We start from the raw sequence: 230,686 nt of genomic DNA on the forward strand, positions 1-230,686 counted from the left end.
CCATCAAACGGCTTAGTTCTATTTTTTGAAAATAAATATAAGTGCCTTTTGTAAAAAACAAATGCTTCTAAGTCAAAGTTTTTTTCTGACGCTTTAGGTGGGAAGTTCCGATGTTCTGGAAAGGTGAATTTAATTATTTCCGCTTCAGTTTCTGTCCCTTTAATATCAATAGGGTTCTCAATTTTATAAATGGTAAGCCATTTACGCATATTGTCATTATTACCAAAGTCACCAATAAAAAAGTGTCCAAAATCATCTTGAGTCATATCTTCCCAATCTAAATTTCGTCCATTAGTAATAGTGACTGATTTTTTGATTTTACCATCGCGTTGTACTTGATGTATTTGTGCTGAATTACCACCATCATTGATAGCCCACAAGTTACCTGCTTTGTCGAATTCAATCCCCGAAACTTCTTTAAGTTTGCTGTCTAAGGTGACGACTTTACTACTATAGAGCTCGTGAGATTCACTTAATATTGCTGCTAGAACGACGACCGCACTAAGGCCCACAAACGCATAAAACGATTTTTTTATCATTAATTTTCCGTGTAAAGTTAAATCTATATGGTCGCGAGTATTGAAAAGCTAGGTTGACAAAACTATATATAAACGACAATAGCACTAGAGGTACAAGAATAGCTTAATTTATAATTGAGTGATATTGATCATTGCTTCACGAGAGTGCCCAGAGGCTTTTAAATTTGTAAGATAGTGTTGCCAGCGAGTGTCATGTTCTTGTACTAATAATGCAATATACTCAGTTGAATATATTGCGTTATGTTGATCATTAAAAATAAACCGATAACCATGTTTACCTAAATTTTCAATTGTAGTTAACACAACATCTTTTTTATGGGTAACTAAGCTATTTTGCTTTGTTGGTTTATTTGCTGTGGGTGTAAAAACACGTAAATATTCAAAAGGTAAACAAGCTACCTCACCATTGTTAAAATCAATAGTGATGTTTTTTTTATTTGCATTTATCAAAAAACTTTGAATATTCATAAGTGCCTGTAAAGTAGATAATAGGGTTAATTTTTAGAGAATGAAACGGCTTAAGTCTTCGTTCTGTATAACGTCATTCAACGTTTTATCAACATGATTTTTATCAATAACGATTTTTTCACCTGAACGCTCATCAGCATTGAAAGATAGTTCTTCAGTTAATCGCTCCATCATAGTATGTAAGCGGCGAGCTCCTATATTTTCAGTAGTCTCGTTAACTTGCCAAGCGGCATTCGCTATTGCTTGAATACCATCATCACTAAATTCAATATCCACACCTTCTGTTGCCAGTAGTGCGATATATTGCTCTGTTAGCGAAGCAAAAGGTTCTGTTAATATTCTAACGAAGTCTTCAGTCGTTAAGGCTTTTAGTTCTACTCGAATAGGTAAACGACCTTGTAATTCAGGAATTAAATCTGATGGCTTAGCCATTTGGAAAGCACCAGAAGCAATAAATAGAATATGGTCAGTTTTAATCATGCCGTGTTTAGTGCTGACAGTAGAACCTTCAACTAAAGGTAATAAGTCACGCTGAACGCCTTCACGTGATACGTCACCGCCACTATTGCTATCAGCACGTTTACAAATCTTGTCTATTTCATCAATAAAAACAATGCCATTTTGTTCTACTGCATAAATAGCTTTTTGCTTAATGTCATCTTGATTAACTATTTTAGCGGCTTCTTCTTCTTGCAACGCCTTAAAAGCATCTTTAATTTTTAATTTACGCTTTTTAGTTTTATCATTCGACATACTTTGGAACATGCTTTGCAATTGCGAAGTCATGTCTTCCATGCCGGGAGGCGCCATAATTTCTACGCCGACTTGTGGTGCGGCTAAATCGAGTTCAATTTCTTTATCGTCTAATTTACCTTCACGTAATTTTTTACGGAATATTTGACGAGTACTGTTATTGTCACCTTCAACATCAGTTTTTTCGGCATTACCAAATCCATCACGAGCAGGAGGTAATAAAACATCTAAAATACGCTCTTCAGCGGCTTCTTCTGCTAAATGTTGCACGCGATTCATTTCGTCTTCTTTAACCATTTTAATTGCCATATCGGCAAGGTCACGAATAATCGTCTCAACTTCTTTGCCTACATAACCCACTTCTGTGAATTTTGTGGCTTCAACTTTGATAAAAGGAGCACGAGCCAGTTTCGCTAAACGACGCGCAATTTCAGTTTTACCTACACCGGTAGGGCCTATCATTAAGATATTTTTTGGTGTTACTTCATTGCGTAACCCTTCGTTTAACTGCATTCTACGCCAGCGGTTACGTAAAGCGATGGCAACAGCACGTTTTGCTTCGCTTTGGCCGACAATATGGGCATCTAATTCATGGACAATTTCGCGGGGAGTCATATCTGACATATTTTAATCCTCGTTTTGTCTTGATTCATCAAAACAATAATCTTTTGGAAATATAATGGAGAAACTACTATTAAGCTCGAGGCTTACAATTCATCTATCGTGTGAGATTGATTAGTGAAAACACATATATCACCAGCAATCGTTAAGGATTTCTCAACAATTTCTTTGGCGCTTAAATCGGTGTTTTCTAATAATGCGATAGCGGCTGATTGGGCAAAATTACCACCACTACCAATAGCGATTAAGTCATGTTCAGGTTGAACAACATCACCATTACCGGTAATAATTAATGAAGCAGTTTCGTCAGCTACTGCTAATAAAGCTTCAAGCTTTCTAAGGGCGCGATCACTACGCCAGTCTTTGGCTAGTTCAACGGCGGCTTTGGTTAAATGGCCTTGATGTTGTTCAAGTTTACTTTCAAAACGCTCGAAAAGGGTAAAAGCATCAGCAGTACCGCCGGCAAATCCAGCCAATACTTTATTGTTATATAAACGACGAACTTTTTTGGCATTACCTTTCATTACGGTATTACCTAGTGACACTTGACCGTCACCACCAATGGCTACTTTGCCATTACGTCTAACTGAAACAATAGTAGTCATGTTAACTCCAATCTTAATAAATACATTTTTTGTTGTAAATAAAGTTGGGGTTATTAATGAGTTTTCAAGGATAGAATTTATTTTATAGTCATTCTATCCAATTTATTTTAAAGGAAGGGTTATTTCCACAACCAAACCTGACAACCATTAATCTTGTTATTACGTAATTTATGCTTATCTTGTTCTGCTGCGCGTTTTCGTGAATATGGGCCTAAAACGACTTTATACCATATATTATTCTTTCCTTGTGCGGTTTGAATTGAACTTTCTAGCCCAGAAAAAGCAATTTTAGCTCTTAGTGATTCTGCTTGGGCTGCTGTTTTAAAAGAACCACATTGCATTTTATAAGGACCATTTTGTTTAACTTCATACTGTCCTACTTCAATTTCTTTGGTTTTTAAATTTTCAACATAAGTCCATTTTTCTTTAGGAGGAGCAGGCAAGTCTTTCTCTTTTTTAGGCTTAACTTCATGTTGCGTTTGAATAGGCGTTTTAGTTGTTTCGTCTGTTTTTAAAAACCATAAACTATAGACAAAAACGGAAATAAATATGATGGCTATCAGGCCTAAAAACTTTAGTTTTCGAGTCGAAGTTGGATCTGGTTGTGCCGATTTTTTTTTGTAAGGGCTATTTTTTTTCTTTTTTTGCGGTGTACGAGAAATATAATCTTGATTTGACATGAACTACAGAAGAACCAGGAAGAATGTAGGCTATTTTATACTTAAGTTATTTCTAATTACAAGTAGATATAGCGAAAGCAAAACTATCCAGTAAAAGTTGGCTGCAGTTTAATTATTTGATTACCAATTTAAATCAATAGGATCAATGTCTAAACTCCAACGTACTTTACTTTGCCATTCATTATTCGGGATGGCAGCTAGTAACTGGAAAATAGCAATATGCAGATCTTTTCTTGATTTAGCCTGTAAAATTAAATGATAACGAAATTTTCCTGCCTTTTTCTCCATTGCTGCAGGAACAGGTCCGGCAAATTGACAGTTAGTGAAAGTAAGCTCAGTTAATAGTCGTAAGAACTTTTCAGGATAGCTTGGATAATTGGCTTCAGCGCGGAATAAGGCTTGATAACTAAAAGGTGGCAACATAGCTTGCTTTCTTTCAGCTAAGGCTTGTTTGGCAAAGTGCTGGTAGCCGTTATGCACTAAGTCTTGTAATAAAGGATGATCAGGGTAACTTGTTTGTACTAATACTTTACCTGGTTTACTCGCACGACCGGCACGGCCAGCTACTTGGATTAATAGTTGTGCCATTTGTTCGCTAGCACGAAAATCAAAACTGAATAATGCACCATCACCATCAAGCACCGCTACCAAAGTAACGTCAGGAAAATGATGACCTTTAGCTAGCATTTGTGTACCAATAAGTAATTGATGTTTCTTATCTGTTATCTCTTGTAGTAGCTTAGTTAATTCACCTTTTTTACGGGTACTGTCTCTATCTATTCTTACCACACTAACATCAGGAAATATTTCACCAATACGTTGTTCTAACTGTTCCGTTCCTTGACCTACCGGCGCAATACGAACACTACCGCATTTTGGACATTGCTTGGGTACACGCTTTTGGCTACCACAATGATGGCAAATTAATAGTTGTTGTTTTTGATGATAAGTATAAGGTTTATCGCAACGCTGGCAGTCAGAAAGCCAATGGCATTCTTGACAATTTATCGCGGGCGCATAGCCTCGCCTATTTAAAAAAATAAGAGCTTGTTCACCACGTGCTAGTGTTTGCTTGATTTCATGTTTTAACGTGCCCGATAAACCAAATTCCATTTGTTGTTGAGCAACATCAATTAATGTTATTTTCGCTTTGTTACTTTTTCCTGCTCGTTTACGTAGCTGGTGATATTGGTACTTGCCAGACAAGGCATTTTGTAATGATTCAAAGCTAGGTGTAGCACTGCCTAAAATAATAGGAATATTTGTTTGCCTAGCGCGTAAAATAGCAATATCTCGACCATGATAACGAAAACTGTCTTGCTGCTTTAACGAGCTGTCGTGCTCTTCATCAACAATAATCATACCTAACTTGTGCAAGGGGGAGAAAATAGCCGATCGTGTGCCTATAACAATTGCTGCACTGCCTTGTTGGGCGCTTAACCAAGTATCTAAACGTTCAGTATCGTTAAGATTAGAGTGATGCAAAGAAATAGGCACGCTAAATCGTTGCTCAAAGCGCAATAATGTTTGTGGTGTTAAGCCAATCTCAGGAACAATCACTAATACTTGTTGATGATTTGCTAATACATTTTCCATGGCCTGTAGATAAACTTCCGTTTTACCACTGCCAGTCACGCCGTCAATTAAGTGGCAAGAGAAGCGATCTAATGATTGATTGATTGCAGCAACAATCAATGCTTGCTCGGTTGATAGCACTTGTTTGTTTTCTTGGGTTAGTTTGCTGTCTTGCCACGAAAATTGCCCTGGTCTATGTTTTACCTGCTTGATAAGATCTTTGGCAACCAAGGCATTTAACTGTGCCTTGCTATAACCTAAAGTCCGTAACTCAGCCCAGCTAATTCCATGGTGTTTTGCGATTAATTGAAAAAGTGCGAACTGTTTTGGCGCTTTAGTTTCAACCTTAGCTAATTGTTCTTTCTGTTCATTTTCGATTAGCTCAGCACTTTGCCAAACCATCGGCGGCTGTAGATCTACTTTTTTTACCTGACGTAATAATTTGGGTAGTGCTTGTTGAAAAACGTCACCAATAGGGTGGTGATAGTAAGTAGCACATAATTTTAGATAATTAACCAAAAAATCGCTTAAGTGGAAGCTATCGTTAAGGCGTTGTGAAATAGGTTTTATTTTTGAATCAATATCACACTTGTCAGTTATCGCGATCACAATAGCAATAACTTTTCTTGCACCAAATGACACAGCAACACGTTCACCAATTTTTATTGGTGGTGTTTGTAGTTCTTCCGGTACTTGATAGGTAAACAGCTGGCGCATAGGAACGGGAACTGCTACTTGTACATATTGCTCAGACACGAATTATATGAATGCTTGTAATAAGAATAGGCTGCTTATATTACCGTAAAAATTACTATTTATTAATAAGTCTTTTTTAGTGGGTTTAGTATCACTTTAGCTTGCAGTCGGTGCGGTGATGATTTATTATTCGCCTCCATTAATTTTTACACCGTATGGTGCTTGGCGTTTTAAGTTAATTTAACTAAAACGGCTAAGTGGCGATACGCCCAATTTCTCGAAAGAGATATAGAGGTCCCCATGAAAGACGGAATTCATCCAAATTATGTTGAGTTTAAAGCAACTTGTTCTTGTGGCAATGTTATTACAACTCGTTCAACAGCAACTAAAGACGTGCATTTAGACGTATGTTCAGAATGTCACCCTTTTTACACTGGTAAGCAGAAAGCTGCTGAAACCGGTGGTCGTGTTGATAAATTCAACAAACGTTTTGGTGCTCTTTCTAAGAAGTAATTTTTACTTTTTAGTTCCTTTTCTTTTAATTAAGAAAAGTAGCATCGAAAAAAGCGCCGAAAGGCGCTTTTTTTATTTCTGGCATTTGTAGGTTTTATTACTCTATTTTTTGTGGTGTTTCTGCTACATTAACCACCCTAGAAAAACCTTCTCAAATTTAAAATTAAGGCTCAATAAATGGCAGAAAGAAAGCCAGGTAAATTTGCTAAAGAAAGGCAATTTATCAAAGATAAGCAAATTGATGCATTAAAAACGCCACCTCATTCATTAGAAGCAGAGCAATCCGTGTTAGGTGGTTTGTTACTTGATAATGAAACATGGGATCGTGTTTCAGAAAAAACAGTGGCAGATGACTTCTATAGTCGCTCACATCGCCTTATTTTTGAAACCATTGGTGCCCTTATCGAATTAGGTGAGCCGGTTGATTTAATCACGCTGTCTGAAGCCTTAGAAAACGATCAAAAACTTGATGCTGCTGGTGGCTTTGTTTATCTCGCTGAGATGATGAAAAACACACCCAGTGCGGCTAACATCGCAGCGTATGCTGATATTGTTCGTGAACGTGCTGTTACACGAGAAATGATCAGTGTTGCTAATGAATTAGCAGAAGCCGGTTATGATACACAAGGTCGCTCTAGTGCCGACTTGCTCGATTTTGCTGAAACGAAAGTATTCGCGATAGCTGAAAAACGCGCTAACAAATCTGAAGGGCCAGAAAGCCTGCATTCAGTGCTAGAAAAAACCGTCGATAGAATTGAAAAGCTTTGTTCAACTGATACCGGTGGTGTTACTGGTGTACCTAGTGGCTTTGCCGATCTAGATAAGATGACCGCAGGTTTACAAAAATCTGATTTAATTATTGTTGCCGCGCGTCCTTCAATGGGTAAAACCACGTTCGCGATGAACTTGGCCGAACACGCTGCAATGACACAAGAGTATCCGGCATTAATATTTAGTTTAGAGATGCCTGCGGATCAAATTATGATGAGAATGCTAGCCTCTTTAGGACGCATTGATCAAACTAAAATTAGAACCGGGCAGCTAGACGATGAAGATTGGGCTCGCTTGTCTTCTACTATGGGCTTGCTAATTGAAAACGGTAAAATGTTTATTGATGATGCTGCTGGCTTAACACCAACCGAAGTGCGTTCTAGGGCTAGACGTATTCACCGTGATCATGGCGGTATTTCTATGATTATGATTGATTACTTGCAACTGATGCGTGCACCACAGTTTTCTGATAACAGAACGTTAGAAATAGCTGAAATATCACGCTCATTAAAAGCATTGGCAAAAGAGTTACAAGTACCAGTGGTTGCGCTGTCTCAGCTAAACCGTGGTTTGGAGCAACGAAGTGATAAACGCCCAATTAACTCAGATTTACGTGAATCAGGTTCAATAGAGCAAGATGCCGATTTAATCATGTTTATTTATCGTGATGAGGTTTATCACGATGACAGTGAATTTAAAGGCATGGCTGAAATTATTATTGGTAAGCAACGTAATGGACCTATTGGTCGTGTTCCACTGACCTTCCAAGGTAAATATTCTCGCTTTGATAATTATGCTGGACCACATGTGCTTGAAGAAGATTAAACAAGTTAACATTTATTAAATCTTTGTTTTTGGATTTAACCGTACAGTTTAACGTTGAGTATTTATGTTTGAAGTGATAATTACTATCAGTTTACCTTAATTATTCACCATTGATGGTAGCGATCACTGTACGGCTACCACCATAATCTCTATGTTCGCCTAGATATATGCCTTGCCAAATACCTAGGTTGAGCTGGCCATTAGTAATAGGAAGGGTGATACTTGAGCCCAGTAAGCTTGCTTTTATATGGGCTGGCATATCGTCATCACCTTCATAGGTGTGTTGATAATAAGGGGCTCTTTCAGGAACAAAAGTATTAAAGTGTTTTTCCATATCGGCGCGAACTGTTGGGTCGGCATTTTCGTTAATTGTTAGTGACGCGGAAGAATGTTGAATGAATAAGTGTAGTATGCCGTGTTGCACTTTTTCTAAGCCAGTAAGTTGTGCTTGAACTTCATCGGTAATCAAATGAAATCCACGACTTTTTTGGGTTAGCTTAATCTCCGTTTGTATCCACATATTAATATTTTCCTTTATAATACCAATCTCACTAACTATGTGATCATTCCTACTGGCTAAAATCACCAACTAGATCGTTATTTATTTAATAATTAGAACAACTAGTTATTGAAATAAACGCCTTGTATTTGGCCATTTTTTCTACGTATAAAATTGTTCACTTAATTAATGAAACTGGTATAACTATTCTGTTATCTCTGCTTTATTTAAACGTTCAAAAGCTGAAATAGTTTGTGGTATCAATTGCTCAATGATTTCAATATGCGGGCTTTGAGCTTGATAACGGGCGTAGAGGGTTTTATATATACCCGCCTCACCAATGCGTTTAGTTTGTACCATTGATTGCTTACTTAAACTATTTACTAACCATTTAGGCAACACCGCTATTCCCATATTAGCAGCAACCATTTGTAATATCATATGACTATTAGCGACTTGTTTGATCGCTTTTGGTTTGTATTTATTACTAGCTTCTTGATTGGGGTTTTTATTTAAAAAAAGCTTAAAGAGATCAAGTTCTTCTATTTTCACTGGATAGGTGAGTAAAGTGTATTGGCTAAAGTCAGCGGCTGATAAAAAAGGTTGGGTTGTGGTTTCGCTTTCTTTTGCTAGTACAGCAACTACTTCATAGGTTCCAAGTGCTTGATAAACATAGTTATCGTTTTCAATTTTTTCATCAATAAATAGAATGTCGACATCATCATCAGCAGGTTTATTATTAATCGGTTTAGGAAAAGCTTGTTCTAATGAAGTTTTGCCAAAAAAGTTTTGTTCCATAAAGTTAAGTTTTAATTCTGGGTACTGTTGTGAAAATTGCTCGGTAATAGGTAATAACCACTGAAAGCAAGCGTGACAGGCAATAGCTAAATTGAGATGAGTTGTTGTGTTTTTTTCAGCTTTTAACTCATTTAATGCCGCACTGATTTTTGGCAAAATATTACCGGCTAATGTTAGTAATACTTGTCCCTTATCGGTGAATTGCACTGGCGAAGTATTACGAATAAATAATTGGGTGTTTAAGCGTTGCTCTAAGTCCTTTAACTGATGAGAAAGCGCTGATTGGCTCACAAAAAGGGCATCAGCAGCTTTTCTTATATTTCCAGTGTTTGACAATGTGACAAGTGTTTTTAGGTGCTTTATCTCAAACATTATGAAAGTCCTTCATGTCCATAGCGAATTCTTTGCTTGTTCAGTAATTATGTATTATTTGAAATTATAACCATTTAAACGTCTAGACGTCTAGGTGTTTTGTTGCTTATTTATAAATAATAAATGTAATTGAAGCAAGTCATGTAAAGTTACCATTTAGATTTTTGCTTATTGGCGCTAAACGGAAGGTTGGGGGAGCTAAGTTAGTATTAGATAATATAGTACTAGCTGCTAAACGATTAAGAACAAAGTGTATTTACTCATTTAGTCACAATGACACAGCAATTAAATTTTGAAAATAAGCAATACAGTAATGAAAACCTCGAGCTTGTATGATCGAGGTTTTCTGTAAGCTTAAATAAGTTTTTGGCTTATTAATAAACTGATTTTCAGTTTATTCTTCAAGAAAGCGAATAGTACTTGGGTTTAAGTTTGTCGCTAAACGTTCGTTTACTATTTCATTTGTTTCACTGTTGATAATATCAACACCTGGTGCACTTGGTGTTGGCATACTCAACCATAAGAAATTGGCACTATCCAAACCAAGAAAATTAATTCCTTCTGTACCTGTGTTCGCTACGTTACTCTCTGTAATCTCACCTGTTGTAGGGTTAAATTGGTAAAGTGATGATATTTCATGGAAGCTTGGTACAAATACTGATTCGCTAGTATAAAAGTAACCTTTTTCTGAGGATACAATAACGGCACTTTTAATAAAGCCGCTCACGTTATCTGTAATATCACCAGCATTAAGTACTTGGCGAACACTGTAATCACTTGGCGTTATTTCTTCAATACGACTTAATGCTAAGTCAGTGTTGCTATAATCACTACGCGTACTGATATATACTTTATCATTGCCCGTAGTGATACTATTTTCAAGTGGGTTTAACCCTTCTAAAGGAATACCTTTAACAGTATCTTCACTGTTAGCGTTAGTTTCTATTTCTTCATCGGTATTGGTATCGAATACGGCTACATAGCTGGTGTTGGGTGCATAAGCATCCGATAAACGTTGCATAACAATGTAAAGCTTACCGTCATTAATAACTGCAGCGGCAGGACTTGGTGTGCCATTGGTGTTATTTTCAGGTACGTAACTCGTTAAATCTAATTCGCCTGTTTTAAAATCATCAATATTGTCGGCTTGTGGGTTAACAATCCACACTTTACTTGAGCCGTAACGTAGTAAATATGCTTTTGCTTCATCTAGCGACACTAAAGCATAAGGATTACGACTAATTGAGTCTTGGCTATCTTGTGTTGAGAATGACCATAATGCCGTGTCTCTTTCATTGACTTCTGCGCCGTTATATTTGGTAATAGTATCGATAAAAAATCGACCTATATGGAAAACGTCAGTCTTGTATGTGGCTAAAGTATAATCAGAGGCATCTTTAATATAATAACCGCTATTTACTTCTTGAGTTGCTCCGTTCATATAGACAACTTCGGAGTTACTGTAATCAGGCGCAATCGTTTGAACTACTGCTAATGATGGTGTGTCTTTGATATCACCAATAATGATGGAAACACTCAATTCATCTGTTAATTGTCCGCTATCAGTGGCAATCACTGTGAGTGTATATGGCCCTGTTTCACCGCTGTCAAAATCTGGCGCAGTGTTAAACGTTAATTGCCCGTTTTGATCAATAGTAAAAAGTGCATTATCTTGGCCTGAAATGCTAAACGTTATGTCATCGTTGTCAGCATCCGTCGCTGAGTATTGACCGACAATTAGTGAGTTTTCAGCGACGACAGGTGCGCTATCACCAGTAAGTACAGGAGCACTGTTATCATCATTGCTTGAATTACAACCACTAAGTATGCTGGCAGAAATTAATAAGCTTAAAGATAGTGTTTTTTTTGTATATATTATAGACATTTAAAGATCCTCGATTGAAAATTTGAGTTGAATACTTCTACCTTGAGCTGGTCTATTGGCCAAGTCTTGATAGTTTTCGTTAAATACATTATTAAAAGATAGACTGGTGTTATATTGTTGCGTTTGCCAGTTAAGTGAAAGATTCGTTAAACTGCGATCAGCGGGATTGCCATTACCAACATTGCTATTTACTGATTCGAATTGATTGCTACGATTAAAATAAAGGTCTTTATCAAGATCAGTATTTATTTTGATTTGCCAATCGGGTTTTATTTTATAGCGTAATGAAACGCTATATTGTTGATGATAAATACCCGGCAGCTTTTTATTATCAAAAGCAGTAAACGGCGAAGCAGTTTCGCTATCAATCAGGCTCATTTGCATCGATAAAGATAAATTATCTAACAATGAAAGATTTGCCTGAAACTCAAAGCCATTTAATAAAGCACCACCAACATTGGTATAAGACCCAACACCACTTGAGTTAAATATCGCTACAATAGAGTTCTCTAAATCTTGACGATAAAGTGAAGCGGTTAGATTTACTTTGTTTAGTTGGTATTGCAGGCCTAGCGTGATGGTACTTGCTTCTTCGGGTAGTAAGTTGCTGTTACCTTTAAAAGAGCCTCTATCGCCAAATAGCTCAAACAAGGTGGGTGTTCTAATACCGTTACTGAAGTTTAAAGACGTATTTATCTTGTCTCTTCCGTAGGTAATGCCAAGCTCTTGGGTAGAGTAGTGTGTGTTTTTAGTTAATTTTTGGCTATTAATTGTGTTTAATGCGCTATTTTCATTTTTTTCTTGTAGTCGATTACCTAATATATAGCTGCTGACAGGATAGTCATCACTTTTCCATTCAATACGTGCACCAAAATTTAGCTGTGTTTGTTCTGCTTTTATATCACAACTACTAATGCCATTACATTGTACTGTTTCACCATTTTGGGTGCTGAATGAACTGAAATCCTGCCAGCTAAGATCAACAAAGGGAGTGAAACTCAGTGTTGACCAGTTAATATTAGGTTTGATACTTATTTGTTGTTTCGTACTATTATAGTCACTGGTGTTTGTTCTATCTTCATTCGGACTCTCTAAATAAAGCTCATCTTTGTTTTCACCAGAATAATTAATTTCAATACCTTCAAAATTTACACCACTCAAGGCATTAATATCGGCCAACCAATAGTGTTGAATACTGTACCTTATTTGGTCACTATCTAAGGTTGAGCGATTTTCAGGTGAGTTATTCTGATAGTTAGCTAGCGCTTTTTCTTGTTTATTGTATTGCAAATTAAACCGTAACTGATGCTGATTTAGTTGTACATTGTCATTAACAAATAATGTTAATTTTTTAAAATCATTATTTCTTAGCGGTTCATCAATTGAGTCAGAAGGGTTATTAAAACTTTGAGGAACTAAATAGCTATAATCGTTATCGCTGACTAAGTAATTTCCCCCGAATGCGAAACTGTGTTTTTTAAATGCATTATTACTTAAAATATTGATTTCTTTATAACCAAATGAACCAATCGATAAAGCAATTTTCTTTTTGTTTTCACTTGGGTTATAAGTGTTTACTCTAATGACACCGCCAATTGGTGTTGAACCTGTTCCTAGTGCTTGGCTTTTACTAATCTCAATACTCTCAATTTGATCCGTCGGTATTTGGTTAAGATCAAAGCCACCAAATTGACTATCGTTGACGAGTTGCCCATCGATATACATTTGTACTTGTTTACCACTTGAACCCCGGATAGAAATAGAGACAGGGTTACCTAAACCGCTAATTTGTCTTATTTGTATACCATTGATATTCTTAAGAGCATCGGATAATGTTTGAGCAGAATTAATTAAATCTTCACGATGTAATACTTGATAATTGACACTATTGAATTCATGAGAATTGACGATTTCAATGGTTTCTATATCCGTTTCTACACTATCTATATTTGATTGTGCTCCATAACTTATTTTGGTAAAAAACAAGCAACAGCAGTAAAAACTAAGTGAAGGTATTGAGAGTAATTTATTCATAATTATTCGAACGCTTTATCTGAAATGTTGGCTTGGTAGAAGGCTCTGCTTTTATCTATATCGGCACAGAGTTTGGATAAGGCAGTTAAGCTTCTCATCGTCATACGATGCATTGAATCAGCATTTGGTTGAATTATTTGTTCGTTTTTAACGGCAGGTATAATTGGCCAGTCTTGCCAGTTAAAACCGACTTTAGCACTTTGATTTGCAGATAAAGGCTGAATAATTAATTGAATAGGTGCTTGCAATACTTTTTCTATATTTACTTGAGGGTAGGCTATATCAACTTGCTCAAATGGATTATTGGCTTGGCAAATATTCAAGAACTGTTGTGGCCAACTACCTTTCGCTATCGTGGTTAATGGCTTAGACCATAATTCGTAAAAAACCGTGATAGGCGGTTTATTTTGGTATTGAGCTTTTATCATGTTGAGTTGGTTAAGTAGTTTCTCGGCTTGAGCATTAGCTTTTTGTTCATGTCCTGTTAATTGACCAAACTCACGCATTTCTTTCGCAATATCTTCGAAATTATTCGGTTGAGAATAGATAATTTTAAAGCCGAGTTGCTCTAATCGAGTAATGTCATCACTTGGATTGCCACTTTTCCAAGCGATAATATAATCAGGCTGTAATGTGATGAACTTTTCAATTTGCAGGCGCAAGTAATTACCCACAATAGGGATTTCTTTTGCTTGCTCTGGGTAATCGGCAAACGTTGTTGTACCGATAATTTGTTCACCCGCACCTATATCATAAAGCATTTCTACAATATGAGGAGAAAGCGCAATAATACTCGGTTTATGTGTCGTTGCTGATGCAAGTGTATTTTCAGCAAGACTCGCAAAGCTAAGGCTAATTAAAGCTAATAGTATTATTTTTTTTACTATATTTTTCATCTATTACATTTACCTTTTTACTGAGAGTTAATCGTTACCAATCAATACCTTTTTGTGCTTTTATACCATTATCAAATGCATGTTTAATTGATTGCACTTCGCTCACTGTATCGGCTAAATCAATGATAGCGCGATGACAGCCTCTGCCAGTGATAATGGCATGCTGGTTTACGGGACGATTTTTTAATGCTTCAAGGACTTCATCTAACTCAATATATTTATAAGCAACCATGTAGGTTAATTCATCCATTAAAACAACATCGATACTCTCATCTTGTAATAACTTTTTATTTTTTAACCAAACTTGTTGTGCTGCGGCAATGTCTTGCGTTTTATCTTGTGTGTTCCAGGTAAAGCCAGTTCCCATGACCTCAAAACCAACGCCTGCATTTTCTAATAATGAACGTTCTCCACAAGCCCATGTACCTTTTATGTACTGAATAACTGCTGCTTTCAATCCATGTCCTACAGCACGAGCAACAGTACCAAAACCAGATGTTGATTTACCTTTGCCATTGCCAGTAATAACAATGATCAAACCTCGTTCTTCTTGAGCACTATCTATACGTTGATCAACTTTTTCCTTCACAGCTTGCATACGTTTTTTATGCTGTGCATTTTTTTGATCTAGGTTCTTTTCTGAATCGTTTGCTGAGTTATTATCTGTCATTTTATCTATCACTTTGCGTTTGTTTTATCGTTAAAATAAGCACTTAAGTAATTACTATTAATTAATGTTTCTTGTTTTAACCATAATAAATAAGAAAAATATACTGCCTAAAGCAGAGGTTATTATACCAATGGGAATTTCAGCGTTCGCTAATGCGGATCGGGCAATAATATCTACCCAAATTAAGAAAATCCCGCCAATTAAGGCACTACCAATGATAAGTTTTAATGTAGTGACTCCAAATACTTGACGCACAATATGTGGGATCATCAAACCAACAAATCCTATGCCGCCACAATAAGCGACAATGGTAGCTGTTAATGCGGCACAAAGAGCGAGCATGAGTAATCTTAGTTTATCTACATTAATACCTAAGCTTGCTGCACTTTCATCACCAAGTAAGAGCGCATCAATTTGACGATGTAAGGCGGTAATTATGACAATAGTGATGAGCAATACGGTGGCAATAACATAAAAATTAGCCATTTCAACACGCGCTAAACTACCCATAAGCCAAAAAATAACGCGATTAGTAGCATAGGGCTCACCAAAGAAAAGAATAAATTGCGTCACGGCAGCAAGCATGAATGAAACAGCGATACCGGTAAGTAATAATTGTTCCATTCGCTGTAATACTTTGGCAATAATAAGCACAATAATTATCGCTAATAAAGCACCCAAAAAGGCAGCAAGGGGAAGAGCAATAGCGAGTTGTTGGTCTAAACCAATGCTACTTAACGAAATATTAGCAATGGTTACGCCTAAGCCCGCGCCAGATACTATGCCAAATAAATAAGGATCTGCTAACGGGTTACGGGTCGTATTTTGTAAAATTGCACCAGCAATGGCTAATCCCATACCTGCCACTAAGCCCACCAATACTCTAGGTACTCTAACTTGCCAAATCACCATTTGGCTTATCTTGTCAGGACAGTTGCCGGCGATGCATTGAAAAATTTGGGTAGGACTTATATCAGCTGGGCCATAACTTAAACCTGCAATAGCAGAGAGTAGCGTTAAAATAATTAAGGTGATAACAATGAAATATGATCTACTCATGTGCATCACTTAAGTTGACTATTTGTTGCTCTGGTAATGAGAAAAACACACGAGGCTTATCTCTTAAATCATCTTTCACTATTGAACAAGGTAGCCTAAAAACTTTACTTAACTGGGCTTGTGTTAATACTTGCTCTGGTGTGCCATCAGCAATTAATTTACCTTGTTCTAATAATAGTAATCGTTGGCAATATTGACTGGCCAAATTCAGATCATGGACTGTCATAATTACCGTAATATTTAATTGGTTAACTAGGTTTAATACTTGGTGCTGATAATAAACATCAAGGTGATTGGTTGGTTCATCTAAAATAAGTATTTGTGCTTTTTGTACTAGCGCTCTAGCAATCAGAACACGTTGTTGCTCACCACCAGAAAGTTGACTATAAGGCATTTTTTCTGTGTTAGATAAACCAACCTTTTCTAACGCAAGCTTGATTTGTCGTTTGTCATGATCATTGTCGATGGCGAATAAACCTTTAAAAGGTAATAAGCCCATTCTGACAATATCTAACACTGTTAAAGAGAAAATAGCCTCTGCTTTTTGCGTTACATTAGCAAAGTTTTGGGCTAATTCTCTAGCAGAGTAACCACTAATTATTTTATTTTTTAGATGAACGGTGCCTGATAATACCGTGGTTTTATTGCTTTTTTGTTGATTGGTTATACAACGTAATAAACTTGTTTTACCAGCACCATTTGGGCCAATAATACCGATCACTTCACCCTTACTCACGTTAAAGGAGATATTATTAAGAATGGCTTTGTCATTTATTTGCCAATGAAGCTGGTGGATTTTCAGTTGTATTGACATAGTTTGTTGGTGTTTTCCCGCACGCAAAATTTTTGTGGTCTGTTAATTATATTAAAGGTTAAGTATCTGACTTATCATTTAATTATTACCAATAAATAATGAGAATAATTAATGAATTACAGTTGCGGGTACAGTGGAGGAATTCTTTATTAAAAGTAAAGGCACCTCATTCCCTAACCATTTGGAAGAGTTTACGCGGAGACTGCAAAATAAGCAAGCTATAGCGGTTTAGACGTCTAAATACAAAGTAAAAGAAAATAGGTAAAATTTTTACTTATCACTTACTTTTCATCTACACTGAAGACAGGTTTAATATTTTCAGGAGTAAACAATGAAAGGTAATAGTAAAGTTATTGCAAGTCTCAATGGTTTATTACATAACGAGCTTGCCTCGATCGATCAATATTTTATCCACTCTCGCATGTATCAAGATTGGGGCTTAGATAAATTATTTGACCAATTAGAGCATGAAATGCAAGAAGAGCTTACCCATGCTGATGCGTTAATAAAGCGAATATTATTTCTTGAAGGAGTACCCAACTTAGCAGATCGTCGTGATTTACTTATTGGTAATGATGTTAGTTCAATGTTAAAAAATGATCTGATCTTAGAGATGGAAGTTGTTGCTGGGCTTAAAGAAAGTATTAAACTATGTGAAGCTGAAGGAGATTATCAAAGTCGAATTATGTTAGAAAAACTCTTGGAAGATACCGAGGAAGACCATGTTTATTGGCTTGAAAGACAAATAGGGCTAATTGATAAAGTTGGATTAAATAATTACATTCAATCACATATGGGTAACCACTTAGGTGGATAAACTAACAAGAGGGTTTTATTATGAAAGGGGATAAAGGTATTATTGCTTTGTTAAACAAAGCACTTGCGGTTGAGTTAATTGCAATCAATCAGTATTTTTTACATGCCAGAATGTATAAAAATTGGGGATTAGAAAAGCTAAACAAAGCAGATTATAAAATATCAATTGAAAAAATGAAGCAGGCGGATTCGTTAATTGAACGCATTTTGTTTTTAGAAGGTTTACCTAATCTACAAGATTTAGGTCGATTACATATTGGTGAAGAAACGGCTGAAATTCTTCAAGCGAATATCGCGTTAGAGCATAGATCTCGTTCAGCATTACAAGCGTTAATTGAATCATGTGAGCAAGAGCAAGATTATATTAGTAGAGATTGTGCTGAAAGCTTATTAGCAAATGTAGAAGCGCAAATTGACTGGATTGAAGAGCAGCAGTATTTAATTACTAATGTAGGATTAGAAAACTATCTACAGTCAATGATGAGTTAAGCGACACAAGGCTCAGCTTCTGCAATTTTTATTAGCTTATTATTAAGAATGCTTTTACTGCATTGACAACATTTTCCACACTGTGAACCAATTTTTAATTCACTTGTTAATTGTTTCATGGTGTGAGCACCGTTGTCCACAGCCGCTTCAATTTGGGTGTCAGTCACGCCAAGACACAAACAAACATACATAAGTAATACCAAAAATACTTTAATTAAAATCGATGTTGATATAGTAATACAAACAAGAGTGATTATCAATAAGGTTTGTGGTTTTTATTTAGTATTATGTTTTATATTCCATAAAAAAAAGCAGCTAAAGCTGCTTTTTTTATCTAAACGTATTAAATTTGAATTACCAAATTTTAACGCGTTTTTCTGGAGCTATGTACATTGCATCGCCTTCTTTCACATCAAATGCTTCATAGAATTCATTCATGTTTGAAAGTGAACCTAAAGCACGAAACTCTCCAGGAGAATGAGGGTCTGTTGCTACGCGGTTACGCATTGATTTTTCAACAATTTTAGAACGCCAAATTTGAGCATAACCCATAAAGAATCGTTGATCACCCGTTAAGCCATCAATTACTGGTGCTTCTTTACCATTTAATGACGCTTTATACGCTTTATAAGCAATAGTTACACCTGATAAATCACCAATGTTTTCGCCTAGGGTTAACTCACCATTCACGTTTAAATCATCAAATACTTGATAGTTTGCATATTGATCAACTAAGGCTTTAGTACGAGCAGAAAATTCTTTAAGATCTTGTTCTGTCCACCAATTACGTAAGTTTCCTTTAGCATCATACTTACTACCTTGATCATCAAACCCATGACCCATTTCATGACCAATCACTGCGCCAATACCACCGTAGTTTACTGCATCATCAGCTTTCATATTAAAGAATGGTGCTTGTAAAATAGCGGCAGGGAAAACAATTTCGTTAGCCGGCGGATTATAATAAGCATTAACTGTTTGTGGTGTCATATGCCATTCCCATTTATGGATTGGACCACCAAGCTTAGCAATTTCTTTATTACTTGATATTTTACGTGAACGAATAACATTACCCACTAAGTCATCAGATTTAATGTTTAAAGTAGAGTAATCTTCCCATTGATCAGGATAGCCAATTTTAGGAGTGAAGGCCGCTAATTTAACATGAGCTGCTTTTTTAGTGTCTGCAGACATCCACGTTAGATCGTCAATACTTGTACCATAAGCGTTACGTAAGTTTTCTACTAATTCACTCATGCGTGATTTAGCTTCAGGTGTAAAATGACGAGTTACATACACTTTGCCAATAACTTCACCTAAATTACCATTTACAACACTTACGCCACGTTTCCACTGTGGACGTTGCTCTTCTCTGCCACTTAGTTGCTTAGAGAAAAAGTCAAAATTTTCATTGTCTAAATCAGCAGTTAAATAACTTGAAAAAGCACTTAATGTATTAAATGTTAAGTATTGCTTCCAAACGTCTAGAGATGTTTGCTCAAATACTTTACCAAAACCTTCAATGAAGTCAGGTTGGTTAATAATAATATCTTTTTGTGACGCAACACCTTCAGCAGCTAAAAATGCTTGCCAATTAAACTTATTGGTAAGGCTATCTAAGTTGTTTGTTGCCAATTTATTATATGTTTTGTCACTGTCACGACTTTGTACGCGGGTCCAGTGATATTCAGCTAGGCTAGTTTCTAAACCCATAATGTTTTTAGCAGCATCTTTTCCATTGCTAATACCTGCTAAGTTATACATATTTTCAATGTGCGTAATATAGCCACTACGTAATTTTACAAAGCGTTCAGCATCATTAAAGTAGTAATCTTTATCGGGTAAATTTAAACCATTTTGCCAAATATGAATGGCGTAACTTGCAGAATCTTTAGCATCAATACTAATGTATAATGCTAAAGGATTATTAATACCTGTAGATGAGTAGGTGCCAAAGAACTTAGCTAAATCATCTTTATTTTTAATATTGTTAATCGCAGACAATATTGATTGAATAGGCGCGATACCGTCAGCATTACGTTTTTCGCTATCCATATAAGAACGGAATAAATCGGCAACTTTTTGCTCATCTGAACCCATTTTTAAGTCATTAGTTGCAGCAAGCTCTTCAATAATAGCTTTTACATCTTCATCTGCTTTATCACGTAAATCATAAAATGAACCAATTGCAGTCTTATCGCCAGGAATTGTGTGACTTTTCATCCAGCCGCCATTGATATAGCGGTAAAAGTTATCTTGTGGACGAACACTTGTGTCCATGTTTTTTTGTTCAATACCAGAAGCTAAGGCTGTTTTTTGTGGAGCTTCCATACTTTTTTGTACTTCAGATTGACTTGTGTTGCTGTTACTACAGCCACTAAGTATCAGTAAAGAAGTACAAACTGCGCCAGTTATAATTGCTTTCATTTATTAATTCTCATTTATGTTTTTAATATTCATGCTATTCAATTTATATGTAAAGTGGAAAATGGATCATTGAAAAACATGGCTAACGAATACTACGAAAGAATTCGTTTAAACTCCAGTTCAGAACACATCTATTTACATTTTAAATTTAAGCTAAGTTTATAACCAATTTATATAATTTATGCTAGTGATGTTAGGGGGATTGGTGGACTTTATAGGATAGAATGCGAGTTTATTCTTTTTTAGAGGTAAGTAACTCGACTGCACATTGGCACATTTCATCTATTTGGCTATCATCACCATAAATACCGTCAATAACGAGTTGTGCTATACCGTGTAAGGTTGCCCATGCGACCTGTGCTAGGCGTAATGAATTATGCGATTTTGGTAATATGCCTTTTTCTTGCCAAAGTTGTGTCATTTCTACCTGATATTGAAAGCTAGGGTAAGCAACATCAATCAACTTTTGTGTGCCTTTGGATTTATTACTTCCTTCTGTTTCTTTAGCTTTTTCTGTTTTTTTCCATAATGTACTGCCAAACATTAATCGGTAAATTGCCGAATTTTGTGTGGCAAATCGTACATAAAAATGAACAAATGCATGATATTTTTCTTGGTCGGTTAATGTATTATTGTTAAATATTTCCTCTGCTTGTGCTTTCCAGCTTATAAAACCCTGAGCGGCAATCGCTGAAAGTAAATCATTTTTATCTTTAAAGTGATGATATGCAGCGGTTCGTGATACGCCAATTCGCTCAGCAAGTTTTCTTAATGATAAGGTCTCTATACCATCTTCTGAAATCATAGCTGTTGCGGTAGCAAGTAAACTACTCTGTAAATCACCATGATGATAAGTTGAATTTTTAGTATTAATATTTAGATCAGTTGCTGTCATTATTATTTAAATTTCTATTGTGTTGTCTATAAAATTTAGCCGCTAAAGTGTTTTTCTATGGGGGATGGCGACATTTGAAAAAATAATCCCCGCAACTAAAGACATAAAAATAAGAAACGTTTGAGAGCCTAAGTCAGCCACATCTAGCATTTGTTTTCCAGAAACTAAGCTGTTGAGTCCAATATAAACTTTACTACCAGGTACTAAAACAACAAGCCCTAATAAACGTACAATAGAGGAGGGTAAATTCATAATCCGAGAAAATAAATTACTATAAATTCCTAACGCAAAAGCTCCAACAAAAGCCCCTAAAGCTACTCCTAAATAGCTAGTAGCCCAAATACTTACACCAAAAGAAATGTAACCCGCAATCATGCCCCATGGCGCATCTTTTAATCGTACTTTAAATAAAATAACCAATGAAATAGTCAGTGTCGTGACGGCCAACCATGAAGTCCAAACGGGCATAGTTTCAGGAGGTATAAAAGTCACTTCTCCCCACATTAAATTACCTAAAGCCATACCTAAAACCGCACCAAAATACAGCTTGAACAGTACCATAGCACCGTCCATGATACGCGCTGTACCTGACATTAAGTGTCTTGCCGCTAGTTCAGATAAGCCTACCGTTAAAGAAAGCCCTGGGATAAAAGAGATAATACTTGAAAGAATAACCATGGGTATATTAATACTAGGGTCAAATATTGAAATTAAAGAAGCTAACAATGAGGTTGTTAATGCTGCCATTGGCTCTAACATTTCGGTTACGCGACGCGAGCGTTCAGCCCACATAACAAAGGAGAAAACAATAAAACCTAAAATGGTTGACCAAAAAACATCATGCCAACTGGTATGCATTAACATTGCAAAGGCACCACTTGAAGCACCAAAAGCAAGGAATGTTAATAGAAAACCATATGGTGGGGATTTTGAATTAACTTCTTTTAACCGTTCTATCGCTTCATCTAATGTTCTTTCGCCACTAGTTAATTCGTCTACTAATTCATCTATACGTGCTAAAGACCCCAGATCTATCTCGCCAGGCGCTACACGAACTAAGTGATTGTATTGATGTTCATCTTCTTCATCAGACAATATAAAGGTTAATGCGGTAGGGGTAACCATAAATGATGCGCGAATATCTAAAAAATGCGCAATGGAAAGTAAATTATCTTCTAAGCGATATGCCGTAGAGCCTAACTTGTGAAGAGCCTTCCCAAGTTGGATGATAAATCGACGTTTTTGATAAAAATCATCTGCAGGAGTCATATAATTAGAATAATAAAGGTAAATAAAGCTTATGTGCTATGTTAATGTATTTTTAGTAATTAGCAATTGTAAAATTTGAAGGATATCTATGACTTTATTGATTATTCTAGCCTGTGTTTTCGGTGTGGTTGCGCTTATGGTTGTTCTAGGAGAAAGGTTTGGCAAGCCAATGAGTAATGAACAACAAGCCAAGTTTAGTAAATTAAGTTGGGTACTCGTTTTTATGATTTTAGTTGGCGCTATTATCAAAGAGATGCTTTAGCTATTATGTAAGTTTTATAAAGACGAGAGAATTAATATTCCTCGTCTTTATAAAATTAAAGGCGACTATCAACAATAATAATTAAAAACTAAATTATTATTGTTGCCATGCTGTAAATAAAGCCTTTGCTTTATCTTTTTCCGCAAAAGGTTTATCACTTGATAAGCTCTCTTTTAAATAAACTAAAGCTTCTTTTCTTCTGTCTAATTTATCTAACGTTAATGCTAAATGATATTTAATTTCAGCATTATTATAATCCAGTGTATTAGCCTGTCTAAGTAAAGATAAAGCCTTATTATTATTACCTAAAGCCAGCTCAACTAATGCGTTAGTATCTATAATATTTACATTATCTGGCGATATTTTAAATGCTCGTTGAGCTAAGTCATGCGCCTTTTCTATATTATTGAATGTTAAATTGGCCATTGCTGCATTATTTAATAAAGCGATATTTTTAGGGTTATTGGCTAAGTGTTTATCATAAAGCGCTATTGATTTATCTAACTGACCACTACGTTTATAGTTGTCGGCAAGCGCTAGGGTTATTTCAAGATCGTTTGGGTTATTGCTGAGCCATAACGTAAGTAAGGTATCAATATCAGCGTACATTTTCTGTGATGCATACAAAGAGTATAAACCTAATAAAGCAGGTTTATTAGCTTGTGCTTGATATGATTTTTGATAAAAACTGAGGGCTTTCTCATTATCGTTCTTCATATAAATAGACCCCTTAAATTGATCAATTAAATAAGCGGGGAATAATTGATGATCCAATTTATTAACAAGTTCAAGCGCAGTGTTTTTTTCATTATCTTGGTTATATAGCTGTATGAGAAGTTGGTAAGCAGCAATGTAACTTTTATCAAGGAAAATAGCATTTTTTAAGCTTCGTTTAGCTAATGCTTTGTTACCTAAATAGGTGTATATTTGAGCTTGTTTAAATAACACAGGAGGCTTGTTTTGCGTATGCTTTAACGCTAAATCAATTTCACTCATCGCTTTATCATGCTGCCTATTTTGAATATATAAATTAGACGCTAATAAATGTATGCTGCTATTATCATTATGTGTATTTAAATAATTGTTCACAATATCGAGGGCTTTGGTTAACTCTTTATTTCTCTCAAAGTGGTTTACTATTTTTTCAAGGGCGATGACATTATCTTGATTCTGAGACAGCGCCTTTTGATACCAAACCAAAGCTTCCTTAATATTTTTAGCGTAATAGTAGATATCCCCTAATTCGACCATTAAATCACTGTTATTGTTTTTGACTAATTGAGCTTTTATACGTTCAACGGCAATATCAACATCACCTTGTAGTGCGTCAATTCTAGCTAAGTGAATGACTGCCTGATTATTATCATTATCTAGCGCGTAAGCTTCTTCTAGAAACCGTTTAGCTTGAGGTAAATATCCTGATAAACCTAATAAGGTTGCGTGAATTTGATTAACACTAGAATTATTAGGGTAGTTTTTTATTAATACAGCGCTGATATTTAAACCGGCTTGAAGTTGATTGCTTTCTTGATAGGCTCTCGCTAACAAAAGTAATAATTCAAAATTTAAATCATTGTTAGTTTCATTACGAATTGTTGAATCTTCTTCAAGTACTTCACTTAATACGGTCACTATTTTTGTGTAATCACCTTTTAGCAGTAATAACTTTGCTAAATCTATACGTGGTTGTAATTCATTAGGAAACGCAGCCATCACTTTATCAAAATAAAACTCTGCTTCGCTTATATTCCCCGTCATTAAGTTAGTTTGGCCGAGCAATGCCCATGTTTCGCTATCTTTATCATCATTTAAATAAGCTTTCATGAGGTACTTACGAGCAACATAGCTATTATTTAAGGCAAGTTCGGTACGTGCAATAAGTTTTAATGCCTGGGTATCACTGGGGTTGATTTTATTATATTTAATAAAAGCCTTTTGAGCTGCTTCCATGGCATTGTTTTGAAAGCTTATTAATCCTTTTAAAAAGTAATAGATAGGCTGTTCATCCATCACTTCCTCAGGAATAGCAGTCATAACAGTATCTAAACGTTTTTTTATTTCTATCGTTAATTGTGATTGCTCACTCGCTTGAGCCGATAATAACTTAATATAATTCGCAATAGGTTCATTAGGGAGAACCTCGACAATTTTATCAATATCGGATATTGCTAAGTCATGTTTTTGCATATCCATTAACAAAGTAGCTCGAACTAATAAGGCTGAATAATTATTGGGTTCATACGTTAACAACTGTGTTATGTACTCTAAAGCTAATTTACCCTTTTTAAGTTGCTTATAAGTAATTGCTCCCATTAATAGTGCTTGGATATTATTTGGGTCAATTGTTAATGTATGATCAATTAATTCAATTGCTTCATCAAAGTTAAGCTCCTTTAAAGCAACTTTAGTTTTGCCAATAAAAGCTTCTGTATTATAAGGACTTAATTTTAGCGCTTTGTTAAACTTAGTTCGTGCTTCTTCAAGTTGGTTGTCACCCGTTAACGCAAAACCATGAAAGGTTAGCATTGTACTTTGGTAAGTATCACTGGTTTGTAGTTCTATTGGTAAACTTAATACCTGATCAAATTTATTTTGTAGCAAATAAGCCTTAGCGTATAAAGGTGCCAATAAACGAATAGCTGCCCCTTCTTTTTTAGAGAAATTAAGTTCTATCTCGGCTAAAGATCCTTTACCTTGAGCTAATAAATTTTCAGCCATTAGCACACGAGAAGGTAAATGTGTGTTATCAACTGATAATATATTTTTAAGGTGAATAATTGATGTTGAATAATTACCATCATGAAAGCTTGTTAATGCATCTTCATACACTTTTGGGTCGACGTTAGCGTGACTAAGTGGGGAAAGAAGTGCACTGACTACAATGACTAATGAGGTTCGTTTATATAATAAAATAACGTTACGTTTTATTAACTTCACAGGTTTTAATATTAGCAGTTTTAATGAGGTCAAAATATTTCCTTTATTTTTAAATGTATTCACAGTTATTTAATATCTAAAGCGAAGCTAAGATCTAAAACGGAGCTAAAAAGCTCCGTTTATTATCTAACGAGTTAACATCAAAAATCAAACGTTTAACTTTTTACGTTGATAAACCAAACCAGCTATTGCGAGCAGTATAAGTACTATTGAACTAGGCTCAGGTACTTGAGTTACCGGTTTTGCAGCAGAAGGAGCTGAAGGGATTGTCACATCAACATTAGTCGCTAAATGTATTTCTGCATTAGTGATTAATGATAAAACACCTACAGCACCGTCAATATTCCCACCTGTTTGAGTAACTGTTGCATAAGGGGCTAATAAAGCACCAACAAAATTTTGAGCGTTTAATGTAATTACTTCAGCTTCATAGAAATTCCAAATGATTTTAGAGCCAAATTTACTCTTCTCAAAATTCATATTCGAATTATTTAACATTGATACATCATTTCCAGGTACGTTAATGACAATATAAGCAAGATCATCTGCATTGTCTCCCGTCATACTTAGACTCAGATTGTTTAAATCAAATATATTCGTAGAGCCATCTAATGTAAATACTGCAATATCATTGTCAGTATTCAATCCTTTATCAATTGCAAATGTTTTGTTATTTCCATTTGTCTCTATTTTACTATTAGCGGCTAGCGAAGAAAAATATGCAGAAGAGTTTTCTAATTGAGCTTTGTAATCTGCTTTAATTGCATCTAAACCTGTTGTTAACTTAACGTTATCGATATTTGAATCTATTACTGTACTATTAATGAGCACTTGATTAGAATTTATTGCTGCCGTTACGATGTTGTTTTCCGAGCTTAATACGGTATCATGTACATAGACACCAACTTGTGCGTTTATTGAACCCGCAACAGTTAATGCAGTAATATCTGAACGTGAATTTTGGTCTAGTCTTTGACCGAAGTCACTTTTTTGACCTATATAGTTACCACCTACAAAAGTCTTACCGTCAACATGCGTTCCCCCTAGACCGACAAAGTTTTCAATAGTGACCACATTATATTCATTCAGTATAAAATCACTCGCGTTTGTAGTTACAGAAGCAAAGAGGAATAAACCTGAAAGTATAGAAATAATTTTTTTCATAACAACCTACTTTTCATATAAAACGTAATTAATAAAATAATAATTACCTTAGAACTAACATATATCTAAATCTAAGAACTAGAGCTAGATAAAATAATTTACTATAACAAGGTTAAGCATGAATCATGCCGTGATGTAAAAGTCCTATTTTATTAGGGGGATAAGTGTATTTCCTAGACATCATTTTGTTTTCTTGTAAATATAACTGACAGTGATAACGTAAATGTTATCCACTTATATTACCATTATAAGCTTAGTATAGCTTAATAGGAAATATATGTAGATTAATGCGTTATTTCTTAATGTAAGGCTCTATTTTGTTTAAATAAGGAATCAGTCGAGATTTTAGCGATAAGTTAACTAGGTAAGCTTTCCGCTTTTTCACCATTAAAAACCAATCCATGTTGTTGAGTGTGCAAGTAAAAATCGCTTGCCGCCATTGGTCTAGCAAAATAATAACCTTGAAACTCTTCTGAACCCATATCAGCCAGTGAGCTAATATATTCTTTTTCTTCGACACCTTCAGATACGCATTTTATATTAAGTGCCCGACACATAACATGAACCGCTTTGACTAAATTATAGTGTCGTTTTGACGTCGTAATCATATTCGTTAATGATCTGTCTAATTTTAATTTATTGATTGGATAATCAGCTAATCGCGCTATATTTGAATACCCAGTACCAAAATCATCGATAGATATTATAAATCCCCAAGATTGAAGGCTTTGGATAATTTTAAGGGCGTCAGTATTATTTTCTTCTAATGCCGTTTCTGTTATTTCTAATTCAATTTGATGGGGTTTAACATTAAAATCGGCTAAATAGCGCATTAAATTTGAGACAAAATCTTTTTGGTTAAAATCAAAAGGCGATAAGTTAATTGCAATTGGCACAACATCGAATCCACTTTGATTCCATTGCTGTATTTGAGCGCATACTTTTTGAATGATTAGATTAGTTAACGGGCAAATTAATCTATACTCTTCTGCGATAGGAATAAAAGTATCAGGTGGCACAACACCAAGTATCGGGCTATTCCATCTAGCAAGTGCCTCTAAACCAATACAAAGACCCTCTTTGGTTACTTTGGGTTGGTAATGCACATCAAGTGCTGCTGACTGAATAGCTTCATCGAGCAACATTGATATTTCATGCTTTTTCAAAAAAAGTTGAGAATTTTCTTGATTGTAATAGCTGAAAACATTGATATTATCTGCGTTCTTTAACGCTTCTTGCGCGTTCGCAATGACTTTAGCACTAGCGTTGCTCTCTTGAGAAAATTGAGCAATACCAAATAAATAAGATTGGATAAACTTGCTATTAAATAAGGTGTATTCTTCATCTAATGTTTTCTTTATACGCGACAGTAATTTTTCTAATTCTTCAACATTTGGCATATTAATTAAAAAAACAAGTTTACCTAATCCTGCATCTGAGCATAATAGGATTTCTTTAATATTATCTTTAATGCGCTTATAAGCGGTAATGGTAAGCGATTGAAAATCGGACTCGCCAAACTTTAAATTTAAATAATCGTTATTAGTACTTTGAATGACAATAATATAAAAACCTTCCGGATTTTTAATAATCAAACTTTCACATTGGCGTTCAAACCAATCTTTATTTGGTAAATTTGTTTGTGAATCGGTATAACGTAAACGCTTATATTTTTCTTCTATTGAGATTAAGTTTTTCTTTATTTTTTGTTCTTGTGTGCAATCTGAAAATTCATATACCGTGTAGGTTGAATTGACTACATTTTGTTTAGTGACTCTATGATATGAATCTTTAATCTGAATTAATTGCTCTTTGTCATTGTTTTCGTTAGTTGTTAATTTAGGTAATAGGGTGGATAGATTTTTATTTGTATCTTGGGTGTTTGGCTCTAAATTAAACAAAATTCTGGCTTGTTCATTAAGATCTATAATCTCGCCTTTTTCACTAAGAATGACCTTAGGCTTATAATAATGAGAAAAGAAGGTCCTATAAAGTTCATTTTTGGCGGTTAAGTGAGTGTTAGAATCTTGAATCGATTGATTTAAACGTTTAGCTGCAACGCTTGTACGGGCAACAGCAAGCGGTATACAAATATTATAAAAGGCGAAAATCACCCCCATTATATACCAGTTTGTATTGGGTAATTGCTCAGGCGGGTTAAAGAGTACTGACAAATCAACATTGTAAATAATCATGAAAAAAGGCGCTAAATTTAACACCGCATAACATATTGCAGATCGGTACCCCAATAATATAAGTGCAATAGTAGGGCAAGCAAACATATACATCGAACCTACTTTGGCAAGCTCAAGATCCGTGATAAATAAATTTATTGCTAAACTCGCTAATACCGTCGTAATCAAAAAAAAGTGTGCACAGAATGTATAATATTTATGGCTAGCGATTAATAACGTAATGACAATTGAGAAGAATGAAACAGAGAGGAGAATGATATGTATTAAACTGAGTTGTACGGCTGGGCCGAAGGTATGGCATACAACTGCCAAACAAACCAACATAACGGTAGATAAAATAATTCTAAGAGCGCTTATTCGCCAATTAGGTATTTTATTGTTTGTATCATTATTATCAGTTAATAAAAAAAAATTAAGAATACTCGATTTATATTGCAACAACACTTAATTCCACCTACGTCCATGATATAAATACTCAATTATTATAGTACCTTAATGAAAGTTTAATCATATTTCTAGTTTTAAATATTAATTAAGGTAGGCAGGGCTACTAGGTAGGCATATTTTTTTTTGAGAGTGTATCTTTTTTAAATTGCTGTTTTGCTAATTTATGTGTCAAAAGACTACCACAAGGTGCCTCTGTTATTATGATATCAAACTCTATCAACTGCATATTTATCAATACTGGATAAGATCATAAACTCTACATCACAAGCAATTTTTCGTGTTCCTGCTTGATCCGTAAAGTAAAGCCGACCTGTACTACATTAAGTGACTAACAGCGATGTTATGGTGATTATAAAACGACTTAAATTCAGATTACAAATGCCACTATTACTGCTGTTACCCCTAAAACACTATATTCAGGCATACCGCTAGGTAGTTTAGACATAAGTAAGAAACAAACAAAAGCTATAGCAAATAATATAGCGCTGCCAATAAATACCCCGATTAATTCATGTCCCATAATTAACCCCACAATAGCCAAAGGAATACTAAACAATAATGCTGAAAAGTAAGGTTCTTTTTTCACTAAATATAATTTATATGAGAGAGCTAACATTAATAGTTTGATAATAAAAAAGAGCATGGATGTACCTTATAATAAATAATGATGATAGAAAGCCAAACCAATAACTATATCAGTAAATTATTGGCTAAGAGTGCTTGTTAAAAATAATCAATGTCGGCGTTGCTCTCAATCTTAATAGTCAGCTATTACTCAATTGATCGTCATGCCCTGATTTATTTTCCTATACATAATAAGAACGTCAACTGAATGAAAATATTATGGAAGTTAATGAACCTTGCTTAAAGTAAGCGAAACAGAAGAAGATAACAATTATTACTTGGTACAACAAGTGACGTGCAACTAGATAATTTTTTTGCTGTAGAGTCTTTTTTGAAAAAAAAGCCCCTTAATCATTATAATTAAGGGGCTTTGTTAGTTTTACTTAGTTGGTTTAGTTGTCACCGACTTTTTATTAACCGTTACTAACATCTTCAAACTCAGCATCAATGATGTCTTCATTTTTAGCGCTGTCATTAGCCGCAGCTTCTTGATACTGCTCGCCTTGTGGTTGCGACTGTTGTTGCGTTTGTGCTGCTTGCATCATATTACTGTAAGCGTCTTGTAATGCTTTTTGGCGCATTTCAATCGCTGCTTTATCATTACCATTAACTGACATTTTCAATTGTTCAATTAATGATTTAAGCTCAGCCTGTTGCTCTTGTGCCAACGATGTCATTGACGTTTCTACCGTATGAATCAATTGATCGGCTTGGTTACGTTGCTCAACTAGTTCGCGCTTTTGCTTATCTTCCGTTGCGTGTTGCTCAGCATCGTCAACCATGCGGTTAATTTCATCTTCCGTTAAACCACTTGATGCGGTAATTTTAATGCTTTGCTCTTTCCCTGTTGCTCTGTCTTTAGCAGACACATTTAAAATACCATCAGCATCAATATCAAATGTTACTTCAACTTGTACCGAACCGCGTGGACCTTGAGCTATATCGCTTAAGTTAAATTGTCCTAGCGACTTATTATCTGTCGCCATTTCACGCTGTCCTTGTAATACATGTACCGTTACCGCAGCTTGGTTGTCTTCAGCAGTAGAAAATGTTTCAGAAGCCCGTGTTGGTATCGTGGTGTTTTTATCAATGAGTTTAGTCATTACACCACCCAAGGTTTCTATACCTAGTGATAATGGCGTTACATCCAGTAATAACACATCACCCACTGTTCCAGATAACACTCCGCCTTGAATTGCTGCACCCATGGCAACTGCTTCATCCGGGTTTACATCTTTACGTGGTTCTCTACCAAAGAAAGCTTGAACGGCTTCCTGTACTTTTGGCATACGTGTTTGACCACCAACCAATATAACTTCACTAATATCAGCTTTACTTACACCGGCATCTTTCAATGCTTGCTCACATGGAGCAATGGTACTTTTTACCAAATCATCCACTAATGACTCTAGTTTGGCACGAGTAACTTGCACATTTAAATGTTTAGGGCCACTAGCATCAGCAGTGACATAAGGTAAGTTTACGTCGGTTTTTAATGCAGACGACAACTCTATTTTCGCTTTTTCAGCTGCTTCTTTAATACGTTGTAACGCTAAAGAGTCATTATGAATATCAATGCCAGTGTCTTTTTTGAATTCATCAGCAAGATAATTAATTAGGCGTAAATCAAAATCTTCACCACCTAAAAAGGTATTACCATTGGTTGCTAACACTTCAAATTGTTTCTCGCCATCCACATTGCTTATTTCAATGATTGAAATATCAAAAGTACCACCACCTAAATCGTAAACCACGATGTTTTGATCGGTTTTACTTTTTTTATCCACACCATAAGCTAAGGCCGCTGCTGTCGGTTCATTAATAATACGTTTAACGTCAAGTCCTGCAATTTTACCCGCGTCTTTTGTCGCTTGGCGTTGCGAGTCATTAAAGTAGGCCGGTACAGTAATAACTGCTTCAGTGACTGTTTCACCTAAATAAGCTTCAGCATCTTTTTTCAATTTACGTAAAAGTTGAGCAGAGACTTCTTGTGGCGACATAGATTTACCATTTACTTCAACCCAGGCATCACCGTTATCTGCTTTTACAATTTTATAAGGTGCTAGCTTAATATCTTTTTGCACTTCTTTGTCATCAAATTTACGACCAATTAATCGCTTAATAGCAAATAATGTGTTCTCAGAGTTTGTCACTGATTGTCTTTTTGCTGGTTGGCCTGCTAATGTTTCATTGTTTGCATACGCTACAATTGAGGGTGTAGTTCGACTACCTTCTGCATTTTCAATAATTTTGGCAACACCACCTTCCATAACTGATACACATGAGTTTGTTGTACCTAAATCTATACCTATAATCTTAGTCATAATAACCACCTATATTTAAAAAGGGTTTAATCAAAAAGGTCTTATGCTTTATGGTATGTCCAGTTAGCAGTTAGACCACTTAAACAACCTTGGCTGTTTGTTAGTGGAGCTATAATACGCAACTGAGGTAAATGCTACTGTCACAAAAGTGACAGTAGTGATGATTTTTATGAAGAGTCATGAAAAGTGAATATTTAGATGTATCAGAATAATACAAGTTGTAGTTTTAAGCTGACACAGAATTTTGAACGCTCTCATTTATTATCACTCACTCTCTGAGTTTATTTCACCTGATGTGAATGCTATTTTCTTAAATAACTCTAATCTTTTAATGCCTTTTACCATAGTGCTGATAGGATCATTATTTTTTATCTGTGTATTATACCAAGCCTTAGCTTGAACCGTATGATTAGGAACACAAGAAACAGCCAATTGTAGTTGTTCAGGAGTAATGGACGAGGTATGTTTTATATTCGGTATTATATAATTGAAGCAATTTTGAAAACCACCCAAAAAGTTATCTTGATTTCTTTGATGCCGTTCAGCTGTATCTGATAACACTATAGCATGAATTAAACTGTATTCAGAAAGAAGCCCTTCATCCTCTATTTTAATTCTATAATCATCCATCCATTCGTGAGCTTACGGCAGCGTAGCGTGACATCACGATTTTTTCAGGTACAGCTTGACCTAGGCGGTAAAGCCTAAATCATCGTGTTTGGTTTTTTTAGGTGATTGAATTTTTAGCGAGATAATTCCAGGGTAAATAATCTTCAGGGGTCTTTTTTACCTGCTCTTTTTCTCGTTGTAAGGTGGTGAAGTAGTCAAAGACATTAATACCCGCCTCACTTGCCGTCGCGATGACCGAGGTAATGACATCCCCAATCGTTGCCCCCAGTAAGGTTTTGTGGAACATCGCGTTTTTTCTGTCTCTCACCACAATTTTGAGCATCGCTTCAATACGATTATTGTCGATTTTTACTCCTTCAGTGCTGCAAAAGTAACTCAGTCCGACATAATGTTTGATAAAGTAGCGAATAGCTTTGCCTAGGCCACTGTTTTCTTCAACGGTTTCATTGGCTAAATGCGTTTCTCCCCACAATTTTATGGCTTCCATGATGGGCGCTGAATGCGTTTGATGATAGGCCAGTCTTGCGCTCGGGGTTAACTTTTCTTCTTTCGTATAGTCATCATTGACCCATATTTCACCATAGCGTTTGAGGACATGCTCGACCTCAATTGGAAAGTGATTGATAACATCTACAAATTGTCGTCTTGCGTGGCTATTACACAGTGACGTTATCGCCTCACGTACCGTCGGCCGATTGCTCGCTAGCGCATCACTCATGATGAGTGGTTTGGTGCATGATTGACTGCGCTTGTGCAAAATACTGTCAATGAATTCTCCCGCGTGCCCGATGTTAGTCTCAAATAAAACAATATGACGGTTATCAGCCAGCGTTGCGATAACACCTGAGGTATAAACGCCCGTACGTGTGATGACTTTCTCACTGTTGCGTGCTTTCTTTATCACCGATTTCGCATCAAGAATACGGTTAGTTGTGTCATCTAAATAGTAGTGTTTACCATCAGCCGCTAAATTGAAGAGCAATTGGTACACGGGATAAATAGCATTACAAACAAGCTCTACTTGGTCAAAAACCGTTGACGCGGTGATTTTTACCCCCAGTAATTTTTGAATACTGCTTTGACGATAAAAAGGCAGTCCAGCAAAGTATTTATAAATCGCCATTAAAGAACGTGCTGAATAACCATATTTTTGAGTACTTAAGCCATCGGTTAAGACATCGTCCGGCAGTGGTGCGGTAAAATAAGCACCGCAGGTATTACAACGAAGACGCTCCATGACATGCTGCTCAGGTTTGAAAGGACTTTGTCCGGTGATACGTAGCAAGCTACCTGGCTCGGTTTTATAAACCTTACCGGTTAAGCACTCAACACAGGTATCGCCTTTATTTACGTCAACTAGTCCATGAACGATAATCGTGGGTTTAACCGGGGTGAAACCTTCACCATTATCGTTGCTACGCTTTTTATTTTTCTTGCCCGATGACGCTTTAGTTTGCTTAAGCACCGAGCCTAGTTTTTCAGATGATTTTTCAATACCTAACAATTTTCGCAGTTTATGCACGGTAACATCATGATTCGCTAAGCGGGTTTGCGTGGTGGCTAAGGTCAATAACGCATCAAGTAATAACTGATAATCCTCTGGGCTTAAGGCCAGATTGTTTTCTTTGGCCTCGTTCACGCGCTCTATCAGCGCTTCAAGGGCTTTGCCATCAATGTCGGTAAAAGGTTTGCTCACGGTACGTCCAGAGTTTTAGTGTTTGGTACAGGTTTATTTTGCAGGCATTATGATCCGATAAAAGTAAAAATCAAGTGTTTATCTCAATGATTTTACTCAGTAAAGAGGATCCGTTTTTTCCCATAATGGATCGTTGTCACACAATAGTTTTCGCAGTTTTTTCGCGATGATCTGTTCAATACTTTTGTTTGATGACGGCCAATTTTGAAACTTTCCTTTAGATAAACGCTTGGTCATGAGCCAAAAGCCAGTACCATCATACGATAATGCGCGCACCATGGTTTTATTGCGATTAATAAAGACAAACACAGTACCCGAACGTGGGTTGACCGATAATTTATAACGGCATGTTGCGGCTAAACCATCAATGCCCTGGCGAAAATCAGCGGGTTCAATCGCGATTAATATGTGGGTGTCAGCGGTTAAATGGATCATGATTTCATTGCCCCAATGAGCGAAATGATGATGTTAGTATCAATAACACCAGATAAAGACATTTCATTACCTTGGGCAAAGCGTAGTTCAACAGTAAAGGGCGGTTGTGTGAGTAATGGCGGTGGTGAAATAGGAAGGTGCACAAATAGCGGTGCTTTTTCAGCAGGTTCAAGCGTATTTCGCCATTGCTTGAGCTGGCCGCCACTGATCTTTAATGCTGATGTTATTTTGCTAGAAGAATAGTGATTGAGTAATGCTACGGCTTGCTCACGCAATGCGATGGGCGTTGTGACTTGACGACCACTTCTGTTGCTACGCCAGTGCTCAAAAGCAGTAACGACCGTTGTTAATTGATCTTGGTTTGGCATGATTGCATCCTAGTAATTTGGTTGCGATCATTAAAACAGATCAAAAAGGGGAAGTTGAGCTAGGCTGCCGTAAGCTCACTATTATCTGAGGGAGTTGTTTATTTGATGTATGTTAAAAAGGCTTTTTCACTTTAGCGGTGACATAAATAAAACCTGTTGCTGAAATCATTGATGCAAACACAAGCGCAATCACGGGAATATAATATGAACCCTGTACTTCCCATAGCAAACTTATCAGCCAAGGAGAGAGCGCTTGTGCAATCAGAATGGGGATTGTTAATAAACTGGAAGTATGGCCATAATATTTTATTGATGACAAATCTAATGCCGCTAGACCCTTTACAATAATCATTATACCAATGGATACACCATAAACCATTATCAATAGCGCGATTAATAATATGTCTCTAGATTGAATTAGAAATAAACTGAATACTAATGAAATATGTAACAAGGCTATAACGGCAAGTGTACTTGTTTTTAGCTCTCTCATTGCTTTCATACCCATAAGTAAACGGCCAAATATTTGCGCTGGCCCGATAAGAGAAATGAGTAAAATAACATCACCCCTATTTACTTCACGCTCTATCAGTAGGGGATAAATATGTGCTGACATCCCTGAAAAAATAAAGCCAAGCATCATAAAACTCACAGCATAAGCCGCAAATAATGGATGCGAAAGTATAACGCCACTTTTTATAGTATCGTTTTTTTCCACACTGTTTTTAGCGAGCATCGATACTTTTTTGTCTGCTAAATAAACATAATAGTAAATAGGTAAAGTCACGAATAAGTTTAATAAGGCTAATAATTTGAGTGTATTACGCCAGCCATTTTCTGTTATTAAACTGTCTAAAAGTGGAAAAAATAATGTGCTAGATAGACCCGCTATAACAGTGATAAATACGATTGACTTTTTCGCTTTTAAAACACCCTGATTACGAATTAATAATGCAAAAACAGGCTCATACAATGTGGTTGCTTGAGCAATGCCTATACCGATAAAAACCAGATACAACTCGCTTATGTTAGCAATATGCGCCCAACTAAATAGGCTAACGGCACTAACAATAGCCCCGAATGGCAGTATCCAAGCACTACCTGCCTTATCCATTTGTTTTCCAACTGGATAGGTACAGAGTGCGTATACCGCTAATCCAACACTAAATACGGCATAAAAACTCGCCTTACTGCCGTCAATATAGCCTCCCATTGCAAGCGTCATCTGGGGGAAGTTATAAAATAAGCTTCCCCAAGAACAAAGCTGAGCAAGGCTAAGTAGACATAAGAGTAGTTTTGAATTAATGCTGAACCTCACTAGTTGAGTAATAATTAAACATTAGCACAATCTTTCGATGTAGAGCATTGTTCTATTTTGTTATTGTGAACAGGTATTTCATCGTTATTTAAGAATGCGACAATAGAGTTTAATTGTGCATAACCTGTTTTCATTAAAAAGGTTGGTGCTCTACCATAGCTTTTGTGCCCAACGATAAAATAACCTGGTTCGATGTGCTTTAACTCATGGTATCCATGTTCGGGCACAGAGCCACAAGTATGCAGATGGGGGTTAATGAGATCGACTAAACCAACAGGTGCTTCCCACATTGGATCTAGCTGATATTGAAGCTCCGAAGCAAAACCTTGATCTGGTCTAAAGCCTGTAGAAACAATAATACGATCAACATTAATAATATCGAGATTGCCTTCTGTCAAAATTGAAACATTTAAACCATTTTCGGTTTGCTCTATGGCGCTAACAGAACTTGGAGCAAAAACCGTTGTACTTGATTTCGAAATAACATCAGGTAATGCAGTATTCAAGGCATGACGAGCAGGTAGGGGATCGTTGCTATTCGCATTTAAGTTATCTAGTATTTTTCCTCTGCGCATGAGCCAAAAAGTAGCGCCTTTTGAGTCGACGTTATTTAGTTCGTCTAATCCGAAAATGGATGCCATGGCGGAATGTCCGCTACCGACAACCAATACTTTTTTTCCTAAATATTTTTCTCTATCTGAGCCCAAAACATCAGGAATACCATAAGTGATCACATCACTATTTTCACTTTCTCCCGTAACTGGGAAGCCGTCTACTCCCATTGGATTAGGAGAGTTCCAGACACCACTTGCATCGATTATTGAGCGTGCTATTAAAGTCTGTTCATTCTTAGCAATGGTGTCATACCAAGTTACTTGAAAGGGCGTTTCACTACGGCCAGCTATACTGGTTTTATCTAATCCTAATCTCACGACTCGGGTAACTTCAGCACCTAAATGGGTATGGGGCTTAATTTCAGGTAATTCAGATAAAGGTAATAGATAACGGTTTCGTATCTCTTGACCCGTTGCTATGCCAGCTGGATCTGGGGCGATCCATTCCTGTTTTGATAACAATACTTTGGCATCGAGATCGATATTCATCTCCCACGGAGTGAATACACTAACATGTCCCCAATCGTTTAACGAAGCAGCAACGTCTAATGATTTATCTAATAGAACAAAAGGAATGTTTTTAATTGCTAGCTTCGCTGCCATTGCAAGCCCTATGGGACCAGCACCAATAATAGCAATGGGTAATTGATTCAACTTTAACTTCATATTCTCACCTAATTGATAAATAGATTTTAGTTAATTAACACCTTCAACAATAGATATTTACTTAATATCGGCAGATCATTTGTTAATTTAGGATTGTTCTTTATACCTATAATTAAATGTAATTTTATCGTTCAAATTACTATAGGTTATACAGTAACATATAGCGAAGAGTTACATATAATAAGATTGAATGCAATGAATTATTTAAATAACAAAATTAAAATAATACCAGTTGCATTAATTAAGTGAGCTACTTTATACGCAGGAAGAATGGCCAAATACAAGGCATTTATTTTAATAACTAGTTGTTCTAATTATAAAATAAATAACGCAGTCGTTGGTTTTTTTAACCAGTAGAAGTGATCACATCGTTAGTGAGATTGGTATAAGTTGTGCCTGTGGTAAAAAGGTAGCTTAACTAGGGTGTCTGAATTTACTTGACCAGGTCACATTGGAATTTAGATAAAATGTACCGACAGAAAACGAATTAGCAAAGTTACGGCTCGTGGAGAGGTTAGCTATATGTTTTTATATTCTATCGGTGCTTTTGAATTTGGTGGATATGTTTATGGCTTAAATGAATGTAAACGAATAAAAATGTTGAAAATAATAATAAAGCTAAAAATAATTATGTTGTTTCTTCTACCACTTCTCTAACTCGGTCTCCCACTTCCTGCCAAGCAGCAGCGGCCTGACTAAATGCATTTTTCCCTTTTTCTGTAACGAGGTAAAGTTTTCGCTGTCGTCCATTGACCACTTCCACTCTTGATGTAACATATCCACCTTGCTCAAATTCTTTAAGCACTGGATAAATAGCGCCTTGAGTCGGAGAACAAGTACCTTTTGTACATGTCTCAACTTGTTTCGCTATTTCATAACCGTGAAGCTCATCTCTTTGTAATACACAAAGTACAAAAAATTTGGACAAGCTCATTTTAATTATCCCGTTCCAATACTCTAAGCTTTCATAATCAGGGATAGCTCTTTGGTTAGGTTTATTTTCGTTGGCTAAGGGCATTTATTTTTCCAATACATCAGTGCGAAATAAGAGACTACCACAAAATTTATGTAAATTGTGGTGATACAGTTATTTTATCCCCTGTGAAGAATAGATGAGGTTTATATGATGAATCATTTTTAGATATTTATTAACGGTTAGTTTAGACATCTTTTGGTGGAAGAAAGTAGACTAGGTTTATTGTTTAAAGTTTTTTTAATTGCGAATCGTTTGAATAAAAAATAAAGAGCAGTCGCGTCAGGTATACCATTTTTTTAATAAAATGAATGAAAGGGTCGGTGATATATAGGCATCATTCTCAAATGCCATTGTTCCCATTAAGCTCATAACTGCCACTGAAATGATTATGGGTAACCTAATAAGTAATTTAAGTGTACCTGACCCCATTTAACATGACCCCATTTAACATGACCCCATTTAATAAAAGACTATGGTTAATTAAGTCCATAATTTTTTGTTTTTAAGGTCATATTCTTCCTTTTTTCTTTCTTTATAATAGAACCATCAAAGTTAAACAAATAGAGAATTTATATGAAAGCTATTGGATATCAAAACAACTTACCAATCGAAAATGTACAAGCATTACAAGATATTGAACTTCAACAACCGATTGCGCAAGGCCATGATATTTTAGTGGAAGTAAAAGCGATATCGGTTAACCCTGCTGACTATAAAGTAAGATTAGGTATGCCTATACCTGATGGTGAATGGAAAGTTATTGGTTGGGATGCAGCGGGTGTTGTTAAATCAGTAGGTGATGACGTTACCTTGTTTCAACCAGGTGATCAGGTTTTTTATGCTGGCGATATAACACGTTCAGGCAGTAATGCTGAAATGCAATTAGTTGATGAGCGTATTGTCGGGAAAATGCCACAGTCCTTGTCTTATGGTGAAGCCGCTGCGCTGCCGCTAACTTCATTAACTGCTTGGGAGATGCTTTTCGACCGATTAGACGTTTCAAAACAAGATAAAGAAAAAAGCATACTGGTTATTGGTGCTGCAGGTGGTGTTGGCTCTATTATGGTACAACTGCTTAAAAAGCTAACTAATTTAACCATTATCGCATCTGCTTCTCGACCAGAGACTACAGCATGGTTAAAAGAACTTGGTGTTGATCATGTTATTAATCACAGAAACAAGCTAAGCGATGAATTCACTGAGCAAAACTTATCTTTAGTTGATTATGTTGTGGGTTTAAATAATACCGAATCACATTTAGTCGAAATTGAGAAGGTTGTTAAACCGCAAGGAAAATTCGGCCTAATTGATGACCCTGAAGCGCTCGACATAGTGCCATTTAAAACAAAAGCAGTCTCTGTGCATTGGGAGTTAATGTTTACTCGGTCACTTTTCCAAACACCTGATATGCAGTCTCAACATGACATTCTTAATGAAATTTCAACCTTAATTGATAACGGTTTAGTTAAAACGACGGTTGGTGAAAACTTAGGTCAAATTAATGCGCAAAACTTACGTAAAGCACATCAGTTTTTAGAAACGGGTAAAGCCAAAGGTAAAATTGTTTTAGAAGGCTTTTAAACAGCAATAATTGCTACCTATTATTTTAAAATAACGACAATTATAGAGATTTGAATATGAATAACGACATCACTTATTACGCGAAGAAAAGACAATCAGCTAAAGCTTACGATTCAAGTAAAAAAATATCAGCTGAAAATATTGAAAAAATTAAAGCGTTATTACGTTACAGCCCATCAAGTGTTAATGCGCAACCTTGGCACTTTGTCATAGCTTCTACTGAAGAAGGTAAAAACAGAGTAACGAAAGGCACGGATGACTTTTACCCCTTTAATAGCAAATCTATTCGTGATGCTTCACATGTCATTGTATTTGCGAGTAAGTTAGAAGCCACAGAAGAACATTTGCAAAGCATTTTAACTCAAGAAGAAAAAGATGGACGTTTTGATGCTGACCCTGAAGCTTTTAAAGCAAGAATGTACGACGGTCGTAAAATGTTTATCAACTTACATAAAGAAGAGTTTAAAGATGTCCAACACTGGATGGACAAGCAAGTTTACTTAAACTTAGGTCAATTTTTATTGGGTGTCTCTACTTTAGGGATTGACGCTACTCCGATGGAAGGTGTTGATAGAAATGCATTAGATAAAGAATTTGGTTTACGTGAAAAAGGGTTTTCTAGCTTATTTGTAGTAACACTCGGTTACAGTGATGCAGAAAATGATTTTAATGCCTTACTACCAAAATCGCGCTTACCTTACTCAGCTATATTAACGGAAGTGTAGATCGAGCATAGCTTTATCAGAAAGCTTGTGCAGTATTACTAAGAGAAAAACAAAATAAAAATTAGGGCGAAACTAAGAGGATTTTTTAGATGATTACTCAAATAGTAAAATTTGATATTAAGTTAGATAAAGTAGAGGCTTTTAAAGCGGCACTTATTGCAGACAAACTTGGTGCTAAAAGTGAGAATGGATGCCTTGAGTTACGTTTATTTCAAGATAAGAAACAGCCGAATATTATTTTTGCCTATGAACGGTTTAACAATAATGAAGCCTTGACACATCATGCTTCTCAGCCTTATACGGCGGTTGTATTTGATTTACTTAAAACGTCTGCTCAAGCTGCGCTAATCATCATGAAGCTAAATGATACAACGCCGAGCCCTTTACATGAGAACAACCCAAAACAGCCTCATAAAGAAGATGATGTTTTTATCATCTTCTTTATTTTCAAGATAAAAGCAGGGTATCGTGAAAAAATATTAAATCAATTTGGTACACATGTGAAAAGCACGCGTGCGGAAGAAGCCGGTAATATTATTTTCGATTTGTATACGGTTGAAGGGCAAGAAGATACATTTGCAGTATATGAGCACTGGCGAACAGAGTCAGATGTTTGGGATATTCACTTCAACCAGCCTTACGCAGTAGAAACAGGAAAACTCATGAATGAAGCGGTTGTGGGTGAGTTAGAGCAATATATGAATTTTGTAACTGAATTTTAATCTTTGTTTAACGTTGGTTAAATAATTTTATTACTAGGCATAGGTATAGACATAGCCAGAGAGCCTGTAACCTCAACTATTTATTAACATTATATAGCTGTTTATAGTTTGGTACGTGACTCTCCCAAAATGGCGGCTCGCCAATATTAGTTTGTAATAGGTTAATAAATTCAGTAATTAATGGTGTTTGGTTTCTATGTGGGTAAACCGCATAGATGCCAGTATCCATCATCGATATTTTATGATCGGTTAATAAAGGTACTAATTTTGATTCATTTATTGGTTGTTCCAAATTAAATAAATCAACCATGGTGTAGCCAATTCCGTCTTTAACAGCGCCAACCATTGATTTAACATCACTGACTTTATAATTACCTTTCATTCTATAAATGTTAAATTTATCGCTAGTCGGTGATTCACTTAGCTGCATTTGATCTAACGTTACATCACCGTTACTGTATATAACTGCTGGTAATGCGATGAGTTCTTCTGGTGTTTTAGGCAGTCCATGTCGCTTTATGAATTCTTCAGAAGCAATAATGACGAAATTTGTTTTCGCTATTTTTTTTGCAATAAGGTTTGATTCGGCAAGCTTTCCAATGCGAAAGGCTAAATCAAAATGGTCGGCAATAATGTCACTTTTTTTATCGTCTAATGAAAGTGTTATTTTTACATCCGGAAACTTTTTGAGGTAACGGGAAATCGCAGGCTGTAAATATGTTTGGCCGAAGGCAATAGAAGACGTGATTCGAATATGACCTTTAGGTGTTTTATGGTACGAATCAGCAATATTTTTAATTTGATCCAATGTTCCAATCAATAATTGCGCCTGTGTAAGTATTTCCTCTCCTACGGGGGTTAAAGAAAATGAACGAGTAGAGCGATTTAATAATTGAATACCTAAACTGGTTTCAAGTTTCTTAATTTGTTTTGATAAATATGAATTATCCATATCTTGAAGTGCAGCAGCTTTGGCAAAAGATCCCTGCTGAACAACATCGAGAAATAATGATAATTGATTTGTGATAGACATACAGCTCTTATTCTTCAACCCAAATATATAAATGATATAGTAACTGAAGTAATTATTTTTTAAACATTTTAATATCGGCTTGATAGTAATTTATTGCGATACAGTTCATTATTTTATGAAAACTAAATAGTATGGGAATGGATGTCCAAGTTGATAACTTCCTTTATAGTGTAGGTAACATTTATAGTTGCAGTTTAAAGTGTAAAAAATATAAGCTGTTAAACACCAAGGGTTGGTATGAACTTTGAAACACCTGACGACTTTATTGCTCGTATTGAAAAAGATCAGCAAGTTAACACATTTTTTTTAACTCAAAATTTAGGAGCAGAAGTACACTGGTTTTTTCATGAAGCATTGAAAGCGCTAAAATCAGAATTGTACTTATCAGCCTGCTCGAGTTTTGTTATTGGAATTGAGGCATCGATTAGATTTACACAAGCGCAATTAGAGTCTAACGAGATAGTAAATAAACTAGATCCTATAAAAACATTAAGTAATCGACTTTTAAAGGTCGCCAAAGAAAATGGTTTACCTATTGAAAAGTTAGCTTTTCCATCAGAAACTGATTTTAATGGAAAGCTTCTATCTACAAAACCAGATTTAGTAAATGTTGAAATAGTACGTTTAAGGCATCATTTATGCCATGGTAATATTTTAGAGTTTAGAAATTCGGAGCTTGGAGATAGTGATATACTCTTTACTCCTGAATGCGTTCGTGATTTAGCTTATGATCTTTATCAATTATCAAAAAACTGGGTTAGCGCACTTGCAGAATTTCGTTCACAGAAATTTGGTATATCCCCGTATATATTGAAGATGCAAGTTGTAAAAAGTCAGAGTGATCTACCCCCCGCTTTAACGAACACCAAACCTGAATCGGATTAATTACTATTATGCCAAAAGAATTATCTCATTTACCACAAAAAGCCAGCCCCGTATTAGTCAAGCAGGCGAATATTTTTGCCGATTTACCGGCGAAGTTAATTGAAGATTTTCAACAAGAATTTCAGCTTAACGAATGGTACAAGGGCGATTACATTAATTCAGATATTCTATCAAAGCGTTTTTTTGTGGTGATTGACGGACAGTTAGAAATAAAAAAAAGTAATCCTGAAACGGGCAGGGAAGCGACGTTAGATATGCTTTATGCAGGCGATTGTTTTGATTTAATGGTGTTATTTGACGACCAACCGCACAATGTGATTATTTCGCCGTTAACGACGGTAAAGTTATTGTCAGTAAAGCTTGCCACCATGCGACATTGGCTATGGACTTATCCTGAATTTAATCAACAATTCATGCCTTATTTAGCGAAAAAAATGCGTGAAAAAGAGCAGCAAGCCAGTGATTTAATTTTACATGACGTGCCAACACGGTTAAGTCGTATTATTCTAGAACACATTAATAAGATTAAATTTTATACGGGCACGAAAGCGGCTGAACATCAGCATCATTTAGTCAATGGTTTGAACGATGAAACGCTAGCGCGAATGACTGGCTCAGTCAGGCAAGTGATCAATAAACAATTACAATTGTGGAAAAAAGCCGACATTATAGATAAAAAGCGTAATCAGCTAATTATTAAAGATTTGGAAGCATTAGAAAAAGCTGCGTATGACACACAAACCTTAGCTAATGCGCCTTTAGAAAACTAATACTAATCCGTGATGTGCTTAAATAAATGGGTTAACTACTTCATCAGCTCTGTGTTATTAACCGTTAATTACTTCTTTTTTGTAATGAAAAAGCGCCTCGAATATCACCCATTTTAAAACCTGTTGCTTGATCATGTGGGTATAGTGCATTAATTTTATCAGCAACGTTGCCATTGATATTTTCACCATGACAGACTAAGCAACCACCAGCGGTTGGTATGGGTTTCATATAACGATAAACGGTTTCATCGCCGCTTTGTACCATTGCGGAATATTCCATGGTACTAACATCTTCACCCGCGGCTTTACGTTGTTCAAATTGTGCTAATACAGTTGATTCCCATTGGTCAGGTGCATTGTTAGTGTTACGAAACTTTGTTGATGTGCGACCAATAGTCCAGTTTGATAAAGCTGAATGCTTTTTAGCAATAGGCCCCGCATCGGTATTGCATACCGCTAATGCTTTTATCGGGCCTTCCGTTTTCATTGCCGTCGTTAATGTTGATTTTAAATCACTGCCAAACGCCTTTACTAATGAACGTGCTTCAAGGGCATTTTGCGAAGGCGCTGTTTTATTAGTGGCTACTGCATTGGCGCTAGCGAATAAAGGTAAGATCATTAACGTCATGACTGTGTTTGTTATTAACATTTTTATAGCGATTGATTTCATTTTTTATTCCCTATTATTTGATGTTCGTATTAAACGTATTAAAAATAACTCAATAACGTTTGATAATACGCATTGTTGCTTGCTAATTCTTGATGACTCCCTTGTGCAATAATTCTGCCTTGTTCCATCACAATAATTTTATCCATTTTTTCTAGCATCAACGGTTTATGTGTGATCACAATTAAGCTTTGTTTATGCTGGTTAACATGCGCTAAGGTATTTTCCATAACGGCTTGTTCATTCGTACGGTCTAAGCCTTTGGTTGGCTCGTCTAAAATTAATACACTGGCACTGCGAAGTAATAATTGGGCGATTTGTAAACGCTGAATTTGTCCACCTGAAAGCCCTACGCCTGTTGAGCCTAGCCAGGTTTGCAAACCATCGGGTAATTCATCAATAAAATCAATTAAGTTCACTAACTGGCAAGCTTTGCGCATTTCTTCTAATGTTGCATCAGATTTTGCTAACCGTAAATTATCTTCAATACTGGCATCGAAAATATGGCCTTGTTGACTCATTAATGCAATTTCTTGGCGCAAAGAGGTTGACTCTATCTGGCTTAAATCTGTCTCAGCTAAAGTTATTCTGCCTTGGCTTGATGGCAGTGCTAACCCTGTTGGCCAAAACCCCATCAGTAAATTAATTAACGTTGATTTACCCGCGCCACTTGCACCAATAATTGCGACTTTTTCACCGGCTTTTATCGAAAGATTAATATCCGTTAAACTGGCTGAGGTTTGTTCAGGGTAACAAAAGGTTAGGTTGTCGAAATGAATATCGCCTTGTTGGGCTTGTTCTACGCCACTATCTGCCGGTTTTTGTTTATCAATAATGGCAAATAATCGTGCCGCGCTTGCTAAGCTTTGCGGTAATAATTGCAGCGCTAACGGCATACTGCTGACGGTTTCAAAGCTGACTAATACCAGTAAAATAACAGCCACTAACGATTTACTGTCGACTTCACCCGAGGTTAAAAAGGGTAATAACAGTAATAAGCAGGCAAGGGCTGATAAATGAATAAGTAAAAAGGTGATCGCGTTTAAACGGGCATTAATGCGCATTAAACGATAACGTACAGCGTAGTATTCTTGCGTAATATTGGCAATAGAGCGCTGAAAACGAGTGCTCATTTGATAAACTAACAAGGTTTTAATTGCGCCCATGCCATTGACTAATGTTTCTGTTAAATGGCTTTCTAACTGTGATGTTTTACGGGCGTCTTTGAGTGACGCGACATAACTTATTATCGGAAAAATAAGCGCGACTATTAATAATGCCGCTAACATTAACCAAGCAATGGTAGTAGAAAAGGTAGCTAAGGTATAACAAACAATCGGTACCGATATTAAAGCAACGATAATAGGTAGCAATACCCGTAGATAAAAGTTATCTAGATTCTCGATATCTTGTTGTAACCTTGCTAGCAAATCTCCTGAACGTAAGTCCATTTGGTAATAAGGTAATAAAGGCTCAAGTTGTTGGTAAAAGTAATGGCGTAAGCTTGCTAATGCATTAAAGGTTGCTCGGTGAGTTAGCATTCGCTCTGCATATCGACCCGCAGTACGGACAATCGCTAAAAACCGAATGATTGCTGCTGGCGTAAAATAATTTACGGTAATGCCCGTTGCGCCGCCAATCGCCATGAGGGTAATAAACCAGCCTGAAACCGCCAGTAAACTAATATTCGCTAATATGGTAATGACCGACAATAACGCGCCAAGCAACATTAACGGCAGTTGTGGTTTTAAAAGGTGAAGCAAGCGCATGAATGTTTTCATGCTGGCTTGGTCAGTCGTTGCTTGTGAGACATTAGCCTTCATAAGTCACCTCTCATATGCTCAGTCTTGGTAAGCTCATCCTTGGTAAGTAATTGCTGAGCATAATAACCCTTATGTGTTAACAATTCTTGATGGGTACCAGACTCGATGATTTTTCCTTGCTCAATGACAATAATTTTTTTAGCGTCAATCACAGTATGTAAACGATGAGCAATAACAATAACAATATTATTTTCTGCGTAGGCGTTAATGGATGAAGTGATAATTCTTTCAGTTTCTTGATCAAGGTAACTCGTTGGTTCGTCGAGTATGAGTACGCTAGGTTGATGGTAAAAAACACGGGCTAAAGCTAAGCGTTGTGCTTGTCCGCCAGAAAGTCCAGCACCGGCTTCGCCAATTTTACTGTGAATACCTTGCTCAAGACTTTTTACAAAGCTTGCTAAGCCGGCTTTTTGCAGCGCATCGTTTATACGCTCTTCTTGATAATCATCCGACATGGCAATGTTAAAGGCTAATGAACCGTAAAACACTTGTACTTGTTGTGAAATCCAGCCGCAATGTTGTAACCAGCTATCACGATTCGCTGAGGTTAATAACTGGTTGTTAATAGTTACTTGGCCTGAATTAGGGGTAATAAAACCTAATACTAAATCGGTTAACGTTGATTTTCCTGCGCCACTTTCACCAATAACGGCATATAAACCTTGAGATGAAAATTCAATATCAATATTACTTAAGGTATTACTGCGCTGTGGATAAGCGAACTCGACTTGTTCAATTTTTATCGTAAAAGGGGCGGTAAAGCTGGTGCTTTCTGTTCTATCAGGCACCGGTTGGCTCAATATATCAACCAAGTCTTCAGCGGCGGTTACACCAGCCATTTTTGCATGATATTGCGTACCCAGCTGTCTAAAAGGTAAGTAAAACTCAGGGGCTAATAATAAAACCCATAAGGCAAATACATAATCTACATCGCCATAATACAAACGAAAGCCTAACACTACGGCAACTAACGCAATTGAAATTGAGGCTAAAAACTCTAAAACAAAGGAGGAAAGAAAGGCGATTTTTAAAACGCCCATGGTTTGATCGCCATAATCATCACTGATTTTTTTGACGGCGGCAATTTCTCTTTTTGATGCATTGAATATTTTTAGCTGGGTTAATCCCTGAATAATATCCAGAAAATGACTACTCATTCGTTGTAGTTTAGCCCAGTGTTTTTGGTTCAACTGTTCTGCTTTGTGACCAATAAGGATCATAAAAAACGGCACCATAGGTGCTGTTAATAATAAAATGAGTCCGGACTGCCAATCGATAGGGAATACAGCAATAAGTATTGCTAATGGAATGACGGCACAATAGGCAATAGTAGGGAGGTAGCCAGCAAAATAATCTTCTAGTGAATCTATTCCTTGGTGTAATAGATGGGCTAACTTAGCACTGCCTTTTGTTTGAGCAAAAGAAGGGCCTAATTGAAAAACACGATACAGTAATCGTGAACGAATATTTGCTTTTATATTCATAGCACTGCGGCGACTATAGCATTCGCTAAAATAACCAAGAGCAGCACGACAAAAAATAAGCACTACTAACGTAATAATTACCATGCTAAAACCAGTAAAAATGGTGCTATTAGTGGTTAGTTCATCACTTGCATCATTAAATAAACGAGTGCTTTTTTCTGTAAATATAACCCAATCAATAAGGTAAGCTAAAACGGCTGTTTGTAGGATCATTAATAGTCCATTTAATGATCCTAAAGCAATGGCGACACTCAATTTACCGTGAGCGTGCTTCTTTTGGGCTTTGAGCCATTTATTAATGTGCTTTTTTTGCTGTTTAGTTTTTTCAGTCATATTAATACTTGGCTCATTATTACTTTTATTCAAAGCAGTCTGTTAGCTTATATCACCACTTCACTTAAATATGAAGAACTCAAGTAAAGTGGATATAAGAATACTTTATTACGGATTATCGCTATTTTGATCGTCAGCTACATTATCGACATGTTGTTCCATTTCATACCACATAACATTAATAATGCCTAAAGATACGGCGAGTAATACACCTAAAATCCAACTGAAATACCACATAAAATCTTCCTCTAAATTTGTTTGAATTTCTAGTAACTATTTAATCAACTATTTAATTAAATAGGTATTAATAGGCACTGTGATTGTTTTGTTCAATTTCTTCAATAGTTACCGTACGCCACATTTTTTTATAACACCAAATAGTGTAGCCAAGAATAATAGGAACAAAAACAGAAACTACCGTGAACATCAAGGTTAGCGTGGTTTCACTTGAAACTGTATCCCACATTAATAAACTGTGATTCGGCTGGCTGCTTGATGGCATAACAAAAGGGAACATTGCAATGCCTGCGGTTAGTATTACACAAACAATCGTCACAGAACTTGCGATAAAAGCAGTAACTTTTACTACCATTTTGTTGTTTTTATTACTTAAGAAAAGTGCAACGATTAACGGCATTACTATCCCTGTAGCTGGCACTAGCCAAAGTATAGGATCATTTTGGTAATTATGAAGCCACGCACCAGCGGTTGTTGCTACTTGTTTTAATGTTGGTTGTGCTTGTCCCATTTTATCAATAGTACTTGTTACTACATAACCATCAATACTTTGCCACACCATCACGCCTGCTAGGGCGAACGCGAGTGATAACACCACAGCAACAACACGACCAATATTCGCTGAACGCTGTGCAACCTTGGCATCAGTGCGCATCACTAACCAAGTTGAACCATGCATTAATACCATAGCAACACTCACAATACCTGTTAGCAAAGTAAAAGGGGTGAATAAAGCGAAAAACGAGCCCGTATAAGTAACACGCATAAATTCGTCAAAGCTAAAAGGAACACCTTGCAACAAATTACCAAAAGCAACACCAAATACTAATGGCGGAACCATAGAGCCGACAAATAATGCTTTATCCCAGTTTGTACGCCAGTTTTCAGATTCAATTTTACTACGGTAATCAAATGCAAGCGGACGTAAAAACAAGCTAAATAGCGTTAACATCATCGCGAAATAAAAACCACTAAACGCCGTGGCATAAACTAAAGGCCATGCTGCAAACAGTGCTGCCCCTGCAGTAATTAACCATACTTGGTTACCATCCCAATGGGCACCAACAGTGTTAATAACCACACGACTTTCGACATCTTTTTTAGCGACGAAGGGTAATAAACCACCGACGCCCATATCCATACCATCCGTAATAGCAAAACCGATAAAAAGAAAGCCGATAAGCCCCCACCATATTAGTTTTAATGTTTCGTAATCAAACATGACTTTCCCCTTAAGAACTTTGGCTGCGAAGACCCGGTGCTAACTCGGATTCTTTTTCAAAATGATAACGACCTGTATGTAAAGCGCTAGGTCCCATTCGAGCAAATTTGATCATCAAATACATTTCAATAATAAATAAAATGGTATACACAACAATAAAGGCCACTAGCGAGATAACTAAATCGCTTACCGCCAGACTAGACGTTGACATGAACGTTGGTAAAATTTCACTGATAGACCATGGCTGACGACCAAACTCTGCGACAAACCAACCTGTTTCTATTGCTATCCAAGGTAAAGGTAATGCGAAAAGTAGGGCTTTTAATAACCAACGTTTTTCTTCTATTTGTCGTTTAGCGTTAAAGTAAAAAGCTAAACCAAATAACAGTAACATTGTAAAACCACAGGCAACCATGATTCTGAACGCCCAAAAAATAGGAGCAACGGAAGGCGTTGAATCTTTAACTGCCATCTGTATTTGTTCCTCAGTGGCATCAACGACATTGTCAGTATAACGTTTCAGTAATAAGCCGTAGCCAAGATCATGCTTTGTTTCGTTAAACTTAGCGATATTTTCTGGCGTTTCTTCGCCATTTCTCAGTTTTTCTAAATATCCATAGGCAATCATACCGTTACGGATTCTAGGCTCATGGGCTTTTTGTAAATCACGTAAACCAATGACTTTTTCGTCTAAAGAGCGTGTGGCAATTATTCCTAATGCATAAGGAATTTTTACCGCATAATCGGTTTCCATGGTTTCATCATTAGGCAAGCCTATTAGTGTAAATGCTGCTGGCGCCTCTTCCGTGTGATACTCAGCTTCAATCGCTGCAAGTTTCACGCGCTGTACTTCGCCCACTTCATAACCTGATTCATCACCCAAAAGGATTACTGATAATATTGCTGCAAGACCAAAACCAGCGGCAACAGAAAAAGAGCGTTTTGCAAAAGCAATATCTCTACCTTTAAGTAGGTAATAACTACTGATACTTAATACAAACATTGCACCAGCAACATAACCCGCTGCTACCGTATGAATAAACTTAACTTGAGCTACAGGGTTAAAAATAATTTCGCTAAAATTGACTAGCTCCATACGCATTGTCATGTAGTTAAATTCGCTACCGACAGGGTTTTGCATCCAACCATTAGCAATTAATATCCATAGGGCTGACATGTTTGTGCCTAATGCCATTAAAAACGTGCCCATTAAATGTTGACGTTTACTTAACCGGTCCCAGCCTAGAAAGAACATACCGACAAACGTTGATTCAAGGAAAAATGCCATTAAGCCTTCAATGGCTAGCGGGGCACCAAAAACATCACCGACATAATGAGAGTAATATGACCAGTTAGTACCAAATTCAAACTCCATGGTGAGGCCAGTAGCAACACCAATGGCAAAGTTGATACCAAACAACTTACCCCAAAATTTTGTCATGTCGCGATAAATCTCGCGTCCCGTCATTACAAAAACAGCTTCCATTATGAATAGAATCCACGTTAACCCAAGGGTTAAAGGGACGAATAAAAAATGAAATAAGGCAGTAATAGCGAACTGCCACCGCGATAGCTCTACTAAGGTTTCATTGATCATATTAATTTCTCTCTTGCGTGATTATTACACAACATATTATTTAACGTCTCGATGGTATTTTATTATTCTAAACTTGCTTATTCAGGTTCTTTTTTAGAAAAAAGGGTTTGTTTAACCGATAATATTTTCGTTATGCCTGTACCCAACTTCATCAGGGTATTTAATTGTTCAGGTGTTAGTTTTTGTAGTTCTGCAGCCCAATTCGTTATCATTTCTAATAAATCATGGATATCTTTCATACGTTGCTGAGCATACACTTCACTGTCGGTTTCTGGCGTATCTAGTAATAAATTGCGAAGTAATGATAGCGTTGGATCTACTTCACGTTTACGTCTTTCTTCAAAAACAATATTGGCCATATCCATCACACTACCAATAGCATTGTAATACTCTTTACGATCGCCCGGCACATGCGTTACTTGTACTAACTTCCATGATTGCAGCTCTTTAATGCCCATACTGACATTGCCGCGAGAAATATTAAGCATACTCGCCAGATCATTCGCAGTAATCGCTTTATCAGTAATTACTAATAAAGCATACATTTGCCCAACGGTACGGTTAAAACCCCATTTACTACCCATTTCACCAAAGTGATAAACGAACGACTGATTTTTTTCTGAAATTTCCATAGGCTAAAAATAAAGTTTCAATAATTTCTGAAAGTTTAAAACATTTTGAAACTTTGATCCAGATCAAATTAAAAATAATGATGATTTAGCATAAAGTATTAAAGTTAAAATTAAAAAATCCAGTATCATTTCACCCTGTTTATTCCTGTTTATTCCTGTTTATTCCTGTTTATTCCTGTTTATTTGCAAAGCATTTTAGTTTCAAAAGTAAAATATCTGATTGCGATACTAAGTTTGTCTGAATAAAAGCGCTTATTTCCAAACGATGGATATTTAACATGAATCTGCCTAAGACAAAATCATGTGTGTATATTCACTAATATAAATAGCAATATAAATGCCAAAAGATAAATTTAAAATAAACCAATTAAAAACAAAGGCTTAAGTTTATTTTGTCGGCTTATAAAATAATACACTTTTAATTGAGTCATAAATGACATTAAATGGCGTAATCTTGTGACAATTTTGGCTTTTAAGGAGGCAGGGTGGTACATCAAACTATTCAAGCGATAATCGAATCTATAGAGAAGCCAGCAATATACATTACCAATGATTACTCAATAGAGGCCGTCAACCAAGCTTATCGTGACACCTACAAAACAGAGGTGCTGTTAGGGAAAAGTAAGTGCTATGAAATATCGCACAATGCGACTAAACCTTGCGATCAGCAAGGTGAAACATGCCCTTTATCATCATGTAAACTAACCGATAACAATAGTTCAGCGTTACATATTCATCAAACGGAGCTAGGCGATGTTTATTGTAATATATTGATGAAACCCGTTAAGAATAATGACGGAATAACGATTGGCTTTTTAGAGATATTAGAGAAGATTGATTTTGCCAGCAGTGTCAGTAGCGATCGAAAGCTAATAGGAAAAAGCCAACCATTTCAAGATTTGCTTAAAATGATCACTCGCAGTGCAAAAAGTGATATTAGTGTTTTACTGCAGGGGAATACCGGCACAGGAAAAGAACTTGTTGCGTTATCAATACATCAAGCAAGTAAACGAAAAAATGAAGCGTTTATCGAGGTTGAGTGTACAGGGTTAAGTGAATCTTTATTTGAGTCTGAGTTATTTGGCCATGAAAAGGGCGCCTTTACTGGCGCTAATAGTAGTAAAAAAGGTTTGGTTTGTATGGCGAATAATGGCACTTTATTTTTAGATGAAATCGGTGATATACCGCTTAATTTACAAGTGAAATTATTACGCTTAATTGAAACTGGTTACTATCGACGAGTCGGTAGCGTTGATAAGAGAAAAGCTAACTTTAGATTGATCTGTGCTAGCCACAAAAACATAGAAAAAATGGTTGAAGAAGGAACATTTCGTGAAGACTTATATTATAGAATTGCGGCATTCCCGATTAGTTTACCAACGCTAAAAGAAAGACAGTCAGATATTTCATTATTAGCTGAACATTTATTATTAAAAAGTGAATTTTCATCTAAAAGGTTTTCATCAGAAGCATTAGCTACATTATCGAATTATCATTACCCAGGTAATATTAGAGAGCTTAAAAATATCGTTCAGCGAAGCGCATTATTAAGTGACGATGAATTTATTAACGTAGAACATTTGCCACAAAATATTATTAATGTAGATAAGCGTGAAGACCAACCTGCTAATTTGATATCTAATGAGAAAAAATATCTTATTGAATTATTAAATCAATATGGTAATCAACCAAAAATCATTGCTGACAATTTAGAGATAAGTGTTAGAACCCTTTATCGAAAATTACAAAAACATCAGTTGAATATCAGAGCATATGTTTTACCTAGGTAGCTGAAATAGAAAATTGCTGTTCTTCTACACATTCCCCTTGAGCATTATAACTTCTGTCATAAACAGAAATATTTCCTTGGTGATCTTGTGTGATTATATTAGTAGTACGGGTACCATACTCTGGCGATACAATAAAAATTGAACTAAGGCGTTGCTCCCAATCTATAGGAACACCCGTCTTAGGTAACTTCTCTATTTCGGCTTGTTGATTATTTTTCATCAGGGTGAATAAATTATTGATATTCAACTGCTGAGTAGGAGACTCATTTATTGCACTAGTAAGTTGCTCTTGTCCTAAGGCCATTTTCGGCCAAATATCGTCTAAATCGCCATTGCATAAACTATGAAAGCCAGTTGTTAATGTCTGTTGCTTTTTTGAGGTACTGTTAAAGTAAGTTAGGTTATTTAGTTTACCAAACACTAGATTAAAGCCGTTATAGCTATGTGCTGAGTTCACTAGCTGCTCATTTATTTCTTTATCTTGCTTAGCTAATGCCTGTGTTACTAAATCACCACGCGATTGTTTATTTTTATCAAATAACTGTGGTTCACGAAAATTAGTCAGCGCGCTAAACCTTCCTTGTTTATTTAAGCCTAACCAAGTACCACCTGCTTGTAAGTCTTTACCGGCTAGAATACTCGATTGCTCTTTATTTTCTGGCCACCAATGCATCATTTGAGTTGGTCTTTGATGAACTTCATCTCGATTGGCGCAGATAATCACTGGGTATTTAGGATGTTGATTGATGGCAAAAAATAAAATACACATATTATGGTTGTTTTTGATTTGAAATTATAACTTATGATAACTCTTTCTTTATACCGAGTGTTAGCTCAGGTAGTATTCAATACAAAGAAATTCTCATATTGTACGATGTGTATTACAGCGTACATATTTCAATTTATATATTGAAACGCAACTAGGTCATGAACATGTTCGAAATTCCCCAGATAAATTTAAAAGATAAAGTTTCAGCGCAAGAGTGGCAAACGCGTGTTGATTTAGCTGCCTGTTACCGATTAATGGTTATGCACGGTTGGGATGATCTTATCCATACTCACATTTCTGCACGTATTCCAGATAGTGAGCATATTTTAATTAATGCTTTTGGTTTAGCTTTTGAAGAAGTGACGGCATCTAATTTAGTTAAAATAGATATTAACGGTAATATTGTTGATAAAGAATGCCCATTTGAAATCAACCCCGCAGGTTTTACTATTCATAGTGCAGCTCACGAAGCACGGCACGATGATCTTTGTGTTATGCATGTGCATACCAATGAAACCATTGCAGTGGCAAGCCTAGAAGAAGGTTTATTACCATTGAGCCAATATTCGATGTTTGCGCTTGCCTCACTAAGCTACCATGGTTATGAAGGTTTAGCGGTTAATCATGAAGAGAAGCTAAGAATACAAGAGGATTTAGGTGATAAAAACTTTATGTTATTACGTAATCATGGCGCGCTAACCATGGGTAAAACCATTGGTGATGCATTCATGCATATGTATGACTTAACGCGAGCATGCCAAATACAGTTACAAGTAATGGCAACAGATATGAAACCTATCTATGCGCCGCAAAGTATTATTGATGGCATTAAAGTACAAGCTAATATTGTACATACAGGAAAAACCGGTGGTGAAACTGCTTGGCCAGCAATGTTACGTAGAGTGTATCGCAAATACCCAGATTTTGCTGATTAACGTCAACTCCGTACTTTTTAATCATACAGCTTAAAGCTGATAGTTAGTGATTTAGTCGTTAGTTTTAAGATAAATAAACTTATTAAAAGAGATAAAAATGAAAATTACCCATATAGAAGTATTTGATATTCATTGTCCGAAACGTCCCGCTTGGAACCCTGTTTTTGTTCGCATTCACACTGATGAAGGTATTAGCGGTGTTGGTGAAGCAGGTTTGGCATACGATTGGGGACACAGCGCGGCAGCAGCAATGCTGAAAGAGATCTCTGAAGCGGTTTTAATCGGTTTTAATCCGTTTAATACTGAGTTGTTATGGTCACGTATGCTTAGAGAAAGTTTTTGGGGCTTAGGTGGCGGACCGGTATTATATTCTGCCATGAGCGCCATAGACACCGCACTTTGGGATATTAAAGCCAAAGCGTTAGGCGTGCCTGTTTATCAATTACTTGGCGGTAAAGTCAATGACAAGTTACGCACCTACGCTAGCCAATTACAATTTGATTGGGATAGCGATATCAAAAAACTTATTGAGCCAGAAGAATATGCACAAGCGGCGTTAAAAGCGGTAAGTGAAGGTTACGATGCAGTTAAAGTTGACCCGATTGTGTATAACAAAGATGGTAGTTCGTCGTTTGACCGAACTAAGCTTTTTACCCGGCCACAAATGCGTCTTTTCGGAGACAGATTACGTGCCATTCGTGATGCGGTCGGTGAAGATGTTGATATCATTTTTGAATCTCACTCGCTTATGGGCGCGGCTTCCGCTATTCAAATGGGTAGAATTGTAGAAGAAGTTGACTGTATGATGTACGAAGAGCCGGTAAATTACTTAAACCCAGCTGTTCATAAAAAAGTGTCAGACAATGTTAATGTGCCTATTGCTGGCGGAGAGCGTTTATATCACCGCTGGGATGTGCGTCCTTACTTTGAAGATCAAAGTATTGATGTGTTACAACCGGATGTTGGCTTGTGTGGTGGCTTCACTGAAGCTAAAAAAGTGTGCGATTATGCTGATGTTTATGATATTCGTATTCAAGCCCATGTTTGTGGTGGCCCAGTAGCTACGGCAGCATCATTGCATTTAGAAACCGCTATTCCTAACTTCTTAATTCATGAACATCATACTTATGCCATTAAAGATTGGAATCGTGAATTATGTTTACAAGACCCTCAACCAGTAGATGGCTTCTTTCAAGTGACTGAAGTGCCAGGTATTGGTATTGAACTGAATGATGAAATAGTGAAACGTTCACCACATGTTACTATTAAATAATAGCTAAATGATCGTTAAGTAATTATTAACAATTTATAGCATACCAACGAAGCGCATTGTCATAACACAATGCGCTTTTTTCTTGTGTTGATAACGTTGTAATAAACTCATTACTTATTATTGATTGCCAGTAATCTTGGTAATTATTATGACTAAACAAGCAGAGTGGAAAGTTACTCGCTAACATCATTCTATCTTTACCAAAAGTATTGAAAATTAATACTAAATTTTGTGTTAACCAATCTTGTTTATAATCTCTGTTGATCATTTCCCACCCTGAACATTTTATTGCCACGTGAGGGTAACCAGATAATTTAAGTAAATTACTTTGCCAACGTTGCCATTCAATGGTCTCAATATTTCCAGGCGGAAAACCGGCATGATTAATGATGAAAGCAATATTCGTGTTATCACTAATAACTTCACACAGCGCATTGGCTGGCGCATGTTCAGTTAATGGCAATTGTGCTTCAAAAACTAAGGTTTCATTTCGTTGATTAGCAAGTTCGTTAAACGTATTGAAATTTGCTAAAACCTGTTGATTGCTGAGTAAACTGAGTGCTTGTTCATCTAAAATATGACGAACGCCAATAAAAGAAGTTAATAGCGCTAATTCATTAAGGCATTCATTAAATTGTTGACTCGAAAGCGTAAAATCAATGGCGGCTATTGCTCGAAAAGGCTTGTTACAGGTTTGCTCTAAATAGCTTAATTCTCGCCAAGGCTGCTGATTATCAAAGCCTGCTTCAATATGCACAAAACCCGCTAAGGTTAATGAAGGTTGAAGGGCTAAGTCTTGTTCTGTATATGCTTTATTAATACGTGCTTTATCAGGCCAGAAGGGTGGATTTTCAGGTTTTAGCCAATGATAATCCCCTTTGGCTAAAGCAAACAAATGCAAATGTGGATCAATTATTTTCATCTTTTACTCACACTTAACTCTACCATTTTATTGCGCAGTATAACCACCATCAATCACTTGTAAGCTGCCGGTGATAAATTTAGCTTTGTCTGATGCTAAAAATAAAACTAGCTCAGCCACTTCTTCAGGTTGCCCTAAACGGTTAAGTGGCTGCAAACTTTCTTCTTCACGATGAACCTCTGTTTTATCGGCACCCGATTTTTGGCAATAATTATCAATCGCTTGATGATATAAAGGGGTTTCAATGGTGCCGGGGCAGACCGCGTTGGCACGAATGTTAAATTGGGCATAATCTAAGGCCGTGGTTTTCGCCATAGAAGCCAGCGCACTTTTACTTAAGTTATAAGCAAAGGAATTGTGCTTAGCAATAAGGGCTTGATCAGAGGACATTAAAATAATAGCGCCACTGTTATTACTTTTCATATTAGGTAACACTGCTTTTATTGCCGCAAATGCACCTTTCACATTGATGCCTAATACTTTGTCAAAATCAGCCTCACTAGTCTCTTCAATGTTCGCAGAAAAGTGAATACCTGCATTCGACACGAGTACATCAATCGTGTGTAGTTGGCTTATTCGGTTAATAATACCGGTAACTTGGTCGATATTAGTGACATCACATAAACAAAATTCGCCTAATGTTGAAGGTGTTAAATCTAGATTGAAAACTAAATAATCATGCTTTAAAAATAATTTAACTATGCTTAAACCTATACCTGAACTGCCGCCAGTTATAATACAAACCTTTTTCATTAATCATCACTTTGTTGTTATTCACTCTTTGAAACTAAATCATACCGTTATCGTTAGGCGACTTCCATTTTCTTCTTACTATTATTTCGTTTCTTCTGCCTACTATTTCGTTATAATGACAGCAATTAAGTCAGTTGAGAATTTGTTATGAAAGCATGTGGTGTAGAAATAAAAAGCAATGAAGCAATCATTTGTATTATGTCTAAAGAGAATAGTTTGTATGATATTCCTCAGACGCGAGTACAAAAATTAGCGTTAGATAATGCCGGTGATGCAGAAGAAGTGAAAAAGTTTCAGTTTACTTTTGCTAAGTTAATGGAAGATTATCAAGTAACGGATGTGATTATTCGTGGACGTGCGTTAAAAGGTAAATTTGCTGGCGGCCCTATTGGCTTTAAAGTAGAGGCGGCAATTCAGTTAATACAAGATTTAAATGTTCAAATTTTAGCTGGCAGCTTTATTAAAAAAGAACTATCAAAAAGCCAAATCGACATCGATTTCCGTGATACTGGTTTGAAGCAATATCAAGAACAGGCTTTTGATACTGTATTTGCTTTCTTAGAAGGTCATTAAATAGTTTTATCATTATTAGTATGATAACTTTTGTAAAGCACTAATAAAGAATGTGTGTATTTATAAGCAGAAAAAGAGTATCAACTTTTTGTAAGGAGTATCTTATTACTCCTTTGTTGGGCTCGAATCCAAATTACATCAGGTGATTTAAAATTAAACTATGAATTCTGAATCAACTAAGTAGCTATTATAAAATAATAAAAATCACTTAACTTTAGGTATTAACGTTAGATATCAATTTTAGGTGTTAGCTTTAGGAAATGTTATGAAGGAACCTATGCGTCAACTCTATAAAGTAATATTACTAACCACTATTATTATGCTTCAAGCTTGTGGTAGTTCAGAAGATAAAACTGTTTTTTCTATTTCTGCTGATGTGAGTGAAGTTAATTTTAGTAGTGAATTTTTACAAGAGTCAACAGAGACCATTGCAATAAATGTAGATTTTGTTGGTGATGGTGTATTAGTTGGTTTCCCTCCAGACGCATCTTCTGCTCCTTGGTTAGAATATCGAACTGAAAACGTTACCGAGAACTCAGCTATTATTCTCATTGATGTTATTAATGCTCAGTTCCTACTGGCTGACACGTATGAAACAACGTTACGGTTAGCGACAAGTAATGAAGACTCAAGTAAGTTTTCTTTTCATGATATTGATATTTCGTTATTAATTTGGAATTTAGCGGTAGATACTGAAAAAGTCAGCTATAACGGCACTTTTGGTGATGAAACTATTCCTGCACAAAGCATTTCTATATTAACTGAAGAGAAGGAATGGACCGCAAGTACAGACGTTGACTGGTTGTCATTAGATGTTACTTCAGGTACCGGTGAAACTGAAATAGTTGTTACCCCTGATATCAGTGAATTTACTGAGTCTGGTTTACAACAAGGTAATATTATCTTAACGGATGTTGATTCAGGCGATATAAAATTAGTACCAGTAGAAGTAGCGTTAGATAATGTTTATTTACTTGCAGACCAAACTGCAGTGGCCTTAAGTTCAACTAATAATGCTTCAACATTAGAAAAAACAATCACAATTGGTAATAACACGGATTTAAATATTAATTGGACAGCGTCAACCGACGCTAATTGGCTGACGTTGACAAAAGTTAATGATGGGCAATTAAAAATAACAGCTGATTCAAGCCTTGCATCAGCGAATAATAATTCATCGGCTCAAGTGATTATTTCTGCTGACTCCGATATAGCAGCGATCAGTGAAACAATTACTATCAATTTTTATAACAGTAGCCAAGATGTAAGTAATAACGTTATTACGCCGTTAGCTATCAATAGTAGTGAGATCTTTACTTCCCCATTAAAGCCTGTCTTTTATCTTGGTGTAGGAAATGAGCTACTTACTTACCATCAATATACTGGTGAGCTTGAGTCTAGTGTAGAAATCTCTCCTGAAGGAACTATTCTAGAACAATTCATCATGCACCCCAATGGTGATTATTTGTTGGTAAAAGCTACTGAAACAGTAATACAAGAAGATGAGACTACAGCTGAAGTGGTTCATCGCTATAGCGTTTCACTTGACGATTACACTATTACTGAAATTATTGACACAGACATCATTAGTGAGCCAATCGCTATTGTTCGTTTGTCAGGGCGTTATTTTGTCATCACGCAAGCATTTGAGTTTGCGGATGAAAATCTTAATGTACTGCTTTGGGATGCTCCCAATGCGTTTCTTGTCAGTAAAGTAGCTGCCGCGTCTCAAGCTAATACACTGTTTGCTTTAGATAATAATACGGCTAGTTTTAAGCGTTATATTCCACAGGTAAATGACTTTGGTGATAATAAAGTTTCAGTTTCGTTAACGCATCAATACCACCCTGAATTATTAGCTGACGGGCAGCTTATCTTTGACTTTATGGTGACGAGTGATGAAGCTAATATTTATGCGCTTAGTCAAAGTAGTGAATGGATTAGTTTTGATGGCGATAACTTCGTTGATAATGGTTTATTAGAAGCTAACGCAAATGTTGTGACACTCTATTTAGCTAAAAATGGTGATAATCAGCCAAACTATTTCAGATTCAATAGCGCTAATGAACTGGGTTTTTATTTAGATGCTTATGATAACCACCAAACTATTTCCTCAACCACCTATACTCAAGGTGGACAGCCAGCTAACCTCAAGTTATCTAGCGATGATCAACGTTTAATTATTTATGTTGATTCATCAAGTAATACTGACCTTGATTCTCAAGTAGAGCTAGTAAGCATGCCATAATAGTATTCTTTACTATTCTAAATACTAAAAGGAGCATTTTGCTCCTTTTTTGCTTTTTAAGCTTAGCCTAATAACCAGTACGTATAAAAAACCATCAACATGGATGAAAATCTTCTTTCAAAAAAGTGAATAACATGATTTAATCAAACAACTGTTTGAGGTCAGACCACTGACTGTTTGTGTCAGTTATTATAAATTGACAAAATAAATATTGGAGAAGCACTATGCCAGAATATAAAGCACCGATTAGAGACATGAAGTTTGTCATGCAAGAGCTACTTGACTGCGATACCCATTATCAAAAATTAGGTTATGAAGATGCTAGCCTTGATATGGTTGACGCTATTATGAGTGAAGCTGCTAAGTTCACAGAGCAAGTTATTGCTCCTATTAATAAAAGTGGTGATGAACAAGGCTGTACTTGGACTGATGGCGTAGTAACTACTCCAGATGGCTTTAAAGAAGCCTACCAACAGTATGTTGAAGGCGGTTGGCCAACATTAGCACAAAACGTTGATTTTGGCGGGCAAGGCCTACCTCACTCATTGAATACTGCGTTAAACGAATTCTTTTCTGCTGCTAACCATAGTTTTGCTATGTATCCCGGCTTAAGTCACGGTGCCTTAGCAACAATTGAAGAGCATGGTAGCGAAGTTCAAAAAAATACTTTTATGCCTAAATTGGTTGAAGGTACTTGGACAGGCACTATGTGTTTAACTGAACCTCATTGTGGTACAGATTTAGGCATGTTGCGCACAAAAGCAGAGCTCAATGATGATGGTAGCTATGCAATTACCGGGACAAAAATCTTTATTTCAGCGGGCGAGCATGATTTATCTGACAATATTGTTCATATAGTTATTGCCAGAATTCCAGGTTCTCCAGAAGGAAGTCGTGGTATCTCATTGTTTATCGTACCTAAATTCAACGTAACCGACGCTGGTGAAGTTAGCGATAGAAACGCGGTAACTTGTGGTTCAATTGAACATAAAATGGGTATCAATGCTAACGCTACGTGTGTGATCAATTTTGATGGCGCAAAAGGCTATTTAATTGGTGAAATTAACCGTGGTTTAAATTGCATGTTTACCTTTATGAATGCTGCACGTTTGGGGGTTGCTAGTGAAGGTGTTGCAGCAGCAGATGCTTCTTTTCAAGGTGCATTAGCTTACGCTCAAGATAGATTACAAATGCGTTCTTTATCAGGTGTGAAAAATCCAAACGGACCAGCCGATCCTATTATTGTACATCCTGATGTTCGTCGTATGCTACTAACACAAAAATCTATTGCTGAAGGTGGCCGAGCATTAATTGGTTATTTAGCGCAATTAGTTGATATTGGTCATGCAAGTAAAGATGAAGCTGAAAAAGCAATAGCCGAAAGTAAATTAGCGCTATTAACACCTATTGCTAAAGCCTTCTTAACTGAGCTAGGCTTAGAATGTACAAGTCATGGCGTACAAGTATTTGGTGGTCATGGCTTTATTAAAGAGTGGGGCATGGAACAGTTAATGCGTGATACTAAAATTAGCTGCTTATACGAAGGTACTACCGGTATTCAAGCACTTGATTTATTAGCACGTAAGATTTTAGGCTCGAAAGGTGAGATATTGAAACCGTTTGGTGCTGAAGTTACCGCATTCTGTGTTGCCAATGCCGGCGATGAAGCGATGCAGGAATTCATTCAACCTATTATGACCTTTGGTGGTGATTGGCAGAAAATGACTGAAACCTTAGGTTTGAAAGCAATGCAGAACCCTGATGAAATTGGTGCTGCATCGGTAGATTACTTGATGTATTCAGGTTATTTAACCTTGGCTTATTTCTGGGCGAAAATGGCGAAAGTAGCACAAGAGAAATTAGCGGCTAGTGATGACGATAAAGCTTTTTATCAAGCTAAAATCAAAACAGCACGTTTCTATTTTCAACGAATTTTACCAAGAGCAAACGGCCATGCAGCTTGTGTAGCTAATGGTGCTGAATCAATGATGGCATTAGATAGCGAAGAATTTATTTTCTAAGTATATCTGCTGTGTTATCTAAAAAAGGGAAGCTATATGCTTCCCTTTTTTATTAAATTTCGGTAGTCGTCTACTTTTATAAGCGACCATTAGCTCGTTTATGACGTTATAGAATACGTTTAATCGTTAGTCACTATGAATACTCGGCTAAAATAACATCGGCTATTTTAGCCGCTATCATAATTGTCGGGGCATTAGTATTACCACTGATTAAGGTTGGCATTATTGAGGCATCAATAACACGTAACTTATTCAAACCATAAACTTTTAATGTTTGGTCGACAACAGCCATGTCATCATTACCCATCTTACATGTACCAACAGGGTGATAGATGGTATTAGCTTTGTTTTTCAAAAACATTAAAATTTCTTCATCTGTTTGTGTTTTCTCGCCAGGGAATATTTCCGAACCATTATTTTCACTAAGCGGTGATTGAGATAAAATTGAGCGAGCAACTTTTACTGCTTGAATCATATCTTGTTGGTCGTCTTCATGGCTTAGCATATTTAACGTGATTTTTGGGTGAAGGCTTACTTTATTACCGTATAAGGTGACACTGCCTCGACTCTTAGGTCGAAGTAAACAGGCATGTAGTGAAATACCATAGTTAAGTTGCATCTTTAAATTACGGCCATGATCATCAAAGGCCGCAGGAATAAAATGTAGTTGTAAATCAGGTCTAAGTAAATCAGGTTTTGATTTGATAAAGCCACCCGACTCGGCAACGGCAGAGGTTAATATTCCACAACGGTTGTCGTTTACTGTTTTATTATTTGATGAAAGAGGAAAGTACTTTAGCGCTTGTGTGAACAACCACCAAGCTGCTTTTGGGCGAAGTGCTAATAAATCATGACGGTTATGTTTATTTACTATCACAATATCTGGGTGATCTTGTAAATTTTGTCCCACGCCAGATAATTCATGCACCAGGGGGATATTATGTTTAGTGAGTTCTGCTTTTGAGCCTACCCCAGATAACATTAATAATTGTGGTGAATTAAAGGCGCCGGCACTTAATAGCACTTCTTTTTTTACGAAAATATTGTGCTGCTTGCCTTTTACGTTGTAGCAAACTCCCGTAGCTGCTTTATTCTCGTTAATTAATATTTTCTGTACTTGAGCATCAGTAATAACGGTTAAATTTTCACGATGAAGATTAGGTGTTAAAAAAGCTTTAGCGGCACTGCAACGTTGTCCATGTTTTTGTGTGACTTGGTAATAGCCAACGCCTTCTTGGTTTTCGCTATTAAAATCATTATTAAATACAAAGCCAGCTTGCTGGGCTGAAGAGATGAAATCATCGTGTATTGGTGGTTTAGAGCGTGAATCAGCAACGTTTAACGCGCCGCCAATACCATGAAATTCACTCTCGCCACGTTCTTGATGTTGTGTATTTTTAAAATAAGGTAAAACATCATTAAATGACCAACCTTTATTACCCAGTGCTTCCCAATGGTCGTAATCTTCTTTCTGTCCACGGGTGTATAACATTGCATTAATAGAGCTACTACCGCCTAATGTTTTTCCTCGCGGATTAAATATTTCTCTATTATTTTGTGATGATTCAGGTGCAGAGTGAAATTGCCAATTACGAACATTATCTTTGATTAATTCGATAATCCCTATCGGCATATGAATGCTCCAGTGACTATCCTTAGGGCCGGCTTCTAATAAACAAATTTGATATTTACCACAAGCGGATAATTTGTCAGCTAACACGCATCCCGCCGAGCCAGCACCAATAATAATAAAATCAAAATTATTCATAAAGCTTTCCTCTACAAAATAGGTCAGACCACTATGAGCTAAATTATTGATGATTTCAAGATTAATGATTAAGGGCATTTTAGTAAAAAGTATTACGGTTTTTTGTTTTATTTTTTGAAATAATAAGTATGCTGTGATCAAAATAAATAACAAAGATCATGAATAACAATGAAACTTCCTCAAATCGGTCCTGCATTTTTAGTCACCGCTGCCTTTATTGGCCCAGGCACAGTTATTACCGCTTCTATTGCGGGGGCTGATTATGGCTTCGCTTTATTATGGGCATTGCTATTTTCAGTCCTTGCGACGTTAATTTTACAAGAAATGACCGCTCGTTTGGGTATCGTTACCCAAAAAGGCTTAGGTGAAAATATCCGTCAAGCGTGTACAAACCCTTTATTAAGAGGCTTGGCTATTGCCTTAGTTCTGTCTGCTATTGTTGTTGGTAACAGCGCCTATCAAAGTGGCAATATTTCCGGGGCTAGCTTAGGGCTGGTGGGTATTTTTGAAGACATTGGCTTAGCGTTTAGTTCTGCTCAAACGATTTTCTCAATTCTCATTGGCACTATTGCTTTTTTCTTGTTAATTTCAGGTAGCTATAAGCTTATTGAAACAGCACTTATTTTGTTAGTGTCAATAATGAGTTTAGCGTTCATTATCACCTTTTTGTTAACAAAACCGGATGTAATGGTTTTATTGTCTGGGTTATTTAAACCAATTATACCTGATGGTGCTACGTTAACTGTTATTGCATTAATAGGTTCAACTATTGTGCCTTACAATTTATTTTTACACGCTTCAAGTGTGAGTAAAAAATGGCATGTCGTTAGTGATTTACCGCAAGCGAGAAAAGATTTGTATATTTCACTTCCGCTGGGTGGCTTAATTTCTATGGCTATTCTATCTACAGCCGCCACTGCTTTTTTTGGTTCGCAGGTTTCAATCACGTCAGCAGCCGATATAGCGCCAGCATTAAAGCCCCTGTTTGGTGATATGGCGAGTATTTTTATTGGTATTGGACTCTTTGCTTCTGGAATTTCGTCAGCAGTTACCGCGCCATTAGCGGCAGCCTTTGCCTTGAGCGGTATTTTAAATTCGAGTAAGGATTTACACTCTAATAGCTTTAAAGCTATTTGGATAGTCGTACTGTTTTTAGGAGTGCTAGGCTCTAGCTTAGGTTATAAGCCAATTGCCGTCATTTGGTTTGCACAAATAGCCAATGGTATTTTACTGCCTATAGTGACAATTTTTTTATTATGGATAATGAATACTAAGGTGCTCGGCGAGTATAAAAACAATATTTGGCAAAATACCCTTGGGGCAATCGTTGTTTTTGTTTCACTATTACTAAGTGGCCGAAGCTTAATGTCAGCGTTTGGTTTTTTATAAAAATTTAGACCGGTAATTTGTCGGTTCTTTATTTAAGATCAACAGCTAATTAGTTATAAATGTTATGCTATTAACATATAAAAACTCAGTGAAGAGCTCACCTTGCTAGGCTTTAAAAAAAGACAATCGTTCTTGCTAGTACTACTATTGGTTATAGCTAGCTATAACCAATATAGCTTTGCCAAAGTAACGCCTGTAGCGGTAAATGACGATTTACAAAAAGTGCTTAATGCCAGTCAAAATGGTGATGTTATTACCTTGTCGGCAGGGAAATACCTAGGTAACTTTATTATTGCTAAACAAATTACCTTGCGTGGCGAAAACGGAACCGTCATTGACGCTCAAGGCCACGGACATGGGCTTGTACTAAAAAACTCTTATATCACCATTGATAGCCTAAATATTATTAATTGGGGTGCTGATCTTGATGAAGAAAATTCGGGTATTTACGTTAATAACCAAAGAGTCAATGAAAGGGCCGTAGGCTTAGTTATTAAAAATAATAGTTTGTCAGGAGATGGCTTTGGTATTTGGCTCAATCATGCGACTAAGGCAACGATACTTAATAATAAAGTGAATGGTAATTTATCATTACCTTCCGCTAAAAGAGGTAATGGCATACAAGCGACTAATGTAACCAATAGCCACATTGCTGATAATGATGTTTTTGACGTACGTGATGGTATTTATGTTATCGCGAGTCAACATAATCTAATAGAGAAAAACACTGTGCATCAGCTACGTTATGGTATTCATTACATGAATTCTAACGATAATGTCGTGAAGGATAATACCGCTTACAACACTCGGGCAGGTTATGCTTTAATGAGCTCTAGTCGTTTAACGGTTACAGGCAATAAAGTCACCAACAGTGAAGATTACGGATTTTTATTGAATTTCTTGGATGAATCTACTCTTAGTGATAATTACATCAAAAACGTATGGACTAAGCCTGGAAATGTAATGGCAGGTCGCGCTGGTAAAGGTTTTTTTGTTTATAACTCAAGTGCTAACATATTAGAGAACAATACTGTTGATACCACCGAAATAGGCATTCATTTAACGGCAGGTTCAGAAAATATACAAGTTTATGGCAACAATTTTATTAATAATCCAACACCTGTGAAGTATGTATCGAATACCGAACAAGAATGGAGTAAAGACGGTCGTGGTAATTACTGGAGTAGCTATCTTGGCTGGGATATAGATAAAGACGGCATAGGTGATACTATTTTTGAGCCTAATGACGGTATTGATAAATTAGTATGGCAATACCCAGAAATGAAAATGATAATGGATAGCCCTGCTATCGTAATTTTACGTTGGGTACAGCAACAATTTCCAGTCTTAAAGTCACCGGGAGTCACCGATAGTTATCCATTAATGACCCCTCATTTTTCTCAAAAAAAACAGAACGATAATTCATTACTCATTAATCAGTTAACGCCAAGGGCTGTTCAATAATGACAAGCATAGGAAGGATAATATGAGTTCCCCGCTAGTTTCATTAGTTGAAGCAGGAAAGTCTTATGGGCAACTTAACGCATTAAACGCGATAAATATGTCGTTGAATGAAGGCGAAGTGCTTGGCTTATTTGGTCATAATGGTGCTGGTAAAACGACTATGATGAAGCTTATTCTTGGTGTTATTTCACCAAGCTGTGGCAAAGTAGAAGTGATGGGAATGCCACCTGATTTAAAAGAAGCTTGGCATTGTCGAAATAAGATAGGATATTTACCTGAAAATGTTAGTTTTTATGAGCAGTTAACAGGGCTAGAAGTACTGACTTATTTTGTTAAGTTAAAAAGCCCTACCAACAAAGATAGTAGAAAGCAGGCAATAGATTTATTAGAGCAGGTAGGCATTACTAAAGCAATACACCGTCAGGTAAAAACATACTCAAAGGGCATGCGTCAAAGGCTTGGATTAGCGCAAGCATTTATCAATAGACCAAAGCTCTTGCTGTTAGATGAACCAACGGTTGGCCTTGATCCTGTCGCGACTCAAGACTTCTATAAAACAGTGGACCAACTTAAGTCGACTGGCAGCAGTGTTATCTTATGTTCTCATGTACTGCCAGGTGTAGAACAGCATATTGACCGAGCAATGATTTTATCTTCTGGAAAGCTACTCGCTCTAGGAACATTACAAGCATTACGTAAGCAAGCTGAGCTACCTGTTATTATTAAATCGTCAGGAATAAATCACGCTATTGCTCAAAACAGTCATTTAACACAGTACTTAAGCGATGTTTACTCTAATACACTGAAAGTACCAGCGCATGAAAAAATAAAGGTATTAAAGCAGTTAATTAACATGGAAGGGCTAAAGGATATTGAAATAGAATCCCCAAATTTAGAACAAGTATATCAGCACTTTATTTCAGTGCATGAACTCACATTAAAGGCAAAAGATAATGGAGCACCGAGTTAATGCATCAAATATTTACGGTGGCCAGTAAGGAGTTTCATGATGGCCTAAGAAATCGTTGGTTGGTTTCCATAACGCTAATTTTTGCGCTACTGTCTACTGGCTTAACTTATTTTGGCGCTGCAGCATCGGGTGCCGTTGGGGTTACTTCGTTATCAACCACGCTTGCTAGTTTAGCAAGCCTGATCGTCTTTCTTATCCCGTTGATTGCCTTGTTGTTAAGTTATGACAGCTTCGTTGGCGAGCAAGAAAGCGGTACTCTACTTTTATTACTCACTTATCCGTTAAGTAAAAGCCAATTATTACTTGGTAAGTTTATTGGCCAAGGTGGAATTATAACCCTCGCTATCCTCGTGGGTTTTGGTGTTCCAGCTATAATTTTATATGGGCAACTGGGTGATTTAAATATTTTGAATACCTTTGGCTTATTTATTATCAGCGCTACTTTATTAGGCCTAAGTTTTACCGCTATTTCTTATGTTATCAGCCTTTCTGTGGCAGAAAAGTCAAAAGCTGTCGGTTTTGCCTTGATTACTTGGTTCTTATTTTCTCTCGCTTTTGACCTTGCTTTGCTTGCTTTATTAGTGGGAGTTGAAGAAGCCATAACACCACAAGGTTTAATACAATTATTGATGTTAAACCCAACGGATATTTTTCGTCTTGTGAATTTTATCGGCCTAGATAATCGTAATGTTAGTGGTGTGCTATCTATTGCTACTAATGCCAGTTTATCCTACACATCATTATTTTTAGCGTTAATTGCTTGGGTTATTATTCCTTTAGCATTAGCTATATTTATTTTTAAGAAAAAGACACTTTAACTAGGGTTGTTAATAATCCTTATTTACTGAGAATATTGACCATGAAACAGTACAAACTATTGGCGCTAATTACAGCGCTTACGCTAACCACTCCTTTGGTGATGTCTTGCTCTGATAATTCAGAACAACAAAAAGTTATACACCAAGCCGTCGTTATGGAATCAAGTGATGAATGTCATTTATGTGGCATGCTTATTACACGTTTTGACGGCCCTAAAGGTGAAGTTTTTCGTAAAGAGCAAGACGATAAAGTTTTTAAATTCTGCTCTACGCAAGATATGTTTAGCTATTATTTAGATCCAGAAAACACCCGTAATGTTGCTCAGATGTTAGTACATGACATGAGTAAAATGCCATGGGGCAGTGACAGTATTGATGATAAATATTTTATTGATGCGAAAACCGCATGGTATGTAGCTGGTTCAGACAAAATGGGAGCTATGGGGAAAACCTTAGCTAGCTTTAGCCAGAAAGCTGATGCGGAAGCTTTTGCCAAAGAGTTTGGTGGAGAAGTAAATAGCTTTGAAGATATTAACCTGAATACGTTAATGTAATATCAATTATTATATTAAAATCCCCGTGTTTATTTTTTATTAAATAAATCACTGCTTTATAGTTATTAAAGAACTTGCTAGGCTAAGGCAAGTTCTTCTATTTATAGCTTTCTCATCTATGTTTAAAACACCTATCGTAATCACTCTTTTAACTTTTCTTGTTGCTTGTTCAAGCATGAAAGAGGCGGGCGTGGTGTATCATGATGGTTTTGATTTTTCATCAGTGAAAAGTTATAGCTTATATGGTCGAAACTCTACTTTTACTGAAGCACAAAGCTTGTTAGATACTCGTCGCAATGCAATTGAAATTGCCATTGAACGTACTATGGCTAAACAAAACTTTAATTATGTTGAGCTTGAAAAAACTGATTTAATTGTCACTTATCATGTTGTTAGTGGTAGCCGTAAAGATTACGCTAAATATAATGAAGTCGTACGCTTTTGCACTTTCTGCTTACAGGCAACAACGTGGAAAACAGATCAACAATATTCAGACATTCGTCGAGGAAGCTTAATTATAGATTTAGTTGATCCTAAACAAAGCCGATCGGTATGGCGTAGTGTTTATAGCTTAGATTTAGAAGATAGAGAGAATAGCGCAGAGACAAACGATAGAATAAAGCAAGCAATCACCGCGATGTTGGCAAAATACCCACGTTAACCGAATCGCCTGTTTTAACTATTGCATTCTTGGTTATTACATTTAATATATTTTCCAAAAAACTATTCAATTTGCTATTCCCTGTTTATAATATCGACATTGATGTAAATCACCTATCTAATGCTTAAAAGCAGAGTAAAACTATGAATTTTCCCGATGATGAAACTGGCCAAATATTAGCAGAAATGCAACAAGCGGGTATTGACCTCAATGTAAGTCATGATGTGGTGTTCTTTCATTTATTTGAGAAGGAAACTAACGCGCAGGCTATGGTTGACTATATTAAAGAAAACATGAAAGATGTCACTGTTAATATGCATCCTGATGAAACACCTAATGTTTGGGATGTTGATTGTACTCTACAGCTAGTACCAAGTTACGACGCGGTAGTTAAGCAAGAAACAGAATTTGAAGCACTAGCAACTAAGTTTTCTGGTTATAACGATGGCTGGGGTGTTGAAGCGTAAGCTACTAATATTAAGGAGGAAACCTGAACGCTGGTTTCCTCTGTTCCTATAAGTTATTTTATTGCTAGAGAGCTTACTGGTCTTCCTTTTTTATATCTTCTTTCTCGACAGGCTCTTTTTCGATAATATCAAATGCAGGTAGAGAAACACGCCAATAAATAGCGGCTAACCTCACTAATAATGCACCTAAAATGGCGACTACAATAGCTTCATCTTCGGGCCAACCTTGTAATTGAAATATAACAAACAAACCACCACCTAGCATGGCGGCTAAAGCATATATCTCTTTACTTAATATCATTGGAATAACATTACACAGCATATCGCGAATCATACCGCCTGCGACACCCGTAATAGTCCCTAATATTATAGCGACAGATAAAGGCGCACCTAATGCAATTGATTTTTGTGTGCCTAATACGGCAAAAAGGGCTAGACCAAAAGCATCGGCAATCAGTAAAAAACGTTTAGGGATACGCTTAGGTTGTCGAATTAATACAATGGTAAGTAGCGCAGTGACTAAAACTACAAAAAGGTAATGAGTTTCAACAACCCAAAAAATAGGGGTTTGTAAAATAGTATCTCGAATGGTACCACCACCAACCGCAGTAACGAAAGCCAGCACGATGACACCAAAAGGGTCTAATTTATATTGACCCGCCATTAATGCGCCAGAAAGCGCAAATACAACAATGCCAAATATATTTAAGTAGTAGAGTAATTCAGTCATGAGTTAGTTATTATTTTAATATAGCTTATTGTAATGATTTTGTTTTTTATTTAACAATGATGACAGGTAACTTAGCTTCAAGCCAGCCATTCATATCACCAGTTAGATGTTGTAGATTCGAAAAACCATTTTTAGCTAAAACATCGATAGCAATAGCGGTACGACGGCCAGAGCGACAATAAACAACAATTTCACTTGATTTATACTGCTCTAAAAATGCAATGTTTTCTTCAATTGTGTCATGGCTAATATTAATGGCACCAGCAACATGGCCTGCGTAATATTCCGCTTCAGTACGAACATCTATTAATACAATGTTGTTGTTTGGTGTTTTAAGCACTTCTAACAAATTTTGCTGAGAAATTTGTGGTGCTTCACTTGCCAATACTGCCGTGGTGAAAAGGCTAAGTGTTAATGCTAATATTTTTATCACTCTAAACATGGTTTTTCCGCAGTCGTAATTAATCTATTTATTAATTATCTCTAATCTACTTGATTCTATGGAATTAGTCACCTGGAATTAGTCATGATCACCTCCGCTTGTTACACCTAATCACGACCCCTCAGCCTGAACCTCCATCCGTCATCCTGAACACCTACTCGTCATTCTGAGCTTGATTCAGAATCTCAAGTGTGTGGTGCCAATTTCATGGGATTCCGTATTAAGCGATCAACGGAATGACTGGCTGGTGACCTACGGCAGGACTGGGTTAGTGAACTACGGAATTATGAGGCCGACGGTCTAAGTAATGACAAGAGAGCTTATATATTTGATGCAATATATTCAATAGCAACAGCGACAAAGATCATCAAAAATAGACTGACAAGAATCATGTTATTAATCTTTTTAGTCGCATGAATAATATCAGCAATTTGTGGTTGTCTGGCTTTATCATTAAAACTAATTTTGCGTAATTTTTCAGGGGAATTCTTTTTATCATCATACATGGCAACACCGCCAAGTTTTATTGATAAATTTAGTGATAATAATAGCAAAGCAACATTGTTATTTAATTGAAAAAGATGTTTTCGACTTAAACGCCAAAATAGAATTAAGTTATTTCCTATGCTAGAAAACAGTAATAATAAAGAGAATATTCTTACTGGTAACCACATTATAAGGTTCACAAGGTACTTACTGTAAAGGCCGAAATACTTGTGTATTGTTAGCTTTGTGTTCCAGCAATAGTGCATTTCCAACAATAGTCGATAGCAAAGCGCCATTAAAGGACCAAGAGTAATAAAGATGAAAGCAACGGTATATCCTTGCTGTAAGGTGCGTAACAATTGCATTTCAATACACGCTTTACTTAAACCTAAACTTGATAAAGGCTCAGTCTCTCTTAACACCCAAGGTTTTAATGTTTGTTTGGCTACATAGTTTTGTTTAGCGGTTAACGCCTGTGCTATGTCCTTACTTACTTTCGTTATTCCAAATGAATCCAGAGCAATATAAAGCAGTAGCACTTGCCATAAAAAATCAACTTCGACGAAAGATTCAAACAGCCACAAAGTGATAATAATGGGTGGCAAGGTAACTACTATTGCAACTAAGCCTGCAATGGTTTGCTGATTAGGGGAGTTGGTTGGATTATTAACTTTATCGCTCAGCTTTTGGCAATAAAATTGAAAAAAACGCAGAGGCTCATGATAAATAAAATGACTAACGAACGCCTTACTGAATATTACCGTTAATAATATTAGTAGTTGATAGCTAAAAGAAGACAGTTCACTTAAGTTAGTCATTTTTCATTTACTCATGTTTTTTAGATAAAATATTTATGAACTAAGTGTTTTTCCCTTAAGTGCATTCAACATATTCATTACTAGCTTTGATGAATTTACTGAAGCCGTTTCTAAGTACTCATCAAAAGAGGTAGGTGACTCTTTTCCTGCAATATCAGATAGCGAACGAATAATCACAAACGGCGTCTTAAATTGATGACAAGTCTGGGCTATTGCGGCACCTTCCATTTCAACTGCTGCCATTGTAGGGAAATTAGCTCGAGCCTTTGCTATATCATCGTCTTTCGTCATAAAAGTATCACCAGTGGTAATTAAACCAACCATAGCTTGAATGTTATCAAGTTGCTCAATACCTTTTTTAGCGGCTTCTACCAAAGTAGCATCAGGAATATAAGCGGCAGGGTTTGCTGGCAATTGTCCTATCTCATAACCGAAAGCAGTAACATCAACATCGTGGTAGCGTACCTCTGAACTTACAACAATATCACCGACTTTAAGCTTGGCGTCAAAGCCTCCGGCAGAGCCAGTATTCACTACATAATCAGGTTGAAATTTATCAATAAGTATTGCTGTTGCTAAAGCTGCGGCTACTTTACCAATACCCGATTGCACAATAACAACGTCGTTGTTATCTAATTGTCCGTAATAAAATACATAACCTGCATGGGTGCTAGTTTCACAGTTCACTAACTTTTCTTTTAAAATAGCAACTTCTGGCTCCATTGCGCCAATAATACCTGCTTTCATGGTTTTCTCTTTAGCTTGTTAATTTATCAAGGATTATAACTTGGCTTGAAAAAAAAAGTTAGTTTATATTCGCTTCGCAAGAATTGTTAATAAGAAGAGTAAACAAAAGCCGGCTCGGCATTGTTTATGTTGTAGGTATAAATTTATTTTTTATAGCGAGTTATTAAAATAAGGATAAAAAAAACCAGTAACATTTTCATGTACTGGTTTTAGCTTTGTATTGTCGCGTATTTTAAATCAATATTTTAATGTGGCAGTGCTGCTACATTGTGCGCGGGTGCATTTTGTGCAGATAATCGACCAGGTATATTAGAAGATAATTCAGCTTGTGCAGCCGCCGAACTTAAAACACCTGAGCTTTTTCGTGCTTTTAGCATAGGTGCAGGTATATTGACGCCTTTAACTTTAGGTGATGGTGATTTATTACCTAATAAGCGAGAATTAATACAAGCGCGAATTTCATCTAGCGTATAGTTAGCTTTTACTTTGATTCTTAAATGTGGAATTGAAGCTGCTTCTAGCGCACCGCTAACAAACCAGTCTTTCTTAATTTTGTAGCCGCGTCCTTGAGTGTCTACTAAATCTACTGTACCCAGAAGTTTCATAGAAGAGCGCTCACAAATTATGAAGTCTAAATACTTTCCATCAGCATTGGCAGCTGCTTTTTGGCTGGCTCTATCAGACACACCGTTACGTATGGTTATTATGTCAGATAGCTTAACTCGATTAAGTATACGATATTTTGGCCCCATTGCTTGTTCTAGTAAATTTTGAAAGTTTTTTTCTGCAGGAGTAAAAACTGACATTTTACTGTCAAAAGGGAAGGGAAAACTGTTGTCATTTAATCGACTTGCTAATACCGCAACGATGACAATAAGGCTAATTAAAGCAAATAAAATAAGTTCCATAACATCTCCGGCAATTCAAATTCTTGACGCTTTATTCATTTAAGTAAATAAAACGCATACTTAACGCTAATTAAGCAGAATTTGTGCCAGAAATATAAAGGTTGAAACTTTAACGTTGTAAGTGAGGTTTATCAGGTAATAAAATTATTTATAGTATGACTTTTAATTATCTTCTATCACCTGTTATATAGAGCTATTAGGTCGGATATTTATCTTCTAATGCTGCATATAACTGTTGTTGAAAGTCACTAGCACTTGTATCAAGTGTGTTTACCAAATTTGCTAATACTTCGTTGTCTTCTTCGCCGTGCCAAATTTTAATATAGCTACCTTCTTTATAGCCATGATCTTGACGGAAGAAATTTAACGTATTTTTACCTACGTATTGACGGAATAACTCATCTAGATCCATATTCATTAATGACATACAGTCAGCTAATGCCTTGGCGTCAAATGACTTTTCAGTAACAGCTGCTGATGCTAAGTTTTCTAAGGCAATTTTGAAGTCATCTTCACCAGTACCTTGGTGTAACTCTTTAGCAAGTTTTGTCGAGATTTTTTCAACGCTGGCGCCGCTCATTAAGCGTAAACTTAAACCAAAGTGAAAAATATCAACCAATTCAAGCTGAACTTGAGCAATGTCAATTTCTTGATGTTTCCACCACTTCCAGCCATGGTGGTCTAGCATTTCAGCACATTCAACCCAAATAGCGCGATACCATTCGTAACCATTGCTGCGCCACGTTTCGCTTACTCTTGAATTCATAGCATCTTGCATGGTTAACATTTGATTGATTTGCTTTTGTGCAACCGACAAAGCAGTAGATAATTGTTCGCTCATTTTCTTCTCTGATAATTAAAGGATCAGAGCTATTTTGCCGTAGCTAATAAATAGTAGCAATAGTATTGATAGATTTATCTTGTTTAATACCAGTTTCATTAATTAAGTGAACAATTTTATACGTAGAAAAAATTGCCTAATACAATGCATTTATTTCAATAACTAGTTGTTCTAATTATTAAATAAATAACGATGTAGTTGGTGATTTTAGCAAGTAGAAATGATCACATAGCTAGTGAGATTGCTATAAGAATAGAATAACGCCAAATTACCTAGGTAATTTGGCGTTATAAAGTGGTTTACTTGTCAGTTCTACTAATTATTAATTAGCAACAATTTTTCTTAGCTATATTTACGTTTTGCACTGATTAACCCTAGGAAAGCAAGTGCAAATAAAGCAATACTTGTTGGCTCTGGAACACTTGTAACCTTATCTGTTGTTAATGTTGTTGCTATATTGGCAACCTTTAAATTATCAAATGCTACGCCAGCAACTTTAATACCATCGAATGCTAAACCAGAATCAAAACTACTATCAATCCAATTAGCCACACCAAATTCAAGATAGTAATTACCTGTATCTACAATTGAATAATTTGATTGAATCCAGCCTGTATAGCCACAAGTTGAAAGAAAACATTTTCCAGAATCAGCACCTAAAGGTTCCCATTCAGATCCACTATTTACTATACTTGCAGTTGTAGTTTTTAATACTGCTTCAGTAGTTGGTAAGCCATTGCCAGCTACGATGTCAGTAACAATATTAGTACTTGCAGAGAATAACATTGCGACTTCTTTGAATGATTCATCTAATAAACGAGTCCAAGCATAATCTGAAAAACCAGTACCATCAGATGTTACATAATTAAAATAGAACTCTAAGTCGTCACCAGAATTAGCTGAAAATAAACTTGATTGTAAAACAGAACCGTCAGCTCCCAATAAACCAGTTAAACCAGTTAAACCAACATTTTTTACACCTGAGTCAGTTGATACCCAACCATAATTTGTATTGCTTGTAGGTGGTGTTGTTACTACACCATTAGCTGAACTAGTACCGCAATTACCATTACATTCCCAACTAGAAGGGATTCCATTTTCAAACGTACTGGAGATTAATGTCGCTGATGTATTTAATGAAATAACTGATACGGCAGCTGTAATAATATATTTGATTTTGTTAAGCATTTTTTTATACCTCTATGAATTTAAAATTTTCTTTCGCTTACAGGTCATACCAGAATGCACAGGTCATACCAGTTTTTATTTATGCTTTAATAACAATGCTTTAGTTTTTATCTTTTTATTTTTTTATGAACAATGTAAAGAAACACGACAATAAATCGAAAGATACTTTACGATTGGCTAAACAGTTTCTTTCTAACCATTGCGCGATAATCTTTTGGCGTTAATGATAAGTTTTGTTTAAATAAACGAGTTAAATGCCCTTGATCTTGATAACCAACATGGTAAGAAACCTCTTGTATGGATAGGTTACTCGACGCAAGTAAATCTTTAGCCGCTTCTATTCTTAGCTGTTGCCAATATTCTGTTGCACGCATACCTGTAGCTGTTTTGAAGCGGCGAGTAAATGAACGCTGGCTTAAACCAAATTGCTCAGCTAGCTCGGCTAAACTCAGTTCACTACTTAAATTAGTACGTAACCAAAATTGTATTTGTGCAATTAATTCATCGGCATGTCGATCAACAGCGCCTTCTAAATATCGCTGCTCTTCATAAGGTTTTCTAATTTCATGAGAAAAGTTACTTTCAACATTTTGTGCTGCAGCTCTTCCGTAAGTTTGACGAATAATATGAACAATAATATCAGCTAATGCGTTTAAACTTGCTGCACAATAAATACGCTCTGACTGAGTAATAAAAAAATCAGGCTTAATTTTAACTTTAGGATAATCTCGTTTGAATTGATCAACGTAATGCCAGTGTGTTGTAGCACTATGATCATCAAGTAATCCCGATTCTGCCAAAAAGCAAACACCCGTACCTACGCCCAGTAATATCGAACCTTGTTGCCAGCAGTGTTTAAGCCAAGCAATTAATTTTTCGTGCTTTCTTAATACTGGTCTAGGATTACGCCATAAACTTGGTATGAGAATTATATCGGGTACGTAATCCTTATCGTTAGGTAAATCATTAAGGGCAATATCCGGTAATAATTGAATACCTGCGCGTGAGGAAATAGGTTTATTTTCTTGGCTAACTAGTTGGGTTGTAAGTTTTATTGTTGATTTATCATATCGACGAGCAAAGGCTTCACCAGCTAATAACATTTCAAGGGGAAGTGTTAATCCTGTGGCCAGTACATGTTGATAAATAACTAAACTCACTCTTAATTGGCTTGTTTTTGAATCATTATTATTTTCTACGGACATGTGATTATCTAAATAAATTCTTTTGGCCATTATGGCATATTTTATGGCCTTTTTAACATATTAATCTTTTCCTCTTAACTATAAACTAGCGCTATTAAATTGGTTCTTTCTCGTTACTTTATTATCGTATTAAAGGTTATTTACATGACATCATTACCTGTAGTTATTGGCATGGGTGGTATTAATGCCGCTGGCCGAACATCATTTCATCAAGGTTTTCGCCGTATCGTTATCGATAAAATAAATGCGCAGGCGCGTGAAGAAACGTTTGTGGGTTTAGCTAGCTTAATGAAGTTAGTGTCGATGAAGGATGATCAATTAGTTGATCAGGACGGAAATGTTATTGCTGTAAATGAAGTTGAAGCTAAATTTGGGCAACAAATCCTTGATGGAACATTAATTAGAAAAATTGAAAAGAATCACTTTGATGTTGATGCAACGCATTGGCACCAAAAAATGAATATACGCCCTACAGACAGCAATATTTCATTTGAATTACGTACTAAAGAGCTACCTCATCCGCTTCCGCATACATGGTTGGTTACTGATCTTGGCGATGGGAATGTTCGAGTTGAAATTCCAGAAGAATTGACAGTATTTCATGACGCATATCGTGATAATCCTATTAAAGCTGCAGGACAAATGCCAACCGGTTTTGAGCCTGGCACTCTTTATAATAGCCATTATCAGCCACGCGGATTACAAGCTACAATTTTTGCTGCTACGGATGCTATTCGTTCAACGGGTATTGAATGGGATGCTATTTTAGATAAAATCAGTCCAGACCAAGTAGGAACGTACTCTGCTTCAATTGTTGGACAGATGCAGCAAGAGGGCTTAGGTGGTTTATTAAAAAGCCGTTTAACTGGCTCTAGAGTAAGTACTAAGCAATTAGCATTAGGGCTAAACTCTATGTCGACTGATTTTATTAATGCCTATGTCACTGGTAATGTTGGCACTACATCGACGTCATCAGGGGCATGTGCAACTTTTCTTTATAATCTGCAATCAGCAGTACAAGATATTCAAGCGGGTAGAGTACGTGTTGCTGTTGTTGGTAGCGCAGAAGCGCCTATTACGCCTGAAGTTATTGAAGGCTTTGGTAATATGAGCGCCTTAGCGAACGAAAAAAGTTTGCAAAAATTGGATCAAAGTGAAACTGTTGATCACCGACGTACTAGTCGTCCGTTTGGTAATAATTGTGGCTTTACTATCGGTGAAGCAGCACAGTTTGTTGTATTAATGGATGACGAACTTGCGCTTGAAATGGGCGCTAAAGTATTGGCTTCTGTTGCGGGTGTTTTTGTTAATGCTGACGGTTATAAAAAGTCGATAACTGCACCGGGTCCTGGTAATTATATTACGATGGCAAAATCGGTTGCATTAGCGCAACATATTCTCGGTAAAGAGTCATTACAAGAGCGTAGTTTTATTCTGGCACATGGTTCAAGTACACCACAAAATCGTACTACTGAATCATTAATTTATGATCGTATCGCGACCAGTTTTGATATCAATAATTGGCCTGTAGCAGCACCTAAAGCATTTGTTGGCCATACTATTGGTCCTGCAAGTGGCGATCAAATGGCGATGGCATTAGGTATTTTTAGTGACAATATTATGCCTGGCATCACAACAATTGATAAAATAGCTGACGATGTTCACAGTGATCGTTTAAACATTGCGATTGAGCATTGGCATTGTGGTGATATGGATACTGCTTTTATTAACTCAAAAGGCTTTGGCGGTAATAATGCTACGGCAGTGGTACTTTCACCTAAAGTTACCATAGCAATGATGAAGAAACGTTATGGCGAACAAGCGATGAACGAATATGAGCAAAAGCTAGTGCTTGTTGAGCAAGCGCAAAATGAATATCGTCAACGTGCAAACCAAGGTCAGTTTGATGTGATTTATAAATTTGGTGAAGGTTTACTTGATGAAAATGAAATTGAAATTAATGATCACAGCTTAAGCTTTAAAGAATTTAAAAATAAAATTTCTTTACCTGCGGAAAACCCATTTGCTGATATGATGTAATGCAGCTTAGATAACCTGAACTCGGTTTAAGATATTTTTAATTGATAAATAAAAAGCAGCTACGGCTGCTTTTTTGTTTAAATAATGTAGTACATCTCACAAAGGTAAAGTCATGAATCAATCAATCAAAGCAGCGCTTTTATCTGCGCTTGTCTATCCGGGAGTAGGGCATTTTTTTCTTAAAAAGTCACTGATGGGTGTTATTTTTGCTGGTATTTTCTCTATACCTTTATATTTTGTTATCAGTGAAATTATCGCTAAAGCAGAGACAATAGTTGATCAAATTACCAGTGGAGAAATAGCTTTAGACTCAGCAGTTATTTCAGCATCATTATCAAATTCTATGTCTGGTGTTGAAGGGCAGGCATTAGATATGAATATCTATGTGCTAATTATTATCTGGGTAGTCGCCATAATAGACTCGTATAGACGAGGTATGGCAAGTAAATAATGTTACTGAACTGAACTGAACTGAACTGAACTAAGCTGAACCGAATTGAACTAACTTAAAGTCATTGGGTCTACATAAAACCTAATGTAGAACGGTAATATAGTATTTGTTATTAGATGGATTGGTAATAAAAGGAAATTTTGCTAAGTCATCATCAATGAGAGGCTCTAGTGTTATAGGCCCTTTATTGAAAAAGCATTCTACTGCTATTTTTTTATCGCTACTAGTGCACGTAGTACTGTTATTACTGCTTTTTACGGCAGAAACAAAACAAGCTAAACAGGTTAATATTACTCATAAAGCGATCAAGAGTTACCTCTATAAAATGACTGCTAAAGTAGCAGTAAAAGAACCTATCTTAGTTAAAGAAAAGCCTAGTGATATTAAAGCAACTGAACAGGTTAAGTTAAGCCAAGCAATTAAAAAACAAGATGAAGTGAAAAGCACTCTAAAAGATCCTCTCATTGCGTCATCACCCAAAAAGAACGTTAACCTTACTGCAAACAAGTCACAAATAAATAGCTCGAGTAAAGCTGAGTTGCTAGTTAAACCAGTAATACCATCTAAACCTAAGCCCAAAGTGACAAAAAAAGAGTCAGCCACACCTTCTTTTTCAAGTTATCAACAACTTCAAAATTTGCGAAGTTCGCTTAATAACAAAATGCTTACGCAAGAATTTTCAGAGTCACAACAATTTAGATCACCTTCGATGATGCATGGCGAGCAAATACCGGTTCCTCATTCGGATAAACAATTAAGCGAAGAAGAAATACGACAAAAAAATACAGCAAGAATGTCTAATGACATTTCAATTACTAAAAATGATAATGGTACTTGTATAATAAAAAGAGAACAGTTTCTTGGTAGCCCAGTAGAAGCATCAACGTCTTTTTTTGCCTGTGGTGAAAGTAAATTTGATAAAAATTTTCGTGAACATATGAAAAAAGTACAAGATAAAATAATGCCTAAAAGATAAGATGATAAATAACTGTACACAAATACAGTGTATGGGTTATATTTAATATATAATTTGATAACACCTGCCTTATATTTGAAATTATATATTGCTGAAAAGCCTAGTTTAGGACGAGCTATTGCCGCAGCACTTCCTAAACCTCATAAAAATCATAAGACCCATATAGAAGTCGCTAATGGCGATGTTGTTAGCTGGTGCGTAGGACATATTTTAGAACAAGCTGATCCTCAAGATTACGATGATCGATTTAAAAAGTGGTCTATGGAAACATTGCCTATGCTCCCTCAGCAATGGCAGTTAAAGCCTATTGCTCGCACACGTGACCAGTTAGCAGCACTACGTAAGCTTGTTAAACAAGCTGATGATATTATTCATGCAGGTGATCCTGATCGCGAAGGTCAGCTATTAGTTGATGAAGTTATTGATTTTTTTAAGGTATCTAAAGCTAAAAAATTAAGAGTTAAACGACTATTAATTAGTGACTTGAATTTACCTGCCGTTAAACGCTCGCTTAACGCCCTTAAAGACAATCAAGACTTCATGCCACTATCAATCTCAGCATTAGCACGTTCACGAGCTGATTGGCTGTATGGTCTTAATTTAACCCGAGCATATACATTGCAAGGGCAAAAGCAGGGTTATAATAGTGTTTTGTCAGTAGGGCGAGTACAAACGCCTATTTTAGGATTAGTTGTTCGACGTGAACAAGCAATCGCGGAATTTATCTCTAAACCTTATTACCAAGTACTTGCGCATTTAGCACTTAATGAGTCAGAAGATAACAATGATTGTTTTACTGTTAAATGGCAACCGAGTGAAGCATGCCAGCAATATTGTGATGAAGAAGGGCGGGTGTTAGTTAAAGGGTTAGCTGAAAATGTTGTTACAAGAATTAATAATCAACCCGCTATTGTAGAAGACATTAAGACAGAACAAAAACAACAAAACCAACCTTTACCCTTTAACTTATCTAGCTTACAAATTTCTGCTGCTAAGCAGTTTTCAATGAACGCAAAGTTAGTGTTAGATGTTTGTCAGGCGCTTTATGAAAAACATAAACTTGTTACCTATCCACGTTCAGATTGTCGTTATCTTCCTAAAGAGCAGCTGAAACAAGCGCCAGGTATTATCAATATGTTAGCGGCTTCTAACTTACCTTGTAATGTTCAAGCAAAAAATTCAGATAAAACGATTAAAAGTAATGCATGGAATGATAAAAAAATCACTGCACATCATGCCATTATCCCAACAGAAAAATCACCTAATAATATTAATTTAAATTCGTTTGAAAAAAACATTTATCTATTAATTACGCGACAATATTTGGCGCAGTTTTATCCTGTTTATCGGTATCAACAAACCAAGTTAACGGTAAAAATTGCGGGTGGGTTATTCGCAACCAGTGCTAAGGTTGAACAGCAACAAGGATGGAAGGTACTATTTCCTCGGCATGATAAATCGTCAGAGCCAAAAGATACCTTTTTGCCGGCATTAACAAAAGGACAAGTGTTGCATTGTAAGCGAGGGGAGTTAATTGAAAAGCAAACCTCTCCACCAGAGTCTTTTACCGATGCTACCCTGCTAGGCGCTATGACAGGTATCGCTCGTTTTGTTAGTGATGTGAATATTAAAAAAGTATTAAGAGATACCGATGGGTTAGGCACCGACGCTACTCGTGCAGGGATTATTGACTTACTCTTTAAACGTGATTTTTTACAGCGACAAGGGAAGAAAATTATTGCCACTGATGTTGGCAAAGCACTTGTTAATGCACTGCCGATAAAAGCAACCTTACCTGATATGACCGCACAATGGGAGTCAACATTAACGGCTATTTCAGAGCGAAATGCCAGCTATGTCAGTTTTATGGACCCTCTAATTAGTACTATTACTGAGATGATTTCAGAGGCGAGCCAACAACCTTTTTCAAATTTACCTAAAGTGGCCTTTAAGCCAAAAAGAAAAGCTGGCGCTAAGCGAAAATTTACTAGAAAACCCGCAATGAAAAAAGTAGGGTGAGACTGTTATACCAGTTTAATTAAGTGAACAACTTTATACGTATAAAAAATCGCCTAATACAAGGCATTTATTTCAATAACTAGTTGTTCTAATTATTAAATAAATAACGATGTAGTTGGTTGTTTTAGCAAGTAGAAATGATCACATAACTAGTGAGATTGGTATTAAATATCATTGTTAATTAACAAGTATAACAAGAGATATAAACCGCCTACGTCCTTATGTTAAGTCGCAGGCGGTTATACTAATAGCGTCTAAGCTTTTAGCTGATTTCCAATAGGCAATTGTCTAATGCGTTTACCACATGCGGCAAAAATAGCATTACATAACGCAGGGGCGTAAACAGGAGTGGGAGGTTCACCAACACCGGCTGGAGCCGCATCACTTTGAATAATTTCCACATCTATTTCTAATGGACCGTCATTCATACGTGGCACGAGGTAGTCGTGAAAATTACTTTGTTGCACACGACCTTTATCGAAAGTAATCCCTTCACTAATGGCAGCAGTAAGGCCATAAATAGAACCACCTTGAACTTGGTTAATTACGGTATCCGTATTGACTACCGTTCCGGCATCAATGCTTGCCCATGACTTAATGATTTTTAGTTCACCGCTGTCTGAAACCTCTACTTCAACCACAGTGGCCACGTAGCTTAAGAAGCTTCGATGTGCCGCTATACCTAAACCTCGGCCTTTAGGGAGCTTTCTCCCCCATTTACTCATCTCAGCAACTTTTTCAATGACATGACGTAACCTACCAATATCTAACGGATAAATAGCTTTATCGCCGCCGTAATTATCGTATTCGCCATTTTGCTCAGTAATATCTAAAATGCGGTCAGGGCCGATGGTTTCAAGCAAATAGTCTTTTTGATCGCGACCAGCCTTGTGAGCTGCTTCGGCGATAAATGACTGTATAGCAAATGCATGAAAAACATTCGATACAGACCGCATCCAACCAATTCTCGCTTTGGCTGGGGCTTCACCGTTTTCTAACTTCATGTTAGGTGTGTTAATTGGGTTATCGGTAAATCCTAAACGTAACTCGAAGCTGCCAGCTTTGGTAGCGCCTTCTTGAAAGGTCGATGTAATAGGCGAAAATGCAGTCCGGTGTAAATATGCTTCAATTTTGCCATTTTTATCTAGCGACGCTTCAATGTGTTGAGCTGAAACTGCATGGTAGAAACCATGTTGTATATCATCTTCACGCGTCCATTGAACACGAATAGCCTTACCCGTTTTCATTGAAAGATAAGCAGCTTCTGCTGAGAAATCAGGCTTAGACTTACGGCCAAAACCACCACCTAACATAGTAACGTGAACGTTAATTTGTTCTTGTGGCATACCAACCATGGCAGCTACTGTTGCCATATCTGCTTGCGGGTTTTGTGTTGCAGCCCACACGTCTACACGGTCTTTGTAATACATTGCTGTAGCACAAGGCGGCTCCATTGGTGCTTGAGCTAAATGCGGTGCATAGTAATCTGCCACTAGCTTATCGCTGTCTTTTGCTAGAATACTTTCAGCATCTCCGATTGAGCGCACAGACGACTGCGACGATGCCACTGTAGCTAACAAGCTCTCTTTAAAGGTCTCTGAATTATAGTCACCATTTTTACCGTCATCCCATGCCACTGTTAATGCTTTGCGGCCTTTCATGGCTGCCCAAGTATTATTGGCAATGATGGCAATACCACCTTTAGGCTGAAACATAGGTGCGCCTTGCGGTGCAGGGATTTCTACTATGTCTACAACGCCTTCTATTGCTTTGGCAGCTTTTGCGTCAAAACTTTTAACTTTGCCACCAACAACAGGAGGGCGAACAATCATTGCGATAAGCGCTTTCGGCTCTAGTACATCGGCAGCAAACGTGGCTTTGCCTGTTACTATATCTTTTAAATCGACATGTTCCATGGCGGTATTAATGTAACGCCACTCACTACGCTTTTTAAGCGGAATTTTATCTGCTTCTGGCGGTGTAATGTTTAACGCATCATTGACCAACTCAGCATAAGTTAGGGTTTTTCCTGATGTATGAGTAACAACGTGCTGCTCAGCTGAACATGAATCTATAGACACATTCCAGCGCGTTGCTGCCGCTTGTCGCATAAGATGACGAACGCTTGCGCCCATTTCACGTAAACGCTGCATATTGTAACGAATGCTGCGTGAACCATCGGTATTTTGGTCACCGTATTTAGGATCGCCTTTACCTTGGATAACAACAACCTTGTCCCAAGAAGCTTCCATTTCATCGGCAACAATTTGTGCGATTGCAGTACGGATTTGCTGACCCATTTCAGAACGATGACAGGTGATTTCAACAACACCATCTGGACGTAAGGCAACAAATAAATTAGCTACTTTTGATGATTCTGATGGTTTAGCAAGTACACCAGCCATTGCTCTAGGCGCTGCACCTGTAAAATAAGTACCAACGACTAAAGCACCTACTGCGACACTAGACTTTAAAAAATTACGACGGGTTAAATCAAAATATTGGCTCATGCTTCTTCTCCTGCTTTTTCAGGAACATAATAAGCAACACCAGCCATTGATTTAGACGCAGATTTGATCGCTTTATGAATGCGAGGATAAGTACCACATCGACAAATATTGCCTGACATACTTTGTACAATCTCATCATCACTAGGTGTAGGGTTGCTTGCCAGTAAACTAGCTGCTTGCATCATTTGACCACATTGGCAAAAACCGCATTGTGGCACTTTATGTTCTATCCAAGCTTTTTGTACAGGATGCTCACCGTTTTCACTTAAGCCTTCAATAGTTGTTATTTTACTACCTGAAACTGCAGAAATAGGTAATGTACATGAGCGTTGTGCCTCACCGTTTATATGAACAGTACACGCACCACATTGTGCCATACCACAGCCAAATTTAGGACCTGTTAGTTGTAACTCATCCCGTAAATACCAGAGTACGGGCGTAGTCGGGTCGCCTGAAAACTTACGAGTTTCACCGTTAACGGTAAACGTAATCATGATTTGCTCTCCATTGTCGTAAGTAAACGATTATGCTTCGCTTTGCTTACATTGCTTGATTGGAACTGTTGACGTCTCTAACCGTATAGTACTAAACCTAATATTTAGTGTACTAGCGATTCACCTCTTAAACTTTGTAAGACTTTGTAAGGGATTTTAAATGAGGTTGAATAAACTAAAGATACGCGTACTTTATCTTACAGTCAAACTAGCCTTGATTTTCAGGTGTTAGTTATGAGGTTCTGGGTGAAAAGCCCTAGAGTTAATAAGGTCAAATGTCATCGTTTAACCTGTCATAAAAGCGATACTGTTGATTTTCTTAATAGGGTATTATTTATTTTAATTTACCTTGCTTGGAATAAGAACAATGAGGATTAACGATACCGCTAAGAAGAATTATGAATGGGTTGAAGAAATGGGCTGGCATAATAAAACCACATTAGAAGCGTTAGCACTGGTTGCTTCTGAAGTGGGCGAAGCAATCAATGAATGTAGAAATGAAAAGCCAACGGATGCTTTTGGTGAAGAGCTTGCTGATATTATTCTTAGAGTGCTTGATATTGCTCATTGGCAAGGGATAGATATGGAACAAGAGATCACTAAAAAAATGATGATTAACGAGCAACGCGGTACAAGAGGCAGAGAAAAATAACATGGTTAAACTCTTATTTATCTTTATTCTTTTATGCTGTTTAAACGCTTGTAGTAATAAAGAACTGTACCAAGCTGGGCAAGATTATCAAAAAAGTGAGTGCGTTAAAAATGCTTCATCAGAAGAGCAGCTTAATGATTGCTTAACAAGGAATAAAAAAACTTACGAAGTTTATAAACGAGAGCATGACGAAGTTATTGAAAAATAATCAGGGTCATTATTTAGTTCGAACTATCGTTTCGCTATATTGTTAAAAGCCAACACTGTTCAACCAATTGTTGGCTTCGGTCGAATCAACACAATACTTTATCTCTACATTGGTAAATAATTTATAGGTTTCTTCCAGTAAGCTTTTTTGGATAGAAAGACCAAAAACAACCGCTAAATATTGTAAATTTTGATTGTTTAACCATGAATATAGTTCAGATATATAACTTCTGGCATCAGGTGTTATTAACTCCCATTGAGTCAGATCTACTAAGCATGCCCAAGGCTCATTGTTCATTTGAATAACGAGTTTTTTTAATTCCTGTCCCCAATCTATCGCGGCTTCATAATTCCAAGAATCATAAGCCACAAAAGTAAGGGTGTTTTTATTAACTGTTAATGTATAAGAGCCGTGTGACTTCATTAAAACCTCGAAAAATATAACGAAACCTAATCTTTCTCGTTTAATAAGAAAATGCCAGAAAAAATGCCAGAAAATATGGCTATGTTAATCGTTCTGAATTAGACCTTTCAATTCTTTTTTAACAAACGTTGGCAAAGCGAATGCCGCGGTGTGTAATTGATGGTTGTAATAATCAAAGTCTAAACCGCTATCAATTACACGTTGTGGGTTAAAATCATTAATTGGGTGATGTTTTTTAGTCGCAAAAGTAAAACTCCATAAACCACCAGGGTAGGTTAAATTACTAAAGCTATATAAAAAGCACTGATCAAAAACATTATTTAATACGCTTAATAATGATTGTTGAATGTCCATGGCATACCAAGACGATTCACCTTGTGACACAACAATACCGTCATCGGTTAGACAATTAAAAACATCTTGATAAAACGCTTCACCAAATAATGGTTGTGCAGGGCCAATAGGATCTGTGCTATCAACAATAATCACATCAAACTTTTCTTTAGTATTTTTAACAAATTCTACACCATCACCAATAATTAAATTGATTTTGGGATTTTCAAGCGCACTAGCTGTTTGTGGGATGTGCTCCTTACAAGCGTCAACCACCATAGCGTCAATTTCTACCATGGTACATTTTTCAACCTTGCTATGACGTATTACTTCTCGTGCTGTACCGCCGTCACCACCACCAATCACTAAAACGTTTTTAGGGTTAGGGTGAACAAACAAAGGTAAGTGAGAAATCATATCGTGGTAAGCAAACTCATCGCGCTCAGTTACCATAATTAAACCATCATTAAGTAACATTTTTCCATGACCTTTGGTGTCAACAATATCGACTGTTTGAAAGTCACTTTTACCTGAAAATAATACGTTCTCTACTTTAAAACGTAAGCCTAAAAAGTCAGAAAATTTTTCTTCTACCCATAAATCAGAGTGCATGGTTTTCTCCGGTAAGATCTAGCGCTAGTGGTGTTGAATATTGTGTTTCGGGTGTAATAAAGCTAGCGAAACAAACGAGGTAACCATTGTCTAACGTTTTACTGACTAATGAATTACTTATATAAGGACTCTTAATCGTAGTCGTTACTTTTTTTGAAAATTGAGGGTCATTAAAGCCAAGTAAATCAAAAGAAGAAGGGCTAAGAATATCAAGAATTTTTGACGCTATAGTAAATAAATCCAGATTTGATTCAAAGCTAACATAGCTACTACCTGCTTGAGGTGTAACATGAATAGTATAGTAATCTGTACCTTTAATAGCGTTAAGTGAATAACCATAAGGGTCAAAGACAAAATCATCAATTTCAAAACCAGGTAACAACTCATTAATACAGAAAAAATCTCGTATTTCTTGCGTACTTAACCCTTTAGTTGTTAATTTTTTAGAGGCATATTCACTGATTTGATAGGCCAGTAACTCATAAGTGGTGTCGTCAGGCTCAGCTTGAAATTCATTATCTTGATGAAATACATAATTATGATGACTATATATTTCACCAAAACGGTAGGCTTTACCGGTTAGGTATTTCGATAATAATTTAATGTCGTCACCAAACGAAGTTAATTGTGCATTAGAAAAATACTCATTTTTTCTTTGGTAAGTAACATGAAGAATATCTTCGGGTTGTGTGTTTTGAATAAAATATTCAATGGAGTTCACTAATTGCGTAACGCCACAGGTTAGAATTAAAAATCGGTCATCCCAAACAAATAAGCTAGATTCAGAAAGCAAAAACGCTTTACAGTGCTCATTTTCAATAGAAGATAAAATTTGGGCATTACAACATTCAACAAGTTCTTGCCAAAATGTATTACTGATATCGTTAAGTAGTGAAAGTTTTGTGTTATCCACGACCACTTCAGCTTTTTTTTCTGAGCCTTCAAAAAACAAAAGTAAATCCTTAAAACTTGCCTAAAGCACTTCAAAAACTTAAAATAAATAGACATAAAAATTGCGGCGGTCATTGTACAAACAAAAAATATTTTTACAATAAATACTTTTTTATAATTAACATTTTCGGTCAATCGTAATTAAAATTTGTATCAATGTCATAGTAAGGCTATTAGCGCTATTGAAAAATAATAGAATTAAAAGCGAGTATAAAAACTTACCTATTTTTGTTAAATAAAACTATACTTTTTTCATTTTATTTGGATAATTGCCAAAATATTTAGGGTTACCGCTTATGAAAAAAATAAAAGAAATAGATATCGACCTAACCTTACCTGAAATCGAGTTTAGTTGCGCTGAAATAACACCGGCAATATATACGAATACCACGCACATTATTGGTTTTGAATTTGACGGCACAGCCTGTTTTCGAAAAGGAACTAAAGCAGGGCCTAATGCCTTAAGACAAGTATCCGATGGAATAGAAACCTACTCGCCTTATTTAAACCGTGATATTGAAGATTTTTCTTTTGTTGATTTAGGTAATTTATCTACTGTGCCAAGCCAATCAAGTCAAAGTGAACATCAAGCGATAGAACTACAATGGCAACGTGCTACCGATGATTTTTGTCAGTTATTTAATGACATAGACTTACCAAACTCACAAGTACGTACATTAGTACTTGGTGGTGAGCACTCTATTTCATATGGCCCTATTAAAACCTATTTAGCACAATACCCTAATTTAGTGGTATTGCATTTAGACGCGCATGCCGATTTACGTGATGGGTATCTTGATTTTCATTACTCACATGCCTCTATTATTCGCCGTATACTTGACCATTTTGGTGAAGAACATCAACTGATTCAATATGGAATTCGCTCGGGAACAAAAGAAGAATATCAATGGATGCACGAGCATAAAACCATTCAACCATCGCGAAATGATTTTTTAGCCGCGGTTGAAGCCATTGCAGATGACCGTCCTATCTATTTAACATTAGATTTAGATTATTTTGATCCGAGCTTTTTCCCAGGCACAGGAACACCTGAGCCGGGTGGTGAAGACTTTCACTCATTTGTTAGTTTATGCAAGATACTATTCAAAAAGAACTTTGTGGGTTGTGATGTTGTTGAGCTTTCACCGGTCATTGATGCGACAGGTAACAGTGATGTATTTGCAGCGAAGGTTGTACGTGAATTACTTATTTGTTTAAATGAAAGTAAATAACATCTAATAAATCAATACCTTAAGTAAGATGGTGGTGAGTATATTAGCATTGCCTTATGATAAAAAAAGGCCTGATGATTTAACTATCATCAGGCCTTTATTGAATACACATTAAAAATGTAATACTAGCTTAAATCTGCAAAGTGTTATTATTGCGTAACCGGCAATAATGTTATTTCTACTCTGCGGTTAAGTTCTTTACCGGCTTCCGTACTGTTATTCGCAACAGGTTGTGTTTCACCAAAACCAATAGATTCAATTCTATCATTAAGAATACCAGCAGCACCTAAGTAGCCAGACACAGATTGCGCGCGTTGTACTGATAACCGTTGGTTTAATGCATCAGACCCTGAACTATCGGTGTGGCCAGCTACAACGATTAAGGTTTTATCAAACTCTTTTAAAACTAAAACAACTGAATCTAAAACTGAATAAAAATTTTGTTCAATATTCGCTTTGCTAGAAGAAAAAGTAATGTTGCCCGGCATAATTAAATTAATGTTATCACCGTCGCGCTCAACACTTACGCCAGAGCCGCGTAATTGTTTTCTTAATTCAGCTTCTTGGGTATCCATATAGTACCCAATACCACCACCAATAGCCGCGCCACCGGTTGCTGCTTGTAAAATTCTGCGATTTCGTTTACCTATATCATCTTCATCTTTGTTAGCTATGTAGGCAACTACGGCTGCAACACCAGCTCCAATACCAGCACCTTTAGCAGTATTAGTCGCTTTTTCTTCACCTGTGTAAGGGTCGAAAGTTGAACATGCGCTTAACGCTAAGCAAGCAATTAGGGGAAGTGTAAAGTGTTTCATTTTTTTCCTTAAATAATTCATGTGTAAAATAGAGTGCTAAAAATGGAGTGCTAAAAAGGGTTTGCGAAGATAATCTCGATTAAAGCATCACTATATTAGCATTATTATATAAAGTTATCCTTTATTTGCCCTTAGAATGACTTGATGTTTTTTTAAACTACAACGTACAGTGTTGCGGTAAAACAATGGGTGATTACTATGGATAGTATTGGTGTGCATTAGTTTAATTTATTTTTTAATCGTATTTTAAACAATAGGTTAGTATATTTTTGACGATTAAGGTTACTAGCCGTGCTAACAGTTTTTTTATTATGAGCAACGCCGACAACTTGGAAGGAGAACAAGAAATATTACAATTAAAGCCGTTTGAATACTTCCAAATTCGTCTTGAATTGTTGTACTTTGGCATTGAACACCTCATCTTTAGTTAGATTTTGGTGTCCATTAAAGCGGGGGAAGAGCATATCGTTGCCTGTTGTCCCTGTTGTCCCTGTTATCCTTTATTTTTGATTAACACACTTGTCCACTCTGAAAGCCACCTGTAACATAGGTAATATAAGGTGTTAATTTAAAAAACGTCAATTTGTGCGACGTCGCAACTAAAGGAATAGTTATGCCACCTAAATCAACTATCACTCCTCAATATCAACTACCAATGGCAATCGTAGACATGATTGCATTGCGTGAAGATCGCTGCGTAGCTTTGAGTTGGAGCAAGGATACCGGATATCAATTTATTGTACTGGAAGACGGTAGCTTTGATACTTTACCCTTCTTGATATCTTACAAGCTGGGAGAGCTTTCATGTGCGGCCTTATTTACAACTAACACTGGCTTCGGCTGTGTTTTCCCCGATAGTGTTGTTACGTATGCGTTCTCAGATAACCACTTTCAAACATATCCCTTCGCAAAATCGTTACCGTTGGATGCTGAAAAGCGTTCAACGTCACCGGTAAAAGCTCACATGGATGAAAAAACGAGTACAATCTACGTAATTTTGGAAGACTACTTTTATAAAAGGCGAGGACGGTTTATTTCAAAGATAAGTTTAAATAACAACCTCGCTCATTATTCACCAATGTATACTTATCCGTTCAATACCGCTTGGTATCACGAGTGTAACGACATCTTTTTTGATGAAAGACCTCTTGTGCATATTATAAATTGCCCATCGCCATCGCACAAAATAGAGCCTTGCCCATCGCACAAAATAGAGCCTTGCCCATCGCAATCAGCGCACTTAATGAAGCTAAATGATGACGGTATCTTTAATGTAACTCCGACAGAACACGGTCATGGAAGCTTTTCTTCAGATAAACAACACCTTATGGTTAAATCAATCTTCAGCCCATACAGCATTCATTTTTATTCTCTATCGGGTGATAAAAGCTTTGTTATAAACTTAACACCCAAGCGGGTACTGGGTAACATTAATAAGAGGTGGTTAACACTCTTCGATAAATGTAACGATACATTTTGGCTTGCTCGCGATTATGATGTAACACAGGTAAAGCTCTTGTGATAATCGCCTATAACAGTTCTAAGTGCAGTGACTTGTGAACATAACTCTGCCGACTTGATTACATCCACAATTTTTGACTCAAATAAGTTCGAACAGTCGCTTATATTGTGGGTAGAAACCTCCGGCTACCCGATTTAATCGCCTTTCGATTTATTGAACTTTATTTGACCATACTCACTGCAACACCTGCAACTTGAACAACTTTATCAAGGGTAACGGATAAAACCCAGCGTATAAATTTATACGTCATATCGGTAATAGATACAGCTGCTTTACCAGCAAACACCAACATATGACCCAACATCCCTTTTTGTTGCTCAGCGAAGCGACCGGGCATTTTAGCTATTTTGGTTAATAATATAGCTACTTTATCGTAAAAGGTTAAACTGCTAGTTACCATATGCTGAATTTCGTATAAAGATTCGGTATCTCGCAACAAAGTAAATAATGCAGCACCTAAACGATGTGCCCATTGTGAGGTAAAGCTGGCTTGGTGACGTTTTTCATAATCAAGCCTTACTTGTTCTCGGTGTCTATGGTCGCTTCTTTTATTAATGGTAGCAAAGCTTTTAAAGCCACTGGCAGTGTTTATATAACCAGGTGAATTACCTGCCATACGGTGAGCACTTGCTGTAATGTTTGGTCCTGCATTTAACAGATATTCGCCTTGAGTATGCACAAAAGGCCAAAAAGGTAATAATGGCACAGGGTCTGCTGCATGTACGCAACGAAACACCCTGTGTAAACTGTTACTCGTTTTATCTGCAAAATTTGCATAACCTACGCGCGGTGCGCCAAAAGTATATAAACTAATAGGGCGATTATTTTGCTTGTTGTGCAACCAGTTAGCCGTTAAATGTGCTAATGCGCCACCTAAGCTATGACCAACGCAATGTACTGGGCCTGTTGTGTTTTTGTTAAAATACGCTTCGAGTTTGGGCTTAATCGAGTTAAAGGTTTTATTAAACCCAGCATGGGCAGGTAAGTTATTCGTGCTTGTACTTAAACCACAATGTGCATCGGTTATTGCATCGCGTTTACTAGCTGTACCGCGCAGAGCAATAACAGTATGCCCTTTATAGTTGCCTCCTTGTTTACCTGTGCCAATAATAGCAAAGCCTGTTTTATGTCCTAGAAGGTGCTCCATAAAAGAGCCGCTAACCCCTTGCACAACGTTATTTGATAGGTTGAACTCAAAGTCGTTAGATAATGTTATCAATGCTGCTGATCTGTAACTATCTCCAGTTTTATTTTTAATATCGTATGCCGCATCAGCAAGAGTTACCGCTAATGTTGGTGTTAAATCACGCATGGTGAATATCCTTATAATTATTTAATCTTCAATGATCTGTTGTATTTTACAATCTGACTCCCAACGACAAATGCTATAAGCAGCATGAGGCATATTAGAGTTATCTTCATTTCTAAAAGTAAATGCTATCTCACTATTTGATAAATCGGCGTTTAATTGAGATAACTTTATATTGTAAGCAGGTATTGGTTGAATCAATTTTAATGAGGTTGACCAAAGTACGTAACTTTTATCTGAAAAATAAGCTGTGATATGCTGTTGGGTTCTTTGTTCAGCGAACAACCATCCAGGTGCTTTTGAACGTATATTAACTTCCGGTAGGCTAAAACAACCGTTTTCATCGGTTAGTGTGCTGTCTTCTCGTGTTTTATCATCAATATAATAAAGTTCACGTTCAATTTTAACGCCTACTAAAGGTTCTCCCTTGTTGAGTATTCGGCCTGATACGGCAGAGCATAAATGCGCATCATATTTTTTAAAAAAGCCAAACATGCTTATATCCTTATAATGAAAGTGCGTGCGTATAATACTACATAGAATAAAATAAGTTCACAATCAAGTTTTTGGATGTTGGTTAAAGTATGCGCAGGAAAATAGACACCATGACTCAGGCTTATCTCACTTACAGGTTATTTATTAACCTTAGTTGAGAAGTCTGTGTTGTTCAAATTTGAGCGACTGTCCTGCTTAATTTTTTAATTGCACTTTAAACAATAGGTTAGTAGGTTTTGACGGTTAAGGTTACTAGCCGTGCTAGCAGTTTTTTTATTATGATCAACGCCGACAACTTGGAGAGAGAACAAGAAATATTACAATTAAAGCCGGTGTTGAAGTCATATCGCTAACGTTTATCTGCCACAATTATTTCATCATGATATTCTTTTCGCCATCGTGACAGCATAATAAGGGGGGGGGCGGGTTTTTCTGCGACAGCTTTGATTGTAACGCCAACAACAAAATTCAGTTGAATAGCGTTGACTTAAAACTTATTCTAACTCGTATGAATACTGTGAAGTTCGTCTTGGATTGTTGTACTTTGGCATTGAACCCCTCACCTTTAGTTAGATTTTGGTGTCCGTTAAAGCGGGGAAAGATCAAATTCCGTTTAAGTGCCTTATATTTTTAGGTGAAATCCACTTTTTTGTCTGGGTTGATAACATACTCAATGGTTAATTCATCGGTGTCATCGCTTCTAGTAGAATCTTTTATATCGACTACTTTAATTACAGCGAAATTCCCGAAAGAGTTTTTTAAAACGATAATGTCGCCTTCTTGCGGGGTTCTACTCCTCGATGAGAAATCGTATTTAGCTGCATTTGATATCATATTTATAGCGGGAATGCCTTTTACTAATGCAACACCTTCAATTGAAGCTGGGTCATTATATATATGAATAGAGTCACCACTAGCTTTTGACCATTTGGTTTCAAATTTTAGTGCGTCAGAACCTACAATGAATAGACCGTTATTATTACTATAATCAAAGGATTGACGGCCTTTTAACCTTTTTGATGTATACTTTTTTGTAACGTTAGGCCAGTAACTGTGGGCTAACCCACCAATTGCCGCAATTAACCCTATTGCAGGTTCAAAAGAAGGTTCACTCCGGAACCACAACCCAAACCCTATAAGTGCGGCGATTGAACATGTAACTACTACTAATTTTTGCACCAAAACTTCCCTAAAAATATAACGGGGCTGTAGAATTTCTATTTTAGAAAAAACAGCCTCAGCATTTATTAAAAACTAAGCCTCAAATTGCGTTGCTACGTGAAGTCTGAGGCAATATTCCACTATAAAGTGAAATTTACGGGCTGTATAAACATAAAAATCATCCGCCATTTTCTACTTTGGAGAGATTCTACAGCCTCAACGCCCGCATAAACGGATAAAAATTGTTGGCTAAAATTGTTGAGGAGCGAAACATAGCCAACTGTTTTTGTTCCGATTTAATGCACTTTGTTAGGCCTGCCTACTTAAAGACTCTTCACCATTATGACACTGAATATAATAATCAAATTCTCTACTTACAGTTTGATCCACTGTAGACGCATAAGCGAATAAATCATCGATTAAACCAAGATGGTACTGAAGATTGTCGTTAAACTCATTACTGGCAGAAAGAGGTTTAAGAGATTCATTTAAATAATTTAGCCTTTGTTCAATATCAGGTAATTTCGCCCAAATTGTAGAAGTCATAGGATAAAGCATGCGAACTTCATCAGGAGAGCCTGATTTGATATAACCCAAACGGCACTCATTACTTTCATCTCCAGGGGCTAGATAACTGAACATCCAATGAGTTTGATTTTTCCAAGCATTAGCATAAGAAGGTAAACTTGAAACTGATTGCTTTGTTAGTGCAACAATTTGATTGGTATTAGTAATCTCAGTAGTCTTTAAATACGACTTCAAATCACTAAGTAATGGGACATATCCGCACCCTGTTATTATTCCACCATTCCATTTAACAAATTTATTTATTTCATCGCTAGTAATTGAAGCTACTTTCCCATCTTGCATACATACTTCACGACGATCAGCAGCTACGATTATATATTCATCCAAATTGATACCAATAATCATTGTCATGATAAATCCTTAATTCAAAGTGCAAAAACTGACAGTAGGCCTAACAGCTTCCTATGAGGCAAACTTCCTTGTATCTACACACTAAGTTTATCCATCATATTCTTATAATCTAAAAAGATTACTTGATTGTTATCGACAGATCAATAAGTTAAAAAAATAGCTCTTACTGGTTGATGTGTGAAAGAAGGCGTATTGCTCTCTTTCTTGTAGAAAGAAGGAATTGCACCAAGCTGTGTATTCTACTGTGTATTAAACCAGCTTGGTCATCGAACATAAATTGCGTTACTGTAAATAATTTTATATGTGCTTATCTGAAACTAGGTGCGGTATTCAGCATTAATTCTGACGTAGTCATAGCTAAAATCACAAGTCCAAATAGTGGCTTGTTCATTGCCGCGATGTAGCTGTACGGTAATATCAATTTCAGCTTCGTTCATAATAGCTTGTCCATCATCTTCATTGTAACTGGCTGCACGGCCGCCTTTTTCAGCAACTAACACATCACCAAAATATAATTCTAGTTCAGCTGTATCTAAATCTTCTAACGACGCACATTCTCTTGAAGCGTAACCAATGGCAGCTAATACTCGGCCTAAGTTAGGATCAGAGGCAAACATCGCGGTTTTAACTAGTGGGCTTTTACCAATTGAAAAACCGATAGTTTTGGCTTCATCATTGGTTAACGCACCTTTAACGGTGACGGTTAAAAACTTGGTTGCACCTTCACCGTCACGAACAATGGCTTGCGCCAAGTATTGTGCTGTTTCAAGCAACGCATTAAAGACAGTGGTAAAGCCTTCACTTTGACGATCTGTGATTGCAGACGCACTACTTTTTCCGGTAGCAATAACAATAAACGAGTCATTCGTTGAGGTATCACCATCAACCGAAATGCAGTTAAAGGATAAGTCAGCAATTTCTTTGGTGATTTCGTCTAATAACGTTTGGGTAATATTAGCGTCAGTAGCGACATAACCTAGCATGGTCGCCATATTCGGATGAATCATACCGGCGCCTTTCGATATACCGGTGATGTTTACAATCTCATTTTGAACGTTTACCTGGGTAGCATAAGCTTTCGGTGCCACATCTGTTGTCATTATGGTTGACGCTGCATCGGCCCAGTTATTTGCAGTTAAGTTAGCTACTGCGTGAGGTAAACCGGCTAACAGCTTATCCATTGGTAAGTGTTCTAGAATAACACCCGTTGAAAATGGCAAGATAGATTGTACGGGAATGGCCATAATATCGGCTAATTGCTCACACGTTGTTATGGCGTCATTCATTCCTTGCTCGCCAGTACCTGCATTAGCATTACCGGTATTTATCACTAATGCTTTAATACTTGGTATAACTTGATTTTTTACGGCATTGAAGTGTTTTTTACACAAAGTTACTGGGGCAGCACAAAAACGGTTTTGGGTAAAAACACCCGAAACAGCGCTACCATCAGCAATTTCAATAACAAGTAAGTCTTTGCGGTTTGGTTGTTTAATATTTGATTCAGCCCAACCTAGGCGAATACCTTCAATTGGATTTAGTGAAGCGGGAATGATTTCAGGTAAGTTAACAGGCATAAAAAGAGGTTATCAACATAAAAAAGTAAATAAATATTACGCTTTAATGATTTTTTATGCAAAGTAATATTGTTGTTAAATATGGTTTTTTAGGGCAATAAAATGGCAGGAGTTTAATTTACTTAGTTGATAAAGCCTGTGCTAATAAAGCCAGCAACACTATGTTACTGGCTTCAAATTGCGTTAGTTACTTTTTACATCAGATTTATTACTTAAGTGATTGTTCATCAATAAGGTTTCAGCCTTAGCGCCTAAATAAACATAAATACCTAAGCCAATCATCAAGCCTACTGATGCGCCCATCATGGCGACAGCATTCGTTAAGTACTGAGGCGCGCCAAGAACAGATTTAAACATTAACAGTAATGCTTCAATTGATACCGCGATGAGTATTGTGGCCATAAATCGAGTAATTGTTCTTCTTGTTGAGCTATGTCTGAAGATATCTTTCTTCATTAACACTTCCTCTTCGATAGTGGTTTTACCCAAATCGAATATTGCTAATGCTAAGGTGAGAAATATGATAATCCCAAAGGGTTTGAGCTGAATGTTTTCAGGTGTCGGTGCAATAATTAAGCTTACTATTTCAACACCAGCAGAGTATAAAAGAATACCGACGATAAAGAATAGACCCGTTACAATTAAAGAGTAGATAACCGTGAAGAAGGGGTGGAATTTTTTTCGTTTTCGGTCACCCATTAAAAATTCAATGGCATGAGCAAGGTCAATATCAAGCACTAATATACCCATTAATTCGCCAGACTTATTTACATGTTTAAGTGCCGCTGAAATACACAGGTTATGACTTGATGTTGACAGATAAGGTTCAGTAACAATAATGCCGTCTTGTTTATTGGCTTCTATATAATAAGGACGGTAAGAGCGATCGATACCTTTGCCTAAATTATCTTCTTTATTGGGGAAGTTATTATTGGAAATATTTGGACTTAATTGCACACCTTCACCGTCTAAGGTAAACATTAGATCGACAAAAGGATAATTTTTGCCCAACCAAGTCATTGAGTTAGCTAAGGTCTTTTCGTCATGAAAAAAAGCTTCATCGAAAGTCCCTGCTATTATAGATGCCATCAGTTCATGAATTGAATTTTTATAATCATGATACCTTTCAATTACACTAAGATAATTCATAATTTACCTTCTTAATATTATGAGAGAAATAGGGGAGAGTATTAAAGTGGTAAGTGTTAGTTATTAATAATAATTGTGGGGAGAAAAGTTTATTGGAGAGTCCCTTTGTTTACTATTCCTTTTATAAAAACGTACTGTAAAGCATTGAAATTGAGGGTAACATAAAAAATTTTCTATTGAACGTGTGTTTTTATGTTACCGCTGAGCTATTGAATTAATCATTTCTTACCTATTTCATTTTTGTATTCTACCTTCATCTCTCTGGTCTATATCCCATTGGCTAATAGACAGATGCTTCATTTCATCAATAAACATAATGATAGAGTGTATGGGCTTAATAATTTTATAAATCATCATTTACTCCTTGTGCTAAATTGAGTAGTTATATTATTCAGAAAATATGCTGTCTGCAGATTCATCTACTTCAAGTATTTTGTTTTTCAATAATTGTAAGTTACCAGCAGTAATAGTGTTTGAATTAATTGATGTAGCAACACTTAAGTCATCCATTGCGCCTGTAAAATCATTTTTTAAATAGCGTGCAATTGCTCTGTTACTGTAGCTAAGTGATTGTAAGTAAGTTTTCTTTTTGTCGTATGAACTAACTGAACTTATAGATTCAATTGCTGCTGTACATGCAGATTCAGATTTTTCAACATTTTTACTTTTTAGGTATGCAACACATAAACCTGTGTTGTTTTCAAAGGTGTTTTTATTGCTAAGCGTTAATTGCGTGATACTTGCTTCTAAATCACCAGAAATAATTTCTTGTGATGCTGTTGTATCTTTAATTACCGCAACTTTGAAAGTGCTAATTTCAGCCATCGCTGATGCAGAACAACTGATAGCAATACCTGCTATTAATGCTTTATAAGGTATGTTTTTTATGGTCATGATATTTCCTAATGTTTGTAGTGGACATCTTGTTGATGCCCACTAAATATAAGCAATAGGGGGGATAGTGACAAACGATAAAAATATAGGTGTTAAGTGAATTAATTTCACCTATTTGAATGAAGTAATACTAAATAGGTATTCGCTTAAATATTATAACGTAAAGCTCTTCTTAACCCAGTCAGCAAATACTGTTAATTCAACTTTGCTTTCCATATTTTCATGCTGAATTAAGTAATATCTGTCATTAGTATTTAGTTCTTCGTCGAACAGTTTTACTAATAGCTCTTCACTAAACCAAGTTTTGCTCATTGGTAAAGGAACTAAAGCGATACCCATCCCCTGTTGGGCTGCTCTAACAACACCATACATACTGTCAAATTGTATAATCTGTTTAGGGTCAAAGTCATCAATTCCTATGTTGTCAGCCCATTGATGCCATGACCAAGGTCTAGCTCTGTGCAAAATTAATGGTGTATTTTGTAGTGCTTTAAAGCCTGAATTCTTTAACTTTTTATAAAGCTTTTTATTACAAGCTGGGGCATATCTTATTGGAAACAATTCCTGAACAATACTTGCATTAGGTTTTCCATTTGCTAGTACGATAGAAAGATCTGCTATTTGCGATGGCTCACTGCCTGACTTTACTGTTTCAAGTTGCAGGTTAATATCTGGGTTTTGCTCAGACCATTCACTTAACTGAGGAATGAATAATTCGCTGGCAAAAAACTCGGGTAAACTGATCACAATTGTTTTGTTTTCTTGTGTATTAGTAAACTCTGAAATAGTTGACTCTAATTGATGAATTATTGGCTGAATTGATTGATAAAACTGTTTTCCTGCACTGGTAAGTTCAATTGATCTTGTGCCTCTTTTAAACAAGGTTAAATCTAATTGTGATTCCAGTTGCTTTATTTGATGGCTTACAGCTGAAGGCGTTAAAAACAGTTGTGCTGCAGCATGTTTGAAGCTTAAACATTTTGCAGCTACACAAAATGAACGTAAACCTCGTATAGGAGTTTGAATTGCCATGGTGTTCTTTATTCTATAAATGATAAACACATATAGCAATAATCAAACCGTTTTTAATTGATTGAATTTTAAGAGTAAAGTTTTTGTAGGTATACCATATAACGCAATGTTTGCACTATTTTGGTGCGCTTGCACAATGGATTAACAACATTATTTTGAGCAAACTTAAAAAAAAGGACATTTAATGATGTCCTTCAAGTTAACCAAATTAAGTTAACCAAATTAAAAAATTTGCTTTATACAATCTGGGGGATTCAAAAACTAAAACCAGTGTATTTTTATCTTATCGTTTCATCAAACGAAATAATTTCATGCGATAGGTGAGTTATTTTATCTTATAGCGTAGGTAAGTTTTTAAAATTGTAATGGGGAAGATACTACTTACTTACTTACTGTGTTTTTGGTGAATAGATGTAGCTTAGTCATCTTTTCCTGATAAGTAATAAAAAGAGGTTTAATTAAACCTAATAGAGCTTTATGAAAGTTAAAAAAAAGGACATCAAATGATGTCCTCTAAGTAAAGCAAATGAAACAATTTGTTTATAAAATCGGGGAGATTCAAAAAACTGAAGCAAGTATATTTTTATTTAGGATGCTCAGCAAACGAAAGGAATTCACTCGATAGGTGAATTATTTTAACCTATGTTGCCGTTAAAAATTTTATAACATTCGTGATTATTTTTTATAGTTGTTAATGGCGTGGTGAGCATTTACACAAGAAGGTGTTATTAATGAGTAATTTAATGAGTAGTTAATGAGGCTTTTGAAATTAAGGCGAAGCCAAAAATTAAATAAAAAAAAGGACATCAAATGATGTCCTCTAAGTAAAGCAAATGAAACAATTTGTTTATAAAATCGGGGAGATTCAAAAAACTGAAATAAGTATATTTCTATCTAGCACTTTCAACAAACGAAAGGATTTCATGCGATAAGTGAATTATTTTAACTCATGATAAATTCAAGCGTGTGTTCAACGTTTTTTACCGTTATATTTAACACTATTGATATTTTTTGGTAAGAGGCAATCGTTACTCGCGAAGAGGTAATAAGTAATCGTTAATAGTGCGAATTGTTTGTGAGGTTCTTATAGTTAGTCAATTTTAATTAGAGGGCGTTAATTAGAAGCGGGAATTAGTAAAAGTTAATAGGAGTAATTCATCAGGAAAAATTAATGAGATTTATGTTAGCAAAGCTAGGTCAAAGTAAACTCAAAAATCAAATAAAAAAAAGGACATCAAATGATGTCCTCTAAGTAACGCAAATGAAACAATTTGTTTATAAAATCGGGGAGATTCAAAAAACTAAAGCTAGTATATTTTTATCTGCCGCTCTCATCAAACGAAATAATTTCATTCGATAGTGCAATTTCTTTCATTTGTTTAAATTTTATCCATATCATTTTTTGCAACAAAAATAACTCTTTGTAAGCAGTAACACATGAAACCGTTAAAAATTGAATTCAATGTAAATCGCAGGCCTTTTTATTACAACTAGTTAGTTGTTTTATTGAATATTTTTAAATTTGTGAATGTTTTGTGATAATTTAAGGTGAAAAACACGCTACTCTAATACAAATTAATTTTGTGAGTACTTTTAATGAATCACCATTACTTGGTTATTGTGAGCTTTGCCATTTTGTTTACATTAAAGTCTGATGCTGTGTTGGCTTTTGACTTTGATTTTGACTTGAAATCAATACGAACAACTATTTCAAATCCAAGCACCAGCCATACGTTAATATATGATGACCTGGCTAGGAGCAATCAAAAAACGCTGTTTTCGTTAGAGCCTATAAATAACCAACGAGTGGGGATATTTTTTGATATTAACGACGTTGAAATTGGTTATTCAGCAGATGTTTTTAATGATGACGTTGAAACAAAAACACAAGATGTGTTGCTTTCATATAGAAAATTTAAACACTCTAAAATCACTTTTAACTATCAAACGCTTGAAGGGCTAAAAAGCACAGCTAGAAATTTAAGTGGCAACCAAACTGATCAATTTTTCTCGAAAAATACACGGTCAACTAAGTTTGAGCTGTCTGGGCAACATAATTTTTATACTTTTAATAATAAAGAATCTTTGTTTGAGCATTTTTTTCTTAACAGACCAAAGCTAAGTAATGAGTTTGATATCGCGCTAAGTATTGTTGGTGCCTGGTCTTTTAAGCATGTATCTCTAGAAGATAAAGATAATATAGTGTTTCAAGCTGATTTTTTAAATTCATCTGCACCAAAAGCCACTAAGTTAACGTCTAATTCGTATGGAGTCAGTGTTGGTTCACTCTTATCCTTTTCTTTACCGCATAATGTTCACGTATTCGCTGAGTACAAAGTAGGTAAAGGGAATATTCGAAATATAGATCCAGAACTCGGTTTAAAAGATTCAGGTGACGAAAGAGTAGCAGCATACGGTGGTGGTATTTCTTGGACCGCAAGTAATAAAGCGTTAATGGTAGTATTACGAGCTTGGGAACAAACAGGCAGGCATATAGACACCTCTTTTGGTGATTTGTCAGTGATTAAGTTTTTTTAATCTTAATCACTGAGGATCTAGCATTTTTGTTTTTGTTATTTACACATCAACTTCATTGCTTTATCTAACGGTTCAATACCTTTAAGTAACGCTCTTTACTTTGCGATGAGTACCTCAATGACAGTTGAGTCGCGCTAAGTTTAACGGTAGTTGAATAGTGAATCCCAACGTTGATCTAAGTGCTTCTTTGCTTGCTGTAAAGGTAGTGCTTGGTACTTATCACCATCAAGGGTGATTAACTGCATACGCTCTAGCTTAGCTAGGGCATCAGATATTTCAAAGTTTAGGTGGCAGTTATATTTATCTTTAAACCACGTTTCAATTAAGTCATCTAGCTCTGATGACGTTAGCCCCTGTGTATTTATAAGTAAGAAGGTGTAGGCGATTAATGCTTCTTTAAAATCTTCATCTTCGGCTGCATCAATTAAGGTATGAAAAACGCCGGCATTGTTATCTAAGTTCTTATAATAAAGATTATCTGATAAGGCTTTCATAAATTTAATTTTTCTATTTTTAAATTTACTCCATTCTTTAAAAACAAAGCCAAAAAAAACAGCCATGCCAAGGCCAAATGAAATAATATGTTGCTGTGTCATAACGACAGATTCAGCACGCCAGCCTAGCCAAAATGAAAATAAGGCGGCAAGTAGTATGATAGAAGCGCCTAACTTGGTTACTAGCACTACCGCGCCACCAACAAGGGCAGAAGCGCCAATAATAACTTTATCTATCCGGCGCATTCTTACTTCACTATTAGGAAATAACATTTCTAAATCAGCTTTTGGCACATTTTGAAAAAGCTTTATTATGGTTGAACTGGGTTCAAAGCCCATTGGTTTTTTATTTTTTTTATCAAAGTAGGCTTTATTTTTAAACGTAATGTAAACCGCGACACGATCGTAGTTGGTAAAGTTAATTGTTTGCTTGCGAAGCCCACCAAAAGAAGTAATCGTTTCACTTTTTTGCGACTCGCCTCTGCGATAAAACACCACTTGTTCAAAGTCATCAAATTCTACTTCTAATCTAACTTTAAATAATGATTCTTCAGTGAGTGCTTCTTGTAAGTCTTGGTCAGTGACCTTTTCAAAGTTAGCTGCATTTAGAATTTCAGCAAAGTTTTCAGCAAAAACTTTTTGGCAATGTTCACGTTGCTCTAAACTAAGATTTTTTAATTGCTGAGTATTGGCATTTGGATCAAAAGGGGCGTAATTATTTTTTAATGACTCAAGTAATTCGTGATAATCAAAGTGGGTAACACTTGATAGAAGTTGGCAAAACTGCTCAAAGGAAAGCTTAGACTTTTCATCAGTTAATGCTTGAGAGCACATTTCAATAATATCTTGTTTTCTAAAAGGGATGAATCGTTCGTTAGCCATAATATAAGGTTGTTTTAAGTGAATGATTAGAGATTAAGGTGGTAGTTATCGTTTAAGGTGATAGTAACTATAGTGAAATATAAGAATAAAGGAATAAAAAGGGCGTATAAACGCCCTTTAATAAAAAATCTTACTGTCTATCTTGAAGACGACGTTTTTTAAAGTCAGAGCTTTCTTTCCATTTAGGCCAGTCATTGTTTGTTGCTAGTTCGCTAACTATATCAACAATTAATGAAATATCTTGTTCAACACCACCTAAAGACCAATCACTAGAGTAGTCATCTTCTTCTTTGTGATATTTATGCGCAATGTAATCAGGATCGGTATCACCAAGGCTCATAAATAACAAACTTGGTACACCTTGCTTGGCAAATGAGAAATGGTCTGAGCGGAAGAACAAACCATTTTGAGGTCTAGGATCAAGCTTCACTTTGCGTTGTTGTTTCGCGGCAGCTTTTGATAAGTAATCTTCCATCTCTGACATGTTTTTACCATATTGTAATATATAGTCGACACCGTCTAAGGCGTTCATACCGTCAATATTCAATAGGGCAACCATCTGTTTTGTAGGGATGATATCACCTCTTGCAAATAGTTCTGAGCCGATTAAACCAGTTTCTTCAGCGGTAAAATTAACAAACAAAATAGAACGTTCAAATGGCTTTATTTTGTGTTGCTCTTTAAGTATTCGGGCAATCTCTATTGTGCCTGCTGTGCCAGTAGCATTATCAATTGCGCCATTATAAATTTTAGGGCCAGTGGGTGTTTGCTTAGTGCCAAAATGATCCCAATGCGCACTGACAATAATATATTCATCTGCACGAGTTGTGCCTTCAAGTAACGCAACAACGTTATTTGATTCTGCAAGCTCTATGGTGCTATTTAGTTCTAGGTTTGCGGTTAAATTTAACGGGATCGCTTTAAAGTCTATCATCAAGGCTTGTTCTTTCAACGCTTCATAATTTAGACCTGCTGCAGACATCAGTTTTTCGGTTGCATCGTAATGTAACCAACCCATAATAGGTAGTTTACTACTATTATTAAATTCATCAATTAAGGTATATTTACTACCCGTATTGGAACTTTCTACTACGCTCCAAGGATACGCTGCAGGTGCGGTTTCATGGATAATAAGAACCGCTTTTGCGCCTTGTCTTGCCGCTTCTTCATATTTATAAGTCCAGCGGCCATAATAGGTCATCGCATTGCCGGTAAATAAAGAATCATTTTGAGTGGCAAAGCCTGGATCATTAACTAATATAACGACTGTTTTACCAGTAACGTCAATATCTTGATAATCATTCCATTGGTATTCTGGTGCATTGATACCATAACCAACAAAAACGATATCAGACTCAACCAAGGCTATTTTTTCATTAATTTGTTCAGTACGTGCAGTAAAATCTTTACCTGCTGTAAATTCCAAGTTACCTATTTTTAGCACCATCGCTGGGTCTGGCGTAAGTTTCGCCATAGGAACAGGTTGGAAAAATTCACCGTTGACGCCACCGGCTAAACCAAGTTTTTTATATTCTTCGGCCAAATAATTAATAGTCAGTTCTTCACCAATAGTTAAAGGACCGCGGCCAGCGAACTCGTCAGATGCAAGCGTCTTAACATGTTTATGAATATTATTAAGATTTACCATGTCACTATGAGAGGAGAATATGTTGGTTGTACATGCTGAGATAAAAAGCGATAACCCTATAAAGCTTAAACCTATGTATTTGTTACTCATTATTAAAGTTCATGTTATGGAAAGTAATTAATACTATAAAGCACTTGTCGGCACTAGAAAACTAAATTTTTCGTATATAGGACGGTTTATACATATAGGCATAAAGCTTGCTTTTGCTTTACTAACGTCAATTTTTTGTTGAAGCACACAATGATCAATAATATTAATACTTATAGTAACTTATTTAATGCTAGCTCTTCTGCATCTACAACTACCTCTGAAATAGATGAAATTATCGCTGCTAATAAGCAAGAAACAATAACAACAGAGCAAGCAGGGGAGAGCAATTCAAACTTATTTTTAAGTAGCAGAGCACAAAAAGTTGATTCATTAAGTCGAGAGTTTTTTAGTCAAGGAGGGTTAAGTTTTGATAATATAGATGTGTTTAAAGAAAGAGCTTATGAGTTAGGGCTTATATCTAAGCAAGATTACTCCCGTTTAGCAGAAACTGCTTCAGCAGCATCAAATGCAAGTCAAGCGGCAGATAACGAACTGCCTAATCAAAGCTTGGTTAGTTATATCAGTGATTTTTTAGTGCGTTTAGATGAACCTGACCCTAATGAAACTGATATCTCTGATGAAGAAAATAGTGAGGAAGATAGCGACGCACTTACCGCATTGAAGCAAGGGTTATTAACGGCTAAAACTATTTTAGATGATGTGGAATTAGCCAAAGCAGACCCAGATTTCAAAGAGTCTTTAACAAGCACACTTGCTTTACTTAAAGAGACTATTGACTCAGACTCATTTAATAAAATTCCACTTGACGATAGAGTCAGTTTGGGTGAAGTATATAAAGCCATTGATATTATAGATAAAATATCACCGCAAAGATTGAATAATGATAAGCTCAATCAATATATAAAAATTGGTTTAGTGTAAATTTAGCTTAGGCTTAGTGTAGATATAGTTTAGACATAGCTTAAGCTTAATAGTGTAAGTCTAGTGTCGTAAAAACTGGTTTAATGTGGTGAATATTAAGCTAAACAACAGCATCTGCTATTTATATAATACGGCTATATATTCCCCTTTTATTTCTATTATATGAGTCAATCCTCTATTTGTGACTCTCCAGATCCCCTCTATTCTTAGTTATGCGAAATGAGTAACTATTGGTGCAGAATAGCGTCTAGTTTCTTCTTGTGCTTAATTTGAGTGCACTACGTTGCTATATATTAACGTATTTAGTGGGATAGCGCGGTGTATGCGACTGGAACAATTCTTGCTATATCAAGCTCTGAGCTGCAGAGATAAGGATTTCTCTAACAAAGCAGCTCATCTTATTCAATAAATGTTACAAGACTAGCGGGATTCTTTATGTGTAAACGACTAATTTTTTTATTACTAATTTCTACTTCTATTATTAGTACTCAAGCTTGGTCTGATGATAAGCCAGATAATTTGACTGTTGATCAAGTAATAGCGTATTTAGGCCTAGAAGGGCACGTTGAAGGTGGGTTTTATCGTCGTACTTATGAAGCTAGTAATACATCGAAAGTGACAACAGAAAGTGGAGAACGATTTTCGATGACATCAATCTTTTACTTACTGAGCGCTGAATCACCAATAGGGCACTTTCATCTTAATAAGTCAGATATTGTGCATTATTTTCAATTGGGTGATCCCATAAAATATTATCTTATTGATCCTGATGGAAAGCTTAAAACTGTTGTTATGGGAACAAACTTGGCGGCTGGTGAGTTACTACAACTTACAGTACCTGGTGGTACGTGGAAAGCATCAAAAATAATTGAGGGTGGAAAACAGGGATATTCATTAATTAGTGAAGCTGTATCACCTGGATTTGACTTTGCAGATATGACATTAGGTTATCAGGCGTTACTTTTAAAAAAGTTTCCACAACATGAAGAGGTCATTTTGCAATTAAGTCCATCTGTTTCCCCTGAATAACCGATATCTAAACAGTAAGTAAGGTTACTAATGGTTCAAATTTACTTGCTTCATCATAACTATTAACAGCTTAGTTAATAGTTATGAATATTGTGATTTTTTAATAAATATTGAGTAGAAGTAACTTAATAGAGAGTGTGTTTATTAAAGTGTTTTCTTATATCGACGTGATGCTAAACCAATCATGCCTAATGCAAAAATAGCAAATGTAGACGGCTCTGGCACTGAAGTAGTTGAGATATCACCGTTAAAAGTTACTTCATGTAACGCTATTTGATTACCACTGTTAAAACCAAATCTAATAGCATTTCCGGTTACCGAACCAAAATCTACACTTATGTTTTGGGTAGTCGCTTGCTTATTCATTATGCTTAACGTTAAGCCTAAGTCACCTGTAGTACCACTAACTAAACCACTCCAATTATTACCATCAAATATTTCAGCAAAAACTGGGGTTAATAAACTGTAGTTTCTAGATATCAATAAGTCTAAGCCACTGAACGTGGTTGTTTCTACAAAATTATAAGTAAATGCATGGTAGCCGAATGTCGACCAATTATATATGCCATTTACATTACCTGTATTACCAGATGAAAATTCATAACCATCAGACAATAACGTGTCAATTTCGGTAAGATCGGCAGTATTATCGACATAGCCCTTTGTACCAGCTAAGTTCCAGTTGGTGTTACCCCAAGTAAAAGTGCCATCAATATTAGTTAGTTCATAGTTTTCAGAGTTAAGAACTCCTGCGTTAGATAATGTACTTAATGCTAATAACCCACTTGTAAAAATAACTTTTAATAATGTAAATTTCATTTGATAGCCCTTACTCATCTCGCTTAATTGTGTCTATGATACTCAAGGGGGAAAAGTTAAAATATGGCTAAACTGTCCTATATTTTTTATTAAATAATTATTCTTCTTTAAGGTATTCTTTAAATGATAGGTCATTATTAGTGTTTTATCTTCGATACAAAAGCGTTAAACAACCTAAAGTCGTATTATAAAATTAACTAGGGTTGGCTGAGCGGGATCGTTCCATTTTGAATAACAGTCAAGGCTGGCATAAGAGGAATGTCGATATCTAATTTTGCTTTTAGTTGATAGTTAATACCTTGCTCTTTATTTCTCATCAGTGCACTTATTACTTGAATTCCTTTTATTAAGCTCGTTGAAACCGGCACCGTAAAGCGTGACTCTCCGTAAGCTTGTGCAGTAGGAATATTGTTAGCAACACCATGAGCTAAGGTTTCTTCTGCTACGTTCAGTTGGTAACTAATACCGTTAAGTGGTAATGCAAAATTATTAGGGTTAACTAACTTCAGGCCTATTTCAAATTTTTGTTCGAAGCCGTTAACAGGTAAGGCCTTAAAAGAAACTATTTCGACACTTGGCTCTTCGTAGGTTAGGTTCATGGTGGCACAGCCAGACAAGAAAAATAAGGTCGCTATGAAAAGTAAGTGAATTGGTAGCTTTGTCGCTATAGTCATTGTGTATCCTCATGAAGTAATTTCTTTCAACTTATCATAATACTAATCTCACTAGCTAAGTGATCATTTCTACGTATAAAATTGTTCACTTAATTAATGAAACTGGTATAAGACAATAATTATAACATAGGTGTTATTAGTACTCCTTTATTAGGTTATACCAATCTCATTAACTATGTGATCATTTCTACTTGTTAAAATCACCAACTACATCGTTATTTATTGAATAATCAGAACAACTAGTTATTGAAATTGAAATTGAAACTGAAATTGGAAGGTTTAAGCCACGTTTAAAATTGATTCGATTTAAACGTGGCTTGCTAAAGTGGATAATCGGAAGTTGAGTATTATCGCTAGTTTATCGCAATTATCTTAGCTTATGCTTTACCGCCCACAAATGTGCCAATTCTAAGGCGATTGTTGCAGCCGCTAACGCGGTAATTTCACTATTGTCATAAGCTGGCGCTACTTCAACTACATCCATGCCGACAATATTAATACCTGCTAAACCTCGTAAAACCTTCAGTATTTTGTCTGTGCTCATGCCACCACATACTGGCGTACCTGTACCTGGTGCAAAGGCAGGATCTAAGCAATCAATATCAAAGGTTAAGTAAACCGGCATATTGCCGATTCTTTCTTTAATTAATGTTGTTATTTCATCAACACTTAAATCATTCGCTTGCATAGCATTTATGACAGAAAAACCGTGGTCTTTCGCTTTGTAATTCGTGCGAATACCTACCTGAATTGATTTATCTCGATCAATCAGATTTTCTTTAGGCGCATGATAAAACATAGTGCCATGGTCATAACAACTGCCGTTGTTGTATGTGTCGGTATGTGCGTCAAAATGTATCAATGCCATAGTGCCGAACTTTTTTGCATAGGCACGGAGTATTGGCAAGGTTACAAAATGATCGCCGCCTAGCGACAAAACAGTTTTATCCGCTTCAAGTAATTGACCAACAGCCGTCTCAACTTGCTGACAAAAGTGTGCTGAGTCTCCAGCAGAAAAAACCAAATCACCAGCATCAATTATTTTACAGTGCTTTAATAAACTAAAAGGCCAAGGAAAACGTTTACCTTCCCAAGCCAAATTTACTGACGCTTGTCTAATAGCCGTAGGGCCCATACGGGCACCTGAACGGCCAGTTGTTGCCATGTCAAACGGCAAACCTAACACCACGATGTCAGCGTCTGATTCTACAGGGTTATTTACTAAGGGCTGGCGTAAAAACGTCATTGCATTTGAGTAAATAGACTCATCGACTTGATTGAAAATGTTTTTCATCAAAATTATCTCTAAAAATATAACCGTTATAAATGCTGTTTTTAGAGGTCTTCAAGGTAAGTGTAGCCTTTTAAGCCATCAACCAACTCTTTAAAAACTTCTTCACCTTCGCTTTTTGACAATCGCGCCTCAATAAGATCGGCATATGTCTGTTTAAATAAATTTGCATCTAAATGCACATAATTCAGCATATCTTCAACTGTATCACCTTCATTTATTTCGGTGATTTCTGCTTCTCCATCGTCATTTACAAACACGACAGCGCTGTGGGTATCACCAAATAAATTATGCATGTCACCTAAAATTTCCTGATAGGCGCCGACTAAGAAAAAGCCCAATAAATAAGGTTCGTCTTCTGTCCATGCTGGAACAGGTAAGGTACTTTCAATGCCTTGGCCGTCAACATAGTGGTCAATAGTGCCATCAGAGTCACAGGTAATATCTAGTAAAACCGCACGTTTTTCATGGTACTTTTCTAAGTTATTTAACGGTAAAACAGGAAAAACCTGATCAATTCCCCATGCATCGGGTAACGATTGAAATAAAGAGAAATTCACAAAAAATTTATCGGCTAGCTTTCCTGTTAAATCATCCATAATTGGACGGTGAAAACGGTTTTTACCATCCATTAATTGATTTAATTCGTAACAAACGCGTAAATTAATTTGTTCAGCCCAAGCGCGCTGAGTTAAATTTAATAACCCCATCGAAAATTGACTATGTACTTCTGCTAAATCACTTTGCGTGTCGTGATAAATTTCAATTAATGCGCGATCATCATTACGATCATTTAATTGCTCTAATGAATTCCACATATTATTTAATAAAATAGACTCATCAGGTACTGGTGCTTTTATATCTTCTGGCTCGTAAGACTCTGCGCCAATAACATTAGAAATAAGTACTGCGTGATGCGCTGTTAATGCTCTACCTGACTCTGAAATAATCATTGGCATAGGTTGGTCATAACTTTTACAAATATCACCAATAGTATGGACAATATTATTGGCATATTCAGCCAAACTATAGTTCATAGAGTTATGTGATTGGCTACGTGTTCCATCATAATCAATGGCCAAACCACCACCAACGTCCATACATAAAAGGCCAGCACCAATGCTACGAAGCTCACAATAAAAACGTGCTGCTTCACTAACTCCTAATCTAATATCTCGAATATTGGCTATTTGGGAACCTAAATGAAAATGTACTAGCTTTAATGCATCAAGCATATTTTCTTGTTTAAGTATGTTAACAACGTTAAGTACTTGTGAAGCCGACAAACCAAACTTTGATTTTTCACCGCCACTGGCTTGCCATTTTCCTTTGCCTTGTGACGCTAAACGCACACGTATTCCAAGTCGAGGTTCTACATTCAACTTTTTAGCTTCGGTTAAAATCATTTCAAGTTCAGACATTTTTTCAAGTACAATATGTACTTTATGTCCTAGTTTCTCTCCGATTAATGCTAAACGCACGTACTCTCGGTCTTTGTAACCATTACAAACGATTACAGATGACACCTTTTGAGCCATTGCTAAAACTGCAAGTAATTCAGCTTTACTACCAGCTTCAAGCCCTAGCTGAGTGTATTCTTTGTTATGTTGGCTTGCCAAAATTTCATCAACAACTTCACGTTGTTGATTCACTTTAATAGGATAAACTAATAAATACTTTTGCTGATAATCATAGTCATCTATCGCCTTATTAAAAGCCTCACATAGGCTATGAATACGATGATGGATTATTTGTGGGAATCGTACTAAAGCCGGTAGTGTTAAGCCCTTGTCTTCAATCATTTTGGCAATACTGCTCAAGTCTACTGTGTGATTTTGATTATCAACTTTTGGTGCGACATATACCTTGCCTGCATCATTGATTCCAAAATAGCCCTGACTCCAATGACGTACATTGTAATGTGCGCGTGCGTTATCAAGATTATCTTTATTCATTCGTTTTCCTTTAGCCTTGCCATCTAATAATAGTCAGGGAATTAGTCATGTGTAATTGGGGCGAATTAGAATTTAACAGCCGTTTAATGTCAAACAAAAAAAATGATTACAAATAACCATTATTATTGATTAGTACGAGATAGCAGACCGTTACAATATTTAGAATATTAAATTATAGATGAAGAAATACAATTGATATTCCCTTTACGACTTTTTAACATCTCAATTAAAAGTCTACTGGTTGGGCCAGTAACGTCAGGTTTTTTAACAGTACTACTTTTTCAGTTTTTTTGGGAATTGTAACCAATTGAATTAAAATGTAATTGTATTTATGGCGTGTTTTTTGCTTTAGTGTTCTATAAGTGTAAATATAATTAGAAAGGAACAAAGATGAAATTTAAGATTTTAAATACAGTAGTTGCAGGATTGATAGTACTTGTTAGTGAAGCTGCTAATGCAGGTATAATTAATTGGACTGAGGTGCAACATACTACTGATTTTAATGATGTACTTGATTTTGGTAATACAGTTGAAGCAATTAATGCGACAAATACAAACTCTGGAAGCGTTACAGTAAATGGTGTGGAATTTTATAATTCTACAAATTTATTATCTGCAGGTGGTTTTGTTGGTGCGTTAAATAGTGCATCAACAAGTGATGAAAGTTACGATAATTTCTTAAATAGCTTTGATTATGGAAATGGCTCAGACTTAACTACATTGACTATTGGTGGCGGCAACCTAATTGATGGCGTAGATTACTTTATTCAATTATGGCTTACTGACTTAAGAGTTGCTAGTCGTGATATGTCTTTTGGTGATGGTAATGGCAACAGTGTAGAATTGGATGCTACTGAAGTTGATTTTGGTCAATATGTTATCGGGCAATTTACTGCTACAGGTGATACTCAAGAACTTAGTTTAGATGCTTTGAATTCTGCTAATGCTCATATAACAGGTTATCAAATTAGACTTTCTGATGTATCAGCAACATCAGTTTCAGAACCATCAACACTTGCTATTATTGCATTAGGTCTGATGGGATTTGCTTCTCGTCGTTTTAAGAAAAAATCTTAATAATTCTGTAAATATTTAGATTTATAAAAACATCAATTGTAATGGTTGGTGTTTTTTTGTTTCTGGTAATTGATAATATTAACTTTCCTAAGCAATGATAGTACAGAATACATAATCTTTTATTAGTTCATCATTTCAATGCTTACGGGTATAAACGTTATATTTATACCAATCGGACTAATTAATTGATCACTTAGCGAGAATTAAAAGGCTTAGAGGCACAGGTTATACGTTCCAAACATAATCTAAGTACCAACATCCATGTGGGAACCCTGTCAAAATCAATAACGCGGCATTTAAGGCTTTTAAACTCGCCCTTCGGGAACTCATTAGCAAACTTATAACCGCACAATAAAAAAAACCTCAACATTTCTGCTGAGGCTTTGTTATTAAAGCTTAGTTATTAAGGCTTGTGTCACAAACTAAGTAGATTAGTTAAACTTAGCGATTAACCAGTCTTTGTTGTCACTAAAGTACAAAGTACGAATTTCATCTTTACCTTCAATATTAACCATATTGATTTGTGTTGACCAAAGATCGCGTAATGTACCATTAAATAACTTTAATCCATCTAACCCTGTTGGTATCGCTGTTTCTTGATACACCCAGAAAAACTTACCTTCTACTTCATAACCCACAGCAGTTAAAGGCAGCTCTTCATCTGTTAAAGTGCGTACTAAAAACTGCTTAGCCACATAGTCAGCAAATTGCTGTTGTGTTTTCTTTAGGTTAATAATGTCAGCATTCTTATCAAATAATGCTTGAACTGCATGCTCAGTGTCATGCATATAAAACCTATGTGATACCTCTAGTTGCCCAGAGCGTTTGTTAAAGGTTACCGTTGTTTCGGCAGCCTTTTGTTGGTGCGCAAACGCTAAGTTTGTAGAAACAATACTCGATATCGCTATTAAGAAAACCGCTATAAAAATGATTAAACGTTTAGACATTAGTTGTCCTTCTTATCTTCTGTTTCATCATCTTCGTCAGTTTTAAGCTCTGTTTTAATATCTTTCATGATATCGCGACTTACTTTAGCTGTACTCTTCTTCGCTTTATAGGCTTCAACACGTGTTGGAATAATTTGACGTGGGTAGTGGTTATTCTCTACGTCAACATCAGCCGTTTCCCAACCTGGATCAACAGTAACACTAACCAATTCTTTGTCGTTATCAGTCACAACAAGTTTACTCACGTGTTTTGGTGTTCTACGCCAAATTTCAGCAGGTATGTACTGACTTTCTGTTGAACCATCTTTATAGGTTAGTTCTAAAATAATCGGCATAACTAAACCACCAAGATTTGAAAACTCTAATACGTAATAGTTTTTATCTTCTTTAACAGCACGCTCTAGCACTTTAACTTCCCAAGGCTTTAAACCTTTTAAGAATTTATTGTACTTATTACGTTCTTTATTCGTTACGGTGAAGCGATCGTTTTCATCGTAAAAGTCAGTTACGTCAGGGTTACGGTCAACCCATAACTCTTTACCTTCAGCTTTGTTACGTTCAACAAATAATGATGAAGGTTTATCCTGTTCAATTTGGCGTAAACGGCCGTAATCAATATCTGGATTTTGAGTATCTAAACGCATTTTGTATACTTTATCTATTGAGATATCTACGTGATCTGTAGAGTAGAACCAGCCACGCCAGAACCAATCTAAATCTACACCAGATGCTTCTTCCATTGTACGGAAAAAGTCAGACGGAGTAGGGCGTTTAAACTTCCAACGTGCAGCATACTCTTTGAAAGCAAAATCAAATAACTCACGACCTAAAATTACTTCACGTAAAATGTTAAGTGCAGCAGCAGGTTTTGTATAAGCATTCGGGCCTAAACGTAAAACACTGTCAGATTGCGTCATAATTGGTACTTGGTTTTGAGACTTCATATAACCAACAATATCGCGAGGTTCAACACCCCATGGAATTGTAGGATCCCATTCACGACCAGCAATACCGTCTAAGAAACTGTTTAAGCCTTCGTCCATCCAAGTCCATTGACGTTCGTCAGAGTTTACTACCATTGGAAAATAAATATGACCTACTTCGTGAATAACAACACCAATTAAGAAGCGTTTTTCAGCTTGAGAATATGTGCGTGAACCATCGTCTTGTAACTCAGTACGCGGACCATTAAAGGTAATCATCGGGTATTCCATACCACCTACAGGGCCATTCACAGATTGGGCTGTTGGGTACGGGTAGTCAAACGAGTAGCGAGAGTAAACTTCCATTGTATGGACAATAGATTCTGTAGAATACTTCTTCCAAAGATCGCCACCTTCTTTAGGGTAGAATGACATTGCCATAACCAATGGCATATCGTCGCCACCTTGGTTATAACCTTTAGCATCCCACATAAACTTACGTGAAGAAGCCCAAGCGAAATCACGAACATTATCTGCTTTAAACTTCCACGTTTTACGTTTGTTAGTCCCTTTTTTTTCGTTTTCTAAAGCTTCTTCTTCAGTAACCACAAATACTGGGCGCTTAGATGTTTCAGCATCTTCTAAACGATTACGCTGTGTTTTAGTTAGCACGTCTTTAGGGTTAGCTAATTTACCTGTAGCACTAACGATATGATCCGCAGGAACGTCAATTTCTACTTCATAGTCACCAAACTCTAGGGTGAACTCACCACGGCCTAAAAATTCTTTGTTATTCCAACCTTCATAATCTGTGTAGGCGTGAAGACGAGGAAACCATTGTGCAAGTAAGAAAATGTCGTTACCGCCTTCGCGCTCGTCTTTTTCAAAATGTTCGTAACCTGAACGTGCAGATACAGCATCTTCTTCAACAATGTTGAAAGCGAAATCGATAGAGAACTCAACGTCACCACCTGATTTTATCGGCTTAGGTAGATCGATACGCATTTGTGTACCAACAACAGTAAAGTCTAGCTTTTTACCTCCACTGTCTTTAATTGCACTGATTTCATAACCTAATTCGTTATCAGCCATAAATTGTTGGCGACGTAACTCACCTAAACTAATTTTTGCTGGTGTTTGTGTATCACCTGTTTTTGTATATGGACCTCGACGTCCAATACCACCAAAGTTGTTAGCCATATTGGCAATAGAGTCATCTTTGAAGATATTTTGATCTAATTGCACCCATAAATACTTTAATTTGTAGGGAGAGTTATTTTGGTAGGTGATTTTTTCACTGGCTGTTATACGGCGCTTTTCTTCATCCAGAGATACTTTGATTTTATAGTCAACTTGCTGTTGCCAATAATTCTCGCCTGGTTCGCCTGCTGCATTTCGGTAAACATTTGGGGTTGGGAGAGCTTCCTCTAGTTGACGGAATTTGTCTTCAAAATCGCCTTTGGTTTGTTTAATTGCTGAAGCATTAACAGTTGAGGCTATTGAAAGCGGCAAAATTAATACAGTAAAAATTTTTATAATGTTAATTTTCATTTATCCATTCTTATTTTGTTGTGTTGAATTAAAACAGTGAAAAGTAGGGAGGCTATTATTACTCATCTGTTAAGTTAATATAAAATAACGAGTAGTTTATGGTATTCTTTTTTCCTGCTAAATGTAATGTTTTATTTACATATGGTTGTTTTTACTCGATTAAACGGGCTTGTTGTCTGAAATTAGTTGTAATAAGGCGAAAAAAATTCATGTTACTTGAATGCTATCATCTTAAATAGCGGCTATTACGACTTGGTAAGAAGCTGATGCGTTTGTGACCAGAACTCACTAGATATTTGGTTAATAACATTAGCTTCGGCATTAATGAGTATCGCAAAACCTATGTCTAATCCAGGTGAGTAACCAATATCAGCCCGAAAGCCTTCTACCCAACCCGAATGATAGATAATTTTTTGTTCCTGAAGTTGATAAATACGCCACCCGTAACCGTAATGAGCATCGGTTAAGTACTCTCGCCAATATCTTCTACGTAGATCTTTTTTGGTTTTTATCCTTGGTGTTGTCACTTCATTTAACAGTGCTGGCGATAAGATGTCAGGATTATGGCCCAAATTTGCAATAAGCCATTTTGCTAAATCGGAAATACTTGAGTTAACACCTGCAGAAGGCGCCACTTTATAAAAATCAGGCTCTACATTTACAGTACGCCAAATATATTGCTTTAGCCTCTTACCTTGCTTGTTTCTCTTGTTGGTTAAAATAGTTTTTCTTAATACATGAGGTTTAGCAGTATTTATCTGTTCTTGAAAAGCCTTAAGACCAATAGAGCTGTTATCCATTTTTAAAGGGGAAAATAATCTTTCTGTTAGTAAAGTGGAGTAGCTTTTATTTTGGCTAATCTCAATAGCTGGTTGCAATAATCCGAAAGTGATATTTTGATAGCCATAACACTTTTCTGGTTGGCAAATAGGGGTAATGCGATCAAAGCGACCAATAATTTTATCCATACTCCAGTTTTCATGGAGTAAATTATCGTAAGAATTAGGCATTAAACCACTCGAATGACTAAGAATATGCTTCAATTGAATTTTTTCTGCGGCACCTTCTTTAGCCAAAGAAAAGTCGGGAACATATTTAGTGATGGGATCTGATAAGTTAAGCACATGCTCTTGTGCCAGCATAGTAGTAATGGTGGAAGCAAAAGTTTTGGATACCGACGCTAAACGAAATACCGTATTGCTATCAACTTTTTGTAATTTCGTTTTATCAACGTGACCAAACGTTTCTAAGGAAACTATCTTATTATTTTTTACAATAACGTAAGCGCCACCAGGAATGTTATATTTTTCCAGCTGCTCGGCAACATGTGTTGAGAATTCCCTATTAAATCCCTGAAGGGTATTGGCATAGGAAAACGATATAAAAAAAGTTAAAAAAAGACAATATACTCGAATCAATACAAACTCCTCTAATAGAAATAATTTTTAAATAAAAAAGCCTCAATATTTCTGCTGAGGCATGATGCGAATGGTGTCGACTGTCGGAGTCGAACTAAGGGTTACAAGTCAGTTGTTCTAACAATTGAGCTTAATGGTCACACGAAAATGTTTGCGATAATTATGTTTTATTTATCTAACTGTCTTGGCAGCTAAACCGATATTTTCATCTCAAATTATATCATGATCTTCAAAGATAATAGTCGCTTCTTTTATCAGTGTGCTTTGCATATTAGTATTCTCACTTAACATGAACAATTTTCAAACTTCTTGCAAAGCTTATAATTTTGAATTTGAGCAAAAGCGATGACCATGGCACCTAAAGTGGTTAATCCTTTTTCACCCACCTCACCAAAGTAACTTTCACCAAAGAGTAGTGCGGAAGCTAGGATAAAAAGCCCTAATCCACCATATAATCCAATCGACATTTTGTTGTGTTTTTTACACCCCATCGTCAGTGCGTAAATACTTATTGGTAGTACACAAATAACCATTAATGTATGAAATATTTCTTGATCCATCGTGGTAGCAATTACCGTTGGCAACAAAACTGTTATCAAAGGAAGTAAAAGGCAATGTGCCAAACATAATGCAGATAAAGTAATCGCAGATTTATCTAAGGAGGCAGAGACAGTTTTCATTTTTATAACCTATATATTTAAAAGTAGAATTGCTTTTAGCAATTATTATGTGCTGAAAGACAAGTATTACAGGTACCGTTTAATTCAATTTGTGGTGATGATAATTGATAGCCAGTTTTTTCCGCTTTATCTGTTAAATCGCTTAAGTTATTACTGGTATTATTGTTTAATTCATCAACACGTAAGCACTTCTTACAAATTAAAAAATACGGTAACTCATGGGAAGACTTGCAACCAATATGAGCACACGCTACGTATTTATTGGCGATGTTAAGTCGATGCGCTAATTGCATTCTCTCTAGAAACTCTAAAGTTCGATAAGCTGTCATAGGCAACAACACTTCATTAAAGTGAGTTTTAAATGCTCCAATCAGCTCATAGGCAGAGAGTGCTTTGTTAGTGATTAACAAGAGTGTTAAAACTTGACGACGCTTTTTAGTTAATAGAAAAGCTTGTTGCTTACAGACTTTTTCTGCTAATTTTAAGCTGGCTTGTATTTGAATATCTTGATTCAATGAAATCTTATCCTTGTATTGTTTGCGTCAAGACTTACAGAGTAGTGTTGATAATAGCCAAGTCATATAGCGTAAGTTTTATGTTTAAAATTAAACAATGTTTTAGTAGGTGTCATTAAATCAAACCTTACTGATATGTTATAACATATCAGTAAGTAAAAGAAAAACCTTTCAGAACATTTTATATTTAATGGGATTGCATAATCTTCGATATGACGAGAACAATAATACTATGTTAAACAGACGATTGTTTGTTAAAAAGTGCAGGTTCATTAGCTTTTTCAGGCCAGCTACTGATTTCATCAGTAGGCCAGTTTGCTGATTACAGATCAATAGGGTAATTTTTAATAGAAATAAAAAAGCCTCAACATTGCTGTTGAGGCTTCGTTATAAATGGTGCCGTCTGCCGGAGTCGAACTGCTGCACGTTAAGAGTTACTGAATTTATCAGAGGGTGGTTTTACTTTTCTTGGGACGAAAAAAAACCTTAACATTGCTGTTAAGGTTTCGTTTCTTCCTTTCGGAATGAATGGTGCCGACTGCCGGAGTCGAACTGGCGACCTACTGATTACAAGTCAGTTGCTCTACCAACTGAGCTAAGTCGGCACACGAAAACGTGTGCGATAATTATATTCTATTGAACTAACTATCTTGGCACCGAACCAATATGAAACTAATTGATTCAATTAAAAATTAAACTTCGGTGATTATAAATCAACGAATTGGTATTGCTAAATAAAAAAGCCTCAACACATATGCTGAGGCTTTGTTATAAATGGTGCCGACTGCCGGAGTCGAACTGGCGACCTACTGATTACAAGTCAGTTGCTCTACCAACTGAGCTAAGTCGGCACACAAAGCTGTGTGCAGTATTACTAATTTACAAAGGTAATACTTTGGCACCGAAATAATACTTAATATTATTAAAAATAATAATTGAGCACCATCTCTGTAAATGGTGCCCCGACCCGGATTTGAACCAGGGACACGAGGATTTTCAATCCTCTGCTCTACCAACTGAGCTATCGGGGCATTGCTTTTCGAAGTGTTTTCGTTACCTCGTTAAGACGAGCGCTATTAGACTGTTTTTCTCTTTGTTCGTCAACTGTTATTTCATAAGTTTTTCATTAAAAAGGTTTGTTTGCTGTTTTTTTATGCTTACTGCTGTTTATTTAACTATTATAACGGCTTTTTATTGATAACTTGTCTGTTAAAATGAATATGGTAATGAATTTATTAAACGAATAGTCTTGTCTATTTTCAAGCTGAAAATGTTAATTACGTTTCAGTTTAATCATTACCAATGATTCTTAACTTCATTTATTGTTGATAATGTAACAAAGGTATAATGTTGCAAAGGTACTAAAGAGTATTGTTATTTTGATGAAGGAGGAACATAGCCTTCGATATCTGGTTCTATACCGTCAAATAAATAGGCAACCATCGCACTTTCTAAAAATTTGCGATCGTCAACATTCATCATATTCATTTTCTTTTCATTAATAAGCATCGTTTGCTTCTTTTGCCAATGCCCCCAAGCTTCTTTAGAGATATTATCAAAAATACGTTTACCCACTTCACCTGGGTATAGCTGAAATCCAAGACCTTCTGCGTCTTTCTTTAGGTTTTGACAAAAAACTGTGCGGCTCATAATTCTCTCTTATTGGTTTAATGTGTTCGTGACTTTGATTTTATTATTGGCATTATCTGTGTAACGTTAATTCTTTTGAAGTAAGCCAATAAGTTTTTTTGTTGAGGCAGCTAGACCTACGCTAGCTTCGCTGTGTAAATCATACCATTTTTGTTTTCTGGGTTCGCTAACTTCTTGAGTATTAATTTCTGGATTATTTAACTCTGCATGAGAATCGGTTGCTGTTTGAATACAGTCAATAATAATAGGTGAAATATCTAAATGAAAGTGACTAAAGGTATGTCTAAAGGTGACCAACTCTTGCCATGAGTTGTCTGCCGTTGTGGCTTGTAAACCTAGTGATTGCAATAAGCTGTTAATTTCATCTTTGTCACTTACTTCATAAAAGCACCATAATCCTCCCCAAATACCCACTGGAGGTCGTTTTTCCATTAATACGTTGTCGCTTGTTGGCGTTGTTATTCTAGGAATTACCATAATGGTATTTTTTTCAGGGATCTTCTTCTTTGGTTTCTTTTGAGGAAATTCAGTTTGTAAAGTACTCGCCATTGCCAAGCAACTTGTTTTTACTGGACAAATTTCACAAGTTGGTTTACTTCGAGTACATACTGTTGCTCCTAAATCCATCATGGCTTGGGTATAAAAGCCAGTGTCGGTAGCGGGAGTTAAAATTTCACTTAATTGCCAGAGTGCTTTGTCAAATTTAGCTAAACCATTGTGGCCTTCTACTAAATAGTTTCGTGCTAATACACGCTTTACATTACCATCAAGAATTGGGTGGTATTGATTTAACGATAAACTTAAAATTGCACCTGCGGTTGAGCGCCCTATACCAGGAAGAGCAATTACCTGTTCTATATCTTCAGGAAAAATACCTTTATGTTCACTAACGATAAGTTTGGCTGCTTTATGTAAATTACGGGCTCTTGCGTAATAGCCTAAACCTGTCCAATGATGTAAAACATTATCTTCATCGGCATTAGCCAAGCTAGTTATCGTGGGGAAACTTTCCATAAAGCGTTGGTAATATGGAATAACCGTTGCTACTTGGGTTTGTTGTAGCATTATTTCAGACACCCAAACACTGTATGGCGTTTTATTTTGTTGCCACGGTAAGTGTTTTCTGCCTTGATGGTGATACCAATTAACTACTTGAGCTGCAAACTGCTTAGCTGATGTTGTTGATATATTTACATCTTTCTTTGGGGGAGTGGAAATTGGAGTATTAATGGTTATAAGCTTCACTTTTAAGTATGTAGGCGCAGTGTAACTAATTATTTTAGCTGACTCAAAAGAGTTTGTTAGTAAAGAAAGTTAGAGTTGGATAAATTAGTTTTATTGCACGGGGTGAAATCTGTATAATAGCGGTAATTATTTTTAGTAACTATTATTATAAGGCTATGCCATGAAAGTTGATGCAAAGAACCGAAGTCAGCGTGTACGTAAAAAATTGAGAGTTGACGAGTTTAAAGAATTAGGTTTCGACGTTGCTTGGAAGTTAAATGAAGGCATAACTAGCGATGAACTTGATGCTTTTATTGATAAATTCTTTAATGAAGTGATTCAACCAAACGGATTAGGTTTTGGTGGTGAAGGCGATACGTTATGGCACGGTCTAATTTGTACACAAAAACTAGGTTCATGTACAGATGAACATAGAGCAGCTGTAGAAAAATGGTTAACTGATAACGGCGCTACTGCAGTAGCAGTGAGTGATTTATATGATGTGTGGTGGGCTGAATAATTTTTGAGCATTTTCTAGTCATTTCTACTGCGTTAAATAAACTCGAAATATAAATAACTATTCCGTCGTTTATTTACCTTGTATAAAAGGCTATAAATTCACTCAAAAAGGCTTATACACTTGTAAGTTCTACCTGTAATTACAAGAAAATTAGATAGAAATTAAAATGACTGAAAAGATACATAAAACCATAGAACAAGCCGAGCAAGAAGGTAAGTACATTCGTAAAGTTCGTAGCTTTGTTAAACGCGAAGGTCGTTTAACCAAAAACCAAGAACGCGCTATTGATAACCATTGGCAAGATATGGGATTAAACCATAGCAATGGTATTATTGATGTGCAAAACTTATTTGCTAATGACAATCCTATTGTTTTAGAAATTGGTTTTGGTATGGGCAAGTCTTTAGTAGAAATGGCTAAAGCTGCACCAGAGTTAAACTTTATTGGTGTTGAGGTTCACAAACCTGGTGTTGGTGCTTGTATTGCTTCGGCAATTGAAGAAGGTGTTACTAACTTAAAGGTTTATGAGCATGATGCGATTGAAGTATTAGCTGATTGTATTCCTGATGGTGTTTTAACAACCGTACAATTGTTTTTCCCTGATCCATGGCATAAAAAGAAGCACCATAAACGCCGTATCGTTCAAGCCGACTTTGTTGAAGCTATTCGTAAAAAGCTTAAAGTTGGTGGTGTTTTTCATATGGCGACTGACTGGGAAAACTATGCAGAGTGTATGCTCGAGGATATGCAAAGTGCCCAAGGCTATGAAAACTTATCTGATACTAATGATTATGTGCCGCGTCCAGATTCAAGACCACTAACTAAATTTGAAAGCCGTGGTCATCGTTTAGGTCATGGTGTTTGGGATATACAATACTCTAAAGTATAGGGTTTTTATTTAGGTAATTGTTCTAGGCGGTAAGTACTTACTTTCAACGTAGAACAAGTGCTGTGCATTGCGCAAATTACCTGAATCTTTAAGCCATTGCTCTGTAATTATTTCTCGTTGTAAAGCCGCATGTAATAAGCGGCTTTTATATTGGCACCAATAATATATCGTTGCAGCTTGATGACAATCGTTATTCGGAAATATATCACTACGTTTTTCCGCCATTTCCTCAATAATACTCGCAATAACTTTTTCTTTTAATTCGTCCTCAATTTTTTGTTTAAAGCGTGTGAAACGCTTTGCTTTAATTAATTGCCAAATTAACCAGACCATTGAGGCTAGGGCAAGTGCAGCTATAATTTGCATTTATTTTCTCGTGTAATAATTATGAGAGGATAGTAACAACTTTTAACCGTAAAATATCTGATTATTTTAGTTGTCTTCGAACGATTGTAAACTCTCTTTAAAAATACTCTTTTTGTTGGTTACTCATTATTTAATTCCCTTCTCTACTCTTCTAATCCTATTATTTATAATTGTTTACATTGACTTTTGTTATTAACACACCTTAAATTGATTGTTATGGATGAAAAATCATGTCAATGAGCAGCATTAATGAATAAAGCAGTAAAAATCAATGACAAACTTACCAAACGGTTATTAGTTTATATATTATTATGCAGTACGCTAGTTTCTGTGTTCTCAACTATTGTTCAACTTTATTCTTCTTTTCAATACGATATAGAGTTATTAGAACAGCGCTTTAATAATATAGAGAAAAGTTACATACCTTCTCTGGCTACTAGTTTATGGGATTTTAATGAGCCCTTAGTTGCTCAACAAGTACAGGGGATTGTTGATTTACCTGATATAGGTTTAGTTATCGTTAAAAATGACTTTGATTATTTATATGAACAGGGCAGCGGAGATTTCACGGTTAAAAAGTTTGTTGAATATCCAATTGATTTTGAAGGACAACATGTAGGTAGTTTGCAAGTATATGGAACTTATAAAGACATCTACGAACGTTTATGGCAGCAAGCTGGATTTATCTTGACGGCCGAGTTTATTAAGATATTAATTCTCACCTTCTTTATTATTATTATTGTCAATAAAATCATTGTTAAACACTTGGTTCAAATTACTCGCTATACCCAAGAGTTAGCGAGCTATAACTTAGATAAAAAATTAATTCTGTCAAATCGACCACAAAAAGAAGATGAATTAGATTCTCTTGTTTATGCAATAAATGATATGCGCATTAAACTTAAAGATGAAATATTCAAGTTAGAAGATGCAGAAAACGCTTTGTTAGCCTTAAATGGTGAGTTAGAAGTTAAAGTTCATGATAGAACGGCTAAATTAGAGCAAAGTAATCAGCAGTTACAAAGCTCGTTCGACAATTTAACATTGGCGCAAGATCAATTAGTACAATCTGAAAAAATGGCCTCACTTGGTCAGTTAGTTGCGGGGGTTGCTCATGAAGTGAATACACCTTTAGGGATTTGTGTAACATCTATTACCGCGCTTAAAGAAAAAGTAGAAGCTTTGCAAGAAGCAGTAAACTCACAAGAATTAACAAAAACTTTTCTGATCGAAACATTAAATTTATTGATGGAATATGAGCAAATAATTGAACGCAGCTTAAATAAATCAGTAGAGCTCATTCGTAGTTTTAAGTCGGTGGCCGTTGAACAACATACCGACCCAGAAGTAAATATTAACTTGTCTCAGCATGTTTACGACGTGGTAAATACCGTTAAAACACTCTTTAAACAAAAAAAATATACTATTAATATTGAGGTCGATAAAGACATTAGCTTAATAACTTACCCAAGTGCTTGGAATCAAATATTAACTAATTTTTTAATGAATTCACATATTCACGGTTTTGAAGATCGTCTTGAAGGCGAAATAGCGATAAAATTCACTAAAAGTAATGGTTACTTAACGCTGCTTTATGCTGATAATGGCAAAGGAATACCTGATACCTTGGAAAAGCGCATATTCGATCCTTTTGTCACAACAAAGCGTGGGCAAGGTGGTTCAGGTTTAGGCTTAAATATTGTTTTTAATTTGGTTAACACCAAATTAGGTGGAACGATTAAACTACTTGAAATTGATCAAGGTAGTAGCTTTAAAGTGAAAGTGCCAATCAAAGATTAACCGATAATAACTACAGTATTTAGTGAAACTAATATCGCTCTAAAAACAAGCAGATATTGACTTTTTTACATTAGATCTATAGTATTCTCGCGCCTTAAATCTAACTACAAACTCTGTAAATATCTAAACTTGCTAGCTTTAGGTGTCTTCGCTGTTCTTAACTTCATGAATACATTTATAAATGTATTCAATACAACCAATGAGATAAAAATGTTTGAATTACATACCAGTAAAGTGTCAAACCTGAGAAATGATGTTTTGTCGGGCTTTACCGTCGCTTTAGCTTTGGTGCCGGAAGCAGTCGCTTTTGCTTTTGTTGCAGGTGTAGAGCCTTTAGTGGGACTATATGCTGCATTTATGGTTGGTTTAATTACTGCTATATTTGGCGGTCGACCAGGAATGATTTCAGGGGCAACAGGTGCTATGGCTGTTGTTATGGTTAGCTTAGTAGCTATTCATGGGGTTGAGTACCTTTTTGCTACTGTTGTATTAACCGGTTTACTGCAAATATTGGCGGGGCTATTTAAATTAGGTAAGTTTATTCGTTTAGTGCCACATCCCGTAATGCTCGGTTTTGTTAATGGTTTAGCCATTGTTATTTTCTTAGCACAACTTGGGCAATTTAAAGTAACAAATAGCGCAGGTGAGTTAGAGTGGTTACAAGGCTCTCCAATGATGATTATGGCAGGGTTAATTTTGTTAACTATGGCTATTATTCACTTCCTACCTAAATTAACTAGAGCAATACCTTCTTCACTCGTTGCCATTGTTGTTGTTACCTTATTAGTACAAAGTTTAGGGCTTGATACCCGTACAGTTGTTGATTTTCTTCGCGATATGACCAACGACCCAACCGCTTCGATTGCAGGCGGTTTACCACAGTTTTCTATTCCTAATGTACCTTTTGATTTTGAAACTTTAAAAGTTATCTTACCTTTTGCACTTGTGCTTGCTGCTATCGGTTTAATTGAGTCTTTACTGACATTAACACTTATTGATGAGTTAACAGGAACTCGTGGTCATGGTAATAAAGAGTGTGTTGCCCAGGGCGCTGCTAATACGGTAACTGGTTTCTTTGGTGGTATGGGTGGTTGTGCCATGATTGGACAATCGATGATTAATGTAAATTCAGGCGGTAGAGGTCGAGCTTCAGGTATAACAGCTGCGCTTGCTTTACTTGGTTTTATTTTGTTTGCTTCAGGCTTAATTGAAATGATCCCATTAGCTGCTTTAGTTGGGGTTATGTTTATTGTTGTTATTGGTACTTTCGAGTGGTCAAGCTTCCGTATTTTGAAAAAAGTACCTAAGGCCGATGCTTTCGTTATCGTACTTGTATCGGGTGTTACTGTTGCAACTGATTTAGCAATAGCGGTAGTGGTAGGTGTTATTGTTTCGGCATTAGTGTTTGCTTGGGAGCATGCTAAACGCATTAAGGTTAACCGAAGTACTGACGAACAAGGTGCTACAGTTTATGAAGTAATAGGTCCAATTTTCTTTGGTTCAGTTTCTACTTTTCTAGAGCAATTTGACATTGAGCAAGACAGCGATGATGTCGTCATTGAATTCAAACGCTCTCGTGTTGCAGACCATTCTGCAATAGAGGCAATCGATACTTTAGCTGAACGCTATATTGCCAAAGGTAAAAAAGTACATTTAAAACATTTAAGTCAAGAGTGTAAAATATTGTTAAAAAAGGCAGGAGACTTAGTGGAAGTCAATGTAATTGAAGACCCTGAATACCATATAGCAACAGATAAACTTGGCTAAGGTATTTTTTGATAGTGTCAGGTTTCTCATTTAAGGTTATATAATAAATGCAGCTAGAGTTCTTTGATATTCCAAGTCCTTGTGTGGAAGTATGTCAATCGAATGAAAAGGGCTATTGCCTTGGCTGCATGCGTACGCGTGAAGAAAGAAAAGAATGGCTTCACCTTAATAATGACACCAAAAAAAAAGTAATTAAACGTTGTATTCAGCGGAAGAAACGTCTAAAAAATAAGGACACCCCGAAAGTTGCTGAGATCGTCAGAACTGAGTCAGAGCAACTGCAAGTAGAGCAGCCTTCATTATTAGATGCCCCTAAAAAAATGACATCATTTCATGATACTGATTTAGATTTTGGGGATTTTGAACTATAGTAATTAACCGTTTTATTTAAGGAACAGAAGAAAACGGTTGCTAGCTTATATAATTATGGCTATTATACGCCTCCTTTGAGGCACCTAGTTGTTTCAATGTTTAACTATAATGCCCCGATAGCTCAGTTGGTAGAGCAGAGGATTGAAAATCCTCGTGTCCCTGGTTCAAATCCGGGTCGGGGCACCATTTATTTAATCTTATGCTGCGACTGTTCGTTCCTCACGCTCAGTCTGAACGTAGTGCCCGTTAGTCCTGAACTTGTTGAAAGAGTTTTTAGCGAAAATACTTAATTTCCTTAGGTAAGTCATTGTTCTTTCATGTACTTATATATGTACTTTAAGTGTATCGAAAACTTTCTGGTTATCATTTTGTCAATGTGATTAGCGTTACACTAAGATAAGCTTTGATACAAAATTTAATAAAAACGTAACGTGTGCCATACCGATAGACCATAGTAATCCACCTATTTTTTACACACCAAAAAATTCAACACTTTATGTTTTTCTTGGTTGAAATTTCGGATCGTGAAATTCGGATCGTGAAAGTAGGTGTTTAGTTAATTCTTTTAATTTCTGTTAAAAAAATAAGTTAATAGTAAGTTTGCTATTGCTTTAAGGGTGAGATTCCATAATAATATTATAATCTAATACTTACACCTTTTGACTTATTCGTTAGGTACTAAGTGCACTTTGGGTTAGGGGGAATTGAATGCCTCATGATCAGTATATTAAAAAGGAATATAACAGTGAATAATATAGGTTTTTTAAAGTCACCTATCGCAATAGTTTTAGGAACAGTATTAATGGTTGCGAGTTGTGGTGGAAGTTCAAATTCTAACAGTTCAAGCTCTAGCAGTTCAAGCTCTAGCAGTTCAAGCTCTAGTAGTTCAAGCGCACCTACTGACACTGCAGGTATTGCTGTTGTTACTGGGCAAGCACTAAAAGGGATATTGATGGGGGCTGACGTTATCATAACAAATGCCGCTGGTACTGAGGTTGCTCGTGGTGTTACTGATAGTGAAGGTAAATTCGATATCAGCTTTGCACCTGAAGCTGATGGTGTTTATACCATAACAACGGTATCTAATGACAATACCACTATGGTTTGTGATGCTGTAACGTGTGGTTCAGATGCTGATGGCAATGTTATTGTTATGGGTGAAATAGTACCTGCTGCTAATTTAGAAGGTTTGGAATTAGCCAATGTTTTATATATAGCAAAACCTGCTGATAATGCTACAAATGAAAATGACATTCAATTGAATGTTTTTACTACAACAACTGTTGCAGTATTAAGAGCTAAAATAGCCGAAGGTAATTTAGATGCTGATGGACTTAAAGAGGCTGCATTATTAGCAACAAAAGTTGCAGCAGAAGCTTTAGGTATTGAACTACCTGAAGATGCTAATTTACTTAACTTAGTTCTCTCTAGCAATTTTGATGAAATTATTGAAGCACATGACGCATTTCTTGCGCTAATCAACGCAGCTTTTGCAGCTGACATAAGCAATGTTGGTAAATTAATTGACGCTATATCATTGATTGTCGAAGCGACAGATGGTGAGGATATTAGTGCAGCCCTTGACGCACTAATTGCAATCCACGGTGAAATTACCCAAGAAGCGGTAGCAATATCGGGTGAAGTTAATGTTTCTCAAGAAGCCATTGATCTACTTAACGATGCTGCAAATGGCACAATTGATGTTGGCGCGTTGGAGAATGCTGTTATAGAAAATAATGGTGGCGACTCAAGTTCTAGCTCAAGCAGCTCTAGCTCAAGTGTTCCAAGCTCAAGCAGCTCTAGCTCAAGCAGTTCAAGCTCAAGCAGTTCAAGCTCAAGCAGTTCAAGCTCAAGCAGTTCAAGCTCAAGTGTTCCAAGCTCAAGCAGCTCTAGTTCAACAGGCTCAGGTTCTGGTTCTGGCTCAGGTTCTGGTTCTGGCACTGGTGGCTCAGGCGGTGGTGGTGCATAGCACTAGCTCCCTTTAAGTAAAGTATAATAAAACCGCTTCTTAGCGGTTTTATTTTATTTAAACAATTAATATTTGAACACATGAAATTGAAGAACGCATTTCTCTTTAATTGATGACATTTCAAAAGTAAAAATATATGAGTAACGAAAAAATCAGGCAAGAATTTACAAAATTTATTTTTGTTGGCTTAATTTGTACTTCTGTTCAATATGTTTTATTGTTCATTTTGGTAGAGCTTGCTTCAGTTTATGCGGTTACTGCTTCAGCTATAGCCTATATTCTAAGTGCTGTTGTAAGCTATTTTCTAAATTATCATTTTACTTTTCAAGTGAATAATAACCATGCAACCACCTTAGCTAAGTTTATTTTTATGGTTTTACTTGGTTTTTTAGCAAATACAGTAATATTCTATTTTGTCTTTAATCACTTCATGTTACCTTATATTTTTACTCAAATAGTGGCTACGGTTTTAGTATTAATGCAGAACTTTATGCTAAGTAAATATTGGACCTTTAAAACATCATAATGATAAACAACTCTCCTGATCTAGCATCAACTTCTGTTTCCACATTACCTTCTTTAGCTATTGTCGTTCCTTGTTTTAATGAAGAGGAAGTACTAAAGCTTACTGTTGACGTATTATCAGCAAAACTTGCGCAATTAATAGAGAGTCATAAAATTAATGAACACTCTTATATTTATTTCGTTGATGACGGTAGCTCTGACAATACTTGGGCATTAATTGATGATTTTAGCTGTAATCATCAATTAATCAGAGGGATAAAATTGTCAAGAAACAAAGGTCATCAATTGGCTTTACTGGCAGGCTTATTCTCAACCAATGAAGATATGGTTATTTCAATTGATGCTGATCTACAAGATGATACTGATGTTATCGACCAAATGGTTGACCGCTACGGCTCAGGCGACGATATTGTTTATGGCGTGCGTTCAACACGCGATACCGATAGTAAGTTTAAAAGGCTTACCGCTGAAAGTTATTATTCATTATTAGACAAAATGGGCGTTGAAATTGTCTATAACCATGCTGATTTTCGTTTAATGTCTAAACGAGCAATTAATAGTTTAAGAGAATTCCCAGAAAGTAATGTTTTTCTCCGTGGCTTAATACCACAGCTTGGCTTTAGATCATCTATTGTTAGTTATAGCCGCCTAGCCAGACAAGCAGGTGAAACTAAATACCCGGTCTCTAAAATGTTGAAGTTGGCTTGGGAAGGCGTTACTTCTTTTTCAGTAATGCCGTTACGCTTAATTACTTCGATGGGGCTTATTGTTAGCTTAATATCGCTGAGTTTAACGTTTTGGGTATTATATTTGAAAATATTTACACAAAGTGCAATTCCTGGTTGGTCATCAATTTTATTACCTATTTTATTCATAGGTGGTGTTCAATTAATTAGTCTCGGTATTATTGGTGAGTATATTGCTAAAATATTTACCGAAACAAAAGCACGCCCTAAATATATCATCGAAAAAAAAACCTATAAATAATTAACCAAAAATTACCACTAATATTTAGAATGAAATTACCTAAGAACTCACTTATTGACTATGTAAAGCAATACAACATTGGTTTGTATGTATTGCTTATTTTGCTATTGGGCACTACTACTGTTTCTCCTGGTTATAATCAACCGGCTGAATTGTTTTGGGACGAAAACTATCATATTGCTTCGGCACAAAAATATATTGATGGGGTTATGTTTATGGAACCTCATCCACCACTAGGTAAAATGTTATTAGCTTTGGGTGAATATATCACGCAAGCTAACCAAAATGTTGATACGAAAAATTTACTAAAAACTGACTATTTACAAAACGGCATGAAGCCGAAAAATTTATCTTTTACTGGCTATCGACTTGTACCAGTAATATTAATGATATTAACGGCCGTTTTATTTTTTTTCATTGTGATGAATATTAGTAACAATAGTCATATTGCCTTCTTGTCATCTTTACTCTTACTTTTTGATAATGCGTTAGTGGTACATGCGCGTAGTGCGATGTTAGAAAGCACACAATTGTTTTTTATGTTGGCAGCCATTCTTTACTTTACGTTAGCCATTAAAAAGAATCGTATAACGCTTAAAACCTATTTAATACTAGCCAGTCTTATTGCTTTAGTGATCTCTGTTAAAGTGAATGGTGCAATTTTATTACTATTGTTAGCCTTTCTATTTTTCTATGAACAGAAGGAAGCAATTAAAAATAAAAAAATAAGCCAAGTATTGAACCGTTTAGTGGTAACAGCACCATTAAGTATATTATCAATCGCTATGGTATTTTTACTCTTCATGTATGCCCATATTGTAAGCGGGAGTAAAATTGAAAATAATCAAACCTATAAAGCCTCACCAGCGTACCAAGAACTTATTACTCAAGGCGATATATATAGTCCTACCGCTTTTATTGTGGCGCTAAAAGATAACTTAAAATTTATGAGTGAATATGCTGATGGCGTACCTACGTTAGACATTTGTAAAGACGGTGAAAATGGCAGTTTAGCTGTTGGTTGGCCACTTGGTACTAAAACGATTAATTATCGTTGGGATAAAGAAACCATTGACGGGAAACAGCAAGCAAGTTACCTGTATTTACAAAGTAATCCGTTAGTATGGATTACTTCAGGTATAGGAGTTTTATTGAGTGTCAGCTTACTTATAGGCCGTTTCGTCTACAATGCCCCAGTTAAAGACGAATCTTTGTTTTGGTGGATAACGGTATTTAGCACACTTTATGTAAGTTACATGATTGCAATAATACAAATAGATCGGGTGATGTATTTGTATCATTACTTTATTCCCTTAATGTTTGCTTTAATTAATTTACCGTTAATTTTCAGTTATATTTTTAGTGATGAATTAATTAAACAGCCTAAGCATAGTTATATTAATTTATTAATATTTACAGCTTTAGTTATTGCTTCTTTTATACATTTTTCGCCTTTTACTTATTATCTGCCTTTAACTGAGCAAGAATTTCAATTAAGGCAGTGGTTTGATTTTTGGCAACTTCATTCGGTTACCCAAAAATGAAAAACTATATAATGACATTTATCTTACTGACTATGGCAGTTGCAATTTATCTGCAAACTTCATTAGTTGAATTAAGCGAAACAATAGCCGTTACCGTATTGAAAAATAAAGATGAAATAAAATCAGTACACCAAGAAAGAAATATTAGTAAAAGTAAAGAATATTACTTAGATCAGATAAGTTTCCAAGCAAATGGAAATCATTTATATCATCATGCACATGGAAATATTGGTTATAAAGAACACTACTTTATTGATTTTAATAGCTCGTTTACTACTAAAGATAGCGCGGTTTATCAATTTAGCATTTCATCAGACGATGGCTTTGCTTTATATATTGATAATAAATTGATTTGTCAGCATGCCAATGATCGCCCACTAACCAAAAGTATGTGTAGTGTAGAGCTAAAAGCAGGTGCTCACGATTTTAAACTCAATTATTTTCAAGGTTATGGTAATGTTGGTTTAGTAGCTCTTTACAAGGATATAAAAGAACATCAGTTTCAACCTGTGGGTTTAGATAGCAATAACCTATCATTTAACCGTCAAAATCATTAATCGAATTAATTTTTACTCATTTACTCTCATTTTCTTCTCATTGTGCATATTGGTTTAAAGGTTTTATGCACAAAGAGTTTAAGAGGCGCTATGCTTTAGAGAAACCAAATTGACGTTTAATTTTTTATAAGTGTAGCGAAGCGCCTCGGTGTTCTCTGTGGTTAATGTTCTTGATTTTCACCACCGAGGCGCTTCACTATCGATGTAGGGGGTAATTCATTGCCCCATTTTATTTGAAATGACTTTGATTTTTTGTCAGAATAATTTCTAACCTACATTTTAAAACCAAATCCGCGCGAACAGGACAATATGCGTCAGGACAATGTGCTCCTGCAGTGTCTAATAAGGTACGGCCTGTACCGTCTGCATTGTCTAATCAGTTGCATCCCTGCAACGCAAGTTCCCGCCTACAATGGATCAATTGTAGGCTATCCGCCCACTCTTATTACATACGATCCCTATTAAAATAAGCTTGATCTAAATTATGGTAAAGTATCGGCTCAGTCCCATAACCTAAAGTAATGTTATTATCAGTATCACCTATTTTAGTTTCTAACATATAAGTCCATTGTTCTATGCCTTTTACTTGAACACCGTAGGTTTTTTTCATAGATTTAGACATATTCAAAGGAATGCTAAAACCAATACCAATAAATTCTTCAGTTATACTGCTATTTGCAAACTTAGAACGTCGATATTCAATGGCAATATTAGCATCACCAAACCAGTGTTTTGAATTTAAGGTGAAGCCTTTATCGCCTTGCCAATATTCTCCACCTTTAACTTCAACATCCCAATTATAAGCTTTGAACCTATGTCGATATTTTAGTAGTTTCATGTTATGTTTTTTATTAGTATATTTATCTTTATAATCACTATAAACAAATGAAACGCGATGTTTTTGATTACTTGATTGCCAACGTGTTTCATTTTGCCAGCCTTTAGCATCATATAAAATTTGACCTAAAGTAAATTTGGTTGCGGTATTATAGGGCAGCATAAATGTTTGATGAAACAAGCGGCGATCTATGCCTTCTCGCAAGCCCCACCAACGGTAAAATGGTGCCCCTTTTTCAAAGTTCTGACTATCGGCAATATTATCAGAAAAATGACGTATATCTATCACGCCACCGTCCCACAAAGACATTTGTAAATTGCTGCTTAATAACAATTGATAGTCAAATGCACCAAATTCTGTTCCCAAATTACTGACTAGAGCAGGAGAAAGAGTTAATCGCGGAACAAAGTGAGTTGACTCAATATCTTGGACATGCCAAACGGTATTATCGGCTACCTCAATATTGTCGGCTTTTATCCAAAAACAGTCAGCTGATAACGAATAACAACGTTTATTTAGTTGGTACACAGGTAAGCCGTAATTAGTTAATGTTAAGGAAGCTTTGGTGTTACCTGTGATCATATCAATATAATCAGTAACAATTTCAATGGCATCATACTCGTTGCGGTTATATAGGTTGTTTTCTAATTCCACCACTAAATTACCATTGTTTTCTCCCACTGACACAGATTCGAAACCATGATTGATCAGCTTATTACTTAATAACATCATATTGGCAGGTGTAGATGCCGGTGTTAAATCATCTTCATTATTTAATGGTTTTTTAGCTAATTGTGATCGGTTTTTAGTAGAGGTTTTATTGTCACTGTTATTTTTTTGAACAAGCTGGCTATCTAGTGCCGTTTCTTGTTGTTGATTTTCTTGTTTGTGACTTTCATGTTGAACCGACTCATTTTGACGTTTGCCTAGACTTAATGCGTAATCACTACTGGCTGGGCGGTTATTATCTGTACCGCCAATAGGTATAGTAATGCCCGCTGAAAACCAAGGGTCTTCTTTATAATTATCTTTGTCTGATGTATATAATTGTGTAGTAAAGTGAGCTTGCCAATTGTTAGGTAACCACTGCGATGTTTTTGGAGTCAAAAATTTTACACCAACACTGACAGCATTGGCATCATACTCACTCACTACTTGTAAGTAATCTAACGGTTGCCATTCTATCGAGCCAAACACACCATCCATGTAACCAATCGTATTATCAGCTTTACCAAGACCTAAGTTAACTCTGGCGTTGCCCCAGTTATCTAGGTTGAAAGATTTTGAAGCCGTAATATAATAGAATCGATTATGTACTGCAGCGCCACCAATATCTTGACCACCCACCGCTAGCTCAAACATATCTTTAGGTATAAAAGGAATATTCCACTTCATCGATGCAGATAAATCCCTAAAGTTACCGCAATCGTTTTCGGTATACATATTACAGCGCCATGTTTGGGTAGAAAACTGACCAACAAACTCCAACTGTGGCAATAAACCCACAGCAAACTTTAAATCGTCCGCTTTTACAAAGCCGCCATCATTTCCTCTTTCAGAAAAAAAAGTATCGCTATAACTAAAGGTGAAGTTGCCATAGTCGGTCACTGAAGCATTGGGGGTATTGAGTACGCCGGTGAAACCTTGATTAGAAAATAATGAATCAACGAGGTCATCACTATCGGCATGACAAAAAAGTGGCATGGAAGTCGCTAAAATTGTGCATAATTTAATAAGTTTACTGGTCAAAATATTAAGTTCCTTGGTGCGTATATGCATGTTGCTCCGTCTTCAATATAATATAATAAACCATTAGTAATTATGAAGAATGAAAATCAGTGAAATAATACACATAATCATGTGTAATGCCTACCCTGAATTTTACAGTATTGTATATTAAAGCAATATATTTGACGTTTTTGAAAACCAATCTCACAGTAGTGAATTTTAGGTATCAAATCACGTTAAACGAAGATAACTTTTACTTCATCAGGTGTATCTGTTTGCGTCAGTGTTTTACCCACTTGACTTTTTTGACCATCGGTTGTAATTAGCTTGTTTTTTCGATTGAGTGGGCGGGGCCTCATAACCTCTTTGTGTGTAAACCCCTTAAAGCACTTGCACAATGAGAAGGGAATGAGGGTAAATGAGAAAACATTAACAATAAACCTAAAACCTGTTTTTTGTCTTCTCTAAAGCGCAGCGCCTCTTCACCTCTTTGTGTATAAAACCCTTAAAGCACTTGAACAATGAGAAGAGAATGAGGGCAAATGAGAAAACATTAACAATAAACATTCAACCACGTCAGTCTGTCTTCTCTAAAGCGCAGCGCCTCTTACCCTCTTTGTGCCTAAAGCCCTTAAGGCGATCTTCACAATGAGAAGAGAATGAGAGTAAATAAGAAAACATTAACAATAAACATTAAACCTGTTTTTTGTCTTCTCTAAAGCGCAGCGCCTCTTAACCTCTTTGTGCCTAAAGCCCTTAAGGCGATATTCATAATGAGAAGAGAATCGGGGCAAATGAGAAAACATTACACAATAAACCTAAAACCTGCTTTTTGTCTTCTCTAAAGCGCAGCGCCTCTTAAACTCTTTGTGCATAAAGCCTTTAAACCACTTGCACAATGAGAAGAGAATGAGAGTAAATGAGAAAACATTAACAATAAACATTCAACCACGTCAGTCTGTCTTCTCTAAAGCGCAGCGCCTCTTACCCTCTTTGTGCCTAAAGCCCTTAAGGCGATCTTCACAATGAGAAGAGAATGAGGGCAAATGAGAAAACATTAACAATAAACATTCAACCACGTCAGTCTGTCTTCTCTAAAGCGCAGCGCCTCTTAACCTCTTTGTGCCTAAAGCCCTTAAGGCGATATTTGACCTGGTCAAGTAAATTCAGACACCCTAGTTAAGCTAATTTTTCTAACTCATTAATTTTCAATTCAAAATCATTAGGGCTTTGATACCCTAAGTAAGAGTGTAGTCGGTTACTGTTGTACCACATGGTTATGTAATTCATTATATCTTGTTGAGCTTCATAGCGTGTTTCATAATTTTTCCAGTGAACACGCTCTTGCTTTAGGCTGCCAAAGAAGCTTTCAGCAACGGCATTATCCCAACAGCAACCCTTTTTACTCATACTACCAATAAAGCCATTGTTATTGAGTAATTGTCTATACTGGTGACTTGCGTATTGAACACCTTGATCGGAATGAACAATAAGTCCTTTCTCAGGGCTTCTTTGCCAAATAGCCATTGTTAGTGCATCACAGACAAGTTGAGCTTTCATTCTCGACCCCATGCTCCAACCAACAACTTTACGAGAGTACAAGTCAATAACAACGGCTAAATAGAGCCAACCTTCTGCTGTCCAAATGTAAGTAATATCACCGACAAATGCTTGATTTGCTTGCTCTATGGTAAAGTTTTGTTCAAGTTCATTTTTATAAAGTGGCTTATTGTGAGCACTATTAGTAGTGACTTTATATTTCTTTTTATAGCGAACCCAAACATTTGCCTCTTTCATTAATTTGGCTACTTTCCATCGACTGATAGGAAAACTCAAAGCATTCAGTACCGCTTTAATACGCCTTTCGCCATAAGTATTGTCACTGAATTTGGCAATATCCTTTATTAACTCAATCATTTCTTGATGTGTTGCATTATTTGTTTTACTTGTATTACGTTTCTGATAACTATAATAATTATTAGTTTTCACGCCCAATACGCGGCACATTAATACCACTGACCAGATCTTCTTATGATGGGTAATAAACGAATATTTTACTTCGTTTCTTTTGCAAAGAAGACCGTCGCTTTTTTTAATATATCGCGCTCCATTTCTAGGCGTTTGACTTGCGCTTTTAATTGACGATTTTCTTCTTGATCGGGTGTCAGTTTTCCATTACCTCGAAAAGCTTGACCATCTTCATTTTCAGCTTCTTTGATCCAGCGGCCGAGCATTTGATTTCCAATCCCTAGATTCCTGCTAGCTTCAGAAATACTAATGTTTTGATCTCTGACTAAAGAGATAGCATCAAGTTTAAATTCCTTGGAATATTTTTTACGTGTTGTCATTTTCATTCTCCGGTTAAGTTCATTATTCCTTAACTGGGGTAGTCGAATCAATTAAACCACGTCAATTCATAATGAGAAGAGAATCGGGGCAAATGAGAAAACATTAACAATAAACATTCAACCACGTCAGTCTGTCTTCTCTAAAGCGCAGCGCCTCTTCACCTCTTTGTGTATAAAACCCTTAAAGCACTTGAACAATGAGAGGGAAATGAGAGCAAGTGAGAAAATATTATTATTCGTTTTCAGGTAAATTGAACCGTTTAACACCATTAATGTGAGCTTACGGCAGCCTAGCTCAACTTCGTGAGCTAGGCTGCCGTAAGCTCACATACGAAAGAAGAAAAGTTAACCCCGAGCGCAAGACTGGCCTATCATCAAACGCATTCAGCGCCCATCATGGAAGCCATAAAATTGTGGGGAGAAACGCATTTAGCCAATGAAACCGTTGAAGAAAACAGTGGCCTAGGCAAAGCTATTCGCTACTTTATCAAACATTATGTCGGACTGAGTTACTTTTGCAGCACTGAAGGAGTAAAAATCGACAATAATCGTATTGAAGCGATGCTCAAAATTGTGGTGAGAGACAGAAAAAACGCGATGTTCCACAAAACCTTACTGGGGGCAACGATTGGGGATGTCATTACCTCGGTCATCGCGACGGCAAGTGAGGCGGGTATTAATGTCTTTGACTACTTCACCACCTTACAACGAGAAAAAGAGCAGGTAAAAAAGACCCCTGAAGATTATTTACCCTGGAATTATCTCGCTAAAAATTCAATCACCTAAAAAAACCAAACACGATGATTTAGGCTTTACCGCCTAGGTCAAGCTGTACCTGAAAAAATCGTGATGTCACGCTACGCTGCCGTAAGCTCACTTCAATTGCACAACCAATTACTTTTTGTGTTAGTAAATCAGCTTCCATAACTATCCTTAACACTGAAACATTGAAACAAATAATCTAGCTCTTTTGTCTTACTCAGTTTAGCACCTTTTTACCTCTTTGCTTATAAAGCCCTTAAACCATTTGCACAATGAGAAGAGAATGAGGGTAAATGAGAAAACATTAACAATAAACCTAAAACCATGTCAGTTTGTCTTCTCTAAAGCGCAGCGCCTCTTGGCCTCTTTGTGCATAAAGCCCTTAAGCCACTTGCACAATGAGAAGAGAATGAGAGTAAATGAGAAAACATTACACAATAAACCTAAAACCTGCTTTTTGTCTTCTCTAAAGCGCAGCGCCTCTTAAACTCTTTGTGCATAAAGCCTTTAAACCACTTGCACAATGAGAAGAGAATGAGAGTAAATGAGAAAACATTACACAATAAACCTAAAACCTGCTTTTTGTCTTCTCTAAAGCGCAGCGCCTCTTAAACTCTTTGTGCATAAAGTTCTTAAACCACTTGCACAATGAGAAGAGAATGAGGGTAAATGAGAAAACATTAACAATAAACCTAAAACCTGTTTTTTTGTCTTCTCTAAAGCGAAGCGTCTCTTAACCTCTTTGTGCCTAAAGCCCTTAAGGCGATATTCACAATGAGAAGAGAATGAGGGCAAATGAGAAAACATTAACAATAAACATTCAACCACGTCAGTCTGTCTTCTCTAAAGCGCAGCGCCTCTTACCCTCTTTGTGCATAAAGTCCTTTAAGCCACTTGCGAATAACAGGCTGCGATCTTACAAATAAGAATTTGATAAATGGTTTGTGTCTTTTTACACAATAAAACAAATATTTACGATAAAAGGGTGTTTTATATTTGTTAAATAAGCGTAGCTATGGCATTATCTACACCGTTTTTTTTGGTCGATGATCCTATCTGTAATAACATTTAATAACTCGAACTGTTTAGGAAGTTTACGGTTAGCACTTTACGCTTCACGGTTTATACTCAACAGCAATTGATTGCGATAATTTATCAGGATGTGTGTTCAATAATATGTCGTTCGTTTTCCCTCTCATTTATCGAATATACACAGTAGTAGCGTTAGCTATTTACTCGATTACAACATATTCATCACCGTGGGTTGAAGCCGACGATGCTTATTTAAAAGCAGATCTAATATTACTCGTTGACGCGGGTATTATAAAAACCCCGTTACAAACATTTCCAATACCCTGGCATGCTATTGCCAACGATATCAAACAAGCTTCAATTGAGGATCAACCCAACCATATTATTATCGCATATCGCCATATTCAACATGCTTTAGAAGCAGCGCAATTAGGGCGCGGTAACACCCAATTAACAATAACCGCAGCGAATGCACCCACTCAAGGTAGCTTTGGCCAATACAACACCAATAAATGGCAATTAACCGCTGCACACAATGTTAATTTTAAAAATATTGCCGCACGACTTAACCTAAATTATGGCCAAAAACATGACCTGAAAAATAACGGTGAAAAACACGAAGACGATATTAACTTAGACGGTTCTTTTTTCGCTTATACAACCGGCAGTGTCGACTTTACCCTAGGTAGTATTCGTAAATGGTGGAGCCCTAGCTGGCAGTCTAGTTTGGCACAACCTTTTTTATCTCGCGCTGCACCTTCATTTTTTGTCACGTATAATGCAGATGAAAATGTTGAATTAAATGGTTTGCATGTTGAGTTAGGGGTAAGCGATGTTAACGATGTATCTCCTTATCAAAAAAAATGGGCAGGGCGTATTAATCTCGCCATTACTGAACCTATCAGTATCGCCGCTAGTTATATTCAATACCAAGGAAAAACAGATGATATTAGCCAGCAATGGTTTTGGTATGATGTATTAGAGCAACAAGAAACCAGTAACAAACAGTTTATAATAGAAGGGCGAGTAACATTACCTAGCGTTAATGGTTGGTATAGTGGCATATACAGTCAACACTTATTTAGCGACAGTACCGGGCAAAAAGGCAGTAATATTACAGGTTTTGAAACGCAAGGTGATATATTAAATACCCAAGTGCGTTTCGTTGCAGAATATCGCAGTAATGCCCTAGCAAAAAATGAACAACTTAATAACTACTTAACTGAGTTAAGTAATACCATAAGTGATACCACAAGTAATGTGGATAAAAATAGTATAAAGTACCGAGAAATTTATCAAGTAAGTAGTTTATCAAATCAACTTTCGGTGGGCGCTTACGTACAGCTTGAAAACAATCATCAATTTAATGTTTTTTATCATTGGGCAACTTACCAAAAAACGCATCACCGCGTTAGTGGCGAATACAAAGCCCCTTTATATAATGGCCAAATTAGCGTACAACTTTCAATGAGTAACGCCGATTTACAAACAGATAACATGCAACTAGCGACTAGCTGGGAATATAGGTTTTAACTGACTATGAGTAAGTGGAATTCCATGGACATATTTAAAAAAATAAAATTAGCTGCATTAGTTAGCTCAAGCTTAATAACTGCAAGTATTGCAGTGCCAAGCGAAGTGCAAGCAGCCAGCCCATCGGCAGCACAAATAGCACAATTTCAATCGTTACCTAAATCACAGCAAGAAGCGTTGGCCTCTCAGTATGGTATCGACATGGCTACGTTGCAAAGTCAAGATTCTAAACAGCAAGAAATTGAAATAGCGCCTACCATTGGTAAACGACAAGTTAACGCTAAAACAAAGAATGAATTAACCTTGTTTGGTGACGAGAATGAATTGACCTTGTTTGGTTACGAACTGTTTGCTGGTGAACCGACTAGCATGGCACCGCTAGGCGATATTCCTGCCCCTGCAGATTACATGATGGGCACAGGTGATGAGCTCCACATTCAAATTTTTGGTAAAGAAAACAGTAATTATAGCTTTAAAGTAAAACGTGATGGCAGTATTGATATACCTCGTTTAGGACCTTTTATGGTAGCAGGCGAAACGTTTGATCAAGTTAAGCACGGTTTAGCTACCTTTATCAAAAACAAAATAATTGGTGTAGAAGTAACCGTAAGTTTAGGTACGCTTCGTACTATGCAAGTATTTGTGTTGGGCGATGCCTATAAGCCAGGCACTTACGTATTAAGTTCATTGGCTACCGTTACTCAAGCGTTAAGAGCTGCGGGTGGTATTGATACATTAGGGTCATTACGTAATATTCAAATTAAACGAAGCGGTGAACTACTACGTGAAATTGATTTATACGACTTACTTCTAAACGGCAATACACATGATGATATGCGTTTACGTGACGGTGATACTCTCTTTATTCCACCACGCGGCGCAACCATAGAGGTAGACGGTGAAGTTCGTCGTCGAGCGATATACGAGTTAACAGGGCCTACCTCAATTATGCAGGTAATTCACGCTGCTGGTGGCTTTACCGAACGCGCGTTTAGCCAACAAATTAATGTTGCACGTACAACTGCGTCAGGTACAGATATATTTAATATTGATGTGAATAACGCCCAAGAACGCAATTTTAAAATTATTGCTGGTGACAGCATTAAAGTAATGCCAGTACCTAAAGATTTTAACAATGCTATTGGAGTATTAGGCGCTGTTGAACGACCAGGCGCTTATAGCTGGAAACAAGGTTTACGTTTAATCGATATACTGGGTAATAGCACACAAGATTTAACCCCAGAAACTGACTACAACTATGGATTAATTGTACGTGAAATTAATCAGCAAGGTGATATTGAAGTACTACAATTTAGTTTAGCTAAAGCAATCGCCGCGCCAAACTCAAGTGACAACTTATTATTGCAAAAACGTGACCAAGTTGTTGTGTTAAATAAAGACATCGGTCGTAGTCTTGAAGAGTCTACGCAAACCATTGGTGCTACCGAAAATCGTTTAGAAACGATGCGCCGTGAAACACTTAATTCACGCGAAAACTTAAGCACGCAAAATGAAGATACCCAAGAAAAAGAATCTAACGAGCGCTTAGCTAAAATAGCTAACACCGAGTTAGGCGACATTAGCGAAGATAACATGACCGATACAGAGCAAATGGGTCAACTTAAAATAGATAATTTAAGCAATAACACAAATTTACAACGTAGTGCACAAGAAATTCGCACTACATTACTTGAACCTATTATTGCGCAGCTTAAAGCGCAGGCCAGTATTACTAGCCCTGTGCAAATCGTTGAAATTCGTGGTGCGGTTAAATTTCCTGGTGTATATCCTTTAGCGAAAAAGCAAAATTTAACTGACTTAATTGCAGCAGCAGGTGGCATGAAAGAATCAGCACATCTTGCGCGTGCTGAAATGAGTCGAATCATTGAACAAAACGGTCACACTAATATTGTACACCGAGATATTAATTTAGCTAAAATGTTAAGTGCAGAATCAAGCAATGCTCAACCAAACCAAGCACAATCAACCGAAGCTAAATTAACAAGTAATAGCCAACAAGTTGCCTTAATAAGTAAAGATCGAATTAATGTATTTTCAAAACCAGAATGGCGTGAAGATTTAAGCATAGAGTTGGGCGGTGAAGTGTTATTCCCCGGCCGTTATACGTTTAAACGTGGTGAAACACTGCTTGATTTAATTAATCGCGCGGGTGGTTTAACTGAATATGCTTACCCGAAAGGCAGTATTTTTTCACGTGAAAGCTTACGTGATCAAGAGGCGCAAAAATTACGTTACTTACATGAACAATTACGACAAGAAGTATCAACGTTAGCGTTTAGACGACAATCTTCTGCGACTAGCTTAAGTCAATCTTCACCTGTAGGCGAAGCAATGGATGTTGTAGACAAATTGGGTGTTACTAAAGCTGTTGGTCGTATGGTAATAAACCTAGACCAAGTAGTTGAAGGCGATAAAAATCAAAACTTGGTATTAGAAAATGGCGATAAATTATATATACCGCCACTACGTAATATAGTAACGGTTATGGGGCATATTCAAATGCCTACGTCATTAATTTATGATGACAACATGACAGTTCAAGATTATATCAACGCAACCGGTGGCGCTAAAAAACAAGCAGATACCGACCGTATTTACGTTATTCGGGCGAATGGCTCAGTAATGCTGCCAGACAATAGCTACTGGTTTAATCGTAAAGAGGAAAAACTTCTACCTGGCGATACTATTGTTGTACCTATGGATACTGACTATGTAGATGGTCTCACCATTTTAGGCTCAGCAACTCAAATGATGTATCAAATTGGCGTAGCTTGGGCTGCAATTAAGTAAATAACTAACGAGTAGGGCAAAGTTTACTTTGCAAAACACATGACAACAGAACATAACAACAAACAGCCTATTTACTTGTCGCCAGAAATGTTTCAGCAGCAAGCGACTAACCCTGATGATGAAATAGATTTGCGTGAATTATTTATTACCGTTTGGCAAGGTAAGTGGATTATTATTTTATTTACCTTGTTATTTAGTGTTGCAGCCGTTTTTTATGCGATAAATCAGCCTAATTACTATAAAGCCCAAGTACTCTTATCACCAACATCAGGTGACGGTGGTGGTGGTTTAGGTCAACTAGGCGGTTTAGCGGCATTAGCGGGGGTGAATATTGGCGGTAAAACCGGCGATAAAACCCAATTGGCTATAGCGGTGTTAAAATCACGTGATTTTCAAACCACCTTTGCTAATAAATACCAAATTAAACCCCTTGTTTTTGCCGGCAACGGTTGGAATGAAAAAACGGGTGAATTAACCCTAGATAGTGATATTTACAACACAGCCACTAAAATATGGACAGGTGAAGTAGAAGAAGGGAAGTCAGCCGAACCAACAGATTGGGCTCTCTATAAAGCATTTTCAAGTATTATTGGCGTATCGCAAGACAAAGAAACAGGTTTAGTAACAGTTACAGCAGAGTTTTTATCACCCATACTTGCTAAAGAGTGGGTTGAGCTATTAATTAGTGATTTAAACCAAGTAATGAAAGATAAAGAGTTACAAGAAACTAGTCGTAATATTACCTATTTAAGGCAACAATTAACCACTACATCCATAGCTGATATGCAAAGTGTGTTTTATCAGTTGATTGAAGATCAAATAAAAAATAAAATGTTAGCTGAAGTACAAGACGAGTTTGTTTTTAAAATAGTAGACCCAGCGGTAATACCTGAAGAAAAAAGCAAACCCAAACGAGCATTAATTTGCATTCTAGGCTTTATGCTAGGGGGTATGTTAGGCGTAGTCTTTGTATTAATAAGAACAGCATTTAAAAAAGACAAACAACCGTAGGCCGTCTTCCTGAACTCGATTCAGGATCTAGTCTTTGCTTTAAACGCTTTACAATTAACGCTTTACACTTCACCACAAAGACATAAGGTTCCGTATTAAGTGACCAACGGAATGACAGGGTTAGTGGGTCAAATAGTTAGGTATTATAGGTATGCATTACCGGGAACGAGAGCAAAGCGATTAAGTGCATTATTCACAAAGAGGTTATGAGGCGCTGCGCTTTAGAGAAGACACAAAAAAGAGGTTTATGCTTAAGTCACTGCTCATTTGCTTCTCTTTGTGCAGGGAGGTTTTATTGGTTTTGTTTGTTTTTTCGTCTTCCTGAACTCGATTCAGGATCTAGTTTTTGCACTTAACGCTTAACACTTTACAATTAACACTTTACACGAACAAACTGATTAAAAAATGGTAATAAGAATGCAAAAAATTAGCAGCATTATCGAAAGTATCATTAACAATGCCATCAAAATAGATGATATAGAAGTAATGTGGCTTTATGGCTCCCAAGCAAAAGGTACAGCACACGAACATAGCGATATTGATATCGCCATTGCATTTAAGAATTTTGATCTGTCGGATATAGACAGAAAATTAAGACCAGAAGAACTATCGCTTATATGGTCTGATGAATTGAACTTACCAGATGGCAAATTATCAATTGTCGATATCAATACAGTACCTGTTTACTTAGCATTTAACATTGTTGAATATGGACGCGTTATTAACTCAAAAAATAAAATGAGAGAACTCAAAGAAGTACAACGTATATATAGCCAGTTTGAATATGAAACTATAGAACACAGATAACACAAATAACTCAAAGGTATAAATGTGGTAGACCAAGGATTAACGCTTTACATAAAAGAAGTAAAAAGTCATATAACTGAATATGACCTTGAACTCAAAGAACTAAGCGAGTTAACCAAGTTAAATAATAGAGATTATCGAGCTGCAGAGCGTTTACTTCAATTATTAACAGAAGTCTCGATTGGTTTATCAAAACATTGGTTAAAATCTATTAACAAAGAATCGAGCAGCAACGCCTATCAAACGTTTGTAGCTTTAGAGAGCTTAAATTTAATCAGAGATACAGAGTTAATAGAATGGCGAAAGATTATTGGTTTACGTAACGCATTAGTACATGACTATTTAAATGTAGATAAAGCCATTGTTAAATTGATTATAAAAGATCGGAAATATCAAACAGTACTATTGTTTTGCCAAACGGTTATAACCAAATTACAACTAAATGATAAATGATAATCGCGTTTTGCTTAATGTAGGTCGTGGTATTGCCTACAAGGATGTAGGTACTTAGGTTTGGTCTGGAACTACAAACCTGTAGCCCGACAATGGTATCGAAGATACCAAAGCCTTTTGCGCTTCACGCTTTGCTCTTTACAAGATAAAAAATAAGGTTAAATTAGATTAAAATGAACAAAATGAAAGTTCTCACAGTATTTGGTACTCGTCCCGAAGCAATTAAAATGGCGCCGCTTGTGCATGCACTTGCTGCAGACCCACGATTTGAAGCCAAGTGCTGTGTAACAGCGCAGCATCGTGAAATGCTAGACCAAGTATTAGAGCTATTCGAAATTACGCCAGATTATGACTTAAACATAATGAAAGCAGGTCAAAGCCTTAATGACATTACCTCACGAATTCTTATTCAACTTAAAAGTGTCTTAGAAGAGTTTAAACCTGATGTAGTACTAGTACATGGCGACACGGCAACTACCTTTGCTGCTAGTCTTGCTGCTTACTATCAACAAATTGCAGTAGGCCACGTTGAAGCTGGCTTGCGCACCGGTAATATTTACTCCCCTTGGCCTGAAGAAGGTAATCGTCGTTTAACTGGCGCATTAACCAAATATCATTTTTCGCCAACAGAAGCGTCTAAGCAAAACCTGTTAAAAGAAAACTTCAACCCGAAATATATTTCAGTTACGGGTAATACTGTTATTGATGCATTGCTAATGGTTAAAGGTAAAATTGACTCAGACACTAGTTTAAACAGCAAGTTAGCAGCGCAATTTCCATTTTTAGATGAAACAAAAAAGTTAATACTAGTCACTGGCCATCGCCGTGAAAGTTTTGGTGGTGGTTTTGAGCGAATTTGTGAAGCGTTAGCACAAACGGCTAAGCAACATCCTAGTACACAAATACTTTACCCCATGCACCTTAACCCTAATGTACGTGAGCCTGTGAATCGTATTCTGGCAGGTATTAATAACATTCATTTAATTGAACCACAACAATATTTGCCGTTTATTTACTTAATGGGTCGCGCTCATATTATTTTAACTGACTCTGGTGGTATACAAGAAGAAGCGCCATCACTGGGCAAGCCTGTATTGGTAATGCGTGATACCACAGAGCGTCCAGAAGCCGTTGAATCAGGTACGGTTAAGTTAGTAGGCACTGATGTGGAAAAAATCACCACCAGTTTAACCAAGCTGCTAACCGATGAAGCCGCTTATCAAGCAATGAGTTTTGCTCATAATCCATACGGTGACGGCAAAGCCTGTCAACGTATTTTAGAAACATTAATCGCACAATAAATACAACATAAGTAATTTTTAAGGTTCAAGTATGTCTTTCGAAACAATATCAGTTATCGGCCTTGGTTATATAGGTTTACCTACGGCGGCCATGTTCGCATCACGCAAAAAGAAAGTGATCGGCGTTGATATTAACCAACATGCAGTTGACACCATTAACAAAGGCCAAATACACATAGTTGAGCCAGATCTCGATATGTTAGTAAGTGCGGCGGTGCAACAAGGCTATTTAACAGCAAGCACGGTAGTAAAACCAGCTGATGCATTTTTAATTGCGGTACCTACACCTTTTAAACCATGTGCTGAAGGAGCGATTCCAGAGCCTGATTTAAGCTATATTCACGCCGCTGCAAAAGCAATTGCGCCAGTATTGAAAAAAGGTGATTTAGTCATACTCGAATCCACATCACCAGTGGGAGCAACAGAACAACTAGCAGAATGGTTAGCTGAATATCGTGAAGATTTAACTTTTCCACAACAAGTTGGCGAAGGTTCTGAAGTTAATGTCGCGCATTGTCCAGAGCGGGTATTACCAGGAAAAGTGGTTACTGAACTAGTACAAAACGATCGCGTGATAGGTGGAATGACTAAACGTTGTTCAGAGCGTTCTATTGAATTATATAAAATCTTTGTTATGGGTGAATGCGTTATTACTAATGCACGCACCGCAGAAATGGCGAAATTAACTGAAAATAGCTCTCGTGATGTACAAATAGCCTTCGCTAACGAATTATCTATTATTTGTGAAAAACTAGATATTAATGTGTGGGAGCTTATTTCACTGGCTAACCGTCACCCACGAGTAAATATTCTTCAACCCGGCCCCGGAGTAGGCGGGCATTGTATTGCCGTAGACCCTTGGTTTATTGTTAGTAAAACACCAGAAGAAGCACAAATAATTCATACTGCCCGCAAGGTTAATGATTACAAACCACAGTGGGTTATTGAGCAAGTTAAAATAGCGATAGCAGATTTTTTACAAGCTAACCCAACTAAAACAGCAAAAGAAGTTACTATTGCTTGTTATGGTTTGGCTTTTAAACCTGATATTGATGATTTACGTGAAAGCCCAGCGTTAAATATAGCTAAAGAAATTGCTACATTTCATTCAGCTGAAGTGTTAGCGATTGAGCCGAATATAAAGTCATTGAATATTAAAAATATGCGTTTAGTCACTATTGATGAATCATTAAGTAAAACGGATATACATGTATTGTTAGTTGATCATCAACAGTTTAAAAAAATTAAGCTAAAGGCCGACTTTATCGTTGATACAAAAGGGATCTGGTAAACATGAAAATTTTAGTAACTGGTGGTGCTGGCTTCATTGGCTCAGCCGTTATTCGCCATATTATTGTAAACACTACAGACGAAGTTATTAACCTAGACAAACTAACTTACGCCGGTAATTTAGAGTCTTTAACCTCGGTCGAAAATAATGAACGTTATACATTCGAGCAAGTTGATATTTGTGATCGTGCTGAATTAGATCGTGTTTTCGCCACACACAAACCTGATGCAGTAATGCACCTTGCTGCTGAATCACATGTCGACCGTTCAATCACAGGCCCAAGCGACTTCATCCAAACCAATATAGTAGGCACTTACAACTTATTAGAAGCAGCACGTGTCTATTGGAACACACTTGATGAAACAGCAAAACAAGCATTCAGATTCCACCATATATCAACCGATGAAGTATATGGTGATTTACCACATCCAAGTGATATTGATAATGCTGAATGCTCAAGTCTAAATGATGAATTAAAAGATGATGACAGCAACCAATTAAACATTAAAAATTCACCATTAAACATTAAAAATTCACCATTAAACATTGGCAATCCTCTGCCTTTATTCACTGAAACTACTTCCTACGCACCAAGTAGTCCTTATTCAGCAAGTAAAGCATCAAGTGATCACTTAGTCCGCGCTTGGTTACGTACTTATGGTTTTCCTACCATAATAACTAATTGCTCGAACAATTATGGGCCTTATCACTTTCCCGAGAAGCTAATACCGTTAGTAATTTTAAATGCTCTTGAAGGCAAGGAATTACCTATTTATGGTAAAGGTGATCAAATTCGTGATTGGCTTTATGTAGAGGACCACGCTCGTGCTTTGTATAAAGTAGTTACCGAAGGGGTTATAGGTGAAACCTATAATATTGGCGGTCATAACGAGAAACAAAATATTGAAGTGGTGCAAAGTATTTGTAGTATTTTAGATACGCTAGTACCTAAAAAGACAAAATACGCAGAGCAAATTACTTATGTAACGGATCGCCCTGGACATGACCGCCGATATGCGATTGATGCATCAAAAATGAGTGACGAACTCAACTGGAAACCTGTTGAAACCTTTGATACAGGACTTAAAAAAACGATTCAATGGTATTTAAATAACCAAGTATGGTGTAAAAATGTGCAAGACGGCTCATACAAGCGCGAACGCTTAGGTGAACTAAATACACAAGTTGAAGGAGAGTAGTATGAAAGGAATTATCCTTGCGGGCGGCTCGGGCACTCGTCTTTACCCTATTACAATGGGTGTATCAAAGCAGTTATTACCAATTTATGATAAACCAATGATTTATTATCCACTGTCGGTATTAATGCTAGCAGGCATTCGTGAAGTGCTTATTATAACTACCCCTGAAGATAGCGATTCATTTAAACGCTTGTTAGGTGATGGTTCACGATTTGGTATTGAACTCAACTATACGTCGCAGCCGAGCCCAGACGGCCTAGCGCAGGCTTTTATTTTGGGTGAAGAGTTTGTAGGTAGCGACGATGTATGTTTAGTACTTGGAGATAATATTTTTTATGGACAAGGCTTTACACCAAAATTAAAGCAGGCTGTGGAGAATGCTAAAAGTGGTCAAGGTGCGACTGTTTTTGGTTACCAAGTAAAAGATCCGGAACGATTTGGTGTAGTCGAATTTAACGAGCAACAAAAAGCGATTTCAATTGAAGAGAAGCCAGTCAATCCAAAGTCACACTTTGCAGTAACCGGTTTATATTTTTATGATAATTCTGTAGTTGAACTAGCGAAACAGGTTGAGCCTTCAGCGCGTGGCGAGCTTGAAATTACCTGTCTTAACGAGATGTATTTAGAGCAAGGTAAGTTAAATGTTGAGATGCTTGGTCGCGGTTTTGCTTGGTTAGATACAGGCACGCACGAAAGCCTGCTTGAAGCCGCACAATTTGTAGAAACCATAGAAAAACGCCAAGGCTATAAAATCGCATGCTTAGAAGAAATTGCATTTAATAATGGTTGGTTAAGTAAACAAGAACTTAAAGTACTAGCAAAACCATTTTTAAAAAATAGTTATGGCCAATACCTAATGCAATTGATAAAAGATTAAATAATGATAGCACTTAACAAACCACTAACCCCAGACTTAACGAAGTTGACTGCTTACTTAGCGCAAGTCAACGAGAGTGGCTGGTACTCTAATTTTGGTCCATTACATGAGCAACTCACGAAGCGTCTAGAGGCATACCTAGGTGTTGAAAACTTATTGCTAGTCTCTAATGGTACTCTCGCAATTCAGGTCGCTTGTAAAGCATTAAATATTAATTCAGCTATTACAACCCCTTTTACTTTTGTAGCAACGACTAGCTCGCTATTGTGGCAAGGCATTGACACAGCATTCAGTGATATTGATATGCACAGCTATAACTTATGCCCAATAGCACTTGATAAAGCGCTCGCAAAAGATAGTAACTACGATGGCGTAGTTGCAACTCATGTCTACGGTAACCCATGTAATGTTCACGATATAGCTGACGTCGCCAATAAGTATAATAAAAAAGTAATTTACGATGCGGCACATGCTTTTGATGTGAAAATAGCTGGGCAATCAGTGCTTAATTATGGTGATGCAAGCACGTTAAGTTTTCATGCTACTAAGGTTTTCCATACGGTTGAAGGTGGCGCTATTATTTTCAAATGTAAGGCTGATTTTGATAAAGCTAAGCAACTGATTAATTTTGGTATACAAGCTGATGGAACACTAGGCGCGGCAGGTATCAATGCCAAACTCAACGAATACCAATGTGCTGTAGGTTTAACATTACTTGATGATATTGAAAGTGTTATAAAGCATCGAACAGCGCTATTTGATAGATACACAAATCAGTTGAAAGATGTGGTTGAATTACCACAATGGCATCCGCAAGCAAGCCTCAATGGTGCTTATATGCCTATATACATCGCGGATGCACAAAAGCAGAAAGATGTAATGCAAGCTCTGGCTAAAAATGATATTCAATGCCGTCGCTATTTTACACCCTCACTTGATCTAGCCTATAGCAAACAAAAAAGCTTTGGTTGCGGCAACAGTCAAAAGGTAGCAGGCGGGATCATTTGTTTACCATTGCATAACTCTATGAGCGCTGACGATGTGTTAACCGTCACTAACGTTATTAAGGAAATACTATGAGCTTTGCTGTAATGCAGCCTTATTTATTCCCTTATTTAGGTTATTATCAATTGGTCAATGCTGTAGATAAATTTGTTTTTTATGACGATGTAACCTTTATAAAAGGAGGCTATATAAATCGGAATAACATTCTATCAAATGGTAAAGCTCAGCGTTTTACTATCCCGGTGCCTGGCATGTCATCAAACACATTAATTAATGAACTAAGCTTTGATAAAAATATAAAAAAAATACTTAAAACAATTGAACAAAGTTATAAAAAAGCACCTTACTTTGAGCATGTTTTTCCACTTATTGAATCTGTATTGAATAATGAAAACAGACGTGTGGATCATCTTTGTGCAAAGAGTATTTCAGTCGTGTTTGATTATTTAGGTATTAATAAAGACTTTTATTATTCAAGTGAACTCGAGTATAACCGTGATTTATCTGCTGCTGACAAGTTGATAGCGATGGCAGATATTTTAAAATCAAGTGATTATATAAATAGCCCCGGCGGAAAGTCGCTTTATAATAAAGAATATTTCGCTAAAAAAGAAATATCTTTATCATTTATCGAAATAGAAAAATATGAATACTCGCAAAATACAGGTGAGTTTATACCTCATCTATCAATGATTGATGTATTGATGTGGAATAGTAAATCAGCAATATTAGAGTTGCTGGGAAAACATAAACTAACTTAAGTAGATCATACATGTTCTTACAGATTAGAAATGCAATAATGGAAGAGGCTAAAATTAACCCAAATTTCATTACTCAAAATGTAAACTTAGATTCTTACCTATTAAAAATTGAGGAGCATGCTATGTTCCATAGTGCTTTTACTAAAGACTCGTTGTATGGTTTTATTGCATTTTATGCGAATGATTTAAATTACTATCAAGGATTTATTAGTATGGTACACGTCGCTTCAGGTTATAGAGGCAAAGGAATTGCAAAGACGCTTATAAGTGCAACGTGCCAGACAATGAAAGCATTAGAAATGAAAAGTTGTGCTCTAGAGGTGCTCTGCAGCAACCAAAATGCAATTAATTTATATAAAAGCTTAGGCTTTAAAATAAACGAAGAGCGCTCTGATATTTTATATATGATTAAAGATTTAGAGACAGAGGTTTAAAGTTGTCTTTAAAAAAAAATATAATAGCAAATTATGTAAGCCAAATATATGTAACCGCTATAGGAATACTAATACTACCTTTCTATATAGAGTATATGGGGGCGGAAGCCTATGGGTTAGTTGGCTTTTTTGTATTGTTACAAGCTTGGTTTAACTTGCTTGACTTAGGTTTAACACCCACAATTAGCAGAGAAACAGCTCGTTTTAAATCAGGAGCTACGACTCCTTTAGGGTTTCGTCAAATATACAGAGCGTTGAGTGCTATCTTTTTTATTATTGCGTTAGTTGGGGGGCTCTTTTTATATTTGTTATCAGAAGTAGTTGCCAGAAGATGGTTGAATTTCGATAGCTTAGACACGAATAATGTAATTTTCTCCGTAAAGATAATGGCGCTTACAGTAGCCTTTAGATGGCTTTGTGGCCTCTACAGAGGGGTGATAACTGGGAGTGAGAACCTTGTGTGGCTTAGCTACTTTAATATAGTTATGGCTACATTAAGGTCTTTAGGTGTATTTGTGGTAATGTTTAAATTTGGATTTACAATTTTTACCTTTTTTGTCTATCAGCTAATAATTGCGTTTGTAGAAACTTTAATTCTATTTAACAAGTCGCGTACATTATTACCGGCTATAAACCCTAATTTAGAAGTAATTGGCTGGTCTTTAAAGCCGTTATTGCCTGTACTGAAATTTTCAATGACTATCGCTTTTACTGCATCTATTTGGGTGTTAGTTACTCAAACGGATAAGTTGGTGCTTTCAAATGTATTACCATTAGCTGAATATGGTTATTTCACTTTGGCGGTTTTGGTTGCTGGCGGGATCATGATAATAAGTGGCCCAATTAGTAATGCTGTATTACCTAGAATGACATCATTATTTGCTCAGAATAAAAATATTGAAATGCTAAACGTGTATCACAGCGCAACTCAATTGGTTTCAATCATTGGTGGTGCCGCAGCAATTACTATTTTTTTTAGTGCAGAAAGCTTGTTATTTGCATGGACTGGAGATAACAAACTCTCTGCAGCAGTAGCTCCGATATTACGCCTGTATGTTATAGGGAACAGCTTTTTAATAATTACTTCGTTTCCTTATTATCTTCAATATGCAAAGGGTAATTTGAAGTATCATTTGTATGGAAACTTTATATTTGCAGGTATTTTACTTCCAGCCATAGTACTAGCCGCTAAATATTATGGGGCAGTGGGGGCAGGCTACACTTGGGTTATTATAAATTTTTTATTTTTAACGTTTTGGGTAGGATTTATTCATTATAAAATTGAACCTGGTTTACATCTAAAGTGGTTATTTAATAATGTTATATTTGTGTGCTTTCCAGCGGTATGTGTAGGTTATATTACTCATTATGTAGTATTTGAACCTGTAACAAGATTAGATAATTTCTATGTAGTTATAAGCACCGGTATACCTGTTTTCTTAACTTCTTTATCTTTTTCACCTATAGCAAGAAAGATTTTAGGTGAAAAGTATTTTAATAAGGTAATGTCTTGAACCAAAATAGTAAAATAAAGGTTTCTGTTTGTGTTGTCACTTATAATCAAGAAAATTATATCCGTGATTGTCTAGAAAGTATTGTGAGTCAAAGTACTAATTTTAATTTTGAAGTAATTGTCAGTGATGACTGTTCAACGGATCGTACTGCTGAAATAATTCAAGAATATGCCGATAAGTATGCGTTTATTAGGCCTATCTTACGAAGAGTAAATGTAGGTGCGGGCGCTAACTATTTTAATGTGCATAAATTAGCTATTGGTGAATACGTTAGTCACTGTGATGGTGATGATCTCTTTTTACCAGGTAAGCTCCAAAAACAAGCCGATTTACTTGATGGAAAACCTCTTATTTCGATGACAGCTCATGCTGTTAAGGTTATAGATAGCCAAGAAGTGATTGGGGCTGCTCCCAACTTACCTATAATAGGGAGCGTTGAGCAATTGGTATCTCTTGGGACATACTTTGTGCATAGTAGTGTTATGTATCGGTACAAATGTAGAAAAAAATACCCTGAAGGATTTGAGGCTGTAGATTTCTATGTTTATATTGATACAGCAATTAATGGTCCTGTTTATTTAGATAAATCAGTGCTTGGTTGTTATCGTAAACATGGTGGTGGTGTATCATCAAATCCTGCTTATAAGTCAATGATAGAAGCTTATTATTTAGATGCCTATAATTTAGCCCTTAGCTTGGGGATAAATAAAGCAATAGTAAAAAAAGCGCAAGTACATAAAAAGCTTACCTTCTCTTTAAATCTTTGTTTTATTGGTGATTACTCTGGTTTTAAAAGGTTAGTTGAACTTTCTGGTGAAGAATTTAAATATGCAACTTGGTCACACAAGTTCTTGCATTTAACGAGGCATTTTCCTTTAATTTTTTGTGTTTTATATTTAATAAAAAAAATAAAAAAATAATTTAGTAGAGACTTTTACATGTGTGGTTTTGCGGGTTTTATAAGTATAAAGAAGACTATAGATTTTGGATCGGAATCTGTAGTTAGGGATATGTTAAGTAAAATTAATCATCGTGGTCCAGATGACTCTGGTACTTGGATTGAGGATGGCGTTGCTTTTGGGCATCAACGTTTGTCTATTCATGATCTATCTCCGCTAGGTCATCAGCCTATGCACTCCTATTCAAATCGGTTTGTTGTTGTATTTAATGGCGAGATTTATAATTTCTTAGAGCTTAAAGAAGAGCTTATAGCATCGGGAAGTGTGTTTAAAAGTGAATCTGATACGGAAGTATTACTAGCATGTATTGAAAAGTGGGGAGTAGAAGCCTCTCTTAAAAAGTTTACAGGCATGTTTGCTTTTGCTTTATGGGATAAAGAAAATAAAAAATTATATTTAGCTCGCGATCGCATGGGCGAAAAGCCTCTTTATTATTCAATCCTACCAAGTGGTATTGTTTTTGGCTCGCAATTAGGCAGCTTAACCCAGCACCCTTGCTTTGATAAAGAGCTGGATAGGGATGCTATTGGGTTATATTTAAGACATGGTTATATCCCTGCGCCTTCAAGTGTTTATAAAAACACTAAAAAGTTAATGCCAGGTAATTTTTTAGTTATTGATGTTAGAGGTAATGAAATAATAACTAGTACGCCAGCTGCATATTGGTCATTTAAAAACGTGAGTGAAACATATAAAAATAAAGACAGAATAAATGATCCAAAATTAGCATTAAGTGAGCTAGATGTATTAATCAATAAAAGTGTAAAACAACAATCTCAAGCAGATGTGCCTCTAGGGGCATTTTTATCTGGCGGTATTGATTCGTCTTTAATTACATCTTATATGCAGTCTCAGTCCTCTAAACCAATTAATACTTTTACAATAGGTTTTAAAGACCCTAAATATAATGAAGCTAAATTTGCTAAGGAAATAGCTAACCATTTAGGTACGAATCATACAGAGCATTATATAGACCAGTCTGATTTGTTATCAGTAGTTCCCAAACTCCCACTTGTTTATGATGAACCCTTCGCAGATTCATCGCAGTTACCTACATATATAGTAGGAGCTTTAGCAAAACAAAAAGTAACAGTGGCGTTATCTGGTGATGGTGGTGATGAGTTATTTTGTGGCTATAGTCGTTATGAAAGAACTTACCAGCGCTGGAATAAGGTTAGCAAAATTCCAGAGCCAATCCGTGGCTTAATAAATAGTACAAGTAAACATATTAATGTTTTAAGCAATGTTAATAATTTTAAATTTATGGGTAAAAGTACTCATGAACTAATACGAAGTATTGACTATTTAGGTTGTACTGATTTTAATTCTTTTTATAAGCGCTCTGTATCCACCCTTGCGAATGTAGAATCTCTTGTAAATGGTGCTTCACCTGTTTTATCTGCCTATGATGAGCAAACAGAGCATGACTTATATAGTCATATGATGAATGCTGATTCTATGCAATATTTACCAGATGATATTTTAGTTAAAGTTGATCGGGCTTTTATGGGCTCAAGCCTAGAAGGGCGCATTCCTTTACTTGATCATAACATTATTGAATTTTCAAAAAAAATCCCTGTTGATATTCATAGGTTTGATGGAAAGGGTAAATACTTATTGAGAGAGCTTCTGTATAAAAAAGTACCTAAAAAACTGATAGAGCGTCCTAAGATGGGGTTTGCTATTCCACTTGATGACTGGCTAAGAGGTGCTCTGAATGAGTGGGCTAACAATTTACTTTGTCCATCAAGGCTACAGCAAGATGGTATTTTTGATGTTAATTTCGTTACTAAAATGTGGGGACAGCACCAAAGTAAAGCCAATAACTGGGGAACATTACTTTGGTCAATTTTAATGTTTAATGCTTGGTTAGATGAACAATGAAACTACCAAAGCTAACAATTAAAACATCTCAAGAAGGCTTTTTGTTTCGGTCTTTATTGCTAGTTTTAACATTTTCCTATTTATTCCAATTAAAGTTTTTAAAATTTGAGTGGATGCCAGCTACACGACTCGTTTTTTTACTTTGTACTTTATCTATTGGTATAAAGTTACTTTATTTTTTTAAAAAAGATATTGAAAAAAATATAATTTTTTATTTTTTTCAATCCTGCGTTTTTTTATACGTTATTTGTCAAGCTATTTTACTGCCTACAGACTTTGGAATGCTGAGTAAAATAATAGTGTTTTTAGTTTTTACTCTTTACATAGCGGTCGCAGCATCATTTTTTTTTAGAGATATACAGCACTTTTTAAAAGTAGTTATGATTTGCTGCTGTATTCAATCGGTAATGATATTTATTTCTTTTATATTTCCTGCGTATAGAGATTGGCTTTCAACAATTATGGTTGAAGGCGGTAATATCCCTTTAACGGACGCTTTTAGAGTGCCAGGCTTTTCTCCGGGATCTGGTGCTGGTTTAGCATTAACCATATCAGCGGGAGTTTTTGCTTCTATGGCGCTTTATTGGCGCTCAACAATGTTAAAGCGTAAATTATTATATTTATTTGTATCTTTGTTCATGAGTGCATCTTGCATTTTGGTAGGTAAGTTAGGTCTATTTCTTAGTTTTTTTTATATTTTTATTTTTTTTATAATAGCATCGAGCAATTTAAAACATACGTTTTTTATAGTACTGATGTTTTTCCTTAGTTTATTTATTTTATACCTTAGCTTAGAAATTGATTGGGAGGCAATAGCTTATCCATTAGAGCGTTCTTTTTCAATTTTTTTAAAGGGTGAAGATGCAACCGCTGGGGCAATAGCTAAAATGCCTATACCAGCTCTTGAAATAACAACTATAATAGGCACCGGTTTAGTAACTAATGCTAATGGATTAAATGCATCAGGAAGTGATGTGGGTTATGTTCAAACTTATTATGGGTTTGGGTTGGTCGTTTCTATTTTATTTTATAGTAGTTTATTTTTTTACCTAGCCCGTAGTATTACTAGCTTAACTAACTCAGTTAATAAACTATTATGTATCGTATTTTTTATCCCTTTGTTTATAATTGAGTTCAAAGAGCCATTCATAACCAAAATCACTTACCCAATAATATTACTAATTTTAATTTTCTTATCACAAAAAGAAATGAGGATAAAAAATGCTTAAAGAAGACTTGCGACGAACTTATGATTTAGTCCAAGGTGGGCGCTTAAAAAAAATAATAGGTTGTTATAGAACTCCCGGTTGTCATGCAATAGTAACGTATCGATATGGGCAATGGATTGCTAAGCAAAATATATTAATTCGTGTTTTTTTAGAGCCATGGTGTTTTTTTCAGTATCACCGGATGCGTAGTAAATGGGGGATTGAGATCCCTAGAGTTACAAATATAGATACGGGCCTTTACATAGGTCATCATGGTGGGATCGTTGTTTCTAGCCAAACGAAAATAGGGAAAAATGTTAATTTATCACAAGGTGTTACAATAGGAGTTTCTGGTAAAGGAGACAAACGCGGTGTCCCTGTTATTGGAAATAATGTTTATATTGCACCAGGTGCAAAAGTGTTTGGGAAGATAACGATAGGCGATAATGTATCTATCGGCGCTAATGCTGTCGTTAATCAAGATATTCCGGATAATTCGATTGTAGTTTTGTCTCCTGGTTGTATTGTTTTAGATAAAAAATAAGCTCAATAATGAAAAAAAACACTCCTATTTTGTTAGTTATAGATCATTTCGGCTCAGGTGGGGCACAAAGGCAAATTGTTAATATTGCTAATGGATTGGCTGACTCAGGTGAAAATGTTCATATATTTATATACTACCCTGAATTTACTCATCATAGAGCTAATTTAGATAATCGAGTTGTGGTTCATGAGGCAGTAAAATCGAATAAGTTTGGTTTCTCTGTGGTATTTAAATTGATCAGTTTATTATATAAATACAATTATAAAAGTGCTCTTGTTTTTTTAAACACTCCAGCATTTTATTTGGAGTTAGCTAGTTTATTTTACTTAAAAAAAATTACACTTACTTACTCTGAAAGAACCTCTTTTGAGCTAATGCCAACAAGCTTTTTAAGTAAAGTAAGATATAAATTTCATGGGGTATGTAAAAATATTACTTCAAATTCAATCGTTCAGTCTGAGAAATTAAAGCTAGTTCATGCTAAAAAAAATGTTGTTTATATCCCAAATGCAATGCCAGAGCCTTTTTTTGATATTGAAATTAACCCTCAAGCGATTGAGGAGCGAATATTCACTGTTATAGCGCATACCACACCATTTAAAAATTTTAGATATATTGCCGAAGCACTTATTTTATACAAAACAAATTATTCGTCTCCAGTACCAAAAATATATTGGTATGGTCGAATTATAAAGTCTGATGAGTTTGACTTAGTTGCAAAGTTATTACAGCAGCATGATTTAACTGAAAATTTAGTATTTCGTGGTCCGTCTGAGGATATTCCACATGTATTAGAGAATTCATTTATGCTAATTCATCCTTCCAAATTTGAATCGTCATCCAACTCAGTTGCAGAGGCCTTAGCAACTGGTACTCCAACAATACTTGGCAATATATCTGATCATGAAATTATTTTAAAAGACTCCTCTGCTGGTTTTTTAGTTGATTTAGAAAAACCAATCGAGTTATCGCGTTGTTTAGAGACTACCACAAAAATTGATCTTATTGCATATCAACAGTTATGCGAAAATGCTAAGTATTATGCAACAGAAAGTTTTAAGTCTGAAAGTGTTTTAAAAGAGTATATAAAATTACTTACTAATTAATTTTCATATGAAAGAGGGACGCAATAAGTGCTTAATGTCATACTATGCAAAATAGATAATTTTTTATAAACTAAATTTAAGTGAACAGGTTATTATGAGTATATGTGTTGCTGGAAGGTTTCCACCTCCAATCGGCGGAGTTAGTGTTTATGTTACAAGGCGTTACGCTGGATTACTTAAAGCTTCAGAGCAAGTTACAAAGTTAGATTTCTCAGAAAAGAACTTTTTACTTAATTTGTTTAATTCTAAAGCTCAAAAGTATGAAGTTAATTCTCTTAATTTATTTGTTGTTTTAGCTTTCTTATTTTTAGGGAAAATAAGAAATAGTGTTTTTATCGATCATAATGCTTCAAGGCACTATAGCGGTATCAAGAGAAAACTATTATTAGCTATTTTAAAATATTGTGACGGGATTTATGTTGTTAATCCGAAGCTAGTCCTTTTTTATCCGCCTCAGTTTAATGTCGAGTTGATATCACCTTTTTTACCACCTGACGAGTCAGAGTACAACTCTATAGTTGAAAATTATCCAGAGCCTGTAAAAACCTTCATTAACGATGGTAGTTTTACGGTTAATTCTGCTTGGAAATATATTCCCTGTGAAGGGGAAGATCTATATGGTGTAGGGACAAGTTTAAAACTACTTGATGCTATACCTAGCATGAAATTATTATTGGTTATAGGGATCTATGAACCAGAGATATTACCTGAAGAATGTAAAGAATTAATTGAGAAACATATTGAATCAGGTCGTCTTTGTATTTTAACAGGCCAGCATCAACTCTGGCCTGTGTTTAAAAAAAAGCCAACCTGTTTGAGGTTAACACCAACAGATGGTGATAGCGTTAGCGTAAGAGAAGCATTATATTTTTCTTGCTTGACTATAGCTTCTAATTCAATCGCTCGTCCGAAAGGGTGTGTGAGTTATGAATATGATTCTTTCGAAGATTTAAAAAGAGTATTAATAGAGCATTTATAAATGAAACAAATATTACAAGATATGGCAAAAGGCGGCTCAACTATAGTTGAAGCTCCTGTTCCTCAGGTAACAAAAAATAATGTAGTGATAAACACTACAACCACGCTCATATCTGCAGGTACTGAGAGAATGCTCGTTGATTTTGGTAAAGCTAATCTAATCGATAAAGCACGTGCACAGCCTGACAAAGTAAAAATGGTATTGGAAAAAATGCAAACCGACGGTGTAATGACAACAATTGATGCTGTTAAGTCTAAACTTGCGCAACCATTACCATTAGGCTATTGCAACGTTGGTGTTGTTGAAAGTGTAGGTATTGGTGCTGATGACTTTAAAGTGGGTGATCGCGTTGTATCAAATGGGCCTCATGCTGATGTAGTACGTGTAGCCAAAAATTTAGTTGCTAAAATTCCCGACAATGTATCTGATGAAGATGCTGCTTTCACTGTTGTAGCCAGTATAGGTTTGCAAGGTATACGCTTAGCTAAACCGACAATGGGTGAATGCTTTGTCGTTACAGGCGTAGGTTTAATTGGTTTATTAACGGTACAAATGTTACGGGCGCAAGGCTGCCGTGTATTAGCCATTGATTTTGACCAATCGAAACTTGATTTAGCTAAGCAGTTTGGCGCAGAAACTTGTAACCCTGGTAAGGGTGAAGATCCCGTTGCTGCAGGTATGGCGTTTAGCCGCGGCGTTGGTGTTGACGGCGTTATTATTACCGCATCAACTAAATCTAACGACCCTGTAACACAAGCCGCACGTATGAGCCGAAAACGTGGTCGAATTATTCTTGTTGGTGTTATCGGTTTAGAACTAAGCCGTGCTGATTTTTATGAAAAAGAATTAACTTTTCAAGTTTCATGCTCTTATGGCCCCGGTCGTTATGATCCAAGTTATGAAGAGCAAGGTAACGATTACCCATTAGCCTTTGTTCGTTGGACAGAGCAACGTAACTTTGAAGCTATACTCGATATGATGTCTGGCGGTCAAATTGATGTTAAACCATTAATTACCCATCGTTTTAAATTTGAAAATGCTAGTGATGCTTATGATTTATTAATAACTGATAAAAGTGCATTAGGTATTTTGTTACAATTTGAATCGGATACTTCAACTCGGCATGCAAAAACGATTAAATTAACGGCTACACCAAATTATCAAGCAAATGAGCCTATTGTCGGTTTTATTGGTGCAGGTAATTATGCCTCGCGTATGCTAATCCCTGCTTTTAAAGAGGCTGGTGCCCAGTTTCATAGTATCTCTACCTCTGGTGGCATTAACGGTGTTACTCATGGTGAAAAAGCGGGGTTTGCTGAAGCTACCACTGATACTCAGGCCATGATTGAAAACCCGAGTATTAATACTATCGCTATTGTTACTCAGCATAACAGTCACGCTTACTTTGTTCAGCAAGCACTGAATGCGGGTAAAAATGTTTTTGTTGAAAAACCTTTAGCTATAACGCATGAAGAATTAGACGCTGTTAAAGCAGCTTATGAAGAAGCGATTAAAGCGGAGAAAACCCCAAAGTTGATGGTAGGTTTTAACCGTCGTTTCTCCCCACAAATCCAAAAAATGAAAGCTTTATTAAAGCCTATAAAAGAACCTAAGTCTTTCATTATGACTATGAATGCTGGAAAAATCCCTGCAGATCATTGGACGCAGGATATTAATGCAGGTGGTGGCCGTATTATAGGTGAGGCATGCCACTTTATTGACCTAATGCGTTATTTGGCAGATAGTAAAATTGTTTCTGTTCAAGCGCGTAGAATGGGTGATTCTGATGCAGTTGAAGTTACTGAAGATAAAGCCGCTATTATTTTAGGCTTTGCAGATGGTTCATTTGGTACTATTTTATATTTAGCTAATGGTGCAGCTAGTTTCCCTAAAGAACGTGTTGAAGTTTTTGCCGCTGGGGGTACTTTACAACTAGATAACTTTATTAAGTTAAAGGGCTTTGGCTGGAAAGGGTTTAAAAAGATGAATCTTTGGAAGCAAGATAAAGGTCAAACAGCTTGCTCTGCAGCTTTTATTGACTCTATAAAGCAAGGAACTGTTGCACCAATACCTGCCGATGAATTATTTGAAGTAGCTAAAGTCACTATTGATATTGCAGAGCAGTTACGTTTACAAAAATGAGCTTGGTTAAAATCAAAACAGCACTCGGATTAGGTATACCAAACCTGATCCGAGTATTTTTATATCAGTTAGGCTTGAAAACAGGTCTTAATAAAGCGAAAGCGATTAAGAGCGATATTGAGTCAGGTGAATTCTTTACTTCTTATAATGGCGCTTTAGTTAATTATGAAGCTAATTTGCAATGGATTAATAAGCATACTTATTTTGGTATTGAAAAAGTAAATTCATCAATACCAAACTGGCATAAAAACAATCTAAATGGTGAGTTAGCTCCTTCAGACCGACCTTGGTATTTGATAGGCGACTTTAATAACCAGTTGGGTGATATTAAGGGTGTTTGGGAAGCTTCACGATTTGATTGGGTGATCGGTTTTGCTCAACAAGCAGTTAGTGGTGATAAAGGCGGTGTTGATAAAGTTAATACTTGGTTGGCTGACTGGATTGAGAAAAATCCTACCTATAATGGTGTTAATTGGAAGTGCGGGCAAGAAGCCTCTATTAGGGTTATGCATTTAGCATTAGCTTCATTATTGTTACAGCAAACACAAAATACTACTCCAGCATTATTGAGTCTAATAAAAGCACATTTGAAGCGTATATCACCAACAATTATGTATGCGGTTGCCCAAGATAACAACCATGGAACCTCTGAAGCGGCAGCACTTTATATTGGCGGTTCATGGCTTGTGTTAAATGGTGATGAAGATGGTGTAAAATGGCAAAAACAAGGTTTGAAATGGCTTGAAAACAGATCAACTAAACTAATTGAGACTGATGGTAGTTTTAGTCAATACTCAACAACATATCACCGTGTAATGTTAGATACTTATAGTTTGGTTGAAGTTTGGCGACAAAAGCATAAGTTAGCTGATTTTTCTGAACGTTTATACACAAAATTAAAAGCAGCTACCAATTGGCTGTTTTATTTTACTGATGTTAAAACTGGCGATACTCCTAACTTAGGGGCTAATGATGGGGCACGTTTAATCCCTTTAACCGGTACAGATTATCGAGATTTTAGGCCCAGTGTTCAGTTGGCTAGTGTATTGTTTTTTAATAAAATAGCTTATGAGGGGGAAGGTGAGTTTAATGTCCCGCTTGAATGGTTAGCATTGAAAACTCCTACTCAAAGTTTTTTTAATAAAACACCGGTGGATTTTGTTGATGGTGGTTATACTTTTTTAACTGCTTCTAATGCGGCGTTATATTTTAATTATCCAAAATTTAAGTTTAGACCAAGTCAATGTGATGCATTGCATGTTGATTTTTGGCTAAATGGACAAAATGTCTTTAGAGATGGAGGCACATTTAGTTATAATGCAGGCCAAAAATATATTGATTATTATAGTGGTGTAAAAAGCCATAATACTATTGAGTTTGACTCACACGATCAAATGCCTCGTTTGAGCCGATTTTTATTAGGCGACTGGCTAAAAACAACAAGTAAAAAACCACTTGAAATATCAGGAGATAAACAACAAGTTGCTGCTGGCTATAAAGATCGCTTTGGTTGTGAGCATATACGTGACATTTCCTTACAACCTAACTTGCTAACAATTACAGATAGAATTACGGGCTTTAAACAAAAAGCTATACTGCGATATAGACTTACCCCAGCTAACTGGAAATTAGTTAGGAATACTCTTGTTAGCGAGTTGTGTCGTATTAGCTTTTCAGCCGATACTAGTATTAAACGTATAGAACTAATTACAGGCTTTGAATCTCGCTATTATTATCAAGAATCAGAAATACCAGTACTTGAAATAGAAGTTAACAAGTCTGGAACACTTACCACGGAAGTACAATTTTAATTATGCATGTTTTATATTTTCACCAGCACTTTTCGACCCCTAGCGGCTCTACAGGTATTCGTTCATACGAAATGGCGCAGCGTTTATTAAAACATGGTCATCAAGTTACTATGGTTTGTGGCAGTTATGGTGGGGGAGAAACAGGTTTATCTCCAGAGTTTGTAAAAGGCCGCCGAGAAGGGATTGTTGATGGTATTAATATCATCGAGTTTGACTTAGCTTATTCTAATGCTGATGGGTTAATAAAACGTGCAGGTACTTTTTTAAAGTTTGCTTTTAAGAGTGTTTTAATTGCCTTGACTCATAAATATGATGTCTTATTTGCAACGACTACTCCATTAACAGCCGGAATTCCAGGTATATTTACACGTTGGCTAAGAGGTAAACCGTTTGTTTTTGAAGTGCGAGATTTATGGCCAGAATTGCCAAAAGAAATGGGTGTTATTAAAAACCCGATAGTATTAGCTGCTATGTCAGCTTTGGAGTGGTGCTCATATCGTTCAGCTCATCGTTGTATTGGCTTGTCTCCCGGTATTGTTGAAGGTATTAAAAAGCGTGGCGTAAAAGCTAGTAAAGTTGAAATAGTTCCAAACGGATGTGATTTAACAATATTTGCTGAGGGTGTTACTTCTTGGCGGCCTGATGGTGTAGCTGATACTGATTTAATGGCTGTATTTACTGGCACCCATGGACAAGCTAATGGCTTAGATGCGGCATTAGATGCAGCAGCTGAACTAAAAAAACGTGATCGTGACGATATCAAACTAGTTTTTGTTGGGCAAGGCAAGTTGAAAGAGGGCTTGCAGGCAAGAGCTAAATTAGAAGGGTTGGATAATGTAATATTTCACCCCCCTGTTAATAAAAGTAAACTTGCAGAGTTAATGAAAGGCGCAGATATTGGTATGCAATTATTGGCGAATATACCTGCATTTTATTATGGTACTTCACCAAATAAATTTTTTGATTATATTTCTGCGGGCTTACCTGTTTTGAATAACTATCCTGGATGGCTAGCGGGCATGATTAACGAGCATGATTGTGGGTATGCTATAGAGCCAGACAATGCGTTAGCTTTTGCCGATGCTCTAGAAAATGCTGCCGATAATAAAGAGTCATTACCTGAAATGGGAGCTAATGCACAAGCTTTAGCTAAACAGAACTTTAATCGTCATAATTTAGCTGATAAATGGGTAACATGGGTAACAGGAGTTGTAAAATGAAACGCCTCTTTGATTTTATAGTCGCACTTTGTGCTTTACTTACTTTATTACCTATTATCTTTATTGTTACAGTATTAATTAGAATTAAATTAGGCTCGCCTATTTTATTCACTCAAGACCGTCCCGGTTTACATGGTAAAGTGTTTAAAATGATGAAGTTTCGTACCATGCTAGATGCAACGGATAAGCAGGGTAATCAATTACCAGATGACCAACGTATGACACCCTTTGGTGCTTTTCTGCGCTCAGCGAGTTTGGATGAATTACCCGGTTTATTAAATGTATTAAAAGGTGATATGAGTCTTGTTGGCCCTCGTCCGTTATTAGTACAATACTTACCGCTTTATAATGATGAGCAAAAACGTCGTCATAATGTAAGGCCCGGTATTACCGGTTGGGCGCAAGTAAATGGCCGAAATGCTATTAGTTGGGAACAAAAATTTAATTATGATGTTTGGTATGTTGATAACCAAAGCTTTTGGCTAGATATAAAAATATTACTACTTACTGTTAAAAAAGTATTTGTACGCGAAGGTATTAGTGCTGATGGCCATGTCACTATTGAACCATTTAAAGGCTCTAGCAGTGAATAAAAAAATAGCAATTGTTGGAGCAAGTGGTCATGGTAAAGTTATTGCAGATATCGCCGAGCAACTTGGCTATATAGTTAACTTTTATGACGATGCGTACCCTAGTAAAAAGTATATTGAACATTGGCCGATACACGGTACTTGTGCTGATTTACTCGCCTTAAATATTACAGATAATACTATTGTTGATAGCGCCGTTGTAGCTATTGGTAATAACGAAATTCGCCAACAAAAAATGCAGTTGTTAAAAAAGAATAATTTTAATCTGATTACATTGATTCACCCAAGTGCAGTTATTAGTCAATATGCAAAAATCGAAACAGGTACGGTGGCTTTTGCAGGCTCAGTGATTAATGCATTTGCTAAAGTGGGGACTGGTTGTATTATCAATACTGCTGCAGTTGTTGAGCATGATTGCATTATTGAAGATTTTACTCATATATGCCCTAATAGTGCGTTAGCTGGCGGTGTTACCGTTGGCAAAAAAAGCTGGATAGGCATTGGTAGCCAAGTAAAGCAGTTGGTGACAATTGGTGACAATTGTTTGATTGGTGCTGGTAGTGTAGTTGTAAAAAACATACCTGATAATGTTACCGTGTTTGGTTCACCTGCTGTGGTAATTAAAGGTAACTAAAATATTCTCTAACTTTTCTGGCTATTTATTCAGCCAATATAAACAAAACATCACCTGCTGTCACTTTGTTAATATTGCTAGCATTGATTGCTTTTGCTATCATTTGATTATGGTTTATTAGAAAAGGTGTTTATTATGCCGAGTTTAAGCATACGAAAAATAGAAGTTGAAACGTTAGAACTGTTAAGGCGGCAAGCTGCTGAACATGGCGTTTCAATGGAAGAAGAAGTTAGACAAATAATTAAACGTTCTGTAACAACACCTGAAAAGCTTGGAGATTTGGCAACACGTTTATTTAGTCCTGCTTATGGTGATGAATTAGCTATTGAACCTAGACAGCTACATGAGCCTATTAAGTTTTAATAATGATAATACTTGATACTAATATTGTTTCTGAATTTATGACTTCACCACCGGCAAGTTCCGTCCTTAACTGGTTGAATCATCAAAAGGTTTCATCTTTATATTTAACAAGTATTACCGTTGCCGAAATAAATTATGGATTAGGTATTATGCCTAATGGTAAGCGTAAAAAGTTACTTGAAGAACGTTTTAAACTATTTGTTGATTCTGCATTTAAGCAACGTATTTTAAGCTTTGATGAAAATGCAGCGATACTTTATGGTGATTTAATGGCTGAAAAACGTAAAATAGGTAAACCCATGAGTTGTTTTGATGGCCAAATTGCAGCAATAGCACGCTTACATAGCTATTCTATTGCGACACGTAACATTAAAGACTTTACTCATTGCCAACTAGATTTGATTAACCCTTTCGATTTTAATACACACTAACACTTGTTTCTTTCTCGTGAAGGAGTAAGTGTTTTCAGGATCTATTCATGTTAAACACCCCATTCTCACCGTGGCCTAGCTTCACCCAAGAAGAAGCTGACAAAGTATCATCTGTTTTATTGTCAAACAAAGTGAATTATTGGACTGGTCAAGAAGGTCGTGAATTTGAAAAAGAATTCGCAGCTTGGTGCGATACAAAATACGCAGTTGCTTTAGGTAATGGTACTTTGGCGTTAGACATTGCTTTAAAAGCTATGTCTATTGGCGCAGGTGATGAAGTTATTACAACACCACGTACTTTTTTAGCGTCTGCTTCAAGCATTGTAACTGCAGGGGCTAAACCTATTTTTGCTGATGTTGATTTAAACAGTCAAAACATTACAGCCGCATCTATTGAAACAGTATTAACGCCGCAAACCAAAGCCGTTATTGTGGTTCATTTAGCTGGCATGCCTGCTGAAATGGATGCCATTATGGCGTTAAGTGCAAAATATGGTTTTTATGTGATTGAAGATTGCGCACAAGCGCATGGCGCAAAATATAAAGGACAACCTGTTGGTTCTATTGGTCATGTTGGCGCTTGGTCTTTTTGCCAAGACAAAATTATGACCACAGGTGGTGAAGGCGGCATGGTTACCACTAATGATGAAATCTTATGGAAAGCTATGTGGGCTTATAAAGACCACGGTAAATCATGGGATGCCATTTATAATAAAGAACACCCTCCTGGCTTTAGGTGGTTACATGAAAGCTTTGGCACCAACTGGCGTATGACCGAAATGCAAGCCGCTATTGGCCGTATTCAGTTAACTCGAATGAAGTATTGGACTTCATCTCGTCAAAATAATGCTAAACAGCTTGATAACGCAGCACGTGAATTTGACTTAATTCGAGTTGTTGAAGTGCCTGAGTACAGCGAACATGCAGAATATAAGCATTATATGTTTATTAAACCTGAGTTTTTAGCTGATGGTTGGGATCGTGATCGCATCGTAAATGAAATAGTCGCCCAAGGCGTACTGTGCTTTCAAGGTAGTTGCTCTGAAGTGTATTTAGAAAAAGCATTTGATAATACCGGTTTTAGACCTGAAAAACGTTTACCTAACGCGGTTGCATTAGGTGAAACGAGTTTAATGTTTTTGGTACATCCTACACTTACGCAAAGTGAGATTGATAAAGCAACACAAGTTATGAAAGAAGCATTTGCACTAGCTTCTAAGTGACGTTTCACCACATAAAATAAATTAACCACAGAGAGCACGGAGGGCACAGAGGTGGAACGAGTTCATTAGTATTTCCCCCGTGTAGCGAAGCGACTCGGTGTTCTCGATGGTAAAAAATTAAGAACATTGTGGAAGTAACCTAAGGGCTTTATGCAGAAAGAGGTTATGAGGCGCTGCGCTTTAGAGAAGACAAAGCAGGTTTTAGGTTTATTGTTTTCTCATTTACTCTCATTCTCTGCTCATTGTGAATATTGATTTAAGGTCTTTATGCACAAAGAGGTTATGAGGCGCTGCGCTTTAGAGAAGACAAAGCAGATTTTAGGTTTATTGTTTCTCATTTAATCTCATTCTCTGCTCATTGTGAATATTGTGAATATTGGGGTTTAGGGCTTTATTCACAAAGAGATTAAGAGACGCTGCGCTTTAGAGAAGACCAACTAACGTTTAATGTTTTCTCATTCACTTCTCATTGTGCATATTGGTTTAAGAGTTTTATGCACAAAGAGGCCAAGAAGCGCTGCGCTTTAGAGAAGACAAACTAACGTTTATTGTTTCTCATTTACCCTCATTTTCTTCTCCTTGTGAATATTGATTTAAAGGCTTTATTCACAAAGAGATTAAGAGGCGCTGCGCTGAAGAGAAGACAAAGCAGATTTTAGGTTTAATGTTTTCTCATTTACCCTCATTTTCTTCGTGAGCTTACGGCAGCCTAGCTCAACTTCCCCCTTTTGATCTGTTTTAATGATCGCAACCAAATTACTAGGATGCAATCATGCCAAACCAAGATCAATTAACAACGGTCGTTACTGCTTTTGAGCACTGGCGTAGCAACAGAAGTGGTCGTCAAGTCACAACGCCCATCGCATTGCGTGAGCAAGCCGTAGCATTACTCAATCACTATTCTTCTAGCAAAATAACATCAGCATTAAGGATCAGTGGCGGCCAGCTCAAGCAATGGCGAAATACGCTTGAACCTGCTGAAAAAGCACCGCTATTTGTGCACCTTCCTATTTCACCACCGCCATTACTCACACAACCGCCCTTTACTGTTGAACTACGCTTTGCCCAAGGTAATGAAATGTCTTTATCTGGTGTTATTGATACTAACATCATCATTTCGCTCATTGGGGCAATGAAATCATGATCCATTTAACCGCTGACACCCACATATTAATCGCGATTGAACCCGCTGATTTTCGCCAGGGCATTGATGGTTTAGCCGCAACATGCCGTTATAAATTATCGGTCAACCCACGTTCGGGTACTGTGTTTGTCTTTATTAATCGCAATAAAACCATGGTGCGCGCATTATCGTATGATGGTACTGGCTTTTGGCTCATGACCAAGCGTTTATCTAAAGGAAAGTTTCAAAATTGGCCGTCATCAAACAAAAGTATTGAACAGATCATCGCGAAAAAACTGCGAAAACTATTGTGTGACAACGATCCATTATGGGAAAAAACGGATCCTCTTTACTGAGTAAAATCATTGAGATAAACACTTGATTTTTACTTTTATCGGATCATAATGCCTGCAAAATAAACCTGTACCAAACACTAAAACTCTGGACGTACCGTGAGCAAACCTTTTACCGACATTGATGGCAAAGCCCTTGAAGCGCTGATAGAGCGCGTGAACGAGGCCAAAGAAAACAATCTGGCCTTAAGCCCAGAGGATTATCAGTTATTACTTGATGCGTTATTGACCTTAGCCACCACGCAAACCCGCTTAGCGAATCATGATGTTACCGTGCATAAACTGCGAAAATTGTTAGGTATTGAAAAATCATCTGAAAAACTAGGCTCGGTGCTTAAGCAAACTAAAGCGTCATCGGGCAAGAAAAATAAAAAGCGTAGCAACGATAATGGTGAAGGTTTCACCCCGGTTAAACCCACGATTATCGTTCATGGACTAGTTGACGTAAATAAAGGCGATACCTGTGTTGAGTGCTTAACCGGTAAGGTTTATAAAACCGAGCCAGGTAGCTTGCTACGTATCACCGGACAAAGTCCTTTCAAACCTGAGCAGCATGTCATGGAGCGTCTTCGTTGTAATACCTGCGGTGCTTATTTTACCGCACCACTGCCGGACGATGTCTTAACCGATGGCTTAAGTACTCAAAAATATGGTTATTCAGCACGTTCTTTAATGGCGATTTATAAATACTTTGCTGGACTGCCTTTTTATCGTCAAAGCAGTATTCAAAAATTACTGGGAGTAAAAATCACCGCGTCAACGGTTTTTGACCAAGTAGAGCTTGTTTGTAATGCTATTTATCCCGTGTACCAATTGCTCTTCAATTTAGCGGCTGATGGTAAACACTACTATTTAGATGACACAACTAACCGTATTCTTGATGCGAAATCGGTGATAAAGAAAGCACGCAACAGTGAGAAAGTCATCACACGTACGGGCGTTTATACCTCAGGTGTTATCGCAACGCTGGCTGATAACCGTCATATTGTTTTATTTGAGACTAACATCGGGCACGCGGGAGAATTCATTGACAGTATTTTGCACAAGCGCAGTCAATCATGCACCAAACCACTCATCATGAGTGATGCGCTAGCGAGCAATCGGCCGACGGTACGTGAGGCGATAACGTCACTGTGTAATAGCCACGCAAGACGACAATTTGTAGATGTTATCAATCACTTTCCAATTGAGGTCGAGCATGTCCTCAAACGTTATGGCGAAATATGGGTCAATGATGACCATACGAAAGAAGAAAAGTTAACCCCGACTGCAAGGCTTGCTTACCATCAGCAACATTCGCTGCCCATTATGGAAGCCATAAAATTGTGGGGAGAAACGCATTTAGCCAATGAAACCGTTGAAGAAAACAGTGGCCTAGGCAAAGCTATTCGCTACTTTATCAAACATTATGTCGGACTGAGTTACTTTTGCAGCACTGAAGGAGTAAAAATCGACAATAATCGTATTGAAGCGATGCTCAAAATTGTGGTGAGAGACAGAAAAAACGCGATGTTCCACAAAACCTTACTGGGGGCAACGATTGGGGATGTCATTACCTCGGTCATCGCGACGGCAAGTGAGGCGGGTATTAATGTCTTTGACTACTTCACCACCTTACAACGAGAAAAAGAGCAGGTAAAAAAGACCCCTGAAGATTATTTACCCTGGAATTATCTCGCTAAAAATTCAATCACCTAAAAAAACCAAACACGATGATTTAGGCTTTACCGCCTAGGTCAAGCTGTACCTGAAAAAATCGTGATGTCACGCTACGCTGCCGTAAGCTCACAAGGACTTTGTCCGGTGATACGTAGCAAGCTACCTGGCTCGGTTTTATAAACCTTACCGGTTAAGCACTCAACACAGGTATCGCCTTTATTTACGTCAACTAGTCCATGAACGATAATCGTGGGTTTAACCGGGGTGAAACCTTCACCATTATCGTTGCTACGCTTTTTATTTTTCTTGCCCGATGACGCTTTAGTTTGCTTAAGCACCGAGCCTAGTTTTTCAGATGATTTTTCAATACCTAACAATTTTCGCAGTTTATGCACGGTAACATCATGATTCGCTAAGCGGGTTTGCGTGGTGGCTAAGGTCAATAACGCATCAAGTAATAACTGATAATCCTCTGGGCTTAAGGCCAGATTGTTTTCTTTGGCCTCGTTCACGCGCTCTATCAGCGCTTCAAGGGCTTTGCCATCAATGTCGGTAAAAGGTTTGCTCACGGTACGTCCAGAGTTTTAGTGTTTGGTACAGGTTTATTTTGCAGGCATTATGATCCGATAAAAGTAAAAATCAAGTGTTTATCTCAATGATTTTACTCAGTAAAGAGGATCCGTTTTTTCCCATAATGGATCGTTGTCACACAATAGTTTTCGCAGTTTTTTCGCGATGATCTGTTCAATACTTTTGTTTGATGACGGCCAATTTTGAAACTTTCCTTTAGATAAACGCTTGGTCATGAGCCAAAAGCCAGTACCATCATACGATAATGCGCGCACCATGGTTTTATTGCGATTAATAAAGACAAACACAGTACCCGAACGTGGGTTGACCGATAATTTATAACGGCATGTTGCGGCTAAACCATCAATGCCCTGGCGAAAATCAGCGGGTTCAATCGCGATTAATATGTGGGTGTCAGCGGTTAAATGGATCATGATTTCATTGCCCCAATGAGCGAAATGATGATGTTAGTATCAATAACACCAGATAAAGACATTTCATTACCTTGGGCAAAGCGTAGTTCAACAGTAAAGGGCGGTTGTGTGAGTAATGGCGGTGGTGAAATAGGAAGGTGCACAAATAGCGGTGCTTTTTCAGCAGGTTCAAGCGTATTTCGCCATTGCTTGAGCTGGCCGCCACTGATCCTTAATGCTGATGTTATTTTGCTAGAAGAATAGTGATTGAGTAATGCTACGGCTTGCTCACGCAATGCGATGGGCGTTGTGACTTGACGACCACTTCTGTTGCTACGCCAGTGCTCAAAAGCAGTAACGACCGTTGTTAATTGATCTTGGTTTGGCATGATTGCATCCTAGTAATTTGGTTGCGATCATTAAAACAGATCAAAAGGGGGAAGTTGAGCTAGGCTGCCGTAAGCTCACAAGTCCTTTCAAACCTGAGCAGCATGTCATGGAGCGTCTTCGTTGTAATACCTGCGGTGCTTATTTTACCGCACCACTGCCGGACGATGTCTTAACCGATGGCTTAAGTACTCAAAAATATGGTTATTCAGCACGTTCTTTAATGGCGATTTATAAATACTTTGCTGGACTGCCTTTTTATCGTCAAAGCAGTATTCAAAAATTACTGGGAGTAAAAATCACCGCGTCAACGGTTTTTGACCAAGTAGAGCTTGTTTGTAATGCTATTTATCCCGTGTACCAATTGCTCTTCAATTTAGCGGCTGATGGTAAACACTACTATTTAGATGACACAACTAACCGTATTCTTGATGCGAAATCGGTGATAAAGAAAGCACGCAACAGTGAGAAAGTCATCACACGTACGGGCGTTTATACCTCAGGTGTTATCGCAACGCTGGCTGATAACCGTCATATTGTTTTATTTGAGACTAACATCGGGCACGCGGGAGAATTCATTGACAGTATTTTGCACAAGCGCAGTCAATCATGCACCAAACCACTCATCATGAGTGATGCGCTAGCGAGCAATCGGCCGACGGTACGTGAGGCGATAACGTCACTGTGTAATAGCCACGCAAGACGACAATTTGTAGATGTTATCAATCACTTTCCAATTGAGGTCGAGCATGTCCTCAAACGTTATGGCGAAATATGGGTCAATGATGACCATACGAAAGAAGAAAAGTTAACCCCGACTGCAAGGCTTGCTTACCATCAGCAACATTCGCTGCCCATTATGGAAGCCATAAAATTGTGGGGAGAAACGCATTTAGCCAATGAAACCGTTGAAGAAAACAGTGGCCTAGGCAAAGCTATTCGCTACTTTATCAAACATTATGTCGGACTGAGTTACTTTTGCAGCACTGAAGGAGTAAAAATCGACAATAATCGTATTGAAGCGATGCTCAAAATTGTGGTGAGAGACAGAAAAAACGCGATGTTCCACAAAACCTTACTGGGGGCAACGATTGGGGATGTCATTACCTCGGTCATCGCGACGGCAAGTGAGGCGGGTATTAATGTCTTTGACTACTTCACCACCTTACAACGAGAAAAAGAGCAGGTAAAAAAGACCCCTGAAGATTATTTACCCTGGAATTATCTCGCTAAAAATTCAATCACCTAAAAAAACCAAACACGATGATTTAGGCTTTACCGCCTAGGTCAAGCTGTACCTGAAAAAATCGTGATGTCACGCTACGCTGCCGTAAGCTCACTTTTCTTCTCCTTGTGAATATTGATTTAAAGGCTTTATGCACAAAGAGGTTATGAGGCGCTATGCTTTAGAGAAGACAAAAAACAGGTTTTAGGTTTATTGTTAATGTTTTCTCATTTACCCTCATTTTCTTCTCCTTGTGAATATTGATTTAAAGGCTTTATGCACAAAGAGATTAAGAGACGCTACGCTTTAGAGAAGACAAAAAACTGGTTTTAGGTTTATTGTTAATGTTTTCTCATTTACCCTCATTTTCTTCTCCTTGTGAATATTGATTTAAAGGCTTTATGCACAAAGAGGTTAAGAGGCGCTACGCTTTAGAGAAGACAAAAAACTGGTTTTAGGTTTATTGTTAACGTTTTCTCATTTACTCTCATTCTCTGCTCATTGTGAATATTGGTTTAAAGGCTTTATTCACAAAGAGGTTAAGAGGCGCTGCGCTGAAGAGAAGACAAAAAAACAGGTTTTAGGTTTATTGTTAATGTTTTCTCATTTACTCTCATTCTCTGCTCATTGTGAATATTGGTTTAAAGGCTTTATTCACAAAGAGATTAAGAGACGCTACGCTTTAGAGAAGACAAAAAACAGGTTTTAGGTTTATTGTTAATGTTTTCTCATTTACCCTCATTCTCTGCTCATTGTGCATATTAGTGTAATACTTTATGCACAAAGAAGGAGCGATTAGATGTGTGGTACTGTTTTTCCTCAGTGTAGTGAAGCGACTCGGTGTTCTCGGTGGTGATAAATAGGATCAATGGGGTCAAGGTAACTTGAAAAGCACTGATTCAGGATCTGGTTTTTTTGCCCTAATGCTTAAGAATTAATGATTTGTGCTTGAGCCAATAAGACATAGATTCCGTATTAAGTGACCAACGGAATGACGGGGCAGGGTGATCAACACAATGACGGGTAATGCAACTTTAAAGTCTAGATTTTTAGCGTTTGTAAATTGGATAATATTGATAAAGTTCATTACAATATCCTAATTAAACGGTTATAATCCGCCCTTATAGTGAAAAATACACTATTACATTTCCCTCTATTTTTATATTGACCAAAATTGCAAAGGAGTAAGTTTTGGGTTCATTAACTAAAAAAGTATTATCAATGTCACGTTCTAAGAAACGAGTGGTGACTTTATGTATCGATTCCATCTTTATTCTTACGGCGTTTTGGTGCTCTTATTTTGTTCGTTTAGATGATATTGCTCCTTTTATTGTGTCTAATAATTGGCTTTTGTTGGTTACTTTAATTCCGCTAAGTTTATTAGGTTTTATACAATTAGGCTTATACCGAGCAGTATTGCGTTATGTAAACTTACAAGCATTATCTGCCGTTATTTTCGGCTCAATTATTTCTACCATGTTATTTGTTGGTCTTGCTTTCTTTTTTCATATAGGTGTGCCTCGCACTGTACCTATTATTTATTTTTGTTTATGTTTGCTATTCATTGGTGGCTCTCGCTTATTGGTGAAATCTTATGTGAGTCGACTTTACTTGAATACAAAAGAAGCGGTTATTATTTATGGTGCTGGCTCTGCAGGACGTCAATTAGCTAATGCCCTAAGCCATGGCCCTGAATATAAAGTTGCAGCTTTTATTGATGATGACATTATGAAACATAAATCGTCAGTTCAAGGTATTAATGTTTATGGGAACTCTTCGTTAGAATATTTGATAGCTGACAAATCAATCAAACGCATTTTATTGGCTTTACCGAGTGCGACTCACTCACGTCGTAAGAAAATATTACAGCTATTAGAGACATTGCCGGTTAAGGTTCAAACAATACCAGGCATGGCTGCAATGATTGATGGCTCTGCTGAAATTGTAGAATTTAAAGATGTCGAAATTGAAGATCTTCTCGGGCGAGATGCTATAGCACCTGAGCTTGATTTAATGGCTACTAATATTCGTAATAAAGTGGTAATGGTTACCGGGGCTGGTGGCTCTATCGGCTCAGAGTTATGTCGTCAAATTATCAAGCATGACCCAATAAAAATTGTACTATTTGAACGTTCTGAATACGGTATTTATGCTATTGAGAAAGAGCTTAATGAATACAAAAATAAACATAAGTTAACGGTTGAAATTTTACCGCTTATTGGCTCTGTGCAACAAAGTAATCGTATTGAGTCTGTGATGAAGGCCTTTGGTGTGCAAACGGTTTATCATGCGGCAGCTTACAAACATGTGCCTATGGTTGAACAAAATGTAGTTGAAGGTGTTCGTAATAATGTTTTTGGTACCCTTTATGCTGCGAAAGCCGCTATTAATGCAGGCGTTGAAACTTTTGTGTTAATTTCTACAGACAAAGCGGTTCGCCCTACTAACGTGATGGGCGCTACGAAACGCATGGCAGAGCTGTGTTTACAAGCCTTGGCAAAAACACAGCAACAAACGCGTTTTTGCATGGTACGTTTTGGCAATGTGTTAGGGTCATCGGGCTCTGTTGTACCACTCTTTCGTAAGCAAATTAAAATGGGGGGGCCAGTTACGGTAACTCACCCAGCGATTACCCGTTACTTTATGACCATTCCTGAAGCTGCGCAATTGGTTGTACAAGCAGGCGCCATGGGTAAAGGTGGGGATGTATTTGTACTTGATATGGGAGACGCTATTAAAATTAAAGATCTGGCCGCTAAAATGATTTTCCTATCAGGTCATGAAGTAAAAAATGATGACAACCCCGATGGTGATATAGAAATTAAATTTACTAGTCTTCGCCCGGGTGAAAAACTTTATGAAGAACTATTAATTGGTACTAATGTTTCAGGTACTAGCCATGAACGGATAATGACCGCACACGAAGTGATGCTTGAATGGAATGAACTGAGTAACATTCTTAACCGTTTAGATAGCGCATGTCATCAGTATGAGCATGATAAAATACGCCAAATTTTGTTAGATGCCCCTCTAGATTTCATGCCTTCTGACGGCATTAGTGATCTTATTTGGCAACATAAAACTGTTATTGAGGTTAAAAAACCAAAATTAAGAACGGTAAACTAAGCTAAGTGCATTTATTTTACATAATGAAAACAAATTGTATTTATATTCAGTATTAATGCACGATTATTCAAAGTATAATTATCGGCATCAGTTTCAGCGAAACAAAATAACCATCGAAATTAGAAAGGTATTAAACTAATGTTTACAAAGTTAACCCAGTTACCACCAGATCCTATTTTGGGATTATCTGTAAAATTTAAAGCCGATATCAATGCTAATAAAATAGATCTTGGTGCCGGTATATATAAAGATGAAAATGGCAATACTCCCGTTTTATCTTGTGTAAAAACAGCTGAAAAATTTCGTTTAGAAAATGAAAAAAGCAAAGCATATTTAGGCTCTGCTGGATCTGCATTATTTAATGAAAAAATGACTTCACTTATGTTAGGTGATCATAAAGTTATTAGTGAAAATAGAATTCGTACTGTATCAACACCTGGTGGTACAGGAGCTTTACGTACCGCGGGCGAATTTATAAAATCTTGTACGCCTGGCGCTACTATCTGGGTAAGTAATCCTACCTGGGCAAACCATCAAGGTGTATTTGCAGCGGCTGGTTTAACAGTTAAAACTTATCCTTACTACGATTATGAAAATAAAACTTTAGACTTTGAAGGTATGCTTGAAGCATTAAAGCAAGTATCTAAAGATGACGCTGTGTTATTACATGCCTGTTGTCATAACCCTAGTGGTATGGACTTGAATGCCGAGCAATGGCAACAAGTTGCAGACGTAGCTAAACACGTTGGTTTTATGCCTGTTGTTGATATGGCTTATCAAGGTTTTGGTCAAGACTTAGATGCAGATGCTTTTGGTTTAAGGTTGATGGCTGATACCGTTGAACAGATGATCATCTGTAGTTCATGTTCTAAAAACTTTGGTTTATATCGTGAGCGAATCGGTGCTTGTTCTATTATTGGTAAAAGTTCAATTGCTGCCGAGATTATTAACTCTGTATTACTTTCTGTTGTACGTGTGAATTATTCTATGCCTCCTGCACATGGTGCTGCTATTGTAGAAACGATTTTAAGTTCAGCAGAGCTAACAACACAGTGGCATGGGGAACTAAAAGAAATGCGTGATCGTATTAACGGCATGCGTCAATTATTAGTGGATCAGTTGGCAGTTAATGGTGTAACTCGTGATTTTAGCTTTATTACCACACAAAATGGTATGTTTTCATTCTTAGGTATTGATAAAGAGCAAGTACAACGTTTACAAGATGAATACAGTATTTATATTGTTGGTTCAAGCCGTATTAGCCTTGCTGGAATTTCACCTGATAACGTTAATTATTTAACGCAATCTATTGCTAAAGTACTTTAATAATTTAATAAGTTACTTTATTTAACTTCAGTATGTCTCGTCTTGATATACGTTGACATTTTTAATTAAAAAGCCTGCTGTTAATATTATAACAGCAGGCTTTTTTATATCACCAATATTACTCGTTATGATAATTTCTGCTGTCTATATATAGGCGAAGTATAAATCGACTAAATCATGTAAAAATCAATTACTATATAACTTTTTTTCTTAATATCTCTCAAAATATGAAAGTTTTTCATATCATTCAAGACATCGCCTAGACAGAATCGAGTTTATAACATACTCTGGAATCAAAGTATGAAGGTTCTGCTCGCAACTTTAGTATATAAAAACAGAGATTTATTGCAGATAATACCAACTTAATTAAATTTTCGTTTAGAGGAGAGTCACTTTAACCGATTTAGCATAAACGAGTAGTAAAAAAACTTCTGTATTACTTACTATTCATCAATAATAATTTAAAGAGATACTTTCGTGAAAAAAATTAGGAAACGTATGACTATTAAGCAAAATTTAATTTTTGGCTTTTCAGCTATTAGTGCCATTTTATTTGCGGCTGTCAGCACAACGTTGATTTTGACGAATATTATTAATAATACAACGAAAGAAATTGTTGAAGAAAGAATGCCATCAACAGAAAAAAGTTCTTTCATGCTAACGGGTATTAATAGCTCTTTAGCTTCTCTTGGTGGTTGGTTAATTACAGGAAATGACCGGTTTAAAAAAGATAGAAATAATACTTGGGAAGTTATTGATTTAACAACTATAAAAATAGATTCATTGTCCGCTAACTGGCAATCACAAGAAAGTATTGAGAAATGGAGTGAAGTAAAACTTTATCTAGAAAAATTCAAGCAGATACAGCAAAAGGTTGAGGATATAGGTCATACACTTGAAGAAAAGCCTGCTAATAAAATTTTAATTGAACAAGCTAATCCAATAAAGTCAGACATGTTTCATTTTATATCACTTATGATTGATTCTGAAAAAAACCATGTTCCCGATAGTGTGCAAAAAATATCAATATTAACAGCACTTCGTGCTTCGATGGGGTACGGAGGGATGATACATAATTTTAAAAACTATGTATTACGTGGTAATGATAAATCTCATCAGGCCTTTGAGGAGTCAATTAAAAAGTCGCGTGCGCTTCTAGATGAATATATAAAATATCCAATGAGTGATGAAGAGTTACTTGCGGTTGATATTATTAGCCAAGTTATTACTCATTATTCCGAAAACAGTATGCTCATTAAAGTTGTTGAGAATGAAGGGAATACACCAGAAATAACGGATAAAGAAGTGAGAGTTGATGATAGTACCGCTATTGAAGCTTTAACTTTTCTTGATAATGTAAATGCTTCTGCAACTTCAGGTAAACAACAAATAGCCTCAAAAATTCGTGTTTTACTTGGCTATAATGGATTTATTCATCACTATAAAAACTATTTACTTCGTAAAACGGCTAGTAAGAAAGATCAAGCCGAGACTGCTTTAGATGAAGTAGTGAAAGTGATAAATTTATACCGCTTGCAAAATTTAACCTCAAGTGAGCGTTCAGCACTACAAGACTTAGAAAGAGTCGTAAAGTCCTACCGTATACTATTAGTCAATGCAGAAAAACTTGTGTTAAATGGTGCTGATGCGAGAACTATCGATAGAAGTGTTCGTATTGACGATCAGCCGGCATTAAAAGCATTGGCCTTTATTGATGAGTCAATTGCCAATTCATTAAGTGATCCAGAGGAAGCAATCAAACTCCAATCCGCTACATTGCAGGATCGTGCTCGATTACTAGGCACTATGTCTGACTTTAGGAATACGTTGAGTTCAATTTTTGATGAGTTACAGTCATTTCTTATTACGGGACAAGAAAAACATTATCAATTGTTTCAAGCGCTATGGGATAGTAATACTGAAAAATTTATTATGCTCAAAAAACTTCAATATTTAATGTTACCAGAGCAATTAAATGCTTTTGAAAAGTTAACAGTGTCACGTAATGTTTTTATGCCATTGCCTAAAGAAATGTTTGATATTCGTCGCTCTGAGCGTTGGAATATGACCAATTATTTACTTGCTACAGAAGTGATGCCACTTACAGAGAAGATTTTAGGCTTACTCGCCGGTGAGCGAAATAAAGACGGTAGACGTGATGGCGGTTTAGCAAAAAGTGAGCGAATGCAGTTGGCTAGTATAGCCAAAGATAATGCTTATTCAGTGGCTCAACTTAATGCCATACAATGGTTATTGTTATTAACAGGATTGGTTACTGCATTTTTTATTGGTAAAAAAACTGAAAAATCAATTACTGAACCACTAAAAAATATCACAGAAGCAATGACAAAAATTGCATCTGGTGGCGCCGTTATTAATATTGAAGAGTCTAACCAGGCGGGAGAAATTGGTCACTTAACCAAAGCTGCTAGTATTTTTCAGAAGTCAGCCTTAAAAACAGAAGATGAAAACTGGAAAAAAACTCAAATTGCACACATTTCAGAAAAAGCACAACAAACTGATACCTTAACTGATTTTTGTCGTGAGGTTATTGATCAGTTAACACCATTAATTAACGGAGCCGTTGGTGTTTTCTATGTTTATAAACCTGAAAACGAGCTTTTAGAAATAAAAGCTAGTTATAGTTTTGTTCGTAAAGAAAATACTCAAACAAGCTTTAAATTAAGGGAGGGCATTATTGGGCAGTCAGCTTTTGAACAGCAAAACATCATTTTGTCTCCGGTACCTGAAGACTTTATTACCGTGTCCTCTGCGCTCGGAGACTCCCAGCCCGCGACCTTAATCGTTTTACCTGTCATCTATCGAAAAAATTTATTAGGTGTTATTGAAATCGCAAGTTTTGATTCTTTGTCACAATTAAATCATGAGTTGTTAAAAGAAATAATACCGGCGATTGCACTCAGTTTAGAAAAACTCAATCAAGTTATTAATGCTAAAACATTATTAGAAGAAACTAAGCGTCAAGCTGAACAATTACAATTATCTGAAGAAGGATTAAGAGCTTCTGAAGAAGAGCTAAGAGTATCTGAAGAAGAGTTGCGAGTTATTAATGAAGAGCTGGTTGAGAATAGCCGAGGTTTAGAAGAGAAAACATTACAACTTGAGCGCTCTCAATTAAAACAGCGTAAAGTTAATCAGACACTGTCAGAGCATAATAAAGAAATTCAAGCACAACAAAAAGCGTTAGAAAAAGCATTATCCGAAAATCAGCAGAAAACAGAAGAAATTAGACAATCGAGTCGCTATAAATCTGAGTTTCTTGCCAATATGTCCCATGAATTAAGAACGCCATTAAATAGTCTGTTAATTTTGTCTAAATCATTAGCTGAAAATGATGATGGAGATTTAAATGAAGATAATGTTGAAGCCGCTGAAATTATTCATGAAAGTGGTACGTCTTTATTACATCGCATTAATGAAATTTTAGACTTATCTAAAGTTGAAGCGGGACAAATGTATATTCATAGCAATGTGATTATGTTGGATGAACTCAGCCATGGTATTAAGCGCTCTTTTAAACATGTAGCAGCAGAAAAGAAACTTGATTTTGAGGTTGTATTAGATGACAAACTACCGGCATCAATAACTTCAGACGTTGATAAAATAGTGCAGATATTAGATAACTTAATTGCTAATGCAATTAAATTCACGAAAGAAGGTAGTGTGACACTATCAATAAAAATTCCTGAATCTTTATCTAAAGAGATAAGTGAAAAAATAGATGCTCCAATTCAATTTGCCATTATAGATACCGGTATTGGTATTAATACCGAGCATTTACAAACTATTTTTGAACCCTTCCGTCAAGAAGATGGTTCCACAAGTAGAGAGTATGGCGGTACTGGCTTAGGTCTTTCAATCTCTAAAAAGTTTGCCGAACTGCTTGATGGGATTATTTGTGTAGAGAGCGAGAAAGGCAAGGGGAGTGTGTTTAGCCTTATTTTACCTACACATTTAATTATAGAAGATAAACAGGGTGAGGAAGAGCTTCTTAATATAGAAGATAATACCCAGATACATAATGATAAAGTCCAATTAAACAATGATTATGTGCAATCAAATACGCAAAACAAAAATGAAGTTGAATTACCTGAAGATAATCGCTCATTAGATCAGATAGATATATTTATTGACGATGATCGAGCAAATTTAGTTGAAAATGATCACGTTGTTTTAGTGGTGGAAGATGATATCCATTTCGCTCAAATATTAGTTAAACGAATAAATAAACAAGGATTTAAAGCTATTGCAACGGGGAACCCATTCGATGCTTTATGTTTAGCTAAGTTATTACAACCCATGGGAATAGTACTTGATGTAGAATTGCCGCAAATGGATGGAATTGAAGTATATAAGCAATTAAATGCACTTGCTCAAACACACAATATACCTGTTCATTTTATGTCTGCTTCTAATGCTGCTCTAAGAGCAAAAGCGATAGGCGGAGCTAATTACTTTACTAAACCGGTTACTCGAGAGCAAATAGATGAAGCTATTCATGGTTTTTCAATTAATTGTAATAATGAATTACAAAGTGTATTAATTATTGATAGTGATCCTGAAACACGAAATTTTGCGTGCGAGCAATTTCAAACTAAAGAAGGTGTAGAGGTTTTTGAGGCTGCCACGGGAGAAGAGGCATTAGCACAATTACAAAAACATAATATCGATTGTATTATTTTAGAACTTAATTTACCTGATATTAATGGGACAGAGTTACTAGAAAAAATTAGTGCTTTGTCTGAAAAGCCAATGCCGCAAGTTGTTATTTATTCATCGAAAGATCTATCTGAGGAAGAAGTACGAGTTTTAAGACGGTTTACGGATAGTTTAATATTAAAAGACGGTAGCTTTGTTGAAAGGTTACAAGACGAAGTTATGTTGTTTCTAGATAGTGTTAAAGAAAACCAAGGAAAGCCTTCTTCTGAATATTCGCTCGATAAGTTTTCAAATTATAATACCACTAAGAATCCGGCTTATGAAAGTGCACTGGAAGGTAAAACAGTGCTTGTTGTTGATGATGATATGAGAAATACTTTTGCATTATCAAGAGCGTTGAGTGATAAAGGAATGAAAGTACTTATGTCGAAAGACGGTGCCCAAAGCCTAACAATGCTAGAAAAAAATCCACAAATTGATATTGTCTTAATGGATTCTATGATGCCTGGAATGGACGGTAATGAAGCAACAAAAATTATTCGAAGCCAAGATAAGTATACCAAGATGCCTATTTTAATGGTTACGGCAAAAACGATGAAAGGCGATCGTGAGGTTAGTATGGCCTCAGGTGCTAGTGACTATTTACCTAAGCCTATTGATATGGATAAATTATTATCAATGATGAGAGCTTGGTTATAAATATAGGAACAAGCGATGACTACTAATATTGAAGATATTGAAATTAAACTATTTCTTCAGGCGGTTAAACTTAGGTATGGCTATGACTATCAAGATTATACTCATGCTTCATTAAAGCGACGCTTACGTTTATTAAAAAATAATAACCAAGTTGAATTTATTAGCGATTTGATTCATAAAGTCCTTCATGAAGAGGGATTTTTAAAGGAAATTATTGATCACTTTTCGGTTACGGTTACTGAGATGTTTCGAGATCCTGACTTTTTTAGAGATTTACGAACCCATGTATTACCGGCATTAAAATCTTACCCACGACTTAATATATGGATTGCTGGTTGTGCAACGGGTGAAGAAGTATTTTCATTAGCTATATTGCTACATGAAGAAGGGTTATTACAACGCTCTACTATTTATGCAACGGATATAAATAAAAAAAACTTAGATATTGCTAAAAGTGGTATTTTTGCTTTAGAGCGAGTTCCTGATTATACGAGAAACTATCAAGCTATGGGAGGGAGAGCCTCTTTTTCCGATTATTATCACTCTCGTTACTCTCGTGCAAAATTGGCGGAGTTTATTCTTGAACATATTGTTTTTAATGAACATAATTTGGCAGCGGATAGTGTTTTTGGGGAAATGCAGTTAATCTTATGCAGGAATGTTATGATTTATTTTAATGAAACATTACAAGACCGATCAATTGCCCTATTTTCTCAAAGTTTAGTACGTAGCGGTTTTCTTTGTTTAGGTACGAAAGAGTCATTACGTGCTTTTAAGCAAAAAGAACAATTCACTACAATATCTAAAGTAAATAAAATTTATCATAAGTTATTACCTAGAATAGGTTGAACGAAAGGATTTTGATATGACTTCTTATCTTGCTGTTATTATAGGTTGCTCAACGGGCGGTGTTAACGCGCTTTGCAAAATATTATCAGGAATTCCAAAAGAATTTCCGCTCCCTATTATAGTAGTATCTCATTTGTGTCCTAATACTCTTAGCTTGTTATCGAACGTTTTAGCTAACAACACAGAATTAAGCGTAATAGATGCAGAGGAGAAAGTTTTACCTAGACCTCATCATGTTTATACCGCGCCACCTAACTATCATTTATTAATTGATGATAACGGTAAGTTTGCCTTAAATGTGGACCCAAAAGTTTGTTTCTCTCGTCCTTCTATAGACGTATCTTTTGAAACAGCTGCGGAATATTATCGAGAAAACTTAATTTCTATTATTTTAACTGGCGCAAATTCAGATGGCACGCAAGGTGCAAAGATGGTCAAAAATAATGGTGGTTTAGTTATTGTACAAACACCTGAAACGGCTGAAGCTAAATCAATGCCCGAAAGTGTTATTAATGCAGGTTACGCTGATCATATTATCCCTCTACAAGATATTTCAGCTAAGTTGTTAGAATTAACGAATTGGAAATCGATATGAATGTTGATAGTACACCTAAGATACTTATTGTAGATGATACGCCGGCGAACCTAGTTGCTCTAAAGTTACTCTTAAAAAAAGTAAAAGCTGAGGTAATTAAAGCAAGTTCAGGTGCAGAAGCGTTACAGTTAACACTAGAGCATGATTTTGCACTGATCTTATTAGATGCCCATATGCCTGAAATGGATGGCTATGAAACTGCTGAAATATTAGGCTCTACACCCGGTACCAATACCATTCCTATTATTTTTGTAACTGCAGCTTATAAAGATGAAGTACATCGTTTAAAAAGTTATCGAGCAGGTGCGGTAGATTATATTCAGAAACCAATAGAAGATCATATTCTTATATCTAAAGTTAATGTATTTCTAGAATTATATAATCAGAGTTTTGAGCTAAAGTCACTCACTGAAAATCTTGAATTATTAGTTCAAGAACGTACTGAAGAATTACGAAGAACCAATAAAATCGCCAGTATTGGCGGTTGGAAACTTAGTCTAGATCTTAAATATATTATTTTATCAGACCAAGCGCTAGAGATACTTAATATTACCGAGTATTTAGCAGAGCAAGAAATTCCAATTAATGAGTTTATGAAAAAAATTCATGAAGATGATAGAGAAGGAGCCTTACTCGCATTTAGTAAGATTATCAAACATCCTAAAAAAGAAATTACCTTTGAATTTAGGTTCGTTGGTCATGAAGAAAAGCTTCGTACAGCCAACATCATTATCAACGCGATGAAAGATAAATCAATTTCATTTGTTGGCGCAATACAAGATATTACCGACCGAAAAGAGTCAGAGCGTGCGGTGCAGTTTATGGCGCAGTATGATGCGTTAACCCAACTACCTAATCGCTATTTATTTAATGATCGTTTAGATGTCGCTTTTGCTACCGCTACGAGGTTAAAAACAAAGGTTAATTTAATCATGATTGATCTTGATCATTTTAAAGACATTAATGATACCTTAGGTCACCCTATTGGTGACTTATTATTGATAGAAGTTGCTCAGCGTTTACTTGGTTGTGTTAGGGATACTGACACTGTAGCCCGGTTAGGCGGGGATGAGTTTGCTATTATCGCACTTGAAACACAGGGTGCATTAACAATTAATACGCTTACAGAGCGTTGTTTGCAATCATTGGCTAAACCTTTTGAACTTGATGGGCATACAGTGCATACAGCGGGTAGTATAGGTGTTGCTGTTTTTCCTGATGATGGCAGAAATCAAGAAAAAATTATTAAGTGTGCAGACATCGCTTTGTATGAGTCAAAAGAGAATGGCCGTAACGGTTACCATTTTTATAATCAAAAGATGGATGAATCCATTCATCTTAGAATAACCGAAGAAAAGCAATTAGCAAAGGCGATTGAAGAAGAGCAGTTAGAGCTTTATTATCAGCCACAAATAGATCTTAATACAAAGAAAGTGATTGGTGCCGAAGCTTTAGTTCGTTGGAATCATCCTGAAAAAGGTTTACTCTTACCTGTAGATTTCATTCCTCTGGCTGAGGAAATTGGACTTATTATTCCTATGGGTAAGTTAATCTTTAAGCTGGCAGCAAAGCAAATTAATTTTTGGAGTCAACACGGTATTTTAGATATTAAAATTGCAGTGAACTTATCTGTAAAGCAGATACATTATTGTGATTTCATTGATATGCTTGAGAATACTATTTTAGAATTAGATTCAGGTGTTGATATTCTTGAGTTAGAAATTCCGGAGATGGCTATGCTTGAAGGTTCACAAAACAATAATGATGTTTTTGAGCAATTAAGGAAAAAAGGAATCTCGTTAGTGGTGGATAACTTCGGCACTGCCTTTTCGTCAATGCTCAATTTAAAGCAAATTTCCGCAGAATTTTTGAAAATAGACCGTCTTTTTATTAAGAATGTAGTAAATGATGCTGTCGATGCAAAAATATTTAAATCAATAATAGAGCTAGCTCATACATTGAATATGAAAGTTATTGCAGAAGGGGTAGAAACCTCGAATCAGCTTTCTTATTTACTGAATAATGGCTGTGATGTTGCTCAAGGTTTTATATATAGTCACCCTATTCCAGCGGGCGAGTTTATTGACTGGTTAATACAATATCAAGACGAGGCTAGGTAAAATATGATGCTTTTCGTTAGAGAATACAGATTAAATATACCAATAAATCATCAGGAAATGGCAAGTTGCGCCGCCTAAAACAAATAAATGCCAAATTGCGTGATTAAAGGGAATTTTCTTTTGAACATAGAAAAAGACACCCAGTACATAAACTAAGCCACCAGCTGCTAATAAATTGACGGCATTAATGGGGAGAATATTATATAACTCTTCTATAATGGCAAAAGAAATAAAGCCCATACCAAGATAGGTAGCTAAAGATATCTTTTTATATTTATCACCAAATTTAATTTTAAAAAATATGCCACCTAAAGCAATAAGCCAGATAATTGCCATTAAGCTATAACCTAGAGAGTCTTTCATACTTAGTAATAATAGCGGTGTATAGGTGCCCGCTATAAGTGTATATATAGCGCAATGATCTAGTAGTTTAAATAGTTTTTTTGTACGTTCATTTGTAACGCCATGATAAAAAGTTGAAGCAGAAAAAAGTGCCAACAAGCTTACGCCATAAATACTAAAGCTGACAATACGCATAGTATTATTACTAATAGAATAGTTTACTGATGTGTCAGTTACTGAATTACTGAGCAATAAAAATAATGCTACAAGACTAAGTAAGGCACCCAAGCCATGGCTTATGGTGTTAGCTAACTCTTCATTTTTACTATATTGAGATATTTTACTGGTCATAACCCTAACCTTTCTTTAGCGTAGCAGCGTAAACTGTTTTTAGATGGACTGTTTTGAAATTAATATTAGATCGCATTATAAAAATGGAGTGTATGGGGAGTATTTAGCTCTCTTTAAGAGAGCTAAATATTAAGAAAAGGTCTTATAAACATAACTATAAAGCTAATTCTATAACCATTTCTTTTAATTCATCTTTAGAGATAGAGTTACTATGGTTTTTATCAAAACGATTAAAAATAGACTCACACATACGGATGCCTTTGTCTTGCAATAGCACATCAATAAGTTCAACGAATTCAGAGCGGCTAATTACACCATCCTTATCTTCATCAAATACTTCAAATAACTCATCTACCCATTGATTCAATTCCATGGGGGGTCCTTAGATAATTAGAGGGAAATTAATATCTAAATGTTATCTTTTATTCAGACGTTTGGGAATGACTATTTAAACTTAATTTAGGCTTGGTTGAGGGAAATATTAATTCTTATATTAGTCGGTTATTAATTATCTATTTTAAGTTTTATTTTTCGTATTTAAAGAATGATAGCTTTGATTTAAATATATTATTAATCATAATGTTAGGCGTTGTTTTTGTTTGAATAGTTACCTTGCTTTTATAATTAATATATTTATCTTTGAGTTTTTTTTATTTTTTTTGTAATAAATTTAAAAGTATTGAGACTAAGTGTTTAACGCTTTATTAAGGAAATATAAGATGAAAGTAACTTGGAAAAGAATATTAACGTTCAGTTTACTGTCTATAACAACAATGAGTTGGGCAAATGCTGATGAATTAACGTTAGAAAATTGTCATTTAGGTGAAATACGTTCACAAGTAAAATGCGGCAAGCTTGAAGTACCAGAAAATTATCAAAAACCAGATGGTGATAAAATAACGATTAACTTCGCAGTATTGCCAGCAATTGATGATAGTGAATATAAGGCACCCTTAATGTTTTTAGCAGGTGGCCCAGGTCAAGCTGCGGTAGAACTTGCTACAGGGTTGAATCAAGTCTTTCGTGAAGTACGTAAAACACGCGATATTATTTTAGTTGATCAACGAGGTACTGGTGAAAGTCATCCTTTATCTTGTGACCTAGAGGAAGAGGGCAGTGTTTATAGTACGCTTACTAAAGACTTTAAAGAGAGTGATATTGTTGACTGTATTAGCCAGTTTGAAGGTGATTTAAGCCAGTTTAATTCAGAAAATGCTATTCGTGATTTTGATAGTATTAGAGTTGCTTTAGAACATAAAAAACTCAATATTTATGGCGGCTCTTACGGTACACGTGCTGCTTTAGTTTATATGCGAATGTTTCCCGAGTCACTTGAGAGCGTAGTATTGGATAGCGTTGGCCCTATTGAAGTGCCTATTGGCTTATTTGGTCAAAGTGTTGCTCGTTCATTTAACTTATTAGTAGAAAACTGTAAAAAAAGTGAATCATGTAATAGAGCCTTTCCTAATTTAGCCGATGAGTTTGACGAAGTGAAAGCGCGTTTAGCCAAAGCCCCCGTAACCCTTGATATTCAACACCCACGGTTAGGAACGCCAACAAAATTCAAGCTCGATGATAATAAATTTACTAACAATTTACGTATGCAGTTATACAGCATAAGAGGTCGTTCTTTAGTGCCGTTAATTATCAATCAAGCTTATTTAGGTAACTATGAGCCATTAATCGGCTTAATGGCTAGCACCGAAGGTGAACAACAAATTTATACTGGTTTGCATTTTAATATTGTTTGTAATGAAGATGCGCCCAAAATATCAGCGGAAATGAAAGCAATAGATGTGAGTAATAATTTTGATAATGGCAGTACTAGTAATCTTATTTTTGAAAGAATATGTTCACTGTTCCCACAATACCGACCAAGCGATAACTTCTATCAACCGGTTACTGCTAATATTCCTACTTTGATTTTATCGGGAAATTTAGACCCAGTAACACCACCAAGTAATGGTGATTACTCAGCTAAGTCATTGCCTAATAGCCACCATATTATTGTTGAAAATGCTTCGCATACTGTTGCAATGAATACATGTGCTAATGAGATAGTTAACGAATTTTTAACGAGTAAGTTACCTAATAAACTTGATGAGTCTTGTTTGAAAGATATTCCTCAAGAGACTTTTATGACAAGTGTTAACGGCATTCAGTAATGCGCTTCCAATAGCATTAAATGGCACAGACAAGGAAATACTAATGATTGAAGTAAATAATTTACATAAACAATTTATTGATAAGAAAAATAAAAAAAATACCGTGAAAGCGCTAGACGGACTTTCTTTTACCGCAAAAGATGGTGAGATCACCGGGGTTTTAGGACCAAATGGTGCTGGTAAAACAACGTGTCTACGTACACTTTACGGGTTACTTTCAGCTGATGAAGGTTTTGCCACCATTGATGGTATTAATGTTACTGAAAACCCATTAGCCGCGCGCTCAAAACTGGGTATTTTTCCTGATAAATTCGGCTTGTATGAGCGTCTAACTGCTTATGAACAAATTGATTATTTCGCAAGCTTACATGGTATGTCAGGGCAAACTAAAAAAGAAGCAATACAGCAAGTGATTGAAGATTTAGATCTGGGCGAATTAGCGCACCGTAAAACCATTGGTTTTTCACAAGGTCAACGAATGAAAGTTACATTAGCACAAGCCTTAGTTCATCAACCACAAAACTTTGTACTTGATGAGCCTACACGTGGTTTAGATGTTATGAGTACACGTATATTGCGTAATCACCTTGCTAAGTTTAAAGCGAAAGGACACTGCATTTTATTTTCATCGCATGTAATGCAAGAAGTCGCGGCGCTATGTGACCGGGTGATCATTGTTGCTAATGGTAGGTTAGCTGCCCAAGGAACACCTCAAGAGCTATGTGATCTGGCTGGTGAAACATTGCTTGAAGATGCATTTGTTAAATTGATTGGCTCAGATGAAGGAGTATCAGCGTGAATAGTGTTAACTCAAACTTAAATTTACATATAATTCAATTAAAAGCACTTGTTTTAAAAGAATACAAAGAAGCTTTTCGTGACAAACGTGCATTGATCGTGGCGTTAATGATGGCTTTCTTAGCACCCGTAGCTATTGTCTTGATGTCAAAAATCATGATTGAAAAGTTGGTTGATGAACCACCTGTTTACGTTAAGTTCTCAGGTGCTGAATATGCACCTAAGTTAATAATGCATTTTGCCGACAACAATTTATTAAACTTTGCTGATGTACCTGAAGATGAAAAAGCAACGTGGGAACAGCGTAATATTGCTATTGATATTCCTGAAGATTATGCAATTAATATGGCTGAAGGAAAGCCAATTAAGTTACATTTACAAGCTGATTTTAATGATAAAGCAGTTACCCCTCCTATCAGAAGAATTAATAACGCAGTAAGAGAGTTCTCATTATCGATTGGCTATAAGAGACTATTATTACGCGGTGTTGATGTACGTTTGCTAAACCCAGTTAAACTAGTAGAGCAAGACACCGCAAAACCTGATGCTACCTTTATTATGATCTCAATGATGTTGGGAATATATCTGATGATGGCCGCATTTATGTCTGGCTTATCTGTAGCCATTGACTCAAGTGCCGGAGAACGAGAGCGTAATGTACTTGAAATGTTATTGTGCCAACCCGTAAGTACGTTAAAAATAGTGTTAGCTAAGTTGATCGGCTCTTCAACCATTTCGATCATTGGTGTGGTTTTAGTATTAGTACTCACGTCAATTTCCGTTGGTTTTATTGACTTAACTAAAATTGGAGCGACTTTTAGTTTGGATATATCAACCGCAGCGATTTTATTATTACTATTACTGCCTATTTGCTTTTTTGCCTCTGCTTGCCAATTATTTGTCGCCTTTCAAACCAAGAGCTTTAAAGAAGCACAATCAACAGTTGGTATGCTTATTGGTATTCCTGCCTTTATCCCTTTTGTTGTTTCAATGATGGATGATCGACCTGAGTGGCTAAATTGGCTACCAATAGCAGGCCAATCCATGATTATTGAAAACATTTTTAAAGGTGTTGAAGTTAATTGGTTAGCCGTTTTTGCAACCAGTACTGTGACTATTGCGATTACTGTGGCATTGGTTATCGCGTTAGCTAACAAGCTTAAATCAGAAAAAGTTGTGATGGCATTAAGTTAAGTAGTTAAGTGCATAATAGTTAAATAAAAGGTAATTTATAAAACTATTATGTTAAATTTTAACAACTTAATTAAATAATATACTCAATTTACTTTTGGTCAGTAGTGTTGAGTGGAAGGAAAGATAATTGGATTATCAAGCAACATTTACATTATGGATGACGGAGCATGAAAAACTGCTGCGTCATATCATTACGGGCTTTGAAGCAAAAGTTGCTATTCAAGATGAGCTTTTTCAAGAAATAGCATTAAATATTTGGCGAGCTTTGCCTAAGTTTAGACAAGATTCTGCGGTAAAAACTTTTGTTGCGCGTATTGCTCATAACGTTTTAGCGACGCATGTCGCTAAAGCAGTTAAAACGGTTCAGACTGCAGATATAGAAAATTGTGCTGAAGTTGAAAATATAGCTGCAACACAAAACACACCTTATCAAGAGCTTAATCAAACACAACGACAATTTCGTTTATCGCAAGCTATACGAGAACTTAAACTTGAACAACGACAAGTGATAACACTGGCACTTGAAGGAATGAGTTATCAAGAAATGGCTGATGTTTTAGTGATTACGCCTAACTTAGTTGGAGTTAGGTTACAACGCGCTAAAACATTATTAACCCAGTTGTTGGAGGGATCAGAAAATGGATAAAACACCATTTGAAAATGAAGATAGATCGTCGACAAAGTCTAACAAAATAGACCCAGATCGTACTATGGTTGTTAAGCCGAAAAAGATAGATGTTCTTTCATTATCTAAAAGCAATACTTCATCAACTCCAGATAATGAACCCCCTTTATTTGATGAACAACCACTAGATGAAAGTTGGCTAATACTTTCTCAAGATTGGCAAGATCAACCTTTTGAAAAAGTAGATATTCAAAAGTTATTAAAACAAACTAAAAAACGAACCTTACTAGCTAAGTTGTTGTTGGGGCTGAATGTCATCGCTACAGTAGGTATTTTTATTATGCTATTTGTCGGCTTGTATCAAGGTGACTGGAGTACCGCAAATATCACTTACTTATCCTTTGGAGGTGTAGCGTCAGTAATCTTTGTTTATTATGAAATAAAAATACGACTGAATATTTGGCAACAGAGTTGTGATAGCCCAGATAAAGCGGTTACTAATGCTATTGCAGGAGTTCAATCTTCAATTAAATATATTAAATTAACTAAACTGTCTTGTTGGTTATTTCTACCTCTAGTTAATTGGTACCTTTACGCAACAATTGAAGAGTCAGAGAAGTCACTTTGGCCTCCCTTTATTATTACTCATATTTTTATTCTGATGATATGGTTAATAACACATTGGTTTCAAAAGAAGCGTGTTAAGGAGTTATCAGAGCTTAACTCTATCTAGATATTCTTTATGGACATAGCGCTTGCACTGACCAACTATAATTTCGATATATATAGGTTTGATGGGTTATTATTCGGTATGATTTTTATTTGGTGTTTAATATTTTGCTGTGCTATTGTTTTACAGTTTTAGGTATATTCTTTTTTTTAGTGAAAACTTTTATTCTATTGTTAAGAGACATTCACTTAACAATTATACGCTATAAAGCAGTGCTAAATACACTAAGGCTTGCTCGTTTTACCGTGTACAACTAGGTAAAATTAAGGCAGAATACCGCCATTATTTTTTGAATGTTTAAGTAAATTCTGTTATTTGCTTAAATATCGTTTCAGCCTAGTGCTGACTTTTATATTTGCAAAGAAGGGAAAAAACATGTTTACACGTGATATGAATATTGCCGATTTTGATGCGGAACTATATCAAGCAATGAGCCAAGAAGTTGTGCGTCAAGAAGAGCACATAGAGTTAATTGCTTCAGAAAACTACTGTAGTCCTCGCGTACTTGAAGCACAAGGTTCACAATTAACTAACAAATATGCCGAAGGTTACCCTGGCAAACGTTATTACGGTGGTTGTGAATTTGTTGATATTGCTGAGCAATTAGCAATTGATCGTGCAAAAGAGTTGTTTGGTGCTACTTATGCCAACGTACAACCACATGCAGGTTCTCAAGCGAATGCTGCTGTTTTTCAAGCACTTGTATCACCTGGCGGAAAAGTATTAGGCATGAGCTTAGCCCATGGCGGTCATTTAACTCATGGTGCTAGTGTAAGCTTTTCTGGTAAATCTTATGAAGCTTTTCAATACGGTCTTCACCCAGAAACTGGTGATATTGACTATGATGAACTTGAACGTTTAGCTAATGAACACAAGCCTGAAATGATCATCGGTGGTTTTTCTGCCTTCTCAGGTGTTGTTGATTGGGCACGTATGCGTAAAATTGCTGACAGCATTGGAGCATATTTCTTCGTTGATATGGCACACGTTGCTGGTCTTGTTGCTGCAGGTCTATACCCTAATCCTGTACCACACGCGCATGTAGTAACTACAACTACACATAAAACATTAGCGGGCCCTCGTGGTGGTTTAATTATTTCTGGCTGTGATGATGAAGCTATTTATAAAAAGTTAAATAGTGCCGTTTTCCCTGGTGGCCAAGGTGGCCCATTAATGCACATTATTGCTGCTAAAGCGGTTGCATTTAAAGAAGCACTACAACCAGAATTTAAAGTGTATCAACAAAGTGTACTTGATAATGCCAAAGCTATGGTTGCGGTATTACAAGAACGTGGTTATAAAGTTGTATCAAATGGCACTGAAAATCACTTATTGTTACTTGATTTGATTGATAAAGATATTACAGGTAAAGATGCTGATGCTGCTTTAGGTAAAGCACACATTACTGTTAATAAAAACTCAGTACCTAACGATCCTCGTTCTCCGTTTGTTACTAGCGGTTTGCGCTTGGGTACTCCTGCTATTAGTCGTCGTGGTTTTGGTACTGAAGAAACTAAAGCATTAACAGGTTGGATTTGTGATATTTTAGATGATATCAACAATGAAGAAACTATTGCTAAGGTACAAGAAAGCGTTAAAGAGCTATGTTCACGTTTCCCTGTATACAAGTAGTCAGTCATTAGCTTTTTTAAGTTAAACTAATTCACAAATTATTGTGAATTTATATTAAAATGGTCGCAATTAGCGGCCATTTTTGTATTTATTTTTCGAACTTGTCGTATGAAACTTATTCACGTATCGCAGGTAAACCATGTTTTGTCCATTTTGTAGTGCACAGGAAACTAAAGTCATAGACTCTCGTTTAGTTTCAGACGGTCATCAAATCAGACGTCGTCGTCAATGCTTATCTTGTCATGAACGTTATACAACTTTTGAAACAGCTGAATTAGTTATGCCTCGTATTATCAAACGAGATGGTACACGTGAACCGTTCAACGAAGATAAAATGCGCAGTGGTTTAATGCGAGCGTTAGAGAAACGTCCCGTCAGTACTGAACAAGTAGAACTGTCGATTAATAAATTAAAATCACAAATGCGTGCAACAGGTGAGCGAGAAATTACGAGTGAAATGCTGGGTAATTTGTTGATGACTCAGCTAAAAGAATTAGACAAAGTTGCCTATTTACGTTTTGCTTCTGTTTATTTGTCCTTTGAAGATATTAGTGAATTTGCTGATGAAATAGCTCGCCTAGGAAAAGAAAGTCCAAGGAGAGGGAAAATTGGTAAATAAATCGCCGACAAAAAAAGAATTAACAACAACTTGTAATGATCAAATGTATAGCAGACAAGATTATCAATACATGGCATTAGCAATTCAGCTTGCTAAACAAGGGCGTTATACAACATCACCAAATCCTCGAGTAGGTTGTGTACTGGTTAATAAGCTTGACGGTAAAGAGCAAGTAATTGGCACCGGCTTTCATCAAAAAACAGGGCAGGGTCATGCAGAAGTTAATGCATTACTTGATGCTAAACTTAATTACCCTCACCTTATTGAAGGTGCAACCGCTTATGTTACTTTAGAGCCGTGCAGTCATTTTGGTAGAACACCACCTTGTGCCCAAGGGTTAATTAATGCCAAAGTAAAACGGGTTGTTGCCGCTATGGTTGATCCTAATCCTGAAGTTTCGGGTCGTGGTTTAGCAATGCTTCAACAAGCAGGGGTTCAAGCTGAATTTGGGCTTTTAGAAAGTGACGCAAAAGCGCTAAATCTTGGCTTTATTAAAGTCATGACTCACTCTTTACCTTATGTTCGGGTTAAGTTAGCGGCGAGTCTTGATGGTAAAACCGCGATGAAAAGTGGTGAAAGCAAGTGGATTACTTCAAGCGACGCAAGATGTGATGTACAAAAATTGAGAGCGCAAAGCTGTGCTGTAATTTCGGGTGCAGATTCAATTTTAACTGACAATGCTAAAATGACAGTACGTTGGTCTGAGTTAGGAAGATTAAAAGATAGCTACCCTGAAGATACGGTTCGCCAGCCAGTAAGAGTTGTTATTGATAGTCGTAACAGGCTTACACCTGAGTTAGATTTTTTTAAACAAGCATCACCGGTTATTCTGGTTCGAAGAGAATTAGATGAAATAGACCTTGAAAACATCCATAAATGGCCGCATTTCGTAGAACAGGTCCAAGTTTCTACGGTGAAGACTGAATCAGGACAAGACAATATTGATTTAGCTGCGTTATTGATATTATTAGCCGAACGCGGTTTGAATGATGTATTAATTGAATCTGGAGCTCGCTTAGCGGGAGCTTTTATAGAACAAGATTTAGTTGATGAGTTAATTTTATACCAAGCTCCTAAACTTATGGGGGCTGAGGGTAAAAGTTTAGTCGAAATGCCGAATGTGAATAAATTACTAGAGGCTAAATCATTATCGATTACCGACGTACGCCAAGTAGGTTGTGATATTCGAATTACAGCAACACTAGAAAAAGACAGCATCTAAATAGATATTATTTCAGCAACAGAGTCTTAAATAATATATCTAACTATAAAATAAATGAGAGTAGCTATGTTTACCGGAATTATTGAAGCCATTGGCACTATTAAAGCAATAAATATAAATGCTCAAGGAGCGCGCTTAGTTATTGCTAGTAATAACCTTGATATGAGCGATGTTAAATTAGGTGATTCCATTTCTACTAATGGCATTTGCTTAACGGTTGTTGAATTTGATCAAAATAGTTATAGTGCTGATGTATCAAATGAAACATTACAGCGTACTGGCTTTGCTCATTATAATGTTGGTATGCAAGTTAATTTAGAAAAAGCTATGTTAGCAAGTACCCGTTTTGGCGGGCACATGGTGTCAGGGCACGTTGATGGTGTGAGTGAAATTTTATCGATTATTAATAACGGTAATAGTATTGAATACTGGCTTTCAATGCCTACAGAACTAGCTCATTATATTGCAGAAAAAGGCTCAGTAACTGTTGATGGTACAAGTTTAACTGTTAATGCGTTAGACGAGAGTTCAAATAGTAAATTTAGATTAACGATTGTGCCGCACACTGTGAAAGAAACAGTTTTTGCCCATTATAAAGTGGGTACAAAAGTTAACTTAGAAGTAGATTTAATCGCACGATATTTAGAGCGTTTACTTACAAAAGAAGCAACTGAAATGCCAGCTGTTAAATCAAATGTGACAGAATCTTTATTGAAAAAGTCAGGCTTTATTAAATAATAAATAACTTAGCTTTATAGCTAAGTATTTTAAAAAATTATTATCAAATAAGTAATCAACAACAAGTAATCAAAGAGAACCTAATGAATTTAAATACCCCACAAGAAATAATCGACGATATTGCTTTAGGTAAAATGGTTATTTTAATGGATGATGAAGACCGAGAGAACGAAGGTGACTTCATCATGGCTGCAGAAATGGTAACTCCAGCTGCAATTAACTTTATGGCAACTCATGGTCGTGGGCTTATTTGTATGCCAATGACGCAAGAAAAGTGTGAAGAGTTAAAATTACCTTTGATGGTAGATAAAAATGACGCACAGTTTAGTACAAACTTTACTGTTTCAATTGAAGCGGCGACAGGTGTTACCACCGGTATTTCAGCAGGCGATAGAGCAACAACAGTGCTAGCTGCAGTAGCTAAAGATGCAACGCATTTAAGCATTGTTCAGCCTGGACATATTTTTCCTTTAATTGCTAAAGATGGTGGCGTACTTAACCGTGCAGGACATACTGAAGCGAGTGTTGATTTGGCACGTATGGCCAATTTAGAGCCGGCAGCCGTTATTGTTGAAATTTTAAATGAAGATGGCACCATGGCGCGTCGTCCAGATTTAGAAATTATTGCAGAAAAGCACGGTATAAAAATGGGTACGATTGCTGATCTTATTGAATTTAGAAATGAGACAGAAACAACTATTGAACGTGTATCGCAATGTAAATTACCGACCGCTTTTGGTGAGTTTGATTTAATCGTATTTAAAGATACTATCGATGGACAAGCACATTTTGCTTTAACCAAAGGCGAAATTAAAGCTGATGAACCAACGTTAGTAAGAGTGCATTTAGAAAATACTTTTAGAGATTTGTTATTTAGCCAGCGTGAAAGCGTAGCAAAATGGCCTATGGCAAGTGCCTTAGAAAAAATAGCGAAAGAAGGCGGTGTTCTAGTACTATTAGGTAAACATGAATCAGCAGCAGAATTAATTAACTTAGTTGAAAAGTACGCTAAAATTGATGCTGGCGAATCAGTAAAAGAAGTTAGCCGTCATGTTGGCTCTCGCAATGTTGGCGTTGGCTCACAAATACTGGCAAACTTAGGTGTGAGTAAAATGCGCTTGTTAAGCTCACAAACTAAATATCATTCACTTTCTGGTTTTGGTTTAGAGGTTGTTGAATATATTCCTGAGTAATAAACCTATACCCGTTACCAATCAAGATGCGTATTTCAGAGTGCTTGAGCGATATCAATTCAAGGCAGTGCTTTGTAATAATGGTCGTTCCCTTATAAAAAGCACTAACGAAGAAGTGATGTTGCTCAAGCGTTTCTTCGATGGGTCTAAAAACAATTTATGCTGCGTTATTAACTTTAGTAAGGGAATAACCATGACGTAAACTTAATGCCTTGCCTAAATTGTTTTTAGTTCCCACTGAAACCTGCATCTTGAATGATAACGGGTATATACTTGCTTTAAAGTATTTTTGCTTTCTGATGAAAGTAAAAGTAAGGGGATAGGGTCTTGTTTATAGCTAGCTTATTTTTGCTAGCTTAGCCTACTGGCTATAAGATCCTATAGCGTTACATTCAATCATTAACACGAAACACAAATAGTAATATCACATGAAACCAGTACGTAACAACATAGTTATAGTGATGCTGATGCTAGTGGCCTTTATCGGTCAAGCAATGGCAAGCACTGCTATGTCTTATTCTGGTGCTTCTTGTGTTGATGGGGATATGGCGAATACAATGCCAATGATGTCTCATGATCAGATGTTACTTGATGATAGTGATAAAAAAACAGCGATGATGGCTACAATGGATTGCTGCCAAGATGATTGTAAATGCCCTAGTAATGGTTGCTTAAGCCTTTCATTTTTACTGAATACATCGCTTAACTCCAAAGTTTTTTCAGATAAAAAAATTACACAGTTCCCCTCTCTAAATAAATCACAATCTAGCTCTTCACTATATCGTCCACCCATTTCGTAACTTCATGGCACACTTGTGCCTAAAATTCTTATAAACCGTGTCTCTCTACATTAATTACTCATAATGTGTGAGCTAACATAATTGAATTATTCTCAAAATTTACGCATGTAAAGAGAAAGAAGTATGAATAAATATAACGCCTTATATAAACGTATGACTGTATTTACAGCTATGCTCATTATCGTATTCTCAAGTCATAGTTATGCCGCTGAGCAGGGATTGAGCTTTACTCAAGCGATTAAAATCGCGCAAAAAAATGATCCTTGGCTTGATGGCAGTCGTCATAAACAAAAATCAATTGAAGCTTTAAGCTTTGTTGCTAATACACAGCCGGATCCTAGCGTGTCTGTTACTTTTGCTAGCTTGCCTACCGATGGATTTAACTTTGACCAAGAAAACATGACACAATTAAAAGTAGGTGTTTCTCAGATGTTTGGTCGTGGTGATAGTCTGGAAATACGCAGTAAACAATTACAACTGCAGTCACAAGAGCAACCGTTTAAACGTAAAGACCGAGAAAACAAAGTTGCAGTAACGGTGGGGAGTTTATGGCTTGATTTATATCGAATACAACAAAGTATTAGTTTAATAGAAACAAGCCGTAGCTTGTTTGAACAGCTAAGTCAGTTGGCCGAATCGAGTTATAGCAGTAATTTAGGTGGAACACGGCAAGTTGATATTGTGCGTGCTCAACTTGAATTAACTCAGTTAGAAGATAGATTAAATCAGTTAAAGCTTGAGCAAAACCGTTACCAAGGCATGCTAGAGCAATGGCTAAGCCATTATCGATCAACAGGATCTTTATCAGAAGATTTAGATACGAACAACAATACGCTAATAAGGCTCATTAGTAGTGAACTTCCGCAATTAGATCTTTACCGGAAGGAGGCTCTTTATGATGAAAAACAGCTAAAACCTAGCCAGTTAGCACTAATTTTAGCTCGTCACCCGGCGGTACAAGCAGTTGATAAAAATATTGAAGCTACTCGTATTGGGGTAAATTTAGCGGAACAAAAATATCAACCACAATGGGGCGTAAATGCTAGCTATGGCTATCGTGCAGATGACTCTTTGGGTAATAGCCGAGCCGATCTTTTCTCGATAGGTGTTGTGTTCGATCTTCCTTTATTTACTGGTAACCGACAAGACAAAGAAGTGAGCTCTGCCATTGCTAACACTGAAGTGATCAAAACAGAGAAACTATTATTAATTCGTCAGTTGATATCGGCTTTTGCTAGTGCGAAAGGTCAATTTTTTCGTATTAAAGAAAGGCAAACACTGTATATAGAACGGTTGCTGCCGCAAATACAGCAGCAAGTTCAGGCTTCTCTAACGGCCTATACAAATAATGAAGGTGATTTTTCTGAAGTAGTACGTGGACGTATTGCAGAGCTTAATGCTCATATCGAATTTTTAATAATTAATACCCAAGAACAAAAAATCATTTTAGAAATTAATTACTTTCTTGTTGATAACGCAATGAAGTCAGACATGAGTGCTAAATTATGAGCGTAAACCCAACAAACAAAAAGAGCTTAATAATAGGAATTATTATTGGTGTAACGTTAGCTTTATTAATCAGTTTTATTGTGATGTCGTCTATGATGAATAAATTACATAGTCCGACAACATTAGAGTCAAAGGAAGAAGAACCACTTTATTGGGTTGCTCCAATGGACGCAAACTTTAAAAAAGATAAACCTGGTAAGTCACCGATGGGGATGGATCTTGTTCCTGTTTATGATGATGGCGGCGCAGGACCTGATGAAGGTGCAGGTACAATCCGCATTTCTTCCAATGTTGAAAATAACTTAGGAGTAAGGATAGCTAAAGCAGAAATAAAACCTTTAAACGCAATGATTAATACTGTTGGTTATGTCACTTACAACGAAGAAAAACTGGTTAATGTTCATTCTCGTGTACAAGGCTGGATTGAAACGCTTTATATCTCAGCAGTAGGCGATCCTGTTACAAAAGGACAAGCCTTATACGATATTTATTCTCCTGAATTGGTAAATGCACAAGAAGAATTCTTACTGGCATTAGATCGTAAGAATAATCGACTTATTAGTGCAGCTAAAAATCGTTTAGCAGCATTACACTTACCTAATCAAGCAATTGAAAAATTACGTGCTACACGTAAAATTCAACAGAATGTGACTTTCTATGCAATACAAAGTGGTGTTGTTGAAAGCTTGGCGATCAGAGAAGGTGTTTTTGTTAAACCTGAAACCATGATGCTATCAATTATAGATTTGAGTGAGGTATGGGTAAAAGCAGAAGTATTCGAACGCCAATCTTCGTTACTCGCTATGGGTAATGATGTTGTGATGACGTTAGATTATTTACCTAATAAAGAGTGGCAAGGAAAAGTCGAACACATACATCCCATGCTCAACCCTAAAACTAGAACAGCAATTGCACGTTTACGATTTGATAATACCAACAACGAGCTTAAACCTAACATGTTTGGACAAATTACTATTCAAACCTCAGGTAATGAAAGTGCGCTACTTATCCCGAAAGAAGCACTGATCAGAACAGGTACCCAGAATCGTGTAGTGCTTGCATTAGGCGAAGGTAATTATAAGTCTATTGAAGTTAAAGTTGGGCGCTATAATCAAAACAGCGTTGAAATATTAGCAGGCTTAGTTGAAGGTGAGAGTGTTGTAAGCTCAGCGCAATTCTTATTGGATTCTGAATCAAGTAAAACATCTGACTTTAAACGTATGGAACCTGAAAACATTGAAGAAGAAACTTCTGAATCATCATCCGTTTGGGTAAACGCTCAAGTAGAAAGCACGATGGCTGATCACAGAATGTTAACCCTTATTCATGATCCTATTCCTGAATGGAGCTGGCCAGAAATGACAATGGATTTTACGGCTATAGATGCGGTAGATTTTTCTCAGCTAACAGAAGGTCGACATGTTCGCGTTAAAATAAACAAAAAATCTGCGGGTGGTTATCAGATTATAGATATTGAAGTACCTGATACTAAAGTCCTTGATGAGCAAATGTCTAATGGCTTAACGCCTAAAGAGCAAATGCTTAATGACCCAATGTCTAATGACAAGCCTGTCATTGATCATTCACACCACTAATTTAGGAGTTTATATTTATGATTGCTTCTATAATTCGTTGGTCCGTTGGAAACCGATTTTTTGTGTTACTAGCAACCTGTTTATTGGTGGCTGCAGGGTTATATTCTGTTAATAAAACCCCGATTGATGCCTTGCCAGACTTGTCTGATGTGCAAGTAATAATAAAAACAAGTTATCCAGGTCAAGCACCTCAAGTGGTGGAAGAGCAAGTCACTTACCCTATGACTACCGCTATGTTGTCAGTACCTGGGGCTGTTACTGTGCGAGGTTACTCTTTTTTCGGTGATTCGTATGTTTATGTGATTTTTGATGAAGATACCGACTTATATTGGGCTCGTTCACGTGTACTTGAATATTTAAGTCAGGTTGTGCCTAATTTACCCAGTAATGCTAAATCTCAATTAGGTCCTGATGCCACTGGTGTTGGTTGGGTTTATTTATATGCGCTTATCGATAAAACAGGGCAACATGATTTAAGTGAGCTACGCAGTTTACAAGATTGGTTTTTAAAATATGAGTTACAAACCCTTTCAGGTGTATCAGAAGTCACAGCTTTAGGTGGAATGGTTAAACAATATCAAGTCAATGTTGATCCTGAAAAGCTCCGCGCTTTTGGTATTCCGCTTTCTCTTATTCAAAAAGCTATTCAACAAGGTAATCAAGAAATTGGTGCTTCAGTTATCGAGATGGCTGAAGCCGAATACATGGTGCGAGCGACAGGTTATTTAAAAAGTATTGATGATTTAGAAAATATTCCCTTAGGTGTTAACGAAAATGGTACACCTTTGCTGTTAAAAGATGTCGCCGATATTGGTACAGGTCCACAAATGCGCCGAGGTATTGCCGAACTTAATGGTGAAGGCGAAACTGTTGGCGGTATTGTTGTTATGCGTTTTGGTGAAAATGCTCAACAAGTGATTAATCGCGTAAAAGCAAAACTTGAAGAACTTAAAAAGGGCCTACCTGAGGGAGTTGAAATTGTGCCTGTTTACGATCGTTCAGCGTTGATTGAACGTGCGGTAAATAACTTAGGTTTTAAACTGCTAGAAGAGTTTGGTGTTGTCGCTTTAGTTTGTATTGTTTTTTTGTTTCATGTGCGTTCATCTTTGGTTGCTATTGTAAGTTTACCTGTGGGAATTTTAACAGCTTTTATCGTTATGCATTTTCAAGGGCTTAACGCTAACATTATGTCGCTTGGTGGTATTGCGATTGCGATTGGTGCCATGATCGATGGAGCGATCGTTATGATAGAAAACATGCATAAGCATATGGAAAAGCTAACATCTCAAGGAAAAAAATTAACCAATGAAAACCGTTGGCAAGTGGTTATTGATTCAGCCAGTGAGGTTGGACCGGCATTATTTTTCAGCTTGATGATCATTACTGTCAGTTTTATCCCAGTATTTACCTTAGAAGCACAAGAAGGGCGAATGTTTGCGCCATTAGCGTTTACTAAAACTTATGCCATGGCTGCATCTGCTGCTTTAGCTATTACCTTAGTTCCTGTTCTTATGGGCTACTTTATTCGCGGTAAAGTATTACCTGAGCATAAAAATCCAGTAAATAGATTTTTAACCTATCTTTATATGCCTGCTTTAAAAACGGTTTTACGTTTTCCTAAAATCACGTTATTAGCAGCCTTAGTTGTACTGGCTATTGGAATATATCCATTAAATAAAATTGGCAGTGAATTTATTCCACCGCTCGATGAAGGCGATTTAATGTATATGCCAACAACGTACCCTGGAATATCTATCGGGCAAGCTCGACAATTATTGCAACAAACTGATAAGTTAATAAAAACAGTGCCTGAAGTGAAAACGGTATTTGGTAAAATGGGACGGGCAGAAACAGCTACAGATCCTGCACCATTAACTATGATTGAAACCTTTATTCAGTTTAAACCGCAAGATCAATGGAGAGCTGGCGTTACACCTGAAAGTTTGAAAGCAGAATTAGACGCACTCGTTAAATTACCGGGTGTGACTAATGCGTGGGTTATGCCGATAAAAACTCGAATTGATATGTTAGCCACAGGCATCAAAACACCTGTTGGGATAAAAGTGGCAGGGGCAGATCTTTCTGTTATTCAAGATATAGGTAAGCAGCTAGAAGTTATCCTGCAAGATGTTCCTGGTACGGCATCTGTTTATTCAGAGCGTGTTGCTGGCGGACGTTATGTGAAAATTGACATTCAACGCGCGAAGGCTGCACGTTATGGGTTAAATATAGCTGAGATACAGCAAGTTATATCAACAGCTATTGGTGGTATTAATGTAACAAACACGGTTGAAGGGCTAGAGCGTTATCCCGTAAATTTACGTTATCCTCAAGATTACCGCGATTCACCTGAGCAAATATCTTTGTTGCCTATTGTTACACCTACAGGGCAGCGTATTTCATTAGGCGATGTAGCTAATGTATTTATTGAAGATGGACCGCCAGGGATCAAATCTGAAAATGCACGTTTAAACGGTTGGTCGTTTGTTGATATCGAAGGTGTAGATATAGGTACTTATGTTGAAGCTGCACAGAAAGTTGTTGCAGATAAACTAACACTTCCTGCAGGTTATTCAATTGCATGGGCAGGCCAGTATGAATATATGCAGCGCGCTAAAGCTAAGTTAGCTTACGTTGTGCCATTAACCTTATTCATCATTATTATCCTACTCTACTTAAACTTCAGAAATGTGGTTGAAGTCGCGATGATCATGGGTACTTTACCTTTAGCAATGGTAGGCAGTATTTGGTTAATGTACCTTGAGGGCTTTAACTTTTCGGTAGCTGTTGGCGTTGGTTTTATTGCCTTAGCAGGTGTCGCTGTTGAAATTGGTGTCATTATGTTGGTTTATCTTAATCAAGCTTATAAAGAAATGCTTAATGATCATCAAGAACGTAACATCGACACGACAAAAGCGGATGTGCTGCAAGCTGTTTTACATGGTGCAGGTTTACGTGTTCGCCCAGTAATGATGACAGCAGCAGCGATAATTGTTGGTTTACTACCTATTTTATATGGCACAGGAACAGGATCTGAAGTAATGAGTAGAATAGCAGCGCCTATGGTTGGTGGCATGTTAAGTGCGGTAATTTTGACACTATTAATTTTACCAACATTGTTTTACTTATGGCGTATTAGCCATTTAAAAGCACTTACGGCTCCAGATAATGAGGTATCATCCTAATAATACTAGGTTATTTATTATGCCAATGCACTAATTGCGGCAATATGTCACACCCAATAATGCGTTCTCATTGGTATCATCACATCAACTTTATTGATAGTGGTGATATCCATGAAAAAGACTCTATTATTTACAGCTATGCTGGTCGCGTTTAACTGTAATCAATCTTATGCTGAAGAACAGAATGATGATATAGAAAAAATGACGGTTACGGGCTCTCATATTAAAAGAGCTGATCTTGAAACGGCGAGTCCGCTTAGCGTTATTACCGCAGAACAAATTGCATTGAGCGGCATTGTTAACGTAGAAGATTTATTACAACGCATGTCTTTCTCCGCCGGGGTTGCTGGTAATGCGACTAATGCCTACTGGACTAGTGGTGGCTATGGTACGGCACAAGTTAACTTACGTGGCATGGGAATAAAGCGTACTCTAGTATTACTTAATGGCCGTCGTATGGTTAATGGGGGCACAGGTGCTAATAGCTCTGCTGACTTAAATACTATTCCTACCGGCATTATTAAACGTATTGAAATACTAAAAGATGGCGCTTCTGCTATTTATGGTGCCGACGCCGTTGCAGGCGTTGTTAATATTATCACTAAAGATGATATTGATGGTGTTACCTTTATGGCAAAAGCAGGCGCTAGTGATGAAGGTGATGGAGAACATCAAGAATTCAACTTAAATATTGGCTCTACTTTTGATCGTGGTAATTTTATTTTAAGCGCGAACTATGTCAATACGGAAGCGGTAAGGCAATCAGACCGTATTGATTGTGCTGAAGAAGAAATAGTTCATGATGATGGTACAAGCGAACTTTCTTGTTTTGGTAGCTCAACCACTGAAGGGGGCAGAGCATTACTAGCTGATGGTCAAAGTGTACAATTCAACCAAGATACGCAAGGTGATGGTAATGCTTATGAAGCCTACGATTCACAAAAACATGCTTTTACTTGGATACCTTATTTAAATGCGGTTAGCCCAAGTCAGCGCCTTAACCTAGCGGCAACGGTTAATTATCAATTAACGGAGCAGGTAAATTTATTCACCGAAGCAATGTACAGTAATCGTCAATCAGAGCAAATTGTTACGCCAAGAAGTCTCAGTAGTATTTATGTCTCTAAAGACTTTGATTATAACCCTACAGGACAAGATCTAGAGCTAACACACAGACGTAATACCGAATTTGGTGCTCCATTTTTCTTTCAAGAAACTAACACTATTCGCTTAGTCTTAGGATTAAATGGTGAGCTTACGGCAGCCTAGCTCAACTTCCCCCTTTTGATCTGTTTTAATGATCGCAACCAAATTACTAGGATGCAATCATGCCAAACCAAGATCAATTAACAACGGTCGTTACTGCTTTTGAGCACTGGCGTAGCAACAGAAGTGGTCGTCAAGTCACAACGCCCATCGCATTGCGTGAGCAAGCCGTAGCATTACTCAATCACTATTCTTCTAGCAAAATAACATCAGCATTAAGGATCAGTGGCGGCCAGCTCAAGCAATGGCGAAATACGCTTGAACCTGCTGAAAAAGCACCGCTATTTGTGCACCTTCCTATTTCACCACCGCCATTACTCACACAACCGCCCTTTACTGTTGAACTACGCTTTGCCCAAGGTAATGAAATGTCTTTATCTGGTGTTATTGATACTAACATCATCATTTCGCTCATTGGGGCAATGAAATCATGATCCATTTAACCGCTGACACCCACATATTAATCGCGATTGAACCCGCTGATTTTCGCCAGGGCATTGATGGTTTAGCCGCAACATGCCGTTATAAATTATCGGTCAACCCACGTTCGGGTACTGTGTTTGTCTTTATTAATCGCAATAAAACCATGGTGCGCGCATTATCGTATGATGGTACTGGCTTTTGGCTCATGACCAAGCGTTTATCTAAAGGAAAGTTTCAAAATTGGCCGTCATCAAACAAAAGTATTGAACAGATCATCGCGAAAAAACTGCGAAAACTATTGTGTGACAACGATCCATTATGGGAAAAAACGGATCCTCTTTACTGAGTAAAATCATTGAGATAAACACTTGATTTTTACTTTTATCGGATCATAATGCCTGCAAAATAAACCTGTACCAAACACTAAAACTCTGGACGTACCGTGAGCAAACCTTTTACCGACATTGATGGCAAAGCCCTTGAAGCGCTGATAGAGCGCGTGAACGAGGCCAAAGAAAACAATCTGGCCTTAAGCCCAGAGGATTATCAGTTATTACTTGATGCGTTATTGACCTTAGCCACCACGCAAACCCGCTTAGCGAATCATGATGTTACCGTGCATAAACTGCGAAAATTGTTAGGTATTGAAAAATCATCTGAAAAACTAGGCTCGGTGCTTAAGCAAACTAAAGCGTCATCGGGCAAGAAAAATAAAAAGCGTAGCAACGATAATGGTGAAGGTTTCACCCCGGTTAAACCCACGATTATCGTTCATGGACTAGTTGACGTAAATAAAGGCGATACCTGTGTTGAGTGCTTAACCGGTAAGGTTTATAAAACCGAGCCAGGTAGCTTGCTACGTATCACCGGACAAAGTCCTTTCAAACCTGAGCAGCATGTCATGGAGCGTCTTCGTTGTAATACCTGCGGTGCTTATTTTACCGCACCACTGCCGGACGATGTCTTAACCGATGGCTTAAGTACTCAAAAATATGGTTATTCAGCACGTTCTTTAATGGCGATTTATAAATACTTTGCTGGACTGCCTTTTTATCGTCAAAGCAGTATTCAAAAATTACTGGGAGTAAAAATCACCGCGTCAACGGTTTTTGACCAAGTAGAGCTTGTTTGTAATGCTATTTATCCCGTGTACCAATTGCTCTTCAATTTAGCGGCTGATGGTAAACACTACTATTTAGATGACACAACTAACCGTATTCTTGATGCGAAATCGGTGATAAAGAAAGCACGCAACAGTGAGAAAGTCATCACACGTACGGGCGTTTATACCTCAGGTGTTATCGCAACGCTGGCTGATAACCGTCATATTGTTTTATTTGAGACTAACATCGGGCACGCGGGAGAATTCATTGACAGTATTTTGCACAAGCGCAGTCAATCATGCACCAAACCACTCATCATGAGTGATGCGCTAGCGAGCAATCGGCCGACGGTACGTGAGGCGATAACGTCACTGTGTAATAGCCACGCAAGACGACAATTTGTAGATGTTATCAATCACTTTCCAATTGAGGTCGAGCATGTCCTCAAACGCTATGGTGAAATATGGGTCAATGATGACTATACGAAAGAAGAAAAGTTAACCCCGAGCGCAAGACTGGCCTATCATCAAACGCATTCAGCGCCCATCATGGAAGCCATAAAATTGTGGGGAGAAACGCATTTAGCCAATGAAACCGTTGAAGAAAACAGTGGCCTAGGCAAAGCTATTCGCTACTTTATCAAACATTATGTCGGACTGAGTTACTTTTGCAGCACTGAAGGAGTAAAAATCGACAATAATCGTATTGAAGCGATGCTCAAAATTGTGGTGAGAGACAGAAAAAACGCGATGTTCCACAAAACCTTACTGGGGGCAACGATTGGGGATGTCATTACCTCGGTCATCGCGACGGCAAGTGAGGCGGGTATTAATGTCTTTGACTACTTCACCACCTTACAACGAGAAAAAGAGCAGGTAAAAAAGACCCCTGAAGATTATTTACCCTGGAATTATCTCGCTAAAAATTCAATCACCTAAAAAAACCAAACACGATGATTTAGGCTTTACCGCCTAGGTCAAGCTGTACCTGAAAAAATCGTGATGTCACGCTACGCTGCCGTAAGCTCACATTAAATGGCGAGTTTAGTAATGACTGGCATTGGGACACAGCGTATAACTATAGCCGTAATACGGGTAATGACGGGTGGACATTTGATTTAGACAGCGCCAAAGCAGCAGATACCTTAAATGATGATGTATGTAGCTATGACGAGGGCGCAAGTATTCCGTGTGGTGATTGGTTTGGTGTAGATGAGTTGAGCCAAGAAGTGATTGACTATGTTAAATATCGAAGAGAAGGGAATGGCGGCAATGAAATGCGCTCTTTCACTTTTAACTTAGGCGGTGATTTAACAGAGCTACCTGCAGGTACTTTGGCTTTTGCAACAGGGGTTGAGCATAGATATGAAAGTGGCTGGCGTAATCCTGACTCAACAGTATTAAGTAATGGTGGCGAAGACACTATCGATGGTGATTTTAATGTAACAGAGGCTTTTGTGGAGTTCTCTATCCCGCTGTTTTCTGACTTACCGTTGATGAAATCGCTACATGCCGAGGTGGCTAGCCGCTATGCTGATTACAGTACGTTTGGCGACAAAACTACATACAAACTTGGTTTAACATGGCAAATTTTTGATAATTTAATGGTACGTGGTGTTAAATCTACCGCCTTTAGAATACCCATGTTAACAGAGCAATTTGGCGGCACTAATTCAGAAAACCTAAGAACCATTGACCCTTGTGAAGGCGCTACAGGTATTATTGTTACCAACTGTTTATCGGCTGGCGTTCCTGCTAATTTTGAGCAAGACGGTACTACTGTATTGACGGCAGTTGGAGGAAACCCTGATGTTAACCCTGAGTCTGCTGATACACTGACTTTAGGCATTGTATGGCAAGCCAGCTTTCTTGATGGTTTATCTGCAACCGTAGATTATTTTAATATTGAAATAGATGATGCTATTACTTCCGTAAATGGCTCAGGTGTACTGAAACTGTGTTATACCGACCCTGATGCTTATAGTGAATATTGTGATAGTTTTTCACGCCATAGCGTAACAAATCAAGTGACATCGTTAAGTCAAAGGCCAGTGAATGCTGCGCAAGAAAAAGTTAGTGGTATTGATTTTAATGTGCAACATAATGGTGAATTTAGTGGTTTTAATACTAAAATTGAACTTGAAGCAACACGTCTATTAGCTCACGAAAATACACCTTTACCAGGGCAAGCTATTAACGACCTTCTCGGTAAAATAACAGAAGATCAAGGTAGCTATACAAAGTGGCGTGGTAATTTAGGCTTTACCTTACAAGCTCAATCTTGGGCTACTCATTATGCCATCAGGTACATTGGTGGTGCTGATGATATTAATGGTGGTGGTCCCATTGGGAGCTCAGTACCTAGTATTACTTATCATGATGTCCAAGCAAGTTATCAGGTGAGTAATAATTTTAGTTTATCAGCAGGTATTGATAACCTCTTTGATAAGAGCGCGCCTTTTCTAACTTCTTGGAATGATGCTAATACCGATGTAATGACATATGATTTACTCGGTCGACGCGGTTATTTAAAACTAAACGTGAGTTTTTAACCTTGTTTTATAAAGAATATTAAAGGAAAAAATCACATGTCATGGTCTAGAATTAGCAGGAAATATCATAAGTGGTTAATGCTATTTGTTGGTTTCCAATTTGTTGTTTGGTCAATATCTGGTGCCTACATGGTGATTTTCGATCTTGATTATATTCATGGCGATAATTTGGTTGTTAATAACCAATCCTCGTTGAAAGAGTCTCAAATTAACTATCCTGTTGCCAAGCTTTATAGGCATTATCCTAATGCGAAAAATGTAGAGCTCACAAGCATACAAGGAAATGCTGTTTATCGTTTTAGTAACGATGATGGAAAGCATTTGCTCAGTGCTGATACTGGGATCTTACTTTCGCCCATTAATGAACGTTATGCCGTAGGTATCGCCAAATATTCATACATACAGTCTAATACAGTAATAAAAAAGGTGAGTTTGATTACAGAAAACCCTCCTTTTGAATTAAGCGCTAGGCATTTACCTGTATGGCGAGTTGATTTTAAGGGTTTTTCTAATCCAAGTCTTTATATTAATACTCAAACAGGGGAGGTAGTCACAAAAAGACATCTTTTTTGGCGGATATTTGATTGGATGTTTAGTTTTCATGTGATGGATTATGTGGAAGAAGATGCCAGTAATAAGCTGTTATTTGTTTTTATTGTCTTATCGTTGGTGGCTAGTTTTTTTGGTTTAATACTCACTTATTTTTACGTATTCAAACGAAGTAGCAATAAAAATAAAAGCATAACGGAGGACGCATGAAATTAGTTAAATGGCTACACAAGTGGCTTTCTGTTCTTATTGCTATACAGTTATTCATTTGGCTTGGTAGTGGTTTGTTTTTTAATTTGATGGACTCTAACAAAGCGAGAGGAAATGAGAATCGACTTAGCAATTTAGCGGTAATGAAGATAGATCATGAGCGCTTGTTAGAGCCAAGTTATATTCTTAGCCAATTCAAGATAGAAAAGCCTCAGAAGCCGGTAAATTCAATAAAATTGATTCACTTAATCGATCAACCTTATTATTTACTGAATCATCATTTGGGTTTGTATCAACATTTTTATAATGAACATTCGTTAGTTGGTGCTTATACCGGAGAAATGAAAATTATTGATAGAACGATGGCGAAAAAATTAGCTAAGGCCACTTATAGTGGTACGGGAAATATAGGTGTAGCTGAAAGGATATCACCGCCTATTGATGATTTTCCAAAAGAACAAAACGCTTTGTGGCGAGTTAACTTTGATGATGCGTTATACACCAGTGTTTATATCGATGCTAGTTCAGGGAGAGTCATTGGGCATAGTAACGATGATAAACGCTTTGCTGACTTTTTCTTTATGTTGCACTTTATGGATTATGGAACATCAGGTGGTTTTAATAATTGGCAAATAATACTATTTTCAATATTAACGTTAATTTTTTGTATAACAGGTTTTGTTTGGACGTTAGATTTACTAATTAAAGGACGTTATAAAATAAAGTAGTGGCAGGGTAAAGCGAGGAAGAAGGCAGACTAGCCGTAATACAGGTTAATAATTGCTAATATATTGAAGCTGTAAATTGCATTGAAGCGGAAAAAATAAGCGAGTAGAAACAAAAAAGCGAAGATTAACAGATGTTAATACTTCGCTTTTTACAGAATTAGATTCTCAAATGAGAAGGTCTATTTAGCTATAAATTATACAGCTAGAACGTTTTCTGCTTCAGGGCCTTTTTGACCTTGTTTAACAGTGAACGTTACCGCTTGACCGTCAGCTAGAGTACGGAAACCGTCTCCAGAGATAGCACTGAAGTGAACAAACACGTCAGGACCATTTTCTTGTTCTATAAAACCGAAACCTTTAGTTTCGTTGAAAAATTTAACTTTACCAGTAACTGAATCAGACATACTTACATTTTCCCGTAGTCATAAATAATATTAATGTGGTGATTTTTTGATGAGTAAATTCTCAAAAAAAATATCACCGTTTTTACCCGAGTAAATGCCCTCTACCATAAGTAGTACAGGCAGAGGAAGGAAACAAACTATATTCGTAACAAAAAGTATTTGGAACAAACAACCAGTTTGCATTGCCTAAAATCCATTTGTTAAGAATGCACAAGTACCTAAATACTTGGTAAATCTAAAACAAAAGTTAGTATCAACCTTCATCCGCAACACAAAAACTCAACGCAATTGCAGCATAGCACAGTTGTTTTTAATTTGCTTTATAAAAAACTCAAATAGTTCAATTTTTTATGGAAATAAAAGATAATACAGCGGGGGGGATATGTAGGTGGTTGTTTATTATTAAATTATTTTATAAAAATTAAAAAATATATTTTTAATTTCCGTCAACACTACGGCGGTTTTCGTAGTGTTGGCGGAATATTACTCTTGTACTAAACTATAACGCTGCTATTTGATCTTTTTGCTCTTGAATTTTTGCAAGCGTAGATTCAGCTTCAGCTAATTTAGCTTCTTCTTTGGCAATAACTGCAGGTGGAGCTTTACTAACAAAATTTTCATTGCTTAGCTTGCCACGAACTCGAGCTGCTTCTTTATCAAGTTTATCAATAGCTTTATCTAAACGCGCTATTTCAGCTTCTTTATCAATTAAACCTGCCATTGGTATAAGAACAGATAAATCACCAACCACAGCTGATGCACAAGCTGGACCTTGTTCACTTTCTGCTAATACAGTAATGCTTTCAAGTTTTGCTAGCGAACTTAAAAATTGTTCATTTTCATTTAAGCGACGTTGATCGTTATCGTTTACGTTTTTAAGTAATACTGGTAGTTCTTTACTAGGTGAAATATCCATTTCGCCACGAATGTTACGAATGGCAATAATAAATTGTTTAACCCACTCTAAATCATCAATTGATTGTTGATCACATTTGCTAGCGTCAAATTCAGGAAATGCCTGAATCATAATTGAATCACCTTTTTTAGCAAAAACACTTAATGGTTGAACGCGTTGCCAAATAGTTTCGGTGATAAACGGCATAATAGGGTGCATTAAACGTAGCAATGCCTCTAAAACGTTGACTAACGTATGACGCGTACCACGCTGTTGTGCTTCGTTACCCTTGAATAAAATAGGTTTAGTTAATTCTAAATACCAATCACAGAATTGATTCCAAGTGAATTCATATAAAGCCTGTGAAGCAAGGTCAAAACGGTAAGTATCAAAAGCTTCATGAACCGTTTTTACTGTTTGTTCAAACTGACCTATGATCCAACGGTCAGCAAGAGACAATTCCATTTCGCCGCCACTTGCTCCGCAATCAAATTCTTCAGTGTTCATCATTACATAACGGCTAGCATTCCATAACTTATTGGTAAAGTTACGGTAACCTTCTAAACGTTTCATATCCCAGCTAATATCACGACCTGTAGTCGCAACCGATGTTAAGGTAAAGCGTAAAGCATCAGTCCCGTGTGCTTCAATACCATTTGGGTATTCTTTTCTGGTTAGTTTTTCAATTTTAGCGGCCAATTTAGGCTGCATCATATTGCCAGTACGTTTTTGTAATAAATTTTCAAGTGAAATACCGTCAATCATATCTAAAGGATCAACTACGTTACCTTTTGATTTACTCATTTTATCGCCATTTTCATCGCGAATAAGACCAGTCATGTATACTTTCTTGAAAGGTATTTGTGCTTTGCCATTTTCATCTTTGTTGAAGTGCATAGTCATCATGATCATGCGAGCAACCCAGAAGAAAATAATATCGAAACCTGTTACTAGAACATCAGTTGGGTGAAAAGTTTTTAAATCTTCAGTGTCTTTTGGCCATCCTAACGTTGAGAATGTCCAAAGTGCAGATGAGAACCAAGTATCAAGTACATCATCATCTTGGCTTAATTTGATATCATCACTAATGTTGTTATTAGCGCGCACTTCAGCTTCAGTACGACCAACATAAACTTTGCCGCTTTCGTCATACCAAGCTGGAATTCTGTGTCCCCACCAAAGTTGACGTGAAATACACCAGTCTTGAATGTTGTTCATCCAAGCAAAGTACATATTTTCGTATTGCTTAGGTACAAATTCAATTTGACCATCTTTTACTGCATCAACAGCAGGGCCGGCTAGTTTTTCAACACGTACATACCATTGGTCAGTTAAAAGAGGTTCAATGATAACGCCAGATCTATCACCGTATGGTGCTACTAAATCATGGTCTTTTACTTCAACTAATAAGCCAAGTTCGTCAAATTTAGCAACGATCGCTTTACGGGCAACAAATCTGTCCATACCTGCGAATTCGCTAGGTAATGTACCGTCGTATGCGTTACATACTTCACCTTTAGTGTCATAAACTTCAGCGGTAGCTAATACTGCTGCGTCTTTATCAAAAATATTGATTTGTGGCAGTGCATGACGTTTACCTACTTCATTATCGTTAAAGTCATGGGCAGGGGTGATTTTTACACAACCCGTGCCTTTGTCCATATCAGCATGATCATCGCCAACAATAGGTATTAAACGATTAACTAATGGTAATAGTACTTGTTTGCCAATTAAATCTTTATAACGAGGATCTTCAGGATTAACCGCAACACCAGTATCACCTAACATGGTTTCTGGACGCGTAGTTGCTACCACTAAATAATCAAGACCTTCAGCCGTTTTTTGACCATCAGCAAGTGGATAACGCAAATGCCACATGTGACCTTTTTTGTCTTTATTTTCTACTTCTAAATCTGAAATAGCGGTATGAAATTTTGGATCCCAGTTTACTAAGCGTTTACCGCGATAAATAAGGTCGTCTTCAAATAAGCGTACAAACACTTCTTGTACTGCTTCAGACATACCGTCGTCCATGGTAAAGCGTTCACGTGTCCAATCGATAGAGTTACCTAAACGGCGCATTTGTTTACCAATAGTGCCGCCAGATTCTTCTTTCCATTCCCAAATCTTATCGATAAAACCTTCACGACCATAATCGTGACGGGTTTTATCTTCTTCAGCAGCAATCTTACGCTCAACAACCATTTGAGTGGCAATACCGGCATGATCACAACCCGTTTGCCATAAGGTGTTTTTACCTTGCATACGTTGGTATCGAATTAAGGTATCCATGATGGTTTGTTGAAAAGCATGTCCCATATGTAAAGAGCCGGTGACATTAGGCGGTGGAATTGCAATGCTATAGCTATCGCCTTCACCTGTTGGGCTAAAGTAACCTTGCTCTTCCCAGCTGGTATATAAAGATTGTTCAATGTCGGTTGGGTTGAATGTTTTTTCCATCATTGTTCCGGTATAAAAAGTTGTTAATGGTAAGTTGAATTAAGACTTTGCAGAATTTAAGGTGCAACCTATATTATTGTGGCTGTGCCACGGCTTGATTGTTTACTTGAAAGCCCAATTGTCGACACGTTTTAAAACGCTCACGGGCTTTTTGTTTTAATGTTTCATCGCTAGGTACAAAATCAACAATAAATTGAAATTGATTAGCAAACGTTGGCATAGTTTCGGTTAAGTTGATTAAAACAGGGCGGCGTCCACGTAGCGGTTTATCGCTAATTTCCACCATAGCACCTTGTTTTGGTCCTTCTCCAACCAAGTTATGAGGCACAAAACTATCAGTGTCAAATGCCCATAACAATTCGTCAATTTTTTCTGCTTGTTCTTTATCTTGTGTATAAATAAATACGCGCTGATTTTGACGATAAAAATGGCTTGCTTGCAAACAGGCATGATAAAACGCTGAACTTTTATCTGTTGTTTCAGCATTGTTATCATTATTTTCTGCCTTCTCGTCATTGAGAAGGTAAAACATAACCTGTGTTTGCATGGTATTTGCCTAATTTAAGCGACGTTACTCGCCAAGCTCTTGACCTGCACGGTTAAGCATAAACTGCGTTAACATGCTAACAGGACGACCTGTAGAGCCCTTATCTTTACCACCACTGCGCCATGCAGTACCGGCAATATCTAAATGAGCCCAGTTATATTTTTTAGTAAAGCGCGCTAAGAAACAAGCGGCAGTAATTGTACCTGCTTCTTTACCACCAATATTCGCCATATCAGCAAATGGGCTTTCAAGTTGTTCTTGGTAATCATCCCATAAAGGTAAGCGCCATGCTCTATCGCCACTTTGCTCTGATGCATTTAATAGCTCATGAGCAAGTGGGTTATGAGAACTTAGTAAACCTGTAGCATGTTTACCTAAGGCAACAACACAAGCACCTGTTAATGTCGCAACATCAATTACTGCTTCAGGATCAAATCGTTCAACATAGGTTAATGCATCACATAATACTAAACGGCCTTCGGCATCAGTGTTTAACACTTCAACTGTTTGTCCTGACATTGTCGTAAGGATATCACCAGGGCGATAAGCATTACTGCTTGGCATGTTTTCACAGCCAGCTAAAATGCCGATAACATTAATTGGTAAATTTAATTCAGCTAGTGCATGCATAGCGCCTAATACACCGGCAGCACCGCCCATGTCATATTTCATTTCGTCCATGCCAGCGCCAGGTTTTAATGAGATACCACCACTGTCAAAAGTAAGACCTTTACCAACTAATACTAGTGGTTTAGAGTCATCATCAATACCTTTGTAAGTCATAATGCTCATTAAAGACTCATTTACTGAACCTCGGCCTACAGCTAAGTATGAACCCATACCAAGCTCTTCCATTTCTTGTTCACCAATAATAGTTGTTGATACTCTATCGTAATCATTGGCTAAAATTTTGGCTTGCTCTGCTAAATATGCAGGGTTACAAATATTTGGTGGCATATTCGCAACATTTTTACAGGTTGTAATACCTTCAGCAATGGCTAATGCATGGCTGATAGCGCGCTCACCAATTGGTAGTTCGCGACGAGTAGGTACGTTAAAAACTACTTTACGTAACGGTCGACGAGGCTCTTCTTTATGAGTTTTTAAACTATTGAAACTGTATAAACCATCTTGGGTTGCTTCTACCGCTTGACGTATTTTCCAATAAGTATCACGGCCTTTAACATGAAGTTCAGATAAGAAACATACCGCTTCCATTGAACCAGTTTCATTTAATGTATTAATAGTTTTTTTGATTATTTGGCGATATTGACGTTCATCTAATTCACGTTCTTTACCACAACCAACTAATAAAACACGTTCACTAAGAATATTAGGTACATGATGTAACAATAACATCTGTCCAGACTTGCCTTCTAAATCACCTTTACGCAAAAGATTGCTTATATAGCCTTCGCTTATTTCATCAAGTTGTTCTGCTGTTGAACTAAGACGACGAGGTTCAAATACACCAACAACAATACAGGCACTACGTTGCTTTTCTGGGCTACCGCTTTTTATACCGAACTCCATGAAGTTCTCCTTTTACGTTTAATGAGGGTATCTCTTGCTAAAACTAGTAAAAAATTGCACTCTTAACTATTCAAGTGATAGCGCTAAGGGCTATAATTATAGCTACATATATCAATTAATCTTATATGTCGACTATATAGTTTAGTTATGAAAACGGCAAGTTTACTAGAAAAACTTGTCGATTGTCAGAAAAAACACAGTTTTAATGGGATCTTTTTGTGATCATTTTTCGTTATTTATTAAAAGAAGTGGCAAAAACGCAGCTAGCAGTATTTTTTGTGTTGATGACCATTTTTATCAGTCAAAAATTTGTTCGAGTCCTGGGTGACGCCTCAGAAGGTAGCATTCCAGGACAAATGGTGATGATATTCATTGCACTTAAAATTCCAGACTTGGCGGGCATGATGCTGCCTTTAAGTTTATTTTTAGGTATTTTATTGGCGTATGGCCGTATTTATGCGGATAACGAAATGACGGTGCTGCATTCTTGCGGGGTAAGTGAGTGGTATGTTGTACGAGTGACGTTAGTACTTGCTTTTATTACAGCCATTTTTACCGGTATTTTTACGTTGTATTTAGCGCCGATGGCATCAGAGTATCAATATCAAGTAACCGACGAGCTAGCAGCTGATTCAGGCTTGAGTTCTTTAATTGCCGGGCGTTTTCAAAAAACAGGCAATGAAAAAGCGGTTGTTTTTATCCATGGTAAGAATCGAAATGACAACAGTTTTGATAAAGTGTTTGTAGCTCAATTGCCTAACTTAAATCATCCAGAAGAGAGTATTATTAACTCTAGTTTGGTTTATGCAAAAAAAGGGCAAGTATTTGAGGAAGATTCAGGGTCTCAACGCTTAGTGTTAACCGAAGGTATGCGTTATCACAAAGATGCAACTAATGGAGTCTTTCAAGCGGTTACGTTTGATAAATACTATATACAAATTCAAGATCAAGAAGTAGAGCAAAAACATCGTAAACTAAGTGCTTTACCTACACAGCAATTATTTAATTCAACCGATGTTAAGACCGCAGCTGAGTATAGCGCGACCATACAATGGCGTATTGCTTTCCCGCTTGCTTGTATTATTCTAACCTTTATTGCTGTACCACTGAGCGTTGTTAATCCTCGGCAAGGTAAATTTGCCAAAATGTTGCCAGCATTGATGCTCTTTTTAGGGTACTTTTTATTACTAACGGCAATGAAATCAGGGGTGGAACGACAAGCGTTACCTTCAGCTGTTGGTCTTTGGCCCATTCATATTAGCGCTTTATTTTTAGGTATTATTCTTTTAATGAAAGAGCGCAGTAGCGGTAGAAAAATTAAAGCAAAACTCCCTAGTTTTAAGCGTAATACTAATAAAGTTCGAGGCCAAATCTAATGAAAATATTAGATGTTTATATTGGGCGTATTGTCGCATCTACTACTTTTTTAACATTGGCCGTTTTTGTTAGTGTTAGCGGTATTATTAAATTTGTTGAACAAATGCGTGCTGTTGGCCGAGGTAATTATGATTTATCTCACGCTGCACTGTATGTGCTTTATTCTGTACCTCGTGATATAGAAGTTTTCTTTCCTATGTCAGCGTTAATTGGCGGTTTAATTGGCATTGGCATGTTAGCGAGTAATAGTGAATTAGTGGTCATGCAAGCCGCTGGTTTGTCACGCTTAGATATTATTAAATCGGTAATGAAAACGGCTATTTTACTTATTTTTGTTTCGATGGCTGTAGGAGAGTGGTTAGCACCGGAAGGTGAAGCAACAGCGAGAGAAATTCGAGCTCAGGCAATATCAGGCGGCAGTTTAATATCTGCCAAAAATGGTGTGTGGGCCAAAGATGGTGATTACTTTGTTAATATTGGCGAAGTTTTAGAACAAGGTCAGTTAAAGAAAGTACAAATATATCGTTTTAATGACGATCTTAAATTAGATAGCTGGTTAAGTGCAGAATCTGCTGTGTATAAGAACGAAGCGTGGCTGTTATCAAACGTAGTAAATACTCAGTTAAGTGAACAAAAAATTACCAGTAGCACAACAGATAAAGAAGTCTGGGAGTCTTCATTAACACCTAAGAAATTAGGTGTAGTAACGGTAACGCCTGAATCATTGTCGATACGTGGCTTAGTGGATTATTTAGATTACTTAGAAGCGAATGAACAAGATCCTAGCCGATATCAATTAGCTTTTTGGCGAAAATTGGTTCAACCTGCAACGGTTGCTGTAATGTTATTAGTTGCCTTGTCATTTATTTTCGGACCACTACGCTCTGTTTCCATGGGCGCACGTATTATGATGGGCGTAATTACCGGTATTATCTTCTTTGTTTCTAATGAAGTATTAGGCTCATTAAGCTTGGTATACCAATTCCCACCATTAATAGGCGCTATTTCGCCAAGTATAATATTCGTTGTATTAGCTTGGTATTTTATGAATAAAAAGCCAACATAATTAAAGTTATGTATTACAAGTACCTTGTTGAGCAGAATCTAAAAATATCGAACTAAGATTGATTCTGCTTTATCGTTATAACAACTTGTGAGCCTCTATAGTCTACCTTTGTTTGCTTCTAATGATAAAACTACAACTTCTGTGTTAGTGATTCTATCTTGTAAACTTAGCTTGTTTTTACGATCAAATATTACGGTTAAATTTCCTAAGCCAAGCAGAGTAGGGAGTAAACGTTTTATTCCAGTCATTTTAGTAATACGTGTACCGTCTTGATTTTGTACACGTAAACGCCATGCTTTCATACCTAAGGTTTGTCCTGTTCTTGACCAAAAGAACACGAAGAAAAAGCTTACCCAGGCAATATTCCAACCATAAATAAATACGCTAAAAAGCAAAGAAGAGCGTTGCAAGTCTATTGGGTGGTCAAAGCCTTGCATATTTATAAGGCCGTATCTAATACATAAGTTGAAAATAAAAAAGGATATTGCACCGGCAAGCATATATACGGCAATAGCAATAAGTACGTCATAAATCCAAGAGCCAAAACGGCGACGGAATCCAGCGCGAGGAAATTCATTTAAATCAGTTGAAGTCATACAAAGTGCTCAAATACGAGTGATAGATAAACAAAGGCCGTAGTCTATCAAAGACACAGCAATAGTTTAAGTAAGTAGTGTTCCATCGAAGAAATTAAGCTAGGGGAGTGTTTAAATAAAACATTCCCCTAGCCAAGCTTATGATTCGGCTTTAACTTTATAAAATGTAGAATAAAGTACAGGTACAACCGCAAGTGTTAATATGGTGCCGATGCCTAAACCAAAGGCAATAACATTAGCCATACCATAGAATAATGGATCTTTACTGATAATTAATGGCAGTAGACCCATAACAGTAGTAATTGTTGTCATTGCAATAGGGCGTAATCGAGTTAAGCAGGCATCAACCAAAGCTTGGTATTGTGTTTTACCACTTTGAACTTCGATGTTAATGCGATCAATTAGTACAATCGCATTATTAATAATAATCCCTGCCAAGCTATATAAACCTAAGGTAACCATAAAACCAAAAGGCGCTTGCATCACTAATAAACCAATAACAGCACCAATAAAAGACAAAGGCATAGTTAACGTTATTATCGCTGCTTTTCTAAAGGAGTTAAATTGAGCAACAAGTAGTATTAATATAAAACCAATCACCATAGGCATACTAGCACTTAATGCTTTTTGGGCGGCTTTAGACTCTTTAATTGCACCGCCATAGAATATCTCGTGATTAACGGGTAAGTCAGCTGCTAATGCCTGAATTTTATCGTCAATCACCTTTTGTAGATCTTCAGCAGCCATATCGGTATTACGTGCTTCAATGCTAATAGTCCTGAACATATCTTCATGGTGTATCACTGAAAATTGATTCACAGGTACAAATGTTGCCACTTGAAATAGTGGGATTGCTTTTCCTGTTTTTTCAGAGTAAACATTAAGTGTACGTAACTTGTCTAAGTTATTACGTTCACTTTCTTGCGCGCGTAAAATGATAGGGATAATCTCATCACCTTCTCTATATTCTGTTATTTGCGCACCAGAAAAATACGTTTGTAAGGCATCGGCAATTTCAGATGATGTTAAACTTGCTCTTTTTGCTCTGTGTTGATCTATTTTTACATCTATTTTAACAATCAAGTTTTCCCAATCATTACGTATATTAATGGTGTTAGGAACTTGATGGAGTAGCTCCATAATTTGCTGGGCTTTTTGATAAATAACGTCTTTATCAGGACCTTTAACTTGAATTTTTATAGTTTTTGCATCAGACGGTCCTAAAAACATTTTTTTGACACGAGCTGAAATGTTAGGAAATTCGGCTTCAAGCTGTGTGCCTAATTCTGATACTCTTTTGGCAACGTTTGTACCTTCAACCACATTAAGTACAATAAAACCTTTGTTATGAGCTGGATCTTCTGGGTTAAGTGATAAAACAAACCGAGGACCATTGAAGCCTACATAGCCTGAATAGTTTTCAATAAAATCAAATTTCTCTTTATTATCTAACCAGGTGAATATTGATTTCATTTGACGGTTAGTTTCACGTGAAGAAGTACCGTTAGGTAAATCAATGTACATTAATATTTGTGTACGGTCAGATTCAGGAAAGAATTGTTTGGCAACAAACTTCATTGATCCAACAGAGCCAACAAATAAAATTAATATGATACTAATAAAGAGTAATCTATTTCTTAATACCCAGTGTAAAAAGCGCTCATAGGTAGAAGATAGTTTACCTTTTGCAGTGCTCTTGTCTTCCTCGGCTGTAGAGGGTTTTATAAAGTAGTAACAAAGAATAGGCGTTACACACAAAGCCAAGATCCAACTGGTCATTAGCGTGATTAAAATTACCAGTGAGATTGAACGGGTAAATTCACCAGCCACATGTTCAGCTAACATCAGTGGCAAGAAAAATAAAATCGTTGTGATAGAAGAGCTTAATAACGGAATTGCAAGTTCCTTACAACCTTGTAACATGGCATCGAAACGACTAATACCATCTTCAATTCTACGTTTAAAATCTTCAGCAATAACAATACCGTTATCAACTAATAAACCTAATGATATAATTAAAGTAGCTAAACTCATACGTTCTAGTTTCATATCAAAAAATAGCATTATGGATAAGGTTGTTAACATAACAAACGGAACAATTGCTCCGACAATTAAGCCGGTTCTTAATCCTAAAAATAACACTACGACTACTAATACAATGGCGAGTGTTTGTAGAACATTAATAGAGACACCTTGAACAGTTTTGTCTACTTGATCAGCTTGGTAGGTGGCAATATCTAGTTGGTAGCCAATAGGCAAACTTGTAATTATTTTATCAATGTTAGTTTTTATACGTGGTGCATATTCTAAGATGTTGTATTGAGGCAGCATAGAAATAGCAAAGTAAATAGCGGGTTTACCATTGTAATAAGCCAGTTTGTCCGGTGGATCGATATAGTCTCGTTTAATACTCACTATATCTTTTAATGCGATAAAGTCTTCAGTATTAGGTATGTTTATATAAGTATTAGCAATATCAGGAACGCTACCAAAATTTCCTGATGGCTCTATAATGAAACTCTTTTTACCTGTATCGACTTCACCACCAGAGCGGATAATATTTTGTTTTTGTAATTCATTGATGAGCGATTGAGGAGAAATACCGAGTTGAGATAGCCTTGCATTTGATGCTTCCAGAAAAATACGCTCTTCTAAATGGCCTAATATTTCAATTTTCTTTGTACCTTCAACGCTATATAAGGTATCTCGTATATGTTGTGCAATATCATACATCGCACTCATATCAAAACCATCAGCAGTTAAAGCCAGTGTTACCACTGATACATCACCAAATTCTGTATTTACATAAGGGGTGCTAGTGCCTGAGGGCATCTTGGTATGAGCAGTTGCTGCTTTATTACGAACATCCTGCCAAATATCATCAAGATTAAAATAGCGGT

195 protein-coding genes, 4 tRNA genes and 3 pseudogenes (2 of these 202 only partly in view) are annotated in these 230,686 nt (G+C 36.6%); 107 read left to right on the forward strand and 95 right to left on the reverse strand.

Annotation, left to right across the window (positions count from 1 at the left end):
- From GQS55_RS02760 to priA, 6 genes are all read right to left on the reverse strand, one after another.
- Positions 1 to 539, reverse strand: partial view of a hypothetical protein gene (locus tag GQS55_RS02760; RefSeq protein ID WP_159817759.1) — the 5' portion only. The gene continues 394 nt to the left of window position 1, outside the view; only the first 539 of its 933 coding nucleotides appear in the window; the start codon lies at positions 537 to 539; its stop codon lies beyond the left edge, outside the window.
- A 108-nt stretch (positions 540 to 647) separates the two neighbouring features.
- Positions 648 to 1,007, reverse strand: coding sequence for a gamma-butyrobetaine hydroxylase-like domain-containing protein (locus tag GQS55_RS02765; protein WP_159817761.1), 360 nt, complete (start codon positions 1,005 to 1,007; stop codon positions 648 to 650).
- 33 nt (positions 1,008 to 1,040) lie between these two features.
- Positions 1,041 to 2,384, reverse strand: coding sequence for an ATP-dependent protease ATPase subunit HslU (gene hslU / locus GQS55_RS02770; protein WP_159817763.1), 1,344 nt, complete (start codon positions 2,382 to 2,384; stop codon positions 1,041 to 1,043).
- An 83-nt stretch (positions 2,385 to 2,467) separates the two neighbouring features.
- A complete protein-coding gene (gene hslV, locus GQS55_RS02775; RefSeq protein WP_159817765.1) occupies positions 2,468 to 2,986 on the reverse strand; it encodes an ATP-dependent protease subunit HslV in 519 nt (172 codons plus the stop codon).
- 119 nt (positions 2,987 to 3,105) lie between these two features.
- Positions 3,106 to 3,666: an SPOR domain-containing protein gene (locus tag GQS55_RS02780; protein ID WP_159817767.1), complete on the reverse strand. Its 561-nt coding sequence runs from the start codon at positions 3,664 to 3,666 to the stop codon at positions 3,106 to 3,108.
- A 120-nt stretch (positions 3,667 to 3,786) separates the two neighbouring features.
- Positions 3,787 to 5,997: a primosomal protein N' gene (gene priA, locus GQS55_RS02785; RefSeq protein ID WP_159817769.1), complete on the reverse strand. Its 2,211-nt coding sequence runs from the start codon at positions 5,995 to 5,997 to the stop codon at positions 3,787 to 3,789.
- A 240-nt stretch (positions 5,998 to 6,237) separates the two neighbouring features.
- Between priA and rpmE the strand changes: the two genes are divergently transcribed.
- Entirely contained in the window at positions 6,238 to 6,450 is a 213-nt protein-coding gene (gene rpmE / locus GQS55_RS02790; protein ID WP_159817771.1) for a 50S ribosomal protein L31, read from the forward strand.
- A gap of 177 nt (positions 6,451 to 6,627) precedes the next feature.
- A complete protein-coding gene (dnaB, locus tag GQS55_RS02795) occupies positions 6,628 to 8,046 on the forward strand; it encodes a replicative DNA helicase (RefSeq protein ID WP_159817773.1) in 1,419 nt (472 codons plus the stop codon).
- Positions 8,047 to 8,146: 100 nt separating this feature from the next.
- Here dnaB and GQS55_RS02800 read toward each other — a convergent pair whose 3' ends face one another.
- The 8 genes from GQS55_RS02800 to GQS55_RS02835 all read right to left on the reverse strand — a co-directional run bounded on the left by GQS55_RS02800 (position 8,147) and on the right by GQS55_RS02835 (position 17,073).
- On the reverse strand, positions 8,147 to 8,566 hold the full coding sequence (locus tag GQS55_RS02800) for a secondary thiamine-phosphate synthase enzyme YjbQ (RefSeq protein WP_159817775.1): 420 nt from the start codon (positions 8,564 to 8,566) through the stop codon (positions 8,147 to 8,149).
- Positions 8,567 to 8,749: 183 nt separating this feature from the next.
- Positions 8,750 to 9,715 (reverse strand): LysR substrate-binding domain-containing protein, encoded by a 966-nt coding sequence (locus tag GQS55_RS02805; RefSeq protein ID WP_159817777.1) that lies wholly within the window; start codon positions 9,713 to 9,715, stop codon positions 8,750 to 8,752.
- Positions 9,716 to 10,109: 394 nt separating this feature from the next.
- Complete coding sequence (locus tag GQS55_RS02810; protein WP_159817779.1) at positions 10,110 to 11,600, reverse strand: cadherin repeat domain-containing protein; 1,491 nt, start codon at positions 11,598 to 11,600, stop codon at positions 10,110 to 10,112.
- Positions 11,601 to 13,634 carry a TonB-dependent receptor gene (locus tag GQS55_RS02815; protein ID WP_159817781.1) on the reverse strand — a complete coding sequence of 678 codons (2,034 nt, stop codon included), beginning with the start codon at positions 13,632 to 13,634 and terminating at the stop codon, positions 11,601 to 11,603.
- 2 nt (positions 13,635 to 13,636) lie between these two features.
- Positions 13,637 to 14,530 (reverse strand): cobalamin-binding protein, encoded by an 894-nt coding sequence (locus GQS55_RS02820; RefSeq protein WP_159817783.1) that lies wholly within the window; start codon positions 14,528 to 14,530, stop codon positions 13,637 to 13,639.
- A 34-nt stretch (positions 14,531 to 14,564) separates the two neighbouring features.
- On the reverse strand, positions 14,565 to 15,200 hold the full coding sequence (gene cobO / locus GQS55_RS02825; RefSeq protein WP_159817785.1) for a cob(I)yrinic acid a,c-diamide adenosyltransferase: 636 nt from the start codon (positions 15,198 to 15,200) through the stop codon (positions 14,565 to 14,567).
- A gap of 57 nt (positions 15,201 to 15,257) precedes the next feature.
- On the reverse strand, positions 15,258 to 16,259 hold the full coding sequence (locus tag GQS55_RS02830) for a FecCD family ABC transporter permease (RefSeq protein ID WP_159817787.1): 1,002 nt from the start codon (positions 16,257 to 16,259) through the stop codon (positions 15,258 to 15,260).
- Entirely contained in the window at positions 16,252 to 17,073 is an 822-nt protein-coding gene (locus tag GQS55_RS02835; protein WP_159817789.1) for an ABC transporter ATP-binding protein, read from the reverse strand. The genes GQS55_RS02830 and GQS55_RS02835 overlap by 8 nt, the downstream gene beginning before the upstream one ends.
- A gap of 331 nt (positions 17,074 to 17,404) precedes the next feature.
- On the opposite strand from GQS55_RS02835, the gene bfr (GQS55_RS02840) reads away from it, so the two are divergent.
- Positions 17,405 to 17,890 (forward strand): bacterioferritin, encoded by a 486-nt coding sequence (bfr, locus tag GQS55_RS02840; protein WP_159817791.1) that lies wholly within the window; start codon positions 17,405 to 17,407, stop codon positions 17,888 to 17,890.
- Positions 17,891 to 17,910: 20 nt separating this feature from the next.
- Positions 17,911 to 18,378, forward strand: a complete 468-nt coding sequence (bfr, locus tag GQS55_RS02845; RefSeq protein WP_159817793.1) for a bacterioferritin — start codon at positions 17,911 to 17,913, stop codon at positions 18,376 to 18,378.
- Here the strand turns inward: bfr (GQS55_RS02845) and GQS55_RS02850 are convergent.
- The 4 genes from GQS55_RS02850 to GQS55_RS02865 form a co-directional block, all read right to left on the reverse strand.
- Positions 18,375 to 18,569: a (2Fe-2S)-binding protein gene (locus GQS55_RS02850; RefSeq protein ID WP_159817795.1), complete on the reverse strand. Its 195-nt coding sequence runs from the start codon at positions 18,567 to 18,569 to the stop codon at positions 18,375 to 18,377. The genes bfr (GQS55_RS02845) and GQS55_RS02850 overlap by 4 nt on opposite strands.
- A gap of 163 nt (positions 18,570 to 18,732) precedes the next feature.
- Positions 18,733 to 20,805, reverse strand: coding sequence for a M13 family metallopeptidase (locus GQS55_RS02855; RefSeq protein WP_159817797.1), 2,073 nt, complete (start codon positions 20,803 to 20,805; stop codon positions 18,733 to 18,735).
- 232 nt (positions 20,806 to 21,037) lie between these two features.
- Entirely contained in the window at positions 21,038 to 21,700 is a 663-nt protein-coding gene (locus GQS55_RS02860) for a TetR/AcrR family transcriptional regulator (protein ID WP_159817799.1), read from the reverse strand.
- A gap of 42 nt (positions 21,701 to 21,742) precedes the next feature.
- On the reverse strand, positions 21,743 to 22,969 hold the full coding sequence (locus GQS55_RS02865) for a threonine/serine ThrE exporter family protein (RefSeq protein ID WP_159817801.1): 1,227 nt from the start codon (positions 22,967 to 22,969) through the stop codon (positions 21,743 to 21,745).
- Between the two features lie 88 nt (positions 22,970 to 23,057).
- Between GQS55_RS02865 and GQS55_RS02870 the strand changes: the two genes are divergently transcribed.
- Entirely contained in the window at positions 23,058 to 23,231 is a 174-nt protein-coding gene (locus GQS55_RS02870) for a hypothetical protein (RefSeq protein WP_159817803.1), read from the forward strand.
- A gap of 96 nt (positions 23,232 to 23,327) precedes the next feature.
- Here the strand turns inward: GQS55_RS02870 and prsT are convergent, their stop codons facing one another.
- The 12 genes from prsT to GQS55_RS02930 form a co-directional block, all read right to left on the reverse strand.
- Complete coding sequence (gene prsT / locus GQS55_RS02875) at positions 23,328 to 26,201, reverse strand: XrtA/PEP-CTERM system TPR-repeat protein PrsT (RefSeq protein WP_159817805.1); 2,874 nt, start codon at positions 26,199 to 26,201, stop codon at positions 23,328 to 23,330.
- Between the two features lie 114 nt (positions 26,202 to 26,315).
- Positions 26,316 to 27,332: a collagen-binding domain-containing protein gene (locus tag GQS55_RS02880; protein WP_159822503.1), complete on the reverse strand. Its 1,017-nt coding sequence runs from the start codon at positions 27,330 to 27,332 to the stop codon at positions 26,316 to 26,318.
- A gap of 356 nt (positions 27,333 to 27,688) precedes the next feature.
- Positions 27,689 to 29,971: a GGDEF domain-containing phosphodiesterase gene (locus GQS55_RS02885; RefSeq protein ID WP_328698888.1), complete on the reverse strand. Its 2,283-nt coding sequence runs from the start codon at positions 29,969 to 29,971 to the stop codon at positions 27,689 to 27,691.
- Between the two features lie 370 nt (positions 29,972 to 30,341).
- Positions 30,342 to 30,617 carry a hypothetical protein gene (locus GQS55_RS02890; protein ID WP_159817807.1) on the reverse strand — a complete coding sequence of 92 codons (276 nt, stop codon included), beginning with the start codon at positions 30,615 to 30,617 and terminating at the stop codon, positions 30,342 to 30,344.
- A 394-nt stretch (positions 30,618 to 31,011) separates the two neighbouring features.
- Positions 31,012 to 32,922, reverse strand: a complete 1,911-nt coding sequence (dnaK, locus tag GQS55_RS02895) for a molecular chaperone DnaK (RefSeq protein ID WP_159817809.1) — start codon at positions 32,920 to 32,922, stop codon at positions 31,012 to 31,014.
- A 264-nt stretch (positions 32,923 to 33,186) separates the two neighbouring features.
- Entirely contained in the window at positions 33,187 to 33,552 is a 366-nt protein-coding gene (locus tag GQS55_RS02900; protein WP_159817811.1) for a hypothetical protein, read from the reverse strand.
- Between the two features lie 97 nt (positions 33,553 to 33,649).
- Positions 33,650 to 35,248 carry an IS66 family transposase gene (locus GQS55_RS02905; protein ID WP_159817813.1) on the reverse strand — a complete coding sequence of 533 codons (1,599 nt, stop codon included), beginning with the start codon at positions 35,246 to 35,248 and terminating at the stop codon, positions 33,650 to 33,652.
- 96 nt (positions 35,249 to 35,344) lie between these two features.
- Complete coding sequence (tnpB, locus tag GQS55_RS02910) at positions 35,345 to 35,683, reverse strand: IS66 family insertion sequence element accessory protein TnpB (protein WP_159817815.1); 339 nt, start codon at positions 35,681 to 35,683, stop codon at positions 35,345 to 35,347.
- Entirely contained in the window at positions 35,680 to 36,051 is a 372-nt protein-coding gene (locus GQS55_RS02915; RefSeq protein WP_159817817.1) for a hypothetical protein, read from the reverse strand. Before GQS55_RS02915 ends, tnpB (GQS55_RS02910) begins: the two co-directional genes overlap by 4 nt.
- Before the next feature lie 112 nt (positions 36,052 to 36,163).
- Positions 36,164 to 37,369 carry an MFS transporter gene (locus tag GQS55_RS02920; protein ID WP_159817819.1) on the reverse strand — a complete coding sequence of 402 codons (1,206 nt, stop codon included), beginning with the start codon at positions 37,367 to 37,369 and terminating at the stop codon, positions 36,164 to 36,166.
- A 14-nt stretch (positions 37,370 to 37,383) separates the two neighbouring features.
- The gene (locus tag GQS55_RS02925) at positions 37,384 to 38,649 is read right to left on the reverse strand and encodes an FAD-dependent oxidoreductase (RefSeq protein ID WP_159817821.1); all 1,266 of its coding nucleotides are present in this window, start codon (positions 38,647 to 38,649) and stop codon (positions 37,384 to 37,386) included.
- A gap of 628 nt (positions 38,650 to 39,277) precedes the next feature.
- Positions 39,278 to 39,667 (reverse strand): PadR family transcriptional regulator, encoded by a 390-nt coding sequence (locus GQS55_RS02930; RefSeq protein WP_159817823.1) that lies wholly within the window; start codon positions 39,665 to 39,667, stop codon positions 39,278 to 39,280.
- A 531-nt stretch (positions 39,668 to 40,198) separates the two neighbouring features.
- On the opposite strand from GQS55_RS02930, the gene GQS55_RS02935 reads away from it, so the two are divergent.
- The 3 genes from GQS55_RS02935 (at position 40,199) to GQS55_RS02945 (ending at position 42,653) form a co-directional block, all read left to right on the forward strand.
- The gene (locus GQS55_RS02935; protein ID WP_159817825.1) at positions 40,199 to 41,206 is read left to right on the forward strand and encodes a zinc-binding alcohol dehydrogenase family protein; all 1,008 of its coding nucleotides are present in this window, start codon (positions 40,199 to 40,201) and stop codon (positions 41,204 to 41,206) included.
- A 56-nt stretch (positions 41,207 to 41,262) separates the two neighbouring features.
- Positions 41,263 to 41,931, forward strand: coding sequence for an oxygen-insensitive NAD(P)H nitroreductase (gene nfsB / locus GQS55_RS02940; RefSeq protein WP_159817827.1), 669 nt, complete (start codon positions 41,263 to 41,265; stop codon positions 41,929 to 41,931).
- An 89-nt stretch (positions 41,932 to 42,020) separates the two neighbouring features.
- Positions 42,021 to 42,653 carry a putative quinol monooxygenase gene (locus tag GQS55_RS02945; RefSeq protein WP_159817829.1) on the forward strand — a complete coding sequence of 211 codons (633 nt, stop codon included), beginning with the start codon at positions 42,021 to 42,023 and terminating at the stop codon, positions 42,651 to 42,653.
- A gap of 76 nt (positions 42,654 to 42,729) precedes the next feature.
- Here GQS55_RS02945 and GQS55_RS02950 read toward each other — a convergent pair whose 3' ends face one another.
- Positions 42,730 to 43,686 carry a LysR family transcriptional regulator gene (locus GQS55_RS02950; protein ID WP_159817831.1) on the reverse strand — a complete coding sequence of 319 codons (957 nt, stop codon included), beginning with the start codon at positions 43,684 to 43,686 and terminating at the stop codon, positions 42,730 to 42,732.
- Between the two features lie 237 nt (positions 43,687 to 43,923).
- Between GQS55_RS02950 and GQS55_RS02955 the strand changes: the two genes are divergently transcribed.
- Together GQS55_RS02955 and GQS55_RS02960 are read left to right on the forward strand one after the other, a co-directional pair.
- The gene (locus tag GQS55_RS02955) at positions 43,924 to 44,571 is read left to right on the forward strand and encodes a hypothetical protein (protein WP_201294554.1); all 648 of its coding nucleotides are present in this window, start codon (positions 43,924 to 43,926) and stop codon (positions 44,569 to 44,571) included.
- 8 nt (positions 44,572 to 44,579) lie between these two features.
- Positions 44,580 to 45,341 carry a Crp/Fnr family transcriptional regulator gene (locus GQS55_RS02960; RefSeq protein ID WP_159817833.1) on the forward strand — a complete coding sequence of 254 codons (762 nt, stop codon included), beginning with the start codon at positions 44,580 to 44,582 and terminating at the stop codon, positions 45,339 to 45,341.
- Positions 45,342 to 45,405: 64 nt separating this feature from the next.
- Here GQS55_RS02960 and GQS55_RS02965 read toward each other — a convergent pair whose 3' ends face one another.
- From GQS55_RS02965 to GQS55_RS02995, 7 genes are all read right to left on the reverse strand, one after another.
- Positions 45,406 to 46,011, reverse strand: coding sequence for a Tll0287-like domain-containing protein (locus tag GQS55_RS02965; protein ID WP_159817835.1), 606 nt, complete (start codon positions 46,009 to 46,011; stop codon positions 45,406 to 45,408).
- Positions 46,012 to 46,049: 38 nt separating this feature from the next.
- Positions 46,050 to 47,831 (reverse strand): thiol reductant ABC exporter subunit CydC, encoded by a 1,782-nt coding sequence (gene cydC, locus GQS55_RS02970; RefSeq protein ID WP_236559744.1) that lies wholly within the window; start codon positions 47,829 to 47,831, stop codon positions 46,050 to 46,052.
- Positions 47,828 to 49,648 (reverse strand): thiol reductant ABC exporter subunit CydD, encoded by a 1,821-nt coding sequence (cydD, locus tag GQS55_RS02975; RefSeq protein ID WP_159817838.1) that lies wholly within the window; start codon positions 49,646 to 49,648, stop codon positions 47,828 to 47,830. Before cydD ends, cydC begins: the two co-directional genes overlap by 4 nt.
- Before the next feature lie 108 nt (positions 49,649 to 49,756).
- Positions 49,757 to 49,885 carry a cytochrome bd-I oxidase subunit CydX gene (gene cydX, locus GQS55_RS02980; RefSeq protein WP_159817840.1) on the reverse strand — a complete coding sequence of 43 codons (129 nt, stop codon included), beginning with the start codon at positions 49,883 to 49,885 and terminating at the stop codon, positions 49,757 to 49,759.
- Between the two features lie 67 nt (positions 49,886 to 49,952).
- Entirely contained in the window at positions 49,953 to 51,107 is a 1,155-nt protein-coding gene (cydB, locus tag GQS55_RS02985) for a cytochrome d ubiquinol oxidase subunit II (protein WP_159817842.1), read from the reverse strand.
- A 10-nt stretch (positions 51,108 to 51,117) separates the two neighbouring features.
- A complete protein-coding gene (locus GQS55_RS02990; protein ID WP_159817844.1) occupies positions 51,118 to 52,704 on the reverse strand; it encodes a cytochrome ubiquinol oxidase subunit I in 1,587 nt (528 codons plus the stop codon).
- A gap of 77 nt (positions 52,705 to 52,781) precedes the next feature.
- A complete protein-coding gene (locus GQS55_RS02995) occupies positions 52,782 to 53,336 on the reverse strand; it encodes a GbsR/MarR family transcriptional regulator (protein WP_159817846.1) in 555 nt (184 codons plus the stop codon).
- A gap of 485 nt (positions 53,337 to 53,821) precedes the next feature.
- Here GQS55_RS02995 and GQS55_RS03000 point away from each other — a divergent pair, with 485 nt between their 5' ends.
- Positions 53,822 to 55,126, forward strand: coding sequence for a sigma-54 interaction domain-containing protein (locus GQS55_RS03000; protein ID WP_159817848.1), 1,305 nt, complete (start codon positions 53,822 to 53,824; stop codon positions 55,124 to 55,126).
- Here the strand turns inward: GQS55_RS03000 and GQS55_RS03005 are convergent.
- A complete protein-coding gene (locus GQS55_RS03005; RefSeq protein ID WP_159817850.1) occupies positions 55,119 to 55,895 on the reverse strand; it encodes an NRDE family protein in 777 nt (258 codons plus the stop codon). The genes GQS55_RS03000 and GQS55_RS03005 overlap by 8 nt on opposite strands.
- Before the next feature lie 164 nt (positions 55,896 to 56,059).
- Here GQS55_RS03005 and GQS55_RS03010 point away from each other — a divergent pair, with 164 nt between their 5' ends.
- Positions 56,060 to 56,830, forward strand: coding sequence for a class II aldolase/adducin family protein (locus tag GQS55_RS03010; RefSeq protein WP_159817852.1), 771 nt, complete (start codon positions 56,060 to 56,062; stop codon positions 56,828 to 56,830).
- 97 nt (positions 56,831 to 56,927) lie between these two features.
- Positions 56,928 to 58,103, forward strand: a complete 1,176-nt coding sequence (locus GQS55_RS03015; protein WP_159817854.1) for a mandelate racemase/muconate lactonizing enzyme family protein — start codon at positions 56,928 to 56,930, stop codon at positions 58,101 to 58,103.
- 25 nt (positions 58,104 to 58,128) lie between these two features.
- Here GQS55_RS03015 and GQS55_RS03020 read toward each other — a convergent pair whose 3' ends face one another.
- Entirely contained in the window at positions 58,129 to 59,025 is an 897-nt protein-coding gene (locus GQS55_RS03020; protein WP_159817856.1) for an amidohydrolase family protein, read from the reverse strand.
- Between the two features lie 27 nt (positions 59,026 to 59,052).
- Positions 59,053 to 59,778 (reverse strand): SDR family NAD(P)-dependent oxidoreductase, encoded by a 726-nt coding sequence (locus tag GQS55_RS03025; protein WP_159817858.1) that lies wholly within the window; start codon positions 59,776 to 59,778, stop codon positions 59,053 to 59,055.
- Positions 59,779 to 59,925: 147 nt separating this feature from the next.
- Between GQS55_RS03025 and GQS55_RS03030 the strand changes: the two genes are divergently transcribed.
- From GQS55_RS03030 to GQS55_RS03040, 3 genes are all read left to right on the forward strand, one after another.
- Complete coding sequence (locus GQS55_RS03030; protein ID WP_159817860.1) at positions 59,926 to 60,351, forward strand: DUF3010 family protein; 426 nt, start codon at positions 59,926 to 59,928, stop codon at positions 60,349 to 60,351.
- A 265-nt stretch (positions 60,352 to 60,616) separates the two neighbouring features.
- Positions 60,617 to 62,599 carry a hypothetical protein gene (locus tag GQS55_RS03035; protein ID WP_159817862.1) on the forward strand — a complete coding sequence of 661 codons (1,983 nt, stop codon included), beginning with the start codon at positions 60,617 to 60,619 and terminating at the stop codon, positions 62,597 to 62,599.
- Between the two features lie 224 nt (positions 62,600 to 62,823).
- On the forward strand, positions 62,824 to 64,620 hold the full coding sequence (locus GQS55_RS03040; RefSeq protein WP_159817864.1) for an acyl-CoA dehydrogenase C-terminal domain-containing protein: 1,797 nt from the start codon (positions 62,824 to 62,826) through the stop codon (positions 64,618 to 64,620).
- A gap of 133 nt (positions 64,621 to 64,753) precedes the next feature.
- Here GQS55_RS03040 and GQS55_RS03045 read toward each other — a convergent pair whose 3' ends face one another.
- A complete protein-coding gene (locus GQS55_RS03045; RefSeq protein ID WP_159817866.1) occupies positions 64,754 to 66,388 on the reverse strand; it encodes a GMC family oxidoreductase in 1,635 nt (544 codons plus the stop codon).
- 168 nt (positions 66,389 to 66,556) lie between these two features.
- On the opposite strand from GQS55_RS03045, the gene GQS55_RS03050 reads away from it, so the two are divergent.
- The 7 genes from GQS55_RS03050 to GQS55_RS03080 all read left to right on the forward strand — a co-directional run bounded on the left by GQS55_RS03050 (position 66,557) and on the right by GQS55_RS03080 (position 72,711).
- Entirely contained in the window at positions 66,557 to 67,777 is a 1,221-nt protein-coding gene (locus GQS55_RS03050) for an Nramp family divalent metal transporter (RefSeq protein ID WP_159817868.1), read from the forward strand.
- Between the two features lie 102 nt (positions 67,778 to 67,879).
- The gene (locus GQS55_RS03055) at positions 67,880 to 69,241 is read left to right on the forward strand and encodes a nitrous oxide reductase family maturation protein NosD (RefSeq protein WP_159817870.1); all 1,362 of its coding nucleotides are present in this window, start codon (positions 67,880 to 67,882) and stop codon (positions 69,239 to 69,241) included.
- Positions 69,242 to 69,263: 22 nt separating this feature from the next.
- Positions 69,264 to 70,211 carry an ABC transporter ATP-binding protein gene (locus GQS55_RS03060; RefSeq protein WP_159817872.1) on the forward strand — a complete coding sequence of 316 codons (948 nt, stop codon included), beginning with the start codon at positions 69,264 to 69,266 and terminating at the stop codon, positions 70,209 to 70,211.
- A complete protein-coding gene (locus GQS55_RS03065) occupies positions 70,211 to 71,029 on the forward strand; it encodes an ABC transporter permease (RefSeq protein WP_159817874.1) in 819 nt (272 codons plus the stop codon). Before GQS55_RS03060 ends, GQS55_RS03065 begins: the two co-directional genes overlap by 1 nt.
- Before the next feature lie 41 nt (positions 71,030 to 71,070).
- Entirely contained in the window at positions 71,071 to 71,583 is a 513-nt protein-coding gene (locus tag GQS55_RS03070) for a nitrous oxide reductase accessory protein NosL (RefSeq protein WP_159817876.1), read from the forward strand.
- Positions 71,584 to 71,701: 118 nt separating this feature from the next.
- Positions 71,702 to 72,244: a DUF4136 domain-containing protein gene (locus GQS55_RS03075; RefSeq protein ID WP_159817878.1), complete on the forward strand. Its 543-nt coding sequence runs from the start codon at positions 71,702 to 71,704 to the stop codon at positions 72,242 to 72,244.
- Positions 72,245 to 72,387: 143 nt separating this feature from the next.
- Positions 72,388 to 72,711 carry a ribonuclease E inhibitor RraB gene (locus GQS55_RS03080; RefSeq protein ID WP_159817880.1) on the forward strand — a complete coding sequence of 108 codons (324 nt, stop codon included), beginning with the start codon at positions 72,388 to 72,390 and terminating at the stop codon, positions 72,709 to 72,711.
- A gap of 73 nt (positions 72,712 to 72,784) precedes the next feature.
- Here GQS55_RS03080 and GQS55_RS03085 read toward each other — a convergent pair whose 3' ends face one another.
- From GQS55_RS03085 to GQS55_RS03120, 8 genes are all read right to left on the reverse strand, one after another.
- A complete protein-coding gene (locus GQS55_RS03085; protein WP_159817882.1) occupies positions 72,785 to 73,441 on the reverse strand; it encodes a trimeric intracellular cation channel family protein in 657 nt (218 codons plus the stop codon).
- A gap of 46 nt (positions 73,442 to 73,487) precedes the next feature.
- Positions 73,488 to 73,883, reverse strand: coding sequence for a rhodanese-like domain-containing protein (locus GQS55_RS03090; protein ID WP_159817884.1), 396 nt, complete (start codon positions 73,881 to 73,883; stop codon positions 73,488 to 73,490).
- Positions 73,884 to 74,203: 320 nt separating this feature from the next.
- Complete coding sequence (locus tag GQS55_RS03095; RefSeq protein ID WP_159817886.1) at positions 74,204 to 75,187, reverse strand: cobalamin biosynthesis protein CobD/CbiB; 984 nt, start codon at positions 75,185 to 75,187, stop codon at positions 74,204 to 74,206.
- Positions 75,188 to 75,220: 33 nt separating this feature from the next.
- On the reverse strand, positions 75,221 to 75,934 hold the full coding sequence (mtnN, locus tag GQS55_RS03100) for a 5'-methylthioadenosine/S-adenosylhomocysteine nucleosidase (protein WP_159817888.1): 714 nt from the start codon (positions 75,932 to 75,934) through the stop codon (positions 75,221 to 75,223).
- Between the two features lie 245 nt (positions 75,935 to 76,179).
- Positions 76,180 to 76,842: a DUF2726 domain-containing protein gene (locus GQS55_RS03105; RefSeq protein WP_159817890.1), complete on the reverse strand. Its 663-nt coding sequence runs from the start codon at positions 76,840 to 76,842 to the stop codon at positions 76,180 to 76,182.
- Between the two features lie 196 nt (positions 76,843 to 77,038).
- Positions 77,039 to 77,659: a dUTP diphosphatase gene (locus GQS55_RS03110; RefSeq protein WP_442872187.1), complete on the reverse strand. Its 621-nt coding sequence runs from the start codon at positions 77,657 to 77,659 to the stop codon at positions 77,039 to 77,041.
- 366 nt (positions 77,660 to 78,025) lie between these two features.
- Positions 78,026 to 78,871 carry an NF038132 family protein gene (locus GQS55_RS03115; RefSeq protein ID WP_159817894.1) on the reverse strand — a complete coding sequence of 282 codons (846 nt, stop codon included), beginning with the start codon at positions 78,869 to 78,871 and terminating at the stop codon, positions 78,026 to 78,028.
- A 167-nt stretch (positions 78,872 to 79,038) separates the two neighbouring features.
- A complete protein-coding gene (locus GQS55_RS03120) occupies positions 79,039 to 80,076 on the reverse strand; it encodes a GlxA family transcriptional regulator (protein ID WP_236559745.1) in 1,038 nt (345 codons plus the stop codon).
- Positions 80,077 to 80,220: 144 nt separating this feature from the next.
- Here GQS55_RS03120 and GQS55_RS03125 point away from each other — a divergent pair, with 144 nt between their 5' ends.
- The 4 genes from GQS55_RS03125 to GQS55_RS03140 all read left to right on the forward strand — a co-directional run bounded on the left by GQS55_RS03125 (position 80,221) and on the right by GQS55_RS03140 (position 85,562).
- A complete protein-coding gene (locus GQS55_RS03125; protein WP_159817898.1) occupies positions 80,221 to 82,116 on the forward strand; it encodes a beta-ketoacyl synthase in 1,896 nt (631 codons plus the stop codon).
- A 112-nt stretch (positions 82,117 to 82,228) separates the two neighbouring features.
- Positions 82,229 to 82,567 carry a hypothetical protein gene (locus tag GQS55_RS03130; RefSeq protein WP_159817900.1) on the forward strand — a complete coding sequence of 113 codons (339 nt, stop codon included), beginning with the start codon at positions 82,229 to 82,231 and terminating at the stop codon, positions 82,565 to 82,567.
- A gap of 157 nt (positions 82,568 to 82,724) precedes the next feature.
- Positions 82,725 to 83,543, forward strand: coding sequence for a hypothetical protein (locus GQS55_RS03135; RefSeq protein ID WP_159817902.1), 819 nt, complete (start codon positions 82,725 to 82,727; stop codon positions 83,541 to 83,543).
- Positions 83,544 to 83,618: 75 nt separating this feature from the next.
- A complete protein-coding gene (locus tag GQS55_RS03140; RefSeq protein ID WP_159817904.1) occupies positions 83,619 to 85,562 on the forward strand; it encodes a DNA topoisomerase III in 1,944 nt (647 codons plus the stop codon).
- Positions 85,563 to 85,816: 254 nt separating this feature from the next.
- Here GQS55_RS03140 and GQS55_RS03145 read toward each other — a convergent pair whose 3' ends face one another.
- Both GQS55_RS03145 and GQS55_RS03150 read right to left on the reverse strand, forming a co-directional pair.
- The gene (locus GQS55_RS03145; RefSeq protein ID WP_159817906.1) at positions 85,817 to 88,072 is read right to left on the reverse strand and encodes a xanthine dehydrogenase family protein molybdopterin-binding subunit; all 2,256 of its coding nucleotides are present in this window, start codon (positions 88,070 to 88,072) and stop codon (positions 85,817 to 85,819) included.
- A complete protein-coding gene (locus GQS55_RS03150) occupies positions 88,069 to 88,566 on the reverse strand; it encodes a (2Fe-2S)-binding protein (RefSeq protein WP_159817908.1) in 498 nt (165 codons plus the stop codon). Before GQS55_RS03150 ends, GQS55_RS03145 begins: the two co-directional genes overlap by 4 nt.
- Before the next feature lie 367 nt (positions 88,567 to 88,933).
- Here GQS55_RS03150 and GQS55_RS03155 point away from each other — a divergent pair, with 367 nt between their 5' ends.
- Together GQS55_RS03155 and GQS55_RS03160 are read left to right on the forward strand one after the other, a co-directional pair.
- Positions 88,934 to 89,218: a MazG nucleotide pyrophosphohydrolase domain-containing protein gene (locus tag GQS55_RS03155; protein ID WP_159817910.1), complete on the forward strand. Its 285-nt coding sequence runs from the start codon at positions 88,934 to 88,936 to the stop codon at positions 89,216 to 89,218.
- 1 nt (position 89,219) lies between these two features.
- On the forward strand, positions 89,220 to 89,426 hold the full coding sequence (locus GQS55_RS03160; protein ID WP_159817912.1) for a hypothetical protein: 207 nt from the start codon (positions 89,220 to 89,222) through the stop codon (positions 89,424 to 89,426).
- Positions 89,427 to 89,468: 42 nt separating this feature from the next.
- Here GQS55_RS03160 and GQS55_RS03165 read toward each other — a convergent pair whose 3' ends face one another.
- From GQS55_RS03165 to GQS55_RS03175, 3 genes are all read right to left on the reverse strand, one after another.
- A complete protein-coding gene (locus GQS55_RS03165) occupies positions 89,469 to 89,849 on the reverse strand; it encodes a hypothetical protein (protein WP_159817914.1) in 381 nt (126 codons plus the stop codon).
- Positions 89,850 to 89,933: 84 nt separating this feature from the next.
- Entirely contained in the window at positions 89,934 to 90,794 is an 861-nt protein-coding gene (gene speE, locus GQS55_RS03170) for a polyamine aminopropyltransferase (protein ID WP_159817916.1), read from the reverse strand.
- Positions 90,784 to 91,746: an adenosylmethionine decarboxylase gene (locus tag GQS55_RS03175; protein ID WP_159817918.1), complete on the reverse strand. Its 963-nt coding sequence runs from the start codon at positions 91,744 to 91,746 to the stop codon at positions 90,784 to 90,786. Before GQS55_RS03175 ends, speE begins: the two co-directional genes overlap by 11 nt.
- A 295-nt stretch (positions 91,747 to 92,041) precedes the next feature.
- Between GQS55_RS03175 and speB (GQS55_RS03180) the strand changes: the two genes are divergently transcribed.
- A complete protein-coding gene (gene speB, locus GQS55_RS03180; protein WP_159817920.1) occupies positions 92,042 to 92,977 on the forward strand; it encodes an agmatinase in 936 nt (311 codons plus the stop codon).
- 149 nt (positions 92,978 to 93,126) lie between these two features.
- On the opposite strand, the gene GQS55_RS03185 is transcribed toward speB (GQS55_RS03180), so the two are convergent.
- Positions 93,127 to 93,795 (reverse strand): OmpA family protein, encoded by a 669-nt coding sequence (locus tag GQS55_RS03185; protein WP_159817922.1) that lies wholly within the window; start codon positions 93,793 to 93,795, stop codon positions 93,127 to 93,129.
- Between the two features lie 613 nt (positions 93,796 to 94,408).
- On the opposite strand from GQS55_RS03185, the gene GQS55_RS03190 reads away from it, so the two are divergent.
- Entirely contained in the window at positions 94,409 to 95,317 is a 909-nt protein-coding gene (locus GQS55_RS03190; RefSeq protein WP_159817924.1) for a hypothetical protein, read from the forward strand.
- A 160-nt stretch (positions 95,318 to 95,477) separates the two neighbouring features.
- Here the strand turns inward: GQS55_RS03190 and GQS55_RS03195 are convergent, their stop codons facing one another.
- From GQS55_RS03195 to GQS55_RS03235, 9 genes and pseudogenes are all read right to left on the reverse strand, one after another.
- Positions 95,478 to 96,629 carry a lipase family protein gene (locus GQS55_RS03195; RefSeq protein WP_159817926.1) on the reverse strand — a complete coding sequence of 384 codons (1,152 nt, stop codon included), beginning with the start codon at positions 96,627 to 96,629 and terminating at the stop codon, positions 95,478 to 95,480.
- A 21-nt stretch (positions 96,630 to 96,650) separates the two neighbouring features.
- Positions 96,651 to 97,121 (reverse strand): DUF6795 domain-containing protein, encoded by a 471-nt coding sequence (locus GQS55_RS03200; protein ID WP_159817928.1) that lies wholly within the window; start codon positions 97,119 to 97,121, stop codon positions 96,651 to 96,653.
- 352 nt (positions 97,122 to 97,473) lie between these two features.
- Positions 97,474 to 97,672 (reverse strand): annotated as a pseudogene (locus tag GQS55_RS03205) (IS3-like element ISCps3 family transposase); the annotation flags it as partial.
- Positions 97,673 to 97,751: 79 nt separating this feature from the next.
- Positions 97,752 to 98,300 (reverse strand): hypothetical protein, encoded by a 549-nt coding sequence (locus tag GQS55_RS03210; RefSeq protein WP_159817930.1) that lies wholly within the window; start codon positions 98,298 to 98,300, stop codon positions 97,752 to 97,754.
- A 291-nt stretch (positions 98,301 to 98,591) separates the two neighbouring features.
- Positions 98,592 to 99,221: a hypothetical protein gene (locus tag GQS55_RS03215; RefSeq protein ID WP_159817932.1), complete on the reverse strand. Its 630-nt coding sequence runs from the start codon at positions 99,219 to 99,221 to the stop codon at positions 98,592 to 98,594.
- Positions 99,222 to 99,538: 317 nt separating this feature from the next.
- On the reverse strand, positions 99,539 to 100,798 hold the full coding sequence (gene argJ, locus GQS55_RS03220; RefSeq protein WP_159817934.1) for a bifunctional glutamate N-acetyltransferase/amino-acid acetyltransferase ArgJ: 1,260 nt from the start codon (positions 100,796 to 100,798) through the stop codon (positions 99,539 to 99,541).
- Positions 100,799 to 100,981: 183 nt separating this feature from the next.
- A complete protein-coding gene (locus GQS55_RS03225; protein ID WP_159817936.1) occupies positions 100,982 to 101,947 on the reverse strand; it encodes a PDC sensor domain-containing protein in 966 nt (321 codons plus the stop codon).
- 387 nt (positions 101,948 to 102,334) lie between these two features.
- Positions 102,335 to 102,841 (reverse strand): hypothetical protein, encoded by a 507-nt coding sequence (locus GQS55_RS03230; RefSeq protein ID WP_159817938.1) that lies wholly within the window; start codon positions 102,839 to 102,841, stop codon positions 102,335 to 102,337.
- A gap of 153 nt (positions 102,842 to 102,994) precedes the next feature.
- Positions 102,995 to 103,867, reverse strand: coding sequence for a LysR family transcriptional regulator (locus GQS55_RS03235; RefSeq protein WP_201294631.1), 873 nt, complete (start codon positions 103,865 to 103,867; stop codon positions 102,995 to 102,997).
- A 1,602-nt stretch (positions 103,868 to 105,469) separates the two neighbouring features.
- On the opposite strand from GQS55_RS03235, the gene GQS55_RS03240 reads away from it, so the two are divergent.
- Complete coding sequence (locus GQS55_RS03240; RefSeq protein WP_159817942.1) at positions 105,470 to 106,411, forward strand: hypothetical protein; 942 nt, start codon at positions 105,470 to 105,472, stop codon at positions 106,409 to 106,411.
- Between the two features lie 140 nt (positions 106,412 to 106,551).
- Here GQS55_RS03240 and GQS55_RS03245 read toward each other — a convergent pair whose 3' ends face one another.
- Positions 106,552 to 107,787, reverse strand: a complete 1,236-nt coding sequence (locus tag GQS55_RS03245; protein ID WP_159817944.1) for a DUF3754 domain-containing protein — start codon at positions 107,785 to 107,787, stop codon at positions 106,552 to 106,554.
- A 130-nt stretch (positions 107,788 to 107,917) separates the two neighbouring features.
- Positions 107,918 to 109,525, reverse strand: coding sequence for a M28 family metallopeptidase (locus tag GQS55_RS03250; protein WP_159817946.1), 1,608 nt, complete (start codon positions 109,523 to 109,525; stop codon positions 107,918 to 107,920).
- A gap of 150 nt (positions 109,526 to 109,675) precedes the next feature.
- Between GQS55_RS03250 and GQS55_RS03255 the strand changes: the two genes are divergently transcribed.
- Positions 109,676 to 110,407 (forward strand): hypothetical protein, encoded by a 732-nt coding sequence (locus tag GQS55_RS03255; RefSeq protein ID WP_159817948.1) that lies wholly within the window; start codon positions 109,676 to 109,678, stop codon positions 110,405 to 110,407.
- A gap of 435 nt (positions 110,408 to 110,842) precedes the next feature.
- Positions 110,843 to 111,436: a cupin domain-containing protein gene (locus tag GQS55_RS03260; RefSeq protein ID WP_201294555.1), complete on the forward strand. Its 594-nt coding sequence runs from the start codon at positions 110,843 to 110,845 to the stop codon at positions 111,434 to 111,436.
- 144 nt (positions 111,437 to 111,580) lie between these two features.
- Here GQS55_RS03260 and GQS55_RS19945 read toward each other — a convergent pair whose 3' ends face one another.
- The 4 genes from GQS55_RS19945 to speA all read right to left on the reverse strand — a co-directional run bounded on the left by GQS55_RS19945 (position 111,581) and on the right by speA (position 116,175).
- On the reverse strand, positions 111,581 to 112,255 hold the full coding sequence (locus GQS55_RS19945) for a PEP-CTERM sorting domain-containing protein (protein WP_236559746.1): 675 nt from the start codon (positions 112,253 to 112,255) through the stop codon (positions 111,581 to 111,583).
- 197 nt (positions 112,256 to 112,452) lie between these two features.
- A complete protein-coding gene (locus GQS55_RS03270; protein ID WP_159817950.1) occupies positions 112,453 to 112,929 on the reverse strand; it encodes an LEA type 2 family protein in 477 nt (158 codons plus the stop codon).
- A 367-nt stretch (positions 112,930 to 113,296) separates the two neighbouring features.
- Positions 113,297 to 114,223, reverse strand: coding sequence for an agmatinase (speB, locus tag GQS55_RS03275; RefSeq protein ID WP_159817952.1), 927 nt, complete (start codon positions 114,221 to 114,223; stop codon positions 113,297 to 113,299).
- A gap of 41 nt (positions 114,224 to 114,264) precedes the next feature.
- Entirely contained in the window at positions 114,265 to 116,175 is a 1,911-nt protein-coding gene (gene speA / locus GQS55_RS03280; protein ID WP_159817954.1) for a biosynthetic arginine decarboxylase, read from the reverse strand.
- Positions 116,176 to 116,565: 390 nt separating this feature from the next.
- Here speA and GQS55_RS03285 point away from each other — a divergent pair, with 390 nt between their 5' ends.
- Positions 116,566 to 117,252 (forward strand): PEP-CTERM sorting domain-containing protein, encoded by a 687-nt coding sequence (locus GQS55_RS03285; RefSeq protein WP_159817956.1) that lies wholly within the window; start codon positions 116,566 to 116,568, stop codon positions 117,250 to 117,252.
- 431 nt (positions 117,253 to 117,683) lie between these two features.
- Here GQS55_RS03285 and GQS55_RS03290 read toward each other — a convergent pair whose 3' ends face one another.
- The 10 genes from GQS55_RS03290 to mutY all read right to left on the reverse strand — a co-directional run bounded on the left by GQS55_RS03290 (position 117,684) and on the right by mutY (position 126,124).
- A complete protein-coding gene (locus GQS55_RS03290) occupies positions 117,684 to 118,199 on the reverse strand; it encodes a DUF6702 family protein (protein WP_159817958.1) in 516 nt (171 codons plus the stop codon).
- Positions 118,199 to 120,673, reverse strand: coding sequence for a M1 family metallopeptidase (locus GQS55_RS03295; RefSeq protein WP_159817960.1), 2,475 nt, complete (start codon positions 120,671 to 120,673; stop codon positions 118,199 to 118,201). Before GQS55_RS03295 ends, GQS55_RS03290 begins: the two co-directional genes overlap by 1 nt.
- A 245-nt stretch (positions 120,674 to 120,918) precedes the next feature.
- Positions 120,919 to 122,091 (reverse strand): serine hydrolase domain-containing protein, encoded by a 1,173-nt coding sequence (locus tag GQS55_RS03300; protein ID WP_159817962.1) that lies wholly within the window; start codon positions 122,089 to 122,091, stop codon positions 120,919 to 120,921.
- A gap of 284 nt (positions 122,092 to 122,375) precedes the next feature.
- Positions 122,376 to 122,771, reverse strand: coding sequence for a MerC domain-containing protein (locus GQS55_RS03305; protein WP_159817964.1), 396 nt, complete (start codon positions 122,769 to 122,771; stop codon positions 122,376 to 122,378).
- A 35-nt stretch (positions 122,772 to 122,806) separates the two neighbouring features.
- Entirely contained in the window at positions 122,807 to 123,286 is a 480-nt protein-coding gene (locus GQS55_RS03310) for a Fur family transcriptional regulator (protein ID WP_159817966.1), read from the reverse strand.
- Positions 123,287 to 123,815: 529 nt separating this feature from the next.
- Positions 123,816 to 123,891, reverse strand: a tRNA-Thr gene (locus GQS55_RS03315).
- A gap of 170 nt (positions 123,892 to 124,061) precedes the next feature.
- Positions 124,062 to 124,137: transfer RNA gene (locus GQS55_RS03320), tRNA-Thr, on the reverse strand.
- Positions 124,138 to 124,241: 104 nt separating this feature from the next.
- Positions 124,242 to 124,317, reverse strand: a tRNA-Phe gene (locus GQS55_RS03325).
- Positions 124,318 to 124,660: 343 nt separating this feature from the next.
- Positions 124,661 to 124,936: an oxidative damage protection protein gene (locus GQS55_RS03330; RefSeq protein ID WP_159817968.1), complete on the reverse strand. Its 276-nt coding sequence runs from the start codon at positions 124,934 to 124,936 to the stop codon at positions 124,661 to 124,663.
- A 66-nt stretch (positions 124,937 to 125,002) separates the two neighbouring features.
- A complete protein-coding gene (gene mutY, locus GQS55_RS03335) occupies positions 125,003 to 126,124 on the reverse strand; it encodes an A/G-specific adenine glycosylase (protein ID WP_159822511.1) in 1,122 nt (373 codons plus the stop codon).
- A gap of 217 nt (positions 126,125 to 126,341) precedes the next feature.
- Here mutY and GQS55_RS03340 point away from each other — a divergent pair, with 217 nt between their 5' ends.
- Both GQS55_RS03340 and trmB read left to right on the forward strand, forming a co-directional pair.
- A complete protein-coding gene (locus GQS55_RS03340) occupies positions 126,342 to 126,680 on the forward strand; it encodes a YggL family protein (protein ID WP_159817970.1) in 339 nt (112 codons plus the stop codon).
- A 166-nt stretch (positions 126,681 to 126,846) separates the two neighbouring features.
- The gene (gene trmB, locus GQS55_RS03345; protein ID WP_159817972.1) at positions 126,847 to 127,569 is read left to right on the forward strand and encodes a tRNA (guanosine(46)-N7)-methyltransferase TrmB; all 723 of its coding nucleotides are present in this window, start codon (positions 126,847 to 126,849) and stop codon (positions 127,567 to 127,569) included.
- A gap of 9 nt (positions 127,570 to 127,578) precedes the next feature.
- On the opposite strand, the gene GQS55_RS03350 is transcribed toward trmB, so the two are convergent.
- Positions 127,579 to 127,935, reverse strand: coding sequence for a hypothetical protein (locus GQS55_RS03350; RefSeq protein ID WP_159817974.1), 357 nt, complete (start codon positions 127,933 to 127,935; stop codon positions 127,579 to 127,581).
- A gap of 249 nt (positions 127,936 to 128,184) precedes the next feature.
- Between GQS55_RS03350 and GQS55_RS03355 the strand changes: the two genes are divergently transcribed.
- The 9 genes from GQS55_RS03355 (at position 128,185) to GQS55_RS03395 (ending at position 137,456) form a co-directional block, all read left to right on the forward strand.
- Positions 128,185 to 129,735: a sensor histidine kinase gene (locus tag GQS55_RS03355; RefSeq protein WP_159817976.1), complete on the forward strand. Its 1,551-nt coding sequence runs from the start codon at positions 128,185 to 128,187 to the stop codon at positions 129,733 to 129,735.
- A 210-nt stretch (positions 129,736 to 129,945) separates the two neighbouring features.
- Positions 129,946 to 131,502: a SulP family inorganic anion transporter gene (locus GQS55_RS03360; RefSeq protein WP_159817978.1), complete on the forward strand. Its 1,557-nt coding sequence runs from the start codon at positions 129,946 to 129,948 to the stop codon at positions 131,500 to 131,502.
- Between the two features lie 47 nt (positions 131,503 to 131,549).
- Positions 131,550 to 131,873 carry a DUF1289 domain-containing protein gene (locus tag GQS55_RS03365; RefSeq protein ID WP_159817980.1) on the forward strand — a complete coding sequence of 108 codons (324 nt, stop codon included), beginning with the start codon at positions 131,550 to 131,552 and terminating at the stop codon, positions 131,871 to 131,873.
- A 111-nt stretch (positions 131,874 to 131,984) separates the two neighbouring features.
- A tRNA-Phe gene (locus tag GQS55_RS03370) sits at positions 131,985 to 132,060 on the forward strand.
- Between the two features lie 559 nt (positions 132,061 to 132,619).
- Positions 132,620 to 133,843, forward strand: a complete 1,224-nt coding sequence (locus tag GQS55_RS19765) for a hypothetical protein (RefSeq protein WP_201294556.1) — start codon at positions 132,620 to 132,622, stop codon at positions 133,841 to 133,843.
- Positions 133,844 to 133,979: 136 nt separating this feature from the next.
- Positions 133,980 to 134,369, forward strand: a complete 390-nt coding sequence (locus GQS55_RS03380) for a GtrA family protein (protein WP_159817982.1) — start codon at positions 133,980 to 133,982, stop codon at positions 134,367 to 134,369.
- On the forward strand, positions 134,369 to 135,355 hold the full coding sequence (locus GQS55_RS03385) for a glycosyltransferase family 2 protein (protein WP_159817984.1): 987 nt from the start codon (positions 134,369 to 134,371) through the stop codon (positions 135,353 to 135,355). The genes GQS55_RS03380 and GQS55_RS03385 overlap by 1 nt, the downstream gene beginning before the upstream one ends.
- A gap of 29 nt (positions 135,356 to 135,384) precedes the next feature.
- Positions 135,385 to 136,899, forward strand: a complete 1,515-nt coding sequence (locus tag GQS55_RS03390) for a phospholipid carrier-dependent glycosyltransferase (protein ID WP_159817986.1) — start codon at positions 135,385 to 135,387, stop codon at positions 136,897 to 136,899.
- Entirely contained in the window at positions 136,896 to 137,456 is a 561-nt protein-coding gene (locus tag GQS55_RS03395; protein WP_159817988.1) for a PA14 domain-containing protein, read from the forward strand. The genes GQS55_RS03390 and GQS55_RS03395 overlap by 4 nt, the downstream gene beginning before the upstream one ends.
- A gap of 445 nt (positions 137,457 to 137,901) precedes the next feature.
- Here GQS55_RS03395 and GQS55_RS03400 read toward each other — a convergent pair whose 3' ends face one another.
- Together GQS55_RS03400 and GQS55_RS03405 are read right to left on the reverse strand one after the other, a co-directional pair.
- The gene (locus GQS55_RS03400; RefSeq protein WP_159817990.1) at positions 137,902 to 139,998 is read right to left on the reverse strand and encodes a YjbH domain-containing protein; all 2,097 of its coding nucleotides are present in this window, start codon (positions 139,996 to 139,998) and stop codon (positions 137,902 to 137,904) included.
- A gap of 1,203 nt (positions 139,999 to 141,201) precedes the next feature.
- A protein-coding gene (locus GQS55_RS03405) for an IS3 family transposase (RefSeq protein ID WP_159817992.1) occupies positions 141,202 to 142,370 on the reverse strand; the annotation gives its coding sequence in 2 pieces (ribosomal slippage) (positions 141,202 to 142,127 and positions 142,127 to 142,370; 1,170 coding nt in all).
- A 351-nt stretch (positions 142,371 to 142,721) separates the two neighbouring features.
- Between GQS55_RS03405 and GQS55_RS03410 the strand changes: the two are divergent.
- From GQS55_RS03410 to GQS55_RS03560, 31 genes and pseudogenes are all read left to right on the forward strand, one after another.
- Positions 142,722 to 143,156 (forward strand): annotated as a pseudogene (locus tag GQS55_RS03410) (IS66 family transposase); the annotation flags it as partial.
- A gap of 1,152 nt (positions 143,157 to 144,308) precedes the next feature.
- Complete coding sequence (locus tag GQS55_RS03415) at positions 144,309 to 145,697, forward strand: hypothetical protein (RefSeq protein ID WP_159817994.1); 1,389 nt, start codon at positions 144,309 to 144,311, stop codon at positions 145,695 to 145,697.
- Positions 145,698 to 145,721: 24 nt separating this feature from the next.
- On the forward strand, positions 145,722 to 148,508 hold the full coding sequence (locus GQS55_RS03420) for an SLBB domain-containing protein (RefSeq protein WP_159817996.1): 2,787 nt from the start codon (positions 145,722 to 145,724) through the stop codon (positions 148,506 to 148,508).
- A gap of 39 nt (positions 148,509 to 148,547) precedes the next feature.
- Positions 148,548 to 149,519, forward strand: a complete 972-nt coding sequence (locus tag GQS55_RS03425) for a Wzz/FepE/Etk N-terminal domain-containing protein (protein ID WP_236559747.1) — start codon at positions 148,548 to 148,550, stop codon at positions 149,517 to 149,519.
- A gap of 417 nt (positions 149,520 to 149,936) precedes the next feature.
- A complete protein-coding gene (gene mntA / locus GQS55_RS03430; RefSeq protein WP_159817998.1) occupies positions 149,937 to 150,326 on the forward strand; it encodes a type VII toxin-antitoxin system MntA family adenylyltransferase antitoxin in 390 nt (129 codons plus the stop codon).
- A gap of 24 nt (positions 150,327 to 150,350) precedes the next feature.
- Positions 150,351 to 150,779, forward strand: coding sequence for a type VII toxin-antitoxin system HepT family RNase toxin (gene hepT / locus GQS55_RS03435; protein WP_159818000.1), 429 nt, complete (start codon positions 150,351 to 150,353; stop codon positions 150,777 to 150,779).
- Between the two features lie 182 nt (positions 150,780 to 150,961).
- On the forward strand, positions 150,962 to 152,080 hold the full coding sequence (wecB, locus tag GQS55_RS03440) for a non-hydrolyzing UDP-N-acetylglucosamine 2-epimerase (protein ID WP_201294557.1): 1,119 nt from the start codon (positions 150,962 to 150,964) through the stop codon (positions 152,078 to 152,080).
- A gap of 31 nt (positions 152,081 to 152,111) precedes the next feature.
- Complete coding sequence (gene wecC, locus GQS55_RS03445; RefSeq protein ID WP_159818004.1) at positions 152,112 to 153,371, forward strand: UDP-N-acetyl-D-mannosamine dehydrogenase; 1,260 nt, start codon at positions 152,112 to 152,114, stop codon at positions 153,369 to 153,371.
- A 2-nt stretch (positions 153,372 to 153,373) separates the two neighbouring features.
- The gene (locus GQS55_RS03450; RefSeq protein WP_159818006.1) at positions 153,374 to 154,570 is read left to right on the forward strand and encodes a dTDP-glucose 4,6-dehydratase; all 1,197 of its coding nucleotides are present in this window, start codon (positions 153,374 to 153,376) and stop codon (positions 154,568 to 154,570) included.
- Position 154,571: 1 nt separating this feature from the next.
- Complete coding sequence (gene rfbA, locus GQS55_RS03455; protein ID WP_159818008.1) at positions 154,572 to 155,447, forward strand: glucose-1-phosphate thymidylyltransferase RfbA; 876 nt, start codon at positions 154,572 to 154,574, stop codon at positions 155,445 to 155,447.
- Between the two features lie 3 nt (positions 155,448 to 155,450).
- Positions 155,451 to 156,527: a DegT/DnrJ/EryC1/StrS family aminotransferase gene (locus GQS55_RS03460; protein WP_159818010.1), complete on the forward strand. Its 1,077-nt coding sequence runs from the start codon at positions 155,451 to 155,453 to the stop codon at positions 156,525 to 156,527.
- Positions 156,524 to 157,213 (forward strand): WbqC family protein, encoded by a 690-nt coding sequence (locus tag GQS55_RS03465; protein ID WP_159818012.1) that lies wholly within the window; start codon positions 156,524 to 156,526, stop codon positions 157,211 to 157,213. Before GQS55_RS03460 ends, GQS55_RS03465 begins: the two co-directional genes overlap by 4 nt.
- A gap of 38 nt (positions 157,214 to 157,251) precedes the next feature.
- The gene (locus GQS55_RS03470; RefSeq protein WP_159818014.1) at positions 157,252 to 157,647 is read left to right on the forward strand and encodes a GNAT family N-acetyltransferase; all 396 of its coding nucleotides are present in this window, start codon (positions 157,252 to 157,254) and stop codon (positions 157,645 to 157,647) included.
- Between the two features lie 2 nt (positions 157,648 to 157,649).
- A complete protein-coding gene (locus GQS55_RS03475) occupies positions 157,650 to 159,161 on the forward strand; it encodes an oligosaccharide flippase family protein (protein WP_159818016.1) in 1,512 nt (503 codons plus the stop codon).
- On the forward strand, positions 159,158 to 160,081 hold the full coding sequence (locus GQS55_RS03480; RefSeq protein WP_159818018.1) for a glycosyltransferase: 924 nt from the start codon (positions 159,158 to 159,160) through the stop codon (positions 160,079 to 160,081). The genes GQS55_RS03475 and GQS55_RS03480 overlap by 4 nt, the downstream gene beginning before the upstream one ends.
- A gap of 18 nt (positions 160,082 to 160,099) precedes the next feature.
- Positions 160,100 to 162,004, forward strand: coding sequence for an asparagine synthase (glutamine-hydrolyzing) (asnB, locus tag GQS55_RS03485; protein ID WP_159818020.1), 1,905 nt, complete (start codon positions 160,100 to 160,102; stop codon positions 162,002 to 162,004).
- Entirely contained in the window at positions 162,001 to 163,233 is a 1,233-nt protein-coding gene (locus GQS55_RS03490) for a hypothetical protein (RefSeq protein WP_159818022.1), read from the forward strand. The genes asnB and GQS55_RS03490 overlap by 4 nt, the downstream gene beginning before the upstream one ends.
- A complete protein-coding gene (locus GQS55_RS03495) occupies positions 163,226 to 163,756 on the forward strand; it encodes a serine O-acetyltransferase (protein WP_159818024.1) in 531 nt (176 codons plus the stop codon). The genes GQS55_RS03490 and GQS55_RS03495 overlap by 8 nt, the downstream gene beginning before the upstream one ends.
- Before the next feature lie 8 nt (positions 163,757 to 163,764).
- A complete protein-coding gene (locus GQS55_RS03500) occupies positions 163,765 to 164,862 on the forward strand; it encodes a glycosyltransferase (RefSeq protein ID WP_159818026.1) in 1,098 nt (365 codons plus the stop codon).
- A gap of 94 nt (positions 164,863 to 164,956) precedes the next feature.
- A complete protein-coding gene (locus GQS55_RS03505) occupies positions 164,957 to 165,841 on the forward strand; it encodes a hypothetical protein (protein WP_159818028.1) in 885 nt (294 codons plus the stop codon).
- On the forward strand, positions 165,842 to 167,983 hold the full coding sequence (locus GQS55_RS03510) for a bi-domain-containing oxidoreductase (RefSeq protein ID WP_159818030.1): 2,142 nt from the start codon (positions 165,842 to 165,844) through the stop codon (positions 167,981 to 167,983).
- On the forward strand, positions 167,980 to 169,794 hold the full coding sequence (locus GQS55_RS03515) for a heparinase II/III family protein (protein WP_159818032.1): 1,815 nt from the start codon (positions 167,980 to 167,982) through the stop codon (positions 169,792 to 169,794). The genes GQS55_RS03510 and GQS55_RS03515 overlap by 4 nt, the downstream gene beginning before the upstream one ends.
- A gap of 2 nt (positions 169,795 to 169,796) precedes the next feature.
- Positions 169,797 to 171,014 carry a glycosyltransferase family 4 protein gene (locus GQS55_RS03520; RefSeq protein ID WP_159818034.1) on the forward strand — a complete coding sequence of 406 codons (1,218 nt, stop codon included), beginning with the start codon at positions 169,797 to 169,799 and terminating at the stop codon, positions 171,012 to 171,014.
- Positions 171,011 to 171,607: a sugar transferase gene (locus GQS55_RS03525; protein ID WP_159818036.1), complete on the forward strand. Its 597-nt coding sequence runs from the start codon at positions 171,011 to 171,013 to the stop codon at positions 171,605 to 171,607. Before GQS55_RS03520 ends, GQS55_RS03525 begins: the two co-directional genes overlap by 4 nt.
- Positions 171,600 to 172,238, forward strand: coding sequence for an acetyltransferase (locus GQS55_RS03530; RefSeq protein WP_328698889.1), 639 nt, complete (start codon positions 171,600 to 171,602; stop codon positions 172,236 to 172,238). Before GQS55_RS03525 ends, GQS55_RS03530 begins: the two co-directional genes overlap by 8 nt.
- A gap of 135 nt (positions 172,239 to 172,373) precedes the next feature.
- Positions 172,374 to 172,601, forward strand: coding sequence for a FitA-like ribbon-helix-helix domain-containing protein (locus tag GQS55_RS03535; protein WP_159818040.1), 228 nt, complete (start codon positions 172,374 to 172,376; stop codon positions 172,599 to 172,601).
- A 2-nt stretch (positions 172,602 to 172,603) separates the two neighbouring features.
- Positions 172,604 to 173,032, forward strand: coding sequence for a type II toxin-antitoxin system VapC family toxin (locus tag GQS55_RS03540; protein ID WP_159818042.1), 429 nt, complete (start codon positions 172,604 to 172,606; stop codon positions 173,030 to 173,032).
- A 47-nt stretch (positions 173,033 to 173,079) separates the two neighbouring features.
- Positions 173,080 to 174,255 (forward strand): DegT/DnrJ/EryC1/StrS family aminotransferase, encoded by a 1,176-nt coding sequence (locus tag GQS55_RS03545; protein WP_159818044.1) that lies wholly within the window; start codon positions 173,080 to 173,082, stop codon positions 174,253 to 174,255.
- Positions 174,256 to 175,027: 772 nt separating this feature from the next.
- On the forward strand, positions 175,028 to 175,399 hold the full coding sequence (locus GQS55_RS03550) for a hypothetical protein (protein WP_159818046.1): 372 nt from the start codon (positions 175,028 to 175,030) through the stop codon (positions 175,397 to 175,399).
- A complete protein-coding gene (gene tnpB, locus GQS55_RS03555; RefSeq protein ID WP_159817815.1) occupies positions 175,396 to 175,734 on the forward strand; it encodes an IS66 family insertion sequence element accessory protein TnpB in 339 nt (112 codons plus the stop codon). The genes GQS55_RS03550 and tnpB (GQS55_RS03555) overlap by 4 nt, the downstream gene beginning before the upstream one ends.
- Before the next feature lie 96 nt (positions 175,735 to 175,830).
- Positions 175,831 to 177,429 carry an IS66 family transposase gene (locus tag GQS55_RS03560; protein WP_159818048.1) on the forward strand — a complete coding sequence of 533 codons (1,599 nt, stop codon included), beginning with the start codon at positions 175,831 to 175,833 and terminating at the stop codon, positions 177,427 to 177,429.
- 71 nt (positions 177,430 to 177,500) lie between these two features.
- On the opposite strand, the gene GQS55_RS19770 is transcribed toward GQS55_RS03560, so the two are convergent.
- The 3 genes from GQS55_RS19770 to GQS55_RS03575 all read right to left on the reverse strand — a co-directional run bounded on the left by GQS55_RS19770 (position 177,501) and on the right by GQS55_RS03575 (position 178,762).
- The gene (locus GQS55_RS19770) at positions 177,501 to 177,959 is read right to left on the reverse strand and encodes a hypothetical protein (RefSeq protein ID WP_201294558.1); all 459 of its coding nucleotides are present in this window, start codon (positions 177,957 to 177,959) and stop codon (positions 177,501 to 177,503) included.
- Between the two features lie 96 nt (positions 177,960 to 178,055).
- Positions 178,056 to 178,394 (reverse strand): IS66 family insertion sequence element accessory protein TnpB, encoded by a 339-nt coding sequence (tnpB, locus tag GQS55_RS03570; protein ID WP_159817815.1) that lies wholly within the window; start codon positions 178,392 to 178,394, stop codon positions 178,056 to 178,058.
- On the reverse strand, positions 178,391 to 178,762 hold the full coding sequence (locus GQS55_RS03575) for a hypothetical protein (RefSeq protein ID WP_159818046.1): 372 nt from the start codon (positions 178,760 to 178,762) through the stop codon (positions 178,391 to 178,393). Before GQS55_RS03575 ends, tnpB (GQS55_RS03570) begins: the two co-directional genes overlap by 4 nt.
- Positions 178,763 to 178,764: 2 nt before the next feature.
- Here GQS55_RS03575 and GQS55_RS03580 point away from each other — a divergent pair, with 2 nt between their 5' ends.
- The 7 genes from GQS55_RS03580 to GQS55_RS03610 all read left to right on the forward strand — a co-directional run bounded on the left by GQS55_RS03580 (position 178,765) and on the right by GQS55_RS03610 (position 193,380).
- The gene (locus GQS55_RS03580; RefSeq protein ID WP_201294559.1) at positions 178,765 to 180,009 is read left to right on the forward strand and encodes an IS66 family transposase; all 1,245 of its coding nucleotides are present in this window, start codon (positions 178,765 to 178,767) and stop codon (positions 180,007 to 180,009) included.
- 1,167 nt (positions 180,010 to 181,176) lie between these two features.
- On the forward strand, positions 181,177 to 183,111 hold the full coding sequence (locus GQS55_RS03585) for a polysaccharide biosynthesis protein (RefSeq protein WP_159818050.1): 1,935 nt from the start codon (positions 181,177 to 181,179) through the stop codon (positions 183,109 to 183,111).
- Between the two features lie 138 nt (positions 183,112 to 183,249).
- On the forward strand, positions 183,250 to 184,437 hold the full coding sequence (locus GQS55_RS03590; RefSeq protein WP_159818052.1) for an amino acid aminotransferase: 1,188 nt from the start codon (positions 183,250 to 183,252) through the stop codon (positions 184,435 to 184,437).
- 498 nt (positions 184,438 to 184,935) lie between these two features.
- Complete coding sequence (locus tag GQS55_RS03595; protein WP_159818055.1) at positions 184,936 to 189,816, forward strand: GAF domain-containing hybrid sensor histidine kinase/response regulator; 4,881 nt, start codon at positions 184,936 to 184,938, stop codon at positions 189,814 to 189,816.
- A gap of 15 nt (positions 189,817 to 189,831) precedes the next feature.
- Positions 189,832 to 190,665 carry a CheR family methyltransferase gene (locus tag GQS55_RS03600; RefSeq protein WP_159818057.1) on the forward strand — a complete coding sequence of 278 codons (834 nt, stop codon included), beginning with the start codon at positions 189,832 to 189,834 and terminating at the stop codon, positions 190,663 to 190,665.
- A 16-nt stretch (positions 190,666 to 190,681) separates the two neighbouring features.
- Positions 190,682 to 191,260 (forward strand): chemotaxis protein CheB, encoded by a 579-nt coding sequence (locus GQS55_RS03605; RefSeq protein WP_159818059.1) that lies wholly within the window; start codon positions 190,682 to 190,684, stop codon positions 191,258 to 191,260.
- Complete coding sequence (locus tag GQS55_RS03610) at positions 191,257 to 193,380, forward strand: EAL domain-containing response regulator (protein WP_159818061.1); 2,124 nt, start codon at positions 191,257 to 191,259, stop codon at positions 193,378 to 193,380. The genes GQS55_RS03605 and GQS55_RS03610 overlap by 4 nt, the downstream gene beginning before the upstream one ends.
- A 30-nt stretch (positions 193,381 to 193,410) precedes the next feature.
- Here GQS55_RS03610 and trhA read toward each other — a convergent pair whose 3' ends face one another.
- Complete coding sequence (gene trhA / locus GQS55_RS03615) at positions 193,411 to 194,073, reverse strand: PAQR family membrane homeostasis protein TrhA (RefSeq protein WP_159818063.1); 663 nt, start codon at positions 194,071 to 194,073, stop codon at positions 193,411 to 193,413.
- Between the two features lie 154 nt (positions 194,074 to 194,227).
- Positions 194,228 to 194,446: an EF-hand domain-containing protein gene (locus tag GQS55_RS03620; RefSeq protein ID WP_159818065.1), complete on the reverse strand. Its 219-nt coding sequence runs from the start codon at positions 194,444 to 194,446 to the stop codon at positions 194,228 to 194,230.
- A 346-nt stretch (positions 194,447 to 194,792) separates the two neighbouring features.
- Here GQS55_RS03620 and GQS55_RS03625 point away from each other — a divergent pair, with 346 nt between their 5' ends.
- The 21 genes and pseudogenes from GQS55_RS03625 (at position 194,793) to GQS55_RS03725 (ending at position 218,908) form a co-directional block, all read left to right on the forward strand.
- Positions 194,793 to 196,238 carry an alpha/beta fold hydrolase gene (locus GQS55_RS03625; protein ID WP_159818068.1) on the forward strand — a complete coding sequence of 482 codons (1,446 nt, stop codon included), beginning with the start codon at positions 194,793 to 194,795 and terminating at the stop codon, positions 196,236 to 196,238.
- A gap of 43 nt (positions 196,239 to 196,281) precedes the next feature.
- The gene (locus GQS55_RS03630; RefSeq protein ID WP_159818070.1) at positions 196,282 to 197,037 is read left to right on the forward strand and encodes an ABC transporter ATP-binding protein; all 756 of its coding nucleotides are present in this window, start codon (positions 196,282 to 196,284) and stop codon (positions 197,035 to 197,037) included.
- On the forward strand, positions 197,034 to 198,230 hold the full coding sequence (locus GQS55_RS03635; protein ID WP_236559748.1) for an ABC transporter permease: 1,197 nt from the start codon (positions 197,034 to 197,036) through the stop codon (positions 198,228 to 198,230). The genes GQS55_RS03630 and GQS55_RS03635 overlap by 4 nt, the downstream gene beginning before the upstream one ends.
- Positions 198,231 to 198,357: 127 nt before the next feature.
- Positions 198,358 to 198,876: an RNA polymerase sigma factor gene (locus GQS55_RS03640; RefSeq protein ID WP_236559749.1), complete on the forward strand. Its 519-nt coding sequence runs from the start codon at positions 198,358 to 198,360 to the stop codon at positions 198,874 to 198,876.
- Positions 198,869 to 199,588, forward strand: coding sequence for a hypothetical protein (locus tag GQS55_RS03645; protein WP_159818073.1), 720 nt, complete (start codon positions 198,869 to 198,871; stop codon positions 199,586 to 199,588). The genes GQS55_RS03640 and GQS55_RS03645 overlap by 8 nt, the downstream gene beginning before the upstream one ends.
- Positions 199,589 to 199,960: 372 nt before the next feature.
- Entirely contained in the window at positions 199,961 to 201,217 is a 1,257-nt protein-coding gene (gene glyA / locus GQS55_RS03650; RefSeq protein ID WP_159818075.1) for a serine hydroxymethyltransferase, read from the forward strand.
- Between the two features lie 139 nt (positions 201,218 to 201,356).
- The gene (gene nrdR, locus GQS55_RS03655) at positions 201,357 to 201,836 is read left to right on the forward strand and encodes a transcriptional regulator NrdR (RefSeq protein WP_159818077.1); all 480 of its coding nucleotides are present in this window, start codon (positions 201,357 to 201,359) and stop codon (positions 201,834 to 201,836) included.
- Positions 201,837 to 201,879: 43 nt separating this feature from the next.
- Complete coding sequence (gene ribD / locus GQS55_RS03660; protein ID WP_159822523.1) at positions 201,880 to 203,058, forward strand: bifunctional diaminohydroxyphosphoribosylaminopyrimidine deaminase/5-amino-6-(5-phosphoribosylamino)uracil reductase RibD; 1,179 nt, start codon at positions 201,880 to 201,882, stop codon at positions 203,056 to 203,058.
- A gap of 66 nt (positions 203,059 to 203,124) precedes the next feature.
- Complete coding sequence (locus tag GQS55_RS03665) at positions 203,125 to 203,796, forward strand: riboflavin synthase (protein WP_159818079.1); 672 nt, start codon at positions 203,125 to 203,127, stop codon at positions 203,794 to 203,796.
- A gap of 83 nt (positions 203,797 to 203,879) precedes the next feature.
- On the forward strand, positions 203,880 to 204,989 hold the full coding sequence (gene ribB / locus GQS55_RS03670; protein ID WP_159818081.1) for a 3,4-dihydroxy-2-butanone-4-phosphate synthase: 1,110 nt from the start codon (positions 203,880 to 203,882) through the stop codon (positions 204,987 to 204,989).
- Between the two features lie 428 nt (positions 204,990 to 205,417).
- Positions 205,418 to 205,789, forward strand: a complete 372-nt coding sequence (locus GQS55_RS03675) for a hypothetical protein (protein ID WP_236559750.1) — start codon at positions 205,418 to 205,420, stop codon at positions 205,787 to 205,789.
- A 123-nt stretch (positions 205,790 to 205,912) separates the two neighbouring features.
- Complete coding sequence (locus GQS55_RS03680) at positions 205,913 to 207,298, forward strand: TolC family protein (RefSeq protein WP_159818083.1); 1,386 nt, start codon at positions 205,913 to 205,915, stop codon at positions 207,296 to 207,298.
- The gene (locus GQS55_RS03685; protein ID WP_159818085.1) at positions 207,295 to 208,893 is read left to right on the forward strand and encodes an efflux RND transporter periplasmic adaptor subunit; all 1,599 of its coding nucleotides are present in this window, start codon (positions 207,295 to 207,297) and stop codon (positions 208,891 to 208,893) included. The genes GQS55_RS03680 and GQS55_RS03685 overlap by 4 nt, the downstream gene beginning before the upstream one ends.
- A gap of 17 nt (positions 208,894 to 208,910) precedes the next feature.
- A complete protein-coding gene (locus GQS55_RS03690) occupies positions 208,911 to 212,078 on the forward strand; it encodes an efflux RND transporter permease subunit (protein WP_159818087.1) in 3,168 nt (1,055 codons plus the stop codon).
- A gap of 111 nt (positions 212,079 to 212,189) precedes the next feature.
- Positions 212,190 to 213,347 (forward strand): TonB-dependent receptor plug domain-containing protein, encoded by a 1,158-nt coding sequence (locus GQS55_RS03695; RefSeq protein WP_159818089.1) that lies wholly within the window; start codon positions 212,190 to 212,192, stop codon positions 213,345 to 213,347.
- Positions 213,348 to 213,406: 59 nt separating this feature from the next.
- Positions 213,407 to 213,778: a hypothetical protein gene (locus GQS55_RS03700; RefSeq protein ID WP_159818046.1), complete on the forward strand. Its 372-nt coding sequence runs from the start codon at positions 213,407 to 213,409 to the stop codon at positions 213,776 to 213,778.
- On the forward strand, positions 213,775 to 214,113 hold the full coding sequence (tnpB, locus tag GQS55_RS03705) for an IS66 family insertion sequence element accessory protein TnpB (RefSeq protein WP_159817815.1): 339 nt from the start codon (positions 213,775 to 213,777) through the stop codon (positions 214,111 to 214,113). The genes GQS55_RS03700 and tnpB (GQS55_RS03705) overlap by 4 nt, the downstream gene beginning before the upstream one ends.
- Before the next feature lie 96 nt (positions 214,114 to 214,209).
- A complete protein-coding gene (locus tag GQS55_RS03710; protein WP_159817813.1) occupies positions 214,210 to 215,808 on the forward strand; it encodes an IS66 family transposase in 1,599 nt (532 codons plus the stop codon).
- Positions 215,809 to 215,909: 101 nt separating this feature from the next.
- Positions 215,910 to 217,421, forward strand: a pseudogene (locus GQS55_RS03715) (TonB-dependent receptor domain-containing protein); the annotation flags it as partial.
- Positions 217,422 to 217,457: 36 nt separating this feature from the next.
- The gene (locus GQS55_RS03720) at positions 217,458 to 218,180 is read left to right on the forward strand and encodes a PepSY domain-containing protein (RefSeq protein WP_236559751.1); all 723 of its coding nucleotides are present in this window, start codon (positions 217,458 to 217,460) and stop codon (positions 218,178 to 218,180) included.
- Complete coding sequence (locus GQS55_RS03725; RefSeq protein ID WP_159818091.1) at positions 218,177 to 218,908, forward strand: PepSY domain-containing protein; 732 nt, start codon at positions 218,177 to 218,179, stop codon at positions 218,906 to 218,908. Before GQS55_RS03720 ends, GQS55_RS03725 begins: the two co-directional genes overlap by 4 nt.
- Before the next feature lie 194 nt (positions 218,909 to 219,102).
- Here GQS55_RS03725 and GQS55_RS03730 read toward each other — a convergent pair whose 3' ends face one another.
- From GQS55_RS03730 to pepA, 4 genes are all read right to left on the reverse strand, one after another.
- Positions 219,103 to 219,312, reverse strand: a complete 210-nt coding sequence (locus GQS55_RS03730; RefSeq protein WP_159818093.1) for a cold-shock protein — start codon at positions 219,310 to 219,312, stop codon at positions 219,103 to 219,105.
- A 499-nt stretch (positions 219,313 to 219,811) separates the two neighbouring features.
- On the reverse strand, positions 219,812 to 222,667 hold the full coding sequence (locus tag GQS55_RS03735) for a valine--tRNA ligase (protein WP_159818095.1): 2,856 nt from the start codon (positions 222,665 to 222,667) through the stop codon (positions 219,812 to 219,814).
- Positions 222,668 to 222,740: 73 nt separating this feature from the next.
- Positions 222,741 to 223,214, reverse strand: coding sequence for a DNA polymerase III subunit chi (locus GQS55_RS03740; protein ID WP_159818097.1), 474 nt, complete (start codon positions 223,212 to 223,214; stop codon positions 222,741 to 222,743).
- A gap of 24 nt (positions 223,215 to 223,238) precedes the next feature.
- Positions 223,239 to 224,747: a leucyl aminopeptidase gene (pepA, locus tag GQS55_RS03745; protein ID WP_159818099.1), complete on the reverse strand. Its 1,509-nt coding sequence runs from the start codon at positions 224,745 to 224,747 to the stop codon at positions 223,239 to 223,241.
- Between the two features lie 218 nt (positions 224,748 to 224,965).
- Between pepA and lptF the strand changes: the two genes are divergently transcribed.
- Positions 224,966 to 226,123 carry an LPS export ABC transporter permease LptF gene (gene lptF, locus GQS55_RS03750; RefSeq protein WP_159818101.1) on the forward strand — a complete coding sequence of 386 codons (1,158 nt, stop codon included), beginning with the start codon at positions 224,966 to 224,968 and terminating at the stop codon, positions 226,121 to 226,123.
- Complete coding sequence (gene lptG, locus GQS55_RS03755; protein WP_159818103.1) at positions 226,123 to 227,190, forward strand: LPS export ABC transporter permease LptG; 1,068 nt, start codon at positions 226,123 to 226,125, stop codon at positions 227,188 to 227,190. The genes lptF and lptG overlap by 1 nt, the downstream gene beginning before the upstream one ends.
- Before the next feature lie 95 nt (positions 227,191 to 227,285).
- Here the strand turns inward: lptG and GQS55_RS03760 are convergent, their stop codons facing one another.
- Positions 227,286 to 227,786: an RDD family protein gene (locus tag GQS55_RS03760; RefSeq protein ID WP_159818105.1), complete on the reverse strand. Its 501-nt coding sequence runs from the start codon at positions 227,784 to 227,786 to the stop codon at positions 227,286 to 227,288.
- 138 nt (positions 227,787 to 227,924) lie between these two features.
- Positions 227,925 to 230,686, reverse strand: partial view of an efflux RND transporter permease subunit gene (locus GQS55_RS03765; protein ID WP_159818107.1) — the 3' portion only. The gene runs 289 nt beyond the window's last position; the window shows 2,762 of its 3,051 coding nt (coding positions 290-3,051); its start codon lies off the right edge, out of view — the gene reads right to left on this strand; the stop codon is at positions 227,925 to 227,927.

This window comes from Colwellia sp. 20A7 (genome assembly GCF_009832865.1).
GTDB lineage: Bacteria > Pseudomonadota > Gammaproteobacteria > Enterobacterales > Alteromonadaceae > Colwellia.

Coding starts and splice junctions, on each gene's coding strand:
- GQS55_RS03095 (WP_159817886.1), bottom strand. CDS start 75,187: ATGACTAACTTAAGTGAACTGTCTTCTTTTAGCTATCAACTACTAATA.
- GQS55_RS02835 (WP_159817789.1), bottom strand. CDS start 17,073: ATGTCAATACAACTGAAAATCCACCAGCTTCATTGGCAAATAAATGAC.
- GQS55_RS02900 (WP_159817811.1), bottom strand. CDS start 33,552: ATGGATGATTATAGAATTAAAATAGAGGATGAAGGGCTTCTTTCTGAA.
- GQS55_RS03340 (WP_159817970.1), top strand. CDS start 126,342: ATGAAAGTTGATGCAAAGAACCGAAGTCAGCGTGTACGTAAAAAATTG.
- GQS55_RS02935 (WP_159817825.1), top strand. CDS start 40,199: ATGAAAGCTATTGGATATCAAAACAACTTACCAATCGAAAATGTACAA.
- pepA (WP_159818099.1), bottom strand. CDS start 224,747: ATGGAGTTCGGTATAAAAAGCGGTAGCCCAGAAAAGCAACGTAGTGCC.
- GQS55_RS03270 (WP_159817950.1), bottom strand. CDS start 112,929: ATGACTATAGCGACAAAGCTACCAATTCACTTACTTTTCATAGCGACC.
- GQS55_RS02960 (WP_159817833.1), top strand. CDS start 44,580: ATGCCAAAAGAATTATCTCATTTACCACAAAAAGCCAGCCCCGTATTA.
- GQS55_RS03605 (WP_159818059.1), top strand. CDS start 190,682: ATGACTTCTTATCTTGCTGTTATTATAGGTTGCTCAACGGGCGGTGTT.
- GQS55_RS03070 (WP_159817876.1), top strand. CDS start 71,071: ATGAAACAGTACAAACTATTGGCGCTAATTACAGCGCTTACGCTAACC.
- GQS55_RS03360 (WP_159817978.1), top strand. CDS start 129,946: ATGTTTGAATTACATACCAGTAAAGTGTCAAACCTGAGAAATGATGTT.
- dnaK (WP_159817809.1), bottom strand. CDS start 32,922: ATGACTAAGATTATAGGTATAGATTTAGGTACAACAAACTCATGTGTA.
- tnpB (WP_159817815.1), top strand. CDS start 175,396: ATGATCCATTTAACCGCTGACACCCACATATTAATCGCGATTGAACCC.
- GQS55_RS03465 (WP_159818012.1), top strand. CDS start 156,524: ATGAGCTTTGCTGTAATGCAGCCTTATTTATTCCCTTATTTAGGTTAT.
- bfr (WP_159817793.1), top strand. CDS start 17,911: ATGAAAGGGGATAAAGGTATTATTGCTTTGTTAAACAAAGCACTTGCG.
- GQS55_RS03050 (WP_159817868.1), top strand. CDS start 66,557: ATGAAACTTCCTCAAATCGGTCCTGCATTTTTAGTCACCGCTGCCTTT.
- bfr (WP_159817791.1), top strand. CDS start 17,405: ATGAAAGGTAATAGTAAAGTTATTGCAAGTCTCAATGGTTTATTACAT.
- GQS55_RS02955 (WP_201294554.1), top strand. CDS start 43,924: ATGAACTTTGAAACACCTGACGACTTTATTGCTCGTATTGAAAAAGAT.
- GQS55_RS02855 (WP_159817797.1), bottom strand. CDS start 20,805: ATGAAAGCAATTATAACTGGCGCAGTTTGTACTTCTTTACTGATACTT.
- GQS55_RS03260 (WP_201294555.1), top strand. CDS start 110,843: ATGTGTAAACGACTAATTTTTTTATTACTAATTTCTACTTCTATTATT.
- GQS55_RS02820 (WP_159817783.1), bottom strand. CDS start 14,530: ATGAAAAATATAGTAAAAAAAATAATACTATTAGCTTTAATTAGCCTT.
- GQS55_RS02930 (WP_159817823.1), bottom strand. CDS start 39,667: ATGCCCTTAGCCAACGAAAATAAACCTAACCAAAGAGCTATCCCTGAT.
- GQS55_RS03085 (WP_159817882.1), bottom strand. CDS start 73,441: ATGACTGAATTACTCTACTACTTAAATATATTTGGCATTGTTGTATTT.
- GQS55_RS03535 (WP_159818040.1), top strand. CDS start 172,374: ATGCCGAGTTTAAGCATACGAAAAATAGAAGTTGAAACGTTAGAACTG.
- GQS55_RS03510 (WP_159818030.1), top strand. CDS start 165,842: ATGAAACAAATATTACAAGATATGGCAAAAGGCGGCTCAACTATAGTT.
- GQS55_RS02765 (WP_159817761.1), bottom strand. CDS start 1,007: ATGAATATTCAAAGTTTTTTGATAAATGCAAATAAAAAAAACATCACT.
- tnpB (WP_159817815.1), top strand. CDS start 213,775: ATGATCCATTTAACCGCTGACACCCACATATTAATCGCGATTGAACCC.
- cydC (WP_236559744.1), bottom strand. CDS start 47,831: ATGAAGGCTAATGTCTCACAAGCAACGACTGACCAAGCCAGCATGAAA.
- GQS55_RS02915 (WP_159817817.1), bottom strand. CDS start 36,051: ATGCCAAACCAAGATCAATTAACAACGGTCGTTACTGCTTTTGAGCAC.
- GQS55_RS03075 (WP_159817878.1), top strand. CDS start 71,702: ATGTTTAAAACACCTATCGTAATCACTCTTTTAACTTTTCTTGTTGCT.
- GQS55_RS02950 (WP_159817831.1), bottom strand. CDS start 43,686: ATGTCTATCACAAATCAATTATCATTATTTCTCGATGTTGTTCAGCAG.
- wecC (WP_159818004.1), top strand. CDS start 152,112: ATGTCTTTCGAAACAATATCAGTTATCGGCCTTGGTTATATAGGTTTA.
- GQS55_RS03495 (WP_159818024.1), top strand. CDS start 163,226: ATGCTTAAAGAAGACTTGCGACGAACTTATGATTTAGTCCAAGGTGGG.
- GQS55_RS02810 (WP_159817779.1), bottom strand. CDS start 11,600: ATGTCTATAATATATACAAAAAAAACACTATCTTTAAGCTTATTAATT.
- GQS55_RS02800 (WP_159817775.1), bottom strand. CDS start 8,566: ATGTGGATACAAACGGAGATTAAGCTAACCCAAAAAAGTCGTGGATTT.
- wecB (WP_201294557.1), top strand. CDS start 150,962: ATGAAAGTTCTCACAGTATTTGGTACTCGTCCCGAAGCAATTAAAATG.
- GQS55_RS03185 (WP_159817922.1), bottom strand. CDS start 93,795: ATGAAACACTTTACACTTCCCCTAATTGCTTGCTTAGCGTTAAGCGCA.
- GQS55_RS03630 (WP_159818070.1), top strand. CDS start 196,282: ATGATTGAAGTAAATAATTTACATAAACAATTTATTGATAAGAAAAAT.
- GQS55_RS03005 (WP_159817850.1), bottom strand. CDS start 55,895: ATGTGTATTTTATTTTTTGCCATCAATCAACATCCTAAATACCCAGTG.
- GQS55_RS03760 (WP_159818105.1), bottom strand. CDS start 227,786: ATGACTTCAACTGATTTAAATGAATTTCCTCGCGCTGGATTCCGTCGC.
- GQS55_RS02830 (WP_159817787.1), bottom strand. CDS start 16,259: ATGAGTAGATCATATTTCATTGTTATCACCTTAATTATTTTAACGCTA.
- GQS55_RS03255 (WP_159817948.1), top strand. CDS start 109,676: ATGATCAATAATATTAATACTTATAGTAACTTATTTAATGCTAGCTCT.
- GQS55_RS03355 (WP_159817976.1), top strand. CDS start 128,185: ATGAATAAAGCAGTAAAAATCAATGACAAACTTACCAAACGGTTATTA.
- tnpB (WP_159817815.1), bottom strand. CDS start 35,683: ATGATCCATTTAACCGCTGACACCCACATATTAATCGCGATTGAACCC.
- GQS55_RS03590 (WP_159818052.1), top strand. CDS start 183,250: ATGTTTACAAAGTTAACCCAGTTACCACCAGATCCTATTTTGGGATTA.
- GQS55_RS03215 (WP_159817932.1), bottom strand. CDS start 99,221: ATGACAATGATTATTGGTATCAATTTGGATGAATATATAATCGTAGCT.
- GQS55_RS03290 (WP_159817958.1), bottom strand. CDS start 118,199: ATGTCTAAACGTTTAATCATTTTTATAGCGGTTTTCTTAATAGCGATA.
- GQS55_RS03520 (WP_159818034.1), top strand. CDS start 169,797: ATGCATGTTTTATATTTTCACCAGCACTTTTCGACCCCTAGCGGCTCT.
- GQS55_RS03515 (WP_159818032.1), top strand. CDS start 167,980: ATGAGCTTGGTTAAAATCAAAACAGCACTCGGATTAGGTATACCAAAC.
- GQS55_RS03450 (WP_159818006.1), top strand. CDS start 153,374: ATGAAAATTTTAGTAACTGGTGGTGCTGGCTTCATTGGCTCAGCCGTT.
- GQS55_RS03145 (WP_159817906.1), bottom strand. CDS start 88,072: ATGAGCCAATATTTTGATTTAACCCGTCGTAATTTTTTAAAGTCTAGT.
- GQS55_RS03045 (WP_159817866.1), bottom strand. CDS start 66,388: ATGAATAATTTTGATTTTATTATTATTGGTGCTGGCTCGGCGGGATGC.
- GQS55_RS02780 (WP_159817767.1), bottom strand. CDS start 3,666: ATGTCAAATCAAGATTATATTTCTCGTACACCGCAAAAAAAGAAAAAA.
- GQS55_RS03500 (WP_159818026.1), top strand. CDS start 163,765: ATGAAAAAAAACACTCCTATTTTGTTAGTTATAGATCATTTCGGCTCA.
- dnaB (WP_159817773.1), top strand. CDS start 6,628: ATGGCAGAAAGAAAGCCAGGTAAATTTGCTAAAGAAAGGCAATTTATC.
- GQS55_RS03130 (WP_159817900.1), top strand. CDS start 82,229: ATGAATCAATCAATCAAAGCAGCGCTTTTATCTGCGCTTGTCTATCCG.
- GQS55_RS02890 (WP_159817807.1), bottom strand. CDS start 30,617: ATGCTCTTTTTTATTATCAAACTATTAATGTTAGCTCTCTCATATAAA.
- GQS55_RS03240 (WP_159817942.1), top strand. CDS start 105,470: ATGAATCACCATTACTTGGTTATTGTGAGCTTTGCCATTTTGTTTACA.
- tnpB (WP_159817815.1), bottom strand. CDS start 178,394: ATGATCCATTTAACCGCTGACACCCACATATTAATCGCGATTGAACCC.
- GQS55_RS03150 (WP_159817908.1), bottom strand. CDS start 88,566: ATGATTACGTTTACCGTTAACGGTGAAACTCGTAAGTTTTCAGGCGAC.
- nfsB (WP_159817827.1), top strand. CDS start 41,263: ATGAATAACGACATCACTTATTACGCGAAGAAAAGACAATCAGCTAAA.
- ribD (WP_159822523.1), top strand. CDS start 201,880: ATGTATAGCAGACAAGATTATCAATACATGGCATTAGCAATTCAGCTT.
- GQS55_RS03025 (WP_159817858.1), bottom strand. CDS start 59,778: ATGAAAAAGGTTTGTATTATAACTGGCGGCAGTTCAGGTATAGGTTTA.
- GQS55_RS03035 (WP_159817862.1), top strand. CDS start 60,617: ATGAAGGAACCTATGCGTCAACTCTATAAAGTAATATTACTAACCACT.
- GQS55_RS03645 (WP_159818073.1), top strand. CDS start 198,869: ATGGATAAAACACCATTTGAAAATGAAGATAGATCGTCGACAAAGTCT.
- GQS55_RS02865 (WP_159817801.1), bottom strand. CDS start 22,969: ATGACTCCTGCAGATGATTTTTATCAAAAACGTCGATTTATCATCCAA.
- GQS55_RS02870 (WP_159817803.1), top strand. CDS start 23,058: ATGACTTTATTGATTATTCTAGCCTGTGTTTTCGGTGTGGTTGCGCTT.
- GQS55_RS03385 (WP_159817984.1), top strand. CDS start 134,369: ATGATAAACAACTCTCCTGATCTAGCATCAACTTCTGTTTCCACATTA.
- GQS55_RS03250 (WP_159817946.1), bottom strand. CDS start 109,525: ATGAGTAACAAATACATAGGTTTAAGCTTTATAGGGTTATCGCTTTTT.
- hslU (WP_159817763.1), bottom strand. CDS start 2,384: ATGTCAGATATGACTCCCCGCGAAATTGTCCATGAATTAGATGCCCAT.
- GQS55_RS03620 (WP_159818065.1), bottom strand. CDS start 194,446: ATGGAATTGAATCAATGGGTAGATGAGTTATTTGAAGTATTTGATGAA.
- GQS55_RS03600 (WP_159818057.1), top strand. CDS start 189,832: ATGACTACTAATATTGAAGATATTGAAATTAAACTATTTCTTCAGGCG.
- speB (WP_159817920.1), top strand. CDS start 92,042: ATGAAAAAAATAAAAGAAATAGATATCGACCTAACCTTACCTGAAATC.
- GQS55_RS02965 (WP_159817835.1), bottom strand. CDS start 46,011: ATGAAATCAATCGCTATAAAAATGTTAATAACAAACACAGTCATGACG.
- GQS55_RS03610 (WP_159818061.1), top strand. CDS start 191,257: ATGAATGTTGATAGTACACCTAAGATACTTATTGTAGATGATACGCCG.
- GQS55_RS02815 (WP_159817781.1), bottom strand. CDS start 13,634: ATGAATAAATTACTCTCAATACCTTCACTTAGTTTTTACTGCTGTTGC.
- GQS55_RS03415 (WP_159817994.1), top strand. CDS start 144,309: ATGTCGTTCGTTTTCCCTCTCATTTATCGAATATACACAGTAGTAGCG.
- GQS55_RS03625 (WP_159818068.1), top strand. CDS start 194,793: ATGAAAGTAACTTGGAAAAGAATATTAACGTTCAGTTTACTGTCTATA.
- lptG (WP_159818103.1), top strand. CDS start 226,123: ATGAAAATATTAGATGTTTATATTGGGCGTATTGTCGCATCTACTACT.
- GQS55_RS02880 (WP_159822503.1), bottom strand. CDS start 27,332: ATGAAAAAAATTATTTCTATACTTTCAGGTTTATTCCTCTTTGCTTCT.
- GQS55_RS02945 (WP_159817829.1), top strand. CDS start 42,021: ATGATTACTCAAATAGTAAAATTTGATATTAAGTTAGATAAAGTAGAG.
- asnB (WP_159818020.1), top strand. CDS start 160,100: ATGTGTGGTTTTGCGGGTTTTATAAGTATAAAGAAGACTATAGATTTT.
- GQS55_RS03470 (WP_159818014.1), top strand. CDS start 157,252: ATGGAAGAGGCTAAAATTAACCCAAATTTCATTACTCAAAATGTAAAC.
- GQS55_RS03460 (WP_159818010.1), top strand. CDS start 155,451: ATGATAGCACTTAACAAACCACTAACCCCAGACTTAACGAAGTTGACT.
- GQS55_RS03115 (WP_159817894.1), bottom strand. CDS start 78,871: ATGCTTAACAAAATCAAATATATTATTACAGCTGCCGTATCAGTTATT.
- ribB (WP_159818081.1), top strand. CDS start 203,880: ATGAATTTAAATACCCCACAAGAAATAATCGACGATATTGCTTTAGGT.
- GQS55_RS03120 (WP_236559745.1), bottom strand. CDS start 80,076: ATGTCCGTAGAAAATAATAATGATTCAAAAACAAGCCAATTAAGAGTG.
- GQS55_RS03575 (WP_159818046.1), bottom strand. CDS start 178,762: ATGCCAAACCAAGATCAATTAACAACGGTCGTTACTGCTTTTGAGCAC.
- GQS55_RS03065 (WP_159817874.1), top strand. CDS start 70,211: ATGCATCAAATATTTACGGTGGCCAGTAAGGAGTTTCATGATGGCCTA.
- GQS55_RS03680 (WP_159818083.1), top strand. CDS start 205,913: ATGAATAAATATAACGCCTTATATAAACGTATGACTGTATTTACAGCT.
- GQS55_RS03700 (WP_159818046.1), top strand. CDS start 213,407: ATGCCAAACCAAGATCAATTAACAACGGTCGTTACTGCTTTTGAGCAC.
- rpmE (WP_159817771.1), top strand. CDS start 6,238: ATGAAAGACGGAATTCATCCAAATTATGTTGAGTTTAAAGCAACTTGT.
- GQS55_RS03295 (WP_159817960.1), bottom strand. CDS start 120,673: ATGAAAATTAACATTATAAAAATTTTTACTGTATTAATTTTGCCGCTT.
- GQS55_RS03540 (WP_159818042.1), top strand. CDS start 172,604: ATGATAATACTTGATACTAATATTGTTTCTGAATTTATGACTTCACCA.
- rfbA (WP_159818008.1), top strand. CDS start 154,572: ATGAAAGGAATTATCCTTGCGGGCGGCTCGGGCACTCGTCTTTACCCT.
- GQS55_RS03740 (WP_159818097.1), bottom strand. CDS start 223,214: ATGCAAACACAGGTTATGTTTTACCTTCTCAATGACGAGAAGGCAGAA.
- GQS55_RS03390 (WP_159817986.1), top strand. CDS start 135,385: ATGAAATTACCTAAGAACTCACTTATTGACTATGTAAAGCAATACAAC.
- GQS55_RS03160 (WP_159817912.1), top strand. CDS start 89,220: ATGGTTAAACTCTTATTTATCTTTATTCTTTTATGCTGTTTAAACGCT.
- GQS55_RS03675 (WP_236559750.1), top strand. CDS start 205,418: ATGAAACCAGTACGTAACAACATAGTTATAGTGATGCTGATGCTAGTG.
- GQS55_RS03245 (WP_159817944.1), bottom strand. CDS start 107,787: ATGGCTAACGAACGATTCATCCCTTTTAGAAAACAAGATATTATTGAA.
- GQS55_RS03080 (WP_159817880.1), top strand. CDS start 72,388: ATGAATTTTCCCGATGATGAAACTGGCCAAATATTAGCAGAAATGCAA.
- GQS55_RS03015 (WP_159817854.1), top strand. CDS start 56,928: ATGAAAATTACCCATATAGAAGTATTTGATATTCATTGTCCGAAACGT.
- GQS55_RS03230 (WP_159817938.1), bottom strand. CDS start 102,841: ATGACCATAAAAAACATACCTTATAAAGCATTAATAGCAGGTATTGCT.
- GQS55_RS03505 (WP_159818028.1), top strand. CDS start 164,957: ATGAGTATATGTGTTGCTGGAAGGTTTCCACCTCCAATCGGCGGAGTT.
- GQS55_RS03365 (WP_159817980.1), top strand. CDS start 131,550: ATGCAGCTAGAGTTCTTTGATATTCCAAGTCCTTGTGTGGAAGTATGT.
- GQS55_RS03420 (WP_159817996.1), top strand. CDS start 145,722: ATGGACATATTTAAAAAAATAAAATTAGCTGCATTAGTTAGCTCAAGC.
- GQS55_RS03685 (WP_159818085.1), top strand. CDS start 207,295: ATGAGCGTAAACCCAACAAACAAAAAGAGCTTAATAATAGGAATTATT.
- mntA (WP_159817998.1), top strand. CDS start 149,937: ATGCAAAAAATTAGCAGCATTATCGAAAGTATCATTAACAATGCCATC.
- GQS55_RS03105 (WP_159817890.1), bottom strand. CDS start 76,842: ATGGAACTTATTTTATTTGCTTTAATTAGCCTTATTGTCATCGTTGCG.
- GQS55_RS03010 (WP_159817852.1), top strand. CDS start 56,060: ATGTTCGAAATTCCCCAGATAAATTTAAAAGATAAAGTTTCAGCGCAA.
- GQS55_RS03490 (WP_159818022.1), top strand. CDS start 162,001: ATGAAACTACCAAAGCTAACAATTAAAACATCTCAAGAAGGCTTTTTG.
- cydD (WP_159817838.1), bottom strand. CDS start 49,648: ATGACTGAAAAAACTAAACAGCAAAAAAAGCACATTAATAAATGGCTC.
- GQS55_RS02990 (WP_159817844.1), bottom strand. CDS start 52,704: ATGATCAATGAAACCTTAGTAGAGCTATCGCGGTGGCAGTTCGCTATT.
- GQS55_RS03690 (WP_159818087.1), top strand. CDS start 208,911: ATGATTGCTTCTATAATTCGTTGGTCCGTTGGAAACCGATTTTTTGTG.
- GQS55_RS03060 (WP_159817872.1), top strand. CDS start 69,264: ATGAGTTCCCCGCTAGTTTCATTAGTTGAAGCAGGAAAGTCTTATGGG.
- GQS55_RS03395 (WP_159817988.1), top strand. CDS start 136,896: ATGAAAAACTATATAATGACATTTATCTTACTGACTATGGCAGTTGCA.
- GQS55_RS03040 (WP_159817864.1), top strand. CDS start 62,824: ATGCCAGAATATAAAGCACCGATTAGAGACATGAAGTTTGTCATGCAA.
- GQS55_RS03030 (WP_159817860.1), top strand. CDS start 59,926: ATGAAAGCATGTGGTGTAGAAATAAAAAGCAATGAAGCAATCATTTGT.
- cydX (WP_159817840.1), bottom strand. CDS start 49,885: ATGTGGTATTTCAGTTGGATTTTAGGTGTATTACTCGCCGTATCTTTA.
- GQS55_RS03400 (WP_159817990.1), bottom strand. CDS start 139,998: ATGCCACTTTTTTGTCATGCCGATAGTGATGACCTCGTTGATTCATTA.
- speB (WP_159817952.1), bottom strand. CDS start 114,223: ATGAAAAACATTTTCAATCAAGTCGATGAGTCTATTTACTCAAATGCA.
- GQS55_RS03285 (WP_159817956.1), top strand. CDS start 116,566: ATGAAATTTAAGATTTTAAATACAGTAGTTGCAGGATTGATAGTACTT.
- GQS55_RS02995 (WP_159817846.1), bottom strand. CDS start 53,336: ATGGAAATTTCAGAAAAAAATCAGTCGTTCGTTTATCACTTTGGTGAA.
- GQS55_RS03720 (WP_236559751.1), top strand. CDS start 217,458: ATGTCATGGTCTAGAATTAGCAGGAAATATCATAAGTGGTTAATGCTA.
- GQS55_RS03190 (WP_159817924.1), top strand. CDS start 94,409: ATGCCACCTAAATCAACTATCACTCCTCAATATCAACTACCAATGGCA.
- GQS55_RS03730 (WP_159818093.1), bottom strand. CDS start 219,312: ATGTCTGATTCAGTTACTGGTAAAGTTAAATTTTTCAACGAAACTAAA.
- hslV (WP_159817765.1), bottom strand. CDS start 2,986: ATGACTACTATTGTTTCAGTTAGACGTAATGGCAAAGTAGCCATTGGT.
- GQS55_RS03595 (WP_159818055.1), top strand. CDS start 184,936: ATGACTATTAAGCAAAATTTAATTTTTGGCTTTTCAGCTATTAGTGCC.
- GQS55_RS03200 (WP_159817928.1), bottom strand. CDS start 97,121: ATGTTTGGCTTTTTTAAAAAATATGATGCGCATTTATGCTCTGCCGTA.
- trmB (WP_159817972.1), top strand. CDS start 126,847: ATGACTGAAAAGATACATAAAACCATAGAACAAGCCGAGCAAGAAGGT.
- trhA (WP_159818063.1), bottom strand. CDS start 194,073: ATGACCAGTAAAATATCTCAATATAGTAAAAATGAAGAGTTAGCTAAC.
- GQS55_RS03350 (WP_159817974.1), bottom strand. CDS start 127,935: ATGCAAATTATAGCTGCACTTGCCCTAGCCTCAATGGTCTGGTTAATT.
- GQS55_RS03550 (WP_159818046.1), top strand. CDS start 175,028: ATGCCAAACCAAGATCAATTAACAACGGTCGTTACTGCTTTTGAGCAC.
- GQS55_RS03735 (WP_159818095.1), bottom strand. CDS start 222,667: ATGGAAAAAACATTCAACCCAACCGACATTGAACAATCTTTATATACC.
- GQS55_RS03125 (WP_159817898.1), top strand. CDS start 80,221: ATGACATCATTACCTGTAGTTATTGGCATGGGTGGTATTAATGCCGCT.
- GQS55_RS03725 (WP_159818091.1), top strand. CDS start 218,177: ATGAAATTAGTTAAATGGCTACACAAGTGGCTTTCTGTTCTTATTGCT.
- GQS55_RS03425 (WP_236559747.1), top strand. CDS start 148,548: ATGACAACAGAACATAACAACAAACAGCCTATTTACTTGTCGCCAGAA.
- GQS55_RS03695 (WP_159818089.1), top strand. CDS start 212,190: ATGAAAAAGACTCTATTATTTACAGCTATGCTGGTCGCGTTTAACTGT.
- GQS55_RS03545 (WP_159818044.1), top strand. CDS start 173,080: ATGTTAAACACCCCATTCTCACCGTGGCCTAGCTTCACCCAAGAAGAA.
- GQS55_RS02805 (WP_159817777.1), bottom strand. CDS start 9,715: ATGTTTGAGATAAAGCACCTAAAAACACTTGTCACATTGTCAAACACT.
- GQS55_RS03090 (WP_159817884.1), bottom strand. CDS start 73,883: ATGTTTAGAGTGATAAAAATATTAGCATTAACACTTAGCCTTTTCACC.
- GQS55_RS03135 (WP_159817902.1), top strand. CDS start 82,725: ATGAGAGGCTCTAGTGTTATAGGCCCTTTATTGAAAAAGCATTCTACT.
- GQS55_RS03225 (WP_159817936.1), bottom strand. CDS start 101,947: ATGAATTATCTTAGTGTAATTGAAAGGTATCATGATTATAAAAATTCA.
- GQS55_RS03020 (WP_159817856.1), bottom strand. CDS start 59,025: ATGAAAATAATTGATCCACATTTGCATTTGTTTGCTTTAGCCAAAGGG.
- nrdR (WP_159818077.1), top strand. CDS start 201,357: ATGTTTTGTCCATTTTGTAGTGCACAGGAAACTAAAGTCATAGACTCT.
- GQS55_RS03305 (WP_159817964.1), bottom strand. CDS start 122,771: ATGAAAACTGTCTCTGCCTCCTTAGATAAATCTGCGATTACTTTATCT.
- argJ (WP_159817934.1), bottom strand. CDS start 100,798: ATGCCTGTTAACTTACCTGAAATCATTCCCGCTTCACTAAATCCAATT.
- cydB (WP_159817842.1), bottom strand. CDS start 51,107: ATGTTTGATTACGAAACATTAAAACTAATATGGTGGGGGCTTATCGGC.
- GQS55_RS19945 (WP_236559746.1), bottom strand. CDS start 112,255: ATGAAATTTACATTATTAAAAGTTATTTTTACAAGTGGGTTATTAGCA.
- GQS55_RS02925 (WP_159817821.1), bottom strand. CDS start 38,649: ATGAAGTTAAAGTTGAATCAATTACCCATTGCTATTATTGGTGCTGGT.
- GQS55_RS03195 (WP_159817926.1), bottom strand. CDS start 96,629: ATGCGTGATTTAACACCAACATTAGCGGTAACTCTTGCTGATGCGGCA.
- GQS55_RS02850 (WP_159817795.1), bottom strand. CDS start 18,569: ATGTATGTTTGTTTGTGTCTTGGCGTGACTGACACCCAAATTGAAGCG.
- GQS55_RS03165 (WP_159817914.1), bottom strand. CDS start 89,849: ATGAAGTCACACGGCTCTTATACATTAACAGTTAATAAAAACACCCTT.
- speE (WP_159817916.1), bottom strand. CDS start 90,794: ATGCACTCTGATTTATGGGTAGAAGAAAAATTTTCTGACTTTTTAGGC.
- GQS55_RS03380 (WP_159817982.1), top strand. CDS start 133,980: ATGAGTAACGAAAAAATCAGGCAAGAATTTACAAAATTTATTTTTGTT.
- cobO (WP_159817785.1), bottom strand. CDS start 15,200: ATGACAGATAATAACTCAGCAAACGATTCAGAAAAGAACCTAGATCAA.
- GQS55_RS03525 (WP_159818036.1), top strand. CDS start 171,011: ATGAAACGCCTCTTTGATTTTATAGTCGCACTTTGTGCTTTACTTACT.
- glyA (WP_159818075.1), top strand. CDS start 199,961: ATGTTTACACGTGATATGAATATTGCCGATTTTGATGCGGAACTATAT.
- GQS55_RS03665 (WP_159818079.1), top strand. CDS start 203,125: ATGTTTACCGGAATTATTGAAGCCATTGGCACTATTAAAGCAATAAAT.
- speA (WP_159817954.1), bottom strand. CDS start 116,175: ATGAATAAAGATAATCTTGATAACGCACGCGCACATTACAATGTACGT.
- GQS55_RS02860 (WP_159817799.1), bottom strand. CDS start 21,700: ATGACAGCAACTGATCTAAATATTAATACTAAAAATTCAACTTATCAT.
- GQS55_RS03155 (WP_159817910.1), top strand. CDS start 88,934: ATGAGGATTAACGATACCGCTAAGAAGAATTATGAATGGGTTGAAGAA.
- mtnN (WP_159817888.1), bottom strand. CDS start 75,934: ATGAAAGCAGGTATTATTGGCGCAATGGAGCCAGAAGTTGCTATTTTA.
- GQS55_RS03330 (WP_159817968.1), bottom strand. CDS start 124,936: ATGAGCCGCACAGTTTTTTGTCAAAACCTAAAGAAAGACGCAGAAGGT.